At 63.0% G+C, this 229452-nt stretch carries 200 protein-coding genes, 4 tRNA genes and 2 pseudogenes (1 of these 206 only partly in view); 92 read left to right on the top strand and 114 right to left on the bottom strand.

Features of this window, described 5'->3' with window-relative positions:
* Positions 1-225 (top strand): annotated as a pseudogene (locus BLQ09_RS31385) (IS481 family transposase); the annotation flags it as partial.
* Positions 226-292: 67 nt separating this feature from the next.
* Here BLQ09_RS31385 and BLQ09_RS00010 read toward each other — a convergent pair.
* Positions 293-769: a MarR family winged helix-turn-helix transcriptional regulator gene (locus BLQ09_RS00010; RefSeq protein ID WP_092354583.1), complete on the bottom strand. Its 477-nt coding sequence runs from the start codon at positions 767-769 to the stop codon at positions 293-295.
* 145 nt (positions 770-914) lie between these two features.
* Here BLQ09_RS00010 and aceE point away from each other — a divergent pair, with 145 nt between their 5' ends.
* Positions 915-3575 carry a pyruvate dehydrogenase (acetyl-transferring), homodimeric type gene (gene aceE, locus BLQ09_RS00015; RefSeq protein ID WP_092354586.1) on the top strand — a complete coding sequence of 887 codons (2661 nt, stop codon included), beginning with the start codon at positions 915-917 and terminating at the stop codon, positions 3573-3575.
* Between the two features lies 1 nt (position 3576).
* On the opposite strand, the gene BLQ09_RS00020 is transcribed toward aceE, so the two are convergent.
* Positions 3577-4359, bottom strand: a complete 783-nt coding sequence (locus BLQ09_RS00020) for a DUF2242 domain-containing protein (protein ID WP_092354589.1) — start codon at positions 4357-4359, stop codon at positions 3577-3579.
* A gap of 89 nt (positions 4360-4448) precedes the next feature.
* A complete protein-coding gene (locus BLQ09_RS00025) occupies positions 4449-5345 on the bottom strand; it encodes a LysR family transcriptional regulator (RefSeq protein WP_027606247.1) in 897 nt (298 codons plus the stop codon).
* 118 nt (positions 5346-5463) lie between these two features.
* On the opposite strand from BLQ09_RS00025, the gene BLQ09_RS00030 reads away from it, so the two are divergent.
* Complete coding sequence (locus tag BLQ09_RS00030) at positions 5464-6669, top strand: MFS transporter (RefSeq protein ID WP_092354592.1); 1206 nt, start codon at positions 5464-5466, stop codon at positions 6667-6669.
* On the opposite strand, the gene BLQ09_RS00035 is transcribed toward BLQ09_RS00030, so the two are convergent.
* The 11 genes from BLQ09_RS00035 to BLQ09_RS00085 all read right to left on the bottom strand — a co-directional run bounded on the left by BLQ09_RS00035 (position 6616) and on the right by BLQ09_RS00085 (position 16635).
* Positions 6616-7140 (bottom strand): GNAT family N-acetyltransferase, encoded by a 525-nt coding sequence (locus tag BLQ09_RS00035; protein WP_092354596.1) that lies wholly within the window; start codon positions 7138-7140, stop codon positions 6616-6618. The genes BLQ09_RS00030 and BLQ09_RS00035 overlap by 54 nt on opposite strands.
* Before the next feature lie 99 nt (positions 7141-7239).
* Positions 7240-9114, bottom strand: coding sequence for a SurA N-terminal domain-containing protein (locus tag BLQ09_RS00040; protein ID WP_092354599.1), 1875 nt, complete (start codon positions 9112-9114; stop codon positions 7240-7242).
* 230 nt (positions 9115-9344) lie between these two features.
* Complete coding sequence (locus BLQ09_RS00045) at positions 9345-9617, bottom strand: HU family DNA-binding protein (RefSeq protein ID WP_003174819.1); 273 nt, start codon at positions 9615-9617, stop codon at positions 9345-9347.
* 149 nt (positions 9618-9766) lie between these two features.
* Complete coding sequence (lon, locus tag BLQ09_RS00050; protein WP_027606243.1) at positions 9767-12163, bottom strand: endopeptidase La; 2397 nt, start codon at positions 12161-12163, stop codon at positions 9767-9769.
* Positions 12164-12325: 162 nt separating this feature from the next.
* Positions 12326-13609, bottom strand: coding sequence for an ATP-dependent Clp protease ATP-binding subunit ClpX (gene clpX / locus BLQ09_RS00055; protein WP_003238279.1), 1284 nt, complete (start codon positions 13607-13609; stop codon positions 12326-12328).
* 112 nt (positions 13610-13721) lie between these two features.
* Positions 13722-14357 carry an ATP-dependent Clp endopeptidase proteolytic subunit ClpP gene (gene clpP / locus BLQ09_RS00060; protein ID WP_003174822.1) on the bottom strand — a complete coding sequence of 212 codons (636 nt, stop codon included), beginning with the start codon at positions 14355-14357 and terminating at the stop codon, positions 13722-13724.
* Between the two features lie 91 nt (positions 14358-14448).
* Positions 14449-15759, bottom strand: a complete 1311-nt coding sequence (gene tig, locus BLQ09_RS00065) for a trigger factor (protein ID WP_027606242.1) — start codon at positions 15757-15759, stop codon at positions 14449-14451.
* Between the two features lie 397 nt (positions 15760-16156).
* Positions 16157-16232: transfer RNA gene (locus BLQ09_RS00070), tRNA-His, on the bottom strand.
* A 77-nt stretch (positions 16233-16309) separates the two neighbouring features.
* Positions 16310-16394 (bottom strand) — tRNA-Leu (locus BLQ09_RS00075).
* 56 nt (positions 16395-16450) lie between these two features.
* Positions 16451-16526: transfer RNA gene (locus BLQ09_RS00080), tRNA-His, on the bottom strand.
* A 32-nt stretch (positions 16527-16558) separates the two neighbouring features.
* Positions 16559-16635, bottom strand: a tRNA-Arg gene (locus BLQ09_RS00085).
* A 275-nt stretch (positions 16636-16910) separates the two neighbouring features.
* On the opposite strand from BLQ09_RS00085, the gene folD reads away from it, so the two are divergent.
* A complete protein-coding gene (gene folD, locus BLQ09_RS00090) occupies positions 16911-17765 on the top strand; it encodes a bifunctional methylenetetrahydrofolate dehydrogenase/methenyltetrahydrofolate cyclohydrolase FolD (RefSeq protein ID WP_027606241.1) in 855 nt (284 codons plus the stop codon).
* Between the two features lie 207 nt (positions 17766-17972).
* Positions 17973-18896 (top strand): D-alanyl-D-alanine endopeptidase, encoded by a 924-nt coding sequence (gene pbpG / locus BLQ09_RS00095; protein ID WP_092354602.1) that lies wholly within the window; start codon positions 17973-17975, stop codon positions 18894-18896.
* 43 nt (positions 18897-18939) lie between these two features.
* Here pbpG and BLQ09_RS00100 read toward each other — a convergent pair whose 3' ends face one another.
* Positions 18940-19602: a C39 family peptidase gene (locus tag BLQ09_RS00100; RefSeq protein WP_027606239.1), complete on the bottom strand. Its 663-nt coding sequence runs from the start codon at positions 19600-19602 to the stop codon at positions 18940-18942.
* Between the two features lie 211 nt (positions 19603-19813).
* Between BLQ09_RS00100 and BLQ09_RS31215 the strand changes: the two genes are divergently transcribed.
* Positions 19814-19975, top strand: coding sequence for a hypothetical protein (locus tag BLQ09_RS31215; RefSeq protein ID WP_166655314.1), 162 nt, complete (start codon positions 19814-19816; stop codon positions 19973-19975).
* Here the strand turns inward: BLQ09_RS31215 and BLQ09_RS00105 are convergent.
* Entirely contained in the window at positions 19972-20382 is a 411-nt protein-coding gene (locus tag BLQ09_RS00105; protein WP_065927021.1) for a PA0061/PA0062 family lipoprotein, read from the bottom strand. The genes BLQ09_RS31215 and BLQ09_RS00105 overlap by 4 nt on opposite strands.
* Positions 20383-20589: 207 nt before the next feature.
* Between BLQ09_RS00105 and BLQ09_RS00110 the strand changes: the two genes are divergently transcribed.
* Genes BLQ09_RS00110 through BLQ09_RS00120 form a run of 3 tightly spaced genes read left to right on the top strand, consistent with a single transcriptional unit; the run spans position 20590 to position 26372 of the window.
* Complete coding sequence (locus BLQ09_RS00110) at positions 20590-23811, top strand: efflux RND transporter permease subunit (protein ID WP_092354605.1); 3222 nt, start codon at positions 20590-20592, stop codon at positions 23809-23811.
* Complete coding sequence (locus BLQ09_RS00115; protein ID WP_092354608.1) at positions 23801-24970, top strand: efflux RND transporter periplasmic adaptor subunit; 1170 nt, start codon at positions 23801-23803, stop codon at positions 24968-24970. The genes BLQ09_RS00110 and BLQ09_RS00115 overlap by 11 nt, the downstream gene beginning before the upstream one ends.
* Positions 24954-26372, top strand: coding sequence for an efflux transporter outer membrane subunit (locus BLQ09_RS00120; protein WP_092354611.1), 1419 nt, complete (start codon positions 24954-24956; stop codon positions 26370-26372). Before BLQ09_RS00115 ends, BLQ09_RS00120 begins: the two co-directional genes overlap by 17 nt.
* A 200-nt stretch (positions 26373-26572) precedes the next feature.
* Here the strand turns inward: BLQ09_RS00120 and BLQ09_RS00125 are convergent, their stop codons facing one another.
* Together BLQ09_RS00125 and BLQ09_RS00130 are read right to left on the bottom strand one after the other, a co-directional pair.
* A complete protein-coding gene (locus tag BLQ09_RS00125; RefSeq protein ID WP_081744437.1) occupies positions 26573-27025 on the bottom strand; it encodes a hypothetical protein in 453 nt (150 codons plus the stop codon).
* Entirely contained in the window at positions 27003-27386 is a 384-nt protein-coding gene (locus tag BLQ09_RS00130; RefSeq protein ID WP_027606234.1) for a polymorphic toxin type 44 domain-containing protein, read from the bottom strand. The genes BLQ09_RS00125 and BLQ09_RS00130 overlap by 23 nt, the downstream gene beginning before the upstream one ends.
* 369 nt (positions 27387-27755) lie before the next feature.
* Between BLQ09_RS00130 and BLQ09_RS00140 the strand changes: the two genes are divergently transcribed.
* On the top strand, positions 27756-28214 hold the full coding sequence (locus BLQ09_RS00140) for an REP-associated tyrosine transposase (protein ID WP_027606233.1): 459 nt from the start codon (positions 27756-27758) through the stop codon (positions 28212-28214).
* 120 nt (positions 28215-28334) lie between these two features.
* Here the strand turns inward: BLQ09_RS00140 and BLQ09_RS00145 are convergent, their stop codons facing one another.
* Together BLQ09_RS00145 and BLQ09_RS00150 are read right to left on the bottom strand one after the other, a co-directional pair.
* The gene (locus tag BLQ09_RS00145; protein ID WP_092354617.1) at positions 28335-29618 is read right to left on the bottom strand and encodes a Zn-dependent hydrolase; all 1284 of its coding nucleotides are present in this window, start codon (positions 29616-29618) and stop codon (positions 28335-28337) included.
* Between the two features lie 25 nt (positions 29619-29643).
* Positions 29644-31125, bottom strand: a complete 1482-nt coding sequence (locus BLQ09_RS00150; RefSeq protein ID WP_065940162.1) for an NCS1 family nucleobase:cation symporter-1 — start codon at positions 31123-31125, stop codon at positions 29644-29646.
* A gap of 591 nt (positions 31126-31716) precedes the next feature.
* On the opposite strand from BLQ09_RS00150, the gene hydA reads away from it, so the two are divergent.
* The 3 genes from hydA to preA all read left to right on the top strand — a co-directional run bounded on the left by hydA (position 31717) and on the right by preA (position 35954).
* Positions 31717-33156: a dihydropyrimidinase gene (hydA, locus tag BLQ09_RS00155; protein ID WP_027606230.1), complete on the top strand. Its 1440-nt coding sequence runs from the start codon at positions 31717-31719 to the stop codon at positions 33154-33156.
* Between the two features lie 156 nt (positions 33157-33312).
* Positions 33313-34680, top strand: a complete 1368-nt coding sequence (locus tag BLQ09_RS00160; protein WP_092354620.1) for an NAD(P)-dependent oxidoreductase — start codon at positions 33313-33315, stop codon at positions 34678-34680.
* Entirely contained in the window at positions 34680-35954 is a 1275-nt protein-coding gene (gene preA / locus BLQ09_RS00165; RefSeq protein WP_027606228.1) for an NAD-dependent dihydropyrimidine dehydrogenase subunit PreA, read from the top strand. The genes BLQ09_RS00160 and preA overlap by 1 nt, the downstream gene beginning before the upstream one ends.
* A 94-nt stretch (positions 35955-36048) precedes the next feature.
* Here preA and BLQ09_RS00170 read toward each other — a convergent pair whose 3' ends face one another.
* On the bottom strand, positions 36049-36669 hold the full coding sequence (locus BLQ09_RS00170; RefSeq protein WP_027606227.1) for a TetR/AcrR family transcriptional regulator: 621 nt from the start codon (positions 36667-36669) through the stop codon (positions 36049-36051).
* 115 nt (positions 36670-36784) lie between these two features.
* Here BLQ09_RS00170 and copC point away from each other — a divergent pair, with 115 nt between their 5' ends.
* From copC to BLQ09_RS00215, 9 genes are all read left to right on the top strand, one after another.
* Complete coding sequence (gene copC, locus BLQ09_RS00175) at positions 36785-37150, top strand: copper homeostasis periplasmic binding protein CopC (RefSeq protein ID WP_027606226.1); 366 nt, start codon at positions 36785-36787, stop codon at positions 37148-37150.
* 3 nt (positions 37151-37153) lie between these two features.
* Positions 37154-38011 carry a copper homeostasis membrane protein CopD gene (gene copD / locus BLQ09_RS00180; RefSeq protein WP_092354623.1) on the top strand — a complete coding sequence of 286 codons (858 nt, stop codon included), beginning with the start codon at positions 37154-37156 and terminating at the stop codon, positions 38009-38011.
* Positions 38012-38202: 191 nt separating this feature from the next.
* A complete protein-coding gene (locus BLQ09_RS00185; protein WP_027606224.1) occupies positions 38203-39453 on the top strand; it encodes an OprD family porin in 1251 nt (416 codons plus the stop codon).
* Positions 39454-39674: 221 nt separating this feature from the next.
* On the top strand, positions 39675-40493 hold the full coding sequence (locus BLQ09_RS00190) for an NAD-dependent epimerase/dehydratase family protein (protein ID WP_092354626.1): 819 nt from the start codon (positions 39675-39677) through the stop codon (positions 40491-40493).
* A 30-nt stretch (positions 40494-40523) separates the two neighbouring features.
* Entirely contained in the window at positions 40524-41399 is an 876-nt protein-coding gene (locus BLQ09_RS00195) for an SMP-30/gluconolactonase/LRE family protein (protein WP_092354629.1), read from the top strand.
* A 51-nt stretch (positions 41400-41450) separates the two neighbouring features.
* Positions 41451-42413, top strand: coding sequence for a TRAP transporter substrate-binding protein (locus BLQ09_RS00200; protein WP_027606221.1), 963 nt, complete (start codon positions 41451-41453; stop codon positions 42411-42413).
* 66 nt (positions 42414-42479) lie between these two features.
* Entirely contained in the window at positions 42480-43007 is a 528-nt protein-coding gene (locus BLQ09_RS00205; protein WP_027606220.1) for a TRAP transporter small permease, read from the top strand.
* Position 43008: 1 nt separating this feature from the next.
* Entirely contained in the window at positions 43009-44289 is a 1281-nt protein-coding gene (locus tag BLQ09_RS00210; protein WP_065940170.1) for a TRAP transporter large permease, read from the top strand.
* Entirely contained in the window at positions 44289-45206 is a 918-nt protein-coding gene (locus BLQ09_RS00215) for an aldose 1-epimerase (RefSeq protein ID WP_051429363.1), read from the top strand. Before BLQ09_RS00210 ends, BLQ09_RS00215 begins: the two co-directional genes overlap by 1 nt.
* A gap of 147 nt (positions 45207-45353) precedes the next feature.
* On the opposite strand, the gene BLQ09_RS00220 is transcribed toward BLQ09_RS00215, so the two are convergent.
* From BLQ09_RS00220 to BLQ09_RS00230, 3 genes are all read right to left on the bottom strand, one after another.
* Positions 45354-46499, bottom strand: coding sequence for an HlyD family secretion protein (locus tag BLQ09_RS00220; protein ID WP_027606218.1), 1146 nt, complete (start codon positions 46497-46499; stop codon positions 45354-45356).
* Positions 46496-48139: an MFS transporter gene (locus BLQ09_RS00225; RefSeq protein ID WP_027606217.1), complete on the bottom strand. Its 1644-nt coding sequence runs from the start codon at positions 48137-48139 to the stop codon at positions 46496-46498. Before BLQ09_RS00225 ends, BLQ09_RS00220 begins: the two co-directional genes overlap by 4 nt.
* A gap of 116 nt (positions 48140-48255) precedes the next feature.
* Positions 48256-48843 carry a TetR/AcrR family transcriptional regulator gene (locus BLQ09_RS00230; protein WP_065926999.1) on the bottom strand — a complete coding sequence of 196 codons (588 nt, stop codon included), beginning with the start codon at positions 48841-48843 and terminating at the stop codon, positions 48256-48258.
* A gap of 177 nt (positions 48844-49020) precedes the next feature.
* Between BLQ09_RS00230 and BLQ09_RS00235 the strand changes: the two genes are divergently transcribed.
* Together BLQ09_RS00235 and BLQ09_RS00240 are read left to right on the top strand one after the other, a co-directional pair.
* Positions 49021-49809, top strand: a complete 789-nt coding sequence (locus BLQ09_RS00235; RefSeq protein WP_092354632.1) for an SDR family NAD(P)-dependent oxidoreductase — start codon at positions 49021-49023, stop codon at positions 49807-49809.
* A 29-nt stretch (positions 49810-49838) separates the two neighbouring features.
* Complete coding sequence (locus BLQ09_RS00240; protein ID WP_092354635.1) at positions 49839-50837, top strand: NADP-dependent oxidoreductase; 999 nt, start codon at positions 49839-49841, stop codon at positions 50835-50837.
* Between the two features lie 202 nt (positions 50838-51039).
* Here BLQ09_RS00240 and BLQ09_RS00245 read toward each other — a convergent pair whose 3' ends face one another.
* The 10 genes from BLQ09_RS00245 to pedF all read right to left on the bottom strand — a co-directional run bounded on the left by BLQ09_RS00245 (position 51040) and on the right by pedF (position 62146).
* Positions 51040-52518 (bottom strand): DASS family sodium-coupled anion symporter, encoded by a 1479-nt coding sequence (locus BLQ09_RS00245; protein WP_092354638.1) that lies wholly within the window; start codon positions 52516-52518, stop codon positions 51040-51042.
* Positions 52519-52589: 71 nt separating this feature from the next.
* Positions 52590-53966, bottom strand: a complete 1377-nt coding sequence (locus BLQ09_RS00250; protein ID WP_027606212.1) for an ATP-binding response regulator — start codon at positions 53964-53966, stop codon at positions 52590-52592.
* Positions 53950-55113, bottom strand: a complete 1164-nt coding sequence (gene ercA, locus BLQ09_RS00255; RefSeq protein ID WP_027606211.1) for an alcohol dehydrogenase-like regulatory protein ErcA — start codon at positions 55111-55113, stop codon at positions 53950-53952. The genes BLQ09_RS00250 and ercA overlap by 17 nt, the downstream gene beginning before the upstream one ends.
* A gap of 127 nt (positions 55114-55240) precedes the next feature.
* Positions 55241-55312 (bottom strand): pyrroloquinoline quinone precursor peptide PqqA, encoded by a 72-nt coding sequence (pqqA, locus tag BLQ09_RS00260; protein WP_010209364.1) that lies wholly within the window; start codon positions 55310-55312, stop codon positions 55241-55243.
* A gap of 241 nt (positions 55313-55553) precedes the next feature.
* Positions 55554-57074, bottom strand: coding sequence for an acetaldehyde dehydrogenase ExaC (locus tag BLQ09_RS00265; protein WP_065940177.1), 1521 nt, complete (start codon positions 57072-57074; stop codon positions 55554-55556).
* Positions 57075-57195: 121 nt separating this feature from the next.
* Positions 57196-58971: a PQQ-dependent methanol/ethanol family dehydrogenase gene (locus tag BLQ09_RS00270; RefSeq protein WP_092354641.1), complete on the bottom strand. Its 1776-nt coding sequence runs from the start codon at positions 58969-58971 to the stop codon at positions 57196-57198.
* Between the two features lie 126 nt (positions 58972-59097).
* The gene (locus BLQ09_RS00275; protein WP_092354644.1) at positions 59098-60030 is read right to left on the bottom strand and encodes a quinoprotein relay system zinc metallohydrolase 1; all 933 of its coding nucleotides are present in this window, start codon (positions 60028-60030) and stop codon (positions 59098-59100) included.
* Positions 60031-60046: 16 nt separating this feature from the next.
* On the bottom strand, positions 60047-60796 hold the full coding sequence (locus BLQ09_RS00280; RefSeq protein WP_092354647.1) for a quinoprotein dehydrogenase-associated SoxYZ-like carrier: 750 nt from the start codon (positions 60794-60796) through the stop codon (positions 60047-60049).
* 9 nt (positions 60797-60805) lie between these two features.
* The gene (locus BLQ09_RS00285) at positions 60806-61681 is read right to left on the bottom strand and encodes a substrate-binding periplasmic protein (RefSeq protein ID WP_027606206.1); all 876 of its coding nucleotides are present in this window, start codon (positions 61679-61681) and stop codon (positions 60806-60808) included.
* A 3-nt stretch (positions 61682-61684) separates the two neighbouring features.
* A complete protein-coding gene (pedF, locus tag BLQ09_RS00290; protein WP_027606205.1) occupies positions 61685-62146 on the bottom strand; it encodes a cytochrome c-550 PedF in 462 nt (153 codons plus the stop codon).
* A gap of 255 nt (positions 62147-62401) precedes the next feature.
* Between pedF and exaA the strand changes: the two genes are divergently transcribed.
* Complete coding sequence (gene exaA, locus BLQ09_RS00295; protein WP_092354650.1) at positions 62402-64294, top strand: quinoprotein ethanol dehydrogenase; 1893 nt, start codon at positions 62402-62404, stop codon at positions 64292-64294.
* A gap of 210 nt (positions 64295-64504) precedes the next feature.
* Complete coding sequence (locus tag BLQ09_RS00300) at positions 64505-65152, top strand: pentapeptide repeat-containing protein (protein WP_027606203.1); 648 nt, start codon at positions 64505-64507, stop codon at positions 65150-65152.
* Positions 65153-65170: 18 nt separating this feature from the next.
* Here the strand turns inward: BLQ09_RS00300 and BLQ09_RS00305 are convergent, their stop codons facing one another.
* Positions 65171-65797 carry a response regulator transcription factor gene (locus tag BLQ09_RS00305; protein ID WP_065948415.1) on the bottom strand — a complete coding sequence of 209 codons (627 nt, stop codon included), beginning with the start codon at positions 65795-65797 and terminating at the stop codon, positions 65171-65173.
* Positions 65794-67056: a sensor histidine kinase gene (locus tag BLQ09_RS00310; protein ID WP_027606201.1), complete on the bottom strand. Its 1263-nt coding sequence runs from the start codon at positions 67054-67056 to the stop codon at positions 65794-65796. Before BLQ09_RS00310 ends, BLQ09_RS00305 begins: the two co-directional genes overlap by 4 nt.
* A gap of 168 nt (positions 67057-67224) precedes the next feature.
* On the opposite strand from BLQ09_RS00310, the gene BLQ09_RS00315 reads away from it, so the two are divergent.
* From BLQ09_RS00315 to BLQ09_RS00340, 6 genes are all read left to right on the top strand, one after another.
* Positions 67225-68397, top strand: a complete 1173-nt coding sequence (locus BLQ09_RS00315; RefSeq protein ID WP_027606200.1) for an ABC transporter substrate-binding protein — start codon at positions 67225-67227, stop codon at positions 68395-68397.
* 30 nt (positions 68398-68427) lie between these two features.
* Complete coding sequence (locus BLQ09_RS00320) at positions 68428-69387, top strand: YVTN family beta-propeller repeat protein (protein WP_027606199.1); 960 nt, start codon at positions 68428-68430, stop codon at positions 69385-69387.
* Complete coding sequence (locus tag BLQ09_RS00325) at positions 69384-70124, top strand: ABC transporter ATP-binding protein (protein ID WP_027606198.1); 741 nt, start codon at positions 69384-69386, stop codon at positions 70122-70124. The genes BLQ09_RS00320 and BLQ09_RS00325 overlap by 4 nt, the downstream gene beginning before the upstream one ends.
* On the top strand, positions 70121-70912 hold the full coding sequence (locus tag BLQ09_RS00330) for an ABC transporter permease (protein ID WP_027606197.1): 792 nt from the start codon (positions 70121-70123) through the stop codon (positions 70910-70912). Before BLQ09_RS00325 ends, BLQ09_RS00330 begins: the two co-directional genes overlap by 4 nt.
* Before the next feature lie 107 nt (positions 70913-71019).
* Positions 71020-71568: a PQQ-dependent catabolism-associated CXXCW motif protein gene (locus tag BLQ09_RS00335; protein ID WP_027606196.1), complete on the top strand. Its 549-nt coding sequence runs from the start codon at positions 71020-71022 to the stop codon at positions 71566-71568.
* Positions 71569-71583: 15 nt separating this feature from the next.
* Positions 71584-72249, top strand: a complete 666-nt coding sequence (locus BLQ09_RS00340) for a response regulator transcription factor (RefSeq protein ID WP_010209341.1) — start codon at positions 71584-71586, stop codon at positions 72247-72249.
* Positions 72250-72577: 328 nt separating this feature from the next.
* Here the strand turns inward: BLQ09_RS00340 and BLQ09_RS00345 are convergent, their stop codons facing one another.
* The 5 genes from BLQ09_RS00345 to BLQ09_RS00365 all read right to left on the bottom strand — a co-directional run bounded on the left by BLQ09_RS00345 (position 72578) and on the right by BLQ09_RS00365 (position 78183).
* Entirely contained in the window at positions 72578-74518 is a 1941-nt protein-coding gene (locus BLQ09_RS00345) for a PAS domain-containing hybrid sensor histidine kinase/response regulator (protein WP_051429362.1), read from the bottom strand.
* Complete coding sequence (nosP, locus tag BLQ09_RS00350) at positions 74460-75605, bottom strand: nitric oxide-sensing protein NosP (protein ID WP_027606194.1); 1146 nt, start codon at positions 75603-75605, stop codon at positions 74460-74462. Before nosP ends, BLQ09_RS00345 begins: the two co-directional genes overlap by 59 nt.
* Positions 75606-75744: 139 nt before the next feature.
* Positions 75745-76551, bottom strand: coding sequence for a sulfite exporter TauE/SafE family protein (locus tag BLQ09_RS00355; RefSeq protein ID WP_027606193.1), 807 nt, complete (start codon positions 76549-76551; stop codon positions 75745-75747).
* On the bottom strand, positions 76552-77796 hold the full coding sequence (locus tag BLQ09_RS00360) for an NAD(P)/FAD-dependent oxidoreductase (protein ID WP_027606192.1): 1245 nt from the start codon (positions 77794-77796) through the stop codon (positions 76552-76554). It lies immediately after the preceding gene.
* 51 nt (positions 77797-77847) lie between these two features.
* On the bottom strand, positions 77848-78183 hold the full coding sequence (locus BLQ09_RS00365; RefSeq protein ID WP_017527038.1) for an ArsR/SmtB family transcription factor: 336 nt from the start codon (positions 78181-78183) through the stop codon (positions 77848-77850).
* 94 nt (positions 78184-78277) lie between these two features.
* Here BLQ09_RS00365 and BLQ09_RS00370 point away from each other — a divergent pair, with 94 nt between their 5' ends.
* Positions 78278-79141 (top strand): MBL fold metallo-hydrolase, encoded by an 864-nt coding sequence (locus BLQ09_RS00370; protein ID WP_027606191.1) that lies wholly within the window; start codon positions 78278-78280, stop codon positions 79139-79141.
* Between the two features lie 58 nt (positions 79142-79199).
* Here BLQ09_RS00370 and BLQ09_RS00375 read toward each other — a convergent pair whose 3' ends face one another.
* Both BLQ09_RS00375 and BLQ09_RS00380 read right to left on the bottom strand, forming a co-directional pair.
* Positions 79200-80825 carry a methyl-accepting chemotaxis protein gene (locus BLQ09_RS00375; RefSeq protein WP_043293589.1) on the bottom strand — a complete coding sequence of 542 codons (1626 nt, stop codon included), beginning with the start codon at positions 80823-80825 and terminating at the stop codon, positions 79200-79202.
* A 176-nt stretch (positions 80826-81001) separates the two neighbouring features.
* Positions 81002-81484 carry an Lrp/AsnC family transcriptional regulator gene (locus tag BLQ09_RS00380; RefSeq protein ID WP_027606189.1) on the bottom strand — a complete coding sequence of 161 codons (483 nt, stop codon included), beginning with the start codon at positions 81482-81484 and terminating at the stop codon, positions 81002-81004.
* A 195-nt stretch (positions 81485-81679) separates the two neighbouring features.
* On the opposite strand from BLQ09_RS00380, the gene BLQ09_RS00385 reads away from it, so the two are divergent.
* The 5 genes from BLQ09_RS00385 (at position 81680) to BLQ09_RS00405 (ending at position 87739) form a co-directional block, all read left to right on the top strand.
* Positions 81680-82915, top strand: coding sequence for a 3-methyl-2-oxobutanoate dehydrogenase (2-methylpropanoyl-transferring) subunit alpha (locus tag BLQ09_RS00385; RefSeq protein WP_027606188.1), 1236 nt, complete (start codon positions 81680-81682; stop codon positions 82913-82915).
* Position 82916: 1 nt separating this feature from the next.
* Positions 82917-83975 carry an alpha-ketoacid dehydrogenase subunit beta gene (locus BLQ09_RS00390; protein WP_027606187.1) on the top strand — a complete coding sequence of 353 codons (1059 nt, stop codon included), beginning with the start codon at positions 82917-82919 and terminating at the stop codon, positions 83973-83975.
* Positions 83976-85232, top strand: coding sequence for a dihydrolipoamide acetyltransferase family protein (locus BLQ09_RS00395; protein ID WP_027606186.1), 1257 nt, complete (start codon positions 83976-83978; stop codon positions 85230-85232).
* A gap of 4 nt (positions 85233-85236) precedes the next feature.
* Positions 85237-86616: a dihydrolipoyl dehydrogenase gene (gene lpdA / locus BLQ09_RS00400; protein ID WP_027606185.1), complete on the top strand. Its 1380-nt coding sequence runs from the start codon at positions 85237-85239 to the stop codon at positions 86614-86616.
* 103 nt (positions 86617-86719) lie between these two features.
* Entirely contained in the window at positions 86720-87739 is a 1020-nt protein-coding gene (locus tag BLQ09_RS00405) for a branched-chain amino acid aminotransferase (protein WP_027606184.1), read from the top strand.
* A gap of 127 nt (positions 87740-87866) precedes the next feature.
* Here BLQ09_RS00405 and BLQ09_RS00410 read toward each other — a convergent pair whose 3' ends face one another.
* Positions 87867-88760 (bottom strand): GNAT family acetyltransferase, encoded by an 894-nt coding sequence (locus BLQ09_RS00410; RefSeq protein WP_081744436.1) that lies wholly within the window; start codon positions 88758-88760, stop codon positions 87867-87869.
* Positions 88761-89048: 288 nt separating this feature from the next.
* Here BLQ09_RS00410 and ctlX point away from each other — a divergent pair, with 288 nt between their 5' ends.
* The 7 genes from ctlX to BLQ09_RS00445 all read left to right on the top strand — a co-directional run bounded on the left by ctlX (position 89049) and on the right by BLQ09_RS00445 (position 94956).
* The gene (ctlX, locus tag BLQ09_RS00415) at positions 89049-89975 is read left to right on the top strand and encodes a citrulline utilization hydrolase CtlX (RefSeq protein WP_027606183.1); all 927 of its coding nucleotides are present in this window, start codon (positions 89049-89051) and stop codon (positions 89973-89975) included.
* 11 nt (positions 89976-89986) lie between these two features.
* Positions 89987-91033 (top strand): ornithine cyclodeaminase, encoded by a 1047-nt coding sequence (locus BLQ09_RS00420; RefSeq protein WP_027606182.1) that lies wholly within the window; start codon positions 89987-89989, stop codon positions 91031-91033.
* 257 nt (positions 91034-91290) lie between these two features.
* Positions 91291-92070 (top strand): ABC transporter substrate-binding protein, encoded by a 780-nt coding sequence (locus BLQ09_RS00425; protein ID WP_027606181.1) that lies wholly within the window; start codon positions 91291-91293, stop codon positions 92068-92070.
* Positions 92071-92207: 137 nt separating this feature from the next.
* Positions 92208-92909: an ABC transporter permease gene (locus tag BLQ09_RS00430; RefSeq protein WP_027606180.1), complete on the top strand. Its 702-nt coding sequence runs from the start codon at positions 92208-92210 to the stop codon at positions 92907-92909.
* Positions 92906-93619 (top strand): ABC transporter permease, encoded by a 714-nt coding sequence (locus BLQ09_RS00435; protein WP_027606179.1) that lies wholly within the window; start codon positions 92906-92908, stop codon positions 93617-93619. The genes BLQ09_RS00430 and BLQ09_RS00435 overlap by 4 nt, the downstream gene beginning before the upstream one ends.
* Before the next feature lie 3 nt (positions 93620-93622).
* Positions 93623-94453, top strand: coding sequence for an ABC transporter ATP-binding protein (locus tag BLQ09_RS00440; RefSeq protein ID WP_027606178.1), 831 nt, complete (start codon positions 93623-93625; stop codon positions 94451-94453).
* Positions 94454-94458: 5 nt separating this feature from the next.
* Positions 94459-94956 carry an Lrp/AsnC family transcriptional regulator gene (locus BLQ09_RS00445; protein WP_053138651.1) on the top strand — a complete coding sequence of 166 codons (498 nt, stop codon included), beginning with the start codon at positions 94459-94461 and terminating at the stop codon, positions 94954-94956.
* Positions 94957-95008: 52 nt separating this feature from the next.
* Here BLQ09_RS00445 and BLQ09_RS00450 read toward each other — a convergent pair whose 3' ends face one another.
* The 4 genes from BLQ09_RS00450 to BLQ09_RS00465 all read right to left on the bottom strand — a co-directional run bounded on the left by BLQ09_RS00450 (position 95009) and on the right by BLQ09_RS00465 (position 99131).
* Positions 95009-95842, bottom strand: a complete 834-nt coding sequence (locus BLQ09_RS00450) for a TIGR03915 family putative DNA repair protein (RefSeq protein WP_027606176.1) — start codon at positions 95840-95842, stop codon at positions 95009-95011.
* On the bottom strand, positions 95839-97059 hold the full coding sequence (locus tag BLQ09_RS00455) for a putative DNA modification/repair radical SAM protein (RefSeq protein WP_092354653.1): 1221 nt from the start codon (positions 97057-97059) through the stop codon (positions 95839-95841). Before BLQ09_RS00455 ends, BLQ09_RS00450 begins: the two co-directional genes overlap by 4 nt.
* Before the next feature lie 66 nt (positions 97060-97125).
* Positions 97126-98463: a lysine N(6)-hydroxylase/L-ornithine N(5)-oxygenase family protein gene (locus tag BLQ09_RS00460; protein WP_027606174.1), complete on the bottom strand. Its 1338-nt coding sequence runs from the start codon at positions 98461-98463 to the stop codon at positions 97126-97128.
* A 119-nt stretch (positions 98464-98582) separates the two neighbouring features.
* The gene (locus BLQ09_RS00465) at positions 98583-99131 is read right to left on the bottom strand and encodes a sigma-70 family RNA polymerase sigma factor (RefSeq protein ID WP_223841646.1); all 549 of its coding nucleotides are present in this window, start codon (positions 99129-99131) and stop codon (positions 98583-98585) included.
* A 191-nt stretch (positions 99132-99322) separates the two neighbouring features.
* On the opposite strand from BLQ09_RS00465, the gene BLQ09_RS00470 reads away from it, so the two are divergent.
* From BLQ09_RS00470 to BLQ09_RS00540, 15 genes are all read left to right on the top strand, one after another.
* The gene (locus BLQ09_RS00470) at positions 99323-100492 is read left to right on the top strand and encodes an efflux RND transporter periplasmic adaptor subunit (protein WP_027606172.1); all 1170 of its coding nucleotides are present in this window, start codon (positions 99323-99325) and stop codon (positions 100490-100492) included.
* A 1-nt stretch (position 100493) separates the two neighbouring features.
* Positions 100494-102464: a MacB family efflux pump subunit gene (locus BLQ09_RS00475; protein ID WP_027606171.1), complete on the top strand. Its 1971-nt coding sequence runs from the start codon at positions 100494-100496 to the stop codon at positions 102462-102464.
* Positions 102457-103869 carry an efflux transporter outer membrane subunit gene (locus BLQ09_RS00480; protein WP_027606170.1) on the top strand — a complete coding sequence of 471 codons (1413 nt, stop codon included), beginning with the start codon at positions 102457-102459 and terminating at the stop codon, positions 103867-103869. Before BLQ09_RS00475 ends, BLQ09_RS00480 begins: the two co-directional genes overlap by 8 nt.
* Before the next feature lie 107 nt (positions 103870-103976).
* Positions 103977-104726 carry an alpha/beta fold hydrolase gene (locus BLQ09_RS00485; RefSeq protein WP_027606169.1) on the top strand — a complete coding sequence of 250 codons (750 nt, stop codon included), beginning with the start codon at positions 103977-103979 and terminating at the stop codon, positions 104724-104726.
* 107 nt (positions 104727-104833) lie between these two features.
* On the top strand, positions 104834-105604 hold the full coding sequence (locus BLQ09_RS00490) for a FadR/GntR family transcriptional regulator (protein ID WP_027606168.1): 771 nt from the start codon (positions 104834-104836) through the stop codon (positions 105602-105604).
* 123 nt (positions 105605-105727) lie between these two features.
* Entirely contained in the window at positions 105728-106930 is a 1203-nt protein-coding gene (locus BLQ09_RS00495) for an ABC transporter substrate-binding protein (protein ID WP_027606167.1), read from the top strand.
* 67 nt (positions 106931-106997) lie between these two features.
* Positions 106998-107858, top strand: coding sequence for a branched-chain amino acid ABC transporter permease (locus BLQ09_RS00500; protein WP_027606166.1), 861 nt, complete (start codon positions 106998-107000; stop codon positions 107856-107858).
* A gap of 1 nt (position 107859) precedes the next feature.
* A complete protein-coding gene (locus BLQ09_RS00505; protein ID WP_027606165.1) occupies positions 107860-108870 on the top strand; it encodes a branched-chain amino acid ABC transporter permease in 1011 nt (336 codons plus the stop codon).
* Positions 108867-109616, top strand: a complete 750-nt coding sequence (locus tag BLQ09_RS00510) for an ABC transporter ATP-binding protein (RefSeq protein WP_027606164.1) — start codon at positions 108867-108869, stop codon at positions 109614-109616. The genes BLQ09_RS00505 and BLQ09_RS00510 overlap by 4 nt, the downstream gene beginning before the upstream one ends.
* Positions 109616-110311, top strand: coding sequence for an ABC transporter ATP-binding protein (locus BLQ09_RS00515; protein WP_027606163.1), 696 nt, complete (start codon positions 109616-109618; stop codon positions 110309-110311). Before BLQ09_RS00510 ends, BLQ09_RS00515 begins: the two co-directional genes overlap by 1 nt.
* 13 nt (positions 110312-110324) lie before the next feature.
* A complete protein-coding gene (locus BLQ09_RS00520; RefSeq protein WP_027606162.1) occupies positions 110325-111593 on the top strand; it encodes a Zn-dependent hydrolase in 1269 nt (422 codons plus the stop codon).
* Positions 111590-112996 carry an amidase gene (locus BLQ09_RS00525; protein WP_092354656.1) on the top strand — a complete coding sequence of 469 codons (1407 nt, stop codon included), beginning with the start codon at positions 111590-111592 and terminating at the stop codon, positions 112994-112996. The genes BLQ09_RS00520 and BLQ09_RS00525 overlap by 4 nt, the downstream gene beginning before the upstream one ends.
* A gap of 111 nt (positions 112997-113107) precedes the next feature.
* Entirely contained in the window at positions 113108-113971 is an 864-nt protein-coding gene (locus tag BLQ09_RS00530) for a LysR family transcriptional regulator (protein ID WP_027606159.1), read from the top strand.
* Between the two features lie 89 nt (positions 113972-114060).
* On the top strand, positions 114061-114738 hold the full coding sequence (locus tag BLQ09_RS00535) for a sterol desaturase family protein (protein ID WP_027606158.1): 678 nt from the start codon (positions 114061-114063) through the stop codon (positions 114736-114738).
* A complete protein-coding gene (locus BLQ09_RS00540; RefSeq protein WP_092354659.1) occupies positions 114735-115829 on the top strand; it encodes an SMP-30/gluconolactonase/LRE family protein in 1095 nt (364 codons plus the stop codon). Before BLQ09_RS00535 ends, BLQ09_RS00540 begins: the two co-directional genes overlap by 4 nt.
* 60 nt (positions 115830-115889) lie before the next feature.
* Here BLQ09_RS00540 and BLQ09_RS00545 read toward each other — a convergent pair whose 3' ends face one another.
* The 4 genes from BLQ09_RS00545 to BLQ09_RS00560 form a co-directional block, all read right to left on the bottom strand.
* Positions 115890-117401 carry a hypothetical protein gene (locus BLQ09_RS00545; RefSeq protein WP_092354662.1) on the bottom strand — a complete coding sequence of 504 codons (1512 nt, stop codon included), beginning with the start codon at positions 117399-117401 and terminating at the stop codon, positions 115890-115892.
* A gap of 113 nt (positions 117402-117514) precedes the next feature.
* On the bottom strand, positions 117515-118576 hold the full coding sequence (locus BLQ09_RS00550) for a lipocalin-like domain-containing protein (RefSeq protein ID WP_092354665.1): 1062 nt from the start codon (positions 118574-118576) through the stop codon (positions 117515-117517).
* A complete protein-coding gene (locus tag BLQ09_RS00555; protein ID WP_092354668.1) occupies positions 118566-121028 on the bottom strand; it encodes an ABC transporter permease in 2463 nt (820 codons plus the stop codon). The genes BLQ09_RS00550 and BLQ09_RS00555 overlap by 11 nt, the downstream gene beginning before the upstream one ends.
* Positions 121025-121684 (bottom strand): ABC transporter ATP-binding protein, encoded by a 660-nt coding sequence (locus tag BLQ09_RS00560; protein WP_092354671.1) that lies wholly within the window; start codon positions 121682-121684, stop codon positions 121025-121027. The genes BLQ09_RS00555 and BLQ09_RS00560 overlap by 4 nt, the downstream gene beginning before the upstream one ends.
* 274 nt (positions 121685-121958) lie before the next feature.
* Between BLQ09_RS00560 and BLQ09_RS00565 the strand changes: the two genes are divergently transcribed.
* From BLQ09_RS00565 to BLQ09_RS00575, 3 genes are all read left to right on the top strand, one after another.
* On the top strand, positions 121959-122627 hold the full coding sequence (locus tag BLQ09_RS00565) for a lipopolysaccharide core heptose(II)-phosphate phosphatase PmrG (RefSeq protein ID WP_027606152.1): 669 nt from the start codon (positions 121959-121961) through the stop codon (positions 122625-122627).
* Positions 122628-122820: 193 nt separating this feature from the next.
* On the top strand, positions 122821-124476 hold the full coding sequence (arnT, locus tag BLQ09_RS00570) for a lipid IV(A) 4-amino-4-deoxy-L-arabinosyltransferase (protein WP_092354674.1): 1656 nt from the start codon (positions 122821-122823) through the stop codon (positions 124474-124476).
* Positions 124476-125996, top strand: coding sequence for an ArnT family glycosyltransferase (locus BLQ09_RS00575; RefSeq protein WP_092354677.1), 1521 nt, complete (start codon positions 124476-124478; stop codon positions 125994-125996). The genes arnT and BLQ09_RS00575 overlap by 1 nt, the downstream gene beginning before the upstream one ends.
* Before the next feature lie 105 nt (positions 125997-126101).
* On the opposite strand, the gene BLQ09_RS00580 is transcribed toward BLQ09_RS00575, so the two are convergent.
* From BLQ09_RS00580 to BLQ09_RS00605, 6 genes are all read right to left on the bottom strand, one after another.
* Positions 126102-126506: a RidA family protein gene (locus BLQ09_RS00580; RefSeq protein ID WP_092354680.1), complete on the bottom strand. Its 405-nt coding sequence runs from the start codon at positions 126504-126506 to the stop codon at positions 126102-126104.
* A 311-nt stretch (positions 126507-126817) separates the two neighbouring features.
* A complete protein-coding gene (locus tag BLQ09_RS00585; RefSeq protein ID WP_092355463.1) occupies positions 126818-127750 on the bottom strand; it encodes a pyridoxamine 5'-phosphate oxidase family protein in 933 nt (310 codons plus the stop codon).
* A gap of 79 nt (positions 127751-127829) precedes the next feature.
* Positions 127830-128714, bottom strand: coding sequence for a LysR family transcriptional regulator (locus BLQ09_RS00590; RefSeq protein ID WP_092354683.1), 885 nt, complete (start codon positions 128712-128714; stop codon positions 127830-127832).
* The gene (locus tag BLQ09_RS00595) at positions 128714-129634 is read right to left on the bottom strand and encodes a LysR family transcriptional regulator (protein WP_092354686.1); all 921 of its coding nucleotides are present in this window, start codon (positions 129632-129634) and stop codon (positions 128714-128716) included. Before BLQ09_RS00595 ends, BLQ09_RS00590 begins: the two co-directional genes overlap by 1 nt.
* An 18-nt stretch (positions 129635-129652) precedes the next feature.
* Positions 129653-130285 (bottom strand): glutathione S-transferase family protein, encoded by a 633-nt coding sequence (locus BLQ09_RS00600; protein WP_027606144.1) that lies wholly within the window; start codon positions 130283-130285, stop codon positions 129653-129655.
* 104 nt (positions 130286-130389) lie between these two features.
* Positions 130390-131262 (bottom strand): LysR family transcriptional regulator, encoded by an 873-nt coding sequence (locus BLQ09_RS00605; protein WP_027606143.1) that lies wholly within the window; start codon positions 131260-131262, stop codon positions 130390-130392.
* A 135-nt stretch (positions 131263-131397) separates the two neighbouring features.
* On the opposite strand from BLQ09_RS00605, the gene BLQ09_RS00610 reads away from it, so the two are divergent.
* Both BLQ09_RS00610 and BLQ09_RS00615 read left to right on the top strand, forming a co-directional pair.
* Positions 131398-132171 carry a glucose 1-dehydrogenase gene (locus BLQ09_RS00610; protein ID WP_092354689.1) on the top strand — a complete coding sequence of 258 codons (774 nt, stop codon included), beginning with the start codon at positions 131398-131400 and terminating at the stop codon, positions 132169-132171.
* Between the two features lie 14 nt (positions 132172-132185).
* Positions 132186-133238 carry an L-idonate 5-dehydrogenase gene (locus BLQ09_RS00615; protein WP_092354692.1) on the top strand — a complete coding sequence of 351 codons (1053 nt, stop codon included), beginning with the start codon at positions 132186-132188 and terminating at the stop codon, positions 133236-133238.
* 430 nt (positions 133239-133668) lie between these two features.
* On the opposite strand, the gene fetB is transcribed toward BLQ09_RS00615, so the two are convergent.
* Both fetB and BLQ09_RS00630 read right to left on the bottom strand, forming a co-directional pair.
* On the bottom strand, positions 133669-134460 hold the full coding sequence (gene fetB, locus BLQ09_RS00625; RefSeq protein ID WP_027606140.1) for an ABC transporter permease: 792 nt from the start codon (positions 134458-134460) through the stop codon (positions 133669-133671).
* Complete coding sequence (locus tag BLQ09_RS00630) at positions 134457-135134, bottom strand: ABC transporter ATP-binding protein (RefSeq protein WP_092354696.1); 678 nt, start codon at positions 135132-135134, stop codon at positions 134457-134459. The genes fetB and BLQ09_RS00630 overlap by 4 nt, the downstream gene beginning before the upstream one ends.
* Positions 135135-135265: 131 nt before the next feature.
* Here BLQ09_RS00630 and BLQ09_RS00635 point away from each other — a divergent pair, with 131 nt between their 5' ends.
* Together BLQ09_RS00635 and BLQ09_RS00640 are read left to right on the top strand one after the other, a co-directional pair.
* On the top strand, positions 135266-136342 hold the full coding sequence (locus BLQ09_RS00635) for an aldo/keto reductase (protein WP_027606138.1): 1077 nt from the start codon (positions 135266-135268) through the stop codon (positions 136340-136342).
* Positions 136343-136965: 623 nt separating this feature from the next.
* Positions 136966-138174 carry a DUF1835 domain-containing protein gene (locus BLQ09_RS00640; RefSeq protein ID WP_092354699.1) on the top strand — a complete coding sequence of 403 codons (1209 nt, stop codon included), beginning with the start codon at positions 136966-136968 and terminating at the stop codon, positions 138172-138174.
* 53 nt (positions 138175-138227) lie between these two features.
* Here the strand turns inward: BLQ09_RS00640 and BLQ09_RS00645 are convergent, their stop codons facing one another.
* The 12 genes from BLQ09_RS00645 to nac all read right to left on the bottom strand — a co-directional run bounded on the left by BLQ09_RS00645 (position 138228) and on the right by nac (position 147882).
* A complete protein-coding gene (locus tag BLQ09_RS00645) occupies positions 138228-139061 on the bottom strand; it encodes an ABC transporter substrate-binding protein (protein WP_092354702.1) in 834 nt (277 codons plus the stop codon).
* 59 nt (positions 139062-139120) lie between these two features.
* Entirely contained in the window at positions 139121-139849 is a 729-nt protein-coding gene (locus BLQ09_RS00650; protein WP_169899070.1) for an amino acid ABC transporter ATP-binding protein, read from the bottom strand.
* A 23-nt stretch (positions 139850-139872) separates the two neighbouring features.
* Positions 139873-140616: an amino acid ABC transporter permease gene (locus BLQ09_RS00655; RefSeq protein ID WP_092354705.1), complete on the bottom strand. Its 744-nt coding sequence runs from the start codon at positions 140614-140616 to the stop codon at positions 139873-139875.
* A gap of 6 nt (positions 140617-140622) precedes the next feature.
* Positions 140623-141324 (bottom strand): amino acid ABC transporter permease, encoded by a 702-nt coding sequence (locus BLQ09_RS00660; RefSeq protein ID WP_065940245.1) that lies wholly within the window; start codon positions 141322-141324, stop codon positions 140623-140625.
* Between the two features lie 109 nt (positions 141325-141433).
* A complete protein-coding gene (locus tag BLQ09_RS00665) occupies positions 141434-142186 on the bottom strand; it encodes an SDR family oxidoreductase (protein WP_092354708.1) in 753 nt (250 codons plus the stop codon).
* Positions 142187-142279: 93 nt separating this feature from the next.
* Positions 142280-143053 carry a LamB/YcsF family protein gene (locus tag BLQ09_RS00670; protein WP_027608102.1) on the bottom strand — a complete coding sequence of 258 codons (774 nt, stop codon included), beginning with the start codon at positions 143051-143053 and terminating at the stop codon, positions 142280-142282.
* On the bottom strand, positions 143050-143442 hold the full coding sequence (locus tag BLQ09_RS00675) for a biotin/lipoyl attachment domain-containing protein (RefSeq protein ID WP_027608101.1): 393 nt from the start codon (positions 143440-143442) through the stop codon (positions 143050-143052). The genes BLQ09_RS00670 and BLQ09_RS00675 overlap by 4 nt, the downstream gene beginning before the upstream one ends.
* Complete coding sequence (locus BLQ09_RS00680) at positions 143439-144413, bottom strand: 5-oxoprolinase subunit C family protein (protein WP_092354711.1); 975 nt, start codon at positions 144411-144413, stop codon at positions 143439-143441. Before BLQ09_RS00680 ends, BLQ09_RS00675 begins: the two co-directional genes overlap by 4 nt.
* Complete coding sequence (pxpB, locus tag BLQ09_RS00685) at positions 144410-145066, bottom strand: 5-oxoprolinase subunit PxpB (RefSeq protein ID WP_092354714.1); 657 nt, start codon at positions 145064-145066, stop codon at positions 144410-144412. Before pxpB ends, BLQ09_RS00680 begins: the two co-directional genes overlap by 4 nt.
* Positions 145063-146415 (bottom strand): acetyl-CoA carboxylase biotin carboxylase subunit, encoded by a 1353-nt coding sequence (accC, locus tag BLQ09_RS00690; protein ID WP_092354717.1) that lies wholly within the window; start codon positions 146413-146415, stop codon positions 145063-145065. Before accC ends, pxpB begins: the two co-directional genes overlap by 4 nt.
* Before the next feature lie 33 nt (positions 146416-146448).
* Positions 146449-146862 carry an acetyl-CoA carboxylase biotin carboxyl carrier protein gene (locus tag BLQ09_RS00695; protein WP_092354720.1) on the bottom strand — a complete coding sequence of 138 codons (414 nt, stop codon included), beginning with the start codon at positions 146860-146862 and terminating at the stop codon, positions 146449-146451.
* 114 nt (positions 146863-146976) lie between these two features.
* A complete protein-coding gene (gene nac, locus BLQ09_RS00700; RefSeq protein WP_027608096.1) occupies positions 146977-147882 on the bottom strand; it encodes a nitrogen assimilation transcriptional regulator NAC in 906 nt (301 codons plus the stop codon).
* 379 nt (positions 147883-148261) lie between these two features.
* Between nac and BLQ09_RS00705 the strand changes: the two genes are divergently transcribed.
* The 3 genes from BLQ09_RS00705 to BLQ09_RS00715 all read left to right on the top strand — a co-directional run bounded on the left by BLQ09_RS00705 (position 148262) and on the right by BLQ09_RS00715 (position 152425).
* Complete coding sequence (locus BLQ09_RS00705) at positions 148262-149470, top strand: aspartate transaminase (RefSeq protein ID WP_092354723.1); 1209 nt, start codon at positions 148262-148264, stop codon at positions 149468-149470.
* Positions 149471-149479: 9 nt separating this feature from the next.
* Complete coding sequence (locus BLQ09_RS00710) at positions 149480-151030, top strand: MFS transporter (RefSeq protein WP_092354727.1); 1551 nt, start codon at positions 149480-149482, stop codon at positions 151028-151030.
* 63 nt (positions 151031-151093) lie between these two features.
* A complete protein-coding gene (locus BLQ09_RS00715; RefSeq protein WP_092354730.1) occupies positions 151094-152425 on the top strand; it encodes an OprD family porin in 1332 nt (443 codons plus the stop codon).
* A 10-nt stretch (positions 152426-152435) separates the two neighbouring features.
* Here the strand turns inward: BLQ09_RS00715 and BLQ09_RS00720 are convergent, their stop codons facing one another.
* Entirely contained in the window at positions 152436-152972 is a 537-nt protein-coding gene (locus BLQ09_RS00720) for an ANTAR domain-containing protein (protein WP_092354733.1), read from the bottom strand.
* A gap of 205 nt (positions 152973-153177) precedes the next feature.
* Here BLQ09_RS00720 and BLQ09_RS00725 point away from each other — a divergent pair, with 205 nt between their 5' ends.
* The 9 genes from BLQ09_RS00725 (at position 153178) to BLQ09_RS00765 (ending at position 167054) form a co-directional block, all read left to right on the top strand.
* Entirely contained in the window at positions 153178-153864 is a 687-nt protein-coding gene (locus BLQ09_RS00725) for a fimbrial biogenesis chaperone (RefSeq protein WP_223841607.1), read from the top strand.
* A 23-nt stretch (positions 153865-153887) separates the two neighbouring features.
* Positions 153888-154871, top strand: coding sequence for a fimbrial protein (locus tag BLQ09_RS00730; RefSeq protein ID WP_092354736.1), 984 nt, complete (start codon positions 153888-153890; stop codon positions 154869-154871).
* 57 nt (positions 154872-154928) lie between these two features.
* Positions 154929-157727, top strand: coding sequence for an ATP-binding protein (locus BLQ09_RS00735; RefSeq protein ID WP_027607484.1), 2799 nt, complete (start codon positions 154929-154931; stop codon positions 157725-157727).
* Positions 157714-158907: a response regulator cyclic di-GMP phosphodiesterase PvrR gene (locus BLQ09_RS00740; RefSeq protein WP_092354739.1), complete on the top strand. Its 1194-nt coding sequence runs from the start codon at positions 157714-157716 to the stop codon at positions 158905-158907. The genes BLQ09_RS00735 and BLQ09_RS00740 overlap by 14 nt, the downstream gene beginning before the upstream one ends.
* A gap of 83 nt (positions 158908-158990) precedes the next feature.
* A complete protein-coding gene (locus tag BLQ09_RS00745; RefSeq protein ID WP_092354742.1) occupies positions 158991-162164 on the top strand; it encodes a hybrid sensor histidine kinase/response regulator in 3174 nt (1057 codons plus the stop codon).
* Positions 162165-162187: 23 nt separating this feature from the next.
* Positions 162188-162835 (top strand): response regulator, encoded by a 648-nt coding sequence (locus BLQ09_RS00750; protein ID WP_027607481.1) that lies wholly within the window; start codon positions 162188-162190, stop codon positions 162833-162835.
* 196 nt (positions 162836-163031) lie between these two features.
* A complete protein-coding gene (locus tag BLQ09_RS00755; RefSeq protein ID WP_065940259.1) occupies positions 163032-163637 on the top strand; it encodes a fimbrial protein in 606 nt (201 codons plus the stop codon).
* A gap of 77 nt (positions 163638-163714) precedes the next feature.
* Positions 163715-164455 carry a fimbrial biogenesis chaperone gene (locus BLQ09_RS00760; RefSeq protein WP_092354746.1) on the top strand — a complete coding sequence of 247 codons (741 nt, stop codon included), beginning with the start codon at positions 163715-163717 and terminating at the stop codon, positions 164453-164455.
* Positions 164456-164540: 85 nt separating this feature from the next.
* On the top strand, positions 164541-167054 hold the full coding sequence (locus BLQ09_RS00765) for a fimbria/pilus outer membrane usher protein (protein ID WP_092354749.1): 2514 nt from the start codon (positions 164541-164543) through the stop codon (positions 167052-167054).
* A gap of 6 nt (positions 167055-167060) precedes the next feature.
* Here the strand turns inward: BLQ09_RS00765 and BLQ09_RS00770 are convergent, their stop codons facing one another.
* From BLQ09_RS00770 to BLQ09_RS00785, 4 genes are all read right to left on the bottom strand, one after another.
* A complete protein-coding gene (locus BLQ09_RS00770; RefSeq protein ID WP_043293750.1) occupies positions 167061-167924 on the bottom strand; it encodes an alpha/beta hydrolase in 864 nt (287 codons plus the stop codon).
* Positions 167924-170149, bottom strand: a complete 2226-nt coding sequence (locus BLQ09_RS00775) for a TonB-dependent siderophore receptor (RefSeq protein ID WP_092354752.1) — start codon at positions 170147-170149, stop codon at positions 167924-167926. Before BLQ09_RS00775 ends, BLQ09_RS00770 begins: the two co-directional genes overlap by 1 nt.
* Positions 170150-170246: 97 nt before the next feature.
* Positions 170247-171590 (bottom strand): HAMP domain-containing sensor histidine kinase, encoded by a 1344-nt coding sequence (locus BLQ09_RS00780; protein ID WP_092354755.1) that lies wholly within the window; start codon positions 171588-171590, stop codon positions 170247-170249.
* A complete protein-coding gene (locus BLQ09_RS00785; protein ID WP_081744477.1) occupies positions 171590-172315 on the bottom strand; it encodes a response regulator transcription factor in 726 nt (241 codons plus the stop codon). Before BLQ09_RS00785 ends, BLQ09_RS00780 begins: the two co-directional genes overlap by 1 nt.
* A gap of 105 nt (positions 172316-172420) precedes the next feature.
* Here BLQ09_RS00785 and BLQ09_RS00790 point away from each other — a divergent pair, with 105 nt between their 5' ends.
* A complete protein-coding gene (locus BLQ09_RS00790) occupies positions 172421-173245 on the top strand; it encodes a 5'-nucleotidase, lipoprotein e(P4) family (RefSeq protein WP_092354758.1) in 825 nt (274 codons plus the stop codon).
* 7 nt (positions 173246-173252) lie between these two features.
* Here BLQ09_RS00790 and BLQ09_RS00795 read toward each other — a convergent pair whose 3' ends face one another.
* The 6 genes from BLQ09_RS00795 to gabT form a co-directional block, all read right to left on the bottom strand.
* Entirely contained in the window at positions 173253-174593 is a 1341-nt protein-coding gene (locus BLQ09_RS00795) for an OprD family porin (protein WP_371914485.1), read from the bottom strand.
* Positions 174594-174662: 69 nt separating this feature from the next.
* Positions 174663-175868, bottom strand: a complete 1206-nt coding sequence (locus BLQ09_RS00800; RefSeq protein ID WP_092354764.1) for an acetyltransferase domain-containing protein — start codon at positions 175866-175868, stop codon at positions 174663-174665.
* Between the two features lie 28 nt (positions 175869-175896).
* Positions 175897-176667, bottom strand: a complete 771-nt coding sequence (locus tag BLQ09_RS00805) for a DUF4198 domain-containing protein (protein WP_256568419.1) — start codon at positions 176665-176667, stop codon at positions 175897-175899.
* Positions 176668-177484: 817 nt separating this feature from the next.
* Positions 177485-177973 (bottom strand): Lrp/AsnC family transcriptional regulator, encoded by a 489-nt coding sequence (locus BLQ09_RS00815; RefSeq protein ID WP_010449292.1) that lies wholly within the window; start codon positions 177971-177973, stop codon positions 177485-177487.
* A 45-nt stretch (positions 177974-178018) separates the two neighbouring features.
* Positions 178019-178663 carry a tautomerase family protein gene (locus BLQ09_RS00820; RefSeq protein ID WP_092354767.1) on the bottom strand — a complete coding sequence of 215 codons (645 nt, stop codon included), beginning with the start codon at positions 178661-178663 and terminating at the stop codon, positions 178019-178021.
* Positions 178664-178711: 48 nt separating this feature from the next.
* Complete coding sequence (gabT, locus tag BLQ09_RS00825; protein WP_065940269.1) at positions 178712-180004, bottom strand: 4-aminobutyrate--2-oxoglutarate transaminase; 1293 nt, start codon at positions 180002-180004, stop codon at positions 178712-178714.
* 194 nt (positions 180005-180198) lie between these two features.
* Here gabT and BLQ09_RS00830 point away from each other — a divergent pair, with 194 nt between their 5' ends.
* A complete protein-coding gene (locus BLQ09_RS00830; protein WP_092354770.1) occupies positions 180199-181125 on the top strand; it encodes a 2-hydroxyacid dehydrogenase in 927 nt (308 codons plus the stop codon).
* 179 nt (positions 181126-181304) lie between these two features.
* Here BLQ09_RS00830 and BLQ09_RS00840 read toward each other — a convergent pair whose 3' ends face one another.
* From BLQ09_RS00840 to BLQ09_RS00895, 12 genes are all read right to left on the bottom strand, one after another.
* Positions 181305-182396, bottom strand: coding sequence for a tartrate dehydrogenase (locus BLQ09_RS00840; protein WP_092354776.1), 1092 nt, complete (start codon positions 182394-182396; stop codon positions 181305-181307).
* Between the two features lie 20 nt (positions 182397-182416).
* Positions 182417-183877: an NAD-dependent succinate-semialdehyde dehydrogenase gene (locus BLQ09_RS00845; RefSeq protein WP_092354779.1), complete on the bottom strand. Its 1461-nt coding sequence runs from the start codon at positions 183875-183877 to the stop codon at positions 182417-182419.
* Positions 183878-183994: 117 nt separating this feature from the next.
* Positions 183995-185152, bottom strand: coding sequence for an acetylornithine deacetylase (argE, locus tag BLQ09_RS00850; protein WP_092354782.1), 1158 nt, complete (start codon positions 185150-185152; stop codon positions 183995-183997).
* Positions 185149-186303, bottom strand: coding sequence for an NAD(P)/FAD-dependent oxidoreductase (locus BLQ09_RS00855; protein WP_092354786.1), 1155 nt, complete (start codon positions 186301-186303; stop codon positions 185149-185151). The genes argE and BLQ09_RS00855 overlap by 4 nt, the downstream gene beginning before the upstream one ends.
* A complete protein-coding gene (locus tag BLQ09_RS00860) occupies positions 186300-187679 on the bottom strand; it encodes an FAD/NAD(P)-dependent oxidoreductase (protein WP_092354789.1) in 1380 nt (459 codons plus the stop codon). The genes BLQ09_RS00855 and BLQ09_RS00860 overlap by 4 nt, the downstream gene beginning before the upstream one ends.
* Positions 187661-187969: a (2Fe-2S)-binding protein gene (locus BLQ09_RS00865; RefSeq protein WP_027607461.1), complete on the bottom strand. Its 309-nt coding sequence runs from the start codon at positions 187967-187969 to the stop codon at positions 187661-187663. Before BLQ09_RS00865 ends, BLQ09_RS00860 begins: the two co-directional genes overlap by 19 nt.
* The gene (locus tag BLQ09_RS00870; RefSeq protein ID WP_092354791.1) at positions 187966-189807 is read right to left on the bottom strand and encodes an ABC transporter ATP-binding protein; all 1842 of its coding nucleotides are present in this window, start codon (positions 189805-189807) and stop codon (positions 187966-187968) included. The genes BLQ09_RS00865 and BLQ09_RS00870 overlap by 4 nt, the downstream gene beginning before the upstream one ends.
* Position 189808: 1 nt before the next feature.
* On the bottom strand, positions 189809-190684 hold the full coding sequence (locus BLQ09_RS00875; RefSeq protein ID WP_065940277.1) for an ABC transporter permease: 876 nt from the start codon (positions 190682-190684) through the stop codon (positions 189809-189811).
* Positions 190681-191637: an ABC transporter permease gene (locus BLQ09_RS00880; RefSeq protein WP_027607458.1), complete on the bottom strand. Its 957-nt coding sequence runs from the start codon at positions 191635-191637 to the stop codon at positions 190681-190683. The genes BLQ09_RS00875 and BLQ09_RS00880 overlap by 4 nt, the downstream gene beginning before the upstream one ends.
* Before the next feature lie 13 nt (positions 191638-191650).
* Complete coding sequence (locus tag BLQ09_RS00885) at positions 191651-193288, bottom strand: ABC transporter substrate-binding protein (RefSeq protein WP_092354794.1); 1638 nt, start codon at positions 193286-193288, stop codon at positions 191651-191653.
* A gap of 95 nt (positions 193289-193383) precedes the next feature.
* Positions 193384-194658, bottom strand: a complete 1275-nt coding sequence (locus tag BLQ09_RS00890; protein ID WP_092354797.1) for an NAD(P)/FAD-dependent oxidoreductase — start codon at positions 194656-194658, stop codon at positions 193384-193386.
* 23 nt (positions 194659-194681) lie between these two features.
* A complete protein-coding gene (locus tag BLQ09_RS00895) occupies positions 194682-195350 on the bottom strand; it encodes a haloacid dehalogenase type II (RefSeq protein ID WP_092354800.1) in 669 nt (222 codons plus the stop codon).
* A 1125-nt stretch (positions 195351-196475) separates the two neighbouring features.
* Here BLQ09_RS00895 and BLQ09_RS00905 point away from each other — a divergent pair.
* Both BLQ09_RS00905 and BLQ09_RS00910 read left to right on the top strand, forming a co-directional pair.
* Positions 196476-197327, top strand: a complete 852-nt coding sequence (locus tag BLQ09_RS00905) for a GNAT family N-acetyltransferase (protein WP_092354806.1) — start codon at positions 196476-196478, stop codon at positions 197325-197327.
* Positions 197328-197349: 22 nt separating this feature from the next.
* Entirely contained in the window at positions 197350-198063 is a 714-nt protein-coding gene (locus tag BLQ09_RS00910) for a cupin domain-containing protein (protein WP_092354809.1), read from the top strand.
* A gap of 1 nt (position 198064) precedes the next feature.
* Here BLQ09_RS00910 and BLQ09_RS00915 read toward each other — a convergent pair whose 3' ends face one another.
* Entirely contained in the window at positions 198065-198949 is an 885-nt protein-coding gene (locus BLQ09_RS00915; protein ID WP_092354812.1) for a LysR family transcriptional regulator, read from the bottom strand.
* Between the two features lie 95 nt (positions 198950-199044).
* Between BLQ09_RS00915 and BLQ09_RS00920 the strand changes: the two genes are divergently transcribed.
* From BLQ09_RS00920 to BLQ09_RS00945, 6 genes and pseudogenes are all read left to right on the top strand, one after another.
* Positions 199045-200181, top strand: a complete 1137-nt coding sequence (locus BLQ09_RS00920) for a DSD1 family PLP-dependent enzyme (RefSeq protein WP_092354815.1) — start codon at positions 199045-199047, stop codon at positions 200179-200181.
* Complete coding sequence (locus BLQ09_RS00925) at positions 200171-200578, top strand: RidA family protein (protein ID WP_092354818.1); 408 nt, start codon at positions 200171-200173, stop codon at positions 200576-200578. The genes BLQ09_RS00920 and BLQ09_RS00925 overlap by 11 nt, the downstream gene beginning before the upstream one ends.
* The gene (locus BLQ09_RS00930; RefSeq protein WP_092354821.1) at positions 200575-201747 is read left to right on the top strand and encodes an NAD(P)/FAD-dependent oxidoreductase; all 1173 of its coding nucleotides are present in this window, start codon (positions 200575-200577) and stop codon (positions 201745-201747) included. Before BLQ09_RS00925 ends, BLQ09_RS00930 begins: the two co-directional genes overlap by 4 nt.
* Positions 201748-201890: 143 nt before the next feature.
* Positions 201891-203354: an aldehyde dehydrogenase family protein gene (locus tag BLQ09_RS00935; RefSeq protein ID WP_092354825.1), complete on the top strand. Its 1464-nt coding sequence runs from the start codon at positions 201891-201893 to the stop codon at positions 203352-203354.
* 504 nt (positions 203355-203858) lie between these two features.
* Positions 203859-204370: pseudogene (locus BLQ09_RS00940) on the top strand (hypothetical protein).
* The gene (locus BLQ09_RS00945) at positions 204367-204852 is read left to right on the top strand and encodes a hypothetical protein (protein ID WP_051429394.1); all 486 of its coding nucleotides are present in this window, start codon (positions 204367-204369) and stop codon (positions 204850-204852) included. Before BLQ09_RS00940 ends, BLQ09_RS00945 begins: the two are co-directional and overlap by 4 nt.
* 3 nt (positions 204853-204855) lie before the next feature.
* Here the strand turns inward: BLQ09_RS00945 and BLQ09_RS00950 are convergent, their stop codons facing one another.
* Entirely contained in the window at positions 204856-206190 is a 1335-nt protein-coding gene (locus BLQ09_RS00950) for an LLM class flavin-dependent oxidoreductase (RefSeq protein WP_092354828.1), read from the bottom strand.
* A 317-nt stretch (positions 206191-206507) separates the two neighbouring features.
* Here BLQ09_RS00950 and BLQ09_RS00955 point away from each other — a divergent pair, with 317 nt between their 5' ends.
* On the top strand, positions 206508-207236 hold the full coding sequence (locus tag BLQ09_RS00955; RefSeq protein ID WP_092355469.1) for a class I SAM-dependent methyltransferase: 729 nt from the start codon (positions 206508-206510) through the stop codon (positions 207234-207236).
* On the opposite strand, the gene ribD is transcribed toward BLQ09_RS00955, so the two are convergent.
* From ribD to BLQ09_RS00990, 7 genes are all read right to left on the bottom strand, one after another.
* Positions 207237-208340 carry a bifunctional diaminohydroxyphosphoribosylaminopyrimidine deaminase/5-amino-6-(5-phosphoribosylamino)uracil reductase RibD gene (gene ribD / locus BLQ09_RS00960; RefSeq protein WP_256568445.1) on the bottom strand — a complete coding sequence of 368 codons (1104 nt, stop codon included), beginning with the start codon at positions 208338-208340 and terminating at the stop codon, positions 207237-207239. It lies immediately after the preceding gene.
* Positions 208337-208993: a class I SAM-dependent methyltransferase gene (locus BLQ09_RS00965; RefSeq protein WP_092354831.1), complete on the bottom strand. Its 657-nt coding sequence runs from the start codon at positions 208991-208993 to the stop codon at positions 208337-208339. The genes ribD and BLQ09_RS00965 overlap by 4 nt, the downstream gene beginning before the upstream one ends.
* 17 nt (positions 208994-209010) lie before the next feature.
* A complete protein-coding gene (locus BLQ09_RS00970; protein ID WP_092354834.1) occupies positions 209011-210699 on the bottom strand; it encodes a WD40 repeat domain-containing protein in 1689 nt (562 codons plus the stop codon).
* 28 nt (positions 210700-210727) lie between these two features.
* Complete coding sequence (gene ribA / locus BLQ09_RS00975; RefSeq protein WP_027607438.1) at positions 210728-211324, bottom strand: GTP cyclohydrolase II RibA; 597 nt, start codon at positions 211322-211324, stop codon at positions 210728-210730.
* A gap of 10 nt (positions 211325-211334) precedes the next feature.
* A complete protein-coding gene (locus BLQ09_RS00980; protein WP_027607437.1) occupies positions 211335-212366 on the bottom strand; it encodes a formylglycine-generating enzyme family protein in 1032 nt (343 codons plus the stop codon).
* Positions 212367-212440: 74 nt separating this feature from the next.
* Positions 212441-213334 carry a VOC family protein gene (locus BLQ09_RS00985; protein ID WP_027607436.1) on the bottom strand — a complete coding sequence of 298 codons (894 nt, stop codon included), beginning with the start codon at positions 213332-213334 and terminating at the stop codon, positions 212441-212443.
* The gene (locus tag BLQ09_RS00990; RefSeq protein WP_027607435.1) at positions 213334-214389 is read right to left on the bottom strand and encodes a class I SAM-dependent methyltransferase; all 1056 of its coding nucleotides are present in this window, start codon (positions 214387-214389) and stop codon (positions 213334-213336) included. Before BLQ09_RS00990 ends, BLQ09_RS00985 begins: the two co-directional genes overlap by 1 nt.
* 342 nt (positions 214390-214731) lie before the next feature.
* Between BLQ09_RS00990 and BLQ09_RS00995 the strand changes: the two genes are divergently transcribed.
* Both BLQ09_RS00995 and BLQ09_RS01000 read left to right on the top strand, forming a co-directional pair.
* Complete coding sequence (locus BLQ09_RS00995) at positions 214732-215385, top strand: helix-turn-helix transcriptional regulator (protein WP_027607434.1); 654 nt, start codon at positions 214732-214734, stop codon at positions 215383-215385.
* Between the two features lie 35 nt (positions 215386-215420).
* On the top strand, positions 215421-216158 hold the full coding sequence (locus BLQ09_RS01000; RefSeq protein WP_027607433.1) for a nitroreductase family protein: 738 nt from the start codon (positions 215421-215423) through the stop codon (positions 216156-216158).
* Here BLQ09_RS01000 and BLQ09_RS01005 read toward each other — a convergent pair.
* From BLQ09_RS01005 to BLQ09_RS01050, 10 genes are all read right to left on the bottom strand, one after another.
* Positions 216125-217567 (bottom strand): efflux transporter outer membrane subunit, encoded by a 1443-nt coding sequence (locus BLQ09_RS01005; RefSeq protein WP_027607432.1) that lies wholly within the window; start codon positions 217565-217567, stop codon positions 216125-216127. The two genes, BLQ09_RS01000 and BLQ09_RS01005, sit on opposite strands and share 34 nt — an antisense overlap.
* A complete protein-coding gene (locus tag BLQ09_RS01010) occupies positions 217564-220647 on the bottom strand; it encodes a MexW/MexI family multidrug efflux RND transporter permease subunit (protein ID WP_092354837.1) in 3084 nt (1027 codons plus the stop codon). The genes BLQ09_RS01005 and BLQ09_RS01010 overlap by 4 nt, the downstream gene beginning before the upstream one ends.
* Before the next feature lie 21 nt (positions 220648-220668).
* A complete protein-coding gene (locus BLQ09_RS01015; protein ID WP_092354840.1) occupies positions 220669-221775 on the bottom strand; it encodes an efflux RND transporter periplasmic adaptor subunit in 1107 nt (368 codons plus the stop codon).
* Positions 221776-221811: 36 nt separating this feature from the next.
* Entirely contained in the window at positions 221812-222312 is a 501-nt protein-coding gene (locus BLQ09_RS01020; RefSeq protein ID WP_043293747.1) for a DUF2165 family protein, read from the bottom strand.
* A 223-nt stretch (positions 222313-222535) separates the two neighbouring features.
* The gene (locus tag BLQ09_RS01025) at positions 222536-222958 is read right to left on the bottom strand and encodes a RidA family protein (protein WP_027607428.1); all 423 of its coding nucleotides are present in this window, start codon (positions 222956-222958) and stop codon (positions 222536-222538) included.
* A gap of 11 nt (positions 222959-222969) precedes the next feature.
* On the bottom strand, positions 222970-224553 hold the full coding sequence (locus tag BLQ09_RS01030) for a flavin monoamine oxidase family protein (RefSeq protein ID WP_092354843.1): 1584 nt from the start codon (positions 224551-224553) through the stop codon (positions 222970-222972).
* Between the two features lie 12 nt (positions 224554-224565).
* Entirely contained in the window at positions 224566-225489 is a 924-nt protein-coding gene (locus BLQ09_RS01035; RefSeq protein ID WP_027607426.1) for an ABC transporter substrate-binding protein, read from the bottom strand.
* An 18-nt stretch (positions 225490-225507) separates the two neighbouring features.
* Complete coding sequence (locus tag BLQ09_RS01040) at positions 225508-226281, bottom strand: amino acid ABC transporter ATP-binding protein (RefSeq protein WP_027607425.1); 774 nt, start codon at positions 226279-226281, stop codon at positions 225508-225510.
* Positions 226274-227239: an amino acid ABC transporter permease gene (locus BLQ09_RS01045; protein WP_027607424.1), complete on the bottom strand. Its 966-nt coding sequence runs from the start codon at positions 227237-227239 to the stop codon at positions 226274-226276. The genes BLQ09_RS01040 and BLQ09_RS01045 overlap by 8 nt, the downstream gene beginning before the upstream one ends.
* 15 nt (positions 227240-227254) lie before the next feature.
* A protein-coding gene (locus BLQ09_RS01050; protein WP_092354846.1) for a TonB-dependent receptor plug domain-containing protein crosses the window boundary here: on the bottom strand, positions 227255-229452 show its 3' portion. The gene runs 196 nt beyond the window's last position; the window shows 2198 of its 2394 coding nt (coding positions 197-2394); the start codon falls outside the window, past its right edge — the gene reads right to left on this strand; it ends in the stop codon at positions 227255-227257.

A 229452-nucleotide genomic window follows, 5' to 3' on the forward strand; every position in this document is an offset into this window, starting at 1 on the left:
TGCTTGCCCGATGTGGAATATCCGGCAGAAATGAAAGTTCGAAGCGTCAGGCAGGACGGATCGATCAAGTGGAACGGCAAGTTGGTATTTATCAGCGAGGCGCTGTCCGGGGAAAGGATAGGGCTCAAAGAAGCTGAAGATGATGCTTGGGATTTGTACCTGTGTGATTATCCCTTGGGGAGGCTTGGACGAGGTATGACCCGCGTCCAGGCCTCAAATGTGTAAACGATGTCCCCGGTTTCAGATGTAAACGATGTCTACGGTTCTACACCCCTCCCACATGGGGTCTGCATCAAGTTTCAGACTTGCGTCGACCACGGGTTTGAACACCCGCCTCCACCGCCATCCCGGCGGTACGCTCCAACGCCTCGGCAAACGCCTGGCGCTGCTGCGGTTCGATCTGCGACAGGAACAACTCGTCCACCGTACTTTCGTAGATCTTCCACATTTTTTTACGCAACGCCCGGCCGGCATCGGTGATAGATGCAAAGGCCGCGCGGCCATCGCCGTCGGAGCGTGAACGCAGCACCAGGCCGTCCTTTTCCAGGCGATCTACCAGGCGCGTGAGGTTATAGCGCTCGATGGCCAGCACATCGGCCAATTCGTGCATGCGGCGGGTGCCTTCGGGGACGCTTTCAAGGCCCCACAGTGCGTCGTACCAGGCGTAAGGCGGCAAGTCGGCGGCCGCCAGGCGGCGCTCGATTTCACGGATGACGGTTCTGTGGGCCCTGACAAAACGGAACCATACATCGGGCTCTTTCGACGACATGCAACACCATCCGGCGGATTTCAAGAAGGTTGCAATAGTAGCTCATCCCGCGCTAGATTCGGCCATGTAGTTGCAATTGCAACAACTTTGGCGACACTCCCACAAGGAGCCCGCCACTTGAAATCCGCCGACCCTGGAGCCTCACATGACCCCGAATAACGAAGTCAGACGCGACGTCGATCCACAGGAAACCCGCGAGTGGCTGGAGTCCATCGAATCGGTGCTGTCCACCGAAGGCCGCCCGCGCGCCCATTACCTGATCGATCAGTTGCTGGATTTCGACGTGGCGCGGCATGGTGACTTCTACGGGCGGGTGACCACGCCTTACGTCAACACCATCCCGGTGGAACGCCAGTTGCCCTACCCCGGCAACCTGGCCATCGAACGCCGTATCAACGCGTTTATCCGCTGGAACGCCATGGCCATGGTATTGCGTGCAGGCAAACACTCCGGTGTGGGTGGGCATATCGCCACTTATGCGTCAGCCGCTGTGCTGTACGACGTAGGTTTCGACCACTTCTTCCGTGGCCGCACCGACAACTTCGACGGCGACCTGGTGTACATCCAGGGCCACTCCTCCCCAGGCATCTACGGCCGTGCCTACCTCGAAGGCCGCATCAGCGAAGCACACCTGGATAACTTCCGCCGCGAAGCCGGTGGCGAGGGCATTTCGTCCTACCCCCACCCACGGCTGATGCCGGACTTCTGGCAATTCCCCACCGTGTCCATGGGCCTCGGGCCGATCACGGCGGCCTACCAGGCGCGCTTTATGCGCTACCTGGAGTTTCGTGACCTCAAGCAACACCAGGGCCGCAAGGTCTGGGCATTCCTCGGTGATGGCGAAATGGACCAACCGGAATCCCTGGCCGCCATTTCCCTGGCCGGACGCGAGAAACTCGACAACCTGATCTTCGTGGTCAATTGCAACCTGCAACGCCTGGACGGCCCGGTACGCGGCAATGCCAAGGTGATCCAGGAGTTCGAAAGCCTGTACCGCGCCGCCGGGTGGAATGTGATCAAAGTGATCTGGGGCGGTGGCTGGGATGCACTGCTGGAAAAAGACACCAGCGGCCTGCTGCGCCAACGCATGATGGAGTGCGTGGACGGTGACTACCAGAACTACAAATCCCAGAACGGCGCCTACGTGCGCGAACATTTCTTCGGCAAATACCCGGAGTTGCTGGCACTGGTTGCAGACCTGTCCGACGACGATATCTGGAAACTCTCACGGGGCGGCCATGACCCGGACAAGGTCTACAACGCCTATACCGCCGCCGTGCGCCACAGCGGCCAACCGACGGTGATCCTGGCAAAAACCGTCAAGGGCTTTGGCATGGGCGAAGCCGGCGAAGGCCAGAACATCAATCACCAACTGAAAAAGATGGGGGCCGATGCCGTCAAAGCCTTCCGCGACCGCTTCGGCCTGGAAGTGCCCGATGAGCAACTCGCTGAAATTCCGTACCTCAAGCCCACCGCCGACAGCGAAGAAGCCCGTTACTTCGCCGCGCGTCGCCAGGCCCTGGGCGGCTATGTGCCCGCGCGCCACACGGCGGTCGAACCGTTGCAGATCCCCGAACTGAGCGCCTTCGCCACTCAGCTCAAGGACACCGGCGAGCGCGCGATATCAACCACCATGGCCTTCGTGCGCATCCTCGGTACGCTGCTGAAAGACCCGCACCTGGGCAAGCTGATCGTGCCCATCGTGCCGGACGAATCACGCACCTTCGGCATGGAAAGCCTGTTCCGACAGATCGGCATCCACTCCGCCGTCGGCCAGCTCTATACCCCACAGGACTCCGGGCAACTGAGCTATTACAAGGAGAGCAAGGACGGACAGATCATGCAGGAAGGCCTGAATGAGTCCGGCGCCATTTCCTCGTGGATCGCAGCAAGTACGTCCTACAGCAACCACGGCCTGATGACCGTGCCGTTCTATATCTTCTATTCGATGTTCGGCTTCCAGCGCGTCGGCGACCTGGCCTGGGCGGCGGGCGATGCACGGGCGCGTGGTTTCCTGCTGGGTGCCACGGCCGGGCGCACCACGCTGATGGGCGAAGGCCTGCAGCATGACGATGGCCATAGCCATATCCTGTCATCGGTGATTCCGTGCTGCGTGTCCTATGACCCGACCTTTGCCTACGAACTGGCGGTGATTATTCGCGAGGGCATGCGGCGTATGTATGTCGAACAGGAGGATATTTACTACTACATCACCCTGCTCAACGAAAACTACCCGCACCCGGCGATGCCCGAAGGTGTGGAGGATGGCATTGTTAAAGGCATGTACCGCCTGAGCGGCAGCCAGCACGCCAAGGTGCAACTGATGGGCAGCGGGTCGATCCTGCGCGAAGTGATCGCAGCCGCCGACCTGCTCGCCAACGACTTTGCCGTGCAATGCGACGTTTGGAGCGTGACGAGCCTGACCGAGTTGCGCCGTGACGGACACGCGGTGGAGCGCTGGAACCTGTTGCACCCCGAGCGTGAGCCGCGCGCGAGCTACGTCGAGCGATGCCTGGCCGGGCAAACGGGACCGGTGGTGGTGGCGACGGATTACGTGAAACTGTTCGCCGATCAGATCCGTCCGTTCGTGCCGGGCCGACGCTTTGTCGCACTGGGCACTGATGGCTTCGGGCAATCAGACACCCGGGAAGCCTTGCGCGCGTTCTTTGAGGTGGATCGCCACTTCATCGCCCTGGCTGCCCTGAAGGCACTGGCGGATGACGGCGTGATCGGTCGCGACAAGGTCAGTGAAGCGATCAAGCGCTACGGGATCAACGTCGACAAGGCTGACCCCGTAGCGGTTTGATTTACTGCGCAGGCGTCGGCAGCGGCGGAATCGCTTCTGTCGGCGGCGGCAGGTCCGGCGTGGTGGCAGCGGGTGCGGGTTCGGCCTGCGGCGCAATCGGTGCAGCCTCAGGCGCGGGCACAACCGGCTCCGAGGCAGCCGGTGCGGCAGGCTGTTCCTTCGGCGCCTCGACTTTCTCGGCGGCCGGTGCGGCCTTCGGCTCCGGCACACCCAGGTCGGCCTTGGGCTGCTCGGGGATATGCTCGGCCTTCTTCACTTCCTGTGGCAGGAACACATCCACCAACGCAAAGTAACGGTCGTAGAACTTCGGCGCGGACACCGTCTCACTGGCCACCTTCACCATCGAGTCATCGGTAGAGCCGATCGGCATCGACACCGACCCCAGCACGCCCACACCCAGGCTCGCGGAGTTGTTGACCTTCTTCAGCGCATAACGATCCTGCAGGGCATTGGCGAACATCGTCGAGTGGTTCTTGCCTTTGCCATCATCGGCGCACACCACGTTGAAGCTGATCTGCAGGTGCGTTTCGCCGGTCTGCTGGAAGCTCTTGTTACCCACGACCAGTTTCGGATCGCTGCTGGTGATGATGTAGCCCTGGCTCAGCAAGGCTCGCCGCGCGGCCTCGCACGCCGCTACATCGGTAACCGGATAATCCCGGGAAAATGTACCGGAGTCGTCGAAGTTCTCATGTTCATAAATAGCGGTCTTGGGTGACGAGCAGCCCGCGGCGCCCGCCAGCACCAGCGCCAGCCCGAGGCTACGCAAGTGGAATGATGTCGACATTGATAATCCTGAGGAAAACGGTCTGGGCGGTATTGTGCAACAGAACGAGGCCTTGGCGCGCGCATTCCTGTCGGTAAAACGTCACAGGGTTACGCACCGGGGCCTGCAGGGAAAAGCCCGGCGCACATATGGTCAATAAACACACGGAGCTTGGCCGAGGTATGGCGACCGGGCCACAATATCCAGAAATTGCCCCGATGCTCCAGGTATTCATCCAGCACCCGTTGCAAGCGCCCTTCGTCCACGGCCTGGTTGACCATGTAGTCCGGCAGGCAGGCAATGCCCAACCCCTCGAGCACCACATGCTTGAGGGACTCGATGGTGGTGCTGACCAACGGCGTACGCAACAGCGGTTCCGCAGCCCCCGGGGCAAGGCGCAACGGCCAGGGCTCGAGCTTGCCCGTGGCGCAGAACTTGTGGCGCAGGCAGGCGTGACCATTGAGGTCCTGTGGTTGCTGCGGCGTGCCGTGTTGGGCGAAGTAGCCCGGTGTGGCGACGAGTACCAACTGGTAGTGGCCCAGGTGGCGGGCCATCAAGCGTGAATCTTCCGGCTTGCCGGTGCGAATCACTGCATCGAAACCTTCCTCGATCACGTCCACCATGCGGTCGGAAAAATCCACGTCCAGCTCGATCTCCGGGTAGGCGCGCATAAAGTCACTGAGCACCGGCATCAACAAGCCGCGCACCTGCGGCACACTGATGCGCAACTTGCCCCGTGGCGTTGCAGCGGCGTCCGTCAGTTCCTGCTCGGCCGCTTCCACCTCAGCGAGAATCCGCCGCGAGCGCTCAAGGAACAGCGCACCTTCACTGGTCAAGGTGATACTGCGCGTGCTGCGGTGAAACAGCCGCACGCCCAGGCGCTCTTCCATCCGCGCAATGCTTTTGCCCACGGCCGACGACGACACCCCCAGCACGCGGCCGGCGGCGGTGAAGCTGAGCGTCTGCGCCACCTGCACAAATACCGACAGGCTGCCCAAGCTGTCCATGATCTGCCTCCAGCAATTACGGACACCGGCGTCCGATAAGTTCGGAACCTTAGCCTGTTTTTCCGCCAGTCACAGCCCCCTACTCTGCCTGCTTGCCCTTTTACCTGGATAAAACGTCATGAGCAGCAGCCCTTCACTCAGCGCATCAGCCCAGCGGGATTCCTTACCCCTGGGCGGTCTACTGGCCCTGGCCAGCGCCGGCTTTATCACCATCCTCACCGAAGCCATGCCCGCCGGGCTTCTGCCGCAGATGGGCGAAGGCCTGGGCGTGTCGCCCGCCCTGGTCGGCCAATTGGTTACCCTCTACGCCCTTGGCTCCCTGCTGGCAGCCATCCCGCTGACGCTGCTGACCCGCGGCTGGCGCAGGCGGCCCTTGCTGCTGCTGGCCATTGGCGGGTTTGCCTTGGTCAACAGCGTAACCGCGCTGTCCAGCCATTACGGGCTGACCCTGGTGGCACGCTTTTTTGCCGGGGTCTTCGCCGGGTTGCTGTGGGCGTTGCTGGCGGGGTATGCGAGCAGAATGGTGGCGCCACACCTGCAAGGTCGCGCCATTGCCGTGGCGATGCTGGGTGCACCGCTGGCACTGTCGCTGGGTGTACCCGCGGGTACCTTCCTCGGCACCGCCGTTGGCTGGCGCTTGAGCTTTGCGATCATGACCGGGCTGACCCTGGTACTGCTCGCCTGGGCACGCTGGCAACTGCCGGACTTTGCCGGCGAACGGGCGGATAAACGCCTGGGGCTGCGCGAGGTGCTGAACCTGCCGGGCGTTCGTCCGGTGCTATGGGTGACGTTTACCTACGTGCTGGCCCATAACATTCTGTACACCTACATCGCCCCGTTGCTGGTGCCCGCCGGGGTTGAGGCAGACGTTGACCGAGTGCTGCTGGTGTTCGGCCTCTCGGCGGTGCTGAGCATCTGGCTGGCAGGTGTATTGATTGACCGGTGGCTGCGCGCTTTGCTGCTGACCAGCTGTGCGCTGTTTGGCCTGATCGCCCTGGCGCTGGCGTTGTGGATCAATGTGCCGGCAGTCATCTATATCGCCGTGGCGTTATGGGGCCTGGCGTTCGGCGGTTTGCCGGCATTGCTGCAAACCGCACTGGCCCAATCGGCGGGCAAGTCGGCGGATGCCGCACAATCCATGCTGGTGACCGTGTGGAACCTGGGGATAGCCGGTGGCGGCCTGGCGGGTGGTGTATTGCTTCAAGGTTGGGGCGCCACGGCCTTTCCTTGGGCGGTTGTGCTTCTGATGCTGCTGGCCTGGGCCGGTGCATCACAGACGGCGCCCCAGCAGTTGGCCCGGCCACCCCGCCAAGTCGAACGTTGAAATGCGCTGGTAACCACAGGACTCATAAAAACGCACCAGATCCCCTGTCCCGCCGCCGTAGCAGTCCACACGCAAGCCCGTGACTCCTGCTGCGCGGGCCTGGTCATCGGCAAAGGCCATCATGCGCCGGCCAAGGCCGCGAACACTCGGGTCACGCGCGGCAATCAACAGGCGCACATACACCTCGGGCTCAGTCGCCGACGGTACATATGGCATGGGATCGCCCAACACCAGCGCTCCTCGGAGATGCCCCTCGGGGTCCTCGACAACCCAGGCCCCGGGCAACGCGCAGGCTTCAGCCACTTGCGCGACCCGCCGGGGCGACGCCGACCAGGGCTCGGTGCCCCACTGATGGGTATTGCCCCTGCCAACGAACCAGGCGATCACCTCGTCGAACACCTGCAGCACAGCAGGAACATCCGCCACGCTGGCGCGGCGGATCAGCAAGCCATCCATTCCTTGAATCAACACGCTTGGAACTCCTGGGTCGACAATACCGAGTACCCAGTCTAGCGCACATAAAAAAGCCCCCGGTCTTTTCAGGCCGGGGGCTTCTTGTTCAAAGCGACATCAGTACTTCTTGATATCAGCCTTGGTTTCCAACTGCTTGCGGTACGCCGCGAAGTCCTGCTGGCCGACACGGGAAGCGAGGAAGCGGCGGTATTGCGCCTTTTCTTCGTCCGTTGGGGCAGCCGCTTCGTTGACGCCGTTCAAGCGCACGATCACCAGGCTGCCATCAGCCAGGGTCACGGTGGTGAAGGTCGGCTTGTCCTTGGCCGCAGGCTTGGGCATGCGGAACAGGGCTTGCAGCACGGCCGGGTCAATCGCTTCCTGGCTACGGGTAGCCGCTTCAGTGACTTTCCAGGCCTGGCCGTCGACCGGCTGGTTCAGCGGGGTCTTGCCATCACGCAGGCTGGCGATCAGCTCGTCAGCGTGAGTCTTGGCAGCCGCGCTGGCGCGCTCCTTGGCCATCTGTGTGCGAATCGCCGCAGCAACGCTTTCCAGCGGCAGTTGTGCCGGTTTGCGGTGCTCTTTGGCACGCAGCACGATGATGGTTTCCGGGTCCAGCTCGATGGCGCTGCTGTTGGCACCCTCATCCAGCACTTCCGGGCTGAACGCAGCGGTGACCACGGCACGGTTGGCCGCAACACCGTCACCACCTTCACGGCCAAACGGCGCGGAGGTGTGTACGGTCAGCTTCAGGTCCGATGCTGGTTGGGCCAGGTCGGAGGCTTCGAATGCCGCATCTTCCAATTGCTTGGTTGCTTCGACAAAACGCTGCTCGACCTGTTGGGTCTTGAGCTCGCGGGTCAGCTTGTCTTTCAGGCTGGCAAACGTCGGCACTTGCGGTGCTTCAACGCCCAACAGCTTGATCAAGTGCCAACCGAAGGTGCTGCGCACCGGCGCCGAAACCTGGTCTTTGTTCAACGCGTACAAGGCTGCTTCGAAGTCAGGGTCGTAGACGCCAGGGCCGGCAAAGCCCAGATCGCCGCCATTGTTGGCCGAACCTGGATCCTGGGAGAACTCCTTGGCCAAGGTTTCGAACTTCTCACCCTTGGCCAGGCGCGCCTGGATTTCTTCGATCTTGGCCTTGGCTTGCGCGTCGGTGACCTTGTCGTTGACTTCAATCAGGATGTGCGCCGCACGACGCTGTTCAGCGAGGTTGGCGGTTTCTTTCTGATAGGCAGCCTGCAGTTCATCGTCCTTGACGCTGACCTGATCGAAGAAGGAAGACTTCTTCAGTTCCAGGTAGTCGATGACCACCTGGTCCGGGGTCATGAACTCCTTGGCGTGCTGGTCATAGTAAGCCTTGACCTCGTCGTCGGTGAGTTTCACCGCCGCAGGGTTGGCCTTGATATTGACGGTAGCGAAATCACGGGTCTGTTTTTCCAGACGGGCGAATGCCAGCACTTCGGCGTCGGTCACGAAACCGCTGCCGGCGATGCCTGCGCGAACCTGGCCAATCAGCATTTCCTGGGTCAGCATCTGACGGAACTGCAGACGGCTGTAGCCCAGCTGACGGATCACCTGGTCAAAGCGTTCGGCGTTGAACTTGCCGTCCACCTGGAATTCCGGGGTCTGCAGGATCACCTGGTCCAGTGCAGCTTCGGAGAAGCCAAACTTGGAGTCGGCGGCGCCTTGCAGCAGCAGCTTGCGATCGATCAGGCCCTTGAGGGCCGCTTCGCGCAGCAGTTTTTCGTCCAGCAGTGAAGCATCGAAATCCTTGCCCAGCTGTTGCATCAGCTGGCGACGTTGCATGTCGACGGCCTGGCTCAGTTCAGTCTGGGTGATTTCTTCACCGTTGACCTTGGCCACGTCCTGCTTGGTGTTGGTCGAAGCCTGGAAAATGGCCTCGATACCGGTGAACGCCATCAATGCGACGATGATCCCGATAATGGTCTTGGCAATCCAGCCTTGTGAATTGTCCCTGATATTTTGCAGCATGCGTCCCCCAGAAACGGTTGAACTTCAAAAATTGGCAACCGTGGAGCGTGGGTAGAGTCCGGATAGAAGAAAGGCGCATCCGAGGATGCGCCTTCTCGTAACTGGCGGAGCGGACGGGGGGTTGAATCTACACCCCCGGCTTGGCGACCCGATGGATACTTGGGTCAGCTTTCGCTCCGCTGCCAGGCCAGACCTGCGTCCGACCCGGGTAGCAAAGGCTTGATCGAAGCTTAGTTAACCGCTTCTTTCAGGGCTTTACCGGCTTTGAAACCTGGTTTCTTGGCAGCAGCGATTTGCAGTGCTTTGCCAGTCTGTGGGTTACGGCCAGTGCGAGCTGGGCGGTCAGTCACAGAGAAAGTACCGAAGCCTACCAGTACCACGGAGTCGCCGGCCTTCAGAGCGCCAGTGACGGATTCGATTACTGCATCCAGCGCACGGCCGGCAGCAGCTTTCGGGATATCAGCGGATGCAGCGATAGCATCAATCAGTTCCGACTTGTTCACTCTAAGTCCCCTTATATATCTATTGAGTATGATTCTAAGTTTTTTGGTAAACAGCAAAAACCAGTGCTGAATGGCCTACAGACACTTAAGAGCCGCTTTATAACAAGGGCTCTAAAAAGCTGTCAAGGAAGCCCCCAGGCTTATTCACATTAATGCGTGCTAATTCTTTCCTTGGAATCAGACTCTCGTTTTTCGTCCTTTGCAACTATCTCCGGAACCACATCCGGCAAGGGCTCCGGCGCGTATTGCAGCGCAATTTGCAGGACCTCGTCAATCCATTTAACCGGTTTAATCTGAAGATCCTGCTTGATATTGTCAGGAATTTCCTTCAAGTCGCGAACATTCTCTTCAGGAATGATCACAGTCTTGATGCCCCCGCGGTGTGCAGCCAGCAATTTCTCTTTCAGGCCACCAATGGCCAATACCTGGCCACGCAGGGTGATTTCCCCGGTCATCGCGACATCGGCGCGCACCGGTATGCCGGTCAATGCCGAAACCAGGGCCGTGCACATGCCTACGCCAGCGCTCGGGCCATCCTTCGGTGTAGCCCCTTCCGGCATGTGGATGTGGGTGTCGTGCTTCTCGTGGAAGTCCAGGGGGATCCCCAGGCTCCTGGCGCGGCTGCGCACCACGGTCTGCGCGGCGGTAATGGATTCGACCATCACGTCACCGAGGGAGCCGGTCTTGATCAACTGGCCCTTGCCGGGGATCACCGCAGCTTCGATGGTCAGCAATTCGCCGCCCACCTGGGTCCACGCCAGGCCAGTCACCTGCCCTACCTGATCCTGCTGTTCTGCCAGGCCGTAACGGAATTTACGCACACCCAGGAAGTGCTCAAGAGCGTCGGCCGTGACCTTCACCGAGAAGCGTTTTTCCAGCGCGTGCTCCTTGACCGCCTTGCGGCAAATCTTCGCGATCTGGCGCTCAAGCCCCCGTACACCGGCCTCGCGAGTGTAGTAGCGCACGATGTCGCGGATCGACTCGACGTCGAATTCGATCTCGCCCTTCTTCAGCCCATTGGCCGAAATCTGCTTGGGCGCGAGGTATTTGACGGCGATATTGATCTTCTCGTCTTCGGTGTAACCCGGCAGACGAATCACCTCCATCCGGTCCAGCAATGCCGGCGGAATATTCATGGAGTTGGAGGTGCACAGGAACATTACGTCGGACAGGTCGTAGTCGACCTCCAGGTAATGGTCGTTGAAATTGTGGTTCTGCTCAGGGTCGAGCACTTCCAGCAAGGCCGATGCCGGATCGCCGCGCATGTCGCTGCCCATTTTGTCGATTTCATCGAGCAGGAACAGCGGGTTGCGCACACCCACCTTTGTCATTTTTTGAATCAATCTTCCTGGCATCGAACCGATGTAAGTCCGGCGATGACCACGAATTTCCGCCTCATCGCGCACGCCACCGAGGGCCATACGTACGAATTTACGGTTGGTGGCATTGGCGATGGACTCGGCCAGGGAGGTTTTACCTACCCCAGGCGGGCCAACCAGGCACAGCACCGGGCCACGAATCTTCTTCACGCGCTTCTGCACGGCGAGGTATTCGAGGATGCGTTCTTTGACCTCTTCAAGGCCATAGTGGTCGGCATCGAGAATGTCTTCGGCACGAGCCAGGTCCAGGCGTACCTTGGTCTGAGCCTTCCACGGCACCTGCACCAGCCAGTCGATGTACGAGCGCACCACGGTGGCTTCGGCCGACATCGGCGACATCTGCTTGAGCTTGTTCAACTCGGCGGTGGCTTTGGTCAGGGCGTCTTTAGGCAGGCCGGCAGCATCGATGCGCTTTTTCAGCTCTTCGATTTCGTTGTGGCCTTCCTCGCTGTCGCCGAGCTCCTTCTGAATGGCCTTCATCTGCTCATTCAGGTAGTACTCGCGCTGGCTGCGCTCCATTTGTTTTTTGACACGACCCCGGATGCGCTTCTCGACCTGGAGCAGGTCGATCTCGGCATCCAGCAACGCCAGCACGTGTTCGACACGGGCCGACAGGTCAATGATTTCGAGGATGTCCTGCTTCTGCTCGATCTTCAGCGCCATGTGCGCGGCCATGGTGTCGACCAGGCGGCTTGGCTCATCGATGCTATTGAGGGAAGACAGGACTTCAGCCGGGACTTTCTTGCCCAACTGCACGTACTGCTCGAACTGCGAGAGCAGGCTGCGCACAAACACTTCGGACTCGCGCTCAGGGGCCTCGACTTCGTCGATCAGCACCACTTCGGCGCGCAGGTGGCCGTCCACCTCCATGAAACGCTCTACCGCACCGCGCTGCTCGCCTTCCACCAGCACCTTGACGGTGCCATCGGGCAGCTTGAGCAGTTGCAGGACAGTGGCAATGGTGCCGACGCGATACAGGGCATCTTCGCCTGGATCATCATCGGCAGGGTTTTTCTGGGCCAACAGCAGGATTTGCTTGTCGCCCGTCATCGCGGCCTCGAGGGCTTCGATAGACTTCTCGCGCCCCACGAACAGCGGGATAACCATGTGCGGATAGACGACGACATCACGCAACGGCAGGAGAGGCAATTCGATGGTTGTCTTCATGATTTCGCCTCTATGACAGTTGAAAAATAAGCTTGAAACCAAGATGGGGGCTGCGTGTAAAAAAAACAAGCTCAATGCTGGCAGTTACACGCAGTAAAAATCCTTATGAAAAACAAAGGAGCCCCTAGAGGCCCCTTCGTTTGTACCAAAACTGCGAAACGCTTACGCGTCTGGCGCAGCCTTGGCAGTCGGCTCACTGTTTTCGTAGATATACAGTGGCTTGGACTTGCCTTCTATAACGCTTTCGTCGATCACCACTTTACTCACCTCGGACTGCGAGGGGATTTCGTACATGGTGTCGAGCAATACACCTTCGAGGATCGAACGCAGGCCACGTGCACCGGTCTTGCGCTCCAGTGCCCGCTTGGCCACCGATTTGAGCGCGTCAGTACGGAACTCGAGGTCCACACCTTCCATCTCGAACAGCTTGGCATATTGCTTGGTCAGGGCGTTTTTCGGTTCGGTGAGGATCTGAATCAGAGCCGCCTCATCCAACTCGTCCAACGTGGCCAGGACCGGCAGACGGCCAACGAATTCCGGGATCAGACCGAACTTGACCAGATCGTCAGGCTCGACTTCACGCAGGGACTCGCCCACCTTCTTGCCTTCTTCCTTGCTGCGCACTTCTGCACTGAAACCGATGCCGCCACGGGTAGACCGTTGCTGAATAACCTTCTCCAGGCCGGAGAATGCGCCGCCACAGATAAACAGGATGTTGCGCGTATCAACCTGAAGGAATTCCTGCTGCGGGTGCTTGCGGCCGCCTTGTGGCGGTACGGAAGCAACCGTGCCTTCGATCAGTTTCAACAGGGCCTGCTGCACGCCTTCACCGGAAACGTCCCGAGTGATCGACGGGTTGTCGGACTTGCGCGAGATCTTGTCGATTTCGTCGATATAGACAATACCCATCTGGGCCTTCTCTACGTCGTAGTCGCACTTCTGCAGCAGTTTCTGAATGATGTTCTCGACATCTTCGCCCACGTAGCCAGCCTCGGTGAGGGTGGTGGCGTCGGCGATGGTGAACGGAACGTTCAGCAGGCGAGCGAGGGTTTCTGCAAGCAGGGTCTTACCCGAGCCTGTAGGACCGATCAGCAGGATGTTGCTCTTGCCGAGTTCGACTTCGTCGCCTTTCTTGTCACGCTGGTTCAAGCGCTTGTAGTGGTTGTATACCGCTACGGCCAGAACCTTCTTTGCACGCTCTTGACCAATCACATACTGATCAAGGATGCCGCTGATTTCTTTAGGCGAAGGCAATTTATGCGCGCTGCTTTCGGCCTGGGCTTCCTGCACCTCCTCACGGATGATGTCATTGCACAGGTCGACGCACTCGTCGCAGATAAAGACCGAGGGGCCGGCAATCAATTTGCGCACTTCATGCTGGCTTTTGCCACAGAAGGAGCAATAGAGCAGCTTGCCGTTGTCCTCGCCGTTGCGGGTGTCAGTCATTCGTTCGATCCAAATCCGATAGGCTTGCAACACAAGATGAAGGCTTATGCGGGCTTTTTCAAGCCCGCAGATGATCGGAAAACCCGACCAGCCCTATTTTGAGCGGCTTATATTAAGCGGGGCGCTTTTCGATCACTGCGTCGATCAACCCATATTCACGTGCGGCTTCGGCGCTCATGAAGTTGTCACGGTTGGTGTCGCGCTCGATTTCTTCCAGGGTGTGCCCGCTGTGCTTGGCCATCAGCGTGTTGAGGCGTTCGCGGATGAAGAGGATTTCCTTGGCGTGGATTTCAATGTCCGACGCCTGACCCTGGAAACCGCCCAGTGGCTGGTGAATCATCACACGCGAGTTCGGCAGGCAGTAACGCTTGCCCTCGGCACCTGCGGTCAGCAGGAACGCGCCCATGCTGCAGGCCTGGCCAATGCAGGTCGTCGATACGTTCGGCTTGATGAACTGCATGGTGTCGTAGATCGACATGCCCGCTGTCACCGAACCGCCCGGCGAGTTGATGTAGAGATGGATGTCCTTGTCCGGGTTTTCCGCTTCAAGGAACAGCAGTTGCGCACAGATCAGGTTGGCCATGTAGTCCTCTACCGGGCCCACCAGAAAGATCACTCGCTCCTTGAGCAGGCGCGAGTAGATGTCGTAGGCGCGTTCGCCACGAGCGGACTGCTCGACAACCATCGGGACCAGGCCGCCTGCGGCCTGGATATCAGAGTTCTGCTGAATATAGGAATTACGGAACATGCTCTGCAGTTACTCCCAAATAGTCATGTCTTGAAAACGCATAAGCCAGCGCGAGGCTGGCTTATGGTTGAATTTCCAACGAGTTGGACAATCAGTCGGCTTGTGCTGCTTCCGCCGGCTTGACTGCTTCTTCGTAAGAGACCGCTTTATCGGTCACCTTAGCCTTCTGCAGAACAGTATCCACAACTTGTTCTTCCAGCACAACCGAACGTACTTCGTTCAGCTGCTGGTCGTTCTTGTAGTACCAGGCCACGACCTGCTCAGGCTCCTGGTAGGCCGAAGCCATTTCCTGGATCATTTCGCGGACGCGATCTTCGTCAGGCTTGAGGTCGAACTGCTTGACCACTTCAGCCACGATCAGACCCAGCACCACACGGCGCTTGGCTTGCTCTTCGAACAGCTCGGCCGGCAGTTGGTCTGGCTTGATGTTGCCGCCGAACTGCTGGACAGCCTGTACGCGCAGGCGATCCACTTCGTTGGACAGCAGGGCCTTAGGCACTTCGATCGGGTTGGAGGCCAGCAGACCATCCATGACCTGGTTCTTGACCTTGGACTTGATAGCCTGGCGCAGCTCGCGCTCCATGTTCTTGCGAACTTCGGTGCGGAAGCCTTCGATACCTGTTTCCTTGATGCCGAACTGATTGAAGAACTCTTCGTTCAGCTCTGGCAGCTTAGGCTCGGAAACGCTGTTGACGGTCACGGTGAACTCGGCGGCTTTGCCAGCCAGGTCCAGGTTCTGGTAGTCAGCAGGGAATTCCAGGTTCAGGACACGCTCTTCGCCGGCCTTGGCGCCAACCAGGCCGTCTTCGAAGCCAGGAATCATGCGGTTGGAACCCAGCACCAGCTGAGTGCCCTTGGCGGAGCCGCCAGCGAATGCTTCGCCGTCAACCTTGCCAACGAAATCGATGTTCAGCTGGTCTTCGTTCTGGGCAGCACGGTCGACCACTTCGAAACGGGTGTTCTGCTTGCGCAGGATTTCCAGCATGTTGTCCAGGTCCGAATCAGCCACTTCGGCGCTCAGGCGCTCGATAGCGATACCGTCGAAACCGGCCACTTCGAACTCAGGGAACACTTCGAATACGGCAACGTATTCCAGGTCCTTGCCCGCTTCCAGGGACTTGGGCTCGATCGAAGGCGAACCAGCCGGGTTCAGCTTTTGCTCAACCACTGCTTCGTAGAAGGAAGCCTGGATCACGTCACCGACGGCTTCATTGCGTGCATCAGCACCAAAACGGCGCTTGATTTCGCTCATTGGCACTTTGCCTGGACGGAAACCAGCGATCTTGGCCTTTTGGGCAGTCTGCTGCAGACGCTTGTTGACCGCAGTCTCGATGCGCTCAGCCGGCACGGTGATGCTCATGCGGCGCTCGAGAGCAGTAGTATTTTCAACAGAAACTTGCATGGATATTCCTCGTTGCACAGACGTTAGCCGGCCATTTCCGACCCCAATCAAGGGCATGCATTCTAGTGGGTCAAACTCAAGAAGTCACCCTACTGGAAATACGCCCGTAAACAGCCGGCAATTTATCGGTACGAAGGCACTGTCGCGCCCCGCCCCGGTGACAAATAAAGCCAATCACGCCAGGGCTCTGCGCCGCCCCTCTATATATAGAAGGGATCGTCGCCCATCTCCCTGACGGCCTACCTCGCAATGAAGGCAGATAACAATGCAGTATCATCGAGACACATAAATACGATGAAACGCATCGCCATCGCGACCCACAACCCGCAGCCACGAAAAACCGAACCGCCAAAACCAAAAAAGGCGCCAGACTGTTAAATCTGGCGCCTTTCGAATATGGGGTGGACGAAGGGGATCGAACCCTCGACAACGGGAGTCACAATCCCGTGCTCTACCAACTGAGCTACGCCCACCATATTGCGTTAACAAAGAAACCAAACTACTTCTTTGTCTAACCCCACCCTGCATGTAAACCGAGTAAGGCCTTATTTGGTGCGGATGAAGAGACTCGAACTCTTACGCCTCGCGGCGCTGGAACCTAAATCCAGTGTGTCTACCAATTCCACCACATCCGCGCTTGAAGCTCTTAAAGCAAAGGCGCCAGACGGTTAATCTGGCGCCTTTCAAAATATGGGGTGGACGAAGGGGATCGAACCCTCGACAACGGGAGTCACAATCCCGTGCTCTACCAACTGAGCTACGCCCACCATATAGCGCTACTTGTGCCAAAGCTGCCTAATGGCGCACCCGGCAGGACTCGAACCTGCGACCATCCGCTTAGAAGGCGGATGCTCTATCCAGCTGAGCTACGGGCGCCTTATTAATCTGTACTCTTGGAGGATTACAAACTAAGTGCTTCCAGCCTTGCAGAACAACCATTCTGCTCGACCTTCTTAACCAGTGCTAGGCTGTGCCCGACAAGTGCGACGAATAGTATAGAGGGCCTGGAAACCCGTCAAATCTTTTTTGAAAAAAATTCATTTTATTTAAGGGGTTAGGCCAATTTGCGGACCAAGCGCCTTTGCCCTCACGCCGTGGCGTGCGAGAATGCGCGCACTTTTCCTCCCCCTCTCGATGGTTAATCACGCGTAATGACTGCACAACTTATCGACGGCAAATCAATCGCCGCCAGCCTGCGCCAGCAGATCGCCAAACGAGTCACCGAGCGCAGCCAGCAAGGCTTGCGCACGCCTGGCCTCGCGGTGATCCTGGTCGGCAGCGATCCTGCCTCTCAGGTTTATGTCTCGCACAAGCGTAAAGACTGTGAAGAGGTCGGCTTTCTTTCCAAGGCCTACGACCTGCCTGCCGACACCACCCAGCAGGCCCTGACCGACCTGATCGACAGCCTCAACGACGACCCGGCGATGGACGGCATCCTCCTGCAATTGCCATTGCCCGCGCACCTGGACGCGTCCAAGCTGCTCGAGCGCATCCGCCCTGACAAAGACGTCGACGGTTTCCATCCTTATAACGTTGGCCGCCTGGCGCAGCGTATCCCACTGCTGCGCCCGTGCACGCCCAAAGGCATCATGACCCTGCTGGAAAGCACCGGTGTCGACCTGTACGGCCTCGATGCCGTCGTCGTCGGCGCGTCCAACATCGTGGGCCGCCCAATGGCCATGGAGTTGCTGCTGGCCGGCTGCACCGTCACCGTGACCCACCGCTTCACCAAGGACCTGGCCGGCCACGTTGGCCGTGCCGACCTGGTCGTCGTGGCCGCCGGCAAGCCGGGCCTGGTCAAGGGCGAATGGATCAAGGAAGGCGCCATCGTCATCGACGTGGGCATCAACCGCCAGGAAGACGGCAAGCTGGTCGGCGACGTGGTGTATGAAACCGCCCTGCCCCGCGCCGGCTGGATCACCCCGGTGCCGGGTGGCGTTGGCCCGATGACCCGTGCCTGCCTGCTGGAAAACACCCTGTACGCCGCAGAAACCCTGCACGGTTAATAACCAGCCGTACTGAAAAAGCCCTGCCTTATCGCAGGGCTTTTTATTGCCCGGAAGAAAACCTGTTTTTTCTTAGTTTTTAAGCACTTTCGTCCGGTTTTAGAAGAACATTCGACAGTCTCTCGTCCATACTCCTAAAATGTAACGCCATTTATCACAAAACCCGTTTCCCAACGGTATTTCTTACTTTTTAGCGAGTTCATCCGCGTGAAAATTCGTCTTTCCATTGTCAGCCTGTTTTTTGCGTTCACCGGCACCTTTGCACACGCTGCCGACTCCGCCCTGGCGCCGCGGGATCCCTCCAAACTGCAGATCGCTTCCGGCAGCGCCATGCTGGTGGACCTGCAGACCAACAAGGTCATCTACGCCAGCAATCCCGACGTGGTAGTGCCTATCGCCTCGGTGAGCAAGCTGATGACGGGCCTGATCGTGCTTGAAGCCAAGCAGAACATGGACGAGTACATCGACATCAACATCACCGACACGCCGGAGATGAAAGGCGTGTTCTCCCGCGTGAAGATCGGCAGCCAGATGCCGCGCAAGGAGATGTTGCTGATTGCCCTGATGTCCTCGGAAAACCGCGCCGCCGCTAGCCTGGCGCACCACTATCCGGGCGGCTACGCGGCCTTTATTGCCGCGATGAACGCCAAGGCCAAGGCCCTGGGCATGACCAGCACCCATTATGTCGAGCCCACCGGCCTGTCGATCCACAACGTGTCCACCGCCCGCGACTTGAGCAAGCTGCTGGCCTATGCGCAAAAATTTCCGATGCTGAGCCAGTTGAGCACCACCAAGGAAAAGACCGTAGCGTTCCGCAAGCCCAACTACACCCTGGGTTTCTCCAATACCGACCACCTGATCAACCGCGCCAACTGGGATATCAAGCTGACCAAGACCGGTTTCACCAACCAGGCCGGTCATTGCCTGGTGCTGGTCACCCGCATGGGTAATCGTCCCGTGTCGCTGGTGATCCTGGATGCTTTCGGCAAATTCACCCACTTTGCCGATGCCAGCCGTATCCGTAGCTGGGTCGAGACCGGCAAGGGCGGCTCGGTGCCGGACGTCGCGCTGCGCTACAAGGCTGACAAGAACCTGAAGAACCGCGCGAATGCCGCCGAAGTCCGCCGTTAAGGAACACCGAGAACGCATTTAGGAGGGGCTCGCCCCTCCCATTTTATTTGTGTTCCGCCAACACCTTGAGCGCCTGCGCTGCCGCCCGCTCCTGCCCGGCCTGGGCCGTTGCGTTCGCCGAATCCCGCCAGCGCTGCGCATCCACATTGGCCGGTAATTGGCTCGGGCGCTGGGTGACGATTGCCCAGTGCCCGGCACTGCTCCACTTCGACTCAAAGTCGCTGAAGCTCATCAGCAGGCGTCGGTCCATGCCTGAACGCAACAGCACCGTGCTTTTCTGCTGGTTGAAACCCACCACCACCACGTAGTGCGCGTCAGACAACAGGCCGCCGCCAATCCGCGCCATCACCGGGTAACCCGCCGCCACCTGCGCCAGTACCGCGGTCAGCTTGGCATCCAGCGGGTACACCATCAGCCCGTACTCACGGGCCAGCACCTGCATGTTGCGCTCCAGGTCCGCTTCACCGCCCGGCAAATGCAACGGTTTATCCAACAAGCCCGGTGTCATCACAATGCCTTGTTGCGACAGCATGCTGGCTAATGCTGTAGGACCACTCTGATAAGCCTCGCTGCGAAAGGTCGGCACACCATTGAGTTCGACACGTTCCGGCAGGCCCGGAAGTTTCGACGGCTGCCCGGAACAGGCCGCGAGCCCCAGGGCACAGGCCAGCAACAAGGATGTTTTAAGGTTCGACCGTAACCGCAATTTTTTACTCTCTTGATCAACTGCCGGTGAGGGCCCTGATCATAGGACGCTCTGCCACGCGGGTATAGCCCATAGGCTCAGTAAAGCGTCGCGGTTAGAGCAAACGAGTTGGACGAACACGACCATTGGTCAATAGCAGGCAACCGCCGGGTAGCTAGACTGTCCATTGAGAAGACTGTGTGTGCCCCCTGCGGGGCGAAAGGAGGCCAAAATGAGCCTTGCAACAACGATTTTCCTGTTGATCTGCGGTTGGCTGGCGGTAGCCGGCGCCATGTTGTGGGGGGTGTTGCGCATTACCCGCCGGCACCATCACCCCCACGTCAAACCTGAGGCACCCGCCAAGCCCCATAGAGCGGCGGTGCACCACGCCTAGCCAGGCATGCAATTGAAATCCTGAGTCGCCGCGACTTCTTTACCGTGCCCGTCCATCAGGGATGCGCGCACGGTGGTGCCCAGGCTCGACTCCACCAGGGTGTAATGCTCACCCGCCTTGAAATCCTTGTACTCGACCCGACCCTGGCAGTCCTGCTGGTTGTCGTCGCCTGCCTCTTCCTCGAACAACGTCACGTCCAGGCGGTGATCCCCGGGGGTCACCTCGAAAAAGCGCCCGTCGTCGACACGCTTGCCGTCCACACGCTCGGCCATCAGGTCGTTCGGCGCTTCTTCTTTCAAGCCGATCCAGGCTTCGCTGGGGTCCGCCTTGGGAATCGGGCCGGCACAGGCCGACAACAACAAAACAGCCCCCAGGGCGGGGATCAACAATAAAGGTTTGAGTGACATGGCAGGGCTCCAAAGAACATCAGTTAAAAGACAAGTCGTCCGATGGGGTGCAAGCTTGGGCAGCCACGCCTTGTAGAACAAATGAATCCATATGAAACGATCTTCAGCCCTTACCTAAATGTTCCTTCACCTGGCTGAAAGGCGCGTGTTAGGTGGGTCAGGCAAGACTGCCGGGGTTTGCAATCCTGCTCCCTCGGAGGTTCACGCATGCTCGGGCTGGTAAAGACCGCACTGCAAAAGCCGTACACGTTTATCGTGTTGGCCATATTCATCTGCATCATCGGGCCGATGGCGGCCCTGCGAACCCCCACCGACGTGTTTCCCGATATCGGCATCCCTGTGGTCGCCGTGGTCTGGCAGTACAACGGCCTGTCGCCGGACGCCATGGCCGGCCGGGTGATCTACACCTACGAACGCTCCCTGAGCACCACCGTCAACGACATCGAACATATCGAATCGCAATCCTTGCCCGGCATGGGCATCGTGAAGATTTTCTTCCAGCCCGGCGTCGACATCCGCACCGCCAACGCCCAAGTGACCGCCGTATCACAAACGGTGCTCAAGCAGATGCCACCGGGCATCACGCCACCGCTGATCCTCAACTACAGCGCCTCCACGGTGCCGATCCTGCAAATGGCGTTCTCCAGCCCGACGCTGTCGGAAGCCAAAATTCGCGACCTGGTGCAGAACAATATCCGCCTGCCCCTCAGCGCCCTGCCCGGCCTGGCCATGCCCACGCCGATGGGTGGCAAGCAGCGGCAGATCACCCTTGACCTCGACCCCCAGGCGCTGGCGGCCAAAGGCTTGTCGGCCCAGGATGTGGGCAATGCCCTGGCGCTGCAGAACCAGATCATCCCGGTGGGCACCGCCAAACTCGGCCCCAATGAATACACGATCCTGCTCAACAACAGCCCCAAGGCCATCGATGAGCTCAACGACCTGCCGATCAAGACCGTCGACGGCGCGCTGATCACCATCGGCCAGGTTGCCCACGTGCGCGACGGTTCGCCGCCGCAGACCAACATCGTGCGCGTCGACGGCCATCGCGCGGTGCTGATGCCGGCGTTGAAAAACGGCAGCATTTCCACCTTGTCGATCATCGACGGTATCCGCCAGATGCTGCCGCGCATCAACGAAACCCTGCCGCCGTCATTGAAGACCTCGTTGCTGGGCGACGCCTCGGTATTCGTCAAGCAATCGGTGGGCAGCGTGGCCCAGGAAGGCATCATCGCCGCGCTGCTGACCAGTGCGATGATCCTGCTGTTCCTCGGCAGCTGGCGCTCCACGATCATTATCGCGGCGTCGATTCCCCTGGCGGTACTGTCGGCCATTGCGCTGCTGGCGGTCAGCGGGCAGACCCTCAACGTCATGACCCTCGGCGGGCTGGCGTTGGCCGTAGGGATCCTGGTGGACGACGCCACGGTGACCATCGAAAACATCAACTGGCACCTGGAACAAGGCAAGGCGGTGAAGACCGCGATCCTCGACGGTGCCGCGCAAATTGTCGGCCCGGCGTTCGTCTCGCTGCTGTGCATCTGCATCGTGTTCGTGCCGATGTTCCTGCTGCAAGGCATCGCCGGTTATCTGTTCCGGCCGATGGCGCTGGCGGTGATCTTTGCCATGGCCAGCTCATTCATTCTTTCGCGGACCCTGGTGCCGACGCTGGCGATGTTCCTGCTCAAGCCACATATGCCGGAGCCAGGTGCCGGACATCACCCTGAAGACGAATTCATCAACCACCATGAGGGCGAGCAGCACAAGAAACCGCGCAATGCCGCGCTGCAAGCCGTGCTGAATTTCCAGCAAGGTTTCGAGCGTCACTTCTCGAATATCCGCGACACCTACCATGGCTTGCTGACGTTGGCCCTGGGCAATCGCAAGGGTTTTATCGTCGGTTTCCTGGCCTGCGTGCTCGCCTCATTCCTGCTGTTGCCCAGCCTGGGCCAGGACTTTTTCCCGGCGACGGATGCCGGTGCGCTGGCCCTGCACGTGCGCTTGCCGCTGGGCACGCGTATCGAAGAAAGTGCTGCCGCCTTCGACCGCATCGAAGCGGGGATCCGTGAAGTGATCCCCGCCGAAGAACTGGACACCATCGTCGATAACATTGGCATTCCGCTCAGCGGCATCGACATGGCCTACAGCAGCAGCGGCACCATCGGCCCGCAGGATGGCGACATCCAGGTCAGCCTGAAAAAGGGCCATGCGCCCACCGCCGACTACGTGAAGAAACTGCGTGAAGCGCTGCCGCAAAGTTTCCCAGGCAGCCACTTCGCGTTCCTGCCGGCGGACATCAGCAGCCAGATCCTCAACTTCGGCGCGCCGGCGCCGCTGGACGTGAAAATCTCCGGGCGCAGCGATGCAGAAAACCGCGCCTATGCCGTCGAGTTGGAACGTCGCCTGCAACACGTGCCCGGTATCGCCGACCTGCGCATCCAGCAGTCCACCGGCTACCCGTCACTGCAGGTGAATGTCGACCGCATGCGCGCCAACGGCCTGGGCATCACCGAGCGGGACGTGACCAACAGCATGGTGGCGTCGCTGGCCGGCAGTTCGCAGACCGCACCGACCTTCTGGCTCAACCCGGCGAACGGCGTCTCCTATTCCATCGTCGCCGCCACCCCGCAATACCGTCTCGACAGCCTGCCGTCACTGGAAGCGCTGCCCGTCACCGGCGCCGATGGGCAGTCGCAGATCCTCGGCGGCGTGGCCACCATCTCCCGCGTGCAAAGCCCGGCGGTGGTGACCCACTACAACATCGAACCGACCCTGGACCTGTACGCCAACGTGCAGGGCCGCGACCTCGGCGGCGTAGCCCGCGACGTGCAAAAGGTGCTGGATGACACCGCGCATCTGCGCCCCAAAGGCGCGACGATCAGCCTGCACGGGCAGATCGATGCGCTGCATGAAGCCTTCAGCGGCTTGAGCCTTGGCCTGCTGGGTGCGGTGGTGCTGATCTACCTGCTGATCGTGATCAACTTCCAGTCGTGGGCCGACCCGTTCGTCATCATCACCGCGTTGCCGGCGGCGCTCGCAGGCATCGTGTGGATGCTGTTCCTCAGCGGCACCTCCTTGTCGGTGCCGGCGCTCACCGGCGCCATCCTGTGCATGGGCGTGGCCACGGCCAACTCGATCCTGGTGGTGAGCTTCTGCCGTGAGCGCCTGGCCGAACATAGTGATGCGTTGAAAGCCGCCATGGAGGCCGGTTACACGCGCTTCCGCCCGGTGTGCATGACCGCCCTGGCGATGATCATCGGCATGTTGCCCCTGGCAATTTCCGAGGAGCAGAACGCCCCGCTCGGGCGCGCCGTCATCGGCGGTTTGATCTTCGCGACCCTCGCCACATTGTTGTTTGTTCCCGTGGTCTTCAGCCTGGTCCACGGTCGTCACCCTACTCGCGCAGTTGCAGGAGAAACCCCACATGTCGTCTGATCACAAACCCTCGCGCAAGCGTCTGATGCTCATGGGTGTCGGCGGCCTGACCCTGGCCGCCCTGTTGGTCGCCAACGGCCTGCATGCCCGCACGCTGCACGAACAATCGGTCACGGCCTGGACCGAGACCGCCGCCATCCCGCACGTGATGGTGTTCCAGCCCCGGCAGAATGTGGCCGGCGATACCTTGCGCCTGCCGGCGCACCTGGAAGCCTGGAGCAAGGCGCCGATCCACGCCCGGGTCAGCGGTTACCTGAAGGATTGGAAAGTCGATATCGGCAGCCGGGTCAAGGCCGGGCAAGTCCTCGCGGAAATCGACAGCCCCGACCTGGATCAACAGCTGGCGCAGACCCATGCACGCCTGGTGCAGGAACAGGCCAACGCACGCCTGGCCGAAACCACCGCCACGCGCTGGCAAAACCTGCTGGCCAGCCATTCGGTATCGCGCCAGGAGGCCGATGAAAAAACCTCCAATGCCGCTGCCGCCAAGGCCAACGCCGAGGCCGCCGCTGCCGACTATGCCCGGCTGTCGGCACTGGAAAGCTACAAGACCCTTCGCGCCCCGTTCGCCGGCACCATCACCGCGCGCAACACCGATATCGGCCAGCTGATCAAGGCCGACACCGACAGCGATCCGGAACTGTTCAACATTGCCGACACCCATCAATTGCGCCTCTACGTACCGGTGCCGCAGAACTACGCAGCGGTCATCCATCCGGGCCTTGAAGCCGATCTGACCGTGCCCGAGCACCCCGGCAAGCATTTCAAGGCGCGCCTGATCGGTGACTCCACCGCCATCGACCGCCGCTCCGGCACCCTGCTCGCCCAGTTCGTCGCCGACAACCCCGACGGCGAGCTGCTGCCCGGTGATTATGCCGAGGCCACCCTGCCGATTCCGGCCGATACCCATGGCGTGAGCATCCCGGCCAGCGCCCTGATCTTCCGCGCCCAGGGCACCCAGGTGGCGGTGTTGGACGGGCAGAACCGTGTGCACCTGCAGCCCATCCATATCGGCCTCGACCTGGGCGAACGCCTGGTGATCGACCAGGGCTTGAAACCCGCCGACCGCATCGTCGACAACCCGCCCGATGCGCTGCGCGAAGGTGATCCCGTGCAACTCGCCGATGCCTCCGGAGGTGCGCATGCGCATAAGGCTTAAACCGCTCGCCGCATTGACGCTGCTGGTCTTGCAGGGTTGCTCGATGGCGCCGACCTACAAGGTGCCGGCGATCGACCTGCCGGCCCACTACCGCGAACAGACCAGCGATGGGCCCTGGCACAGCGCCCAGCCCTCCGACCAACTGGCGCCCGAATGGTGGAAACTCTACAACGATTCGCGCCTGAATGACCTGCAACAGCAGCTGCTCAAGGCCAACCCGGACCTGGCGGCGGCGCTGGCGCACTTTGATGCTTCCCAAGCGTATGCCAGCCAACTGCACGCAGGCCTGTTCCCGCAGATCACCGCCAGCGCGCAACCGCTGCGCCAGCGGCAATCGGATTCGCGACCGTTGCGGGGGGATACGCAACCGTCGGTGTACAACAGCAACATCGCGGGGTTTTCCTTGAGCTATGACCTGGACCTGTGGGGCAAAATCCGCAACCAGGTCGCGGCCGGCGATGCCCAGGCGCAAGCGTCCGGGGATGACCTGGCGGTGGCACGCCTGAGTTTGCAGCGTCAGTTGGCCACCTTGTACGTGCAGCTCAATGGGCTGGATGCACAGAGCCGGATTCTCACTCGCTCGCTGGATGATTTCAGCCAGGCATTGCAATTGACCCGCAGCCGCTACGAGGGCCAGATAGCCTCGGAGCTGGACCTGACCCGTGCGCAAAATCAACTGGCGCAGGCCAGGGCGCAATTGGATGAAGTGCGTGGGCAACGCAACCTCACCGAGCACGCCATCGGTGAGTTGGTGGGTGTGGCAGCCAGCGACTTTACCTTGCCGCCCGGCCAGCAACTGATCGCCCTGCCGGAAATTCCGTCGCAGTTGCCAAGCCACCTGTTGCAACGTCGCCCGGATATTGCAGCGGCAGAGCGACGGGTGTTTGCGGCCAACGCAAATGTCGGCGTGGCCAAGGCGGCGTGGTACCCGGACTTCAGCTTGACCGGGTTGATTGGCGGGCAGACACAGGGCGTCGGCAATCTGCTGTCGGCGGGCAATCGGTATTGGGCGCTGGGACCGTTGGTGAACCTGCCGATCTTCGACGGTGGCCGCTTGAGCGCCAATGAACGCCAGGCCAAGGCCGAGTTTGAAGAGGCGTCGGCGCAGTACCGTAGCCAGGTGCTGAAGGCCGTGCGCGAGGTGGAAGATAACCTGGCGCAACTACGGGATTTGCAGCAGGAGGCGCAGGATGAACAGGCGGCAGCGGATGCGGCGCAGCATACGCAATCATTGGCGATGAACAGCTATCAGGCGGGGGCGGTCAGTTACCTGGATGTGGTGACCGCGCAGACGGCGGCGTTGCAGGCGCAGCGGACATTGCAGGCGGTGCAGACGCGGCAGTTGCAGGCCAGTGTAGGACTCATGACCGCACTCGGCGGCGGCTGGCAACCTGGCGCCTGACATCACCCCAGGCACAGTGATAGCGGTGGAACAGCCAGTTTATCCGTAGCTGAGCCACCGCCATCGGGGGCAAGCCCCCTCCCACACGGGTCCTGCGTCAGACACATAATGTATAAGCGCCGCTGAACCAATGTGGGAGGGGGCTTGCCCCGCGATTGCGGTGATTCAGTCAATCATCACTGACTGATCCACCGCATATTTCAGCCCTCTGGCCGACTATTAAGAAAAACACTCACCACTGTGTAATCACTACCATTGGCATGCCGATACAGGGTACTGCTGTGATAGTCGGATACATCCCCCGACACCGAAACCGTAATCGAACGGCTCTCGACATCAACTTTTACCGCCCCGTCACGCGTAACTAGAAACGGATTGGCATCTTTCAATAAAGCCAATATTTCACTATCGGTTCCCAAGGTGCGGTAAACGTAATATCGGTAACTGAACGGCACAGTGGCCCCTCCGCGATCATCCTTGACGCCATAGATCGAAGCGTCATCACTGATCGGCACGCGGAGTACAACCTCCGTCAATTGCGGACGGCCCGGCGAAAGCAGCCAATCACCAGCGATATACACCAAGCAAAGCGCCAGCAAGATCGTTGTGACCGTTGAATAAAGCGACTTTCTAGTAGTTCCTGAACCTGGCATACCTGATTCCTTTCTTGATCCAATATTGGTCGACTGGATCGTCACCGAAAGGCGCATCCCCCCACCAACGACCAAACTCGGGTTTATCCGTACCCGCCCTGGTTTGAGCAAGTCCCGCTGCACGTAAAAGCACTTCTTCGCTGAAACCCGCGGCAATCCCCACGGCGCCATAGTGAAAGTTTCCAAACGCTTCATATTCTTTGGAAATTTGCTTGTAGTCCCACGGGCCGCGATTGCGGACCTGAGTATAAAACCAAGAGTACATAAACGCTGAACCGGCTTTCAGTACATTCTTTTTATGAAAAGCGGTGGCCATATTTTCGTCAACCGATACACCAGGCGGGGGTATAGGGTTCGCCATTGCATGCTTCCTCTGCATTAGGTTTTTGCGCGGCAGAACCTAACACCGGATAGCCAAGATGATGAGCGAGGAGAAGAGCAAAAGAGGATTCGTACGAAGGAGTAAGACATGCCTTACACCACAGCCTCAAAGCAAGATACTTCCAAGTGCAATGAGGTTGCGGCAGCGTCAGTTCTGGCCTCATCGGGGGCAAGCCCCCTCCCACACTGATCCTGCGTCAGACACATAATGTATAAGCACTGCGGCCCCCATGTGGGAGGGGGCTTGCCCCCGATAGCGTCCTTCCAGACACATCCTGCCAAAAGCCTGCCCATCAACCTCCTGCTCGCCAATCTAGCCTCTCTAAGCACATCTAGAGAGGGCAAGGGAATGGCAGATTTACCCGCTTCACACCGCCTGCGCATCGGTCGATTCAGCGAACCCAACCGTATCTACCTCATCACCACCAACACCCACGAACGCATACCGATATTCAGCAATTTTCATCTCGCTCGCCTGGTGGTCTGGCAATTTCGGTTAGCCCAGTACCAAGGGCTGGCCAACTCCCTGGCATGGGTCATCATGCCGGACCATTTCCATTGGCTGCTTGAACTGAAAAAAGGCTCGCTGGCGGACTTGATGCGCCAGGTGAAGTCAAAAAGCACCAGGACCGTCAATGGCGTGAGTGGTCGCAAGGGCCGGCTCTGGCAAGAGAGCTTTCATGACCAGGCTCTGCGCAAGGAAGATGACTTGGTGAAAATGGCCCGGTATGTGGTGGCTAATCCATTGCGAGCGGGTCTGGTCGAGCGGATTGGCGACTACCCACTGTGGGATGCCATCTGGGTTTAACGTCATACACAGTTCAAATGTGGGAGGGGGCTTGCTCCCGATTGCGGTAGGTCAGTCAGCTTATCTGTAACTGATACACCGCTATCGGGAGCAAGCCCCCTCCCACATTTTTTCCGCATTTCAGGCGGCGAGTTTGCCGCTGGCGATGGCGGCTGAAGCGGCCACCATGGCCCGCAACAACACCGCACACCCCGCCGCCAGGTCATCCGGGGCGGCGTTCTCGATTTCGTTGTGGCTGATGCCCCCTTCACACGGCACAAAGATCATCCCCGCCGGCCCCAACTCGGCGACGAAAATCGCGTCGTGCCCTGCCCCGCTGACGATGTCCATGTTCGACAAGCCCAGCCCATTGGCCGCATCGCGCACGGCGTCCACACAGCCTTTGTCGAAGTACAGCGGCGGGAAGTCAGCCGTGGGTTCCATTTCAAAACTCAGCCCATGCCTGGCACAGGTCTCGTCGATTACCTTGCGCACCTGGGCAATCATCGAATCCAACCGTGCCGGTTCCAAGTGCCGGAAGTCCAGGGTCATGCGCACTTCGCCAGGAATGACGTTGCGTGAACCGGGATACGCCTGCAGGCAACCGACGGTCCCGCACGCATGGGGCTGGTGCCCCAAGGCCGCCGCATTGACCGCCGCCACCACCGCCGCCGCGCCTACCAGGGCGTCCTTGCGCAGGTGCATCGGCGTCGGCCCCGCATGGGCCTCGACACCGCGCAGTTTCAGGTCGAACCACTTCTGCCCGAGGGCGCCGAGCACCACGCCGATGGTCTTTTTCTCATCCTCCAGAATCGGCCCTTGTTCGATATGCGCCTCGAAATACGCACCGACCTTGTGCCCACTCTCAGGACGGGTTCCCGCGTAGCCGATCGCATTCAGCGCATCACCCACGCTGACCCCGTCCGCATCGACCTTGGCCAGGGTATCCGCCAGGGTGAATTTCCTGGCAAACACACCCGAGCCCATCATGCACGGCGGGAAGCGCGAGCCTTCCTCGTTGGTCCACACCACCACTTCCAAGGGCGCCTCGGTTTCGATCTTGAGGTCATTGAGCGTACGCAGCACCTCCACTCCCGCCAGCACGCCAAAGCAGCCATCGAACTTGCCACCTGTGGGCTGGGTATCGATATGGCTGCCGGTCATCACCGGCGGCAGGTCGGGATTACGCCCAGGGCGGCGCGCGAAGATATTGCCGATGCCGTCGACGGTCACGGTGCAACCGGCGTCTTCGCACCACTGCACAAACAGGTCGCGGGCCTTGCGGTCGAGGTCGGTGAGGGCCAGGCGGCACACGCCGCCCTTGGGGGTGGCGCCGAGTTTGGCCAGGTCCATCAGCGACTGCCACAAGCGGTCGCGGTTGATGTGCTGGTGGGTCGATTGCAGAACGTCAAGGGCAGCGTTCATGGGGATCTCCTCAGGCGTGTATTTCTTATGAATTGACAACCACCGGGCTGGCTCCACGCCTGGCATTCAGGCCGTAATACAACAACCCGCCCAACGCCGAACCGGTAAACCAGCCGTAGCTGTAGAACCAGCTGAACGCATCACTGCCCAGGGACAGCAAGGTCAGCACCACCGGCACACCGAAGGCGATAAAACCGCTCCAGTTCCACGCCGGGTACACGTCGTCGCGGTAGAGGCCGGCCAGGTCCAGTTGTTGTTTGCGGGTGATGAAGTAGTCCACCACCATGATCCCGGCAATCGGCCCCAACAGGCTCGAATAGCCCAGCAACCAGTTGGAATACACGGTTTCCAGGCTCACATCCGAGACGATCAGGCCGAGTTTTTTCAGCAGTTCGTGGCCCATCAACGCCAAGCCCACCAACCCGGTGAGGATCACCGCCGTGGTGCGGTTGATCAGCTTGGGCGCGATGTTCTGGAAGTCGTTGGTGGGCGAGACGATATTCGCGGCGGTGTTGGTGGACAACGTGGCGACGATGATCAGCGCCATGGCCACGGCCACCCACACCGGGCTCTGGATATGGCCGATCAGGGTCACTGGGTCGGATACGCTGACGCCCACCAGTTTCACCGAGGCGGCGGTCATGATCACGCCGAGGGCGGCGAACAGGAACATGGTCAGCGGCAGGCCGAAAATCTGCCCGAGGATCTGGTCCTTCTGGCTTTTGGCGTAGCGGCTGAAGTCGGGAATATTCAGCGACAAGGTGGCCCAGAACCCCACCATCGCGGTAAGGCCGGCCATGAAGTAACCGGTCAGGCTCGCGCCTTCGGGCCGCTTGGGCGGGATTGCCATCAACTCGCTGATCGACACGTTGGGCATCGCCCATACCAGCAGGCCGATGCCCACCGCCACCAGCAACGGCGCCGAGAGGGTTTCCAGACGCTTGATCGACTCGGCACCGCGCAGCACCACCCACAGATTCAGGCACCAGAAAATCATGAAGCCGATCACTTCACCGGTGCCGCCGAGGGACTTCCATCCCTCGAAAATCGAGCCCAGGAACAGATGGATCGCCAGCCCGCCGAACATGGTCTGGATCCCGAACCAGCCGCAGGCCACCAATGCCCGAATCAAACACGGCACGTTGGAACCGAGGATGCCGAAGGACGAACGCAGCAACACCGGAAACGGAATGCCGTACTTGGTGCCGGGGAAAGCGTTGAGGGTCAGCGGGATCAGCACCACGATATTGGCCAGCAAGATCGCCATCAGCGCCTCACCCACCGACAGGCCGAAATACGCGGTGAGCACACCGCCCAGGGTGTAGGTGGGCACGCAGATCGACATGCCGACCCACAGCGCGGTGATGTGCCACTTGTTCCAGGTGCGTTCGTGCACCTTGGTCGGTGCCATGTCGTGGTTGTAGCGAGGGCTGTCGAGGACGTCGGGGCCGGCGTCGAGTTCGTACAGGCCGTTGCGCTCAATGACTTGCGATCTGTTCTGTTGCATGGCCGCTCCACGGTTTTTTCGAATTATTGTTGCTCACCCCGCGCTGAACGCAGGGTGGCCGGAGTACCTCGTAAACAACATGACATCACGGGCCCGGCCAGCTACCACTGCACTCAATAACCGTGCCGACAACTGCCCTTGAACCCGCACCGCTTATATAACTGGCTGATGTTAATCAGCTTTCCGATTGTGCCTACGGTACTTGCCGCGTGACTCAGGCTAAATAACGCGCAAGTTATCCGAACTGTCAGGACTCAATCTGGTGCACCACAATTATTTTTATTTACCGACCCCGTCAAGAGGCATCTCTCAAGCGTCTGATTTGCAATAAGAAATGTTGCTCATATTGAGAACCTGTCAAGTGCGTCAAAATGGTGAGAGGCCGCTGCATTTTGGTGATTTTGTATTTTTTACCTTATAAATCAACAATTTAAATTCAATATAAGCTTATAAAAAATCTTCTTGCCCAATCGAAAAACTCGGACTAGTTTCTATTCCTGTCACCGATGACAGGAATTAACCGACCATCGGCGCGTAGCCATACAACACTTAGAACTGGCACAAGCCGGTCAAGCCTGTGAGGAACTCGACATGTCGCTGTTGATCCGTGGCGCCACCGTTATTACCCATGATGAAAGTTACCGCGCCGATGTTTTATGCGCAGGCGGTCTGATTCGCGCCATTGGCACGGACCTGGATATCCCCGCCGGCACTGAACAACTCGACGGCAGCGGCCAATATTTGATGCCCGGCGGCATCGACCCCCATACCCATATGCAACTGCCCTTCATGGGCACGGTGGCCAGTGAAGATTTTTTCAGCGGCACGGCGGCGGGTCTGGCCGGAGGCACCACGTCGATTATCGACTTCGTGATTCCCAACCCGCAGCAATCGTTGATGGAAGCGTTCCATCAGTGGCGGGGCTGGGCGGAAAAATCCGCGGCCGACTACGGCTTCCACGTGGCGATCACCTGGTGGAGCGAGCAGGTGCGCGAGGAAATGGCCGAGCTGGTCAGCCACCACGGCATCAACAGCTTCAAGCATTTCATGGCCTACAAGAACGCGATCATGGCGGCCGACGACACCCTGGTGGCCAGCTTCGAACGCTGCCTGGAACTCGGCGCCGTACCCACCGTGCATGCGGAAAACGGCGAGCTGGTGTACCACCTGCAACGCAAGCTGATGGCCCAGGGCATCACCGGGCCGGAAGCGCACCCGCTGTCGCGCCCGTCCCAGGTGGAAGGCGAAGCGGCCAGCCGCGCTATCCGTATCGCCGAGACCATCGGCACGCCGCTGTACCTGGTGCACGTCTCCACCCGGGAAGCGCTGGATGAAATCACCTACGCCCGGGGCAAGGGCCAGGCGGTCTACGGCGAAGTGCTCGCCGGCCACCTGCTGCTGGACGACAGCGTCTACCAGCACCCCGACTGGCAAACCGCCGCCGGCTATGTGATGAGCCCGCCGTTCCGCCCGCGCGGGCATCAGGAAGCGCTGTGGCATGGCCTGCAATCCGGCAACCTGCACACCACCGCCACCGACCACTGCTGCTTCTGCGCCGAGCAAAAAGCCGTCGGGCGTGACGACTTCAGCAAGATCCCCAACGGCACCGCCGGTATCGAAGACCGCATGGCGCTGCTGTGGCACGAAGGGGTCAACAGCGGACGCCTGTCGATGCAGGAATTCGTCGCGCTGACCTCCACCAACACCGCGAAGATCTTCAACCTCTACCCGCGCAAAGGCGCGATCCGCGTGGGTGCGGATGCCGACCTGGTGCTGTGGGATCCCGAAGGCACGCGGACCATTTCCGCCAAGACTCACCATCAGAAGGTGGACTTCAACATCTTCGAAGGCAAGACCGTGCGCGGCGTGCCGAGCCACACCATCAGCCAGGGCAAGCTGGTCTGGGCCGATGGCGACCTGCGCGCCGAACGTGGCGCCGGGCGCTATGTGGAACGGCCGGCGTATCCGTCGGTGTTCGAGCAGTTGAGCAAGCGGGCGGAGCATTCCAGGCCGGTTGCTGTGAAGCGCTGAGACCGCTATCGGGGGCAAGCCCCCTCCCACACTTGACCGCATTCATTCAGATACAACTCGGTCGAATGTGGGAGGGGGCTTGCCCCCGATGAGGCCAGTACAGGCAACAAAAATGCCCACTTAGAGGCAATCCAAAAAAACCGTGAGGCCCACACCGTGATCCAGACCCTGACCCACCTCCCCCATCCCCATGAAGACGGCGCCACCCTCGCCAGCCATTTCACCGACCTGGCGCCGCCGCTCAACGCGCGCCAGGCCCAACTGGAAGCCTCGCGCTGCCTCTATTGCTACGACGCCCCTTGCGTGACCGCATGCCCCAGCGAAATCGACATCCCGTCGTTCATCCGCAATATCCACACCGACAACGTCCAGGGCGCAGCGCAGAAAATCCTCTCGGCCAACATCCTTGGCGGCAGCTGCGCGCGGGTCTGCCCGACGGAGATCCTCTGCCAGCAAGCCTGCGTGCGTAACAACGCCGAAGAATGCGCGCCGGTGCTGATCGGTCTGTTGCAACGCTACGCCATCGATAACGCCCACTTCAGCGAACACCCGTTCCAGCGTGCCGCCCCCACCGGCAAACGCATCGCCGTGGTCGGCGCAGGTCCCGCAGGGCTGGCCTGCGCCCATCGCGCCGCTGTGCACGGGCACGACGTGGTGATCTTCGAAGCGCAGGAAAAGGCCGGTGGCCTGAATGAATACGGAATCGCCAAGTACAAGCTGGTCGACGACTTCGCCCAGAAGGAACTGGATTTCCTCCTGCAGATCGGCGGCATCGAAATGCGCCACGGCCAGCGCCTGGGCGACAACCTCACCCTGAGCGAACTGCACCAGCAATTCGATTCGGTGTTCCTTGGCCTGGGCCTGGCGGCCAGCAAGCAACTCGGCTTACCCCATGAGGACGCACCCGGCCTGCTCGCCGCCACCGACTATATCCGCGAACTGCGCCAGGCCGATGACCTGAGCCAACTGCCCCTGGCCGACCGCTGCATCGTGCTCGGCGCCGGCAATACCGCCATCGACATGGCTGTGCAAATGGCCCGGCTCGGTGCCCGTGATGTGAACCTCGTCTACCGCCGTGGCCTGGCCGACATGGGCGCCACCCACCATGAGCAGGACATCGCCAAGGCCAATCAGGTGCGCCTGCTGACCTGGGCCCAACCCGAAGCAGTCCTGCTCGACGACCAGGGCCACGTACGCGGCATGCGCTTCTCCCGCACCCGCCTGGAAAACGGCCGCCTGCAATCCACCGGAGAAACCTTCGAACTGGCCGCCGATGCCATCTTCAAGGCCATCGGCCAGGGCTTCGACAACGACGCCTTGCACGATCCCCTGGCGCAACAACTGCATCGCGTCGGCGAGCGTATTTTCGTCGACGAACAGCTGCGCACCAGCATCCCCGGGGTCTACGCCGGCGGTGACTGCGTCAGCCTCGGCCAGGACCTCACCGTGCAGGCGGTGCAACACGGCAAGCTGGCCGCCGAAGCCATGCACGCCCAACTCATGCTGAATGTGGAGGCTGCGTAATGGCCGATCTCTCGATTGTGTTTGCCGGTATCAAGGCCCCCAACCCGTTCTGGCTGGCCTCCGCGCCGCCCACCGACAAAGCCTACAACGTGGTCCGCGCATTTGAAGCGGGCTGGGGCGGCGTGGTGTGGAAGACCCTGGGTGAAGACCCGGCGGCGGTCAATGTGTCATCGCGCTACTCGGCGCACTACGGCGCCAACCGTGAAGTGCTGGGCATCAACAATATCGAACTGATCACCGACCGCTCCCTGGAGATCAACCTGCGGGAAATCACCCAGGTCAAAAAAGACTGGCCCGACCGCGCGCTGATCGTGTCGCTGATGGTGCCCTGCGTAGAGGAGTCCTGGAAAAACATCCTGCCCCTGGTGGAAGCCACCGGCTGCGACGGTATCGAGCTGAACTTCGGCTGCCCCCACGGCATGCCCGAACGCGGCATGGGCGCGGCGGTGGGCCAGGTGCCGGAATACGTGGAACAGGTGACGCGCTGGTGCAAGACCTATTGCTCGCTGCCGGTGATCGTCAAGCTCACGCCGAATATCACCGACATCCGCGTGGCGGCGCGGGCGGCGTATCGCGGCGGTGCGGACGCGGTGTCGCTGATCAACACCATCAACTCCATCACCAGCGTGGACCTGGAACGCATGGTCGCCCTGCCGATGGTCGGCACCCAGAGTACCCACGGCGGATACTGCGGTTCGGCGGTCAAGCCGATTGCCCTGAACATGGTTGCCGAAATCGCCCGTGACCCACAGACCCAGGGCCTACCGATCTGCGGGATCGGCGGCATCGACAACTGGCGCGACGCCGCGGAATTCGTCGCCCTCGGTTGCGGCGCGGTGCAGGTGTGCACGGCGGCGATGCTGCATGGTTTTCGCATCGTGGAAGAGATGAAGGATGGGCTGTCGCGGTGGATGGACAGCCAGGGCTACACCAGCCTGCAAGAATTTTCCGGGCGTGCGGTGGGCAACACCACGGACTGGAAGTACCTGGACATCAACTACCAGGTGATCGCCAGGATCGACCAGGCGGCGTGCATTGGCTGTGGGCGTTGCCATATTGCCTGTGAGGACACCTCGCACCAGGCCATCGCCAGTCTGAAACAGGCGGACGGCACGCATAAATACGAAGTGATCGATGACGAGTGCGTGGGCTGCAACCTGTGCCAGATCACCTGCCCGGTGGCGGATTGCATCGAGATGGTACCGATCGACACGGGCAAGCCGTTTTTGAATTGGACGCAGGATCCGAGGAATCCCTATCGAGAGGCGGTGTAGTCCTTCAGGCCACTATCGGGGGCCCCCTCCCACACCACACATCAAATGTGGGAGGGGCTTGCCCCCGATGAGGCCCTAAGCCCCACCACAGTACTCAAGGCTCCAACCCAATCCCACGCAAAATCACACTGGTCACCGTCTGGATCGCCTTCTCGAACTGCATATCCGACAACGGCTGGTGATCATTCAAAATCTTCACCTGGTGATCAAAGTCGGCATAGTGCTGGGTCGACGCCCAGATCATGTACAGCAGGCTCGACGGCTCCACCGGCAGGATGCGTTTGTCTTCCACCCACTGGCGAATTTTCGCTTCCTTCATCTTGGCCCAGTCGTACAGGCTCTCATCCAGGGCCTCACCGAGTGTGGGCGCACCGTGGATGATCTCGTTGGCCCAGACCTTGGAACCATAAGGCCGCGTGCGCGAGCGTTGCATCTTGGCGCGGATGTAACTGCTGAGCACCACCCGAGGGTCATCGAAGGTCTCGAAGCTGAGGGCGTCCTGCTTCCACACTTCCAGCAGGTCGAACAGCACCGCGCTGTACAGCTCGCTCTTGGTGGTGAAGTAGTAATGCAGGTTGGAGCGCGGCAGTTGTACTTCTTCGGCGATATCGGCCATGGCGGTGCTGCCGTAGCCCTTTTCGGCGAAGATCTTCTCCGCCGCCAGCAGGATTTTCTCGACGTTGACCCGGCGAATTCCGCTCTTGTGATTGCCCATAAGGGCTCCCTGACAAAGACATGCCCCAAAGACTACCACCGCTCTAGATCGGGGCGACAGGCGCAGTCGAAACTTCGTACACTGCCCGCTCCTAACCATTGATGGGTATTGCACAATGTTGATCAAGAAAACCCTGACCACTGTCGCCCTGCTCGCCTCCCTGCTGGGTGCCTCCGCAGCATTTGCCCATGCTCATCTCAAAAGCGCCACGCCTGCGGCGGACAGCAGCGTCACCGCGCCCCAAGACCTGCGCCTGACCTTCAGCGAAGGCGTCGAAGCCACCTTCACCAAGGTGTCCCTGAGCAAGGACGGCATCGAAATCGCCATCAAAGGCCTGGAAACCCCGGACGCCGACAAGAAAACCCTGGTGGTGACACCGGCCGCCCCACTTGCGGCGGGCACCTACAAGGTGGTGTGGAATGCGGTGTCGGTGGACACCCACAAGAGCAGCGGTGAATACAGCTTCAAGGTCGGCCAATAACCCATGGCAACGCTGCTGGTGCTGTGCCGGTTTGTGCATTTCATCGTCGTGCTGTTGATGTTCGGGGCCTGTGTATTCAGGCCCTGGCTTCTCGGCGCTGCAGCGCAGCCCATGCTCGACCGGCAATTGCTGCGCATCACCCGTGGGCTGGCATGGACGGCCCTCGCGTCGGGGCTGATCTGGCTGGGGTTGATTACCGCCAGCATGGCCGGTTCATGGCCGGCGGCACTGGAACTGTCGACCGTGCAGTTGGTGCTGGGCAAGACCTTTTTTGGCCAGGTGTGGACCTGGCACCTGATCGTCAATGGCTTGGTGGTCATCGCCCTGATAACCCCGTGGAAAACCCCGCGCCTGCCATTGCTCACACTGCTGCTGATGACCCTCGCCCCGGTCGGCCATGGCGCCATGCTCGACGGGCTGAGCGGGCAGTTGTTGATCCTCAACCAGGTGGTGCACCTGATATGCGTCGGCGCATGGCTGGGTGGGTTACTGCTGCTGGTATTGATCCTCAGGCAGTCACACCGTGTTGAGCTGGCGCCTGTCCTGCGTCGTTTCAGCGGCGTGGGTTATGGCCTGGTCAGCGGCCTGCTGGTGACCGGCCTGATCAATGTGCGCGTACTTACCGGGCAGCTGTGGCCCACGCCGTTGTTCAGTGGTTTTGCCCTGATTCTGTTGATCAAGGTGATGCTGGTGCTGGGCATGTTGGCCCTGGCATTGTTGAACCGGTTGCGCCTGGATAACGGCGAACAGCGGCTGGGCAGCTTGAAGGCCAGCGTAATGCTGGAATGGCTGCTCGGTGTTTGTGCAGTCGCGGCCGTTTCACTCCTTGGCACTTTGCCGCCGATGGCCCTGGCGGGCTGAATGTGGAAGGGGCAAGTCGAATCGTCGCACCGCCCCTCCCACATTGACCCTGTGCGCTCTGGATCAACCCTCACCTAGTCATCGTACAACTTCTGCTTGACACCCCACGAAAACCCCGCAAATATCCGCCCTAATGTTGTACGACGACGTATAACAAATAATAAAAACAACAAATGAAAGGGAGCGTCACTGTGAGTCCATTCGCCCGCAATTCGTCCGCGCGTCTCAGTGTTATCGGCCTGTTTACCCTGCCCCTCCTCGCCCATGCCGACGGTTTCGTCGATGATGCCAAGGCCACGCTCAACCTGCGCAACGCCTACTTCAACCGCAACTTCACCAACCCGAGCAACCCCCAGGGCAAGGCCGAAGAGTGGACGCAGAGTTTTATTCTCGACGCCAAGTCCGGCTTCACCCAGGGCACCGTGGGGTTCGGCATCGATGTGCTGGGGCTGTATTCCCAGAAGCTCGATGGCGGCAAAGGCACCGGCGGTACCCAACTGTTGCCGATCCACGACGACGGCCGTCCCGCCGACAACTTCGGGCGCCTGGGCGTGGCGCTGAAAACCAGGCTGTCGAAGACCGAACTGAAGGTCGGCGAGTGGATGCCGGTGCTGCCGATCCTGCGCTCCGACGATGGCCGCTCGCTGCCACAGACCTTTCGCGGCGGCCAGGTGACGTCCAGCGAAATCGCCGGCCTGACCCTCTACGGCGGCCAGTTTCGCGGCAACAGCCCGCGCAACGACGCGAGCATGGAAGACATGTTCATGAACGGCAAAGCCGCGTTCACCTCCGATCGCTTCAACTTCGGCGGCGGCGAATACACCTTCAACGACAAGCGCACCCAGGTCGGCGTGTGGTACGCCGAGCTGGCCGATATCTACCAGCAGCAGTACTTCAACCTGACCCACAGCCAGCCCGTGGGCGACTGGACCCTGGGGGCCAACCTCGGTTTCTTCAACGGCAAGGAAGACGGCAGCGCCCTGGCCGGCGACCTCGACAACAAGACCGTGTTCGCCCTGCTCTCGGCCAAATACGGCGGCAACACCTTCTATGTGGGCCTGCAAAAACTCACCGGCGACAGCGTGTGGATGCGCGTCAACGGCACCAGTGGCGGCACCCTGGCCAACGACAGCTACAACGCCAGCTACGACAACGCCAAGGAAAAATCCTGGCAGGTGCGGCATGACTTCAACTTCGTGGTACTCGGCGTGCCGGGACTGACCCTGATGAACCGCTATATCAGCGGCAGTAACGTACATACCGGGGCGATCACCGATGGCAAGGAATGGGGGCGCGAATCGGAACTGGCCTACACCGTGCAGAGCGGTGCGTTGAAGAACCTCAACGTTAAGTGGCGGAATTCCACCATGCGTCGGGATTTCAGCACCAACGAGTTCGACGAAAACCGGATCTTTATCAGCTATCCAATCTCCCTGCTGTAGAACCTAGTCTCCCAGCCCCGGAAAATCCCCTGTGGGAGGTGGCTTGCTCCCGATGGCGGTGGGTCAGTAACAGATGCATTCACTGGCACGCCCTCATCGAGGGCAAGCCCCCTCCCACATTTGAATCTCACTCGTCTGGAAGAACGTTGACAACCTGGGGGATCCCTAACAATACTTCGGTATAGTCATACGACAACCTACAACAAAAATTTGGAATCCCCATGACCACGACCACCCCCGCTCCCTTCAACCGCCTGCTGCTCACCGGTGCCGCCGGCGGCCTCGGCAAAGTCCTGCGCGAACGCCTGCGTCCCTACACCCAGGTGCTGCGCCTGTCGGACATCGCCAGCATGGCCCCGCCGGTGGATGCCTCGGAAGAAGTCCAGCCCTGCGACCTCGCCGACAAACAAGCGGTGCACCACCTGGTGGAAGGCGTCGACGCCATCCTGCACTTCGGCGGTGTATCGGTGGAGCGTCCGTTTGAAGAAATCCTCGGCGCCAATATCAGCGGCACCTTCCATATCTACGAAGCCGCGCGCCGCCATGGGGTAAAACGTGTGATCTTCGCCAGTTCCAACCATGTGATCGGCTTTTACAAGCAGACCGAAACCATCGACGCCCACTCCCCACGCCGCCCCGACAGCTACTACGGCCTGTCCAAGTCCTACGGCGAAGACATGGCGAGCTTCTACTTCGACCGCTACGGCATCGAGACCGTGAGCATCCGTATCGGCTCCTCGTTCCCGGAACCGCAGAACCGCCGGATGATGCACACCTGGCTGAGCTTCGACGACCTGACCCAACTGCTGGAACGCGCGCTGTATACGCCGAACGTCGGCCACACCGTGGTCTACGGCATGTCGGATAACCTCGACACCTGGTGGGACAACCGCTACGCCGCGCACCTGGGCTACGCCCCGAAAGACAGCTCCGAAGTCTTCCGCGCCCAGGTCGAAACCCAGCCACCGGTGGCCGCCGATGACCCGGCCAAGGTCTATCAGGGTGGGGCGTTCTGCGCCGCCGGGCCGTTCGGTGACTGAGTTCACACCAACCCAAGGGAATGAGTGGCCATGACTGCTGAATTGATCGTCGACGCCCGCAATGCCGTGGGCGAATGCCCGGTGTGGGTGCCCGAGGAAAACGCCCTGTACTGGGTGGATATCCCCAACGGCGGCCTGCAAAAATGGAGCGCCGCCAGCGGCCACGTTGCCGCCTGGAAAGCCCCGCAGATGCTCGCCTGCATTGCCCGCACCACGGCGGGCAACTGGGTCGCCGGGATGGAAACCGGCTTCTTCCAACTCACACCGCACAACGACGCCAGCCTCGATACCACGCCGTTGGCCAGTGTCGAGCATCCACGCCCGGACATGCGCCTGAACGACGGCCGTTGCGACCGCCAGGGCCGTTTCTGGGCCGGCAGCATGGTGCTGAACATGGGCGCGAATGCGGCCGAAGGTATCCTCTATCGCTATGCATCGGGTTCAGCCCCCCACGCCCAGCTGGACGGTTTTATCACCCTCAACGGCCTGGCCTTCAGCCCCGATGGCCGCACGATGTATGCCTCGGATTCGCACCCGCTGGTGCAGCAGATCTGGGCCTTCGACTACGACATCGACACCGGCACGCCGTCCAACCGTCGCGTGTTCGTCGACATGCACAACTTCCTCGGCCGCCCCGACGGCGCCGCCGTGGACGCAGATGGCTGCTACTGGATCTGCGCCAACGACGCTGGCCTGATCCACCGCTTCACCCCCGACGGGCGCCTGGACCGCTCCCTCACCGTACCGGTGAAAAAACCCACCATGTGCGCCTTCGGCGGCAGCCGCCTGGATACTCTGTTTGTCACCTCGATCCGTGACGACCAGAGTGAACAGTCAGTGTCCGGCGGCGTGTTCGCCCTCAACCCCGGTGTCACCGGATTGCCGGAGCCCCGCTTCATCCTCTAGCTGCATCGCTGTGCCTTGAATACAACAATAACAACACAGGAGTGACCTCCCATGGACTTCAAACGCACCTTGCTCGCCGCCGCAGTCTTTACCCTCAGCAGCGCCGCCCACGCGCTGGAAATCAAATTCGCCGACATCCACCCCGCCGGCTACCCCACCGTCGTCGCCGAAGAAAACATGGGCAAGGCCCTGACCAAGGAAAGCAACGGCGAACTGACCTTCAAGTACTTCCCCGGCGGCGTATTGGGCTCCGAGAAGGAAGTGGTCGAACAGGCCCAGGTCGGCGCCGTGCAGATGACCCGCGTCAGCCTCGGCATCGTCGGGCCGGTAGTACCGGACGTGAACGTGTTCAACCTACCGTTCGTGTTCCGCGACCAGGCGCATATGCGCAAGGTCATCGATGGCGAGATCGGCGATGAGATCCTCGCCAAGATCACCGACTCCGAGTTCGGCCTGGTGGCCCTGGCCTGGATGGACGGCGGCACACGCAACCTCTACACCAAGAAGCCGGTGCGCAGGATCGAAGACCTCAAGGGCATGAAGATCCGCGTGCAAGGCAACCCGCTGTTCATCGATGCCTTCAACGCGATGGGCGCCAACGGCATTGCCATGGACACCGGCGAGATCTTCAGCGCCTTGCAGACGGGGGTGATCGACGGCGCGGAGAACAACCCGCCGACCTTGCTGGAACACAATCACTTCCAGAATGCCAAGTACTACACCCTCACCGAGCACCTGATCCTGCCCGAGCCCATCGTGATGTCGAAAATCACCTGGAACAAGCTCACCCCGGCGCAACAGGTCATGGTCAAAAACGCCGCCAAGGCCGCCCAGGCCGATGAGCGCGCGCTGTGGGACGCCAAGTCCGCCAGCAGTGAGGAAAAACTCAAAAAGGCCGGCGTCGAGTTCATCACCGTCGACAAAAAGCCCTTCTATGACGCCACCGCAGCGGTTCGCGCCAAGTACGGCGCGCCTTACGCCGACATCATCGCGCGCATCGACGCCGTTCAATAACCTCTCCTGCCTCTCGCAAAAGGCCCGGCGCGGTCTGCACCGCCGCGCCCGGTTACGGTGAACGCCATGAAGAATCTACTGCTGCGCATCAACGACCGCATCTACATGACCTGCATCTGGGTCGCCGGCCTTTCGGTTCTCGGCGTCGCGCTGATCATTCCCTGGGGCATCTTCGCCCGCTACGTCCTCGGCACCGGCTCCAGCTGGCCGGAGCCCACCGCCATCCTGCTGATGCTGGTGTTCACCTTTATCGGTGCCGCCGCCAGCTACCGCGCCGGCGCGCATATGTCGGTGGCCATGGTCACGGACCGCCTGCCGCCCGCCCAGCGCCGCATCGTCGGCATCCTGTCACAACTGTTGATGGGCACCATCTGCCTGTTCATGGCGATCTGGGGCACCAAGCTGTGCCTGTCCACCTGGAACCAGTTCATGAGCGCCATCCCGACCCTGCGCGTGGGCATCACCTATATGCCGATCCCGATTGGCGGGTTGCTGACCCTGATCTTCGTGGTGGAAAAACTCCTGCTCGGAGACCAGAGCAACCGGCGCGTGGTGCGCTTCGACCTGGTGGAAGAAAGCGAAGGGGCTGCCTGATATGGACGCATTGATTCTGCTGGGCAGCTTTATCGCCTTGATCCTGATCGGCATGCCGGTGGCCTACGCCCTGGGCTTGTCGGCGCTGATTGGCGCATGGTGGATCGACATCCCGTTCCAGGCCCTGATGATTCAGGTCGCAGGCGGGGTGAACAAGTTTTCGCTGATGGCGATACCGTTCTTCGTGCTGGCGGGGGCGATCATGGCCGAGGGCGGCATGTCGCGCCGGCTGGTGGCGTTTGCCGGGGTGCTGGTGGGGTTTGTGCGCGGTGGCCTGTCGCTGGTGAACATCATGGCCTCGACGTTCTTTGGCGCCATCTCCGGCTCGTCGGTGGCCGACACCGCCTCGGTGGGCTCGGTGCTGATCCCGGAAATGGAGCGCCGTGGCTACCCACGGGAATTTGCCACCGCCGTCACCGTCAGCGGTTCGGTGCAGGCGCTGCTGACCCCGCCCAGCCATAACTCGGTGCTCTACTCCCTGGCGGCGGGCGGCACGGTGTCCATCGCCTCGCTGTTCATGGCCGGCGTGGTGCCCGGCTTGCTGATGAGCGCGTGCCTGATGGTGCTGTGCCTGATCTTCGCGAAAAAACGCAACTACCCCAAGGGCGAAGTGATCCCGCTCAAGCAGGCGCTGAAAATCTGCGCCGACGCGCTCTGGGGCCTGATGGCCATGGTGATCATCCTCGGCGGCATCCTCTCGGGCATCTTCACCGCCACCGAGTCCGCCGCGATTGCCGTGTTGTGGGCATTCTTCGTGACCATGTTCATCTACCGCGACTACAAGTGGAGCGAGCTGCCCAAGCTGATGCACCGCACGGTGCGCACCATTTCCATCGTGATGATCCTGATCGCCTTCGCGGCCAGCTTCGGCTACATCATGACCCTGATGCAGATCCCGGCGAAGATCACCACGCTGTTCCTGACCCTGTCGGACAACCGCTACGTGATCCTGATGTGCATCAACGCCATGCTGCTGTTGCTCGGCACAGTGATGGACATGGCGCCGCTGATCCTGATCCTCACGCCCATCCTGCTGCCGGTAATCCTCGGTATCGGCGTCGACCCGGTGCACTTCGGCATGATCATGCTGGTCAACCTCGGCATTGGCTTGATTACGCCGCCGGTGGGCGCGGTGCTGTTCGTGGGCGCGGCGGTGGGCAAGGTGAGTATCGAGAAGACCGTGAAGGCGCTACTGCCGTTTTATGCCGTGCTGTTCCTGGTGCTGATGGCGGTGACGTACATTCCGGCGCTGTCGTTGTGGCTGCCGAGCGTGGTGCTGTGATGATCGAACTCGAAGATAACCTGACCCACCTCACCGTGAATCCGGCCGTGGGCGGCAGCCTGGTCAACTGGACGGTGCGCGCCACCGGCCAGCCGTTGTTGCGCCATAACGATGAGCAGGCGATCCATACCGGTTTGCCGGGCAAGCTGGGGTGCTATCCATTGGTGCCCTGGTCCAACCGTATTGCCCACGGCGGTTTCGACAACCCCGACGGTTGGCTCGCGCTCACGCCCAACAGCCTCACCGATCCGCTGCCGATCCATGGCTCGGCCTGGCAACAGGCGTGGCAGGTGGTCAGCCACACGGCGGATGAAGTGGTGCTGGAGGTACTGTGCGAGACGCCGTTTGCCTATCGCGCCGAGCAGCGGATTCGCTTGAGCGATGGGATGCTGAGTATCGAGCTGCGGGTGACGCACCTGGCCGAAACAGCCGCATGGCATGGCGTGGGCTTGCATCCTTACTTTCCGCGCCGGCCGGGTACCCGGTTGCAGGCCAGGGCCGCACAGGTGTGGATGAGTGACGCATCCAAGCTGCCGACGGGGTTGGCGCCGGTGCCGGGCGAGTGGGATTTCCAGGCATTGAAACCTCTGCCCGAAGGCCTGGTGGACAATGGCTTCTGCCAGTGGGATGGCTATTGCCGGATCGAACAGCCGGACCTGGGCTATACACTGGAATGCCAGGCCAGCGGGGCCGATTACTTCCTGCTGTACTGCCCGCCGGGGCTGGGGTTCTTTTGCATCGAGCCGGTGAGCCATCCGGTGAATGCTCATCACCTGGCGGGACGGCCGGGCCTGAAACTGCTGGAACACAATCAATCGGTCCAACTCAATTTCAACCTGAAATACATTCAACATGTGGGAGGGGGGCTTGCCCCCGATGGCGGCCTGACAGCCGACCAGGATGTTGGCGTGGAATGAGTACATATCCGTTGCCGCGGTAACGGCCACTTAGGGTTTCGCTCTTACAGCGACTCACTTTTGAACAGCGCAAAAGTAAGCAAAACGCTTCGCCCCACCACTCGGCACCTCGCCCAGGCTCGGTGTGCCCGTAATCCGAGAGTGATGTCAGGGTGGAGAGTTTTTCAGCCGCCCAGCCGTGTCGATACTCACCACAACCGACAACCCCGGCCGCAACCGTTCGCTCTCAGCCTGATCCGGGTCCACCGTAATCCTGACCGGCACGCGCTGGGCAATCTTCACAAAGTTGCCCGTCGCGTTGTCCGCCTGCAACAGGCTGAACTCCGAGCCCGTGGCTGGGGAGATATGCTGCACCGTGCCGTGAAACCTGCGGTGGTTGAGCGCATCCACGGTGAAGGTCACCGGCTGGCCGACCTGCACATTGTCCATCTGGGTTTCCTTCATGTTGGCGATCACCCACAGCTGCTTCGGCACCAGCGCCATCAACTGCGCGCCGGAGTTGACGTAGGCCCCCAGGCGCACGCCAATCTGCCCCAACTGCCCGTCACGGGGCGCCGTAATGCGGGTGTTGGACAGGTCGATCCGCGCCAGCTCCACCGCCGCCTCGGCACTGGCCACCGCCGCTTCCAGGGAGCCGCGATTGACGATCACCGTCTGCAAATCCTGCCGCGCAATTTCCAGGCTGGCCTGGGCCTGGGCCACCGCCGCGATGGTCTGGGCATTGGCGGCGCGGGTCACGTCCAGCTCGCGCCGGGACACCGAACCGTCGCTGATCAGCTCTTCGTTGCGGCGCAAGTCGGCAGTGCTTTTGCGCGCCTGGGCCTGGCTGTCCACCAGTGCGGCCTGGCGCAGCTTGATCGTCGCTTCGGCACTGTTGCGTTGCTGCACCACATTGGCCAGCGCGGCCTTCTGCACCGCCAGTTGCGCCAGGGCCTGGTCGAGGCGTTGCTTGTAGATGCGGTCATCCAGGCGCACCAGCAGGTCGCCGGCCTTGACGTACTGGAAGTCCTGCACCGGCACCTCGAACACATAGCCGCTGAGCTGCGGGCCGATGATGGTCACCTGGCCGCGCACCAGGGCGTTCTCGGTGGTTTCCACCGCGCTGCTGAACGGCGGCAATTGCCAGGCATACAGCACGATCAGCACGCCGACGATGGCAATCGCGGCAAAGCCCAGGGACGAGAGAATGCGCACGCGCAATGAGCGCGGCTCGGTGACCGTGGCGCCGGGCGGCGTGGTGCCTTCCGGGGTGGCGGCGATGGCGTTGGTGGTCGTGGTGGTCGGTTCGGTCATGAAGTAGCGCCGCTGGGTTGAACGGGAGTGGCTGTTTTAGTGGTGCTCATCAGCCACAGACTGCGGATAAAGATCCAGATCATGGTCAGGATCGCGATAATCGCGATCAGCATGAACACATCGTTGTAGGCCATGACATTGGCCTCGCGGGTCGCCGCCGTGGCCAGGCTGCGGATGCCCATGAGGTTACGCAGTTCCGGGTCGGCGACGATGCCGCCATAGGCCGAGCCGCCGCTCTGCACCCGCGCGGCCACACGCGGGTCAAGCAAGGTCAGATGCTCGACAATCATGCTGGAATGATACTTCTCGCGCACGATCTGGAAGGTCCCGAGCAAAGCCGCGCCGATCAGGCCGCCGAGGTTCTGGCAGATCCCGAACATCACCGAAAAGCTCACCAGGTTACGCGGGTTGGCCAGCACGTTTTTGGTCCCCAGCACCATGGTCGGCCCCAGGAAGAAGGTGCCACCGAAGCCTAGCAGGAACTGACTGATGTACAGGTTCTGCGGACGCGTGAGGTTGCTGGAGAAACTGTCCATCACCGAGCCGGTGGCCATCAGCGCCAGGGAAATCACCAGCGGCATCAGCAGGTGCGCCGGGTTGATCGTCAGCGCACTGACCGCCAGCCCGCTGATCGCGCCGGCCAGCATCACCACGTACAGCGTATGCATCTGCTGGTAGCTCATGTTCAGCATCTGCATGAACCCCACCGCACCGGTGGACTGCTCCGACAGCACCATGCGAATCAGGATCACCGCCAACGCCAGGCGGATCATGGTGCCGCTGCCCAGCCAGCGGGTCATCAGCATCGGGTTGGCGCGGTTATGCTCGATGGCCAGGCCGGCCATGATCAGCACCAGGGAACAGGCCGAGGCCACGCCGATCCACGGCGCTTCCAGCCACCAGTCGATACGCCCCAGGGACAGCACCGCACACAGCAGCGCGACACCGCTGGCGAGAATGGCGAAGGTGACGAAGTCGAGTTTTTCAAAGGTCTTGAAGCGGTCGCCGGGGGGCAGTTTGAGCAGGAATACACAACCCAGGCAGATCAGCGCCAGGCCCAGTTCGAACAGGTAAAGCCCGCGCCATTCGGCGATCTGCAGCAGGTCCTCGGAGAACAGCCGCGCCAGGGGCAACGCCAACTGCGCCGTACCCAGCCCCAGCACCAGGGATTTCAACCGCCACTTGGCCGGGAACGCCTGGATCATGTAGTACAAGCCCAACGAACTCAGCGCCGCGCCGACCATGCCGTGGGCGGCCCGTACGGCGATGGCCGAGTTGAGGTCGTTGACGAACAAGTGGCCGAAGGTCACCAGCGCGTAGAGCACCAGGAACACCTCGGTAAACGCGCGCAGGCCGAATTGCTGGCGGAACTTCACCAGCAGCAGGTTCATGCACACGTTGGTCATCACATAGGCGGCGGGCAGCCAGGCCATTTCCGCGGTGGTCGCACCGAGGGCGCCTTGCAGGTATTGCAGGTTGGCGATGACCAGCGCGTTGCCCAGGCCACCGGTGATTGCCACCAGCACGCCGACCATCGCGAACAGCCAGCGCTTGTGCGTCGGATGCAGCGGCGTCGACGGCGAGCCCGGCAGGCTCGGGCGCTCGTGGGGTTCCCAGGGGCGGGGGGTGTATTTGTCCATTCGATGACCTAGATGAGCCGACGGGTGACGTCGGTAAAACCACTACTCAGAGTAGTAAACCTGAGCGGGGTTCATCTTGCCATCTTGGGCGCATCGGTCAGCGCCCATCTTGCCACTCATGCGCTGCTTTCTTTACTCGATGGCAGGGATGCCATTATCTCAGCGCGGCACGTTTCCAATATTTCATCCGCCAGGGCCGAGTCATCCGGACACGCCCGCGACAGCATGACCGCACCGATTGCATGGGCCAGCAGGTCGATCATTTTCGCGCGGACCTCTTGCCTGGGCACATCCACACCCGCCGTGTACTTGTCCTCGAGTGCTGCCAGCGTGTTTTCAACGCCACTGGCAAAGGTTGCCTTCAGATCATCTGACTGACGGGCCGCGTCACCACACAAGGCTGCCATGGTGCAGCCCTCTCCCCTGCCGTCTCTGTGATCCCTGGACACGTACAGGTTCACAAAGCCCGGAATGTCCAGATCGGAGCTATTCGACAGGGACTTTGCCAGGCTATTTTCCGCTGCTTCGGCCATCAAGTCGGCCTTGGAGCCGAAGTGTTTGTAGAAGCCTCCCTGGGTAAAACCCGCAGTAGCCATGAGTTCTGCCACACCCACACCGTCATAGCCACGCTCACGAAACAGCTCTGACGCCGTCTCCACAATATGAGCTCGGTTGGCGAGTGATTGTGTCTTGGTGATCTTCATTTCGCGCCCCTGGGACTCCTGAACAATGGCCTGACTATACTCTGATGTCGATCACAATCAAAACTGTTGACATCTTTGATTATGATCGACATCATAAAACCACCAGCCCATGTCTCTGCGGCTGTGCGGCGCGGGTCGCCGTCTCTGATCATCCTGAACAATCTAGAGCATCTACTTATGAGCACCCCAGAAACCGTACTGATTACCGGCGCCTCAACAGGCATTGGCGCGACCTACGCCGAGCGTTTTGCCCAACGTGGGCACAATCTCGTGCTGGTAGCCCGCGATAAAGGCCGGCTGGACGCACTGGCCTCGCAGCTGCGTGAGAAACACGCGGTGTCCATTGACGTGATCCAGGCCGACCTGACTCAAACCGGTGACTTGGTCCGCGTCGAAGCACGCCTGCGTGACGACGCCAGTATCGGCATCCTGGTGAACAATGCGGGCGCCGCCCTCTCCGGCAGCTTCATCGAGCAATCCATCGACAGCGTTACCAACCTGGTCGCGCTCAACACCACCGCCCTGGTGCGACTCGCCAGCGCCATCGCGCCACGCCTGGTACACGCCGGTAACGGCGCGATCATCAACATTGGCTCGGTGGTGGGGCTGGCACCGGAATTCGGCATGAGCGTCTACGGCGCAACCAAGGCGTTCGTGCTGTTTCTATCCCAAGGGCTGAGCCTCGAACTCTCGCCCAAGGGCGTCTACGTGCAAGCCGTTCTTCCAGCCGCCACCCGCACGGAGATCTGGGATCGCGCAGGCATCGACATCAATACCCTGAGCGAAATCATGAGCGTGGACGAGTTGGTCGATGCTGCGCTGGTCGGTTTTGATCGTCGCGAGCCGGTGACCATTCCGCCATTGCAAGACGCCGCCCGCTGGGATGCCCTGCAAGCCGCCCGCCAGGGTTTGCTGTCAGAGATTCGCCAGTCGGTCGTCGCCGAGCGCTATCAAGCCAAGGCGTGATTGTCACCTATAGCCATGGGAACCGAACGATGAAAGCCTTCCTGATCGACCGTTACGGCAAGCATCAAGGACGCCTTGCCGAGGTACCGGACCCGGAACCGGGCATCCACGACGTACTGGTCAAGGTACATGCCAGCAGCGTCAACCTGCTGGATTCGAAGATCAGCAAGGGTGAATTCAAACTGATCCTGCCGTACAGATTCCCGCTGATCATGGGCAACGACGTGGCTGGTGTCGTTGTTCGCGTAGGGTCAGGCGTGCGCACCTTCAAACCCGGTGACGAGGTCTACGCGCGCCCGCCCGACGCGCGAATCGGTGGCTTTGCCGAGCTGATCGCGATTGAGGAAAGTGCCCTCGCACTGAAACCCAACAACACCAGCATGGAACAAGCCGCCGCCCTGCCCCTGGTGGCACTGACCGCCTGGCAGGTGCTGGTTGAAACAGCCCGCGTGAAGAAGGGGCAAAAAGTCTTTATCCAGGCGGGCTCCGGTGGTGTCGGCAGCATTGCCATCCAGCTGGCAAAACACCTGGGGGCTTTCGTTGCCACCACGACCAGCACCGCCAACGTGGAGTGGGTCAAGGCGTTGGGAGCGGACGTGGTCATCGACTACACGCAGCAAAACGTCGAAAACCTGTTGCGTGACTACGACGTCGTCCTGAACAGCCTCGGCCCCGCCGAACTGGAAAAATCCCTGCGCATTCTCAAGCCGGGTGGGCAGCTCATCTCCATCTCGGGACCACCGACCGCCGAGTTCGCACGCGAGCAAAAGCTGTCCTGGGGACTCGGTTGGATCATGCGCCTGTTAAGCAGCGGCATACGCAGAAAAGCCCGCAGGCAGGGCGTCGACTATGGGTTCGTGTTCATGCGCGCGAGCGGTGCGCAGTTGCAGAAAATCACCGCGCTCGTCGAGTCCGGCGCCATCACACCGGTGATCGACCGAACCTTCCCTCTCGAGGCAACGGCTGAGGCCTTGAGCTACGTCGAACGGGGCAGAGCCAAGGGCAAGGTGGTGATCAAGGTCCTATGACTAAGCCCACCCAACGCTCAAGCTGATGGCGATGCAGACTTTTCCCGCGTTGGGGGGCGAAGCGCCCCCAATGAAGGACGAATGGGGTGTACCCGATATTGCGCAGTGGCTGGTTTTGGGGCTGCCGAGCAGCCCAGCGCGGGACAAGCCCGCTCACCACATCCACAGTGGATCCCATGGGCATCCACAAGCGCATTTCAAATCAGATCCAACCGAGCCAGCTCCAATAAGTCGCCGCAAACACCAACATCAACCCATACCCGAACAACGTCACCAGGATCCCCACCTTGGCAAACTGCCGCGCCGTAAACGTCCCGGTCCCCAGGCACACCATGTTCTGCGGCGCATTGATCGGCAGGATAAACCCGTAGCTCATCACAAACCCCAACAGCATGGTCATGCCCAAGCGGTTGAACTCCCCCGGCAAGGTCTGCAGCACCGCAATCAATATCGGCAACAACGCCGAAGTCAGTGCCGTGGCGCTGGCAAAGCCCAGGTGGATCACAATCAGAAACGCCCCCAGGATCGCAAACACCCCCAGCGGCCCGACCTGATCCAGGCCGGTGTGCGTCACCACCTGGGACCCCAGCCATTGCCCGGCCTGGGTGGTCAGCAATGCGGTACCGAGGCTGATGCCCACGCCAAACACGATCACCGTGCCCCACGGAATGCGCGATTGCACATCTTTCCAAGTCATCACCCCGATGCCCGGCAGCAGCAGGAACACCAACCCGGCGTAGGTGGTCGAGGTGGTGTCGAACGGGTGCAGGCGCCCTTCCGTGGCCCATGCCAACAGCAGCAGCACCGACACCGTCAGCAAACGTTTCTGCGGGCCGGTCATCGGGCCGATGTCCACCAGGGACTGGGCCACGGCCTCCTTGCCACCGGGGATGCTGTCGGTTTCCGGCGGCAGCAGCTTGATCACCAGGAACAGCAACACCGCCGACATGATCACCGCCCACGGCGCACCGGCGATCAGCCAGTCGATCCACGACACGCGCTGGCCGAGCATCTTGTCCATAAAGCCCACGGTCAGCAGGTTTTGCGCGGCGGCCGTCTGGATGCCGACGTTCCAGATGCTGGTGCCCTGGGCCACCACGATCATCAGGCCGGCGGCGATGTTGGAGCGCTTGTCCACGCCAAACGCGGCGACCACGCCCATCATGATCGGCACCACACAGGCACTGCGCGCCGTGGCGCTGGGGACGACGAGGCTGAGCAGGATGGTCACCGCAATCGCCCCGAGCAGAATGCCGCGGGTGCTGGTGCCGACGCGGGTCAGGGTCACCAGGGCGATACGCCGGTCCAGGCCGGTGTGGGTCATGGCCGCCGCAATGAACAACGCGCCCGCCACCAGGGCCAGTGCCGGGTTGGAAAAGCCGGTAAGCGCCATGCTGATGGCCGGGCTGGAGCCGATCAGGTGCGTGGGGTCTTGCAGCGACGGCGCGGTGCCGAGCAAAAACGCCATGAGCGAGGTGATCATGATCGCGCTGGCTTCATAGGACACCGCCTCGGTGATCCACACCACCACGGCAAACGCGAGGATCGCCAGCATGCGCTGCCCGGCCACCGGCAGGTCGGCGGGCAGCGGCAACAGCAGCACGCCGACCATCACCAGTACGCCGATCACCAGGCCCAGGGGCAACTTGAAAGAGGCTGCGGTTGTTGCGGGGGCGTTCATGGCGGGCTCCGTCGGGCTCTGAATCAGGGAGGCAGCATGGGGCAAAGCGCCGCAACAGGTGTTGACGGGTATCAACCCGAGGTCAATAACTGGCTCAACACCGCCCGCAACTTGCCGGGCTTGAGCGGTTTGTTCAGCAACGGCGCGTCCAGCCGGCGCAGCGCGCGGCGGCACTGGTCGGTGCGGTCGGCGGTGATGATCACGGCGGGGATGTTCTGCGCGAAATGCTCGCGCAGGTGCTTGACCACCGCGCAGCCCACCACGCCATGGTCGAGGTGGTAGTCGGCCAGGATCAGCTCCGGCGCCCTGCCCTGCAACGCCAGCAACGCCCCGGCCTGGTCGGTGGCGGTAATTACCTCGCAGCCCCACTGCGCCAGCAGCGCACGCATGCTGTCGAGGATGCTCACCTCGTTGTCGATCACCAGCAGGCGCCTTCCCGGCAGCGGGTTGCCCGTGGTCGGTAGCACCGGCAGCTGGCTGATCGCCAGGGGCATCTCTTCGCTGATAGGCACCTCGATACTGAACATCGAGCCGCGCCCCGGCCACGAACGGACTGCCACCGGGTAGCCGAGGATCTCGGCGATGCGCTCGACAATCGCCAGGCCCAGCCCTACGCCTTTGCGGTCCGAGGCACGGCCGACGTCGAGCTGGTTGAATTCAAGGAAGATCGCGTCGAGGCGGTCGGCCGCGATGCCGCGCCCGGTGTCCCACACTTCCAGGCGCAGGCGATCGCCACGTCGGCGCGCGCCGAGCAGGATGCAGCCCTCGTCGGTGTAGCGACAGGCGTTGCTGAGGAAGTTGCGCAGGATCCGCGTCACCAGGCGCAGGTCGGTGCGAATCGCGTAATGTCCGGTACGCGCGCGCAGGTTCAGCCCGGCCGCCAGCGCCACCGACTGGAACTCCGAGACCAGCGGCGCAAACAGCTCATCCAGGCGATACAGCGCCACATCGGGCTTGACCGCCGCCTGGTCGAGCCGCGAAATATCCAGCAGGTCGGTGAGCAAATCCTCGGCGCCTTCCAGGGCCTGGTGCGTACGTTCCACCAGCACCTGTTCGACGCTGGGCAGGTTGCGCTCGCGCAGGGTGGAGATCAGCAGTCGCGCGGCGTTGAGTGGCTGCAACAGGTCATGGCTGGCGGCGGCGAGGTATTTGTCCTTGCTGCGGTTGGCGGCCTCGGCGGCATCGCGGGCGTCACGCAGCTCCTGCTCGACCTGCTCGCGCTGGGCGATCTGCTGTTGCAGGTTGCGGTTGGCTTCCAGCAGTTCATCGGTGCGCGCCGCCACGCGCTGCTCCAATTCATCGTTGAGACGGATATAGCGGTTGCGCTCGGCCTCCAGTTCGTCGAGACGCGCGGTGAGTTCCGGGTAGTGGCTCTTGCGCGCCGAGTGATTGCCCAGGCCCAACAGACCGGCGAGGGCCTGTTGCTGGTCGTCAGAGCGCTTCGCCATACACCACCTCGACATCACGCTGGCTGGACTCGCGCGGGTTGGTGAGGATGCACGGGTCGTGCATCGCATGCTGGGACAGGAACGGAATGTCCGCCACGCGCACGCCATGCAGGCCGAGGGTTTCATGGAAGCCGATGGCGTGCTTCAGCGCAATCAGATGCTCCACCAGCCGCCCGCGAATCTGCCGATGGTTGAGCCCCCGGCAGTCAATGCCAAAGGTCTCGGCAATCACCTTGAAGCGCTCCGGCGCCGAGTTGTAGTTGAACGCCACCACGTGTTCCACCAGGACCGCGTTGCACAAGCCATGGGGCAGGTCGAGAAACCCGCCGAGGCTGTGGGACATGGCATGCACCGCGCCAAGGATCGCATTGGAGAACGCCAACCCTGCCTGCATGCTGCCGAGCATGATCTTCTCGCGCAGGGCAATATCGCCGGGGTTGGCGATCATCTGCACCAGGTTGCCGTTGATCAGGCGCATGGCCTCCAGCGCATGGGGGTCGGTCAGCGGGCCGTGGCCGGTGGACACGAATGCCTCGATCGCATGCACCAGCGCGTCGATGCCGGTACAGGCGGACAGGAACGGGTCCATGCTCGCCGTGGTTTCCGGGTCGATCAGCGACACATCCGGCACCACCGCCTTGCTGACGATGGAGAACTTCATGCGTTCCTGCTGGTTGGAAATGATCACGAACTGCGAGACATCCGCCGAGGTGCCGGCGGTGGTGGGGATCAGGATCAGCGGCGGGCTCGGCACACGGATGGTGTCCACGCCTTCGAACTCGAGGATGCAGCGCCCATGGGCGACCACAATGCCGATGGCCTTGCCGCAGTCCATGGGGCTGCCGCCGCCGATGGCCACGATCACGTCGCAATGGTTTTCCCGGTACACCTCGGCACCGAGCATCACTTCCTCGACGCGCGGGTTGGGCGACACGGCGCTGTACAGGCAGTAGTCGATGCCGATGGCCTGCAGGCTGGCTTCCACATCGGCGACCCATCCGGCGGCGATCACACCGGGGTCGCTGACCACCAGGACCTTGCGCGCACCAAAGGTCTTGGCGTAGTTACCGACGTTGTGCCGACAGCCGGCACCGAAGATGATTTCAGGCGAGACGAATTTACGCAGGAGGCTCAGATTGGGGCTCATTGGAAAGCCTGTTGTTATTATTTTTGGGAGATGCGCTCCACACTAACCCATTCCCAGGCGTTTGCAATCAGACCAAAGGGTCATTCCCAATAGGACACCGGCCAGCGCGAGGCTGGCCGGAGATGGATCAGCGGCTGGCGAAGTACATGGTCACTTCGAAGCCGATACGCAGGTCGGTGAAGGCGGGTTTGGTCCACATGGGGAGAGTCCTCTTGTTGTGCCGGAAGATTCCGGTAAAGGCATTAATGCATGGGGGGATGGGGGTGCGAATGCTACTTTCGAAGTAAATGCCGCACTGCATTAGTCGCGAATGTACAGGGAGCAAAATGTGGGAGGGGGCTTGCTCCCGATGGCGGTGTGTCAGCCAGCATTTATGCCTCTGACCCACCGCCATCGGGAGCAAGCCCCCTCCCACAGGGGACCGCATTGCAATCAGAGGGTTAGAAGAAACCCAATGGATTGATGTCGTAGCTCACCAGCAAATTCTTGGTCTGCTGGTAGTGATCGAGCATCATCTTGTGGTTCTCACGCCCCACGCCCGACTTCTTGTAGCCGCCAAACGCCGCATGCGCCGGGTACAGGTGATAACAGTTGGTCCACACGCGACCGGCCTTGATCGCCCGGCCCATGCGGTAGGCGCGGTTGATGTCGCGGGTCCACAGCCCGGCGCCGAGGCCGAATTCGCTGTCGTTGGCAATCGCCAGGGCTTCGGCTTCGTCCTTGAAGGTGGTGATACCCACCACCGGGCCGAAGATTTCCTCCTGGAACACGCGCATCTTGTTGTGGCCCTTGAGCAGGGTCGGCTGGATGTAGTAACCGCTGGACAGGTCGCCCTCCAGGCGCTCGGCCGCGCCGCCGGTGAGCAGCTCGGCGCCCTCTTCCTGGGCGATCTTGAGGTAGGAGAGGATCTTGTCGTATTGCTGCTCGGACGCCTGGGCGCCGACCATGGTCTCGGTGTCCAGCGGGTTGCCGCGCTTGATCTTGACGATCTTCTTCATCACCACTTTCATGAAGTCGTCGTAGATCGACGCCTGCACCAGCGCCCGCGACGGGCAGGTGCACACTTCGCCCTGGTTGAAGAACGCCAGCACCAGGCCTTCGGCGGCTTTTTCGATGAACTGCGGCTCAGCCTGCATGATGTCTTCGAAGAAGATGTTCGGCGACTTGCCGCCCAGTTCCACGGTGGAGGGAATGAGGTTCTCGGCGGCCGCATGCATGATGTGCGCACCGATGGGGGTCGAGCCGGTGAACGCGATCTTGGCAATGCGCTTGCTGGTGGCCAGCGCCTCCCCGGCTTCGCGGCCAAAGCCCTGGACGATATTCAGCACGCCCGGTGGCAGCAGGTCATTGATCAACTCGGCAAACACCATGATCGACAGCGGCGTCTGTTCGGCCGGCTTGAGCACGATGCAGTTGCCGGCGGCCAGGGCCGGGGCGAGTTTCCAGGCGGCCATCAGCAACGGGAAGTTCCACGGAATGATCTGCCCGACCACGCCCAATGGCTCATGGAAGTGATAGGCCGCGGTGTGTTCGTTGATCTCGGCGGCGCCGCCTTCCTGGGCGCGAATGCAGCCGGCGAAGTAACGGAAGTGGTCAGCGGCCAGGGGCACGTCGGCGTTGAGGGTTTCGCGCACGGCCTTGCCGTTGTCCCAGCTTTCGGTCACGGCCAGCACTTCGAGGTGCTGCTCGATACGGTCGGCGATTTTCAGCAGCACCAGGGAGCGATCCTGGGGCGAGGTCTTGCCCCAGGCGTCGGCGGCGGCATGGGCAGCGTCAAGGGCCTTGTCGATATCGGCGGCGTTGGAGCGCGGGAATTCGGCGATCGCTTCACCGGTCACCGGCGAGGTGTTGGTGAAGTACTCACCACTGAGCGGGGCGACGAACTCGCCGCCGATGTAATTGCCGTAGCGCTGCTTGAAGCTGACGATGGCGCCAGGGGTGCCAGGTTGTGCGTAGATCATGTTAAAGCCTCTGTCTGGGTCCGGGCCTGTCGGTCAACAGGCGATGACCCGATAGTAAAGAGCCCCCGCTGGCGGGCGAATGCGCCGTTGGCAGGGGGGCACTTGTCATTTGGTCGTAGTTTCAGTGCCTGGCGACCAGCTCTTTGGGCAGCTTGAAGGTCCAGAGCATGCCGCCCTGGTTGAAGTCCTTGATGCGCTTGGCCACTTCACCGCCCCACAACGGCACGGCGCCGCCCCAGCCGGAGAGCACCGAGACGTACTGTTCGCCGTCCATTTCCCAGGTCACAGGCGAGCCGAGCACGCCGGAGCCGGTCTGGAATTCCCAGACCTTCTCGCCGGTCTTGGCGTTGAACGCCTGCAGGAAGCCTTCCGGCGTGCCGGTGAACACCAGGTTGCCCTTGGTGGTCAGCACCCCGCCCCACAGCGGCGCAAAGTTCTTGTGGCGCCAGACTTCCTTGCCGGTCTTCGGGTCGATGGCGCGCAGTACGCCGATGTAGTCTTCGTTCAGCGGCTTGATGGTGAAGCCGGCGCCAAGGAACGCCGCGCCCTTCTTGTAGGCGATGCCTTCGTTCCAGATGTCCATGCCCCACTCGTTGGACGGCACATAGAACAGCCCGGTGTCGCGGTTATAGGCCATCGGCATCCAGTTCTTCGCACCGAGGAACGCCGGCGCGACAAACACCGAGGTGCCCTTGGTTTCGCTGCCCGGCGCGCCTGGGCGGCTGGCTTCGTTGTAGATCGGTCGACCGTCCTTATCCAGGCCGCTGGCCCAGGTGATCTTGTCGACAAACGGGAAGCCGCGGATGAACTTGCCGTTGGTGCGGTCGAGCACGTAGAAGAAGCCGTTGCGGTCGGCGGTGGCCGCCGCTTTGATTTCCTTGCCGCCTTCGGTGTAGTTGAAGGAGATCAGCTCGTTGACGCCGTCATAGTCCCAGCCGTCGTGGGGCGTGCTCTGGAAGTGCCACTTGATGGTGCCGTCGTCCGGGTTCAGCGCCAGGCGCGAGGACGAGTAGAGGTTGTCGCCGGGGCGCAGGTGCGAGTTCCACGGCGCCGGGTTGCCGGTGCCGAACAGCAGCAGGTTGGTTTCCGGGTCGTAGTAGCCGCCCAGCCACGGTGCGGCGCCGCCGGTTTTCCACAGGTCGCCCGGCCAGGTCTTGCCCGCCTCGCCGCCGGAGATGCCGTTTTCCACGGCTTTGCCGTCCTTGTAGACATAACCCATATGGCCTTCGACCGTCGGGCGGCTCCACAGCAGCTCGCCGTTTTTCGGGTCATAGGCCTGGATCTTGCCGACCACGCCGAATTCGCCACCGGCCACGCCGGTGATCAGCTTGCCGTTGACCACCAGGGGCGCGGCGCTGATCGAGTAGCCTTCCTTGTGGTCGGCGACCTGCTTGCTCCACACCACTTTGCCGGTGTCTTTGTTCAGCGCCACCAGCTTGGCGTCGAGGGTGCCGAAGAACACCAGGTCGCCGTACAGCGCCACGCCACGGTTGATCACGTCACAGCACGGGCGGATGTCATCGGGCAGACGCGCATCGTACTGCCAGAGCTTCTTGCCGGTGCGCGCATCCACCGCGAACACCCGCGAGTAGGAACCGGTGAGGTACATCACCCCGTCCTTGATCATCGGCTGCGCCTGTTGCCCACGCTGCTTCTCGCCGCCAAAGGAAAACGCCCAGACCGGGCGCAGGTCCTTGACGTTGTCGACGTTCAGGGTATCGAGGGGGCTGTAGCGCTGGCCCTGCACGCCCAGGCCGTTGGTGACGATCTGCCCGGGGTTTTTCGGGTCCTGGAGGATGTCCTCATCGCTGACCGAGGCCATGGCCTGGCCGGATAACAGGATGGCACCGAGCAACACACTCAAGGCGAAGGGTTGGCGACGTGCGGGTTGGGTCATGACGGCTACCTCTGCGGTTTTTTGTTATACCCGGGAAATTTTCCCGGTCTGGTGCAGATTCTTGGGCGCAGGGGCCGTTGTCACAATTGACCGCAGTATCGAGTTTGCTAGTTCCTTAGTAGCGGGTCAGCGCGGCGAATCCACGCGTTGCATCTGTTCGCGCTCGTACCGCGGGTACAGGTGGCTGACGCTGCGGATCAATTCATAGCGGCTCAGGCTGATCGCGGCGAAGCGTGCGGGGATGGGGCTGCGGATCATCTCGGCCATGTCACTGCCCTGGGCCGCGCCGTCACGCAAAAGTTGATCGAGCCAGGTCAGGTAGTCACGCATCTGTATAAAGGGTTGCGCGTCGCTGGCCACCGGGCCATGGCCGGGCACGATCAGGGTCCAGGGCAAGGCTTGCAGGGTGCCGAGGTCCGCCAGCCACACCGCCAGCCCCGGGCTGTTGGGGGTGGTGAGGGCACGCTGGTAAAACACCAGGTCGCCGGCAAACAGCACGCCGGTGCCCTGGTCGAAGATCGCCAGGTCGGCGCCGGTGTGACCGCTGAGCGCGAGCAGGCGCAGGTCATGGCGGCCGACGCTCAGCACACCGGGCTCCAGCACCTGGGTGGGCAACACCACCTCGGTGCCGCGCATCCAGTCGCCGACCATGCGGTAGAGGTTTTCCGCCATGCCGTCGCCCTGCTCGTGCAGCAGCCGCGTGGTCTCGGCCAGGGCGCCGATGGGCACGTCCTTGAAGGCCTGGTTGCCCAGCGCATGGTCGGGGTGATGATGGGTAATCAGTACCTGGATCACCGGCTTGGGGGTAACACGGGCGATGGCCTCGCGCATGGCTTCGCCGTAGCGCCGCGACGGTCCGGTATCGATCACCACCACACCGGCCTCGGTGACGATGAAGGCGGTGTTGACGATATTGCCGCCGTTGGCCTTGGCAAAATTGTCGGTGCTGCCTTCGAGCAGCCAGGTGTCGTCGGCGATCAGCCGGGGCGCAAGGGCGTAGTCGAGGTCCGCCAGGGCGGGCAGGCTCAGGCCCAGGCATAACAATAGAATCCAGCGCATGCCGCGCTCCTTCTGGTCAGGGGATGGCCGCGTCGAACTCATTGCCGCTGTTGTCGCGCAGCACCAGGCGGGTGGGCCCCGGCGCGTCGATGTCGAAGGCCAGGTTGGGGTTCTCGCTGACCGCCGGGAACAGCTCAAGATCAGCCAGCACCTGGCCGTCCTGGCCGCGCAGTTGCGCATGGTTGATAAAAAACTCGGGGATGCCGCTGACCATGCCGTTGTCCATCGGGTGCGCCACCTGCACACGTACGCGGCTGAACTCGCCACGCGGGTAACGGCCGCCGAGCACTTCGCCGATGTGCTCTTCCCAGCCCGGCTGGGTGCGTACCACGCTGGGCGCGGTGCAGCCGCCACCGGCCGCGTCGATCAGGGTCGAGCCCACATGCCACAGGCCGTCATCGGTGAGCACCGCCGCCCGCAACGGCGTGGCCTGCTCGATACGAATCCGCAGCGACAGCCACGGCAGCACCCCGGCCTTGGGCTGGAAGTCGACGATTTTCGGCAACGGGTTGAGTTCGGCCCAGGCGAGGATCTTCACCACATGGCCGCTGAAGGCGCGGGCGTCGATTTCCAGGGGCACCTGGCGCGCATCTTCGGCGAACGGCGGCGCGAGCAGCTTGACTCGGTCGTCGAACACGAACGGCGCCTGCGCCAGGAACTGCTTGTGATAGAAGTCCCACATCACCGACGGCACCGGGTCGACCTCCACGGCGTGCGCCGCCAGCGGCAGCCAGCAGGCCAGGATGCAGCTCAGTCGCCAGTTCATCGCCTGCTCCTATTGATACATCTCGGGGACTTCGTACTGCAGGCCGTAACGGGCATAGATGGCTTGCACCGCGCCGTCGCGGATCAGGCCTTCCAGCGCCTCTTCCACCGCGTAGGCCAACTGGCGATTGCTCTCGTGCACCGCCATGCCGATCTCCCAGCGTTGCTTGCCCATGTTCGGGTAGGCGTTTTCGGCGAGGGCCAGTTGCGGGTCATGGGCCTCGTGCACCTGCCAATCGACTTCGCCGCGCATCGCCATCACCGCATCGACCTCACCGGCTTTCATCGCCGCAAAGGCCTGGGGGACGTCGGGGTAGTGATGGGTCCTGGCGGCGAGCATGCCGTTGAACACCGAGGTGAGGTAGAACGACGGCACACTGTCGACCTCGACGCCAATCGGGTGCTGCTCGAACACCGCCACGCTGGCAACCGTGTCCAGGCGCCGACGGTCATAAGCCACCTGCCATTGTTCGTTCTGGTACGGCCCGAACATCACCACATGGCCGTTTTCCAGTTCGCCCTGGTCGTTGCGCTTTTGTGCGTAATCGCGGTCGTAGGGCGCGCGCATCATCAGGTCGGCCAGTTGCTGGTTGTGCAACGGGCTGCCGCGCCAGATGTAGTCGCGCAGGTCGTCGTCGAGCTTCTCGCCGGCCGGCGCCCAGATCAACGTGAGCCGTACCCCCAGCGCCGTGGCCAGGGCCTGGGCCAGTTCCACGTCGACCCCGCGCGCGGTGGCGCCGTCCTTGAAGCTGTAGGGGGCAAAATCCTTGTACACCGCCACGTTGATTTCGCCGGCGGCGATCATCTGGTCATAGCTGCGCACCTGCGCCTGTGCCGGCTGGCAACACAGCAGGGCCAGGCCAAGCACATAAGCGAACAGGCGCATGGCTTACTCCTCGACGTGCACGCTGTCCAGGTAGGTGCGCACGGCCCACAAGGCTTCCTGGCTCAGGTAGTCGGCCATTTTCGGCATGTACACGCGGCCGTCACGCACCGCGCCATGGCGCACGCGCTCGACGAACCACTCATCACCGGCTTCGCCCACATCGAGCATGCGCAGGTCGGGGGCGATGCCGCCGGACTTGGCTTCCAGGCCGTGGCAGGCGGCGCAGTTCTGGTTATAGGCGGACGAGCCGATTTCCACGGCCCGGTCGTGTTCAGGCGAGGTGCGGTACGGATTGACCGCCGCCCAGCCGTCTTCGTTGACCGGCACGCCGGCGTCCTTGATCGAGGTCAGGCCCTTGGTTTCCACCGCTTGCGGGACCACGTTGCCATGGGCCCAGGCGGAGCCCCCGGCGATCACACCGACCAACAGCCCGGCGACGAGCAAGGCATTGTGTTTTGTTGTCATTATTTTTGCCCTCAGGATTGCACGCAAAACCTCATTGCAGAGGCTATGGCAACCATCTTAGAAACCCCGGGGCATGGGCCGTATGCTGCTTTGGTGGCCGCCCTCTCCTCCCTTGGTAGTAGGGCTTGTGGGGCACGCCTAAAACAGCGGCGCCTCGGGAAGTCTTCCCGGCCACAGCGGGAGTTTTTCCGTATCCGCCCGGCGCCCCGGCGTTCCACCCTGTGCAGGCCAAAACCTCCACTGGGAACTGCAACCATGACAATAAGATCGCTACCCGCCCGCTCACCTTTAAGCCTTGCCGTGCAAGCCTTTTTGCTGGTGGGCAGCCTGTCCCTCAGTGCGGCAACGTTTGCCGCCGCCGAACCCGCCAAGCCGACGCACAATGTCACCTGGGAAGACATCGCCAACGACCACCTGACCACCCAGGACGTGCTGCAATACGGCATGGGCACCAACGCCCAGCGCTGGAGCCCGCTGGCCCAGGTCAACGACAAGAACGTGTTCAAGCTCACCCCAGCCTGGTCCTATTCGTTCGGCGATGAGAAGCAACGCGGCCAGGAATCCCAGGCCATCGTCAGCGACGGCGTGGTCTACGTCACCGGCTCCTATTCCCGGGTGTTCGCCCTCGACGCCAAGACCGGCAAGCGCCTGTGGACCTACAACCACCGCCTGCCCGACAACATTCGCCCATGCTGCGACGTGGTCAACCGCGGTGCGGCGATCTTCGGCGACAAGATCTACTTCGGCACCCTCGACGCACGCCTGATCGCCCTCGACAAGCACACCGGCAAAGTGGTGTGGAACAAGAAGTTCGGCGATCACGCCGCGGGCTACACCATGACCGGCGCCCCGGTGCTGATCAAAGACAAGGTCAGCGGCAAAGTGCTGCTGATCCACGGCAGCTCCGGCGATGAATTCGGCGTGGTCGGCCAGCTGTTTGCCCGCGACCCGGACACCGGGGAAGAAGTGTGGATGCGCCCGTTCGTGGAAGGCCATATGGGCCGCCTCAACGGCAAGGACAGCACCACCACCGGCGACGTCAAGGCGCCTTCGTGGCCGGATGACCCGACCACCGCAACCGGCAAGGTCGAGGCCTGGAGCCACGGCGGCGGCGCTCCTTGGCAGAGCGCGAGCTTCGATGCCGAGACCAACACGATCATCGTCGGTGCCGGCAACCCCGGCCCGTGGAACACCTGGGCGCGCACCGCCAAGGACGGCAACCCCCACGACTTCGACAGCCTCTACACCTCCGGCCAGGTCGGCGTCGACCCGAGCACCGGCGAAGTGAAGTGGTTCTACCAGCACACCCCGAACGATGCCTGGGACTTCTCCGGCAACAACGAGCTGGTGCTGTTCGACTACAAGGACAAGGACGGCAAGGTGGTCAAGGCCACCGGCCACGCCGACCGCAACGGCTTTTTCTATGTGGTGGACCGCAACAACGGCAAGCTGCAGAACGCCTTCCCGTTCGTGGACAACATCACCTGGGCCAGCCATATCGACCTGAAGACCGGGCGTCCGGTGGAGAACGAAGGCCAGCGTCCGGCCAAACCCTTGCCGGGTGAAACCAAAGGCAAACCGGTGGAAGTCTCGCCGCCGTTCCTGGGGGGCAAGAACTGGAACCCCATGGCCTACAGCCAGGACACCGGCCTGTTCTACATCCCGGGCAACCAGTGGAAAGAGGAATACTGGACCGAAGAGGTCAACTACAAGAAAGGCTCGGCGTACCTGGGCATGGGTTTTCGCATCAAGCGCATGTATGACGACCACGTCGGCACCCTGCGCGCAATGAACCCGACCACCGGCAAGGTGGTGTGGGAGCACAAGGAAGCCTTGCCGCTGTGGGCCGGCGTGCTGGCGACCAAGGGCAACCTGGTGTTTACCGGTACCGGCGACGGTTTCTTCAAGGCCTTCGACGCGAAAACCGGCAAGGAGCTGTGGAAGTTCCAGACCGGCAGCGGCATCGTCTCGCCGCCGATCACCTGGGAGCAGGATGGCGAGCAGTATGTCGGCGTCACCGTCGGCTACGGCGGCGCGGTACCGTTGTGGGGCGGCGACATGGCCGAGCTGACCAAGCCGGTGGCACAAGGCGGGTCGTTCTGGGTGTTCAAGATCCCGAGCTGGGATCAGAAGACCGCGCAAAAATAACCCCCGCGAGAATGCCGGGCCGCTTTTTGCAGCAGGCGGCTTCTTCCCTTGTGGTGAGCGGGCTTGCCCCGCGCAGGGCTGCGAAGCGGCCCCGGCATTCCTCCAGCACCTCCGTGCGCTCAGGGTTTACGACTGCTGCGCAGCCGAGCGCGGGGCAAGCCCGCTCACCACAACAAGCCCGCTCACCACAGGATCCCCAGAGGTCGTACGATGAACTACCTGCCCTTGTTACTCCTGCTCTGCCTGCCCGTGGCCCACGCCGACGACGGCGACGATGCGCCGCTGATCATCAACGGCTGCACCATCGCCGCACACAGCCAATGCCCCGGCGCCAACCTCAAGGGCGCCAACCTGCGCAACCAGGACTTGAGCAAGATGAACCTGGCCGGCGCCGACCTGCGCGAGGCGGATCTGCGCCATGCCAACCTCGACCTGGCCAACCTGGAAAAAGCCCGACTGCAAGGCGCCAACCTGACCCGCGCCAGCCTGCAACAGGCCAACCTGCGCCTGGCCGACTTCAGAGGCGCCACGCTGATGGCGATCCAGGGTTGGGGCCTGTTCGCCCAAGGTGCGCAGTTCGAAAACGCCAACCTCAGCGCGGCCTACCTGCAATTTGCGCGGTTGTCCGGGGCAAAAATGCACAAGGCCAACCTGCGTGCGGCCGACCTGGAAATGACCTGGTTGAGCAAGGCCGACCTGCAAGGGGCCGACCTCAGCGATGCCAACCTGCAGGAAGCCAAGTTCGGCGAGAGCAACCTGGAACAGGCCACCCTCACCGGCAGCCGCCAGCACTACGCGAACTTCCAGGATGCCAATATGGAAGGCTGCATCGACTGCCCCACCACCTGGGATCGCTAGCCCCCCGCGCATACGCTGTTATCCAACCACCCGCACCACGCCCATGTCGATCCCCAGGTGCACCAGTTCGGCATGGGAACTCACCTGCAATTTGCTCTTGAGCAAGGTCAGGTGATTGGACACGGTCTTGCTGCTGATATTCAGCTGGTCGGCAATCGCTCGGGTCGGCGTGCCCCTGGCCAGCATCAGGAAGATTTCCAGCTCGCGCGGGGTCATGCCCTGCAAACGTTGATCACCGGGCGTATAGGCCAGTTCAGTGGCCAGGGCCTGTTCGATGTAGGCGTGACCGTCGAGGATGCGCCGCACCGCTTCGATCAACACCTCGGGTGCCGAGGTTTTGGTCAGGTAGCCCGAGGCGCCCGCCTCCAGGGCCTGGCGCACCAGGGGCAACTCGTCGTGCATGCTGAAAAACAGCACGCGCAGGTGCGGCAGGCGCTGGCGCAGGCGCCGGGTGGTTTCCAGGCCGCTGATGCCCGGCAGGCCGAAGTCCATGATCACCAGGTGCGGCAGCGCTTCCTGGACCCGGCTCAACGCCTCTTCGCCACTGGCCGCCTCGCGCACTTCAACGGCCGGCAGCAGCGCACGCAACAGGCTGGCATAGCCTTGGCGTACCACCGCGTGGTCATCCACCAACAGAATATTCATGAGGCCTCCAACGGCATGTTCAACGCCAACGCCCAGCCGGCGCCGGGCTGGCTGATGATCTTCAATTCGCCGCCCAGGCAACGGGCGCGTTCGGCCATTGAATACAGGCCCACGCCGGGCCGCTGGGGCGTGTCTGCACCGCGACCGTTATCACGCACCCACAGGCGCAGGCGCGAACCGCGATGTTGCAGGCGCACGTGCACCTGGCTGGCGTCGGCATGCCGCAGGATGTTGGTCAGGGCTTCCTGGAGCAGGCGGTACAGATGAGTCTTGCTGGCGCCGGGCAACAGCGGCAGGTCGGTGCTGACCTGCAGGTGGCAGGGAATGCCATGGCTGGCCTGCCACTGGGTGACCAGCAGCGCAAACGCCTCGGCCATCGGCATGTGTTGCAGGGCCACCGGATAAAGGTCGTGGACCAGTGCCCGGAAGCCTTGCTGCAAGTGCTCGCAGTGATCCTCGAGTTGCGCCACCGTGGGCGCCAGCAGGTGCGGCTGGTCGGTGGCCAGGCGCAACAGGCAGGCCTGGGCGCGAATGCCGGCCAGGTATTGGCCGAGGTCATCGTGCAGGGTCTGGGCCAGGTGGGTGCGCTCCTGCTCCTGCACCGCCAGCAGGGTCTGGGTAAGCCGGGTGTTATCGGTGCGCGCCTGCTCCAGGGCGTCGGTCATGCGGTTGAAGTGCAGCGCCAGTTGGCGTGCTTCCGGCGCGCCTTGGCTGCGCAGGCGCACATTGAGCTGGCCGGCGCACACCTGTTGCAGTGCGCGCAGCAATTCATCCAGCACGCCCATGCCCCGGCGCACCGCCCAGCGGATGGTCAACAGGCTCAGGGCCAGAGCCAGTGCGCACAGGCCCAGCAGTTGTTGCAGGGAGTCCCAGACCTCGTCGATTTCATCCCGTGGGTCGACAGCGATGGACACACGCCGGCCGTCCGGCAAGTCCAGCACCTGGGCACTGCGCCGCGCCTCGGCAAACAACAGGCGCCCGAGCCAGGCGTCCAGCCCGTCCGCGTCCGGCGCTTGCACGGTGTCGCCGCTCGCCAGCCAGTGCACACGCACATGGCGCAAACTCGCGGTGAGGTGGGGTTGCAGGCTGGCCGGATCGCGCGCGGCGGTTTCGCTCAGGTAGTGCACCACCGCTTCGGCCGATTGCAGCTCGCGCTCCACATCGGCCAGGGCCTGGTGCAGCAACAGCGCGGTGCAGGCGCAGGCCACCAGGATGAAGAAGCCGCACACCCATAGGTTGATGCGCCACAAGGCCGACAAGACGCGCATGCTGGTGTCACTCCTGTGGATAGAGCCCGTGGTGCTCCATGCTAAAACCCCACGGCGCGCCCGGGGCTACTACCTTGGTACTGCCCCAGCGCTACTTTCTGCATATTTGCAGCGACGTTCAGGGTTCCTATGCTGGCGCTACCTGTCATGGAGTGCCCTATGCGCCAGCTCGCCCCCTACGCCGTGATCTGCCTGCTGGCGATCGCCTGGGCCGCCACCGGCCAGGCCGCCGAAGCGCCCTTGCAGGTGCAGATCGGCTACCTGGGTTATCGGCCCGATCCGGGGCCGCTGCTGTCGAATGTGATTGCCGAGCCCGCCGATGCCGGGCGGCGTGGCGCTGAACTGGCGATCATCGACAGCAACAGCACCGGCGCCTTTCTCAACCAGCGCTACAGCCTGACCAGCGCCACGGTGGACACTCCGGACGCGCTGCTCGCCGCCGCCCAGGCCCAGCATGCCCAGGGCCTGCGCCTGTTCGTGATCAACGCACCCGCCGCCAGCCTGCGCCAACTCAGCGCAGCCCTGCCGGACAGCCTGCTGTTCAATGCCGGCAGCCCGGATGACCGCCTGCGCAGCAGCGACTGCCTGGGCAACGTGCTGCATACCCTGCCCAGCCGCGCGATGCTCGCCGATGCCCTGGCGCAGTTCCTGGTCGTGCGCAAATGGCAGAAAGCGCTGCTGATCGTCGGCCCCACCGAGGATGACCAGGCCTACGCCGCCGCCCTGCGGCGCGCCGCCAAACGCTTCGGCGTGCAGCTGGTGGCGGAAAAGGCCTGGCGTTTCGATAACGACCAACGCCGCAGCGCCCAGGCGGATATGCCGCTGTTCACCCAGACCGCCGAATACGACGTGGTGCTGGTGGCCGACGAGCGCGGCGACTTCGGCGAGTACGTGCCCTACCAGACCTGGTACCCGCGCCCCGTCGCCGGCACCCAGGGCCTGACGCCCACCGGCTGGCACAAAACCGTCGAGACCTACGGCGCCGCCCAATTGCAGAAACGCTTCGAGGCCCTGGCCGGGCGCTGGATGAACGACCGCGACTTCGCCGCCTGGATGGCCGTGCGCAGCGTCGCCAGTGCAGTGAGCAAGTTGCGCCAGGTCGAGCCCATGGCGATCCGCCAACTGGACATCAGCGAGCAACTGCCCCTGGACGGGTTCAAGGGCCGCAAGCTCAGTTACCGCCCCTGGAACGGCCAACTGCGCCAGCCGATTCCCATCGTGCAGCCCCGCGCGCTGGTCAGCACCTCGCCCCAGGACGGTTTCCTGCACCCCACCAACGAAATGGACAGCCTGGGCTATGACAAACCCGAGGTGACCTGCCGCTTCCCTTGATCACCTACCCACCATAATAAGGAATCCGCCATGCGCCGCACCCTGCTCCCATGCGCCCTGCTGCTCGCCGCCGGGCACGCCGTGGCCAGTACCGCCTGGGTCTCCAACGAGAAAGACAACAGCCTGAGCCTGATCGACATGCAGACCCTGCAAGTCACCGACACCCTCAAGGTCGGCCAGCGTCCGCGAGGCTTGCTGCTGTCCCATGACAACAAGCTGCTGTACATCTGCGCCAGCGACTCGGACCGCGTGCAGGTGATGGACGTGGCCACGCGCAGGATCATCAAGGAACTGCCCTCCGGCAAAGACCCCGAGCAGTTTGCCCTGCACCCCAATAACCGCTGGCTGTACGTGTCCAACGAAGACGATGCGCTGGTCACCGTGATCGACACCGAGACCTCCAAGGTGCTCGGCCAGATCAACGTCGGCGTCGAACCCGAAGGCATGGCCGTGAGCCCGGATGGCAAGTGGGCGGTGAACACCAGCGAAACCACCAACATGCTGCACTGGATCGACACCAGCACCCAGACCCTGGCCGACAGCACCCTGGTGGACCAGCGCCCGCGCTTCGTCGAGTTCAACCACGATGGCTCGCAGCTGTGGGCCTCGGCGGAAATCGGCGGCACCGTGACCATCCTCGACGTGGCCAGCCGCGCGATCCTCAAGACCCTGACCTTCAAGATCAAGGGCGTGCACCCGGACAAAGTCCAGCCGGTCGGCATCAAGCTCAGCGCCGACGGCAAGTACGGCTTTGTCGCCCTCGGCCCGGCCAACCATGTGGCGGTGATCGACGCCAAGACCTTCGAGGTCCTCGACTACCTGTTGGTGGGCCGCCGCGTGTGGCAGATGGCATTTACCCCGGACGAGAAACAGTTGCTGGCCACCAATGGCGTGAGCGGTGATGTGTCGGTGATCGATGTGGACAGCCTAAAGGTGATCAAGTCGGTGAAGGTCGGGCGTTATCCGTGGGGCGTGGTGGTCACGCCATGAACGCCCTGGAAGTGCGCGAGCTGAGCTTCGCCTATGGCGCACGGCAGGCCTTGTGCGAGGTGAGTTTCAGCCTGGCACCAGGGCGCTTTGCGGCGCTGCTGGGGCCCAATGGCGCCGGCAAATCCACCTTGATCGCCCTGCTCACGCGGCTGTATGACCTGCAAAGCGGCGACATTCGCGTGGGCGGTCATTCCCTGCGTGAGGCGCCGCGTGCGGCCCTTACACAACTGGGTGTGGTGTTCCAGCAAAGCACCCTGGACCTGGACTTGAGCGTGGAACAGAACCTGCGCTACCACGCTGCGTTGCATGGTTTGTCGCGGCGCCAGACCGACCTGCGCGTCGCCGCCGAACTGGCCCGCCAGGCCCTCACCGAACGGCGCCGGGAAAAAGTCCGCGAGCTCAACGGCGGGCACCGCCGCCGCGTTGAAATCGCCCGCGCATTGCTGCATGAGCCGCGCCTGCTGCTATTGGATGAGGCCAGCGTCGGCCTCGACCCCGCCAGCCGCCTGGCGCTGAACCAGCACGTGCGCAGCCTGTGCTGCGAACACGGCATCAGCGTGCTGTGGACCACTCACCTGCTCGACGAAGTACAGGCCGACGATGCCTTGATGATCCTGCACCAGGGCCGCCTGGTGGCCAGTGGGCAAGTCGATGCCTTGATCGCGCAACAAGGCGGCGACCTGGGCAGCGTGTTCGCGCGCTTGACCCGCCCCACCACGACGGGAGCGGCGGCATGAACGCTTACTGGCAATGCCTGCGCGGCATCGTGCTGCGCGAGTGGCTGCGCTTTGTGTTGCAGCGCACGCGGTTTCTCAGTGCGCTGGTGCGCCCCTTGCTGTGGCTGCTGGTATTCGCCGCCGGGTTCCGCGCCGCGTTGGGCATCTCGGTGATCGAGCCCTACAACACCTATATCCCCTACGAGGTGTACATCGTCCCGGGGCTGGCCTGCATGATCCTGCTGTTCAACGGCATGCAGGGCTCGCTGTCGATGGTCTACGACCGCGAGATGGGCAGCATGCGCGTGCTGCTGACCAGCCCGCTGCCGCGCACGTTTTTGCTGTGCAGCAAGCTGTTGGCCACCGCGCTGATTTCGCTGTTGCAGGTGTATGGGTTCCTGGCGATCGCCTGGGTGTACGGCGTGCAACCGCCGGCCATGGGGCTGGTCGTCGCCCTGCCGGCGTTGCTGCTGGTGGCCTTGATGTTGAGTGCCCTGGGCTTGCTGCTGTCGAACGCGATCCGCCAACTGGAGAACTTTGCCGGGGTGATGAACTTCGTGATCTTCCCGCTGTTTTTCCTGTCATCGGCGCTGTACCCGCTGTGGAAGATGCGCGACTCCAGCGAATGGCTGTACTGGCTGTGCGCGGTCAACCCGTTTACCCACGCCGTGGAGTTGGTGCGCTTTGCCCTGTACCAACGCTTCGCCGGCCTGGCCCTGGCGGTGTGCCTGGGCTTGACCGTGCTGTTCGCGGTGTTGGCGGTGCTGACCTTCAATCCCCAGCATGCGGCGTTGCGCAAAAAGGGCTGAAGGCGGCAAAACTACTACTTTGGTACTGGTTTTCCTGTCTATCGTCGCATTCCCAAGGGCTCGGGACTCACGTGTAATGCGCGCATAACGATAAGGATTGCCCTGCCATGCTGCCTGCCCGACTGCCTCTATTGGCGCTGTTGTGCCTGTTCGTCGCCCACGTCCAGGCCGACACCCCACTGTTTTCCGCCGAGGGCTACCGCATCAGCCTGTACCGCAGCCCCACGCCCGACCACCTGCCAGGCGCCACGATCGTCGACACCGCGGCCCTGCAAACCCTGCTCAATCAAAGCCCGGCACCGGTGCTGATCGACGTGTACCGCCGCCAATGGCTGCAAGGCCGCTTCATCGAAGACCAGCCCCACGCCAACCTGCCCGGCAGCCACTGGCTGGCCAATACCGGCGACGGCGACCTGACGCCGGAGTGGCAAAGCTATTTCGTACGCCACTTGTATGCCTACAGCGGCGGCGACCTCAAGCGACCGTTGGTCTTCTATTGCCGCTCCGATTGCTGGCTGAGTTGGAACGCGGTAAAACGTGCCGCCAACCTCGGCTATACCTCTGTGTACTGGTATCGCGACGGCCTGGATGCCTGGGAAGCGGCGAAGCTGCCGGTGACGGTCGCCCAACCCGAGCCATTTCAAACCTCACAATAAGAAAGGTGAACGGCCATGTACAAAATCCTGATTGCCGACGATCACCCACTGTTTCGCGAAGCGATCCATAACGTCATCAGCGACGGCTTCCCCGGCAGCGAAGTGATGGAAACCGCCGACCTCGACAGCGCCCTGGCATTGACCCAGGAACACGACGACCTCGACCTGATCCTGCTCGACCTGAACATGCCCGGCATGCATGGCCTCAATGGCCTGATCAACCTGCGCAACGAGGCGCCGACCATTCCGGTGGTGATCGTCTCGGCCGAGCAGGACAAGCAGGTCGTGCTGCAAGCCATCACCTACGGCGCCGTGGGCTTTATCACCAAATCCTCGCCGCGCCTGCAAATGACCGAGGCGATCCAGCAGATTCTCAACGGCAACGTGTACCTGCCGCCGGACATCATCCGCACCCAGAAACCCGGCACCCACCGACGCCTCAACGAAAATCCCGGCTTCGCCCCCGAACTGCTGCAAGCCCTGACGCGCAAGCAGTTGCTGGTGCTGGAGCGCATGACCAAGGGCGAGTCGAACAAGCAGATCGCCTACACCCTGGAGATTGCCGAGACCACGGTGAAGGCCCATGTGTCGGCGATCCTGCGCAAGTTGAATGTACATAACCGGGTGCAGGCGATCCTCAGTGCCGGGGATATCGATTTCGGCTCGTACCTGCGCCGCTGACCCATCTGACACAACACAAATAAAATGTGGGAGGGGCTTGCTCCCGATGGCAGTGGAGCAGTCGGCATCTACTTGACTGAACCACCGCTATCGGGGGCAAGCCCCCTCCCACATTGGTTCTCTGTTTGTCAGGGCCGGCCGAGCAGGTGGCTCATGGCAGTCTTGAGCATCAGCGCCGCCAATCTTCCAGACACAACACAAATCAAAGGTGGGAGGGGGCTTGCCCCCGATGGCGGTGTATCAGTCAGTTATGATGTCGACTGACCCACCGCTATCGGGAGCAAGCCCCCTCCCACATTTTGATCTCCACTTGTGGGTATTTCGCCGTTCATTTTCCGAGCAGGTGGCTCATGGCGGTCTTGAGTTTCATCGGCCGCACCGGCTTGTGCATCAGCGTGTGCCCCAACTCGCGAATTTGCAGCTTGAGTTCATTGCTGTAGTTGGCGGTGATCATCAGCGCCGGTATCGCGCGGCCGCGGCGTCCATTGATGCGGGCGACGGCGTCGACGCCGTTCTGGTCGTCGTCGAGGTGGTAGTCGGCGATCAGCAAGTCGGCTTCGGCATGGTAGTTGTCCACCTGGCGCGCCAGGTCCTGCTCGGACAACGCGGTGATCACCTGGCAGCCCCAGCCTTCGAGCAAGGTGCGCATGCCCGCGCAGATCGCCGCGTCGTTATCCAGCACCCACACCCGCGCGCCTTGCAGGCGTTCGAGCATCGGTTCGCTCATGGCCAGGATCGGCAGAGACTTGGGCGCCGTGGCGCTCAACGGCACCTCCACCGAGAACATCGAGCCCTTGCCCGGCCAGGATTTGACGCTGATGCGATGCCCCAGGATCCCGGCGATCTTTTCCACGATCGCCAGCCCCAGGCCCAGCCCACGGTCCTGGTCGGGCCGCTGCACATCGCCGCGCTTGAATTCCTGGAAAATCTCCTCCAACCGCTCCTCGGCGATGCCCATGCCGCTGTCCCACACCTGGATCGACAAACGCTGATGCTGGCGGCGACAGCCCAGTACCACCCGCCCCTTGTAGGTGTAGCGAAGCGCATTGCTCAGCAGGTTGCGCAGAATCCGCGCCAGCAACTGAATATCGCTGCGCACCAGCGCCGAACAACCGACAAAATGCAATTCCAGGCCCTCGCTGCGGGCCAATTCGGTGTACTCGGCGGCCAGGTTATCCAGCAGTTCACTCAGGGCAAACGGCGCGATGTCGGCCTTGATCACCCCGGCATCCAGCTTGGAAATATCCACCAGGGTGCCCAGCAGGTTTTCCACGTCTTCCAGGGAATTGCTCACGTTGCGCACCAGGGTTTCGCTGGGCCGCTCCAGCAGTGCGCTGGTGAACAGGCGCGCCGCATTCAAAGGTTGCAGCAGGTCATGGCTGACAGCGGCGAGGAATTTGGTTTTCGACAGGTTGGCCTGCTCGGCCTCGAGCTTGGCTTCGCGCAGGCGCGCCTCCATGCGCCGGCGCTCGTCGATCTCCTGCAACAACTGGTCGTTAAGCGCGGTGAGCTCCGAGGTGCGCTGGGCCACGCGCTGCTCCAGGTGCTGATAGGCCTGGTGCAGGGCTTCGGCGGTGCGGCGGCGTTCGGTGATGTCGCGGATCAGCACGAAGATCCCCACCACTTCGCCGCTGGCCAGCATATTCGGCACATAGGAGCGCAGCATGTAGCGCTCCTGGTTATTGATATTGGTCTCGGCGAACTCGAAGGTCACGCTCTCCCCGGCCAGGGCGCGGGCGACGTAGGCGTCCAGGCGCTGGCAATGCTGTTCGCTGTGGACTTCGCGCAGGCTCTGGCCGAGCATCATGCCGCGCGGCCAGCAATACCATTCTTCATAGACTTTGTTGGTGAACTCATAGACCAGGTCGGCATTCAGGTAGCCGATCAGGGCCGGGACGTTATCGGTGATCAGGCGAATCCAGCGTTCGCTTTCCTGGGCCTTTTGCGCCGCCGCCTGTTCGCCGCGCAGGGTTTCGGCGCGCAGCCGGGCGTTGATCAGCAAGTGGTTGCTGGCCTTGAGTTCGGCCATCGCCTGGTTCAGCGCGTCGGTGCGTTCGCGCACCTGCTCGGCCAGCACCACCGAATGCTGGAAGGTGGTGTAGGGGTTATTGCCCTGGGCCATGCCGGACTCGATGCGCTCGATCAGCGCCGCGTTGATCCGTGCCAGCTTGTGGTTGTCCTGCTGCAGCTGGGCAACCTGGGCGAGCAGTTCAGCGCCGGCCTCGGGCAATGGCGACCCCGGTGAAGGTCTGGTTGATATGCATGCCATTGAACTGTTCTCCGTAGGTGTTGAAACCCATCACCCGCTGGTCGCGCAGGAAGCCGCCGATCTGTTCCAGATTGTCTGAGTCTTCCAACTCCAGGCGGCGCAGGAAGCAGTCGCAGCCGATGGTCAACAGCAGGTCGCCAAGACGCGCTTGCAGGCCGTCGAACAGGGTTTGCAGGTTTGGCAGGATCGGCCCGGGTTTCATCACGGTGAGGACGATGCCGTTTTCCACCGCGCAGTAGAAACTCAGGCTCAGGTCGTCGTGCACTTGTTGGATCGCGCGCACGTAGTACTGGTCATGGATGCGCACCGCCAGCGGGTGCGCCGCGAAGACGCGGTGGTCGAGGTCGGCCACGGCCACGCCGATATGCCGCGCGTACTCTTCGGCGGCGGGTTCGGCGTTGAGCTCGAAAACCCGGCGTGACGGGCTGTCGGCGCCGGTCACCACCAGCTTTTCACTGCGCGGCAGGATGTGGTGGGTGGTGAACACCTCGAAGTCCAGCCAGGTATTGACCAGCACCACCACCGCCGCGCCGCTGTGGAAGGCGCCGTTGAAGTACACATGGGTGTGGGTGAGGAAGTTGTCGTCGCCGGCCGAACCGCCGAAATGCGGAATGTCGCCGAGCGCCGCGCTGAGGGCGGCGAGCACCACTTCTTCGCGGCTGGACAGGCCATCGAGCAGGGTCAGGGCGAAGGTGTTGCCCTTGATCGGTGCCAGGGTATTGCTGCGGCAACCGCCGACCAGACGTTCGACCATCTGCTGGGCGTCGATCAGGCTGAAGTGTTCCACCTGGTCGATCAGTTCCGTGGCGATGGAAAAGTGCGCATGGTTGAAGCCCATCGCCGTAATGCAATTGCGCCCATAGCCCTGGGGCGTGATCTCGCCGGCGCTGGTGCAGCCCACCACGCGCACGTTGCCGAAACACTCCTGCAGGGCGCGGCCCAGGGCCTGCAGGTCGTAGGACGCCGAGCAGAAAAACAGCACGAAGCCCAGGTACGGATGCAACAGTTGCCGCGCCAACTCCTCGGCGGCCTGCCCGGCATCGGTGGCCTGGGACATGGCACTGACTACGCCTTCACTGTTGTGCATCGTTGCCTCCCCCTCTGAAGCATGAGTGTACGAAGGGCGGGGGACGGGACCTATGCTACTTGGGTACTGGGTGGGGGGATGCGATGGGATGAATCGCTCAAAAACAAGGGAGATTCAACTGTTGGACGGCATTTCAAATTCACAGCAAAGCGTTCACAAGCATTCCAGCTGCAACCACCACACACAGGCTGGCAAACCCCACCTGCAAGGTGCGGGCGGGGATCACCGAACACAGGCGCCGGCCGATCAGCATGCCGACGATGCTCGCCGCGATAAACACCCAGCCCACGGGTTCGATGCGCACACCGGCATGGAACGCGCCAGCCACGCCGATCAGCGAAATCAGGCTGATCACCATCAGCGACGTGGCGACGATGCCACGCATCTGCACGTCGGTGAGTTGCTTGAACGCCGGCACGATCAAAAAGCCGCCGCCCACCCCGAGCAACCCCGAGACTGCCCCCGTTACCGCGCCCAGTGCGGCCAGGGTGGCGCTGCATTTGGCGGTCCAGGCCAGGCGCCCGGTCTGCTGGTTGAGCATGCAGTTCTTCTGGCCCCAGGACGCCGCGCCATGGTCACTCGGCCCGGCCTCGAGCTTTTCGCGCTGCAACATGCGCCAGGCCACCAGCACCATCAAGGCACTGAACAGGCCCATCAGCGCCGGCTCCGGCAACTGGTGGGCGAGAAACACCCCGACCGGCGAAAACAGCGCGCCGAGCAAGGCGATCAACAGCGCGGCGCGGTAACGCACCAGGCCGTGACGTAACCCGTCAATCGCCCCGACGGCCGCTGCCGCCCCCACCGCAAGCAACGACACCGGCGCGGCCTGGGTCATGGTCAAGCCCAGCCCCAGCACCAGCGCCGGCACCCCGAGGATGCCGCCGCCCGCGCCGGTCAGGCCCATGACCAGGCCCATCAACACGCCTAAAACGCTCGCCAGCAGCATTCAGTCCACCTTGCTCAGACGGGTCAGCCACTCGCGGCCCTTGAGCATGCCGTTCCAGTAGAACCACGGCAGCAACGTCGCCTTGAGAAACCACATCGAACGGCGTGCCCGGGTCGGGTCGAGGGGAAAGGTCGGCAGCAGCTTGCCGCCGTAGCCGAACTCGGCCAGCACCACCTTGCCCTTCTCCACCGTCAGCGGGCACGAACCATAGCCGTCGTACTTGAGCGGCAGCGGCGCCTGTTTGCGCAGGGCCAGCAGGTTTTCGGCGACCACCACGATTTGCTTGCGCACGGCGGCGGCGGTCTTGGCGTTGGGGGTACCGCACACATCGCCCAGGCCGAAGATGTGCGGGTAGCGCAGGTGTTGCAGGCTGTGGGGGTTCACCTCGCACCAGCCGGCGGCGTCGGCCAACGGGCTGTGGCGGATGAAATCCGGCGCGACTTGCGGCGGTACCACGTGCAGCAGGTCGAAGGATTTTTCCTCGACGGTGACGTTGCCCTCGGCATCCTTCACCTCGAACCAGGCCTTGCGCGCCGGGCCGTCGACCTTGGCCAGGTTGGCGTTGAACGCCAGGCGCGCGTTGTACTTCTCCACGTACTTCATCAGCGGTGGCACAAAAGTCGCCACGCCGAACAGTGCCGCGCCGGCCAGGTTGAATTCGACGTCGATGTGCTTGAGGTCACCGTGCCTGAGCCAGTGATCGCAGGACAGGTACATGGCCTTTTGCGGTGCACCCGCACATTTGATCGGCATGGCCGGCTGGGTAAAGATCGCCTTGCCGCGCTTCAACTGCTGCACCAGCTGCCAGGTATACGCCGCGTGCTCATAGCTGTAGTTGGACGTGACGCCGTTGCGGCCCAACGTGTCTTCCAGGCCCTCGACTTTCTCCCAGGCCAGGCGCAGGCCGGGGCAGACGATCAGGTGGTTCCAGGTCACCCGCTGGCCGCTGTCGAGCACCAGGGCGCGCTCGTCCGGCAACAGTTCGGTGACGGCGGCCTGCACCCAGGTGACGCCATTGGGCAGCACGTCGGCCAGGGGGCGTCGGGTCTTTTCCAGGTCGTAGGCACCGCCGCCGACCAGGGTCCAGGCCGGCTGGTAGCAGTGCTGGTCGCAGGGTTCGATAAGGGTGATGTTGAGGTCGGGGTCGCGCTTGAGCAGGCTGGCCAGCAGGCCGATGCCTGCCGAACCGCCGCCGATGACGACGATATCGCCACTGATGGTTGGCCCCCAGTGTTGGTCGGTCATGGTCTATTGCCTTTTATCGTCAATGCACACAAGGGTCGCTGCCGTATGGCGTCACGCCCAGCTTTTTATCACCGCGCCGCAGTAAAGGCCGGACAGTGTCTTCATCACTTGGATCACTTCGTGGCTGGCCAGCCCGTAGAAGATGTACTTGCCTTCGCGACGGGTGGCGACCAGCCCTTCGTCACGCAGGATGCCCAACTGCTGTGACAGCGTGGGCTGGCGTACGCCGGTCATGGTTTCCAGCTCGCCGACGTTGCGTTCGCCCTGGGTCAGTTGGCACAGGATCAACAGGCGATCCTCATTGGCCAGGGCCTTGAGCAAGGCACAGGCCTTGGATGCCGACGCGCGCAACTGGGCGACTTCGCCTTCACTCAGAGTAGATTCCATTTGCCTCGGGTCCTTTGCGTCACTTAAGCTCAAAACATTATGTGTAAATGTAAAGTGATTGTAATCACTTTTTTCAACATCAGGGGCAGCCGTCATGTCAGCGTTGATTCATTCCTTTCTGGACGAGGCGTCGTCGACCTACACCTATGTCGTCTATGAAGCAGACGGCGGCCCCTGCGCCATCGTCGATTCGGTGCTCAACTACGACCCGGCCTCCGGGCGCACCGACACCGCCCAGGCCGACAAGGTCATCGCCTTTGTGCGTGAGCACGACTTGCAGGTGCAATGGCTGCTGGAAACCCACGCCCACGCCGACCACCTGTCGGCCGCGCCGTACCTGCGCCGCACCCTGGGCGGCAAGATTGCCATCGGCCAGGCGATCAGCAAGGTGCAGGACGTGTTCAAGCACCTGTTCAACCTGGAGCCGGAATTTCGCGTCGATGGCTCGCAGTTCGACCACCTGTTCGCGCCGGATGAAATCTTCCACATCGGCACCATCAAGGCCCAGGCCCTGCACGTGCCCGGGCATACCCCGGCGGACATGGCCTACCTGATCGACGACCGCTTGATCCTGGTGGGCGACACCCTGTTCATGCCCGATGTCGGCACCGCCCGCTGCGACTTCCCCGGCGGCGATGCGCGCCAGCTGTATGCATCGATGCGCAAGCTCTTGGCCTTTGCCCCCGACACCCAGCTGTACGTGTGCCATGACTACCCGCCCGAAGGCCGCGAGGCCAAATGCCTGACCACCGTGGCGGAGCAGCGCGCGGGCAATATCCATGTGCATGACGGAGTGGATGAAGCGGCGTTCGTGGCGATGCGCACCCGACGCGATGCCGGGCTGGGGATGCCCACGCTGTTGTTGCCGGCGATCCAGGTGAATGTGCGAGCGGGGAATATGCCGCCGGCGGAGGAGAACGGGGTGGTGTACTTGAAGATTCCGTTGAACCAGCTCTAAAACCGTCCTGCCTGGCGTCCATGCCGTTCCATGCTCCGGGGGTGCTGCGCAGGTGTGATCAGGCTACGGCAAATTTCGACACGATCTGCTTGAGGTCCACCGCCAGCCTCGACAGTTCCTGGCTGGCGATCGAGGTCTGGCCGGCCGCCGAAGAACTCTGGATGGAAAGATCACGGATGCTGATCAGGTTCTGGTCCACCGAACGGGCCACGTGGGCCTGTTCCTCGGAGGCCGTGGCGATCAACAGGTTGCGGTCATTGATATCGGTAATGGCTTCGGTGATCTGAGTAATTGCCAGGCCCGCTTCATGGGCAATCTTCAAGGAGTCCACCGCTTCGTTGCGGTTGAGGGCCATGGAAGACACTGCTTCGCTGGAGCACGTCTGGATTTTCGCGATCATCTGCTCGATTTCCTGGGTCGAGGTCTGCGTTCTGTGGGCCAGGGCCCGCACCTCGTCGGCCACCACCGCAAAGCCCCGGCCCTGCTCCCCTGCCCTGGCGGCTTCAATGGCCGCGTTCAAGGCCAGCAGGTTGGTTTGCTCGGCAATCGAGCGGATCACTTCAACCACCCGCGCAATATCCTGGGCCTGCCTGGCCAGCCCTTCGACTTCGACGCCGGTCTGCTGCACCGTGGCGCTGAGTTTCTCGATGGAGGCGATGGTTTGCGTCACACGCTCCTGGCCGACTTTGGCCGAGCGTTGGGAGTCCTGGGTGGACTGGGACGCCGACACCGCATTGCGCGCCACTTCTTCAACTGCTGCCGTCATTTGGTTAACCGCCGTGGCGGCCTGATCGGTTTCCATGCTTTGGCGTTCAATACCGGCACTGGACTCGCGGGTGATGGCGCTCATCTCCTCCGCCGCCGCCGCCAATTGCCCGGACGCCTCGGAGATGTGCTGCAAGGTACTTTTCAGGTTCATTTGCATGGACGCGGTGGACCGTTGCAACGCGGTCAACTCGTCATTGCCATTGATGGCAATCGCCACGCGCAGATCGCCGTCGGCAATCTTGCCGGTCGATACCAGCAATTCACGCACCGGAGTAATGATGCTGCGGGTAAACAGGCTTGCTACCACGACGGTGATCAGCAAGGAGGCGGCCATCAATATCCAGGTGAACAGACGCGCCGCGTCATATTCGCTGGAAGCCACCTGCACCGCCGCCTTGGAGCCCCGTTCATTCAACGCGATCAACTCGCTGATGGAACGCTGCACATCCAGGGCAATCGGCCCGTTGACTTCGCGCAGGTAGGTCGACATCTGTTCAGCGGACAAGGTGGAGGCTTGTGCGAGGAACTCATCCATCTTCTGGCTGTAGTTCTTGATGCTGGCTAATGCTTCGTTGTACTTGGCTTGCTCTTCGGGGCCTGAGACTAACGGCCCATAGCGTTCGGCAACATCGAGGGCTTCGGTACGGGTCGCCTTGAGTTTTTCCAGGGAGGCCGGATCCTGGCGGCTGATATCCATGGCATAACGACGCAGATCGAGACGAAGTTTATAAAACGCCGAATCTATTTCACCCGCCAACCGAATACTGGGGAGCCAGTTAGTTTCGATTTCAACCGTCGACGAATAGACCTTATCGACTTTTATCAGGGTCATTGCCCCTTGTATCAGCAGCAAAAGGCACACCAGGCCAAAACACAGTGTGGTACGGAAGTTCAACTTCAAGGCTCTCATGGACATCGCGGCTTACCCCTTTCCTGGGCCGCGAACTTCACGGCCTGATGGGGCCAATGTGTTGAAATACGTGTGAAAAATACGTGACCGCTGATGCAATTTTTCATTAACTGAAAATAAAAAGCCCGCCCTGATTATTACTTGGCTAACTATCAGGATCAGCGGTGCAGCCCCTATTGAAATCAAACCATTAACCCACCCGGCGGCAATGGCAGCGCCGTCTTGTAGCGCACTTGCTTGAGGGCAAAGCTCGAGCGGATGTTGGCGACACCCGGCACCTTGGTCAGGAAGTCCATCATGAAACGCTCCAGCGACTGGATCGTCGGCACCAACACCCGGATCAAATAGTCCGGGTCGCCGGCCATCAAGTAGCACTCCATCACCTCGGGCCGGTCGGAAATCGCGCCTTCGAACTGCTGCAACGCCAGCTCGTTCTGCTTTTCCAGGCTCACATGGATAAACACGTTGACGTGCAGCCCCAGCAGATCGGCGTCGAGCAGCGTGACTTGCTCGCGAATCAGGCCCAGTTCCTCCATCGCCTTGACCCGGTTGAAACAGGGTGTGGGCGACAGGTTGACCGAGCGGGCCAGGTCGGCGTTGGTAATCCGCGCATTCTCCTGCAGCGCGTTGAGAATGCCGATATCGGTACGGTCCAGTTTGCGCATGAGACAAAATCACCTGTTTATTATGTTTATGCAGGTTTTTTATCCGCAAATGATCGCGGGCGCAATGAAACACAGATAAATATTCTTCTACGCCACGCCTATGATTGTTGTAGGACAAGATTTCTCTTACCCGGAGACTGACTGTCAGCTAGCGCGCCCACTACAAGAAATTCACAAGATCGAGCGTAGAAAGCCATGAATCAGCCGTATGACCCACTGCGCCTGCACGTTCCCGAACCCTCGGGCCGCCCAGGCTGCAAGACCGACTTTACCTACCTGCGCCTGACCGACGCCGGCCTGGTGCGCAAACCCGCCATCGACGTAGAACCCGCCGACACCGCCGACCTGGCCAAGGGCCTGATCCGCGTGCTCGACGACCAGGGCCAGGCCCTGGGCCCGTGGGCCGAAGGGGTTCCCGTGGAGATCCTGCGCAAAGGCATGCGCGCCATGCTCAAGACGCGGATCTTCGACAACCGCATGGTGGTCGCCCAGCGTCAGAAAAAAATGTCGTTCTACATGCAGAGCCTTGGCGAAGAAGCCATCGGCAGCGCCCAGGCCCTGGCCTTGAACATCGACGACATGTGCTTCCCCACCTACCGCCAGCAAAGCATCCTGATGGCCCGCGACGTGCCGCTGGTGGACCTGATCTGCCAGTTGCTGTCCAACGAGCGCGACCCGCTCAAGGGCCGCCAGTTGCCGATCATGTACTCGGTCAAGGATGCAGGCTTCTTCACCATTTCCGGCAACCTCGCCACCCAATTCGTACAGGGTGTGGGCTGGGGCATGGCCTCGGCGATCAAGGGCGATACCAAGATCGCCTCGGCCTGGATAGGTGACGGCGCCACCGCCGAATCCGACTTCCACACCGCCCTCACCTTCGCCCACGTGTACCGCGCCCCGGTGATTCTCAACGTGGTCAACAACCAGTGGGCCATCTCCACCTTCCAGGCCATCGCCGGTGGTGAAGCCACCACCTTCGCCGGACGCGGCGTCGGCTGCGGCATCGCCTCCCTGCGCGTGGACGGCAACGACTTTATCGCGGTGTACGCCGCCTCCGCCTGGGCAGCCGAGCGCGCGCGCCGTAACCTCGGCCCAACCCTGATCGAATGGGTCACCTACCGCGCCGGCCCGCACTCCACCTCGGACGATCCGTCCAAATACCGCCCCGCCGACGACTGGAGCCACTTCCCGCTGGGCGACCCGATTGCCCGCCTCAAGCAGCACCTGATCAGGATTGGCCAGTGGTCCGAAGAGGAGCACGCGGCGGTCAGTGCCGAACTGGAAGCCGAGGTGATCGCCGCGCAGAAACAGGCCGAACAGTACGGCACCCTGGCCGGTGGCCAGATCCCAAGCGCCGCGACCATGTTCGAAGACGTCTATAAAGAGATGCCGGAGCATTTGAAGCGCCAGCGTCAAGAGTTGGGGATCTGACATGAACGATCACAACAACAGCATCGAATTGGAAACCGCCATGACCACCACCACCATGACCATGATCCAGGCCCTGCGCTCGGCCATGGATGTGATGCTTGAACGTGATGACAACGTGGTGGTGTTCGGCCAGGACGTCGGCTATTTCGGCGGCGTGTTCCGCTGCACCGAAGGCTTGCAGACCAAGTACGGCAGCTCGCGGGTGTTCGACGCACCGATATCGGAAAGCGGCATCGTCGGCGTGGCGGTTGGCATGGGTGCCTATGGCCTGCGCCCGGTGGCCGAGATCCAGTTCGCCGACTACGTCTACCCCGCCACCGACCAGATCATCTCCGAAGCCGCGCGCCTGCGTTATCGCTCGGCCGGCCAGTTCACCGCGCCCTTGACCATGCGCATGCCCTGCGGCGGCGGCATCTACGGCGGCCAGACCCACAGCCAGAGCATCGAAGCGGTGTTCACCCAGGTCTGTGGCCTGCGTACGGTGATGCCGTCCAACCCCTATGATGCCAAGGGCCTGCTGATTGCCTCCATCGAAAACGATGACCCGGTGATCTTCCTCGAGCCCAAGCGCCTGTACAACGGCCCGTTCGACGGCCACCACGACCGCCCCGTAACGCCGTGGTCGAAACACCCGCAAGCCCAGGTGCCGGACGGTTACTACACGGTGCCGCTGGACGTGGCCGCCATCGTGCGTCCGGGCTCGGCCGTCACTGTGCTGACCTACGGCACCACGGTGTATGTGTCGCAGGTCGCCGCCGAAGAAACCGGCATCGACGCCGAAGTCATCGACCTGCGCAGCCTGTGGCCGCTGGACCTGGACACCATCGTCAAGTCCGTGAAGAAGACCGGCCGTTGCGTGGTGGTGCACGAAGCCACCCGTACCTGCGGCTTTGGTGCCGAGTTGGTGGCGCTGGTGCAGGAGCATTGCTTCCACCACCTGGAAGCGCCGATCGAACGCGTCACCGGTTGGGACACCCCCTACCCGCACGCGCAGGAGTGGGCGTATTTCCCAGGCCCGTCCCGAGTGGGCGCGGCGTTGAAACGGGTCATGGAGGTCTGAATGGGCACGCACGTTATCAAGATGCCGGACATTGGCGAAGGCATCGCGGAAGTTGAATTGTCGCAGTGGCATGTGAAGGTCGGCGACATGGTCGTCGAAGACCAGGTGCTGGCGGATGTGATGACCGACAAGGCGATGGTGGACATTCCCTCGCCGGTCCATGGCAAGGTGATTGCCCTCGGCGGCGAGCCGGGTGAAGTGATGGCGGTGGGCAGTATCCTGATCAGCATTGAAGTCGAAGGCGCGGGCAATGCCAAGGAGGTGCCGGTAGCCGCGGAGCCGGTGAAAGCGGCTGCCGTTGTCGAGGCCAAGCCGGCACCGGTGGTCGAAAGCAAGCCCGCACCGGTGGCAGCCGCACAGGCCCCCGTGGCCCGCGATGCCGACGAACGCCCTCTGGCCTCCCCCGCCGTGCGCAAGCACGCGCTGGATGCCGGTATCCAACTGCGCCTGGTCCAGGGCTCCGGCCCGGCCGGGCGGATCCTGCACGAAGACCTCGAGGCCTACCTGCAACAAGGGGCTTCAAAGCCTTCGACGGCAGCCAACCCTTACGCCGAACGCAACGACGAAGAACAGATCCCGGTGATCGGCATGCGCCGCAAGATCGCCCAGCGCATGCAGGACGCCACCCGGCGTGCCGCGCACTTCAGCTATGTGGAAGAGATCGACGTCACCGCCCTCGACGAGCTGCGCGTGCACCTCAACGACAAGCACGGCGCCACGCGCGGCAAGCTGACGTTGCTGCCGTTTATCGTGCGCGCCATGGTCGTGGCGCTGCGGGACTTCCCGCAGATCAACGCGCGCTACGACGACGAAGCCCAGGTCATCACCCGCCTCGGCGCGGTGCATGTGGGCGTCGCCACCCAGAGCGACGTGGGCCTGATGGTGCCGGTGGTGCGTCACGCCGAAGCGCGCAGCCTGTGGGGCAACGCCGAGGAAATCACGCGTTTGGCCACTGCTGCACGCAATGGCAAGGCCAGCCGCGATGAGCTGTCCGGTTCGAGCATTACCCTGACCAGCCTGGGTGCCCTGGGCGGCATCGTCAGCACCCCGGTGCTGAACCTGCCGGAGGTGGCCATCGTCGGCGTCAACCGTATCGTTGAGCGGCCGATGGTGATCAAGGGCCAGATCGTGATCCGCAAGATGATGAACCTCTCCAGCTCCTTCGATCACCGCGTGGTCGATGGCATGGACGCGGCGCAATTCATCCAGGCCATTCGCGGCCTGCTCGAACAACCCGCCAGCCTGTTCCTGGAGTAAGGGCATGACCCAGACATTGCATACCACGCTGCTGATTATCGGCGGCGGCCCTGGCGGTTATGTGGCCGCCATTCGTGCCGGCCAGCTGGGCATCCCGACCATCCTGGTGGAAGGCCAGGCGTTGGGCGGCACCTGCCTGAATATCGGCTGCATTCCGTCCAAGGCCTTGATTCACGTGGCCGAGCAATTCCAGCAAACCGTGCATCACAGCCAGGGTTCCCGGTTGGGAATCGAGGTGGATGTGCCGACCCTGGACATCCGCAAAAGCGTGGAATGGAAAGACGGCATTGTCGACCGCCTGACCACCGGTGTCGCCGCACTGCTTAAAAAGCACAAAGTGCAGGTGATCCATGGCTGGGCCAAGGTGGTGGACGGCAAGACCGTTGACGTCGGTGACCAGCGCATCCAGTGCGAACACCTGCTGCTGGCCACCGGTTCGACAAGCGTCAACCTGCCGATGCTGCCGATTGGCGGGCCGATCATCTCGTCCACCGAAGCCCTGGCCCCGACCCGCGTGCCCAAGCGCCTGATTGTGGTGGGCGGCGGCTACATCGGCCTGGAGCTGGGGATTGCGTATCGCAAGCTCGGCGCCGACGTGAGTGTGGTCGAGGCCCAGGACCGCATCCTGCCGGCCTACGACGCCGAGCTGACGCAACCGGTGAACGAATCCCTCAAGCAACTGGGCGTGAAGCTGTACCTCAAGCACAGCGTCACGGGTTTTGCCGATGGCAGCCTGCAAGTATGCGACCCGAATGGCGACATCCTGGCGCTGACAACCGATCAGGTGCTGGTTGCCGTTGGTCGCAAACCCAACACCCAGGGTTGGAACCTTGAGGCGCTGAACCTGGAGATGAACGGCGCGGCGATCAGGATCGACAGCCGCTGCCAGACCAGCATGCGCAACGTGTATGCCATCGGCGACCTGAGCGGCGAGCCGATGCTGGCGCACCGCGCCATGGCCCAGGGCGAAATGGTTGCCGAACTGATCAGCGGCCGACACCGCGAATTCAACCCGGCGGCGATCCCGGCGGTGTGCTTTACCGACCCGGAACTGGTGGTGGTCGGCAAGACGCCCGACGACGCCAAGGCCGCCGGCCTGGACTGCATCGTGTCGAGCTTCCCGTTCGCCGCCAACGGCCGCGCGATGACCCTGGAGTCGAAAACCGGCTTCGTACGGGTGGTGGCACGCCGCGACAATCACCTGATTGTCGGCTGGCAGGCGGTCGGCGCCGGCGTGTCCGAGCTGTCCACCGCCTTCGGCCTGAGCCTGGAAATGGGCGCACGCCTGGAAGACGTGGCCGGCAGCATCCACGCCCATCCGACGCTTGGCGAGGCGGTGCAGGAAGCTGCGCTGCGGGCCCTGGGCCACGCCTTGCACCTATAGCGTTTGTGGCGAGGGCGCTACAGGGGATGCGAACGGGCCCGGGAATGAAGTATTGTTGCGTCCATTCAGAAAAAAACCGACTTGACCAAAGATAGAGGGTGTCATGGGTAACGAAAGCATCAATTGGGACAAGCTGGGTTTTGACTACATCAAGACCGACAAGCGGTTTCTCCAGGTCTGGAAAAACGGCGAATGGCAAACCGGCACCCTGACCGACGACAACGTGCTGCACATCAGCGAGGGCTCTACCGCCCTGCACTACGGCCAGCAGTGCTTCGAAGGCCTCAAGGCCTACCGCTGCAAGGACGGCTCGATCAACCTGTTCCGCCCGGACCAGAACGCCGCGCGCATGCAGCGCAGCTGCGCCCGCCTGCTGATGCCCCACGTCCCGACCGACGCGTTCATCGACGCGTGCAAGCAAGTGGTCAAGGCCAACGAGCGGTTCATTCCGCCGTACGGCAGCGGCGGCGCGCTGTACCTGCGCCCGTTCGTGATCGGCACCGGTGACAACATCGGCGTGCGCACCGCGCCGGAGTTCATCTTCTCGGTGTTCTGCATCCCGGTCGGCGCCTACTTCAAGGGCGGCCTGGTGCCGCACAACTTCCAGATCTCCACCTTCGACCGCGCCGCCCCACAGGGCACCGGTGCCGCCAAGGTCGGTGGCAACTACGCCGCCAGCCTGATGCCGGGCTCGGAAGCGAAGAAATCCGGTTTCGCCGATGCGATCTACCTGGACCCGATGACCCACTCGAAAATCGAAGAAGTCGGCTCGGCCAACTTCTTCGGGATCACCCACGACAACAAGTTCATCACACCGAAATCACCTTCGGTGCTGCCAGGCATCACCCGCCTGTCGCTGATCGAACTGGCCCAGACCCGCCTGGGCCTGGAAGTGGTCGAAGGCGAGGTATTCATCGACAAGCTGGATCAGTTCAAGGAAGCCGGTGCCTGCGGGACTGCGGCAGTGATCTCGCCGATCGGCGGTATCCAGTACAACGGCCAGTTGCATGTGTTCCACAGCGAGACCGAAGTCGGCCCGATCACCCAGAAGCTCTACAAAGAGCTGACCGGCGTGCAGACCGGCGACGTCGAAGCGCCAGCGGGTTGGATCGTTAAGGTCTAACAGCCTCAATGCATATCCCATGTGGGAGGGGGCTTGCCCCCGATGGCAGTGGGTCAGTCAATGAATCTGTTGACTGATACACCGACATCGGGGGCAAGCCCCCTCCCACATTTGCTCTCCAGTGTCCTCAGGATTGAGCCGGGATATTCTCGGCAATCTTCTTGCCCATGCTGATCCTCGGCTCCACCCCATACCCCAGCGCCTCATAGAACCCCACCACCGCCTCATTGCCACCGGTGATCTGCAGGTTGATCTTCATGCAGCCCAGGGCCGTCAGGGCCTGTTCCGCATGCCGCACCAGCGAGGAACCGAGGCCATGACGCCGATAGCCAGGGTGCACGGCCACCGAGTACAACCAGCCGCGATGACCGTCGTAGCCGGCAAGCACCGTCCCGATGACAGTCTTTTTGTCCGTCGCCACAAAAAACAGCCCGTCATTGACCGCCAGTTTCTTATCGATCGCCAGGGTCGGCAGGTTATGCGCCGTGTCATACCCAAACGCCTCCTGCCATAACGCCACCACTTGCCCGCGGTGCTGGCGGTCGCGATACGGACCGATGGGATGGCGCGACAACAGCGCCTTTTCCATCACCAACGTGCGCTCATTGCCGTGGTAGACGTCGCGTACCGTGTGAAAACCCAGCCTGGTGTAGAACGGCTCGGCGGTCAGCGAAGACGGCACACTCAGCGTCGTCACCCCCGCTTCCCGCGCGCGCAGTTCGATTTCAATCATCAGCAACCGGCCAATGCCCTGCCCTTGCAGCGTAGGGTTGACGAACACCGAACGCACCACATTGGCATCCAGGGCCGCCGTGGCGACGATCACCCCGTCCTGGACCGCCACCAGCACCACACGGCGCTTGAGCAGGTCGAGCACCGCGTCCGGGGTGAAGTTGCTGGCCACCCGGGCAATCACATCCGCTGGATAGTCCCGCGCATTGCTGCTGTGCAAGGCCGCCAGGATGACCTGGCTGATCCCTTCGGCATCCTCGGATTGGGCAAGACGTACGACGGTAGACATGATTCCTCCTGGCTGACGGCGTTATTACAGTCGCCACTGTACCAATGCGGGAGGGGGCTTGCTTCCGATGGCGGTGTGCCAGTTGATAGATTGAGTGACTGATATACCGCAATCGGGGGCAAGCCCCCCTCCCACATTTTGACCGCGCTCCAGCTCCAACAGCCGATTCGGCTGCCTCACCCCCCTTTTAAGCTTTCCCGGCTGAGCCGCCCCTGGGTTTCAGCCGGGATTCCCCTGCCACAGCGAACAAAATAGCCCCACTGCTCAACCCCATGGATTCGTGCCCCCATGCAAACCACCAATACCGTCCTGATGATTCGCCCGGCGCGCTTTGCCTTCAACCCGGATACCGCGATCAACAACCGTTTCCAACGCCCGCCCCTCGACCCGCTCAGTGCACAGCAGAAAGCGCTGGAAGAGTTCGACGGCTATGTCGACACCCTGCGCCGGCACGGCGTGGAAGTGCTGGTGGTGCAAGACACTCCGGCGCCCCACACACCCGACTCGATCTTCCCCAACAACTGGTGGAGCAGCCACGCCGACGGCAGCCTGGTGCTGTACCCGATGGAAGGCCAGAACCGACGACTGGAGCGCAACAAAGGCGTGCTGCAAGTGCTGGAGCAGCGCTTTGCGATCAAGGACACCATCGACCTCAGCCACCTCGAACAACAGAACATTTTCCTCGAAGGCACCGGCAGCATGGTCCTCGACCGCCAGCACCGCATCAGCTACGCCTGCCACTCCGGGCGCACCCACCACGACGCGTTGCGCCAGTTTGCCGAACGCCTCGACTACCAGCTCTGCGTCTTCCACGCCGTCGACCGCCACCACGCACCGATCTACCACAGCAACGTGATGATGAGCGTCGGCCGCGACCTTTCGGTGGTGTGCCTGCAAGCGTTGCCCGACGCCGACGAACGCCAGGCCCTGGAACGCTCGCTGCGCGACACCGGCAAAGACATCCTCGGCCTCGACTTCGACCAGCTCGAAGCCTTCGCCGGCAACATGCTCGAAGTCCACGACCGCGACGGCCAGCCGCTGCTGGTGATGTCTGCCAGTGCCTGGGGCGCGCTGCAACCGGCCCAGCGCCGGCATGTGGAGCGCCACACCCGGCCGGTGGTGGTGAACATCGACAACATCGAACGCATCGGCGGCGGCAGTGCCCGCTGCATGCTGGCAGAAGTGCATCTGCCCGCCCGTCCCTCATTTCAATAAGGAGTCTTGCCATGACCCGCTATATCGACGTCAACGACCTCAGCTATCTGGTTTCGCAAAAAGGCCTGCACACCTGCATCACCGAGATGGCCGAGTACATCCGCGCCGACTACCTGCGCTGGCAGGACTTTGAAAAATGCGCACGCCTGGCCAACCACTCGCCGGATGGCGTGATCGAGTTGATGCCGGTGTCCGACGCCTCGCTGTACGCCTTCAAGTACGTCAACGGCCACCCGAAGAACACCTTGGCCGGCATGCTCACCGTAATGGCCTTTGGTGCCCTCGGTGACGTCGACACCGGCAAACCGGTGCTGCTGGCGGAAATGACCCTGACCACTGCCATTCGTACCGCCGCCACGTCGGCCCTGGTGGCCCGCTACCTGGCCCGCGCCAACAGCCGCAGCATGGCGTTGATCGGCAACGGCTCCCAGAGCGAATTCCAGGCCCTGGCCTTCCACGCCATGCTCGGCATCAACGAGATCCGCCTGTTCGACATCGACGCCAGGGCCACCGCCAAGCTGGCAGCCAACCTCAAGGCGTTCCCGGCAATCAAGGTGATCCTGGCCGGCAGCGTGGCCGAAGCGGTCAAGGGCGCAGACATCGTCACCACCGTCACCGCCGACAAGGCCTACGCGACCATCCTCACCGACGACATGATCGAGCCCGGCATGCACCTCAACGCCGTGGGCGGCGACTGCCCAGGCAAGACCGAGCTGGACCGCCGCATCGTCGAGCGCGCCCGTGTGATCGTCGAGTACGAACCGCAAAGCCGCATCGAAGGTGAAATCCAGCACATGCCGGAAGACTCGCCGGTGACCGAGTTGTGGCAGGTCATCAACGGCCAGGTCGCCGGCCGCGAGCATGAGCGCCAGGTCACCCTGTTCGACTCGGTGGGCTTTGCCATCGAAGACTACTCGGCCCTGCGCTATGTGCTGGACGTGGCCAAGGCCCTGGATGTCGGCAGCGAACTGGAACTGGTGCCGGACCTGGCCGACCCCAAGGACTTGTTCGCGCGCCTGGCCCAACAGCCTCGAGCACAGCATAAAAAGCGCGCCTGAGACCGCTCTGGCCTGCCCCTTTGCGCCATGGGCAGGTCGGATTTCCAGGGCTCAAAAGCCGATTCAGCGGGTGTCACAGCCGATTCCGCTGCATTGCGTGTTTTAACAGCGCAATTTGCGCTTTGAGCACCGGGTAAACGACACAAAAAACGCACCATCATGAAGCATTCTGAGCCCGACCAAAGAGTCACCGAATGCATGCACGCTGCACCCTTTCTACTGCCCTGACATCAATTACAAAATATAGGGACTGACACATGACTCCACTGCGATCACTCTTCGCTGCGTTGCTGTTGCCACTGTGCGCCAGCGCCGCCCACGCCCAGGATTGGAAAGAAATCCGCTTCGGCGTATTCCCCGAGTACCCCCCGTTTGAATCCGTGGCCGCCGACGGTAGCCTGCAAGGCTTCGATATCGAATTGGGCAACGCCATCTGCGCCAAGCTCGAGGTCAAATGCACCTGGGTGCACAACGAATTCGACGGCATGATCCCGGCCCTGCGCGCGCGCAAGTTCGACGCGATCATGTCGTCCATGGCCGTGACCCCGGCGCGCGAGAAAGTCATCGACTTCACCGACCGCCTGTTCCTCAGCCCCACGTCGGTGATCACGCGCAAAAACGCCGACTTCGGCGACACCCCGGAATCGTTGAAAGGCAAACAGGTCGGCGTGCTGCAAGGTTCGTTGCAGGAAGCCTATGCCCGCGCGCACCTGGCCAGGCTGGGCGCGCAGATCAAGGCGTACCAGTCCCAGGAACAGAACTACGCCGACCTGCAGAACGGCCGTCTCGACGCCACCCTGACCGACAAGCTCGAAGCCCAGCTCAACTTCCTGTCCAAGCCTGAAGGCGCCGACTTCAAGACCGGCCCGGCCTTCAAGGACCCGACCCTGCCCCTGGACATCGCCATGGGCCTGCGCAAGAACGACCAGGACTTGCGTGCGCTGATCAACAAAGGCATCGCCGCCGTCCAGGCCGATGGCACCTACGCACAGATCCAGAAGAAATACTTCGGCGATCAAGACATCTACAACGAATAAGCCAACACAATCCCTTGTGGGAAGGGGCTTGCTCCCGATAGCTGCGGGTCAGTCAATACAGGTGTCGACTGGCACGCCCTCATCGGGAGCAAGCCCCCTCCCACAGGGGTATGTCTGCGCCCTTTAGAGATCTCCCCATGAACGAACTCCTCAACCTGCAAGGCTACGGCCCGATGCTCGCCCAGGGTGCCTGGATGACGGTCAAGCTGGCGCTCCTGGCGCTGGCCCTGAGCCTCGCCCTGGGCCTGATCGCCGCCGGCGCAAAACTGTCCAGCGCCCAATGGCTGCGGGTGCCGGCCACGCTGTACACCACGCTGATCCGCAGCGTGCCGGACCTGGTGCTGATCCTGCTGATTTTCTACAGCCTGCAACTGTGGCTCAACGACCTGAGCGAAGTGTTCGGCTGGGACTACTTTGAAATCGACCCGTTTACCGCCGGGGTCATCACCCTGGGGTTTATCTACGGCGCGTATTTCACCGAGAACTTTCGCGGTGCGATCCTCAGTGTGCCGGTCGGCCAACTCGAAGCCGCCACCGCCTACGGCCTGAGCCGCTGGCAGCGTTTTCACCTGGTGCTGTTCCCGCAGCTGATGCGCTTTGCCCTGCCGGGCCTGGGCAATAACTGGCTGGTGCTGCTCAAGTCCACGGCGCTGGTGTCGATCATTGGCCTGTCGGACCTGGTCAAGGCCGCGCAGAACGCCGGCAAGACCACCAACGAGCCGTTGTACTTCCTGATCCTCGCAGGCCTGGTGTACCTGGTGATCACCACCCTCTCCAACCGCATCTTCAAGCGCCTCGAACGGCGCTATAACCTCGGCATCAAGGGGATGGCGCGATGATCGAACTGTTCCAGCAATACGGCGTGGCCTACCTGTTCAGCGATGGCACCGGGTTGTCCGGCGTTGCCATGACCTTGTGGCTGTTCATTATCTCGGTGGTGCTGGGGTTTTTCCTCTCGATCCCGCTGGCGCTGGCGCGCGTGTCGGCGCACTTCTGGCTGCGCTGGCCGGTGGAGGTCTACACCTATCTGTTTCGCGGCACGCCGCTGTATATCCAATTGCTGATTTGCTACACCGGGCTGTACAGCCTGGAGGTGGTGCAGGACAACGCCCTGCTCAACCAGTTTTTCCGCAATGCCCTCAACTGCACCCTGCTGGCCTTTGTGCTCAACACCTGCGCCTACACCGTGGAAATCTTCGCCGGGGCGATCCGCAACATTCCCCACGGCGAACTCGAAGCGGCCCGCGCCTATGGCCTGCACGGCTGGCGCCTCAACCTGTTTGTGGTGGTGCCTGCCGCACTGCGCCGGGCGCTGCCGGCCTACAGCAATGAAATGATCCTGATGCTGCACGCCACGTCGCTGGCGTTTACCGCCACCGTCGCCGACATCCTCAAGGTGGCGCGCGATGCCAATGCCGAGACGTTCCTGACGTTCCAGGCCTTCGGCATCGCCGCCCTGCTCTACATGCTGCTGTCCTTTGCACTGGTGGGCCTGTTCCGACTGGCCGAACGTCGCTGGATGCGTTTTCTTGTTCCTACCCGAGGCTAACCCATGAATCAGTCCGCGCAGGCCCTGGCCACTTATCCTGTCGATGTACCCGTTACCCAGGCGGCAACTGCTGCCGTCAAGCTGCAGGTCGAGGGCATCCATAAACGCTACGGCGAACACGAAGTGCTCAAGGGTGTGTCCCTCAACGCACGCCACGGCGACGTGATCAGCCTGATCGGCGCCAGCGGCTCGGGCAAAAGCACGATGCTGCGCTGCATCAACTTTCTCGAACAGCCGGACGCCGGCGTCATCACCCTGGACGGCATCAGCATCGAAATGCGCCAGGGCCGCGCCGGCGCCCGCGCGCCGCACCAGGAACAATTGCAGAACCTGCGCACGCGCCTGGCCATGGTGTTCCAGCACTTCAACCTGTGGAGCCACATGACCGTGCTGGAAAACATCACCATGGCCCCGCGCCGGGTGCTGGGGGTAAGTGCCGCCGAAGCGGAAAAACGCGCGCGCATGTACCTCGACAAGGTCGGCCTGCCGGGCCGCGTGGCCGATCAGTACCCGGCGTTCCTGTCCGGCGGCCAGCAACAGCGCGTGGCCATCGCGCGGGCCCTGGCGATGGAGCCGGAAATCATTCTGTTCGATGAACCCACCTCCGCCCTCGACCCCGAACTTGTAGGAGAAGTCCTCAAAGTCATACAGACGTTAGCTGAGGAAGGTCGTACCATGCTGATGGTCACCCACGAAATGGGCTTTGCCCGCCAGGTGTCCAGCCAAGTGCTGTTCCTGCATCAAGGCCGAGTCGAGGAACAAGGCGGCGCCGAGATCCTCGACCACCCCAACAGCGAGCGCTTGCAGCAATTTCTTTCCAACCGTTTGAAGTGAAACCCATGGATACCAAGGCCAACGGACCCCATACCTCCCCTGCGCTGGATCGCATCGATGAGGCGATCATCGAAGTGCTGCGCCACCAGGGGCGTATCACCTATGAAAAGCTCTCGTCACTGGTGCACCTCACCCCCAGGCCCTGCCTGGAGCGGGTGCGCAAGCTGGAGCGACGCGGGGTGATTCGCGGGTACGGCGCGATCATCGATGTGCAGATGGTCTCGCCCGGGCTGTCGCTGCTGGTGCTGGTGGCCTTGTCCAACCAGAGCGGGCGCTCGGCGCAAAAGGCCTTCGAAGCCTGTATGAAGGCGTGCCCCCAGGTGTTCGAATGCCAGTTGATCAGCGGGCCGTTCGACTACAGCCTGCGCATGCGTTGCCGGGACATGGAGCACTACCGGGTGGTATCGGAGATCTGGCTGAACAATGATGAGCTGCACATCGATAAGTTGGTGGCGCATCCGGAGTTAGCGGTGGTGAAAAATACCGCCATCGAACTGGCCTAGATCCTCAAACACTGGAAATCCAATGTGGGAGGGGTTTGCCCCTCCCAGATTTTTAACCGCGCCCGCTTGAAATACGCTTGCCGAGCTTGGTGCCAATCATCTTCGCCTGCCCATCCTTCTGCTTCCCCGTACGCGCCTCGCTGATCAACCCCGGGATCAACCTGCCCTCCGGCAGATTCTTCCAGAACCGACTCGGCAAGTGCCCCTCCATCACCTTGGGGTTCAATCGCGCCGGGTTGAAAATGTGGCTGTAGTACGTCAGCCACATCGCACTGTGGGGATCCTCGACGTTCTGCGCCAGCTGCTGCCAGGCCTCAGGGCATTGGCGTTGATGAATCAGCTGTTCGCCATCGTAATAAACCCCGTCCAACGGCGTGGCTATCATCCAGCGATGGCGCCCCATGCGCCCCACAAAATGCTGGCTGGCCGATTTGAGGATGTCATGGGCCGGTTCATGCCAGGCCACGTACTCCGGCAACTCGGGCCCTGCTTCTGCCGGCAGGGCGATAAAGCGCACAAACGCATGCAGGTGATGGGCCTCACGACTCACCTGCTTGATGCGTCGCTGCAATTCAGTGCCGAGTTTATCCCCCGCCAGCATCGCGGTGCGGTCGCCATGGCTGACGCGCCAGAGCACTTCGTACAACAGGCTCCAACGCTGGTCGCCTTGGTAACAGGCGGCTGACTCCAACAGCTCCAGCAGCGCCTTGGGAACACGCGCCTGGAACGGCCCCAAGCCCGCGGGGATCGGCTCATCGGTGGCAAACAGGTCCGCCGCCTGCACCTCGCCCCAGCTGACCTGGCTGGGGTCGACCTGATGGCTGAGCAGCCAGCGCGCCTGTTCGCGCCAGGTGCTGAAAAGGTTGTCGCATTCCAGGCTGATCATCCCCACAGCCCCATCTGCTGCGGCTGCGGGCGGTCGCGCAGTTGCTCGCGCAGCAGCACGCTGGTGCTGTCCGCCTGCTGCGAATGGTAGTCACTGGTGATGAAGAATGGCTTGGCCTTGGCCAGCACACAGCGCATGCGGGCCAGGTCTTCAAAGCGGATCTTGCGTTCGCGGCGCAGGTCCACCAGGCGCTGGGTGGTGCGCAGGCCGATCCCTGGGATGCGGGCGATCAAGGTCGGCTCGGCGCGATTCAGGTCCAGGGGGAATACCTCGCGGTGCTCCAGGGCCCAGGCCAGCTTGGGGTCGATGTCCAGGGCCAGGTGGCCGGGGCCTTCGAACAATTCGTTGGCACTGAAGCCGTAGCTGCGCAGCAGGAAATCCGCCTGGTACAAGCGATGCTCGCGCATCAACGGCGGCGCGGCCAGGGGCACGCTTTTCGGGCTGTTGGGGATGGGGCTGAAGGCCGAGTAATACACGCGGCGCAGCTTGAAGTTGCCATACAGCGCCTCGGCACTGTGGAGGATGGTGCTGTCGTCGGTCTCGTCGGCGCCGACGATCATCTGGGTACTCTGCCCGGCCGGGGCGAAACGCGGTGCACGGGGTTCGTTCAGGACCGTCTGCTCGCCGGTGTAGATGGTCTGCATGGCCTGCTTGATCGAGACGATCTGCTTTTCCGGCGCCAGGGTTTGCAGGCTGGCATCGGTGGGCAGTTCGATATTCACGCTGAGGCGATCGGCGTAGCGCCCGGCCTCGGCAATCAGCGCCGGGTCGGCCTCGGGGATGGTCTTGAGGTGGATGTAACCGCGAAAGTCATGCTCTTCGCGCAGCAGTTTGGCCACCCGCACCAATTGCTCCATGGTGTAGTCGGCCGAACGAATGATGCCGGAGCTGAGGAACAGCCCGCTGACGCAGTTGCGCTTGTAGAAATCCAGGGTCAGGGTGACCACCTCCTCCGGGCTGAAGCGTGCACGGGGCACGTCACTGGAGCGGCGGTTGACGCAGTATTGGCAGTCGTAGAGGCAGAAGTTGGTGAGCAACACCTTGAGCAAGGATACGCAGCGACCGTCCGGCGTGTAGCTGTGGCAGATGCCCATGCCATCGGTGGAGCCCAGCCCTGCCTTGCCTTCCGAACTGCGCTTGGGCGCGCCGCTGCTGGCGCAGGAGGCGTCGTACTTGGCGGCGTCGGCGAGGATGCTGAGTTTTTCGATCAACTGCATGGAGGCTTACCGATACTGGTTTTTTGTACAGTATCAGCCAGCCCCCCGTGTCACAAGTGCAGCCTGTCAGCTGGCGGTGGCGAGGAGCAGATCCTGCACCGAACGCCCCTTGCCACGGCTACGGTCATTTTCAAACAGCGACGCCGCAATCTCATCCGCGCGAATCGGCAGTACCGACAGCAACGTATCGCTCAAGCCATGGCTGGCCTGGCTGAAGCCCTGGATGTAGACGCCGGCCTTGCAGCGCTCGTCGGTGACGATGCGGTAGTCGCGCGCCACTTCAAAATCACCCAGGTACTCCTCCAGCGGCGCCAGCAATGCGCGGTGGGTCTCGCGCTCGTAGCCGGTGGCGAGGATCACCGCGTCGTAATGGTTGACGCTGGTTTCGCCGCTGGCGTTGTTGCGCAGGGCCAGTTCGATGCCCAGGGGGCCGGGGGTGGCCTTCTCGACCACGGTCATGGTGCGGAAGGCCTGGCGGGCGATACCGGAGACTTTCTGGCGGTAGAAAATCCCGTAGATGCGCTCGATCAGGTCGAGGTCGACCACCGAATAGTTGGTGTTCTGGTACTCGGCGACCAGGCGCTCGCGCTCGGCACCGACTTGCTGGAACACCAGGTCGGTGAAGGCCGGCGAGAACACTTCGTTGACGAACGGGCTGTCATCGGCAGGCTTGAGTGCCGAACCGCGCAGGATCATGTCGACCTGTACCGATGGGAAGCTGTCGTTCAGGTCGATAAAGGCTTCGGCCGCGCTCTGGCCACCACCGATGATTGCGATGCGCATCGCCTTGCCGTCCACGCAAGGCTGGGTGGCCATGCGCTCCAGGTACTGGGAATGGTGGAACACCCGGCTGTCGCCCTTGAGGGCCTTGAAAGTTTCGGGAATGCGCGGCGTGCCGCCGGCGCTGACCACCACCGAACGGGTGGTGCGCACATGCTGCTCGCCCAGGGCGTCGCGGGAGATCACGCGCAATGCCTCGACCTGTTGCTGGTGCAGGATCGGCTCGATGGCCAGTACTTCCTCGCCGTAGCGGGCCTGGGCCTGGAACTGCCCCGCGACCCAGCGCAGGTAGTCGTTGAACTCCATGCGGCACGGGTAGAAGGTGCCCAGGTTGATGAAGTCCACCAGGCGGCCGTGGGCTTTCAGGTAATTGACGAAGGAGTACGGGCTGGTGGGGTTGCGCAGGGTCACCAGGTCCTTGAGGAACGAAATCTGCAATTCGCTCTGGGTCACCAGGGTATTGCCGTGCCAGCGGTAATCGGCCTGTTTGTCGAGAAACAGTACGTCCAGTTTGCCCTGGGCCTTTTCGCGCTCCTGCAGGGCGATGGCCAGCGCCAGGTTCGAAGGGCCGAAACCGATACCGATCAGGTCGTGAACCGCGGGCGAAGCAATTGCCTGTGTCATTCCAGTGTCCTCTGGATAAGCCCCTTGGCGGTGGGGCGGGAATACCTTCGAGACCTGCACAACAGGTCATGTGTTGATAGGAAACGAGGACAGTGAAAAAAAATTTAACCGAACAGTGATCAGTGCGCGTCCCACTCGCGCATCCGCACCCGGCAGTGCTTCATGGCGTTGACGATGTGTTTTTCCACCAGAGCGCGGGAAATACCCAGGCGCTCGGCGATTTGCAGGTGGCTCAGACCCTCGAGTTTGCGCAGCAGGAAGCTGTCGCGACAGGCCGCCGGCAGCTCGGCCAGGGCGCGTTCGAGCAAGGCCAGGCGTTGGCCGTAGTCGTGGGTGGCATGGGGCGAACAGGCGGCAAAGCGCTCCTCGCTGTCGAGCACCTCCAGGGGTTCGACCTGGCGCAGGGCATTGCGCCGGTGGCCGTCGATCACCAGGTTCAGCGCGGTGCGATACAAAAAGGCACGCGGCTGTTCGATGGGCGTCTCGCTGGAACGTTCCAGCACCCGGACATAAGCGTCATGCACCACATCCTCGGCCACCTGACGGTTGCCCAGCTTGGCGTTGAGGAAACACACCAGCTCGCGATAGTAGTTTTCCAACATGACTCCCGGCCGCCGGGTGGCGGCATCAGATCCTTGAGTGCGAAAAAAGACGGCGTATTCAGTAATGGCAGTTTGGGTAGGTGCAATTTATAGTAATTCTCATCTACTTTTAAACAAGACTTGCACCTACAGGCCGTTTTTTTTCTCCACAAGACCTGTAACCACTTATGTAACAGCCTAAATCCTCGGGCAATTCTCTCGTTTAACTGTCAGCTCTGCGCAACTGCGCTCCGAACTTTCCCGGCTGGAACCTAAGCATGAAACGCCCTCGACCTGCCCGACGCGCCTTGCTCGCTATCGCGTGCCTGATTCCCATCATCGCCGTGGCCGCCTGGCAGGTGTTGCCGCCGGGGCGTGACAACCTGACCACCGTCACCGTCACCCGCGGCACTATTGAAAACAGCGTCACGGCCCTGGGCACCCTGCAACCGCGCCGGTATGTCGACGTGGGCGCCCAGGCGTCCGGGCAGATTCGCAAGATCCACGTTGAAGCCGGCGACCGGGTGCAGGAAGGCCAATTGCTGGTGGAGATCGACCCCTCGACGCAAAAAGCCAAGCTCGACGCCAGCCGCTACGCCATCGAAAACCTCAAGGCCCAGTTGCAGGAGCAAAAGGCCCAGCACGCCCTCGCCCGCCAGAAGTACCAGCGCCAGCAGCGCCTGGCCGCCGGCAACGCCACCCGCGAGGAAGACGTGCAAACCGCCAAGGCCGAACTGAGCGCCACCCAGGCCCGGATGGACATGTTCCAGGCGCAGATTCTCCAGGCCCAGGCCAGCCTGCGCAGCGATGAAGCGGAACTGGGCTATACGCGCATCTACGCACCGATGACCGGCACCGTGGTCGCGGTGGACGCGCGGGTCGGCCAGACCCTCAATGCCCAGCAGCAGACGCCGCTGATCCTGCGGATCGCCAAGTTGTCGCCGATGACCGTGTGGGCGGAAGTCTCGGAAGCCGACATCGGCCACGTCAAACCGGGCATGACCGCCTACTTCACCACCCTCAGCGGCGGCAGCCGGCGCTGGACCAGTACCGTGCGGCAGATCCTGCCGATCCCGCCCAAGCCGCTGAATGAAACCCAGGGCAGCGGTAGCCCCAACAGTTCCAGCAAGAGCGGCAGCGGGCGCGTGGTGCTGTACACCGTGCTGCTGGACGTGGACAACAGCGACAACGCGTTGATGGCCGAAATGACCGCCCAGGTATTTTTCGTCGCCAGCCAGGTCAAGGATGTCCTCACCGCACCGGTGGCCGCACTGCTGGGCACCTCCAGTGCCGACAAGCAGATCGCCCGCGTGGTCGCCACCAACGGCCGCATCGAAGAACGTGAAGTCCGCCTGGGTATCAGCGATCGCCTGCGGGTCGAAGTGCTCGACGGCCTGCACGAAGGCGATCACCTGCTGATCGGCCCGGCCGACGGCAACGGGGGTTGAGGTGACCACGCCCCTGATCGAACTCAAGAACATCCGCAAATCCTACGGCGGTGGCGACAGCCCGCAGGTCGACGTGTTGCGCGGCATCGACCTGTCGATCCATGCCGGGGAATTCGTCGCCATCGTCGGGGCTTCCGGTTCCGGCAAGTCCACGTTGATGAATATCCTCGGTTGCCTCGACCGCCCAAGCCTGGGCGAGTACCTGTTCGCGGGGGAAAACGTCGCCCACCTGGACAGCGACGAATTGGCCTGGCTGCGCCGCGAGGCCTTTGGCTTCGTGTTCCAGGGCTACCATTTGATCCCCTCGGGCTCGGCCCAGGAGAACGTCGAGATGCCGGCGATCTACGCCGGCATCAGCGCCGCCGAACGCCATGCCCGCGCCCACGCCCTGCTCACGCGCCTCGGCCTGGCCGAGCGCACCGGCAACCGTCCGCACCAGCTGTCCGGCGGCCAGCAACAGCGTGTCTCGATCGCTCGGGCGCTGATGAACGGCGGGCACATCATCCTTGCCGATGAACCCACCGGTGCCCTCGACAGCCACAGCGGTGCCGAGGTGATGAGCCTGCTGGACGAACTGGCCAGCCAGGGCCATGTGGTGATCCTGATCACCCACGACCGCGAAGTGGCGGCGCGGGCCAACCGCATCATCGAGATTCGCGATGGCCTGATCATCAGTGACTCGGCCGATGACAACGCCGCGCCCCCACCCGCCACCCGCGGCGCGCTGCAAGCCGTGGACCTGCGCCAGCGCCTGGCCGACGGCGCCGAACACAATGGCGCGTGGAAAGCCGAATTGCTGGACGCGGTCCAGGCCGCCTGGCGGGTGATGTGGATCAACCGTTTTCGCACCGCGCTGACCCTGCTGGGGATCATCATCGGCGTGGCCTCGGTGGTGGTGATGCTGGCCGTGGGCGAAGGCAGCAAACGCCAGGTCATGGCGCAGATGGGCGCGTTCGGCTCCAACATCCTCTACCTCAGCGGCTCATCGCCCAACCCGCGCACGCCGCTGGGTATCGTTACCCTCAACGACGTCGCGGCGCTGGCGGCGCTGCCCCAGATCAAGCGCATCATGCCGGTCAACGGCACCGAAGCCGGCGTGCGCTATGGCAACGTCGACTACATGGCCTATGTGGGCGGCAATGACACCAATTTCCCGGACATTTTCAATTGGCCGGTGGTCGAGGGCAGTTACTTCACGCCGGCCGACGAGCGTGCGGCTGCCACCGTGGCCGTGATCGGTCATCGCGTGCGGGAAAAGCTGTTCAAGGGAGAGGTCGACCCCATCGGGCAATACATCCTGATCGAAAACGTACCATTCCAGGTGATCGGCGTGCTGGCGGAGAAAGGCGCCAGCTCCGGCAACAAAGACAGTGATGACCGTATCGCCATCCCCTACTCCGCCGCCAGCGTGCGCCTGTTCGGCAGCTACAACCCCGAATACGTGGTGATTGCCGCCGCCGATGCGCGCAAGGTCCACGAGGCCGAAGTGGCCATCGATCAGTTGATGCAAAAGCTGCACAACGGCAAGCGCGACTACGAGTTGACCAACAACGCGGCGATGATCCAGGCCGAGGCGCGCACCCAGAACACCCTGTCGTTGATGCTCGGTTCGATTGCCGCGATTTCCCTGCTGGTGGGCGGCATTGGCGTGATGAACATCATGCTGATGACCGTGCGCGAACGCACCCGCGAGATCGGCATTCGCATGGCCACCGGCGCGCGCCAGCGCGACATCCTGCGCCAGTTCCTGACCGAGGCGGTGATGCTGTCGGTGGTCGGCGGCCTGTGCGGCATTGCCCTGGCCCTGCTGGTGGGTGGCGTGCTGGTGCTGGCCAAGGTGGCGGTGCAGTTTTCCCTGGTGGCGGTGCTTGGCGCATTCGGTTGCGCACTGGTCACCGGCGTCGTATTCGGCTTCATGCCGGCCCGTAAAGCTGCCCGGCTCGATCCGGTTAAGGCGTTGACCAGTGAGTAAACGATCCATTCCCCCATACCTGCCCGCACTTGGCCTGTGTCTGCTGCTCACGGCCTGCGCCGGTGACCCGCACGCCGTGGACAGCGCTATTGCGCCGCCGGCTGCCTGGCAGTTTGCCGAACGCGACGCCGCCCGGGCCACCAACCAGCGCTGGTGGACGCAGTTCGGCAGCCCGCAGTTGAACCGCCTGGTCGACCAGGCCCGGCGTGACAGCTTCGACGTGGCCGCCGCCATGGCCCGCGTGCGCCAGGCCCAGGCCACGGCGGTGATTGCCGGGGCGCCACTGTTGCCCGAGGTGAAGTTCAACCTTGCCGCCAGCCACCAGAAGTTGTTGCACGGCGCGGGCGGGCCGGACCTTGACGCCTCACAAAGCGATGACGCCGTCGATAATTTCGGCGCCAACTTCACCGCCAGCTACGAAGTGGATTTCTGGGGTGGCCGCGCCGCTGCCCGTGACAGTGCCCTGCACAGCCTGCGCGCCAGCGAGTTCGACCAGGCGACCGTGGAGCTGACCTTGCTCAGCAACGTCGCCGACCGCTACGCGCAAACCCTCGCGGCGCGCGAGCGCCAGCAGATCGCCGAGTTGAACCTGGCCAATGCGCGTAACGTCCTCGAGCTGGTGCAGACCCGTTACGACGCAGGCTCCGCCACGGCCCTGGAACTGGCCCAGCAGAAAAGCCTGGTGGCCAGCCAGCAACGCCAGCTGCCGTTGATTCAACAACTGGCCGAAGAATCCCAGATCACCCTTGCCGCCCTCCTCGGCCAACCGGTCCAGGCCCTGGAGCTGGGCACCGAACCCTTCCAGGACCTGACCTGGCCAGCCATCGGCGCCGGCCTGCCCAGCCAGTTGCTCAGCCGCCGGCCGGACATTGCCAAGGCCGAGGCCGAACTGGCGGCGGCCCAGGCGGACGTCACCGTGGCCCGCGCCGCCATGCTGCCGGCCCTGACCCTCGGCGCCACACTCGGCTCCGATGCCTACAAGGCCGTGGACGTCCTGCGCAGCCCCTACTACACGCTGACGGCCGGCCTGGTCGGGCCGATCTTCAACAACGGTCGTTTAAGCGCCGAGCGCGACAAGGCCCGCGCGCGCCAGGATGAGCTGTTGCAAACCTACCGCGGCGCGATCATCAACGGTTTTGCCGATGTGGAAAAAGCCCTCAGCAGCATCACGCGCCTGGACCAGCAGCGCCACTGGCAAACGGAAGAACTGCAACAGGCCCAAACCGCCTTCCGGATCGCCGAAAGCCGCTACCAGGCGGGTGCCGAGGACTTGCTGACGGTACTGGAAACCCAGCGCACCCTGTATGCCGCCCAGGACTTGAACGTGCAATTGCGACTGTCACGCCTGCAGGCCAGCATTGCGCTGTACAAGGCATTGGGCGGCGGTTGGAAAACCAGCATCTGATAAACGAAACTCCAGTTTCGTACATAAGTCGTCTACCGCCCCTACATTCTTCGACTCAGGTTCCTTGGTAAAAAATGCCGCTATCACACGGCTGCCAGGGAACACTGATGAATGTTGCAAAATACCTCGCGTGCGGCTGTCTCTGGTTGATGGCAAACCTTGGCCAGGCAGAGCCACTGATCAAACCCACCGCCATTGATTGGCTGCTCGATTGCCCCCTCCCCACCACCGAACGGCTTGACCCCGAGGTGCTGTCGCGCACCCAGTGCGGCATCGTCACCGTCCCGCGCAACCATGCCGCCCCCTGGCAAGGCCACCAGCGCCTCTACCTGACCCGTGTCGGCGCCCGCGATCCCCTGAACCGCAAAGGCGTGGTCTTCACCCAGGCCGGCGACACCGCGCAAAAAAACTACGGAAGCACCTTCGCCATTCACCTCGCCAGCCGCTGGGACACGTATTCCACACAAGCCTATCGCACGCTGCTCAACCGCTACGACATGATCGAACTCAGCCCCCGCGACCTCACTCAGGAGCATGGCGTCGAACAGGCCGTACGGGATATGGAGTACGTACGCGCCCAGTTGGGCGACGCCCAACTGCATTACCTGGGGGACACCCTCGCCACGCGCCTGGGCAGCCGCTATGCCGCAGTGTTTCCCGAGCGCGTCGCACGCATGGTGCTGGTCAACGCCGAACACACCATGGCGGGTAGGCTTGGGGTCGAACAACTGCGCCTCAAGGAGCCCGCCAAACCGGACGCCGGCGGCTGTATCAACCGATGGGTGGGTGACTTCCTCGCCTATGGCAAACAGCCGCCACCGTCGACTCGCTGCCTTGACGTGGCAGGCAGGCAGTAGCGCGTCGTTTACGACCTGTTGCCGCCGAAAACGACACCCTGCGTTGACGCTCCGTCGCAATCGTTATTAAGTGCTATTTATCCGCATTAATACGATAAATCGAACCCATGCTGACTCGCCCGCTACGCCGCAAACGCCAGAAGCTGTCCGACGTGATTGTCGAGTCGGTCAAGCGCTCCATCGTCACCGATGCCTTGAAGCCCGGCGACCGCCTGCCCACCGAGCGTGAGCTGATGGAGAGCTTCCAGTGCTCCAAGGGCTCGGCCCGTGAAGCGCTCAAGGCCCTGGAGGTCGAGGGGCTGGTGAGTACGCGCACCGGCCCCAGCGGCGGTGCCTACCTGAACCAGGCCGGCACGGAGCCCGCCAGCCGCGCGCTGCGTAACTACCTGCACTTCCAGCACCTGGACGGCGAGCAGGTGTACCAGTTGCGCAAGGTCATCGAAGTGGAACTGGCGGTGTCGGTGCTCGGGCGCCTGAGTGAGGACGACTACCGGGCATTGCAGGACAACGTGGATTTCTGCAGCGCCCCCGAAGACAGCGAAGCCGGCCAGCGCGAGCAACGCCTGGCGGAACTGGAGTTCCACAACCTGCTGGCCAAGGCCTGCCCCAACCCGTTGCTGAGCTTTATGGCGCAATTTCTCAACGACCTGCTGCGCGACCTGGTGGTACTGAAAAAAGCCTACAAGCCCAAGCGCAAGCAGTTCGACGCGGCCAACCTCGACTATCACAAGCAACTGCTGAACGCCTTTCGCGCCGGGGATGAAGGCGCGGTACGCAGCCTGATGCATGAACATATGTGCGACGCCGAACACCATATGACCGCGCTGGAAGGCCAGGTCAGCCCGCACTTTCTACTGGAGTTCGACCACAACCACTGAAAACACCCCGCCCACAGTTGACTGCATTCACTGCGTTACCCCAATAACAGGCCTGCCCACAGGCCCTGCTCCACCGTATCGCCCTTGCTACTCCTGCCAATAACTAAACCAGGGAGTCACCCCATGCAGCGTCGTACGTTATTGAAAGCCAGTCTTACCGCGGCCGCCGCCCTCAGTCTTCCGCTGAGCGTACGGTCCGCATTCGCCGCCGAGCCCTTTACCTTTTACGGCCTCAAGTCCATGTCCGGCGCCTTTGCCAGCTATGGCAAGTTTGCCGACATGGGTTCGCGCCTGGCGGTGGCACAACACACCGAGCTGCTGGGCCGCCCCTTGAACTACAAGGTCATCGACACCGAGGGCAACGCCGGCAAGGCCGTGCGCAAGGTGCAGGAGGCGATCCAGCAGGACGGCGCGCGGTTCTTCCAGGGCTGTACGCTGTCGTCGTCGGCACTCGCGGTGGCCAAGGAAGTCGACAAGGTTGGCGGTGTATTCATGACCCCGGTGGGTGCCGATGAAGTCACCGGCAAAGACTGCAACCACGCCACGTTTCGCTGGTCGGTGCCCACCTACGGCGCGATCCGCGAAACCATGGTGCCGCTGATCAAGCTGCTGCCGGATGCCAAGCGCTGGTACACCATCACGCCGCAATATGTGTTCGGCGAAGCGCTGCTCGAAGGCGCCAGAAACGTGCTCAAGGAACATGGCCTGGAGCATGTCGGCAACAGCTACCACTCGCTGCAGGAGCAGGAATTCTCCGGCTACCTGACCAATGCCATTTCCACCAAGCCGGATGTGCTGGTGTTGCTCAACTTTGGCAGCCAGTCGTCCAACACCCTGCGCCAGGCGGTGAACTTCGGCATCAAGGAACGCATGAAAGTGCTGCTGGTGTGGTCCGCCGGCCTCGACCAGTTCCAGGAACTGGGCAGCGATATCCTCGACGGCGTGTACCTCGGCGCGCAGTACTGGCATCAGGTCGACACCCCGCTCAACCGCGAGCTGGTCAAGCTGACCCAGGCCAAGTACGGCATCAACCCCACCTACCCGCTGGCCGCCGACTACATCAGCACCAAAGTCATGCTCGACACCATCATCGCCACCGGCAGCTTCGACGGGCCGACCGTGGCCAAGGCCATGCAGGGCCTGAGTTTCGAAGGCCCCACCGGCAAGGAGTCGATCCGCGCCGGCGACCACCAGGTGATCAAGGACTACTACCTGCTGGTCGGCAAGGCCGCCGGCGAGATGGCCGACAAGGATGACCTGGCCAAGGTGCTCAGCGCCGGCCAGTCATTCCCGCCGGTGGAAGCCACGGGCTGCACGCTCGCCTGATCCGCTAAAACACCACCGTTGTACACGGCAGGGCCGCCCCGGCGGCCACCTGTTCGAGGGTTTCTGCATGCTTAATCTTTACCTGTTCCAGATACTCAACGGCCTTGGATTGGGAATGATCTACTTCCTGATCGCGGTCGGGCTGACGATCATTTTCGGCCTGCTCAACTTCGTCAACTTCGCCCACGGCGCGTTCTTCCTGCTGGGCGCCTACATCTGCTACACCGCCGTGAGCCTCACCGGCAACTTCTGGCTGGCGCTGCTGATTGCGCCGCTGGTGGTGGCCGTATTGGCCTGGGTGATCGAGCGGCTGTTGATCCAGCGGATCTATCACTTGCCGCACATGTTCCAGATCCTGGTCACCCTGGGCATCGCGCTGATCATCCAGGAAGCCAGCGTGATGATCTGGGGCCCGGTGGGCAAAAGCGTCGCCGTGCCGGAACTGCTGCGCGGCGTGCTGGTGGTGGGTGATTTCGTCTACCCCTACTACCGCCTGTTCCTCATCGTGTTTTCCGGGCTGGTGGGCCTGGGCCTGTGGCTGCTGCTGGAGCGCACGCGCTTCGGCGCCCTGGTGCGCGCCGGCAGTGAAAGCACCGAGACCGTGTCGCTGCTCGGCACGAATATCTTCCGCCTGTTCTCCATGACCTTCGCCCTCGGCGTGGCCCTGGCCGGCATGGCCGGGGTGCTGTTCGCGCCGTTGCGCGGTGCGCAGCCGTTCGTTGGCCCGGAGATTCTCGGCATCGCCTTCGTGGTGGTGGTGATCGGCGGCATGGGCTCGTTCAGCGGTGCGTTGGTCGGCGGTTTGCTGGTCGGCGTGGTGCAAAGCCTGATGACCACACTCTGGCCCCAAGGCGCGAGCCTGATGATCTACGGCGCCATGGCCGTGGTGATTCTGGTGCGGCCTTACGGCCTGTTTGGGAGAGCCTGACATGAGCGAGAAAAATCCCCTGCCGTTTGCCAAAACCCAATCGCGCGCCATGTTGCTGTGGGTCGTGGCGGTGCTGATCGGCCTGCCCGTGCTATTGCCCTCGGCGACCCTGGCCAGCGAGATCCTGATCTTTGCCATGGCGGCCCTGGCCTGCAACCTGTTGCTTGGCTACACCGGTCTGCTGTCATTCGGCCAAGGCATCTTCTTTGGTGCCGGTGCCTACTGCGCGGCGCTGCTGATGATCCACCTGCAACTGGGCCTGTTCACCGCGCTGCTGGGCGCCGCCATCGCCGGTGGTTTCCTGGCCTTGCTGGTGGGTGCCCTGGCAATCCGGCGCACCGGCATCTACTTCGTGATGCTTACGTTGGCCTTCAGCCAGATGGCGTACTTTGTCGCCTACACCCTCAGCGACTGGACCGGTGGCGACAACGGCCTGCTCAGCGTGCCACGCCCGGAAATCCGCATCGGCGATACCGTGCTGCTGTCCCTGGCCGACGCCCGTGCGTTCTATGGCTTTGTCGCGGTGCTGTTCCTGTTGATCTTTATCGGCGCACGCCGGGTGATCGCCTCGCCGTTCGGCAGCACGCTGATGGCGATCCGCGAAAACGAAACCCGCGCCTCGGCCATCGGCTACGACACGCGGCATTTCAAGATCCTGGTGTTCGTGCTGTCCGGCGCAGTCACCGGGATTGCCGGGGCGCTGTACGCCATGCTGCTGCACTTTGTGCCGCTGTCGAATATCGACCTGGCGATGTCCGAGAACATCCTGATCATGACCATTATCGGCGGCACCGGCTCGCTGTTCGGTTCGTTGCTGGGCGCCGGGTCCATCGTGCTGCTGGGGGATTTTCTCTCCGACCTGTGGCCCCGTTGGCTGATGCTGCTGGGGGTGATCCTGATCCTGGTGGTGATCTTCATGCGCGGCGGTTTGTGGGGCGGCCTGGCCGCGTTGTTCGAGCGCGTGCGCGGCCGTCGCAAGGCTGCCGTCGTCGCCAAGGAGGAAGGGCTATGAGCATCCTGTTGGAAACCCAGGACCTGGAACTGGCCTATGGCGCGTTCCGTGCAGTGAATGGCGTGAACCTCAAGGTCGAAGCCGGCACCATCCACACCATCATCGGCCCCAACGGCGCGGGCAAGACCAGCCTGTTCCACTGCCTGACCGGTGAACGCCAGGCCACGGCCGGAGCGATTCATTTCGACGGCAGGAACCTGATGCGCAAGCCGGCCCACGGCCGCGTCGGCCTGGGCATGGCGCGCTCGTTCCAGCTCACCAGCCTGTTCCAGAACCTCAGCGTGCGCGAAAACCTGCGACTCGCCGCCCAGGGCCGCGACGGTGCACGTGCATTGAACTTCTGGCGCCGCGTGGACAGCAAGCGCGAACACCTGGAGATGGCCGACCAGGTGCTCGAACGCCTGCAACTCAGCGCCCGCGCCGAGACCCTGGCCGGCGAGTTGTCCCACGGCCAGCAACGGGTGCTGGAGGTGGGCATGTCGATCTGCTCCAAGCCCAAACTGTTGATGCTCGACGAGCCCACCTCGGGCATGGGCATCGATGACATCCCGATCATGACCCAGTTGATCAGCGACCTCGGCCGCGACCACACGGTGCTGTTGATCGAACACAACATGAGCATCGTCATGTCCATCAGCCAGCGCATCACGGTGATGAGCCACGGGCAGATCCTGGTGGAAGGCACGCCGGAGTTCGTGCGTGCCGATGAACGCGTGCGCAGTGCTTATCTTGGGGAGGCTGCCTGATGCTGATCGTCGAGAATATCCATTCCTACTATGACAAGAGCCACGTGCTCGAAGGCGTGTCGCTGAGGGTCAACCCCGGCGAACTGGTGACCCTGCTCGGGCGCAATGGCGCGGGCAAGACCACCACCCTGCGCAGCATCCTCGGCATCATCTGCCCGCGCCAGGGCCAGATCCACTTCAACGGCCAGGCGCTGGTGGGGCAGAAAATCTTTGAAATCGCGCGCCAGGGCCTGGCGCTGGTGCCGGAAAATCGCGGGATCTTCCGCCTGCTGACCGTCGAGGAAAACCTGCGCATCGCCGTGCGCAAGACCAGCCGCTGGCAGCTCGAAGACGTGTACGGCATGTTCCCGCGCCTCAAGGAGCGGCGCAGGAACGCCGGCCATGCACTCTCCGGCGGCGAGCAACAGATGCTCGCCATCGCCCGCGCCCTGCTCAACGACCCCAAGTTGCTGATCCTCGACGAACCCACCGAAGGCCTCGCCCCGGTGATCGTCGACGAACTGGTGAAGATCCTGCGCAAAGTCAAGGACGACGGCCTGCCGGTGCTGCTGGTGGAACAGAACCTGATGGTCTGCGACAAGCTCGCCGACCGCCATTACGTCCTCGAACAGGGCCGCGTGGTCTACGAGGGCAGCGCCGCCGCCTTCCGCGCCGACCCGACCATCAAGAACCGCTACCTGGCGCTGAGCGCCTGACGGGAGAATGCAGATGAACAGTTTTGCGCAACCACTCCAGGGCAACGCCCCGCTGATCAACCGCGACCGCCTGTGGCAATCGCTGATGGACCTGGCGCAACTGGGCGCCACGGTCAAGGGCGGCGTGTGCCGCCTGGCCCTCACCGACCTGGACCGCCAGGCCCGTGACCTGTTTGTACAGTGGTGCGAAGCCGCCGGGTGCAGCGTCAGTGTCGACGCCATCGGTAATATCTTCGCCCGCCGCCCTGGGCGTAATCCGGCCCTGCCGCCGGTGATGACCGGCAGCCATATCGACACCCAACCCACCGGCGGCAAGTTCGACGGCTGCTACGGGGTGATGGCCGGGCTGGAAGTGATCCGCACCCTCAATGACTTGAAGATCGAGACCCAGGCGCCGATCGAAGTGGTGGTATGGACCAATGAAGAAGGCTCGCGCTTTCCTCCGTGCATGATGGGCTCCGGGGTATTTGCCGGTAAGTTCGACCTGCAGGACACCCTCGACAAGCAGGACGAGCAAGGCCTGTCGGTGGGCGCCGAGTTGCAGCGCATCGGCTATGCCGGTTCGCGCGCGGTGTTAGGCCACCCGGTCGGCGCGTATTTCGAAGCGCATATCGAGCAAGGCCCGGTGCTGGAAGACCAGGCCACCACCATCGGCGTGGTCATGGGCTGCCTGGGCCAGAAGTGGTTCGACCTGACCCTCACCGGCGTCGAAGCCCACGCCGGCCCGACGCCGATGCACCTGCGCAAGGACGCCCTGGTGGGCGCCGCCGAGGTGGTCAGCGCGGTCAACCGTATCGCCCACCAGCAACAACCTCACGCCTGCGGCACGGTCGGCTGCCTGAGCCTGCATCCGGGGTCGCGCAATGTGATTCCCGGCCAGGTGCACATGACCCTCGACCTGCGCCACCTGCATGCCGACAAGCTGCAGGCCATGGTCGATGAAATACGTGGCGTGATCGAAGCCACAGCAGCCCGGCACGGGTTGACCTTCGAACTGACGCCCACCGCCGACTTCCCGCCCCTGGACTTCCACCCGGCCTGCGTCAACGCCGTGCGCGATGCGGCGGGTGCCTTGGGCCTGAGCCATATGGACATCGTCAGCGGCGCCGGGCATGACGCGATTTTCGTCGCCGAGCTGGGCCCGGCCGGGATGATCTTTGTGCCGTGCGAAGGCGGCATCAGCCATAACGAAATCGAAAACGCCGCGCCGGATGACCTTGCGGCCGGGTGCGCCGTGTTGCTGCGCGCCATGGTCAACGCGGCACAGGGGGAACAGCCATGAGTGACCTAGGTGAACTGACGGCGGTACAACTGCTGGCGCATTTTCGCGACAAGACCCTGTCGCCGGTGGACGTCACCGAGGACGCATTGCTGCGCATCGAACGCCACAACCCGGTGGTCAACGCCTACTGCCATGTGGACCCCGAGGGCGCGCTGCGCGCCGCGCGGGCGTCGGAGCAACGCTGGTTGAAGGGTGAACCCTGCGGTGCCCTGGATGGCGTGCCCGCCTCGATCAAGGACCTCACACTGACGCTCGGCATGCCCACCCGCAAGGGCTCGCGCACCTCGTCGGCCGAGGGTCCGTGGGACGTCGACGCGCCCTTCCCGGCCTTTATGCGCAAGGCCGGCGCGGTGCTGCTGGGTAAGACCACCACCCCGGAATTCGGCTGGAAAGGCGTCACCGATAACCCGCTGTACGGCATCACGCGCAACCCGTGGGACACCCGCACCACGGCGGGCGGCTCGTCTGGCGGCGCGGGCGCGGCAGCTGCATTGAACCTGGGCGTGCTGCACCAGGGCAGCGATGCCGGCGGCTCGATCCGCATCCCCTGCGCGTTTACCGGCACCTTCGGCATCAAGCCGACGTTCGGCTATGTACCGCAATGGCCGGCCAGTTCAATGACCATCCTGTCGCACCTGGGGCCGATGACCCGTACCGTGGAAGACAGCGTGCTGATGCTGCAGGCCGTGGCACAGCAGGATACGCGGGATGGCCTGATCGGCGCGCCGAGGACCACGCCATGGCTCACGCCGCACACGGATTTGAACGGCCTGCGCGTGGCCTACAGCCCCACGTTTGGCTACGTGGATGTCGACCCGCAGGTGGCCAGGGTGGTCGCCCGGGCGGTCGAGGGCCTGGTGCAGTTGGGTGCCCATGTCGAGCAGATCGACCCCGGTTTCAGCGACCCGCTGGAAGTGTTCAGCACCTTGTGGGCAGCGGGCGCGGCACGCCTGACCGGGGCCATGAGCGACGCACAGAAACAACTGCTGGACCCTGGGCTGCTGCGCATTGCCCGGCGTGGCGAGCAGTTGAGCCTGGATGACTTCAACGCAGCCCTCGAAGCCCGCGCCGCGCTGGTGGCCCGTATGGCGGCGTTCCACGAGCATTACGACGTGCTGGTCTCGCCGATGATGCCGATCACCGCGTTCGAGGCCGGGCACAACGTACCGCCCGGTTCCGGGATGCAGGAATGGACCGAGTGGACACCGTTCACCTACCCCTTCAACCTTACCCAGCAGCCGGCGGCGTCGGTGCCGTGCGGCTTGGCGGCGAATGGTTTGCCGGTGGGGTTGCATGTGGTGGGCGCGCGGTTTGCCGATGAGCAGGTGTTGCGAGTGTGCCGGGCGTATGCCAAGGCGTTTCCGACCCGGCACTTACAGACACCGATCACCCCAACACCGTAGATCCAAATGTGGGAGGGGCGGTGCGACGATTCGACTTGCCCCTCCCACATTTTCTGACCGCATTCCAATCCCCTGCCTCTACAATGTCTCCCATTCATCCCCGGGGGCTTCATGGACATCGAACTGGCACGCACTTTCCTGGAAATCACCCGCTGCGGCAGCCTGGCCGCCGCCGCCGAGAAACTGCACGTCACCCAGACCGCCATCACCGCCCGCGTTAAAAACCTGGAAAGCCAACTGGGCAGTACGCTGTTCGTGCGCAACCGCGCCGGTGCACGCCTGACCGCCGACGGCGAGGCGTTTGTGGTGTACGCCAACCAGTTGCTGCAAACCTGGGAAGCCGCGCGGCGCGACCTGCCGTTGCCCGATGGCTATCGCAATGTGCTGCATATCGGCGGTGAAGTCAGCCTGTGCAACCCGCTGATGCTCGGTTGGGCCCGGGCCCTGCGCGAACAGATCCCCGGGCATGCCCTGCGCACCGAAGTGCGTGAAGGTGAATACCTGCTGCGGCAGCTGGAGCTCGGCGTACTCGATGCGGCGCTGGTGTTCCAGCCGCAGTACTGGCCGGGGTTGCAGGTGGAGCAGGTGCTGGAAGAAAAACTGATCCTGGTGCAATTGACGAGCAAACCGGCCCCGTACGTCTACATCGATTGGGGCCCGGGTTTCCGCCAGCAGCACGACGCTGCCCTGCCCGACAGGGCTCGCGCGGCGGTGAGTTTCAACCTCGGGCCGCTGGCGTTGCAGTACATCCTCGAGAATGGCGGCGCGGGGTATTTCCGCACGCGGGTGGTACAGAGCTACCTGGACAGCGGCGTGATGCAGCGCGTGCCCAAGGCCCCTGAATTCAGCTTCCCGACGTTCCTGGTGTACTCGCGGGCACGGGATTCGGCGGTGTTGCAACAGGCCCTGGGGCTGCTGCGTGAAGTGGTCAAGGCCGAGAGTGACTGGTCGCAGCGCTGGGACCCGTTGATCTGAATCCCTTCCCCGGCGCAGCACGCAAAACTCGCAGATTCCCGTGTACCAACTAAGCTCAGTCTCCAACAAAAAAACCTGAGCAGCCCGCCATGGTCCACCCCACCGAGACGTTTCGCAGCCGCTACCGCGCCGAGGTCAGCCCCCATTACAACCCCTGGCTGCACGCCGGCTTTGTGCTCGGCTATGGCGTGTGCTGCATCGGCCTGGCCGGGGCCTCCACCCACCGAGTGACGCCGTTCGAGTGGCTGACCGTGCCGCTGACCCTGGTGTTCTTCAACCTCTGTATCTACCTGGTGCATCGCCACCTCGGCCATCACAAACACGCCTTGGCCCGCCTGTTCTATGCGCGCCACACCGGTGATCACCACAGCTTCTTTACCCCCGGCCACATGACCTACGACAGCCCGCGAGACTGGCGGGTCATTCTCTTTCCGGCGTGGCTGATCGTGCTGCACAGCCTGGTCATCACCCTCCCCGCCTGGTGGTTGCTCCAGCACCTGAACGCCAATGTCGCCGGGCTGTTCGCCGGGAGCATGATCCTCGGTTACCTGCTCTACGAAGTGTTCCACGCCTGCGAGCACTTGCCCGCCGACCACCCGCTGGCGCGCCTGCCGTGGATTCGCCAGATGCACCGACTGCACGCCCTGCATCACCGCCGCGAGCTGATGCAGGGGCGCAATTTCAATATCGTCCTCCCGCTGATGGATTACCTGTTCGGCACCCTGTACTGGGAACCGAACCCCAACGACAACCAGGAATCGTCATGAGTACCCGTCGAAAGAAAATGCGTCATCTGCTGTTTGTGCTGCTGGCGGTGATCGCTTTCCTGCTGTTGATGCCGACCAAAGTGCAACCGGTGAACTGGGCTCCACCCAAGGCACCATCGATGAAGGAAGGCGCCTATGCCGACAACCAACGCCTCAAGGCTGTGCAGAAAATCGGCGCCCAGGGCATCACCGGCCCCGAGGCCTTGCTGCTCGATGCCCAGGGGCTTCTGATCAGCGGGCTGCATGACGGCCGCATCATCCGCACGTCGCCCGACAGCCCCACTCTGGAAGTGCTGGCCAACACCGGTGGTCGGCCGCTGGGCATGGCGCTGCACCCGGACGGGCGCTTGATCATTGCAGACGGGGTCAAGGGCTTGCTCGCGCTGGATCCCCAGCGCCAACTGACCGTCCTGAGCGCCAGCGCCAATGGCGTCCCCTTTGGCTTTACCAATGACGTGACCATCGATGCCGGCGGGCGCTATGCCTACTTCAGCGATGCTTCGAGCCGCTGGGGTTATGGCCAGGATGGCGAGGCGGTGATCGAGCATGGCGGCGATGGTCGCCTGCTGCGCTATGACTTTCGCAACGGCACCACCGAGGTGTTGCTGGACCAACTGCAATTCGCCAACGGCGTGGCCCTCGGCCCCGATGAAAATTACCTGCTGGTCAATGAAACCGGGGCGTATCGCATCAGCCGCTACTGGCTCAAGGGCGAACGTGCGGGCAACCACGACTTGTTTATCGACAACCTGCCCGGCCTGCCGGACAACCTCAGTTTCAACGGCCAGGACCGTTTCTGGGTGGCGCTGTACTCACCACGCAACCCGCTGCTGGACAGCTTTGCCGGCTACCCCTTGCTGCGCAAGGTGATGGTGCGTGCGCTGATGGTGGTGCCCAAGCCCATTGAGCGCAAAGCCTTCGTGCTGGGGCTGGACACCGACGGCAAGGTCATCGCCAACTTGCAGGATGGCAGCGCCGGCAATTACTCGCCCATCACCACGGCCCGGGAATATGGCGACTGGCTGTACCTGGGCTCATTGAAGAATACGAGCATGGCGCGCTTGCCGTTGAAGCTGGCGTTGGCGCAATAACGCAAAAAGGGCATACAGGCGCCTGGCCTGTATGCCCTGGGTACTACGGATCACTCATATTCAGCTCTTGGTGCTGCTCAGCAAGGTCTGCTTGCACAGGTGACCGAAGCTGACGAACTCGGTGTTGTCACCACCGACGCCGATGCCCGGGTACTCCAGTACTTCCATGCGCCACACGCCGTAATTGAAGTCGGTACGCCAGGTGTTGTTGTAGCCCTGGGCGTAGTCGACAAAGGTGGTCTGGAAATCACCGGAGCAGGTGCCTACGTTGATCGTGCCCGCCGCTTGGCCCGCACTGTCGGTCGCCGCCGAATACGCCTTGTAGACGATATCGCCGTTGGCCGGGTCGATCCGCTGGTCGAGATAGACGATCGGGTGCAGGCCCACCAGCGGTGCACCGGTGCTGTCCGACAGGCCCATGGTCCAGGTCAGGTCGCGATAGGCTTGGGTGGTCATGTAGCCGTAGCCCACGTCGGAAGCCGAATACGGAATGCGCAACACGTTCGCCTCGCCCTTCACATCCGGGCTGTTGACCCGCGGGTTGGAACCAAACGACAAGTTGTACTTGCCGGTCGCGCTCCACGGCTCGTTCGGGTGCTGGTTCGGCCGCACACGTACCTTGACCACGCCACCGACACCCGGGCTCGGGATCGAGGTCGACACGACGTTGGCCCCCACGGTGACCCACTGGGCGCCATCGAAACGCTCGAGGATCCACTTGTTGCGCGTGCTGCCACTGGTCGCATCGGCCGTCAGCGCAATACCCACACTTTGGCCACGGACGGCGGTGAAATCGAAGTAATCGACATCATCCAGGCTGTCGGCATTGCCGTTGATGTAGTTGAGGGTGTCCGGCAGTTGGAAGGCCGTGTCCGGGGTGTCATTGGGTTCGAACGCATCAAGGTTGGTATCGACCGCCACGCCGAACTGAAAGCTCGAGCCCTGGACCGCCGCGTTGGCCTCCATGAACCAGTAGTAATCGCCGGCCGGCACCACGCCGCCAAGGCTTTCATCGCCCGTGCCGGGGTTATTGGAGGTGCCCAGGGGCAGCGGATTGCCCTGGCCGTCGTCCTGGAACAGCGACAACGACATGTCGGTGCCTGCGGTCTGGTTGACCAGCAGAACATTGATCCGCGCCTTCTGCGGCAGGTTGAAGTGGTAGCACAGCAGGTCGCCGGTTTGCACGCCATCGATCGTATAGAGCGAGTTGATGTCCAGCGTCTGCTCACAGCCCTGGACCAGCGCAGCCTGTACGGCAGGCGCCGACTGGGCCGTGGTTTTCTGCAGCTTGGTCACCCTGGCCGGCGCAGTGTTGTCTTCCACCACCGAGTCAGCCTTCGCCTTGGGGGCAAACAGGGTTTTCTTCTGCTGGGCACCCGCCAGCAATTGCTGCTTGAGGGCAGCCGTCGCCTTGTTGGCCTTGACCTTCGCAGCGCTTTTCAAGCCTTGCTTGACCGCAGGAGGCGCCGCTTGCGCAGCCAGGTGAGGGTATTGTTCAGCGAGGGCAAAGGCCGAGACGAAGCAGGTGGCCGCCATGGCCGCACCGAGCATAAAGGCTTTTTTCGATTTCATTTTTTATCCATCCATAGTTAAAAACTGAAGGTCAGGTGACATCCGGTCACCTGGGATGGAATCTAGCCAACAACTGTATGTATGTCCAGTATTTTTGTAGGAAATTTCTTCATCTAATACCCGGTCATCTCCAGGTACCCCACCCCACCCTCAAACCGCACCGGCCCTTCCCAATACGGAATACTCAGGTTCATCCAGGCCTTGGGGTTGACGGCCTGGGTGGTGATATCCAGCTGCTTGCCGGGAACTTTCAGCGACCAGCGTGTGGGAATCTGGCGACCGTCGATCGCCGTGGTGTCCAGCGGTGCCAGTTGGATGTCGGCGTTGTGCAGGGTCTGGGTGTGGCCTTCGCGGTCGATCCAGGTGCCGGTCAGGTAGGACGCGCCGTCGGTTTGCCGCACCCGAAACAGCATCAACTGCTCGCCACGGTCCAGGTGCAGGGAGAACCAGTCCCAGCCGGTCTGGCTGGCGGTCAGCGGTTGGCTGCTCCATTCGCGGTCGAGCCACGCGGGGCCGCTGACCTGGTACGTCTTACCGTCGATGCTGACATCGCCCTCGGCGGTAAAAAACGGCTGGCTGTAGTAGTACGACGCCTGGCCCTGATCGGATTTGCGGCTGTAGCCGTTGTCGCCTTGCAACACCAATGGCCGGCTGGAGGTGAGGCGCAGGTCGTAGGCAAATTGCGCACCGCTGGCCTTGAGTTGCATGTCCGCCAAGGCGCTCGCGGCACCGGGCTGGCTGGCGAAATTCCAGTCGTCGATCCAGGCGTTGAACGGCGCAGCCTGCGCCCCGGCCTGGCCGACGCCGCCGCGGGCGAAGCGTTCGGCGGCGTAGTGGCGGGTGGCGGAGGTGACGGCGGCGTGGCCGAGCCATACGGTCGAGTCGTGCCAGCCCGCCTGCGTCGGCCCAGCCTTGAGGGCGTTGCGAAACAACGTCCATTGCACGCCGAACACATTGCCCTGGGCGTCCTTGAGGTTGGCGGTGACGTACCACCACTCGATCCGAAAGCCATCGTGGGAGCCGTGGTCTTCGGGAAAGCTGAAGACCTTGCCGGGCAGCACCTGGGCAAAGTCGGCGGCGTCACTGCCCAGGCCGGCGAAGCTTTCCTGGGGCGCGGGGACTTTGTCGCAGGCCGCCAGCAGTAATAACGCACACATCAACGCCCTAATCTTCATGGGCAAACGTCCTCAACAAATCCGCCGGACGGCTGCGGTACAGCTGCCATAGGGGCCAGGCCGACGCCAACAACGTGGCCAACATCGCCAGCCCCAGCAATTGTGCGAGCTGCCACGGGAACACTTGCAACGGCAGCCGCCAACCAAAGGCCTGCACGTTGATCACCGCGTCCAGGCACCACGCCAGCAACAGCCCCAGGGGCAATGCCAGCAGCAGCGTGAGCACCGCCAGCAGCCAGGTTTGCCCCAGGTTCAGCAGCATCAATTGCCTGCGCGTCACCCCCAATGCCCACAGCGGGGCGAGTTGACCGAGGCGGCTCTGGCTCTGGGTCAGCAGGCTGATGAACAGCGCTACGCCGGCCACGCCCAAGGTCAGGCTGTTGAGCGCGGCGGTGGCGGCGAAGGTGCGCTCGAACACCTGGCTCGACCAGCCCTTGAGTTGCTGTTGATCGACGATACGGCTGTCTTCCAGGGCAAAGGCGCGCTGCACTTCAGCCACCAGCGGCGCCACGTCCTGCGGCAGCACCCGCAGGTTGAAACGCGCCGGTGCCAGTGTCGGCCAGTGGGCCAGCAGGTGCCGGGAATTGACCAGCACGTGGCCCTTGGGGTTGCCGTAATCGGCGTACACCCCCACTACGGTGGGCGACCACACCCCCTGGGGCGTGGGAATGCTCACCGTATCACCCAGCGTCACCCCGAGCCGCCGCGCCAGTTGCTCGCTGAGCATCAGGGTCTCGCCTTGCTGCAACTGGTCCCACGGCGCCCTCGCCGCTTCCAGCAACGGCCAGTGCTGGCGATAGGTCGGGTCGTCGACCACGCCAAACAGATCCGCCGGCCAACCCTGCAATTGCACCGCGACCTGCCAGGTGGGCAACACGGTTTGCACCAACGGTTGCTGCGCCAGCCAGGCGCTGAGTTGCTCTGCCTGGGCCGGGTTTTGCGGGTTGAGGTACAGCTCGGCGGTGAGGCGTTGCTCCAGCCAGTTATTGAACGTGTGACGAAAGCCCGAGGTCATGGAGCCCGCGCCGATATTCGCGGCCAGGGCCAACAGCAGCGCCATCAATGCCAGGCTCAGGGCCGGCAATTGTTGGCGGCAGTCAGCCAGGAACCACTGGCCGAGTACCGAACGGCTGTGCCCCAGCAGCGCCTCCAACAGGCCATTGAGCAGCACCGGCAGGCCCAGGGCGCCGCCGAGCAGCAAGGCCGCCATCAACACAAAACCGGCGGCCAGGCTGTCGCCCAGCCATAACGCCAACAACGCGATCAGCAAGGCCGTAGCCGCGACCCAGCCCTGGCGCCGCAACCAGCGCCCATGGGCCTCGTGCCAGGCCTGGGCGTTGGCCAGCGCCAGCAACGGCAGACGCGCCGCCCGCCACAGGCTGCTGGCGCCGGCAAGCAAGGCGCCGAGCAGACTCAAGCCCAACCCTGCCGCCCACCACCAGGGACTCAAGCTCAATTGGCCCGGCACCTCGGCGCCATACAAGCCACGCAGGCTGGCGGCCACATCCGGCAGCAACAGGCTGGCCAGCAGGTAACCACTGGCGACGCCGAGCACGCCCCCCAACAGCGACAACGCCCCCAGCTCCACCCCCAGGCCGAGGATCAACATCCGCGCACTCACCCCACAGGCGCGCAAGGTGCGCAACAACCCGCGCCGTTGCTCCAGGGCCAGGCCGATGGCCGCATGCACGATAAACAGCCCCACCACAAACGACAGGAAACCCAGCGCATCAAGGTTCAGGTGAAAGCTCTCGGTCAGCCGCGCGAGGTTATTCTCCTCGCCCTGCTTGAGCTGCAGCCCGGCGGGCGGTGTGGGATGGCGAGCGGCGAAGGCCTTGTCCACCAGCAGGCGCGAGAGCTGGCCGGGCATCTCCAGCAGCACCTGGGCAAACCCGATATCGGTGAGCAACAGGCCGGGCGCCATATCCGCCTGGACTTGCAATGGCGGCAGGCGCTGCCCATTCAGCGTGAGCGGTTGCTGGCCCTCGCGCAGTCCCAGGGCCTGCAAGGTGTGCGGTGCAATCCAGGTACGCCCCGGCGGTTCAAAGAAGGCCAGCATCTGCGCCTGGCTCAGGCGCTGCCCCGACACCGCGCCGCTGCCGGGCAACGAAAGTGGTTCGATGCCCATCAACTGCAGGCGCACGTCCTCATGCCCCTTGAGTTGCAGCCGCCCCTGCACCACCGGCGACACCGGCCACCCGGCACGACGCAGTTGGGCAAACAGCGTTTGCGGGAAACTGGCGGCGTCCGGCGCACTGAGGCTGGCCTGGGGTTCGCCGCCGATCAATTGGCTGGCGCGCGCGTAACTGTCGCGGGCCTGGCTGTTGAGGGCCTGCACCCCGGTCAGCAGCGCGGTGGCCAGCCACAGGCCGGTGAGCACGCTGAAGAACTGCACCGGATGGCGTCGCCAATGGCTGAGCAAGGCACGCAAGGTCCAGTAAAACACCCTCACGTCGGCATGACCTGTCCATGATGCAGCACCACTTGCCGGTCCAGTCGGGCGGCGATGCGTGGGCTGTGAGTGACCATCAACAAGCTGGTGGGACTGTCGCGCAGCAGGTCCAGCAGCAGTTGCAGGACCTCGTCGCTGGTGGCTTCGTCGAGGTTGCCGGTGGGCTCGTCGGCCAACAGCAAACCCGGGCGCGAGGCCAACGCCCGCCCGACCGCCACCCGTTGCTGCTGGCCGCCCGAGAGTTGTTCCGGGTAACGCTTGAGCAAGTCCCCCAGGCCCAGGCGCTCGACCAATTGCGCCTGCCACTGCGGATCAAAACGCCCCGCCAGGCGGGCCTGGAACGCCAGGTTGTCGTCGACGCGCAAGCTGCCGATCAGGTTGAACTGCTGGAACACCAGGCCAATCTCAGTGCGCCGCCAGTGGGCCAGTTGCGCCTCGCTCATCTGGTCAAGGCGCTGCTCACCTACCTCGATGCTGCCGCCGTCCACCCGATCAAGCCCGGCAACCAGGTGCAGCAGGGTGCTCTTGCCGCTGCCGGACTCACCCATCAACGCCAGGCTGCTGCGCCCCCCCAGGTGCAGGTCGACCCCCGCCAGTACCGCCAACGGGCCCTGGGGGGTGGCGTAGCTTTTGAAGACACCTTGCACCTGCAACATGGGAACACTCATCGGATGGCTGGCAATCGAGAATAACGGCTGAGGATCAAGGCCACGCAAATTTTTCACATGGTTTTCACCGGCCGCCCACCCACCGCACTTTAAATTGCCGGCCAAGCGTCACTCGTCGACAACTTATTAGTTGCCACGCCTGGCAACTTTTAACCGCAGCATGTTCAGCGAAAAGACAGCCACCCTGTGACAGCCTCGCGCTTCACTTCGGGCACTTGCCGACAAGTTGCGCCTAATTAATACAACACAGCCGATAGTGACCATGGTGAATGTAGTGGTTGACCTTACCCTGATTAAACCACGCTCGCGCCGAGCCTTTTTCAAGCGCCTCAAACCGCTTTGGCTCGGGCTTACGGTGGTCGCCGTGCTGCTCACTTGCGCGCTGTTCTGGCCGACCTCCCCACGGGACCTCGGCGTGGGCAACCGCCTGCTGACGTCCCAGGTGCTGCCGCTGTGGCGCGACGGCGACCTGATCGTACTGGTGCGTCATGAAGAGCGCTGCGACCGTTCGAGCAACCCGTGCCTGGGCCCGGTGGAAGGCGTGACGATCAATGGCAGCCAACACGCCGAAAACCTGGGGAAAGCCTTTAAATCCCTGGGCATGGACGGCACCGACGTACTCTCAAGCCCCGCCATTCGCACGGCCCAGACCTCGCGTTTCATGTTCGGCAAAACCGACATGACCTCCAGCGAACAAGCCGTCTGCGGCAAGGCCATGGGTGAAGAACTGCTCGGCCACAAACAGGCTGGACGCAACCTCGTATTCGTCACCCACAGCGGTTGCATCGCCGACTTTGAAACCGCCCTGGGCTTCCCCCACGCCAAGTTTTCCGAGTACGGCAGCGCGCTGTTCGTGCAGGTGCTGGCCAACGGCAAGTTCAAGGCCCTGGGCATCATGAAAAACCAGGACTGGCCTGCCGCGCTTAAATAAATCCACGTCATTCCCTTCCCGCCACTACGGCTTATGTTCAGCAAAAAGACAGCCCTGTTCTGGCATGTTTAGTTGCGTCCTTAATTAAGGTCGTTATGACTATTTCCTGTTATTTAGTGAACGCCGTGACGACTTTCACCATTACTTCATTAATTGAAAAAAACACCATCAGACGTCAAGGAGCGACGTTTTCATGACTCGCCTGACCCCCCTGCCGGTACTCTTGCTGGCCTTCGTCGCGTTTTATCTGTTGCCACTGGGCCTGCACGGTTTGTGGATACCGGATGAAACCCGCTACGCCCAGATCAGCCAGGAAATGCTCCTGAGCGGCAACTGGGTGGCGCCGCACTTCATGGGCATCCGCTATTTCGAAAAACCGGCCGCCGGTTACTGGCTGATCGCCCTGGGCCAGTCCGTGTTTGGCCAGAACCTGTTCGGCGTGCGCATCGCCTCGGCCCTGACCACCGGCTTGAGCGTGCTGCTCGCTTACCTGATCGCCCGTCGCCTGTGGAACGACCCGCGAAAAAGCTTCGCCTGTGCCCTGCTCTACCTGAGCTTTGGCCTGGTGGCCGGGCAGGCGGGGTATTCCAACCTCGATCCGCAATTCACCCTGTGGGTCAACCTGAGCCTGGTGGCGCTGTGGTTTGCCCTCGACAGCAGCACCCTGCGCAGCCGCCTGGGCGCCTGGGCCGTGCTGGGATTTGCGTGTGCCATGGGGTTCATGACCAAGGGTTTCCTGGCGTGGGCGCTGCCGGTGCTGATTGCCGTGCCCTATATGCTCTGGCAGCGCCGCCTGGGCGAGTTGCTGCGGTATGGCCCGCTGGCCATCGGCGTGGCTGTGCTGGTGTGTTTGCCCTGGGTGCTGGCGATTCACACTCAGGAACCGGATTTCTGGCGCTTCTTTTTCTGGAATGAACACATCCGCCGCTTCAGCGCCGATAACGCGCAACACGTGCGGCCCTGGTGGTTCTTCCTGCCGATCATGGCGGTGGCTTGCCTGCCGTGGGCCGGGCTGCTGCCCGACACCCTGTACCAGGCCTGGAAAGAAAAGCGCCAACCGGCAATCGCCTTCCTGGCCCTGTGGTTGCTGCTGCCCCTGGGCTTGTTCAGCCTGAGCAACGGCAAGCTGCCGACCTACATCATGCCGTGCCTGCTGCCCCTCGCATTGCTGATGGGGCATACCCTGAGCGAGCTGGTCAGCCAGGGCAAAACCCGCACCCTGCGCCTCAATGGCCTGCTCAACTTCGTGATCGGCATGGCCGCCATGGTCGGGCTGATCTACCTGCAAATCGCCAGGCCGCTGTACAGCAACAGCCATGCGGAGATGTTCAGCCTGTCCCTGGCGTTTATCGTGCTGCTGGGCTGGATCCTTGCCAACCTGCTGCAAAGCGTGCGGCCGCTGACGCTGTGGGCGATGCCGGCCTTGGGCATCGGCCTGCTGGTAGTGCTGCTGCCGTCAAGCATGCCGGCCTACATCGCCGATAACGAAATGCCCGACCAATTTGTGCTGGAGCATCTGGATGAGTTGCAGCACACCCACGCGCTGCTGAGCAATGAACTGGAAAGCGCCAGCGCCTTGGCCTGGCGCCTGCAACGACCCGACGTGGCGCTGTATGACACCGAAGGCGAGTTGCGCTACGGCTTGCAGTACGCCGGTGCGGTCACACGCAAAGTGGAGTTGGAACAGGTTCAGGGCTGGCTCAAGGAGGCGCGCCAGCACGGCTCGGTCGGCGTGCTGCTGCGAGTCAACAGCACCAGTGAAATGCGCGAGGCCGGGCAATTGCCGCCCGGAGGCAAACGCTACTACAAGGGCTACCTGGAACTTATCCTCTACCCGCAGGCGCCATGATGCCGGGTTATTTCAAGACCGAACGCGGCGCCCTGCTGCTGTTGCTCGGCGTCTCGGCCCTGCTGCTGCTCACCGGCCTGGGCGCACGTGACCTGTGGGGCCCGGAAACCCGCTGGGCGAATATCGCCTTGCAGATGCTGCAGAGCGGTGACTATTTCGATCCCTATCTCAAGGGCGTGCCCTATTACGACAAACCCCTGCCCTCCTACTGGCTGATCACTGGCGCGGCCCACCTGGCGGGGGGCCTCGGGCCCTGGTCGTTGCGCCTGCCATCGGTGATCGGCGCGTGGTTGAGTGTGTGGCTGGTGTACTTGATCGGCGAACGTTTGTTCCGCAAGGGCACGGGGCTGATCGCCGGCTGGATGCTCGCCACCACGTTCTACTTCCTGTTCTGGGCCCGCGTGGCCACGGCGGATGTGCTCACCGTGTGCGGCGTGCTGGCGGCCGTCGCCTGGTATTGGCGCGGCCCCGACGACACGCGGCTGTGGCGCTACACGGTGTTTTTCCTGTTGCTGGCCCTGACGTCGCTCTTGAAAGGCCTGATCGGCTTTGTGCTGCCCGGCCTGGTGCTGCTGCCGCACCTGCTCGGCGAACAGCGCTACAAGCGCCACCTCAACCTGCGCCTGGTGCTGGCCGTGCTGATCGCCGCAGCGGTGTATGCCGTGCCGTTCGTGCTGTCGCACGTCTACGGCGCACCGACCTATGGCGCGAGCGGCCTGGCCTTGGTATTCCGGGAAAACGTGGTGCGTTTCTTCGACCCGTTCGACCATATGGGGCCGATCTACACCTACCTGATCTACCTGCCCGCCTACACCCTGCCCTGGACGCCGTGCTGGCTGCTGGGCCTGTGGCTGGCCGTGCGGCACTGGCGTCACACCCCGCCGAACGTGCGCTGGCTGGTGTGGGGCCTGGGCCTGCTGTTTGTGTTCTTTACCGCCAGCGGCAGCCGACGCAGCTACTACGTACTGCCGCTGGTGCCGTTTGCCCAGTTGCTGGCGGCGTGGTGGCTGAGTGAACGCGTGTTGAAAAAGCCCGCCAGCTGGCCGCGCTGGCAGAAGGGTCTGGGGATCGCTGCCGCACTCATGCTGTTGATCCTGGGCGTGGCCTATCCCTGGTCCAACAGCAATGGCGGCGTGACCCGCTTCGCCGAGGATGTGCAAGCCGAGGCCGTGAAAAGCGCGCCCTGGAACCAATGGCAGATGGTGCTGGTGGAAGTCGACAACAAGGTCCCGATGTACCTGCAAAATGGCGGCAAGCCGTTCTACTACATCGCCGAGACCCAGGACTTTCCCCGCCAGGGTCACACCGCCGCCTTCATGGCCTGGCTGGAAAAAACCAGCGGCCAGACCTTCGACCCGCACCGTACGATCATCGTCGCGCAGTTTTCCAAGGATGATCCGACGCCGCTGGCGTATCTGGGTGCGGATCATCAGGTGATCACGACCCAGCCGGACAATGGCGAGCGGTTGTTTCAGAAGCGTGACGAGGGCAGTGTGGCGTTTATCCCTGCGTCACGCTGATAGCTGTGTATCGAGTGTGCTTGTACCGCGCTGGGCGTGGCGTGGGGACAGTGAGCCGCTGGATCATGGCAAACAGGTTTTCGCGTGAACATGCTTGTTGTGGCCTTATTTCGGTGAAATCACCGCCTCCGCCTCGATTTCGATCAACCACTCCGGCAACGAAAGCCCACTGACAATAATCCAGGACGACGGCGGCGGGTTATGGGGGAAGCGCTCACGCAGCGCCTGGGCGATGAGCTCCTGCTGATCACGTGCGGATTCGACGATATACAGCCGCAGCATTACCACATGGGACAAGTCACCCTCGACCTCGGCCAGGATTTTTTCGATATTGTCCAACGCCGTATCGGTTTGCTCGGCAATGCCTGGACCGACCGTACGCTCCTGGGCATCCACACCTACCTGGCCGGAAAGCAGAATACGCCGGCCATCAGGCACTTCGATGGCTTGGCTGAAGCCGTATTGCAGGGAGTTGAATACGCTCTTGGGATTGATGACCTTGGGTTGCATGACGAGTCCTTGTTGTCGGTAGAAGTGCAAGGCTAACGTTAAAAGTCTTACGTCTCCAGGAGAGGACTTTGGGTGATGAAGATGAGCAGGTCCATCGGACCGCTCTTACGCAGCTTTCGGGTTGCGTCTGATCAACCTCGCCGCCGCCCTTCGCGGGTCGCTGCACATTCAGAGAAGGGGTGTGGAAGCCCGAACTCCCATCATGTGGAAGTGATTAGGGCCGCTGCGCAGCCCCACGCGGGACAAGCCCCCTCACCACAGAGGGAGTTCCCCCATTTGCTCTTCAACAGGCCGTGATAAATACGCTGACGCTACCAACCGCCCATCGCCAGGCTGAACGGCGAAAACTCCGCGAACTGCCAGCGCAAGGCCAACGCCGCCGGGCGGCGGACCACGTGGTGCACGGTCACCGTCCAGAGCCGCTGCGCGCCCTCGAAGCGGGCGACTTCAGGGCCGTCGAGGATCAGCGAGGTATGCCCGGCGATCTGCAGCACATCCCCCGTTTCAAAGTTGATAAACAGCAGCCCCGCCACCGGGTTGGCCGCCAGGTTGCCCAGGGTGTTGAAGAACAGGTTGCCGGCAAAGTCCGGGATGGTCAGCACGTCGCCATCCACGCGCACGAAGCCGGTATTACCGCCGCGATGGGAGACGTCCACCGAGCGTTCGCCGTCGACCTCCACGTAGCTGGCGACGAAGAAGGTGTCGGCGTTGCGGATCATGCTTTCGGCAGCGGCGTCCAGGCCGTCAAGACGCTCGACCCGGGTGCCGGGTTTACGCGCAATCCCATCGACCGGCCGCAGCTGGATGTATTTGGGGCAATTGCCGTAGGTCTGCACCACGTCGACCGACAGGCCCTCGTGATCGAGCGCGCCGATACGCCCATTCATGCGGTTGCGCCGCCGGGTGTTGAGGTCGATACCCAGCAGACCCACGGCAGCGCCCTTGTGCAAGGCGGCGCGGGCCGGGTCGCTGGCAGAGGGCAGGCTGTCAATCTGCAACGTATAAGGGTCGGGAGAGTGGACGAACCCCGGCGCGCCTTCAATCAGGGTCGCCCAGGGAATCCCCTGTTCATCCACCACGCCAAGCACCAGGTAGGGCAACAGCGGATAAAAATCCCGATGCTGCTCCGGCAGGTGATCGCGTATCACCTTGGGCCCGACCACCGCCATGCGCTCGGCCACGCCGACCGCTGCTTGTAACTGCCGTTCGCCGGCATGCCAGGGGGATTGTTCAATAGGGTTCATGGTGATCACCTCCAGTGGGTTGCCCCCATGCTGCGCCTCGCCAGCCAAACGCAGAATACCCAGCCCAGGCAATCCACTGTTACGCCAACTGAAATGCCGGATGCTCACGCAGCGCCGCCACGCAATGATCGACAAAACTGCGCACACGCATCGGCCCATGGCGCCCTTCGCCGTACACCACATGCACCGGCAGGGGCGCTGGCTCATAGCCCTGCAGGACGCGGCGTAACTGGCCGCTGAGCAGATGCTCATGCAGCGGATAGCTCAAGCAACGCACCAGCCCCGCGCCCTGCACCGCCGCATTGATCGTGCCTTGCACCGTGGCGCAACTCAGCCGCGCGCGGGCCTTGAGCTGGCACCCCTGGAACGCCCAATGCACCGGGTCGGCAGTGGCGATCAGGCGATGCCGCTTGAGGTCGTCCGGGTGTCGGGGTTCGCCGTGCGCCGCGAGGTAAGCGGGACTGGCGCAGAGGATCTGCCGCACGTGCCCGACCGGCCGCGCGATCAGTGAGGAACTGGGCAACTCGCCGACCAGGATCGCCACGTCCAGCCCCTCTTCGTGCAGGTTGGGGTAATAGTCGTGGTAGTGGGCGGTGAGCTGCACCGCCGGATAACGATCCATGTAGCTGGCCAACAGCGGCGCCATCACATAGCGGCTGAACAGCAACGGCATGAACACCCGCAGATTGCCCTGGACCTGTACATGCAAGCCGTTGGCCGAGGCTTCGGCGGCGTCCACGGCGGCCAGCAGCCGCACGCAGTCGGCCATGTAGACAGTGCCCGTGTCGGTAAGGCTGACACCCCGCGTGCTGCGTTGCAGCAGCGGTACGCGCAGGCGTGCTTCCAAGCGGGCAATCGCACGCATCAACGTCGGCGCCGAGACCTGGGCTGCCCGTGCGGCCGAGGCCAGGCTCGGTTGCTCGGCGAGCGCGGCAAACAGCTGCATATCGCGATAACGCTCCATCAACTGCGCCGCTTCATCGCCGGATTCAAGGCCGTGTCCTGGCCCAGGCGATGGCTGAGGAAATCCACAAAGGTGTGGATCTTGGCCGGCACGCGCGCGCTTTTCTGGAACACCACCTGGATCGGCAACGGGGCCGGCTCGAAGTCCTCGAGGACAATTTCCAGCTCACCGGCCGCCACCGCGGCCGCGACCTGATAGGACAGCACCCGCGTCATCCCCCAGCCCAGGCGCGCCAGGTTGATCGCTGCGTTATTCGCCGAGACCACCAGGCGCGGTTCGATCGGCACCGTCAACGGCTGGCCGGCGTCGACAAACGCCCATTCACTCACCAATCGGCTGGAGGACAGGCCGACGACCTGCGCCGCAGGCAATTGCCCGGGGTGCAGGGGGCGGCCGTGCTGGTCGAGATAGCCGGGCGAGGCGCAGACCACCCGACGCACCTCGCCCACCTTGATCGCCTGTTGCCCCGGCTCGTGCAGATGGCCGATGCGCACGGCCACATCGATGCCCTCGTCGCTCAGGTTGACCACCCGATCCACCAGCAAGGCATTGATATTCACCAGCGGAAAACGGTCGAGGTATTCGCCCAGCACCGGCGCCACATACAGCTCGCCAAACAGTACCGGTGCGGTCACCGTGAGGTGGCCGCAGGGGATCGAATAACTGCCCGCCGCCGCTTCTTCGGCTTCGTCCAGCTCGGCGAGGATGCGCCGGCAATCTTCGAGATAACGCTGGCCGGCCTCGGTCAGGTGCAGGCTGCGGGTAGTGCGCGCCAGCAGCTGGGTACCGATGCGCGCTTCCATGGCGGCGATGGCCCGGGTCACGCTGGGGGGCGAGGTGTTCAGGCGGCGCGCTGCGGCGGCAAAGCCCTCCTCCTCGGCCACCGCCAGGAACACCTGCATTTCGTGAAATCGGTCCATCGATGCGCCTCAGCAACGTTAATGTGATTGCAACCCTACCGCCGTACGCGGCATGCCCACAAATCCCGGCAAGGCCTCGATGCTGGCAAGCCAGGCGCGCACCTTAGGGTAGTCGGCCAGCGACACATTGCCTTCCGGCGCATGGGCCACGTAGGTGTAGAACGCAATATCGGCGATGCTCGCTTGCTCCCCCGCCAGGAAGCGGGTTTCGCTCAGTTGCTGCTCCACCAGTGCCAACAAGCCATGGGCACGGCTGATCGCCGCCGCCGCATCCACGTCGGCACCGAACACCACGGCCAGCCGTGCGGTGGCGGGCCCGGCGTGCAGCTCGCCGGCGGCCGCCGACAGCCAGCGCTGTACGCGCGCCTGCCCCACCGGGTCGCTTGGCAACCATTGGCCCTTGCCGTATTTCGTGGCGAGGTAGACCAGGATCGCGTTGGAATCCGCCAGTACGGTGCCGTTGTCGTCAATCGCCGGGACCTGGCCGAAACGGTTGATGGTCGCAGTGAAGTCAGCGCTTTTATGCGCGCCTTGCTTGAGGTCCACCAGGATGAACTCGCTGGGCAACCCCAGCAGGGACAGCATCAGCTCGGCCCGATGGGAATGGCCGGACAAGGGGAAACCATAGAGTTTGATCGCAGGCTGGGACATGTAAGGCTCCAAAGGGTGGGGTTTTGACACCGGCATGTTCCACCGCTGCGCCGACCACTGGAATCACCAGCTTTTACAATCCAGCATTTCAGCGGGTGAAACAATCACTCGCCAAACAGTTCGACGATCAACGCAAACAGCGTGGTCTTCACCGCACTGTCCAACGTGGTCCAGGCCAACCCCGTGCGCGCCTGGAACGCCCCCAACGCCAGTGGCCGCGACACGCAATTGGCCGGCAACGCCCGCGCGGCCTGCTGCGGCAGTACGCCGACGCCCAACCCGGCGCAGACCAGCGCGAGCATGGTGGTGAACTCGCCCAGTTCGGACGCGATCTGCAAAGGGATGCCCACGGCCTGGATAAATTCGTCGTAGAACCCGGGCGCATAGCGCCGCGCAAGGATGTACACCGGCACGTCGAGCAGGTCGCCGGGCTGGATCGACGCCTGGGCGGCCAGCGGATGATCCATCGGCAGGGCCACGCAGAACGGCTCGCGCAGCACCACGCGGGTTTGCACCCCGGGGTAGGCGGCGGGCAGGCGCATCAGGCCGAAATCCAGGCGATCATTCTTCAGCGCGGCGGCTTGATCGGGGCCGGGCATGTCCTTGAGTTCCAGCTCGATCCGCGGGTAGCGCTGATGCACCGTGCGGATCAACGCGGGTAACAGGTGCGGCAATACCGACGACACAAAGCCCAGGCGCACCCGGCCGATTTCCCCCCGGTTGGACGCCCGCGCCGCCTCCGCCGCCCGAGCGGCCTGGTGCAGGGTCGCCTGGGCTTCGGGCAGGAACACCCGACCGGCATCGGTCAAGGTCACCGAGTGGCGATTGCGGTCCAGCAGGCGTACGCCCAGGCCAGTTTCGAGCAGCTTGATCTGCATGCTCAGGGCCGGTTGCACAATCGACAACTGCGCCGCCGCCCGGCCGAAATGCAGCTCCTGGGCCAGTACCACAAAGGCGCGCAAGTGCTTGAGTTCCATCGAGCCTCCCCGGTTATCACCGATATTGATCAGCCGATCATAAATAAACATTGGACCTGCGCCCTATACCGGAGTGAAGTTAAGCCCATCAGCCAATGTTTTGATTATCACAAGCGCGTCCGGAGAAACCTGCCCATGCAAAGCGTTCTAGACACCTTTCGCCTCGATGGCCGGCTGGCGCTGGTCACCGGTTCCAGTGCCGGTATCGGCCTGGCCATCGCCCGAGGCCTGGCCCAGGCCGGTGCGCGAGTGGTGCTCAACGGGCGTAACCGCAGCACCCTGCGCGACGCCGCCGCGCTGCTGACCCTCGAGGGCCTGGAGGTGCACACCGAGGCCTTCGACGTCACTGACAGCGCGGCGATCCAGGCCAGCGTGGCCGCTATCGAGGAACGCCTCGGGCCCTTGGACATCCTGGTCAACAACGCCGGCATGCAGCGCCGTGGGCCGCTGGAAGACTACAGCGAGCAGCACTGGCGCGAACTGATCAGCACCAACCTCGACAGCGCCTTCCTGGTGGGCCAGGCCGTGGCGCGGGCAATGATCCCGCGCAAGCGGGGGCGCATCATCAATATCTGTTCGGTGCAAAGTGAATTGGGCCGCCCGGGCATCGCGCCGTATGCGGCGAGCAAAGGTGCGTTGAAGATGCTCACCAAGGGCATGGCCATCGACTGGGGCCCCCACGGGCTGACAGTCAACGGTATCGGCCCCGGCTACTTCAAGACCGAGTTGAACGCCAACCTGGTGGCCAACCCCGAATTCAGCGACTGGCTGGTGCAACGTACGCCGAGCCGACGCTGGGGCGACGTCGCTGAGTTGGCCGGTGCGGCAGTGTTCCTGGCCAGCGATGCCGCGAGTTTCGTCAACGGTCATATCCTCTATGTCGACGGTGGCATCACCGCGTCGCTGTAACCCTGGAGAACCTTATGCACGCCATTGTCTGCCACGCCTCAAAAGACCTGCGGGTCAGCCCCCAGGACGAACCCCACAGCCTGGGCCCCGAGCAACTGCGCGTGCGCATCGCCCGCGGCGGCATCTGCGGCTCGGACTTGCACTATTACCAGCACGGCGGCTTCGGCACTGTGCGCCTGCGCGAGCCGATGGTGCTCGGCCACGAAGTCTCGGCAGTGATCGACGCCGTGGGCTCCGACGCCGGCCGGTTCAAGGTCGGCCAACGCATTGCCGTATCGCCCTCGCGCCCGTGCGGTGCTTGCCGTTATTGCCATCAAGGCCTGCCCAACCACTGCCTGGACATGCGCTTCTACGGCAGCGCGATGCCCTTCCCGCATGTCCAGGGCGCGTTTCGCCAGAGCCTGGTGATCGAGACGCACCAGGCACATCTTTTGGCCGATCATGTCAGCCTCGCCGAAGGTGCACTGGCCGAACCGCTGTCGGTGGGGTTGCATGCGATCCAACGGGCCGGCGCGGTATTCGGCAAGCGCGTGCTGGTGACCGGTTGCGGCCCCATCGGCAACCTGCTGATCGCCGGCCTGCGCGCCGCCGGTGCGGCTGAAATCGTCGCGGTGGACCTGTCCGCCAGCGCCCTGGCCTGCGCGGAAAAAATGGGCGCCACGCGCACCCACAACATTGCCGACGGCATCGACGCGCTCAAGCGCTACACCGCCGAGAAGGGTTACTTCGAGGTGATGTTCGAAGTCTCCGGCAGCGCCCAGGCCCTGCGTAACGGCCTGGACTGCATCGCCCCGCGCGGCGTGCTGGTCACGGTCGGCTTGGGCGGTGAGGTGTCGCTGCCGCTGAACCTGCTGGTCAGCCGCGAGATCGACCTGCGCGGCACCTTCCGCTTCCACAGCGAGTTTGCCCAGGCGGTGGACTTGCTCAATCGCCAGGTCATCGACGTACGCCCGGTGATCTCCCACACGCTGCCGTTTGAGCAGGCGGTGCAGGCGTTTGAATTGGCGGCTGACAAGACTCAGGCGATGAAGGTGGTGTTGGATTTTGGCGTGGCGGATCAGCCTTGAACCTGTGACGAGCCCTTCTGGTCAGCAAGATTCTTGTGGCGAGGGCGCTTGCTCCCGTTGGGACGCGAAGCGGCCCCAGCTCTTATCAAACTTAAAATAACTCACTGATTTTAAAGGGTTAAAGTTTCACACTGAAGTCTTGAGCCCTGCATAAATAATTTCAGGCGAGCGCATTCTTGTGGTGAGCGGGCTTGTCGAATCGTCGCACCGCCCGCGTTGGGCTGCGCAGCAGCCCCAAAACCAGGCGCAGAGGAGTGTCTGATACACCACATTTGTCTTCATCAGGGGCGCTTCGCACCCCAACGCGGGCGGTGCGACGATTCGACAAGCCCGCTCGCCACAGAGGTCCCAGTTTGCTGCGCGACAGCGCGGCGCCGAAGACGGGGTGGGGCCTCCATCACCACAGAAAACCCCTTCGCCAAATGAACGCTTAGCGCTCTTGCAAGCGCTCACGCAAAAACCGGTGGCTCCTGGAAAACAACCGCCGATACGTCAGCAACACCGCCCCCACCGTACCCAACGCCGACGACGCGGCAATCAGGAACATGATCACGATCTGATAGCGCACCGCGTCCACCGGGCTTTCCCCCGCCAGCACCTGGCCGGTCATCATGCCGGGCAGGCTGACAATGCCGACCACGGTCATCTGGTTCAGGGTCGGGATCATCCCCGCGCGTACCGCCTGGCGGATCGCTTCCTGCGCCGCCTCCCAGCGTGAGCCGCCGAGGGCCAGGATCATCTCGATGGTGTTGCGCCCCGAGGTCAGTTCCTGGGTCATGCGTTCGATCCCCAGGGACACGCCGGTCAGGGTATTACCGAGGATCATGCCGAGGATCGGGATCGCGTACTGCGGCTCGTACCACGGGTGGATGCGGATCACCGCAAACAAACCCACTGCCGTCACCAGCCACGAACTGCCCCACACCGACAGGATGCTGTCGACCCTTTGCCCACGGTACGTCCTGCGCCCGCGCCCCGCCGCCGACAGCCCGGCGATCAGGGTCATTGCGCCCATCAACGGCAGCACCACATACCAGTAGGCGAACGCGAACACCCAGCCCAGCAGGTAACCGATGGCCAACAGTTGCACCACGGTACGCACCGCCGCCCACAGCAACTGGCGGCCCAGGCCCAGGCGCAGCAGCAGGGAGAGCGCACCGTTGACCAGGATCAGCGAAGCGGCGATGCCCATGTCCAGGGCGGTGAGGTTTTGATAATTCATGGCTGGGTCGCCTCGCTCAACACGCCGGCACTCATGTGCAAGTGGATGTCGCTCATGCGCCGCGCCTGATCGAGGTCATGGGACACCCAGACATAGGCGCGGGCGTTATCACCGGCAAACCAGGCACTGATCAACGTTTCCACATCGCCGGATGAGGTGGGGTCGAGGGCGGCGGTGGGTTCGTCCAGCAGCAGCACCTCGGGGTTGAGTTGCAGGGTGCGGATCAGCGAGACCACCTGGGCCTCGCCGCCCGACAGGTCCAACGCGTTCCTGGTCAAAAAATCGGCTGCCTTGCCGGCATGCCCCAGCAACGCGGTCACCGCTTGCGGGTCGAAGCGGCGCTGGCGCAGGGTCTTGAGGCTGAAGGGAAAGCGCAGGTTGTCCTCCACCGTGCCTTCGAGCAGCGCGGGGCGTTGGGAGAGGTAGCTGATATGGCTGCGGTAATGGGGAATCTCGGCATTGGCAATCGGCTGGCCGTTCCACAGGACCTGCCCGCTGGTGGGCGCATCCAGCAGCGCCAATGCCCGCAGCAATACGCTTTTGCCGGAACCGGAAGCGCCGGTGATCGACACGCGGTCGGCGCGGTTCAAGGTGAAATCCGTGGGCTGCAGCAACGGCACCTGCCGGCGTTCGTCCATGCGCGTGAGGGCGCGGGTTTCGATCAGTGCACTCATGGACGCGGTGTTCCTCTTAAACCTGTTGGGCGCAATGGTGCGGCAGGCGCGGGAAGTTTTCATGAAAAAATTCAAACTATCGCCACCCACGTCGTTCAGAACTTCAGGTTCAACGTTAAGTAGGAGACGACATGCAATACCGACAACTGGGCCATTCGGGCCTGCTGGTATCCGAAATCATCCTCGGCACCGTGCCCTTTGGCGGTCGCGCCGAGTTTGAAAAATGCGGATCGGTAGACGTGCCCCAGGCCAGGCGCATGTTCGATATCGCGTTCGACGCCGGGGTGAATATGGTCGACACCGCCGACCTCTACTCCCACGGACTGGCCGAAGAAGTGGTCGGCAAAGCCTTGGGCGACAAGCGCAACGATATCCTGCTGGCCACCAAGGGCCGTAGCCCCGTGGACAACAACCCGAACAACTCAGGCTCGTCGCGCTATCACCTGATTCGCGCGTGCGAAGCGAGCTTGAAGCGCCTGGGCACCGACCATATCGACCTCTACCAATTGCACAATTGGGACGGCATGACCCCCATCGAGGAAACCCTCGAAGCCCTGCGGCTGTTGGTTGGCTCAGGCAAGATCCGCTACTTTGGCACCAGCAACTTCACCGCCTGGCAGATGATGAAAACCCTCGGCAAGGCCGAATTGCACGGCATGCTCAAGCCCATCACCCAGCAGATCTACTACACCCCGGAATCCCGCGAGGCCGAGTACGAGTTACTGCCCCTGGCCCTGGACCAGCACGTGGGGACGCTGGTGTGGGGGCCGATGGGCGAAGGCCTGCTGACCGGTTCCACCCGGCGCGGGCAGCAGCCACCGGCCAATACCCGTCAGGGCAGCGGCTGGCCCGAACCCTACGTGCATGACCAGGAACGTGCGCTGGACATCATCGAGACCCTCGCCGCCGTGGGCGATGAACAGGGCGTGTCAGTGGCGCGCACCTGCCTGGCCTGGCTCAAGGACCGTCCGGGAATTACCTCGCTGATCGTCGGCGCCCGCACGGAAGCGCATCTGCGTGACAACCTGGCGGCCACGGAATTGAAACTCACCGATGAACAGTTCTCGCGTATTGAAGCGGTGACACGGCGCCAACCGTTGTACCCGTACTGGCATCGTTTTACTGCCGGGATTGATCGCTTCGACCCGGCAGAACAGCCGTTCCTGGCCGAGCACCAGAAGACCATGGATGCACGCAAGGACAAATAATCCAGAACAGCGTACCTGTGGCGAGGGAGGTGCCACTACCTCTTCGACGTAGCGCTGTCGCGCAGCAAACTGGGACCTCTGTGGCGAGCGGGCTTGTCGAATCGTCGCACCGCCCGCGTTGGGGTGCGAAGCGCCCCTGATGGAGACAAATGTGGTGTATCAGACACTCCTCTGCGCCTGTTTTTGGGGCTGCTGCGCAGCCCAACGCGGGCGGTGCGACGATTCGACAAGCCCGCTCACCACAAGAATGCGCTCGCCTGAAATTATTTATGCAGGACTCAAGACTTCAGCGTGAAATTTTATCCCTTTAAAATCAGTGAGTTATTTTAATCTTGATAAGAGCTTGTTCCCTCACCACAGGTTACTTTTTCCCCTTTCTACGTCTTCACTGACTGGCATGAGGGCAAATCCCCCTCCCACATTTAATCCCGTCCCCCCCAAAAAAGGAGTACGGCTTCGATCCCAAGCCCGATTTGCAATCAAACGCCGCAGTGCCTATATTTCCCGCCTGGCGCTCTCTACGCCACCTTCCGCGGAAAGGGCTGCGCCCAGGACAATGAAGCTCTACCTCATTTCTACGACTCCCAACCTTAAAGCGGAAAAGGTTTGTGCAAGGAGATCGTATGTCGCAACGCCCCGTATCCTCCAACACCGATGGCCGTCTCAACCTTGAGCAGCAGCGCAAGCGCGCCAAGGAACTGTTGCGCCATCTGAAAGCCCAGGACCCCGGCGCCACCCTGTCCCAAGCCCAATGGCAGATCGCCAGGCAACTGGGCTTCAGCAGTTGGCCCAAGCTCAAGGCCCATGTCGACGCCATTGACTTCGCCGCCCGCCATCCCGACTTTGCCGCCAGCGACGAAGCACGCACCACCCACTGGCGCTGCGGCAATGACATTGCCCACAGCCTCCAGGTGGCCGGGTTCAAGGGCCGCTTCCAGATGCTCACCGACCCGCTGTGCATGGGCCCGGTGCGCGACGTCCCCGCCGCAGAATTCCGCGCCCTGCGCAGCGCGTTCATCAGCCAGGCCTTTGCTCTGCCCTTAGCGGACGTCACGCGCCGCGTCGACGATGAATACGATCAGCTGGAAACCTTGGCCAGTGCCGAGCACAGCGTGCTGTGGTGCGAGGCGGACGCCTATGACCAGTTGTTCCTGATGCGTGCCCTGGCCGGCCTGGAGCAGGCACCGTCCAGGCTGGAGCTGATCGAGGTGGATCGTATTCCCGGTGTCGAGCGTTTTATCGGTATCGGCCAACTGGCGCCCGATGTATTGGCGTGGCTCTGGCCACAGCGGCGCCTCATCGGTGACGATGCCGTGCACCTGGCCAAACAGGCCTGGTCGGCCTATTGCGACAGCTCACCGACCCGGCTGGCGGCGCTTGCCCATGGCCAACACCCCGCCCTGCCGTTGCTGGCGCCGGCGCTGTTGCGTCAGTTGCAGGAGTTACCGGGCACCCAGGACGGCCTGTCGCTGACCGAACGCCTGGCCCTGACCTACCTCGCCGAAGCCGGGCCGCTGCCGTTTGGCCGTGTGTTCGCCGAGCTGATGGCCAGGCGCGACCCGCTGCCGTTCCTCGGGGACATGATGTTTCATGCGCTGTTGCGGCCGTTGATCGATGGCGAGCAGCCGTTGCTGACGGAAACCGAGACGCATCTGGACTGGCCCCGCCGCACGTTGTCGCTGACCCCCTTGGGCTATAGCGTGCTCAACGGACAGGCGTACTGGCTCGACCATGCCAGCCACGAACGCTGGGTGGGCGGTACATGCATCAGGCCCGGCCAACCGCACTGGATGATTGATGAGGCCCTGCGCCCCCAGTACAGAACACCGTAAAAAACAGCCCGCCGTGCATCACCCACGGCGGGCTTTTTCACAACCGCCGGCGCTTACGGCAACGGCTCGAACTTCAATGCGCTCAAGCTCTGCACCTTGTCCTCGCGGAACATCTTGTATTCGGTGTTCGGGCCGATCCAGCGGTCCCAGATCGCATCGATCTCCCCGGCCTTCTCCATCGCCATCAACGACTCATTGACCTTGGCCAGAAACGCCGGCTCATCGCGGCGCATGCCGGCACCGATCGGTTCGAGGGCCATCGGCTCCTTGGCCAGGGCCAGTTCGACACCACTGGCCTTGGCCTGGTTGACCAGTTTCAGCGCGGTCATGGTGTTGGTCACCAGGCCCACCACCTTGTTCTGTTGCAACGCCATGTAGGCCGAGCCGGTGTCCTGGAAGGTCACCGGGGTGGCCCCGGCAAGGCGGATCGACTGCTCGGAGGTGGAGCCCTTGGTGGAGCTGATGCGCTTGTCCTTGAAGAAGCTTTTCGGCTGGTCGGCATTCGCCGCGCGCACCACCAGGGTTTCCTTGGCGATGTAGTACGGGTCGCTGAACTGGATCTGTTCGGCGCGGGTCTTGGTGTAGGCCAGGTTGGCGAAGATCACGTCGACGCGACCCATTTTCACTTCGGGAATCCGCGCTTCAACCGACAGCGGCTTGAGTTCCAGGGCCACGCCCATGGTCTTGGCCAGGGCCTTGCACAGGTCCACGTCCATGCCCACCAGCTCGCGGGTTTTCGGGTCCGGCGCGGAGAATGGCGGCACGTCGGCGTAGACGCCGCAGCTCAGGGACTGCTTGGCCAGGATGTCGCTCAACTGGTCGGCCTGTGCGACGGCGATCGCCAATGGCCCCAATGCCAGTGCGGTAAACAGATGCTTCATACCCATGGGAAATCTCCAGAAAGTTGGACCAGCAAAAATGGCAGAGGGAGCAAAGCCGCCGCAGCTCAATGGGCCCGCAGGTCGGCGATAAAACGTTGCGCTCGCGGGTGCGAAGGCTGGGTGAAGAACGCATCGGGGCTGCTCTTTTCCAGAATCTGCCCCGCGTCCATAAACCAGATGGTGTCGGCCACTTCGCGGGCGAAGTTCATCTCGTGGGTCACGCACATCATGGTCATGCCGTCCTTGGCCAGGCCCTTCATCACGCTCAGCACTTCACCGACCATTTCCGGGTCGAGGGCGCTGGTGGGCTCGTCGAACAGCATCACCGGCGGTTCCATCGCCAATGCCCGGGCAATCGCCACGCGCTGCTGTTGGCCGCCGGACAACTGCGCCGGGTAAGCACCGGCCTTATGGGCCAGGCCGACGCGGTCGAGCAATTCCATGGCCTTTTGTTTGGCAGCGGCGCCCTTGAGGTTGCGCAGCTTGTTCGGCGCCAGGGTGATGTTTTCCAGCACCGACAGGTGCGGGAACAGGTTGAAGCTCTGGAACACAAACCCCACGCGGCTGCGCAGGCGGTTGATCTGCGCGTCGGTGCCGTGCACGTCCTGGCCATCGAACAGGATCTGGCCGGCCTGGATGTCTTCCAGGCGGTTGACCGTGCGGATCAGCGTCGACTTGCCAGAACCCGAGGGGCCGCACAGCACCACCACTTCACCGGGTTGCACCTCGGCGGTGATGTCGGTAAGCGCCTGGTACTCGCCGTACCATTTATTGATTTTCGAAAACATGATCATTGGATGCATGAGCGCAGCCCTCTTCAATTATCGGTGGTCAGCAACGGACCGCCCGCCACGGTTTGCCCGCCATCGCCCAGGCGCTTGCGGGCAATGCGTTGCTCCACCCAACCGGCCAGGCGGGTCAGGCCGAAACACAGCAGGTAGTAGATGATCGCCAGGATGAAAAACACCTGGAACGGCTTGGTCAGCAGCTGGTTGTTGACCTGGTTGGCGGCGAAGGTCACTTCCTGCACGTTGATCACGTAGCCCAGGGAGGTTTCCTTGATGATCGAGATGAACTGGCTGATCAGGCTCGGCAGCGCGTTGTACAGCGCCTGGGGCAGGATCACCCAGACCGTGGTGCGCACATAGCCCAGGCCCAGGGCGCGGGACGCCTCGTACTGCCCGGCCGGCAGCGCCTGGATGCCGCCGCGAATGATTTCGCACAGGTAGGCGCTCTGGTAGATCACCAGGGTGCAGAGCATGGTCATGAAGCCGGTGATGTTATGGCCGATCAGCAACGGCACCAGGAAGTAGGTCCAGAAGATCACCATCAGCAACGGGATGCCACGCAGCACATAGACCCACACTGTCGCGACCCAGTACAAGCCCTTCCACGGCGACACCCGCGCCAAGGCCAGCAGCAGGCCGAACGGGAACGCCAGCAGCAACGCCAGCGCCGCCAGGATCAGGGTACTGACCAGGCCACCCAGCGGGCCGTGGGGGTATTGGCCGATCAGGAACAGCGTCCAGTTCTGCTGCACGATTGAAAACATATCGAACATCGCGGTCTACCTCGCCAGGGCTTTGCTGAAGTGACGGGCGAGCAATGCCCCGGCGCCCATCAGCAGCAGTGAAAACACCAGGTAGAAAACCGTGGCCACCAGGTACGACTCAAAGGTGCGGAACGTGTAGTTCTCCACTTCGCGGCTGGCGTAGGTCAGTTCCATCACGCCGATCGCCATCGCCAGGCTGGTGTTCTTGAACAGCAGCACGGTGTGGTTGATCAGCGACGGCAGGCAGTTGCGCACGCCCTGGGGCAGGATCACGTAGCGCATCGAACGCACGTAGCCCAGGCCCAGGGCCCTGGACGCTTCGGTCTGCCCGGCGGGAATGGCGCGCAGGCCGCTGCGCATGTCTTCACAGAAATACGCAGCCTGGCACAGGCCCAGGGCGATCACCGAGAACAGGTATTCAGTGTTGTGGTTGGCCAGCCACAGTTGCGTGGACTCGCCAAGCAGCGTCGGCACGCCGAAGTACCACAGCATCAGTTGCACCAGGGTCGGCACATTGCGGTGGTACGACACATACCCCGCCACCAGGCGGTCGGCCAGCTTGTTACCGGTCAGGCGCACCGTGACCAGTGTCAGCGCCAGCAGCATCGCCAGCAGCCAGGCGAACAGCGCCAGCTGCAAGGTCATTTCGATGCCCTTGACGATCAGCTCGGCATACTCGCCTTGCAGAATCGCGGCCAAATCGAAGTCTTGCTTCATGGTCAATCCCTATCGGCATTGGGCTAGGGCAGAAATCAAAATCACCCGGCGTGGCCGTGGCGGGATGCAGCGCTGACGGATCGATCCGTTCTTTTGCCGGGGCTCGGATTCAGCCCTGGTAGTCCTGGGGCCGGGCGGTGGAAAGCCCGCCCGGCACCTGCAAGGTCGGGGTGATTTCCATGTGCCCGATGTTGACCGCAATCGGCGCGGCAATCGCGAAGGCGATGGCATTGGCGATGTCCTCGGCCTGGGGCAATTCAAAGCCCTCGACGAAGCGCTTGTAGGTGGCTTCGGAATCGCCGTGCACGTGGGCAAAAATATCCGTGGCGACCCGACCCGGGCAGATCTCGGTGACCCGCACGCGCTTGCCGAACGCATCGATGCGCAACTGGCGCGAAAGCATGCTCACGGCGGCCTTGGTCGCGTGGTAGGTGGAGTTGCCGCCAAAGTTGTAGGCCGCCGCAATCGAACTGATGTTGATGATGTGCCCGCAGTCGCGCTCGACCATGCCCGGCAGCGCCAGGCGCGCCAGGTGCAGCACGGCGCGCAGGTTGACGTCGATCAGCAGGTCGATGCCGTCGGCGTCGGCCTTGAGCAGGGAGCCAGGCTTGTCGACGCCAGCGTTGTTGACCAGGATGTCGAAGGTGTTTTCGGCGAACAGTCTGGTCAGCCCGGCAAGGTCGGTGACATCGACGGCATGGGCGATGCAGCCGGTCCTGGCCGCCAGTTCCTGCAACTTGTCGGCGCTGCGGGCCAGGGCATGCACCTGCACGCCTTCCTGGCACAGGCGCTCGACAACGGCGGCGCCGATGCCGGAGGAAGCTCCGGTGACCAGCGCGGTTTTGTAGTCGGAAAATGGCATGGGGTGGTCCTTGTGCTACGGGTTATGGTTCGACTCTATCCAGCCTTCGGGCGCTGGACCAAGACGCAATGGTTGTGTGGCGATAAGGCCTGCTTATGACGCGGCCAGCAGCTGGGAAATCGGCGTGATGCGACCGCCCAGTTGCTCGATTTCGGCGCGAATGGTGCGCGCCAGTTCGACCGCGCCGGGGGTGTCGCCATGCAGCAGGATCGAATGGGCCGGCACCCGCAGCACCTTGCCGCTGAGGGCGGTCACGGTGCCCTCCTCCAGTAACTGCCGCACCCGGCGCAGCACCGCTGCCGGCTCCTTGATCACCGAACCGTCGACCTTGCGCGGCACCAGCAGGCAATCGTCGTCATAGGCGCGGTCCGCGAGAAACGTGGTGGCGACGCGCAGGCCGCACTTCTCGGCCGCGCCCTCGATGGCGCGGCTGCTGGAGGAGCTGATGATCAGCGTCGGGTCAAACGCCGCCACCGCCCGCACCAACGGCTCCGCCAGCGCCGCATCGGCGGCGGCCATATTGCCCAGGGCGCCGTGGAAGCTCATATGGGTCATGGGATGGCCGTTGACCGCCGCGATCCCGGCGAGCGCGCCGAGCTGGTAGATCACATGGGCGGCGAGTTCCTTGATCTCGATGTTCATCTGCCGACGGCCAAAGCCCATCAGGTCCGGGAAGCCCACATGCGCCCCCAGGTCGATGCCGCCGGCCTTGGCCAGGCGCACCGTGTTGTCCATGATCAACGGGTCGCCGGCATGGAAACCGCAGGCGACATTGGCCGATGAAATCAGGTGCATCAGCGCCTCATCCTCGCCCATGCGCCACGGGCCGAAGCCTTCGCCGAGGTCGGCGTTCAAATCAATCTTCATGCGGGGTACTCCACACCAAGGAAGGCTTCGCCGTAGCCGACGGTGGTGCCGCACGGCACGCGCACATCGACGACCCGTGCGGCGCGGGGCGCGCGCAAGGGCAACAGCAACTCACCCACTTGCAGCAGCGCGACCAGTTGCCCGGCGCTGAGCTGATCGCCCACCGCCACGAACGGTTGATCCAGTTGGGGGTGGGTCAGCAGCAAGCGGCCCAGGCCGGTGGTGCGCAGCACCTGGTCTTCAACCACGGCCACGGCAGGCGCCGCAACAGCGCCGGCCGAGGCGCCGCGCTTGAGCGTCAGGTGCACACCGGGGCGGCTCATTTCGGCACCGGCCAGGTGGTGCTCCTTGAGCCACAGCGCCAATTGGCGAATTTCCTCAAGGGTCATGCTTTCACTCCTTCACGGTGCAGTTCCAGCAGGCGGCTGACTTCCCGCAGATACGCGCGATTGGTTTCCAGGGCCTCGACGGCCTCCAGGTAGCTGCACTCGATAAAGCGCACCTTGCCGCCGATGGGCGCCTGGCCCAGGCGCCACAGGTCGGCCTCGATCACACTGCCGAACTTGGGGTAGCCGCCGCTGGGCTGGGCGTCACGCATCTGGATGATGGGCTGGCCGCCGTGGGGCACCTGGATCACCCCCGGCACGATGCCGTGGGAGCGAATTTCCATCGGTGCAATGGGCAGCAGCGGCTGGCCTTCCATTCGGTAGCCGTAGCGATTGCTCTGGGTGGTGATCTTCCATTCACCGGCCCAGAACGCCGCGCGGGAGGCCTCCTGGAAGCGCTCGTATTCGGCGGCGGGCAACACGCGCATGGCAGGCACCCCATCAACCTGCAACGGCAGCGCCAGGCCTGGCGCCAGCACCCCAACATCCAGCGGCAACGGGCTGATACCGGGGTGCAGTGCCCCCAGCCGATCACCCTGTTGCAGGGCGCGGCCGTCGAGGCCACCGAACTCGCCGCGCAATTGAGTGCTGCGCGAACCCAGCACCGACGGCACATCCACCCCGCCCGCCAAACACAGATAGGCACGGCTGCCAGACGTCGGATAGCCCAGGTTCAAGACCTGGCCTTCGCGGCCCTGGCACACCCAGTTCGGTGGCAAGGGCTGGCCGTCCAGGGTGGCGTCGCAAGCGGCGCCGGTCACCGCAAAGGCACAGTCCTGCAGCAGCCGTACCTCGAACGGGAACAGCGGTATTTCAATCGCGGCGGCGTCTTCGGGATTGCCCAGCAACAGGTTGCCCAAGGCCAGGGCCAGGTGGTCCATGGCGCCCGATGTGCCCACGCCATAACCCAGGCTGCCGAAGCGGCCGAAGTCCTGCACGGTGGCCAGGGCGGTGGCCGATAAAATCTCGATCATCGAATGATCCTCTCGATGCGCAAGCGCAGGAAATCACCCGGCCGCAAGATCGCGGGCGGGGTTTGGGCGGGGTCGAAAAACGCCATTTCAGTGCGGCCGATGGTGTTCCAGCCGCTGGGGCCGGCCGAGGCGGACACCCCGGTCTGCACCCCGCCAATGGACACCGAGCCCGCCCCGATAGTCAGCACCGGCACCTGGCGCCGTGGCGTGGCCAGGCGCGGGTCCATGCCGCCGAGGTAGCAATAACCGGGGTGGCTGCCCAGGGCGTACACCGGGTACAGCGGTTCGCAGTGCAGGTTGGCGATGGTCTCGATATCCAACCCGGTGTGGGCGATCACGTCCGCCATATGCGGGCCGAACTCGCCGCCGTACACCACCGGCAATTCGACAATGCGCCCCTCCAGAGGCAGCGGCTGGCTCTGTTCCCAGGCTTCCAGCAGGCGCTGGCACAGGCCGTTCAGTTCACGGGGCGGCGTGAGGAAGGTGAGCATCAGGTTGTTCATGCCGGGCACGGCTTCGTGGATCTCGGGCCATTCGCCGGCTTGCAGGGCCAGGCGCCAGATGCGCTGCTGCGGGGCCAGGTCCAGTTCGCCCGGCGCCTCGAAGAGCAAGGCGCTGGAGCCCAGCAGGCTGATGACAGGGGCGATGTTCATGTCGGACTCCTTTGCTGCAACCAGCGCTCCAGGTGATGAATATCGACGCCGCCGGCGCAGAACGCCGGGTCATCCAGAATCTCGCGGTGCAAAGAAATGTTGGTGGTGATGCCCTCCACGACCATCTCGCTCAGGGCCAGGCGCATGCGCGCCATGGCGTCTTCGCGCGTGGCGCCGTGGGTGATGACCTTGGCCACCATCGAGTCGTAGTACGGCGGCACGCGGTAGCCGGTGGTGACATGGGAATCGACCCGCACACCAAAGCCGCCGGGCACTTCCCAACGCTGGATCAGGCCGGGGGTCGGCATAAAGGTCAGCGGGTCCTCGGCGTTGATGCGGCACTCCAGGGAGTGGCCGTTCAGTTGAACGTCCTCCTGGCGCACGCTGAGCACTTCACCGCGGGCCATGCGCAGTTGCTGCTGGACGATGTCGATGCCGGTGGTCATCTCGGTGACCGGATGCTCCACTTGCAGGCGCGTGTTCATCTCGATGAAGAAGAACTCGCCGTCCTCATACAGAAACTCGAAAGTGCCCACGCCGCGATAGCCGATGCGGCGGCAGGCCTCGGCGCAGCGTTCGCCGACCGTGGCGATCAGCGCGGGATCGATGCCCGGCGCCGGCGCTTCTTCCAGGACTTTCTGGTGGCGGCGTTGCAGGGAACAGTCGCGGCAGCCGAGCCAGATCGCATGGCCATGGGCATCACACAGCACCTGGATTTCCACGTGCCGGGGGTGGCCGAGGAATTTCTCGATATACAGTTCAGGGTTGCCGAACGCCAACCGCGCTTCTTCGCGAGTGAGACCGATGGCCGCCAACAACTCGGCCTCTGCCTGCACCACGCGCATGCCGCGACCGCCGCCGCCACCGGCGGCCTTGACGATCACCGGGTAACCGATGTCGGCGGCGATGGCGAGGATGCTCGCATCGTCGCTCGGCATGCTCGAATCCGGCCCCGGCACGCACGGCACACCGGCTTCACGCATGGCGCGCTTGGCTGCCACCTTGTCGCCCATGGTGCGAATGCATGCGGCGCTCGGCCCGATAAAGGTCAACCCGGCCGCTTCGATGCGCTCGGCAAACCCGGCGTTTTCCGACAGGAACCCGTAACCGGGGTGGATCGCCTGGGCACCACTGACCCTGGCGGCAAACAGCAGCGCCGTCTGGTTCAAGTAGCTCAGGCCCGGTGCGGCCGGACCGATGCACAGCGACTCATCGGCGTTTTGCACATACTGCGCATGGCGGTCCGCTTCGGAGTGCACCGCCACGGTCTTGATACCCAGGCCGTGGCAGGCACGCGCAATGCGCAGGGCGATTTCGCCACGGTTGGCGATCAGCACTTTGTCGAACATTGAATTCACCTGAATAACGAATACGCGTGGGGGTCAACCGAGCCGGAAGAGGGCCTGGCCCGCTTCGACTTCGACGCCGGCCTGGGCAAGAATCTCAACCAACTTGCCGGCAACCTTGGCCTTGACCGGATGGAACATCTTCATCGCCTCGATCACCGCCACGGTCTGACCGGCTTCGATCGCTTGGCCCACGCTGACGAACGGCGCCTCACCCACGGCGGGCGTCAGGTGCAGGACGCCATAGAGGCTGGCCTTGATCTCCACGGCGGCGCTGGCCACGGGGGTTGCGGGTGTTGGCGCTGCGGTCACGGTCGGTGCGGCGCCGGTGATCACCTGACCTGCCTGCTTGAACAGCCGCAGCGTGTTGTCGCCTTCGGTCAGGCTCAGTTCCAGCAGATCGGATTCGGCCAGCAAATCCATCAACCCCTTGATACGTGCTGAATCCATGTATGGCCCCTGCCTGTCGAGCGTGTCTTGAGTGGATGGGCCCAATCTACCGAGCCCCTCGAAAAGCGGCCAAGACGCTTTGGCTTTGGGGTGATAAGCCGACCTTATGACCGCTCAAATCAGGCTGCCACGCATCTTCGCCACCAGCTCCAGCAGGATCGCCTTGACCGCCTGGGCCGGCACCGACAACGGCAAATGCCCCGACAGGCACAGCGCCAGCGGCGCCTCCACCTCGGGTTCGACGATGCGGCACATGTGCACCGAAGTGGCCGCCACCATCACCCGCGCCGACGACTCCGGCAGGATGGTCGAGCCGAAATGGTCAGCCACGGCGGCGGTCAGCGTGGTCGAGGATTCAATTTCGGCCACCACCCGCGCACTCAGGCCGATGCGCAGGAAGGCTTCGTCCACCAGCCGACGCATCACGTTGTAGGGACGCGGAAGCAGCATGTCCATGTCGGCCAGTTCGGCCAGGGGCACTTCTTCACGCGTGGCAATCGCCGGGTCGGCACTCACCAGGTACAGCGGCTCGCGCAACAGCGAGACAAAACTCAGGCCATGCACCTCGCGCCCGCCATACAGCACGGCCATGTCCATACGGCCGTTCATGATCAGCTCGCTCAAGGTGGTACCGAAATTTTCATTGAGGTACAGCAGGATGCCAGGGTGGCGCTCACGCACGGTGCGCAGCAACGGCAACGACAGCGCCGACGCCGCAGTACCCGGCGCCAGCCCCACCGACACCTGCCCGGACAACGCCTGGCCGGTGGCATTGATATCGCTCTGGGCCTGCTCGCACTGACGCAAAATAATCTGCGCATGCCCATACAACACCTTGCCCGCCTCGGTCGGCGTGACGCCGCGCTTGGTGCGAATCAACAGCTGCTGTTGCAGCTCGGCTTCCAGGGTTGCCAGTTGTTGGCTCAACGCCGGTTGCGCCACATGCAGTACATCGGCGGCCTGGGTCATGCTGCCGATGTCGACCAGTTTCACGAAATACTTCAGGCGGCGCAGGTTCAAAATGGCGATGCTCATGTAATGGACAAGTGATGCCTTAAATGTGGGAGGGGGCTTGCTCCCGATGAGGCAGTGTCAGTTGATGCATCTGTGACTGACATACTGCTATCGGGAGCAAGCCCCCTCCCACATTTGGTTTTGCGTACACCTGGCAGGTTTGCAAAAGACAGGCCATCCGTATAACCAGCCATAAGGCTTTGCTATGGCTGTCCCTGATCTCCGATCCAAGGCACCCGCCCGGAGCAGCCAGGACTGGACGCACCGCAACAGTGCAACCCCAGCCATAAGCACTGCCTATCAAACCAGAACGAACTCATCTTATGGCGCCCTTCCCCGCGCCTCGTACTGTGGCCCCTGTCAACGCCATCAACGAGGAACGCCCGTGACTGCCTCCCGCATCGCCGCCCGTGTGCAACGCATCAAACCATCGCCCAGCAGCGCCGCGTCCGACCGCGCCAACGAGCTGCGTCGCCAGGGCCAGTCCATCATCAACCTGGTGGTGGGCGAGCCGGATTTCGATACGCCACCCAACATTCGCCAGGCCGCCAGTGCCGCCATCGAGCGCGGTGAAACCCGCTACACCCAGAACGCCGGTACCCCGGAGCTGCGCCAGGCCATCGTCGACAAGCTGGCACGGGAAAACGCCCTGATCTACACCGCCCAGCAGGTGCTGGTGACCAGCGGCGCCAAAAGTGCGATCTTCAACGCCTTCGCCGCCACTCTCGGCGCCGGCGATGAGGTGCTGATCCCGGCGCCGTACTGGGTGTCGTACCCGGACATGGTGCTGGCCTGCGAAGGCGAGCCTGTGACCCTCGCCTGCCCGGAACACAACGGCTTCAAGCTGACCCCAGGCCAGCTGCGCGCGGCGATCACCCCGCGTACCCGCTGGCTGCTGCTCAACTCCCCCAGCAACCCCACCGGCGCCAGCTACAGCCACAGCGAATTGCGCGCCCTGGCCGATGTGCTGCTGGACTATCCCCATGTGCTGCTGATGACCGATGACATCTACGAGCACATCCGTTTCGACGGCCTGGACAACCCGCATATCCTCGCCATCGAGCCGGCCTTGAGCGAGCGCAGCCTGGTGGTCAACGGCGTGTCCAAGACCTACGCCATGACCGGCTGGCGCATCGGTTACGCCGCCGGCCCCGCCGACCTGATCGGCGCCATGGCCACCCTGCAATCGCAGTCCACCAGCAACGCCTGCTCGATCAGCCAGGCAGCGGCGGTGGAAGCGCTCAACGGCGACCAGAGCTTCGTCAAGCAAAGCGTGTTGGTCTACCAGCAACGCCGCGACCGCTGCCTGGAGCTGCTCAATGCCATTCCCGGCCTCAGTTGCCGCAAGCCCGATGGTGCGTTCTACCTGTATGTGAATTGCGCTGGCCTGCTGGGTAAAACCACGCCCGAGGGCAAGGTGCTGCACACCGACAGCGACGTCGTGATGTACCTGCTGGAAAGCCAGGGCGTGGCGGTGGTGGCCGGCACGGCGTATGGCCTGGCGCCGTTTTTCCGTATGTCGATCGCCACCGCGATCGCTACTCTCGACCAGGGCTGTGCACGCATCGCCACCGCCGTCACCGCGTTGCGCTGAGGGCCGACCATGACCGTGGCAGCCCACCCGCCCTTGAGTTTCCAGCAAGCCTTGCTGGCCATGCTCGGCATCTCCCTGGTGCTGATGCTCTCGGCACTCGACCAGACGGTGATCGGCAACGCCTTGCCGAGCATCGTCGCCGAACTCGATGGATTTGAACTCTACGCGTGGGTGGCCACCGGTTACCTGTTGGCGTCCATCGTCACCATTCCGATTTTCGGGCGGCTGGGGGATTACTACGGGCGCAAGCCGTTCGTGCTCGCCGCCACGTTGATTTTCACCCTGGCCTCCCTGGCCTGCGCCGTGGCCGATGACATGCGGGTGCTGGTGATCGGCCGCGCCTTGCAAGGCGTGGGCGGCGGCATGCTGATCGGCACCGCGTTCGCCTGCATTCCCGAACTGTTTCCCGATACCCGTCAACGCCTGCGCTGGCAAATGCTCTTGAGTGCGCTGTTCAGCGTGGTCAATGCCATCGGCCCGGGCCTGGGGGGTTACCTGACCGGCGCCTTTGGCTGGCGCTCGGTGTTCTACCTCAACCTGCCCCTGGGGTGCCTGGCGCTGTTGATCGCCTGGCGCTTTCTGCCCTGGTACCGCCCGCAGCAGCGCAGCGGCATTCGCCTGGACTGGCCCGGCGCGCTATTGATCGCTCTGGCCCTGGGCAGCCTGCAGCTATTTGTGGAGTGGCTGGGGCATTCGAGCCTGGCGTTGAGCGCCGCCCTGGGCCTGGGCTGCATGGCCGCGATCAGCGCGCTGTGGCATTGGGAGCGGCGTTGCCCCCATGCGCTGTTGCCGGCGGCGCTGTTCAGTTTGCCGAGCCTGCGATGGTTGTTCGCACTGTCGGTGGCGGCCGGCGCGATCATGTTTTCGCTGTTGTTCTACCTGCCGCTGTTGCTGCAAGGCGCCTACGGCTACTCGCCCCAGGACGCCGGCCTGTTGATCACGCCGCTGGCGTTGAGCATCACCTTGGGGGCCATCGTCAACAGCCGCATCGTGACCCGTTTGCGCAACCCCAACCATTTGCCTCTGGCAGGCTTTGTCGCACTGCTGCTGGCGTGCCTGGGCCTGGCGGTGGTCGGGCGCGGGGCCGCGTTCAACCTGCTGCTCGGTTTGATCCTGCTGGCCGGCCTGGGGCTGGGATTTATCCTGCTCAACCTCACGGTCTTCACCCAGACCCTGGCCGAACGGCAGTTCCTGGGGATTGCCACGGCGCTGACCCAGTCCCTGCGCCTGGTCGGCGGGCTGCTCGGCACTGCGGGCATGGGGGTGCTGGTCAACCTGCTGTACAGCGCCAATGTGCAGCGGGTGTTTCTCGCCGCGAATCACGCCGAGGGCATTGCCGCGTACGCCGATCCGCAAACGCTGTTGCATGCCAACCTCGACGCCTCGCCGTGGCTGAACCTGGCCCGGGATGCCCTGGCGCAGTCCGTTGGCGTAGGCCTGTTGCTGTGCGCCGGGATCGGCGTGCTGGCGCTGTTCATCCTGTACCGCTTGCCGCCGGTGCGACTGCATGTCGTGCCGGCCACCGTTGCTCCTGAAACACCTGCTCCTGAAAACAAATAGAAAACCTTCACTGCCGCTTTTGACTGCCCTCAAAAAAACCAAACACACATGGGGATGACACCGATGGAGCTTTTCAATCGCGCACCAACAGTACTCGCCGGTCTTTGTGGCCTGCTGATCGCCCAACAGGGCTACGCCGCCGGCCTGGTGGAAGACAGCAAGCTCAACGTGCTGGCCCGCAACTTCTTCAGTAACGCCGACAACCGCAGCGGCGCGGCCGACCCCAACTACACCCAGGAATGGGGCCAGGGCTTTATCGCCAACTTCGAGTCGGGTTTCACCCAGGGCACGGTGGGCTTCGGCATCGACGCCATCGGCATGTTCGGTGTGCGCCTGGACTCCGGCAAGGGCCGTCACTACAACCCGCAAAGCACTGCGTTCAACGGCAACGTGTTCCCCACCGATCACGATGGCCGCGCGGTGGACCAGTTCGGCAGCCTGGGCCTGACCGCCAAGGCGCGCTTTGCCCGGACCGAGCTGAAATACGGGACCCTGGTGCCGATGCTGCCGGTGGTGATGTCCACCGACCGCATGCTGCAACAGACCTTCAACGGCGGACAGGTGCAGTCCAAGGACCTGGACCATTTCACCTTCACCCTCGGCCAGCTGGAACACGTGAAAGGCCGTGGTTCGAGCAACCAGATGGGCATGTCGATCCCGGGCGCCAACAACGCGGTCAGCGGTGAGTTCGTCAACAAGTTCTACTACGGCGGCGTCGACTACAAACCCACCAAAGACCTGACGTTGCAGTACTACTATGGCAACCTGCAGGACTTCTACAAGCAGAACTTCCTGGGCCTCAAGTACGACTGGCAGATCGGCCCGGGCACCCTGCGCACCGACCTGCGCCACTTCGATAACCGCTCCGACGGTGCCAACGGCAACGACCCGGCGTTCTACACCTTCGGCTACTACGGCGACGGCGTGACCAAGGGCAAGGTCGACAGCCGCCTGAGCAGCGCCCTGTTCACTTACCTGGTCGACGGCCATACGATTGCCGCCGGCCTGCAACAGGTCAGCGGCGACAGCGATGCGGTGTGGCTGAACCAGGGGGACGGTTCCACGGCCTACTTCATGACCGAGTCGATGATCGGCAAATTCCAGCGCGCCGGGGAAACCACCTGGCAGGTGCGTTACGGCTATGACTTCGCCACGGTCGGCGTGCCAGGCCTGAGCTTTATGGGCATGTACGAAAGTGGCTCGAACATCCGCACGCCAACGGGTGACAAGAGCGAGTGGGAACGCAACCTGACCGTGAGCTATGTGTTCCAGCAAGGCCCGCTGAAGAACCTGAGCATCGCCTTGCGCCATGCCTCATTGCGCACCGAAGTGACCACCCAGCGTGACAGCGATGAGCATCGGGTGATCATCAGTTACCCGTTGAGCATTTTGTAACGCCAGCCCCCTAGCGCTTGGGCGACAACCCGATCGCACACGCGACCACCGCCGGGTCGCCGGGGCAAAACCCACGCGTGCCTATTGAACCCTTACTGCCCCGGGGCGCCATGCGCTCCGTGTCTACTGCGCGCAGCGTCGGGCGCTCCAGTGACTGTGGCGTGTGCAAGGGATCGAGCATCTCCATGCAACGGCGCAGCGAGTTGAAGTCCGGCGATTGCGACAGCGACAAATGCAAGGTCTGGCTTACCGACACCGACACCCTTGAACTCTGCGCACATTGGCCGTCATACGCCAGTGTGTGGCGGATCAGCGGGTTGTCATGGCAGTACTTCAACAGGTTCACCTCCCGTGTATGCACCAGCGCCATGTTGATGATCAACAGGTCGAATGCCACGCCGGGGGAACGCGTCAACGCCAGCAGTTCGTCGAACGAACCAATCGGGGCGATACGGTGATAGCCCATCTGGTTGAGCATTTTCTCGATCTTGATCCGTTGCAGAAGGTCTGCATCGGCAATCAGAAGGCGTAACGCTTTATTGGACATAGGTAAACCTGACAGTTGGGCATCAGCGTCGATCATTCAACGCCGCTACGTTAACCGTCGGGCGGCAAACCTGACTTTAAGGCGATTCTGAAACGCTAAGCCGGTACACCGGCACACTTTTAAGAATCGCCTGAAAGCCCCCGCGCGCACCTCTCCCTACCATGGGCTGCGTCCCCACACGCTCCCATGGATTTCAATTGTGCTCATGTTTCTACTCAGAATGGCGATGCTGGCCTGTGCGCTGCTGGCTCTCGCACCGCCACCCGCCCGTGCTGCGTTGAAGATCGAAGGCACGCGCCTGATCTACTTCGGCCAGGACAAGGCCGCCAGTATCAGCGTGGTCAATCAGGCACCGCGTGACGTCGTGGTGCAAACCTGGGTCACCGGCGAGGACGATTCAGCCGCAGGCCCCGTGCCGTTTGCCACCCCCGAACCGCTGGTGCGACTGGGCGCCGGGGAACATCACCGGCTGCGCATCCTGTATGCCGGGGAAGGCTTGCCCGCCGATCGCGAGTCGTTGTTCTGGCTCAACGTCATGGAAATTCCGCTCAAGGCGCAAGACGCCAACAGCGTGCAGTTCGCAATACGCCAACGGCTCAAGCTGTTCTATCGGCCGCCCGCGCTCAAGGGTGGCTCGGCCGAGGCGGTGCGGCAATTATCATGGCGCAGCGACGACGGGCCGACTATCACCGTCAGTAACCCCAGCGCGTTTCACCTGTCGCTGGTCAATGTGCAGACCGACAGCCTGGCGCTCAGCGATTACCTGCTGCTCAAACCCCATGAGAGCAAAACCCTCACCGCACCGAGACGTCTGGCCAAAGGCACCCCCCTTCACTTCACCGAAATCACCGATATCGGCTTGCAGGCCCGCCATAGTGCGGCGCTCAAGTGATAGATCGCGGAGTATCTGCCCCCATGTCACTCACCAAACACTGCTTACCGATGCTGCTGTGGGCCTGTGCGGTCCTGCCGGCTACCAGCCACGCCCTGGCCTGCCGTGAGGACGGCACCAACTCGATCATCACCCAGGAGGCACTGGGTACTGCGCTGGCGGTGGCCGCCGATGCGCCCAACGGCACCATCATCTGGGAGTCGGGCCCGCGCTCGACCGATGTGATCTGCAAGGACGACTACGGCCATGGCCGCGAAGAAGTGTATTTCTACGTCAATCCGGCCGGCGTGAGTATCGGCACGGGTATTCGCGTGGGCATTCGCTACAACAACCAGCCGATTACCCAAAGCACCGGCAAGGTCGGTACCGGCTTCTATTCCGATCGAGGCTGCAACTTGGCCAATTGCGTCGGCTGGGACAAGGCGCGCTTTACCCTCAACTTCAGCGTGTTCATCGAGAAATACGACCCCACGCCACCCAGCGGGCAAGCCAGTACGTTGACCTCCTACCGGGTATTCCAGCTCGACGGCGTGCGCGGGCTCAACTCGCGGCCCAACAGCAATTTCAACTACGTGGTCACCGGCATGAACGATATCCGCTTCGTGCCCTGTACCCCCGAGTTGACCATCACCCCCAGCGTGGTCAACTTCCCAACACCGTCGCGCAAGGCTGCCATCGGTGAAGTGGCCAGCAGCGCCAACTTCAGCCTGAACCTGCGCAAGGGCTGCGACACGCCCTACACCATCAGCGCACGCTTCGCCAGCACGGCGGGGGGCGGCAGTGTGATCAATGGCTTGCTGGTGCCGGATAACAACAGCTCGGTGGGCATCGCGCTGTCCCGCGCCGAGAGCCAACAGCAATTGCCGTTCAATAACTGGTTCACGCTGCAAGAGTTGATGGGGCTGGGCCAGAGCCACGATGAATTCCGCGCCGACCTGAAATGGCGCACCTTGCCGATCCCGGGTGCCTTCGACGCCGCCGTGGTGGTGGATATGCACTACAAGTAGGCCCGTTTTAAGGATCGTCTTATACCCCCGGTGCACCGTGCTGTTTAAAGTGCGCCGATGCGATTGAAAAGTTATCTGCTCCAGATCAACCCCGTCCTCTCCCGACCCGAAGCAGCCAGAAGGCTGCTTCGTATTTTTGCGACCGTACTGCTGATCGGCATCCTGAGCGGGGTCTATACCTTTCTACTGTCGACGTTCAACAACGACATCTCCCAGCGCCGCGGCTACATGAGCAGCGCCATCGCCGAAGCCCACACTTTTTTCACCAACCGCGAGGCCCTGCTCGAAAGCCTCAGCCTGTCCGCAGTGCGCAAGCAGGCAAGGATCTATCCACCCTCGGAGGAGGAACAACACCTGCAACTGGGTGACACGCCAGGCAACCAGTGGAGCATCTGGCTGACCACGCGCATGCGCGATTACCTCAAGGCCAAGCAGGTCAACCTGCTCTACGTGAACACCGGCCCGACCCCACAGGTGACGCGGCTGTACGACTCCACTGCGCAGGTGCTGCCGATTTCCAAATGCATGCTCAACCGCCTCAAGGCCCTGCAAAACAGCGACCCGGGCACACTCAAGGAGCTGTGGCTCAGCGACAAGACCGAGCAGCACTCGCACCTCTACATCTTCATTCGCCTGGATGAGCGCGACCCTCGCTCCGGCTGGCTGGGCCTGGAAATGGAAAGCCGCGAAGTGTCCCAGACCCTCAGCGACCAGAGCGCCGGCGAATTCATGATGCTCAACTCCCAGGGCATGCTGGTCTTCACCAACAGTCACGACTCACAGCTGAGCCAGCAACGCCTCAAGCCCAGGGAAGACAATTTTTTCGGGTTTGTCGGCAGTGGTTTCCTGCCCGACCACCTGGTGATCCGCAAGCATCTGAAGTCCTCGGACTGGCAACTGATGTACTCCATCGACCTGCGCGCGGTGGTCACCGGCCTGTGGAAACAGTTGCTCGGCTCGCTGCTGTTCTGCCTGTTCAGCCTGACGTTGATCTGGCTGGTGATGCGCCGCGTCGACCAGCGCTTCATCATCCCTTCGATCCATCGCATCCAGGCCTTGATCGAAAGCGAGGCGTTCGGCCGCGACGTGATCCAGACCGCGCCCGTTGCCCTCTGCGTGCTGCGCCGCACCGACGGCCAGGTGGTGCTGGAAAACACCCTGGCCCAACAGTGGCTGGGCCACGGCCCGGAGCGTGAGGCGTTGCGCGCCGGCTGGATCGAGCAGGCCTTTGCCTGCGAGCCGAGCGAACACAGTGACTACTTCGAAACCATCGACGGCCGCCACCTGTACCTGAGCAGCGCCCCCACCCGCTATCGCGGCGAGGACGTGCTGTTTTGCGCGTTCAGCGATATCAGTGCACGCAAGCAAGTCGAGGCGGCGCTGGAAGAAGCACGCCAATCGGCGGATGCCGCCAACGCCGCCAAAACCCTGTTCCTGGCAACCATGAGCCATGAAATCCGCACACCGTTGTATGGCGTGCTCGGCACCCTGGAATTGCTGGCGCGCACGCAACTGGACGCCCAGCAGAAGGACTACCTGCATGCCATCGAAGGCTCCTCCTCGACGCTGCTGCAGTTGATCTGCGACGTGCTGGATGTGTCGAAGATCGAGGCCGGGCAACTGGCCCTGGAGTTGAGCGAATTCTCGCCCCTGGACCTGGTCCACGAAATCATCCAGGGCTACGCCGCAGCCGCCCAGGGCAAGGGCCTGCAACTGTACGCCTGCTTTGATCCCACGCTGCCGGAACGCTTGATCGGCGACGTGACGCGCATCCGTCAGATACTCAACAACCTGCTCAACAACGCGGTGAAGTTCACCGACTACGGGCGCGTGGTGCTGCGGGTCAAAGTACTGGGCCGCGACGGCGAGCGTTCCAGCCTGTTGTGGCAAGTCTCGGACACCGGCAAAGGCATCGCTCAGGAAGACCAGGCGATGATTTTCGAACCGTTCTACCAGAGTGAAGGCAACACCAATGTGGTCGCCGGCACCGGCTTGGGCCTGCCGATATGCCAACGCCTGACGGAGTTGATGAACGGCAATATCCGCATGGTCAGCGAACTCGGCCTGGGCAGCAGTTTCAGTCTGATCCTGCCGCTGGAAGAGGCCCCCACCCCGCCCATGCCCCCCCTATTGGCCGAGACTATCTACGTGGCCTCGCCGATTCCGGAGTTGGCCAACTCGGTCAGTGGCTGGCTGCGTCGCTGGGGCGCCAGGGCCCAGACCGGCCTGCCGACCCTGGCGGACAATCATCTACTGCTGCAAGTGCACCCCGGCAGCATCGACCCGTTGCTGGTGCCCGAGTGGCCGGGCCCGGTGATTCACGTCAGCAGCAACGCCTGCACGGCCCTGGAGGCCGACGCCGGTGCCTGGCACGTCAACCTCAACCACCTGGGCGCTATTCATCAGGCCGTCAGCCAGGCGCAAGGGCTGTGGGTGGCCCGCGCCGATGAGCACACGCGCCAGCGTGACCTGAATAAACTCAACCTGCACCTGCTGGTGGCCGAGGACAACATCATCAACCAGCTGATACTGCGTGACCAACTCGAAGAGCTCGGCTGTACCGTGGAGCTGGCGGCCGATGGCCGGGAAGCGTTGCAGCTGTACACCGCCGGCAACTTCGACGTGGTGTTGACGGACGTGAACATGCCCCATATCAACGGCTATGAATTGGCGCGCGAACTGCGCCGCCAGGGCTGCCCGTTGCCGATTATCGGGGCCACCGCCAACGCCATGCGCGGCGAGGCCGACCTGTGCCTGGCCGCCGGCATGAACCACTGCCTGGTCAAACCCTTTGCGTTGCGGGCTCTATTCAACTCCCTGGCGCCTTATGCACGGATCACCCATGAAGCCCCTTAGTATTTTGATTGTTGAGGATCATCCCCTGCAGCACATCTACCTGCAGCACCTGCTCAGTGAGTTGGGGGAGTTCATGCTCGAAACCGCCGCGGATGGCAAAGAAGCGCTGGAGCAGCTGCGCCAGCGGGATTTCGACCTGGTACTGACCGACCTGCTGATGCCCGGCATGGACGGCATGCAGTTTATCCAGTGCCTGGCCAGCCTGCGCTGCAAGCCGGCGCTGGCGATCATGAGCGCTGCGTCGCGACGCATGTTGATGGCGGCCAGCCTGGTGGCAAAAAACCTCGATGTGGAGGTGATCGGGCTGATCTCGAAACCGGTTGCCGCCGATGCGTTGCGCAGCCTGGTGGAACAACTCAGGAACAGGGTGTGCAAGCCCTCCCCCGCAATGCCCGAGCACGTGGACATCGACCGTCACAGCCTGATCCAGGCCATGAGCGCCGGCCAGTTCCAGGCCTGGTTCCAACCGAAAAAATCCCTAGCCAACGGCCGTATCGTCGCCGCCGAAGCGTTGGTGCGCTGGATGCACCCCGAGCAAGGCGTGATGCTGCCGGGTGCCTTCCTGCCGGCGATCAAGGCCTTCGAACTGGAGGAACGACTACTGTGGCTGGTGCTCAAGCAGGCGATCCACGCCCAGGAACACTGGCGCCAGCGTGGCTATGAAATCCCGGTGTCGATCAACCTGCCCACCCACCTGCTCAACAGCCACGACCTGGCGGACCGTTTGCTGGAGTTCGTGCTGCACCACGATGGCATCCCGGGGATGATCTGCTTCGAGTTGATGGAGTGCTCGGTACCGCAGGACATCAGTAACTTCTATGCCGGTGCCTGCCGCCTGCGCATCAAGGGGTTCGGGCTGTCCCAGGATGATTTCGGCAAGGGCTACAGCTCGTACCTGAACCTGGTGTCCACGCCGTTTACCGAACTCAAGATCGACCAGGCGCTGGTCCAGGGCAGCCATGACAACGAAGGCATTGCCCAGGCGTTGGCGAGCATCATCGCGCTGGGCCGCAAACTCGGCCTGACCGTGGTCGCCGAAGGGGTGGAGACGCCCCAGCAACTGGCGCTCCTGCGCAAGATCGACTGCAACCAGGTGCAAGGTTTTCTGATCTCCCACGCGGTGTCGCCGGATCAATTTCAACAACTACTGAACAATGATGGCCCTGCGACATCTCACTAGCAGCCGGCCCCGGATTATTTACCCCGTATTAAGGAGTAAGCTCCATCCAGTGCCGATTTATCCTGCGCCCGCGGAAACCCTTGATGAAGCACAACAACGCGATCCTCGAAGCTTTCACCCGCAGCTCATTGCGCCTGAACAAAGGCCTGATGGTGCTGATTGGCATCGCGTTGCTGCTGGTCCTGACCAACTACTGGTCACTGCAACGCGGGATCGAAACCCGCTACGGCGCCACGCGCTTTCACTTCGCGCGGCTGATGGAAAACCTGCAGGAGCAGGAGTCCTATCTCAAGAGCCTGACCCACCCGGGCATCCAGGCCGAACTGTTGCGTGCCACCCATGTGCAGGTCAGCCTGAAAAGCCGCATGGTCGACAACCACCGCACGCTGTACGAAGGCCAGAAGTATTCGTTTTCGGTGCCCTTCAGCGCCAAGTTCGATGAGCAACAGGTCAATGTCGCTGCCCGGCCGCAGATTTTCGCGCTGGGCGCCCACCTGACCAGCTACTACAGCGCCTTCTGGTCCTCGTCGCCCTACGAGGCACCACAAACCTTCCTGTTCAATCGTCAGGCGAACTACACCATTACCGTGCCGTCCGTGGGCTACCAACGTCGCGAAAGCACAGAGGACACGGGCAACCTGGTGGCGCTGGTCAACGCAGTGCAACAACGCCTGGAGCAGACGCCCCAGCCCCTGGAACAAAACCGTGTGTATTGGCAAGCCGGTCCCGCCGCCGAACATTTGCTGGCGTATATCGGCCTGCCACTTGGCGGTCAGGAGCAGGCGGTAGTCGGCACCTTGCTCGACCTGTCGCGGGTCGACGATGTACAGCGCGCCCTGGATCACTCGGCATTCGATCGCCTCACGTTGATGGGGCCCGACGGCCAGCGGCTGGCCGGGCCCGACGTCGACGCATCGCTCAGCGATGGCGTGCACTTCAACGCCGATGGCTTCGAATTCAAGATGACCCAGGCCGGTGACCGGCCCTGGAGCGCGGTCTACGGCCTGAACTACGCGCACTTCTTCCACTCTGCGCTGTGGCCGCTGAGCAGCCTGGCGTTGTTTCTCGGCGGCCTGATCACCCTCGGCTGGGGCGGCAGCCGCTGGTATCGGCGCCAGGTAATCAACCCGGCGCGCCTGGCCCACGAGCGCATTGCCGAAAGCGTGGCGTTCAGCCGCGTGATCATCGACACCGCACCCACCGGCCTATGCGTGGTGCGCCGCAGCGACGGCAAGGTGCTTATCGAAAACCAGCGCGCCCAGCAATGGCCGGGCACCGCATGCCTGGTAGCGGCCATGGCCGGTACACCTGAGGGCGCTGAGAGCGGCGAGACGCACCTGGAGATCGAAGGCCGGCACCTGCAGATCGGCTTCGTGTCGACCCGCTACCAGGCCGAAGACGTGCGCCTGTATGCGTTCAACGACATCACCCGTCATATCGATGACGCCCAGGCCCTGGAAGACGCCCGCCGCGCCGCCGATGCGGCCAACGAGGCCAAGACCCTGTTCCTGGCAACCATGAGCCATGAAATCCGCACACCGCTGTATGGCGTGCTCGGTACCCTTGAACTGCTCGGGCTGACAGATCTGGACCCGCACCAGAAAACCTACCTGCAGACCATCCAGCGCTCATCCGGCACGCTGTTCCAACTGATCAGCGATGTGCTCGATGTGTCGAAAATCGAATCCGGGCAAATGGCGATAGAAGCCGTGGATTTCTGCCCGCTGGACATGCTCGAAGACACCCTGCACACCTACGCCGCCTTCGCCCAGCGCAAGGGTTTGCAGCTCTACAGCTGCATAGACCCGCAACTGCCGGACTGCGTCATGGGCGATCCGATGCGGATTCGCCAGATTCTCAATAACCTGGTGAGCAACGCCATCAAGTTCACCGACATCGGCCGCGTGGTGATCCGCGCCCGGGTCACGGCACAGGACGCCAACCACGTTGAGCTGGAATGGCAAGTCACCGACTCCGGCGTGGGCATCCCCGAGGCGCAGCAGGCCAAGCTGTTCGATCTGTTTTACCAGGCACCGGACACCGCCAGCGAAGGCGGCGCCGGGCTGGGATTACCGATCTGCCGGTGGCTGGCGCAGATGATGGACGGCGAGATCAGAGTGGTCAGCGAGCCGGGCCTGGGCAGCAGCTTCACATTGAAAATGCGCCTGCCGCTGTGTGGCGGTGCCTTGACCAACCTGCCGCTGATCGAGCCCAGCCCGACGCCGGTGTATGTGCAGGCACCGGTGCGCGAGCTGGCACAGTCAATGAGTGACTGGCTCAACCGCCTGGGCATTGCGGCGGCGCTGGCGGCGCCCACCCAGGAACAGGACAATCGCCACGCGGTGCTGGTGGACCTGTTCGCCAGCGACCCCGCGCGGCCCTGGGTCGGCCAGCGCGTGCTGTGCCTGCCAGGTGCGCACAGCCCGCCGCTGCACACGGCCCAGGGTTGGAGGGTGGATATGTACGATGTACGTGCCATCGCCGCCACGGTCTCGCTGGCACAACACGGCAAGCATGAGCAACCGCCTGCGACGCGCCTGCAAAGTGCCGGGCAGTTGGGGTTGCATATCCTGGTGGCCGAGGACAACCCGGTCAACCAGGCGATTATCAAGGAACAGCTGGAAGCACTCGGTTGCTCGGTGTCCTTGGCCGCCAATGGCGAGCAGGCCCTGCACTTGTGGCAACCGCACGCCTTTGACCTGGTGCTGACCGACGTGAATATGCCGTTGATGAATGGCTATGACCTGGCCAGGGCCCTGCGCGAGCACGACCCGCAGTTGCCGATCGTCGGCGTGACCGCCAATGCGATGCGCGAGGAAGGCGTGCGCTGCCTGGCGGTGGGCATGAACGCCTGGATCGTCAAGCCCTTGAGCCTGCAAACCTTGCGTGGCCAGTTGATCAAGCTGTGCAAGGTCAAGCCGCCGGTTGCGCCAGCCACCGCGTCATTCAACGACAGCGTGCAGTTATCGGAGAAAATGCGCCCGCTGTTCATCAGCAGCGTGGAGCAGGACTTGCAAGGTATCGACGCCGCCCTGGCCCAGCGCGACGCCCACGGTCTTGGCCAACGCCTGCATTCGCTGGCCGGCGCCCTGGGTGCCGTCCAGGCGCTCGACCTGGCCCACGCCTGCATCGAACTGGAAAGCGCACTTAACCGTGGCAGCCTCGACACTGACCTTACGCTCAAGGTGAAAGCGGTCATGCAGCGACTGTCGGCCGTCCTGGAGACTCTCCAGCCCGGGCACTCTTCACTCACTTGAACCGGCACTACGGACGGCCCCTTATGAAAAAATTCAACGTGGTAATCGCCGACGATCACCCGATCGTGTTGCTGGGCGTTCGCGAGCTGGTGGAACGCGACACGCGCTTTCGAGTGGTCGGCGAGGCCGTGTGTTCGGCCGGGCTGATCGATTTGCTGCAGCGCCAGGGCGCCGACATCGTGATCACCGACTACAACATGCCGGGCGACTCGCCCTACGGCGATGGCCTGAAGTTGGTGGAATACCTGAAACGGCATTTCCCACAAGTGCAGGTCCTGATCCTCACGATGATTTCCAACCACCTGATTCTCACCCGCCTGCAAGAGCTGGGTGTGGTCGGCATCATCCAGAAAAGCCAGTTGCACACCGAGATTCAACTGGCACTCCAGGCCATTGCCCAGCAGAGCGCCTATCGCAGCCTGGAACCGCCCAAGACATCAGTGATCGAAACCCTCACCGACTTCGACGAGCGCTTTACCAGCTTGTCGCCCAAAGAGTTCGAGATCCTGCGCTTGTTTATCTCCGGCATGAGTGTCAGTGATATTGCACGCAGCCAGAATCGAAGTTCAAAAACCATCAGCGCACAAAAGATATCGGCCATGCGCAAACTTGAAGTCAACAGCGACCAAGACCTGCTCGCTTATTGCCTGGCGCGTAACATTTTCAACTAAAGAACCACTCGCAAGCCATTCGCCGACAATGGCTTCGCCCTTTATTTTCAGACTCCCCGCCTGTTCTTGACGCGTAACCAGTGCGCCTGAGTTTCGACTTATAAGAATCGTCTTATTCTGGTCAACGACCTCGCCTTTTACTCTTTCCTGGCAGTTCAGTAGTTACATTCTCCAACTAACACTAACGGACATCATCATGAAGAAGTTTTCCCTGGCTGTTATCGCCTCGGCCATTATCGCCGCATCCGGCAGTGCGTTCGCCGACGATACGGCAGCGCCTACTCCTACCCTGGGCGGCAGCGGCAAAATCACCTTCACCGGCGTGATCAACAACGACGCCTGCTCGGTGGACGGCGCCAACTCCGATCGCACCATCTCGGTCGACATGGGCAACGTCTCGATCAAGGACATGGGCACCGCGGAAAACCCAACCGCAGGTCGCGTTACCGCCAAAGACTTCAACCTGAACGTCAACTGCAACCAGGGCACCAAGGTGGCGATGATCTTTGACGCCAACAACGGCGGTTCGGGCCTGGTGACCGGCAAGAACGTACTGGCCCTGAACCCGGGTTCGGCCACCGCGCAAAACGTCGGTATCGCCCTCCTGGACAGCAAAGGCACGCTGATCGATCTGAGCTCGCCAGCCACCGCACGTATCGAAAGCACCATGCACGGTCAAGGCACTGAAGGCGGCGACGCTACCCTGAGCTTCGCGGCGGCCTACGTCACCACCGGTGCCGCCGGTGCGTCCACCGCCGGTCGCGGTGATGCAACCCTGCCGTTCATCCTGCAATACGAATAACCCCGGCGCCCCGTGCACCGAACGCGCGAGGCCATGCGGCCTCGCCATTCCCTTTTTGATGACACCGGATACCCCTCATGCCGCCTCGTTCTATCGCCATGAGCCTGGTGCTGCTGGGCATGCTTATGGCTACCCAGGCCGCCGCCAGCATTTCACTGAATGCCACCCGTATCGTGTTCGATGGCGCCCACAGGGAAGCCAATATCACCGTGCGCAACGGTAACCAGGACGTGTTGGTGCAATCCTGGGTCGACATGAACGATGCCAGCGGCAGCCGCGCACCGTTTGCCGTCACCCCACCATTGGCGCGGGTGTTCGCCAAGGAACAGCAACTGCTGCGCATCCTGTATGAGGGCGCCGGCATGCCCACGGACCGCGAGTCGGTGGTGTGGCTCAACGTGCAGGAGATCCCCAAGGCCAGCGAGGCCGAGAACACCCTGCAACTGGCGATCCGCCAACGCATCAAGATTTTCTACCGCCCTGCCGGCCTCGCAGGCAGTGCGTTGCAGGCCCCAGCGCAGCTCGAGTGGCGCCTGGCCAGACATGGCGCACAGACCCTGCTGCGGGTGAAAAACCCGACGCTCTACCACGTGTCCATGGCCGACATCAAAGTGCAGGCGCAACTGGCCAGCGACTCCACCATGATCGCGCCCGGCGAGGAGAAACAGTTCCCGCTCGGCGCCACGCCTGCCAGCGGGCCGGTGCAGTTGTCGTTTTCCAGCATCAATGACTACGGTGCACAGAACGCGTACACCGCGCCCCTGGCCGTCGGTGCTGCCGCCCCCGCGCACGCCACGGAATCACGCCGCAAACCCTAAGCCCCTTTTCTAATCCACAGGCTCACCTCGCGTGCGTGTTTGCGTGCCCGCCTGTTCGCCAACCCGGGATGTCACAGGTCTTCGCATGTCTTTTTTTTCCAGCAACAGGCCCGCGCACGGCGCACTGACGTTGAAGACACTGTCGCTCGCGATGGCCGCCAGCCTGCCGGCCTGGGCAATGGCCGATGAGCCTGCGGAGCGCTTCAACACCACGTTCCTGCAAGGTGCACAGTCCACCGTCGACCTGCAGCAGTTGCTCTCCGCGAACAGCGTGTTGCCGGGCAATTACCGCGTCGACCTGTACAGCAACGAGGTGCTGGTGGGCCGGCGCGATATCGACTTCAAGCGCAACCCCCACAACGGTCGCGTCGAAGCCTGCCTGAACCTCGACCTGCTCAAGCAATTGGGCATCGACCTGGCCCGCTTGCAGGCCGAGGGCAAACTCGACCCGCATCACCCGCAGGACTGCTACGCCCTGGCCGAGATAATCGAAGAGGCCAACGTGCGCTATGACAGCAGCCGCCTGCGCCTGCTGGCGAGCATTCCGCAAGTGGCCATGCAACGTGGCTTGCGCGGCTATGTCGACCCGCAGCTGTGGGACGAAGGCGTCCCCGCCGCCTTCATCAACTACCAGCTCAACAGCAGTCGTACTGCGGGCGACTACGACACCCGCATCGCCAATAACCTCGGCCTGCGCAACGGCATCAACCTCGGCGCCTGGCGTCTGCGCAACGAATCGAACCTGAGTGGCGGTACCGGGCGCTCGAACACCTACACCAGCAACCGCACCTACCTGCAGCATGATGTGACGGCGATCAAGGGTCAGTTCAGCGCCGGTGAAATTTTCTCCGACACCGACCTGTTTGACAGCGTGCGCTATCGCGGCCTGAAACTGGCCTCCGATGAAGGCATGCGCGCCGACAGCGAACGCGGCTATGCGCCCGTGATCCGGGGTGTGGCGCAAACTAACGCGACCGTGGAAATTCGCCAGAACGACTACATCCTCTACACCGCCAACGTCGCGCCAGGGCCGTTCGAGATCAACGACATCTACCCCAGCGGCTCCAACGGCGACCTGCAAATCACCGTGACCGAAGCCGACGGCAGCCGCCGCGTGACGATGCAGGCGTTCTCCAGCCTGCCGATCATGGTGCGTGAAGGCCAGGTCAAATACAGCGTTTCGGCGGGTACCTTCAAGAGCAACGCCGACGGCCTGGCGACCCCGCATTTTCTCAGTGGCACGCTGGCGTACGGCTTGACCAGCAACCTCAGCGGCATCGTCGGTTTGCAGGCCAGCGAGGACTACAACGCCGTGTCGGTCGGCGCCGGCAAGAACACCTCGCTGGGCGCGTTCTCCCTGGACGCCACCCACTCGTCCAGCAAGGCACGCGGGCAAACCACCCAGGGCAGCAGCGTGCGTGCGCTATATGCCAAGACCTTCGCCGGCACCGACACCAACTTCACCCTGGCCGCCTACCGTTACTCCACCGAGGGCTACCGCACCCTCACCGACCACGTGGAGGACCTCAGCGAAGACGTGCGCGTTCGCACCGGGCATTCAAAAACCCGAACCGACCTGACCATCAACCAGAGCCTGGGACGCAACAGTGCGTTCGGCAGCCTGTACGTGAATGCCAGCGACCAGCGCTACTGGAATCGCGGCGGCTCGCAGAGTTTTTCCGCCGGCTACACCAGCCACTGGGGCGACCTGAGCTACAACCTGGGCGTGACACGCACCAAGCAGATCGTCACCTGGGGCGAACCCAGCAGCGACACGCAGTTGAACCTGTCCGTCTCATTCCCGCTGGGCAGCCAAGCGCGCGCGCCACGCGCCTTTGTCACCACCAGCCGGCAACACGGCGACACCACCACCCAGGCGGGGATCAACGGCTATGTCGCCGACACCAGCGACACGTTCTATTCGGTGCAGGCGGGCCACAGCGATACCAGCGGCGATTCCGGCTCGGTGAATATCAACAGCCGTACCGCCGTGGCCGACGTCAGCCTCGGCTACAGCCAGGGCCAGGGCTACACCTCGCAGAACGTCAACCTCGCAGGTTCGGTGGTGGCCCATGCCGGCGGTATCAACCTGGGGCAAACGGTCAGCGAGACCTTCGCGCTGGCTCAAGTGCCGGGCATCTCCGGGGCGAAGATCAGCAGTTACAGCGGTGTGGAAACCGGATCCAACGGCTATGCGGTGATCCCGACGGCGCAACCTTATCGGGTGAACTGGATCAGCCTCGACACCCGCGACCTGGGGGGCAACGTGGAGATCACCAACGCCACCCAGCAACTGGTACCGCGCCGGGGGGCCGTGGTCGTCGCGCATTACAGTGGCACCACCGGACGGCGAGTGTTGTTCGAGTTGTTTGATGCGCAACGAAAGCCGCTGTCGTTTGGTGCCTCATTGGAAGATGCCAACGGCAAGCAACTGGCAATTGCCGACCCGAACGGCAATGCCCTGGCGCTGGTTGAGCAGGACCGGGGCACCCTGACCATCAAGTGGGGCGAACAGCGTTGCCGTGCGAGCTATGTGCTGGCGCCACAGAACAAGGCGTTGAACTACGAGCGACAGCCGTTGGTGTGCCAACCCGATTGATGACGCCTACAGGTGTTCGAGGGTATAGCGCAACGACGCGGGTAACATCGGGCCATGGCCAAGGCCGGGAAAGGTCTGGTAGCGGGTAGTCAGCCCCTCGACACTTTGCAGCCTGACCAGCAATCGCTTGGCCGCGGCATCATCCTGCGGCGTGGCCGACCTCGTCGGACCGGCGGGTTCTGCGTCGCCACGCATCAGCAACAGCCTCGGCCGCCGGCCCTGCAGCCGTTGTTGCAAGCCCAGCCCTTCGGCCTCGATCACCCCACTGTTCCACCACAGCGAGGGGCTGGCGGCGGCATACTCATCAAAGGCCTGCGGGCGTGTCAGCAGGGTGTGCAGCACCAGCAGCCCACCATAGGAATGCCCCCACAGCACTTGGCGCGCAGGCTGCACGGCGAGGCGCTGGTTGATCAAGGGCCGGATCTGCCGGGTGAGCAGGTCGAGGAACTGATCGGCCCCACCGCTGGGCACATTCGTCAGTGGGTCGCGTTGCATGCCTTCGCCCACCTGCGGTGTGTAATCGAAGGTGCGGGCATTGCGTTCGATGCGCAGTGGCGTGGCGTACCCCACCGCCACCAGCACCGGTGGCGTCGGGTGGTGGGACAGGCGATTCAACAGCTCGGTATCCAGTGCCGCCATCGCCGCGTTGCCATCCAACAGGTACGCCACAGGGTTGGCGGCACTGACCTTGGGCGGTTGCCCCAGCCAGATGCGGTAGTGCCGCGCACCATCGGCGGAGTCCAGTTCCAGGGTGCTGAAACGGTAGGCGCTGGCTTCGCGCAATACCGGCGCGTCCATCAACTGGTCCGGTGCCGGCCTGGCATGGGCGCCCTGGGTGACAAGCAAGGCGAGGAAGATCGCGCGCCCCATCAGAACGACGCCGTCAGGCTGGTGTACAGGGTGCGGCCGGACTGGTTATAGGTCGCCGCCCCCGCGCCTTCGATGTTGTTCACCCCCTGGGCGTTGCCCTCGCGCCACAGGCGTTTGTCGAAAACGTTATCGACGCCAGCGGTAACGCTCAGATGCTGGCTGATGGCGTAGGTGCCGCTCACACCGGCAATGGCATAGGGCGACAGTTGATTGTTGCCGGTGCCGGTGACACGGTTGCCGTGGTAATCGTACTTTTTCGGGGTCTGCTTGCCGTACCAGGCCACGCTGGCCTGCAGGGACAGAGCCTCGGTGGCTTGCCAATCGAGCATGGAGTTGAGGGTGTACTTGGGCGTGACCGAGAGCACATCGCCGGTCTGTTTGTTTTTCGATTGCAGCATGTAGGTGAAGTTGTTGGTCCAGGTCAGCGACTCGGCCAACGGCAACGTGAGGTTGCCTTCGAGCCCTTCAACCAGTGCCTTGGGGACGTTTTCCCATTGGAAGATATTGGCGTTGGCCGTGGTGCCCGAACCGCCCGAAGCGGTGCCCACCGGCGTCAGGCCGGACTCGATCTTGTTCTTGTAGTCGTTGCGAAAATACGTCAGGCCGGCGACCACCCCGGCAGTATTGCGGTACTCGATCCCCAGCTCCTTGTTGACGCTGGTTTCGGCCTCGAGATCGGCATTGCCTTGCAGGTAGCAGCTCTTGGTCGAGCCATAGCAACCCTGGCCATTGCTGTACAGCAGGTAGTTGGGGTTGAGCTGGTAGAGGTTCGGCGCCTTGTACGAACGGGCAATGCCGGCCTTCAAGGTCAGCGTGTCGGTGAGCACCTGGGACAGGTTCAGCGAGGGGCTCCAGTTGTCGCCGACAATGTCGTGGTGGTCCAGGCGCAGGCCCGGCGTCAGGCGCGTGCCGGGGCGCAGCTCGATATTGTCTTCGGCGAACACCGAGAAGATGCGTGACGACGAGGTACTGCTGCGGTTGGTGCTGGTCAGCCCTGCGACACTGCCGCCGGCAGTGGTGGTCTGGGTGTTGGCGCTCGGGTCGTCGAGCCGCGACTCGACCCACTCGGTGCCCAGGGTCAGCACCTGTTCGAAACCGGCGTGCAGCGGCAGGTTGACCTCGCCGTGGGCGGTCAGGTCGCGCAGCACAGTGGTGTAGAAATCGGTGTTGGCGAAGATGCCTTCGGTGCCGCCCGCCAGGCCTTCGTTGATGCGGCTGTTGCGGGTCTTTTCGTATTGCAGGTAGGCCAGGCTGCTGCCGAAATCCCACTCGCCACGGTGGGTGGCCGAATAGGTTTCACGGTAGAGGATGTTGGTCTCATGGCCCAGCATGCTCTTCACATTCGCATTGCTGTTGGTGTTCTGGGTATCGCCGGTATAGATATTGCCCTGGCGGCTGAACCCCGCTTCCAGGTCGAGCGTCTGCTCGGGGGTGAACTGCCAGCTCAGCAGCCCGTTGACGTCCTTGTTGCGTACACCTTCGCGCCCCGCCGGCAAGGTGCCGACCTGGTTACCGGTGCGCACGGACTCATGGCCGCTGTTGATATCGGCATCGTCGGCATTGGTCTTGGCGATGTTGCCATACACGCGGTAGCTGAGGGTGTCGGTCAGCGGGCCGTTGAGGCCGAAGTTCATGCGCTCGGTCTCACCCTCGGCCGTGTGCCGGGCGAAGTTGTGGTAGATCGTCGCCGAGCCGTGGGTTTCGCTGCCCGGTTGCCGGGTGATGATATTCACCACGCCGCCTGCCGCGCCGTTGCCGTAACGCGCCGCCGCCGGACCACGGATGACTTCGATGCGCTCGATCTGGTCAGCCGGCACCCAGTTGCTGTCACCACGGCTGTCGCGCTCGCCACGCCAGCCGTAACGCACCGAGTTACGGCTGCTGACCGGCTTGCCGTCCACCAGGATCAGGGTGTTTTCCGGGCCCATGCCGCGGATGTCGATCTGGCGGTTGTTGCCGCGCTGGCCGCTGCTGGAGTTACCGGTGAGGTTGACGCCAGGCATGGTGCGGATGATCTCCGAGAGGTCATTGGCCGGGGGGCGTTTCTTGATGTCTTCGGCGGTGATGATCGACACGCCGGGCATCTGCTTGATCTCTTCCTGTGCGGTGCCCAGTACCGTCTGGGTCGGCAGCTCCATCTGCGCGGGGGCTTCGGTTTCAACCGCGAAACTGCTGGCGGGCAACAGGCTGCAAATACTCACGGCAAGCAGGGACAAGCGGAACATGCGCGGATCTCCAAACGTCAGCCCGACCGATAGCGGTGGGCCATCAAAGATCGCCGATGATAATCAGATGCAATTGCGAGTAAAGAACATTAACTTTCTAAACATTCGCCGCGGGCAGGCGCAGGTTCATGCGCAGACCTTGAGTGCCCTGGCTGGCCCACAGCCGGCCGTGCTGCAGTTCGATGGCGCGCCGGGCGATGCTCAGGCCCAGGCCGAAACCGCTGCCCACCGTGCCATCCAGGCGCAGGTAGGCTTCGAAGATGCGCTCAAGATCGCCTTCGGCCACGCCCGGCCCCTGGTCTTCGATCACCAGCCACCAGCTGTCGCCGTCACGCTCGCCGCTCAAGCGCACCACGGCGTGTTGCGGTGAGTGGCGGATGGCATTGCGCAGGATATTTTCCAGGGCCTGGGCAAAGCTGTTGAGGTGCACGTGCACCTGGCAGGCGCTGTCCAGCTCGCAGACCAGCGCATCCAGGGGCCAGCCGGTTTCGAAATGCGCGTCCTGCACCAGCGCTTCCCACACCGAGGCCACCACCACCCTTTCAGCTTCCAGGCGCGGTTTTTCGGTGTCGAGCCAGGCCAGGTTGAGGGAGTCGTCCACCAGCCGGCGCATCTCCTCCACTTCCCGTCCCAGGCGCTGCTCCAGCTGGGCCGGCGACAGGCCGCTTTCACTGGCGATCTTCAAGCGTGCCAACGGTGTGCGGATTTCATGGGACAGGGTGCGCAGCAATTGCCGTTGCTGGTGCAGGCTCTGGCGCAGGCGCCCCGCCATGTGTTCATAGGCGCGTGCCAGCTCGCCCAATTCGTCCGGGCGCTGGGTCACGCGGCTGCTGGCCAGGGGCTCGAGGTCGCCGGCACTCAAGGCGTTGGCGCGCTCACGCAGTTCGTTCAACGGCTGTACCAAATGGCGATACAGCAGCAACCCCAGGCCCAGCGCCAACAGCACCGGTACCACGCCGTGGCTCAACACATGGGTCCAGGGCGTCAGGCCCGGTGGCAACAGGCGCTCCGGCAATTGCATCACCAGTCGACCGCGCTCGGGGTGCTGGGGGAAGGCGATGCTGACGTAGGGCAATTCATCGTCCAGGCGCTTGCTCATCGGCCAACTGAGCTTGCGCATGAAAGTCAGGTGGCCGACCTGTTCGGCCGTCAGCGGCGTGGTGCCCAGACTGTGCAAGTAGTCATCCAGCACCGCGACCCAGGTGTGCTCGCGCTGCTGCAACGCCAGTCGCCAGCGCTCCAGCGCCTGGGCATCGCCGCGGGCCGCCAGCTGTTCCGCCTCGGCGGCATACGCAGCCAGCGCGATGCGATCCGGCTGTTCCAGAAAGTAGGTGTTGCGCTCCACCTGCAAGCCCCAGCTCCAGACCAGCCACACCAGCAGCAGGCAGAAGCACACTTGCAGCGCCGCCATTTTCCACAGCAGCGGATGACGGCGCGGCATCAGGCGCTGTCGCACAGCAGCACGTAGCCCTGATGGCGCACCGCGTCGATGCGAATACCCTGCACATCGATGGCCGCCAGCTTGCGGCGCAGGTTGCACACATGCACATCGAGGCCACGGTCCAGGCGGGTGTAGGGGCGATGCAGCACCTGTTGGTAGAGGAAAGCCTTGCTCAGCGTCTCGCCCCGGTGTGCGTGCAGCGTGCACAACAGACGGAATTCCGAAGCCGTCAGCCCGGCGGCGCGGCCGTTACAGGTGAAATCGCGTGCGTCGCTGTCCAGTCCCGATGTGGAATGCCGGGCGAGCGGTTTCGCGACCCCGCAATCAATCGCCACGCGACGCAGCAAGGCGTCGATGCGCACATCGAGTTCCGCCAGGCTGAACGGCTTGGGCAAGTAGTCATCGGCGCCCTGGCTGAAGCCGGTGATGCGATCCTGCTCGGCGCCCAGCGCCGACATCAGGATCACCGGGGTGCCGCGCGCATGCCGCAGGCGTGCAAGGATATTCAGGCCGCTTTCATTGGGCAGCATGATGTCCAGCAGGATCAGCTCCACCGGCGAATGCAGCGCCAGGTCCAAACCCTGGTCGCCGCAATGGGTGCTGTTCAAGGCAAAGCCGCGACGGCTCAAATGGTTGCTCAGGTGCGTGCACAGCTCCACGTCATCCTCGATGATCAGGATGCGCGGGGCCGGCGATAAGGTTGGTGCTAGATGATAAGTATTCACAATTACGTCAGTTTCGCATCCGGCGAAACATTTCGCAATGTGGTGAATCCACGCGGGATTAGGCTAAGGTGCGGCCCACGCGCCCTTTCCCTGCGAGACCTCTGCATGCGACCCCTGATCTTCGCCAGCCTGTGCCTGCTGGCAGGCTGCCAACAAACGCCGCCGGCCAACGACCAGCTCGACGCCGTACTCTGGACCCAGACCTCCATCGAACACGAGTTGATCTATCGCCAGGTGTTCGCCAACGCCACCCGCCAGCTCGACGTGGCCCTGGCCGATCCCAGCTGGGACGCGTTGCCCTTCCCGCCCCGCAACCTGAGCGGCCTGCCACCGGCAGTGGTGGTGGATATTGACGAAACCCTGCTGGACAACGTGCCGCTCAATGCCCGCGACGTCATCCATAACCAGGTGTATGGCTACGACCGCTGGAACACCTGGGTCGACCAGGCCAAGGCCCAGGCCCTCCCCGGTGCCGTGGCGTTCCTGCAAGCGGCAAAGCAAAAAGGCATCCAGGTTTACTACCTGACCAACCGCGAACACAGCCAGGTCGGGGCCACTGTGACCAACCTGCGCCTGCGCGGTTTTCCGGTGGAGAGCAATCAACAGGTGCTCGCCGCCAGCACCCCCACCGGGCACTGCGAAAGCGCCGGCTACGGCAAGAACTGCCGCCGCCAATGGGTCGCCAGCCAGGCTCGCGTGCTGTTGATGGCCGGTGATTCCCTGGGGGATTTCGTCCAGGCCGAACGCAACACCCTCGAGGCCCAGCGCAAGGCGGTCGAACCCTATGTGAACTGGCTCGGGCAGCGCTGGTTTTTGCTGCCCAACCCGACTTACGGCAACTGGTACAGCGCGCCCTATGGGGACGATGAAAAGCTGCCGTTCGCGCAGAAACGCCAGCTCAAGCAGCAGGCGTTGCAGTTGCAGGAGTAACGCCGACCTAGTGCAAGCGCCCGCCCAACGGGTACTCGACCGCCAGGCGGATCTGGTTGGCATCCAGCTCCGCCTGGGCCGCATTGCCCCGGTGCACGGCATGGCGCAGGGTAAAGGCGAGGTTTTTCGCGGCCCCGGACTGCACCACGTAGCGTGCCTGCAGGTCACGTTCCCAATGCCTGCCCCCATCACCGTAGCCGAGCCATTGGTAGCCGCCGCGAGGATCCATGTGGCGGCCGTCGATGCCACTGCCGCGTACATACAACGCCGCCAGGCTCAGGCCGGGCATGCCATGGGCCGCCAGGTCCAGGTCATAACGGACCTGCCACGAGGCCTCCCGTGGGGCGTTGAAGTCGGACAGCGCCACGGCGTTGCTCAGGTAAATCGCCCCGCGCGTCACGTAGTCGAACGGCGTGTCGCCACTGACTTTCTGATAGCCCACGCCCACACTGTGGGCACCGAACCGATAGGTCGAGAGCAGGCTCCATGTGGTGTTATCGATGCGCCCGGACAACGCCTTGCCGGTGTCCTGGGTGCGATACAGGTTCAGGTCAACGGTCAGTGCCTGGCCGGGAAACAGCGGCCGGGTGTAGACCGCCCCCAGGTAATGCTGGCGCCAGGTGTCTTCATAGACAGCGCTGAACACGCTGGCGCTCAGCCCCTTGATTGCCGTATTGCGCACGCCCACCAGGTCAAAGCGATCGCCTTGCCTGCCATTGGAATAGTTGACGACAAACCCTCGGTCATGGCTGCTGGCGTTGCGGTCGGTGCTCTCATTGAAGTGCCCCGCGAACAGGGTGGTGGCCGGCAACTCGCGGCTGGTCAGCCACCATCCCGTCGCGGTTTCGGGCAGCAAGCGGCTGTCGGACGAGGCAAACACCGGGGTTTTCACCCGCTGCTCGCCGTAGCGCAATTCGGTTGAGGAAACGCGCAGTTTGGCAACTGCGCCACCGCGGCTGAACTGCTCCTTGGGGTGGCCGTCATTGTCCACCGCCAATAGCCGTGCCTTCCCGGCGCGCCCACCGCCACTGTCCAATTGCCAGGCGGAATAAACGTGGGCATCCAGGCCAAAACCCAGGGTGCCGGTGGTGAAACCCGAGGCGTAGTCAGCCATCAGGCCATAGGCCCATTCCTCCGCCAGGTCGCTGCGCTGGGATCGAGGTTTGTAGGCGTTGCGTGCGCCGTTGCTGAGGGCGCCATGCTGGTAGTCGCGGCGGTCGTAGACACTGCGGTTGAGCAGGTTCCACTGGCTGTCCTCGATAAAGCCGTTGGCGGTGTCTTGTTCGGCGGCGAAGGCGAGCAGGCTCTGCCCTCCCAATGCCAATAGCAGGGTGCGGGTCGATAGCATCTTCACGATTTGACTCCAGAACGTGTCAGGCAAAGGTGTTCCGCAGGGCGCAGAACACCGTTGGTTCCGTCAGAGGTATTTGAGCATCGCGATGTCGCGACGACGCTGCTTGAGGTCGGCGAACCAGCGTGTCGGGAAGAACAGCAACACCCCGAGTATCACGCTCCACAACCACACCATGGGCAGGTCGTCAAACCCGTAGTAGGTGCCCTGGTTGGCGCCCCAGATCGCCAGCGCGACCAGGTACATGGCCTTGAGCACGTAGAGGTGCAGCAAGTAGAAAAACATCGGCGCCCCACCGTAGATCGCCAGGGTCGCAGTGGCCCAGCGGGCCTGCCACTTCTCGAACAGCGCCAACAGCAGCAGCGACAGGCCCAGGGTCGGCATCAGGAACATCAGCGACGGCGGGTATTTCTTCGCGCTCATGAAGCTCATGAAGGTGCGCAGCGCATCACCGGTCTGCACCCAGGGTTTCTCGCCATACACATTGAGGTAGCGGATAAACACGAACGCGACCAGCAGGCCTGCACCCAGCTTGACCAGGCGCGAGATACGCTCGGCCGACGGCATTGCCTTGCCAAACCACGGGCCGATGCCCCAGCCCAGCAGGATCACACCGATCCACGGCAATATCGGGTACGTCGTGCGGGCGCGGGTGAATTCGGTAATGTCGATAAACACCCGCTGATGCAGGATCGACCAGGGCACGAAGAACGGCGACTCCGGCCCGACGGTCACGCCGTCGAGCAGGTTATGCCCGGCGACAATCGCCACCCCCAGCACGATCAGCCAGGCGCGCTTGAAGTGCAGCAAACCGGCGAGCACGATCATGCACAGGCCGATACACCAGATCACTTGCAGCCACAACGTCTTGGGTGGGAATTCGGCATTCCAGGCAAAGCACACGAAGGTGATTTCCAGGAACACCAGGAACAGCCCGCGCTTGAGCAAAAACACCGAGGTTTCGCGGGGGCTGTGTTTCTGGCTGTAGAGCCAGGCCGACAAGCCCGTCAGGAAGATAAACGCCGGGGCGCAGATCTCGCTGAGCATACGGGTGAAATACAGGTCCGGGGTGACACTCAAGGCGTCGATCGGGTCGGTGACCTGCCGGTGCAGCAAGAAGGTTTCGCGCACATGGTCGATGAGCATCAACAGCATCACAAAACCACGCAGCGCATCGATAGCCAGCATGCGTGTGGCCGTCGTGACGTTCGTGCGGGCAAGCGTCGGCGCAACAGTGCCCGCCTGACCGGCCAATCCTGAAGAAAGGGTCATATCAATCACTCATGAAGGAGGCAATGAATCAGGCTGACTTTTTCAGCCTGGCGACTTCCGATGCCGGCAGTTGCGACGGCGCGCGAGGTAACGGCGCCTGGCCTTGCCGGCGGTGGAACGACAACGTCGAACTGAAGCGTTTGACGTCAAACCGCTCGGGTTTACCCGCCGGATCAAGACGCTCCCCAGGGCTGTTGTCCTGGTACTCGACGGCCACCACGTAAGTGCCCTGCCAGGGCAGCGCGAAGCTGACGTTGCCGGCGGCATCGCTGCGCTGCTTGAAGACTTCACCGGAGGCGGTTTCCAGCAGAACCTCCTGGCCCGTCAGCGGCTTGCCCGCGTAGAACACCCGGAACTGCGCACCGCCCGCATCGGCAACGCCGGTGGGGACGATATCCAGGGTCAGCTCCGGGCTACGGGCCCGCAGGTCACCGACCCAACGCGTGGCCGGGGTCCAGGCGGCTTTCACGGTCTTGGCGCCTTCCTGCACATCGAACATCGGATAGTGCAGGTCTTGCGCCAGCAGCGAATCCTCTTGCCCGGGCTGCTCCGCCAGCAGGAACGCCTGGCGCTGCTGGATCAGCTGCAGCGGTGCCGACCGGTCGGCCATCGACCACGCCCGCAGTTGCCTGAACCGGTCCATTCCCCCCGGCGTGACCTCCAGCACGTTCTTGTCATATTCCCCGTAGTACAAGGCCAAGGGCTGACCGGGAAGTTGTTCGTACCAAATCTGATGCGCCTCGCTGGCGGTTGCCAACATGAACGCGCCATAACCCAACAGTGCTTTTGCGTTGCTCATTCGCATTTTTTCGCTCCGATTGGTGGTGTTCAACCCAAGGCTGTCGCGGCTGGAAAACACCGCACAACCCTGCGCTCCCTCACTCTGCGAGCATTACAGCGCAGGCCCTTTTGCGTTTTTCGCCGAATTGCACCCACGGATCGGCGCAGACCACTGTTTAAGGGCCCGAAAAAGTGTTTTATGCGGGTTGCGTCGAGATGAGGCGTTTAGCCGAGACTACGGGGGGGCGTGTCCAATTGAGGTGCAAAAGCAGTGAGCTTTGATCGTTCCCACGCCCTGCGCAAAGCTGTGTACCTGATGCACCGAGGTGCCTGCATCGCAGGCAAGCTCCCACATTTGAACCGGTTCCCCCCATAAAGCGGGGTCAGCTGAAAGACCGCCATCAGGGGCATAGCTATCTACAACGTTGTAGCCACCAACAGTAACCACGATGCGAAGCGAGCCGCCCTTGATCTTGCTTTAGATCTTGATCTCAGGCGCCCCGTTAAACCACGCTGGCCGGAATTCGACAGTGATTTGGGGGGTAAACCGGCAGGGATGCCGGTTTAGCCGCCCCGCGCCATGGATGGCGCGTGGCGGCGGCCCCCCAAATCACTGTCGGATTACGGGCACACCGAGCCTGGGCGAGGTGCCGAGTGGTGGGGCGAAGGCCTTTTGCTTACTTTTGGGCCTCTCCAAAAGTGAGTCGCTGTAAGAGCGAAACCATAAGTGGCCGTTACAGCAGCAACGGATATGTACTCATTCCACGCCAACATCCTGGTCGGCTGTCAGGCCGCCATCAGGTTCAAGCCCCCTCCCACAGGAAAGCGCGCGGATTTCAGTGCCGCAGCAACTTGCGCAACGGCACGCCATCCTTGAGCACCGGCGACTTGATCACGATGTAGCTGAAGTACTTGGAGATGCCAATGTTCTTGTCCAACAGGCTCTCGACCACTTCCTGGTAGTGCTGGATGCTGCGGGTCATGAAACGCACCAGATAGTCGTAGCCACCGCTGATCAGGTGGCACTCGAGTACCTCGTCCACCAGGCGGATATTCGATTCGAACTTGGCGAAGTCTTCACGTTTATGGTCGCTGAGGGTGATCTCGGTAAACACCGTCACCGAGTCGGTGATCTTGGCCAGGTTCAAGTGCGCCTTGTAGCTGGAAATATACCCGGCCGATTCCAGCCGCTTGACCCGTTGCAGGCAGGGGCTGGCGGACAGGCCCACGGCGTCGGCAAGGCTGACATTGGTCATCCGCCCGTCTTTTTGCAGTTCAACCAGAATACTGATGTCGATCCGGTCCAGCTTGACTTGCCCTTCCATCACGTACCTCTTGACTGCCGTTTGTAAGACAATCTTCTAGCAAAATCAGCGCCGTAAAGACAGCTGATGCTGCGCCACCAGATCCGCCATGCTGTTGATGCAGTACTCCGCCGCACAAGGCGAAGGCTGCCGCGCCCGGTGGCGGCCGATCAAACAGCGGTCCAGCGCCCCGTGTGTGCCGACCGACGGTCGCGTCACATGCAGCACCGGTTGCAGCTGCGCGCCTCGGTCCGTGAGCCATTGCGGGTCTTCGGCGAGGGAAATGAAATCTTCCGGTGCAATCCCCAATCGCTCGCACAACACCCCGCGGTCCTCGGCATCACGGTCGCCACGCACCAGCAAGCGGTAGAACTTGCGCAGGTACAGCATCGCCCCCGGCGCATCCTCGAACAACGACCAATTGCCCGCCGAACGAGCAAAGCTCATGCCCTCCTCCCAACTGGCGTGCAGCCCCCAACTTTCGGCCAGTTGGCGATGGGCAAAACACAACACGCCACTGAAGCCCAGCTCGGCGAAACGCGGGTAGAGCCTGGCAACCTGCGTGTTGAATTCGGCCAGCACCTGATCCTTGGCCGGCTGCCCGCCACGGCTGTCGAGCAGCGGCTGCAACGCCGCCCACACCCCTGAATCGCGATCCACCAGCACTTCATCGCAATCGATCAGCAACGCTCGATAATCTGTCAGTCCCATGTGGGGTCAAGCCTCCAATGCCGCAGTTGGCCCGTAGCGGGCACAGCCTCAGTTCAAGACCCGTGCCAAGGCGCCGTCGAGGATTTCCAGCGCTTCGTCGACCTGGGCTTCGCTGGTCACCAACGGCGCGAGGAAGCGCAGCACATTGCGATGTACCCCGCACTTGATCACCAGCAAACCACCGGCCCGGGCTGCATCGATCAAGCGTTGATTGAGATCGGCATCCGGGGTGCGGGCCGGGTCATCCTTGATCAACTCCATCGCCAGCATAAAGCCGGTGCCGCGCACATCGCCGATGCGCGAGCAGCGCGCCTGCAAACCGAGCAACCCCTGGCGCAGGCGCTCGCCCAGTACTTGGCTGCGCGCCAGCAACTGCTCCTGCTCGAACGCATCGATCACCGCCAGCGCCGCCGCACAGGCCAGCGCATTACCACCGTAGGTGCCGCCCAGCCCGCCGGGCAGCGGTGCATCCATGATGTGCGCCTTGCCGACCACGCCGGACAACGGCAAGCCGCCGGCCAGGCTCTTGGCCACGGTGACCAGGTCGGGCTGGATACCCGCGTGCTGGAAACCGAACCAGGTGCCGGTGCGACCGAAGCCGGTCTGGATCTCGTCGAGGATCAACACGATGCCATGCTTGTCGGCCAACGCCCGCAACGCCTGGAGAAACTCAGGGGGCGCAGTGAGGAAACCGCCATCGCCCTGCACCGGTTCGATGATGATCGCGGCCACCCGTTCCGGCGCTACCTGGGTCGCCAGCAACTCATCCAGGGCCTTGAGCGCGATGTCGCTGGTCACGCCGCGATAAGCATTCGGGTACGGGGTGTGGAACACCTCCGGCGCAAACGGCCCGAAGTTCTGCTTGTAGGGCTGGCTCATGCCGGTGAGCGTGGTGCCCAGCAATGTGCGCCCGTGGAAACCGCCACGGAAGGCGATGACCGCCGAGCGATTGGTATGGGCGCGGGCGATCTTCACCGCATTTTCCACCGCCTCGGCGCCGGAGGTGAAAAACGCCGCTTTATAGGCTTCCTGGCCGCCGATCATTTCACACAGGCGCTGGGCCAGGTCGAGGTAAGGCTGGTAGGCCACCACCTGGAAGCAGGCATGGGAAACCTTCTGCAACTGGGCCTGCACGGCGGCGACCACCTTGGGGTGGTTATGGCCGATGTTGAGCACACCGATACCGCCGACGAAGTCCAGGTAACGCTTGCCATCCACGTCCCACAATTCGGCGCCCTGGGCGCGGTCGATCACCAGCGGGTGCGCGGTCACCAGGCCACGGGGCACGAACTGCTCGCGCTGACGGAGCAAATGAGGGGTTTCGTCGACTTTGCTATTCATGGCATTTCCCATCGTGAGTCCGGCAACCGGAAGGTGGTTGCGATGCAGTCCAGAGTACGGCCTGCGGGCAACCAACTACGCCGAACTTGCCCCGTGAGAAATTCGGATCAACTGTTTTCGCCCCGCGTTTCAACAGATCCTGCGCCGGGCTTTGGGCGATGATGATGCTTCCGTTTATCCAGCAGGAAATGCCCATGGCCTTGCTCTACAAAGCTGACCCGGTGCGCGGCCGACACTGGCAGGCACTGTTCGCCCAACACGCGCCGGAAATCGAGTGGCGCACCTGGCCCGACCTCGGCAACCCCGACGAGGTCGACTACCTGGCCGCCTGGCAGGCACCGGAAGATCTGGCCCGCGTGCTGCCCAACCTGAAGGTGTTGTTCGCCTTGTCGGCCGGTGTCGATCAGTTGGACCTTGATCGCCTGCCTGCGGGCCTGCCGGTGGTGCGCCTGTTGGATCCGGGCATCACCCGCGGCATGTGCGAATACGCCAGTTGGGCGGTGCTCAGCCTGCACCGGGATATGTTGCGCTACCGCCAGCAGCAGGTTGCGCGCTGTTGGCAGGCGCACCTGTTGCAACCGGCTGCGAACCGGCGCGTGGGGGTGATGGGGTTGGGTGCCCAGGCCCAGCAGATCCTGGCGACCTTGGCCCCCCTGGGCTTTGCCCTGTCCGGCTGGGCGCGCAGTGCGCACCAGGTGTCGGGGGTGGAGTGTTATGCGGGGGAAGCGCAACTGCCGGCGTTTCTCAGCCAGTGCGATATTTTGCTGTGCGTGTTGCCGTTGACGGAGCAGACCCAGGGGATCCTGGACCGGCGCTTGTTTGCGCAACTGCCACGGGGGGCGGGGTTGGTGAATATGGGCCGTGGGGGGCACCTGGTGGAAGAGGATTTGCTCGAGGCGTTGGAGAGTGGGCAGTTGAGTGGGGCGGTGCTGGATGTGCTGCGGGAAGAGCCGGCGGCGCCGGAGCATCCGTTCTGGGGGCATCCGCAGGTGTTGTTGACGCCACATATTGCGGCCATGACCCAACCGGAGAGTGCGTTTGCGGTGTTGCTGGAGAATATTCGGCGGTTTGAGCGGGGGGAGGAGATGGTGGGTGAGGTGGATCGGTTGCGGGGGTATTGAGTACCTATTCGGTTCCAAGGCAGTCGGTTCCAAGGCCGTGGGTTCCAAGCCGCAAGAGCAGGCCAAGGTTTACCTGATGTATGCAGATCAAACGGTGGAAGGGGGCTTGCCCCCTCCCACATTTTTTACCCAGTACATCAGGCACAACGCCGATCGGCTATAAGGCCGCCGCGCTTTGATCAATTCGTCTCAGTCAACCGCGTCGCAATTGCCAATCCCACATCCTGAGTCGATCCCCGGCCCCCCAGATCCGGCGTGACCACCCCTTCTGCAATCACCGCCTCAATCGCCCGCAATATCCCATCATGGGCCGCCCGATACCGCCCATCCCCATTGCCCAAGAAGTCCAACATCAACGCCCCCGACCAGATCATCGCAATCGGATTGGCTATGTTCTGCCCGTAAATATCCGGCGCCGACCCATGCACCGGCTCGAACAATGACGGAAACCGCCGCTCCGGATCCAGGTTCGCCGACGGCGCTATCCCGATGGTCCCCGCACACGCCGGCCCCAGGTCCGACAGGATGTCGCCAAACAGATTCGAGGCCACCACCACATCAAACCGGTCCGGCTGCAACACAAACCGCGCACACAAAATATCGATGTGCTGCTTGTCCCACGTCACCTCGGGATAGTTCGCCGCCATCAACGCCGTGCGCTCATCCCAGTAAGGCATGCTGATGGAAATCCCATTGGACTTGGTCGCCGCCGTCAGCTTCTTGCGCGGACGGGTCTGGGCCAGGTCGAAGGCGAACTTGAGGATGCGGTCAACCCCGCGTCGAGTGAACACCGACTCCTGCAGCACGAATTCATGCTCGGTGCCTTCGAACATCTTGCCGCCCACCGAGGAGTATTCGCCCTCGGTGTTTTCGCGGATCACCACAAAGTCGATGTCCCCCGGCGCGCGCCCGGCCAAGGGGCATGGCACGCCGGGGAACAGCCGCACCGGGCGGATGTTCACGTACTGGTCGAAGTCGCGGCGGAACTTGAGCAGCGAGCCCCACAGCGAGATGTGGTCCGGGACTTTGTCGGGCCAGCCCACGGCGCCGAAGTAGATCGCGTCAAAGCCCTTGAGCTGCTCGAACCAGTCCTCGGGCATCATCTGCCCGTGTTCCAGGTAGTAATCGCAGTGGGCCCAGTCGAGCACTTCGATGCTCAGGTCCAGGTCCCAGATCCTGGCGGCCTGTTTCAGTACCCGCAGCCCTTCGGGCAGGACTTCCTTGCCGATGCCATCGCCGGCAATCGCGGCGATTCTGAATGCCTTGCTCATGGTGCATGCCTCGCAAAAATTCAGTTCAAGCCGCCGATATGGAAGGCTTTGACTTCAAGGTATTCGTCCAGGCCGTACTTGCTGCCCTCGCGCCCCAGGCCCGATTGCTTGATGCCGCCGAACGGCGCGACCTCCATCGAGATGATCCCGGTGTTGAGGCCGACCATGCCGAACTCCAGGGCCTCGCCAAAACGCCACGAACGCTGCAGGTCCTGGGTGAAATAGTAGGCGCCCAGGCCATACGGGGTGGCGTTGGCCAGGGCGAGGGCCTGGGCTTCGTCGGTAAAGCGCATCAGCGGTGCCACCGGGCCGAAGGTTTCTTCATTGGCCAGCAACATCCCGGCGTGGGTATCGCCGAGTACCGTGGGCTGCACGAACTGGCTGTCGCCGCTGGGGACGGCGCCGCACAGCAGCCGGGCGCCCTGGCTCAGGGCGTCGTCGATATGCCGCGCGACTTTACTCACCGCTGCGGGGTTGATCAGCGGGCCGATAGTCACGCCGTCGTCCAGGCCGTTGCCGACCTTGAGCTTGCCCACCTCTTCCACCAGCCGCGCCGCGAAACGCGCGTAGATACCGTCCTGCACCAGGATGCGGTTGGCGCACACGCAGGTTTGCCCGGCGTTGCGGAACTTGCTGAGCATCACCCCGGCCACCGCCTGTTCGAGGTCGGCGTCGTCGAACACGATAAACGGTGCATTGCCGCCCAGTTCCAGGCTCAAGCGCTTGATGTGCTCGGCGCTCTGGCGCATCAACAGGCGGCCGACGGCGGTGGAGCCGGTAAAGGAAATCTTGCGCACCGCCGGGTTGCCGGTCAGCTCTTCGCCAATGCCGGCGGGCAAGCCGGTGATCACATTGAACACCCCGACCGGAATACCGACGCGCTCGGCCAGCACCGCCAGGGCCAGGGCCGACAGCGGCGTGAGGTCCGAGGGTTTGACGATGATCGGGCAACCGGCGGCCAGGGCCGGCGCGCATTTGCGCGTGATCATCGCGTTGGGGAAATTCCATGGGGTGATGGCGGCGCATACGCCCACCGGTTGCTTGAGGGTCAGCAAACGCCGATCACCACTGGGCGCGGGCATGGTTTCGCCGTAGACCCGGCGCGCTTCCTCGGCGAACCATTTGACGAAACCGGCACCGTAGCGCACTTCGCCACGGGCTTCGTTCAGGGGTTTGCCCTGCTCGCAGGTCATGATCAGCGCCAGGTCATCGAGGTTGTCGATCATCGCCTGGTACCAGCGCTCCAGCAGCGCCGCGCGTTCGGCAGCCGGGCGTGCGCGCCAGGCGGGCCAGGCACGCTCGGCGGCTTCGATGGCGCGGCGGGTGTCCACCGCGTCCATGGCCGGCACCTGGGCAATCACGTGGCCGGTGGCCGGGTCGCGGATGGCCAGGGTGGCGCCGCTGTCGGCAGCGATCCACTGGCCATCTACGTAGGCGAGTTCAGCCAGCAGGCTGGGGTCTTGCAAGCGATTCTTGAGCATGGTCGAGTCCTGATCCGAGACACGCTCCAGTCTAGGGAGGCGCCGCAAACGAGGATGCCGAAAGCGCGGTTAAAGCAGCGTGCCGTGCTGAAATTGCGCCCAGGACGGCAGGCTCTGCTAGGCCGTCAGCGAACCGAGCAAGCCTTGCAAAAAGCGCTCGCCGGCGTCCATCTGGCTGATCTCGATAAACTCGTCGGGCTTGTGCGCCTGCTCGATGCAACCCGGCCCGCACACCACCACCGGTACGTCCAGGCGCTGCTTGAACAGGCCGCCTTCGGTGCCGAACGAAACCTTGGAGGTGCCGGTGCCCGGCGCGGCGAATTGCTTGAGAAAGCGCACCGCCTCGACACTGGGATGGGTGTCGAGGCCAGGATAGACGTTGATCGTTTCGATCTCGATGGCCGCCACGCTGGACAGCTTCTGCGCCTCACGCACGATCACCTCGGCGCGCTCGCGCATCTGCTCCAGGAACGCGTCCAGGTCGTCCGCCGGCAGGTTGCGCACTTCGAAGTCCAGGGTGCACAGGTTGGGCACGATATTCAGCGCCTTGCCGCCGATAATCTGGCCGACATGCACGGTGCTGTAGGGCACGTCATAGTCGTTGTCCTGGGCGCCGTGGCGTTGCAACTGCTGCTGGCTGTCACGCAGGGCGGCGATAAAGTCGCAGGCCACGTGGATGGCGTTGACCGAGCGCGGCGCCAGGGATGAATGCGCCTCCTGGCCTCGGCAGTACGTGCGGTAGGAGCCCTTGCCCTTGTGGCCGAGGACAAACTGCATGTTGGTCGGCTCGCCGATCACACACAGAAACGGCCGCATCGGCGCCAGGTGCAGCACGTCGAGCAAGCGCCGTACGCCGACGCAGCCGATTTCTTCGTCATGGGACAGGGCCAGTTGCAATGGGCGGTTCAACGTGTGGTCGGCGGCATCCAGCATGGCGTCGATGGCCAGGGCGATAAAGCCCTTCATGTCGCAGCTGCCGCGCCCATAAATGCGCCCGTCCTGCACGGTGGCGGCAAAGGCGGGAAAGGTCCAGGCCTGCCCCGCCGCCGGCACCACGTCGGTGTGCCCGGACAGCAGCACGCCGGGCTGTTCCTTGGGCCCGGTGCTGGCGAACAGGTTGGCTTTCTTGCCGCTGGGGTCCTTGACGATCAGCGAGTCGATGCCCTTGCTCAGCAGCAGGTCGCGCACATACTCGATCAAGGCCATGTTCGACGCCGATGACACGGTGTCGAAGGCCATCAGCTGTTTCAGAATCGCCAATACGCGGGGTTTCATGAGGCCTGGCTCCGTTGCTCGGCAGGTGGGGCGAACCGGGTGATGGAGAATGGCTCGATCGGGGTGCTGGTGCTGCCGGTGGCGAGCAGCTCGGCCATCACATCGCCGACGCCCGGGCCCAGCTGGAAACCGTGGCCGCAGAACCCGAAGGCATAGAACAGCCCGTCGACAGTACCGCTGGGGCCCATCACCGGCAGCGAGTCCGGCAGGTAGCCTTCGATGCCGCTCCACACGCGGATGATGTTCAGGTTGCCGACGCCCGGCAGCAGGCGGCGCATCTGGCTGACCTGGTTGAGGATGCTGCGCGGTTCCACGTAGGCGCGGCGGTTGAGCATATCCGGCTTGCTGCGGTAGCCGCCGCCGATGACGATATTGCCCCGGGGAATCTGGCGGAAGTAGATCACCTCTTCGGGCACCTTGGTGTACACGCCGATCACCGTGGGCAAGGCATAAGGCACCGGCTCGGTCACGGCCATTTGCGGGCCGTGGGTGTCCAGCGGCACCGGTTCGCCGAACTGCGCCGAGAGCTTCTGGCCCCAGGCGCCGGCGGTGATCAACAGTTGCGCGGCGTGGAACTGGCGGCCGTCGGTGGTGGTGACCTGGAAGTCGGCGCCGACTTTCTGCACCTCGGCCACTTCGGTGCGCTCTTCGATCTGCGCACCCAGGCGCCGGGCGGCGCGGGCAAACGCCGGCGCGGCCAGGCGCGGGTTGGCATGGCCATCGTGGGGCGCGTAGGAGCCACCCTTGACGTCCGGGCCGAGGAAGCCGAAGCGTTGATGCAGTTCGGCGCCACGATAAATCTTCAGGTCCAGTTGTTGCGCTTCCGGTGCGGCGGCGTAGGCCTCCAGCTCGGCAATTTCATCCTCGCGGTAACACACGCGCATATGCCCGCTGGGGATGAATTCCAGGTCGTCGTCGATCAGTTCCGGCAGGCGTTTCCACAGCGCCCAGGAGCGATTAGCCAAGGCCAACTGGCCGAGGAAACGCCCTTGCCGGCGTACATTGCCGAAGTTGACGCCACTGGCGTACTGGCCGATCTGGTCGCGCTCCAGCAGGATCACCGACTGCCCGCGACGGCGCAGAAAAAACGCGGTCGCCGAGCCCATCAGCCCCCCGCCGACAATCACCACATCGGTTTTTTGCATGCTCATGACGAGACCTCCTCGGTGATCAGCATCGACAACGGTTTGACCGGCGCCTGGCCGCGCTGGCGTCCGACCGCCTGCACCGGCACGCCGGCAGCGGCGGCGATCACTTCGGCCCCGGCCTGGGAGCAATAACGCCCCTGGCAACGGCCCATGCCTACACGACTGAACGCCTTGGCGCGATTGACTTCGCAGGCGCCCTTCTCTTTCACCGTGCGCCGTAACTCGCCGGCGCTGATCATCTCGCAGCGGCACACGATGGCGCTGTCCGGCAACGCCTTGGCCTGTTCGCTCGGCCACGGGAACGCCTGGGCCAGGCCCAGGCGGAATTGATCCATCACCGCCAGGGCCTGCTGTTGTTCATCCCGCAGGCCGGTGTCCACCGGTTGTTGCAGGTCTTCCAGCAGCGCCAGCGCCACCAGGCGCCCGGCGTGCTCGGCGGCATCGGCGCCGCGAATTTTCGCACCGTCGCCGGCCGCGTACACGCCCTTGACCGAGGTGCGCCCGGCGTCATCCGTGGCCAGCCACCATTGGCTCGATGCCTCATCGAACGCCATGCGACAGCCGGCCAGGTCACCCAGCTGGGTTTCCGGGCGCAGGTGGTAACCCAGCGCAACGGCATCGGCCTGCACCGTGACGGCCTGCCCGTTGCCGGTGGTAAAGCGCACACCGCTCAAGCCGTTGGCCGCGTCGCCCATCACTTGCAGCGGCTTGACTCCCAGGTGCACCGCCACCTTGGCGCGGTACAGTTGCGCCAACAGGGTGATCCCGGTGAACAGCACGCCAGGCCGCGCCAGCAGTTTGGGCAAGGCTTTCAGGCGCAGGCTCAAGGCTGAGGTGTCGAGCACCGCCGCCACCTCGGCGCCGGCCTTCACGTACTGGCTGGCGACCAGGTACAGCAACGGCCCGCTGCCCATGAACACCACGCGATGGCCGATGGACACGGCCTGGTTTTTCAACGCGATCTGCGCCCCGCCCAGGCTGTAGGTGCCCGCCAGTTGCCAGCCCTCGATGGGCATCAGGCGGTCGGTGGCGCCGGTGCAGAGGATCAGTGCGTCGTAATCCACCGTGGTGTGGCGGCCCTGGCTCACGCAGCACAGTTGCCCCGGCGTGAGGTTCCACACCAGGGTGTCGGGGCGGTAGTCGATGGCGTCGCGCAGGCGGTCGAAACTCTGGTGCAGGGCCTGGGCCTTGGCGGCCTCGCTGCCGTACAGGGTCGCGTAGTCGCGGGTGAAGCCTTCTGGCTGACGCCGATAGATCTGGCCACCGTCGCGGCGGTTTTCATCGATCAGGATCGGTTTGATCCCGGCCGCCAGCAGGGTTTCGGCGCAGCGCACCCCGGCCGGTCCGGCGCCCACAATAACTACCCGTGCAGTGGCCATGTCGCCTCCGGTTGTGTGGTAACGATATCCAGCCCGTCACGGACTTCATTGGAGCAGGCGCGCAGGCGTTCACCGCTGCGGGTCCACACCCAGCAATCCTGGCACGCGCCCATCAGGCAGAAACCGGCGCGGCGGCCGCTGTCGAATTCCGACTGGCGCAGCGCGTTGCCCTGGGTCAGCAGCGCGACCATCAGGGTGTCGCCCTGCAGGGCTTGGACGGCAGCGCCATCCACGGTCAGGCTGACCGTCGGCCGGCCCTGTTCGGCCAGCCTCACAAAACGCGCGCTCATGCATAGGCTCCCACAGTGAGGGTGTTGACGCCCTGCTGGGTATCCAGCAAATGGGCGCTGTCGTGGTGGCAAAGGATTTCACCACCGTCGTCAAGGCGGCGGCGCGGCGGCGCGGTGCGGTTGCACAGACCGTCGACGCGCACCGGGCAGCGATTGAGGAAGGTGCACAGCTGCGGCCCATTGGCCCGCTCGCCGAGCGCCGGCAGCGTGTCGCCTGCAGTACCGCAGGTTTCCAGCCAGCCCTGGCGCAACTCGGGCACCGAGTGAATCAACAGGTCGGTGTAAGGATGGAACGGCGGCTCGGCAAACGCCTGGCGACTGCCGGCCTGGACCTTGCGGCCGCTGTACATCACCACAATGTCATCGCACAGCGCGCGCACGGTGGAAATATCGTGGCTGATAAACAGGTACGACACCCCCAGTTGCTGGCGCAGGTCGCGCAACAGTTCGAGAATCGCCGCACCCACCACGGTGTCGAGAGCCGAGGTCACTTCATCGCAGAGGATCAGGTCGGGCTTGGCCGCCAGCGCGCGGGCCAGGTTGACCCGCTGCTTTTGCCCGCCGGACAGCTCATTCGGGCGCCGTTCGGCGAGGTCCCGGGGCAGGCGCACCAGGTCGAGCAGTTCGCCGATGCGGGTTTGCAGCGCCGCGCCCTTGAGGCCGAAATACATTTTCAACGGCCGACCGATGATGGCCGCCACACTGTGCATGGGGTTGAGCGCGGTGTCGGCGTTCTGGAACACCATCTGGATCCGCCGGAACTGTTCCGGGGTGCGCTCGGCGAGGCTGCCGCCCAAGGGTTGCCCGTCGAAGGCCAGGCCGCCGAGGGCCGGGGTCAGCAACCCCGCCACCACCCGGGCCAGGGTGGACTTGCCCGAGCCCGACTCGCCGATCACGCCGATGGCCTGGCCACGGCGCACGGTGAGGTCGATGTCTTCCAATACCCGAATCGACGGCATGCCGTGCAGGTTCTTGTTGCCGTAGCCGGCGGTGAGGCCGGTGATGGTCAGCAGCGGTACCTCCCCGGCGACGCCGCAGGGCGGGCGAATAGTGGTGTCGGGCCGTGCGGCGGCCAGCAGGCTGCGGGTGTAGGCGTGGGTCGGGGCGTTAAGCAACGGTGCGGTGGCGCTCTGTTCGAGGATCTGCCCGCCGTTGAGCACCACGATCTGGTCGGCCATTTGCGCCACCACCGCGAGGTCGTGGGACACGTACACCGCCGTGGCACCGCGCTCGCGCACCACGCGCTTGAAGGCGCGCAGCACGTCGATCTGGGTGGTCACGTCCAGGGCGGTGGTCGGCTCGTCGAGCACCACCAGCAGCGGATCGCTGATCAACGCCATCGCCGCCATCACCCGTTGCAGCTGCCCGCCGGAGACCTGGTGCGGGTAGCGCTGGCCGATGCGTTCCGGGCCTGGCAGCGCCAGGTCGCGGAACAGGCCGATAGCCTTGGCGTACAGCTCGGCGCGCGTGCCCAGGCCGTGGATCAGTGCGCCTTCGATGACCTGGTCGATGAGTCTTTTCGCCGGGTTGAATGCGGCGGCGGCGCTTTGCGCGATATAGGACACACGGTTGCCGCGCAGGCCTTGCAGTTGGTGTTCGCCCAGGGCGAGCATGTCGTGCTCGCCGACCTGCACCACGCCGCCGGACAAGCGACACCCGCGCCGTGCATACCCCAGCAAGGCCAGGGCGATGGTGGTCTTGCCGGAGCCGGACTCGCCGATCAACGCCAGCACTTCACCTTGTTTCAGGGCAAAGCTCACGCCCTTGACGATTTCCACCTCGCCACGCTCGCCACAGGCGACCACGCGCAGGTCTTCGACGCGAATCAATTCAGTCATTTCAATGGCCTCCCGTGCGTCGACTGCGTCGCGAGGACAGATAGTCGATCAGTAGATTCACGCCGATGGTCAGCGTGCCGATGGCCAGCGCCGGAAGGATGATGGCCAGCGCGCCCTGGTTGAGGCCGCCGATGTTTTCCCGCACCAGCGAGCCGAGGTCGGCATCCGGCGGTTGCACGCCCAGGCCAAGAAAACTCATGCCGCTGAGCAACAGCACGATGTAGCCGAAACGCAGGCCCAGGTCGGTCAGGACCGGGTTGAGCATGTTCGGCAGGATCTCCACGCACGCCACGTAAAGCCGGCGCTCGCCACGGGTACGCGCGACCTGCACGTACTCCAGGGCTTCGATATTGACCGCCATGCTGCGGGCGACGCGAAACGAGCCGGGGATATAGCTGATCACGGCCGTACAGATCAGCAGCGTCACCGATGAGCCAAACGCCGAGACCATGATCAACGCGAGCATTTTGCTCGGGATCGAAATAAAGGCGTCCATGATGCGGCTGATGATCTCGTCCAGCCACTTGGGCGAGACCACCGACAACAGCGCACAGCCGGTGCCGAAGGTGCTGGCCAGTAACGCCGCCACCAGCGCCAGCCCGACGGTAAAGCGCGCGCCCACCAGTATCCGGCTGAGCATGTCGCGGCCCAGGTAATCGGTGCCGAATGGATGCGCGAGGCTGAAGCCTTCGAAGATGTTATCGGACACCACCTCCCCCACCGGGTGAGGCGCCAGCCACGGGCCGAGCAGCGCCACCAGCAGCCAGGCGACACACACCACGCCGCCCAGCAGCCCCAGCCACGACGGGCCGCTGGACACCTTGGCGAGTGCCAGGGCGGAGGAGACAGGCTTGGATTTCGCAATGAGGTTGTTCATTGGTTTCTCAGCCTCGGATTGGACAGGATCGCGCACAGGTCGGCGAGCAGCACCAGGCCCAGGTACGCCGCGCAGAACAACATGGTGCACGCCTGCACCAGCGCCATGTCGCGGTTGGTCACGGCATCGACCATCAAGCTGGCAATGCCGGGGTAGTTGAAAATGGTTTCGACGATCACCACCCCGCCCAACAGGTACGACAGGCTCAGGGCGATGGCGTTGGCAATCGGCCCGATCGCATTGGGCAAGGCATGGCGCAGCACGATGCGGATCGGGCTGACGCCCTTGAGGCGCGCCATTTCCACGTAGGGGCTGTCGAGCTGGTCGATCACGGCGGCGCGGGTCATGCGCGCCATTTGCGCGACGATCACGCAGCACAGCGTCATCACCGGCAAGGCATAGGTGCGCATGAATTGCAGCGGTGAACTGATGTCGCTGGCATAGGAGAGTGCCGACAACCAACCGAGGTTGACCGCAAAGATCAGCACCGCCAGGGTCGCCACCAGGAATTCCGGCACCGCGACCATCGCCAGGGTGATAAAGCTCAGGCAACTGTCGATGCGCCCGCCCCGGCCCATCGCCGAGCCGATGCCGAGCACCAGTGCCACCGGCACCGAGACCAGCGCCGTGGCGCCCGCCAGCATCAGGGTGTTAGGCACCCGGCCCGCCATCAGCTCACCGACCGGCATGGCGTTGGAGACCGATACGCCCATGTCGCCGCTGAGCAGGCTCATCAACCAGTGCAGGTACCGCAACACACCGGGCTGGTCCAACCCCAGTTTCAGGCGCAGGGCCGCCACCTGTTCAGGGGTCGCGAACTGGCCCAGGGATTGTTGCGCCGCGTCCCCCGGCAGTACCGCCGTGATCGCGAACACGACCATGGACACGATCAACAAGGTCAAGGCCCCGGCGCCGAAGCGCCGGCCGATCAACCACAGTGTATTGCTATTCATCCCACCACCCTCCTCAAGCGTCCAACCACACCTGCTCGGCAAACATGTAGCCCATGAAACCGCCCAGTGGGTTGCTGTCGTAGCCTTTGATGCGCTGGTCGACGCCGTCGATATTGCTGATGAACACCGGCACGCCGATGCCGCAGTGGTCGTGCACCAGGACCTGCATGTCGCCATACATCTTGGCGCGCTTGGCGTCGTCGGTTTCGCCACGGGCCAGCATCAGCAACTGGTCGAACTGATCGTTCTGCCAGCCGGACTCGTTCCACGGCGCCTTGGACTGGAAGAACTGCGAGAACATCACGTCGGCATTTGGCCGGGGGTTGATGTTGCCGAAGCTCAGCGGATGCTTCATCCAGTGGTTGGACCAGTAGCCGTCGCTCGGCAGGCGGTTCACGTCGAGCTTGAGCCCGGCCTGTTTGGCCGATTGCTGCAACAGCACGGCGATGTCCACCGAGCCGGTGGCGGCAGGCGAGGCCATCACGGGCATGGTGATGCTTTCCATGCCGGCTTTCTTCAGCAGGAACCTGGCTTTTTCCGGGTCGTAGACCGTCTGCGGCAAGTCGGTGTTGAAGTAGCGCGAACCCGGCGCAATCGGGTGGTCGTTGCCCACCACCGCAAAGCCACGGAATACGGCGGACTTGACCTGTTCACGGTCGAGCAGCAGCTTCATGGCCTGGGTGAATTCCGGGCTTTTGCCGGGCAGTTGGTCCTGGCGAATGATCAGGTCAGTGTAGTTGCCCGACGGCGCGTCGACCACGCGATGCTTGGCGCTGGCCTTGATGCGCGTGGTGGAGCGCGGGTTGACCTCGTTGATCATGTGCACATCGCCCGACAGCAGTGCATTGACCCGCGATGGCTCGTCGGCAATCGCGATGAACTCGATCTCGTCGAGGTACGGCAGGCCCGGTTTCCAGTAGTTCTTGTTGCGTACCGCAATCGAACGCACGCCTGGCTTGAACTCGCCCACGGTGAACGGCCCGGTGCCGATGCCTTTACTGAAGTCGCTGGTGCCCTCGGGGACGATCAACAGGTGTGACACCGCGAGGATCGACGGTAACTCGGCGTTGGCCGCGCTGAGGCGAATCTGCACTTCGTTCGGCCCGCTGGCCTTGATCTCGGCGAACTGCTCCATCAGCGGCATGACCTTGGAACCGGTCAGCGGGTCTTTGTGGCGGTTCAGGGAGAACACCACGTCGGCGGCGGTCAGGGCCTTGCCGTTGTGGAAGGTCACGTCCTTGCGCAGGGTGATGGTCCAGACGGTGGCGTCGGTGTTGTCGATGCGCTCGGCCAGTTCCAGTTGCGGCACCAGGTGCTTATCGAAGCGGGTCAGGCCGTTGTAGAACATGTAGTGGCGCACATAGTCGGTGGACAGCGCGCCCTTGGCCGGGTCGAGGGTGTCGGCGGTGGAGCTGGACATGCCGGCCACGCGGATCCTGCCGCCTGGCTTGCCTTTGCCGGCCACGGCGGCCTCGTCGGCGAACAGCTTGCCGGCGGTGCCGAACAGGCTGCCGGCACCGGCGGCGGCGACACCGGCCACACCGAGCATTTGCAGGGCGTTGCGGCGCGACATGCCACGGTTGAGACGTTCGAACACCCGCAGGCTGTCCTGGCCGGAGATGAGTTCGGGGGTGTTTTTGTTGTCAGTCATAGCAAGGCTACCTGTCGATAATCGGAAGAATCGAGTGCTCACGGATGTCCGGAGCGTCCTGGAAACACAAACGACGGTGACGCAACAACGGCAACTCAGTGCAAATAGTCCTGGAAGCGGTAGTAAGCCCCCACGAACGGCAGGAACCACGGCTTGCCGAAATGCCCGGGAATCGCCGGCCATTCCAGTTCGCGCCAGGGGTTGGCCGCGGTATTGCCGGCCATGACCTCGGCCATTACCTGGCCCATGTGCACCGACATCTGCACGCCATGGCCGCTGTAGCCCATGGAGTGGAACACGCCGCCATGCTGGCCGGCGCGGGGCAGGCGGTCGGACGTCATGTCCACCAGGCCACCCCAGCAGTAGTCGATCTTCACGTGCGCCAACTGCGGGAACATGTTCAGCATCGCCGCTTGCAGGACCTTGCCGCTCTTGGCGTCGGAGACGCTGTCGGACATGGCAAACCGCGCACGCCCGCCAAACAGCAGGCGGTTGTCCGGGGTCAGGCGAAAGTAGTTGCCGATCATGCGGCTGGTCACATAGGCGCGATGTTGCGGCAGCAACTGGTCGATCAGCGTCTGGGGCAAGACTTCGGTGGCGATGACAAAACTGCCCACCGGCACAATCCTGCGGCGGTACCAACCCAGGTCGCCATGCTGGCAGGCACCGGTGGCCAGCAGCACTTGCCCGGCGTGCAGTGAACCCTTGGCGGTGTTGACCTGGTAGCCGCCGGCCTGGGCCTGCCAATCCTTGACCTGGGTGTGCTCGTAGATCATCGCGCCGTGCCGCGCCGCCGCTTCGGCCAGGCCGACGCCGAAGCGGCCGACATGCATCTGCACGCCGTTGCGCTGCAGCAGGCCGCCATGAAACTGCGCCGAATTGACTTCCGCGCGGGTCTGCTCGGCGCTGAGCAGCTCGACCTCGGCATCCACCTCCTGGCGGATCAGCTCGCAGGTGCGGGCCAGGCCTTCGTAGTGCATCGGCTTGGCCGCCAGCTTGAGCTTGCCGTTGCGCACCAGGTCGCAGGCAATGCCTTCCTGCTCGACCAGTGACACCACGGTGTGCACGGCACTTTCATAGGCCTGGTAATAGGCGCGTGCCTTGGCGGCGCCGAGGCTGGCGTGCAGCCCGGCGTAATCCTGGGCCACCCCGGTGTTGCACTGCCCACCGTTGCGTCCCGAGGCCTCGCCGATCACCCGCCCGGCGTCGAGCACCACCACACTGGCGCCCTTGAGCGCCAACGCCCGCGCTGCCGCCAGGCCGGTGAACCCGCCGCCGACCACAGCCACATCGACCTGGCTGGGCAAACCACCCAGCCGGGCACCGGTAAACGCCGGTGCGGTGTCGAGCCAATAGGATTCACTGCCCATGTCTTGCCCTCAGAGGTGTGCGATTACAGACCGACCAGCGCCGGCAGCCCACCGATATCGGTGATCTGCTGGTAACCGTAGAACGCGTTCCCCGGCACTTCGTGGCCACGGGCAACGAAGGCTTTGTTTTTGATCTTCATGTCATGGGCCGGCATCAGGTCGTAACGGAAGCTGGACGACACATGCAAGATGTCTTCCGGGCCGCAGCCGAGGTTGTCGAGCATGAACTCAAACGCGGCCAGGCGCGGCTTGTAGGCCTGGGCCTGCTCGGCGGTGAACACCTTGTGGAACGGCGCGCCGAGCTTGTCGACGTTGGACATGATCTGGCTGTCGCTGGCATTGGAGAAGATCACCAGGGGAATCTTGTCGGCAATTTTCGACAGCCCGGCCGGCACGTCCGCATGGGGGCCCCAGGTCGGCACGGCGTCGTAATACAGCTGGCCTTCCTCGCGATAGTCGATACCCCAGCGCTTGCAGATACGAGCCAGGGCGGTCTTGAGGATTTCATCGTACGGGCGCCAGTCGCCCATGACCTGGTCGAGGCGGTAGGCCGAGAAATCCTTGACGAACTGGTCCATCTGCTCGGGCGTGATGCGATCGGCGAACAGCTCGCGGGTCATGGTGCCCATATGGAAGTTGGTCAGCGTACCGTAGCAGTCGAACGTAATGAATTTGGGACGAAGAAAGCTCATTGAGTGCGGTCCTGGAGTTCGTTGAGTGTGACAAGCGTTCGCTGCCCTGGCGGCGCGTCGGCCTCGTTGCAGCACAGGTTCATTACACCACTGTGAAATCAGCATATGCCGTCTAAAAAGACCTGCGCTCAATACAAACCACCGTTTTGGTGGCCGGGCTCAGCAGACTTTGCGGTGCGCGCCAGGCTTGGGCAGGGCCAGTGTTTGTGCGCTTTTAGGGGGCTTTTCGGGGTGCAGAGGCTTAAGCACGGGGGTGGGGGCGGCAGAAAGTGTGGCGGGTTGAACGGTGGGAGGGCGCTCGGTTCCAGGGCATGATCAGTTACCTCCTGATCATGCGTATTAGCCTGTAAACCATGTCCCCGGTTAGAAATGTAAACGATGTCCCCGGTTTGTACCGGGGCAAGCCCCCTCCCACATTTTTAACCCAGTACACCAGACCCAACTCCGGTCGGCTCTAAGGCCGCCGCGCTTTGGCTTTTGATCTCAAATCGCCCCGTCAAACACGCTGGCCGAACGCAGGCTTTGGAGCGTGGGTAACCCGGCAGGACGCCGGGTTAGCCGCGCTGGGCCATGGATGGCCCATCGCGGCGGCCCACGCTCCAAAGCCGGAGTGAGGGCACACCGAGCCTAGGCGAGGTGCCGAGTGTTGGGGCGAAGACCTTTTGGTTACTTTTGGGTCTTTCCAAAAGTGACCCGCTGTAAGAGCGGAACCATAGGCAGCCGTTACCGCAGGAACGGATATGTACTCACCCCAAAAAAAAGCGGTCGGCCCGAAGGCCGCCACGGAAGCAAGTGCCCTCGCCACAGACCGCTGAAAAAAATGTGTAGATACTTATGCCCCGATGGCAGTGGGTCAGCTACAGATGTATCCACTGACACGGCCTCATCGGGAGCAAGCCCCCTCCCACATTTGTACCGTGTACACCCTTCCTACTCCAGTTGGCTCCAACGCCAACCCCATGGCATTTGCTGCTGCCCCCCAACCCCAATTAAGTAGTAACTGTGGTCTCGCCCCGCACACCGCGAGGAATCTACCGAATATTCCCGGCCCCCTTGCCAGCCTCCAACCCAGGTGGGATACAAGCAACCTGACACCGCCAAAACAACGCTCTACGGAGGCTCGCCATGTCCGCCCTGCCACACCCCACTTATCTCTACCGCCCAATGACCGCAGCCGATCTGCCGGCCGCCCACGATTTGTCGGTGCAACTCAAATGGCCTCACCGCCTGGAAGACTGGGCAATGTTGCAACGGGTCAGCGACGGCTTCGTGGTCATGGATGGCGAGCGGCTGATCGGCAGCGCGTTCACCTGCCCCCAGGGCGACTACGCCACCATCGGCCTGGTGATCGTCAGCAATGACTACCAGGGCCAGGGCATCGGCCGGCGCTTGATGGAGAAGGCCATTGCCGCTTGCGATACGCGCACGCCGGTCCTCAACGCCACCCTCGCCGGCGCGCCGTTGTATGCCAGCCAGGGGTTCGTCGAGTTCGGCCGGGTGCAGCAGCATCAGGGCCAGGCGGTGGTGCCCGCGCTGCCGACGCTGGCCGACGGCGAAACCTGCCGGGCGCTTAACGCCGATGATCACGCCAGCCTGCTCGCGCTGGCCAAGGCCGCCAGCGGTATGGACCGCCGTGAAGTGCTGCGTGACCTGCAGGTGGAGCACGCCGTGGGTATCGAACGCGACGGCCGGCTACGCGGCTTCGCCCTGCTGCGGCCGTTTGGGCGTGGGCGTTGCATCGGCCCGGTGGTGGCGGAAAATATCGAGCAGGCCAAGTACCTGATCGCCACCTTGCTGGCCCAGGTGCCGGACACCTTTGTGCGCATCGACATTCCCGTTGCCTGCGGCCTCAGCGACTGGCTCGAACAGGCCGGCCTGAAGAACATCGACACCGTCGCGCAAATGGCCCTGGGTACGCCACCCCAGGCCAGCCAAGGCGTCCACCCCTTTGCCCTGATCACCCAGGCGATCGGCTGACTTTTCTCCCGGAGCACTCCCCATGTCATCTCCCCGTATCCTGCTGTTGGCACGCGCCGACGGCAGCCGCGTTGCCACGTCTTTCAACAAGGCCGCCTTGAGCGCGCTGGACCCGTTCGGCGACAGCCGCCAACTCGCCTGGATGGGCGACGATGGCGTGTCAGCCGGCGTGGTGTCCTTCAGCGGCGAAGCGGTGATCGAAGAGTTCCCCCACAGCGAAACGCTGGTGGTACATGCAGGCCATGTCGTGCTCAGTGACGCGGAACAGACCTTGGAATTGGACGTCGGCGCCAGCGCCGTCATCGGCTTCGGCACACGCCTCACGGTGCAGGCCAGTGCAGGCAGCGAATGGGCGTTCTGCGCAGTCGAGCAGGCCGATGCCCCGGTGTGCCCCGGCCTGACCCTGCTCGAGCCGCACACTCTGCTCAACTCCTCCGCCGCGCCGGAACCGCAGATACTGATCGGCCCTACCCCGCAGTGCCGCGCCCTCAACCTGTTCGACGATGCCGTGACCGAGCTGCGCGTCGGCATCTGGGACTCGACGCCCTACGCCCGCCACGGCCGCCCGCACAAACTGCACGAACTGATGCACCTGCTCGAAGGCCGCGTCACCCTGCAGGGCAACGAAGGTGGCGAAGTCACGGTGCATACCGGCGACACCGTGTTCGTGGCCAAGGGCGCGCCCTGCGCCTGGACCAGTACGGTGTACGTGCGCAAGGTCTACGCGGTGAAGTGACTCAGGCCTTCAACGCCTCTTCCAGAAACGTCACCAACGCCTGTACGCGCGGGCTGCGCAGTTTGCGCGACGGCACCAGCAGCAGCACCGGTGCGCTGTCAAAGCTCCAGTCCGCCAACACACGTACCAGGCTGCCGCTGGCCACGGCATCACTCACGTCCCACTGCGAACGCAGCACCAGCCCCAAGCCTTGCTCGGCCCAACGCCGGGCAACGCTGCCATCGTTGCTCAACAACGCAGGTTCCACGCGCAGGGTCTTGCGGCACTGGCCTTTGCGCAGGTGCCACAGGGTCACGTCCTCATCATTTTCCCGAATGCAGATGCAGCGATGAGACGCCAGCTCATCCGGCGCAGACGGCACGCCGTGGGCGTGCAGGTAGGCCGGGCTGGCGCACAACCAGCGCTCGTTTGGTGTCAGTGGCCGCGCGGTCCACAAGCTGTCATTCAGATGGCCGATGTGAACCACCGCATCGCTGTCATGGCGATCGGGCCAGGGCGTCTCGCGCAAATCCAGATGCATACACAGCTGCGGGTGCAGTTTGGCAAACCGCGCCAACAGCGGTGCGATGCGCTGGCGGCCATAGCCAAACGGCGCCGCCACCCTCAAGGTGCCCACCAGGGTTTCATCCTTGTGCCGGAACGACTCCGGCAGCGCTTCAAGCTGTTCCAGCAACAGCGCGCTCTCCCGCGAAAAACGCTCGCCATCCGCCGTCAGGCTGAGGCGCCGCGCATCGCGATTGGCCAGGCTCAGCCCGAGCAGCGTCTCCAACTTGCGCAGGCGCATGGACAACGCCGGCGGCGACACATTCAGGGTGCGGGCGGCGGCGCTCAGCGACTCCGAGCGGGCCAGGGTCACGGCAAGGCGCAGGTCTTCGATGGAAATCATTCAATTTTACTTAATGATTGATGAGTACCGATTGAACCACAGGTTAACAACAGCTGAGTAGAGTGCAGCCTGTCCCCCGCCACACGAGGTCCGCCATGTCCACGCCGATTGCTTCCCTCGACACGCCCGCCGCGCTCGTCGACATCCCGCAGATGCAGCGCAATATCCAGCGCATGCAAGAGCGCATGAACAGCCTGGGCGTGCGTTTGCGCCCGCATATCAAGACCAGCAAGTGCCTGCCGGTGATCCACGCCCAGATCGCCGCCGGGGCCAGCGGTGTCACAGTGTCCACCCTCAAGGAAGCCGAGCATTGTTTCGCCGCCGGCATCCGCGATGTGTTCTACGCCGTGGCCATCGTCCCGGGCAAACTGCCCCAGGCCCTGGCCCTGTGGCGCAAAGGCTGCAACCTCAGCCTGCTCACCGACAGCGTCCCGGGCGCCGAGGCCATCGTCGCTTTCGCACAGCAGCATGACGCACGCTTCGACGTGTGGATCGAAATCGATTGCGACGGCCATCGCTCCGGCCTGGCCGCGCAGGACCCGGTACTGATCGACGTCGCCCGCATCCTCAGCGAGGGCGGCCTGCACCTGCGTGGCGTGATGACCCACGCCGGCTCGAGCTACGAGCTGGACAGCCTTGAACCCCTGCAAGCGCTGGCCGAACAGGAACGCGCACTTTGCGTACACGCCGCAGACACCCTCCGCGCAGCCGGGCTGGCGTGCCCCGAGGTCAGCATCGGCTCCACTCCCACGGCCCTCTCGGCGCTGAACCTGGACGGCGTCACCGAAGTGCGCGCGGGGGTGTATGTGTTCTTCGACCTGGTCATGCGCAACATCGGCGTGTGCCAGGCCGATGAGTTGGCGCTGAGCGTACTGACCACCGTGATCGGCCATCAGCCGGACAAAGGCTGGATCATCACCGACGCCGGTTGGATGGCCATGAGCCGTGACCGTGGCACCCAGCGCCAGCACCAGGACTTCGGTTACGGCCAAGTGTGCAGCGAAGCGGGCGACTGGATCGACGGCGCGCGGGTCAGCGCTGCCAACCAGGAACACGGCATCGTCAGCCTGGGCGCTGCCCACAGTGACGCGCTTGTCACGCGCTTTCCCATCGGCAGTCGGCTGCGCATCCTGCCCAACCATGCCTGTGCCACCGGCGCGCAGTTCCCGGATTATCACGCGGTGGAGGCCGATGGCAGCGTGCACACCTGGAGTCGCCTGCATGGCTGGTAATCGCATCCACTCGATTCATAGCCCCCACGCGGCACCGCCGGGCGGGCACTATTCCCAGGCGGTGGCACACGGCGGCGTGCTGTATGTGTCGGGGCAACTGCCGGTACGCGCCAATGGCGAGCACAGCGCCGGGCAACCGTTCGCGGTGCAAGCCTCGCTTGCCCTGGATAACCTGGTGGCGATCCTCGGTGAAGCGGGCCTGAGCCTCGGTGACCTGCTCAAAGTGACGGTCTACGTGGTCGGCATCGAACACTGGCCCGCCTTTGATCAAATTTATGCGCGCTGCCTGGGTGAACATAAACCGGCCCGCGCCGTGGTGCCCGTGCCGGTGCTGCACCATGGCTACCTGATCGAAATCGAAGCGGTGGCCCGTGCCACACAGGAGCAGCCTGCATGAACCCGCAAAAAAGCGCTGTGCTGATCATCGGCGGCGGCATCATGGGCGCCTCGTCGGCGTTTTTCCTGCGCCGCCGCGGCTGCTCGGTCACGCTGCTGGAACGCGACCAGATCGGTCAGTACGCCAGCGGTGTGAACTTCGGCAATGTGCGCCGCCAGGGCCGCTACCTGGGGCAACTGGAACTGGCCAACCGTTCATGGGCACTGTGGAAGCGCCTGCCGGAGCTGATCGACGACGACCTGGAATTCATCCCCAGCGGCCACATGCGCGTGTGCTATCGCGAAGATGAAATCGCTGAACTGGAGGCCTACGCCGCTGCGCCGGAAGCCGCGCAACTGGACCTGAAAATCTATCGCGGCGCCGAGTTGCACCAGCGTTTCGGTTTCCTCGGCCCCGAGGTGAAAGGCGGCTCCTACGCGCCCCACGACGGCCACGCCAACCCACGCCTGGCCGCGCCGGCGTTTGCCCGCGCCGCACAGCGACTCGGTGCACGCATCGAGGAAAGCACCGAAGTGGCCGACGTGGAAAAGGTCAACGGCCTGTTCCACGTCACCACCACCGACGGTCAGTTGTTTGTTGCCGAGCAATTGTTGATTACCGCCGGCGCCTGGGCCGCGCGCCTGTCCGAGCGCTTCGGCGAGCCGGTGCCGCTGGAGCCCAACGGCCCGCAGATGTCGGTGACGGAACCGGTGCCCTATGCGCTGAAAACCGTGATCGGTGTGTTCACCAAGCTCAAGGAAGAGGTGATCTACTTCCGCCAGATCCCGCGCGGCAACATCATCATCGGTGGCGGCGCCCGCTGCACGCCGGACATGCTCAACCGCCGCGCGTTTTTCAAGCCCGAGAGCCTGCTCAACCAGATGCGCCAGATGAAACGGCTGTTACCGGGCGCCGAGAAACTGAACATCATCCGCGTGTGGAGCGGCATCGAAAGCTATACACCCGACTCCCTGCCGGTGATGGGCCCCAGCGGCAGCGTGGACGGGCTGTTTTATGCCTTCGGCTTCTGCGGCCACGGCTTCCAGCTCGGCCCGGGCGTGGGTGATGTGATGGCCGAACTGATCAGCACCGGCAGCACCAGCACCTTGATCAGCCCGTTCGATATCCGGCGCTTTACCCAACCTTCGACGGTGCCGGCAAACGCCCCCACCACAGGAAAACTCATATGAGCCTCACCCGCCTGCCGGATTCAGCAGATTATCCCTTGCAGCATTGAATAACGGCATCTTTGCGCGGGAGCCTTTTGCTAGCTTATCCGGACACCGGGCCGTGCTGTTTGCAGCGCCTATTACCGCTCCAGGGAGCCAGTTGGATGACAACTCAATCTTCAAACAGCTACAGCGTTGATGCGCAAACGGCTCACCAGTTTTACATCAACGGGCGTTGGACGTCCCCCGCGATCCCGGCGACGCTGCCGGTGGTCAACCCGGCCACTGAAGCCGTGGTTGCCGAGGTGGCACGCGGGTCTGCCGAGGATGTCGACCGGGCCGTTGCGGCGGCACGCGGGGCGTTCGCCGGTTGGTCTGCAACCCCGGCGGCTGCGAGAGCCCAGGTGCTGGGGAAAATCCACGCCCTGATCCTTGAACGCAAAGAGCAGCTGGCACAGGCGCTGTCCCTGGAAATGGGCGCGGCCATCGGTTTTGCGCGGGGCATGCAAGTGCCGCTGGCGGCCGAACACGTGCGGGTCGCCCGTGACCTGCTGTCCAGCTATCGCTTCCAGACCGTGGAAGGCGGCACCGCAATCGAGCGCGAGCCTATCGGCGTGTGCGGCCTGATCACGCCGTGGAACTGGCCGCTGTATCAAATCACCGCAAAAGTCGCCCCGGCCATCGCCGCCGGCTGCACCGTGGTGTTGAAACCCAGCGAACTGTCGCCATTGAGCGCCCTGCTGTTTGCCCAACTGGTGCATGACGCCGGCCTGCCGCCTGGGGTATTCAACCTGGTGAACGGCAGCGGTGCCGAAGTCGGCGCGGCCATGGCCGCCCATGGGGATATCGACATGATTTCCATCACCGGCTCCAACCGCGCAGGCGCGTTGGTTGCCCAGGCGGCCGCGCCGACGGTCAAGCGGGTCACCCAGGAACTGGGGGGCAAGTCGCCGAATGTGCTGCTGCCCGACGCCGACTTCGCCAAGGCTGTGCCGCTGGGGGTGATGTCGGCGTTTCGCAACGTCGGCCAGTCGTGCAGCGCGCCGACCCGCATGATCGTGCCAAGAAGCCGCCTGGCCGAAGTCGAAGCCCTGGCGGCGGCTACCGCGAATGCACTGATCGTCGGCGACCCGCAATCGGAACAGACGCAGTTGGGTCCGATCGCCAACGAAGCCCAGTTCCATCGCGTCCAAAGCATGATCCAGGCCGGCCTCGATGAGGGGGCCAGACTGGTGTGCGGTGGGCCGGGACGGGCGGCGGGTTTTGACAAGGGCTTCTATACGCGGCCGACGGTGTTTTCCGAAGTGGACAACGCCATGCGCATTGCCCAGGAGGAAATATTCGGGCCGGTGCTGTGCATCATTGCCTATGAGACGGTGGATGAAGCCGTCGCCATCGCCAACGATACGGTCTATGGGCTGGGCGCCCACGTTCAGGGGCAGGACCTTGATCTTGCGCGGGCGGTGGCGTCGCGTATACGCGCGGGCCAGGTGCACCTGAACCATCCGGCGTGGAATCCGATGGCGCCGTTTGGGGGCTACAAGCGCTCGGGGAATGGGCGGGAGTATGGGGTGCAGGGGTTTGAGGAGTATCTGGAAACCAAGGCGATTGTCGGGTTTGGCGAATGAGTGATGGGCCTTTATCAAGCTTAAAATAACTTATTGATTTTAAAGGGTTAAATTTTCACTCTAAAATCTTGAGTCTTGCATAAACAATTTCAGGCGACCGCATTCTTGTGGTGAGCGGGCTTGTCCCACGCTGGGCTGCGAAGCAGCCCCAGTCAAGAAGAACGCGGTGTATCAGACACTCTGTAGAGGCTGGTTTTGGGGCTGCTTCGCAGCCCAGCGCGGGACAAGCCCGCTCACCACAGGGAGATGTGTCAGGGTTTGAAAGGTTGTGTAGATACCTATGCCCTCTCAGCGCATCACACCTTGACGTTCTGCCGGATATTCCAGCCAAACTTCACCGGCCCACCATCCTTGGCGCCATCAGCCCTTTTCCTCAATCGGGAGCGGGCCTACAAGACGTCAACGTCGCGTCAGGAAGTGCCCGACTGCAAATGGCGATGCTTCCGACACTCATCCCAGTCGCGGCGTCTTTACTCTCTCAACTCCCAAAAAAGGAGTTCAGGAATGACCGTCGCCCTGTTCAAGGATGGCTTCCCATCAACCCACCGCACTACACGCCAACGCATTGAAAGCAGCCTCGACCTGCGGCGGTTGTTTTTCGCCATAGACGCCGACCCGACGTTGATCGGCGCGGGGGTGGTGTATATCGATGGGGATTTCAACGTGGTGGTACTGCGTGAGTTCCAGGCGATTTGCAGTGTGCGGCCGATCAAGGTGGTGCTGCGGGAAGCGCCGAGGTATGTGGGGCCGGTGGAGTTCAAGCGGATGTTGGAGCATGAGCCTCGGGAGTCGGAATGGGTAGCGGAGTCCAAGACCCGCGCCTGACACCCAAGCTCCTCAAGCTCAAGCAAGCCGCACGTAACGCACCAAAACGCATTCCAGCAACAAAGATAAAACCCATCATCGCGACCCATCGCAATGATGCCATTGCAGCAGCACTGGGCCTCGCCAGCAGCGGTATGTCCGGAAACACCAAGACGCTGGCCATCGGTATCTACGAAGAGTTCAGCGAATGAAAAACCGCCAGGAGCCCCTTTACCTTATAGATCCTCGCCCTCTTTGGGCGCGTCACAGACTGGCGTTGTTTGGCGGCCTTATAGCCTTGTGCCTTTCGATTGCCACCACCGGCACCCTGATGAATCTCACCTACTTCGCCCACGCATCCGATGAACTGACCAGTAATGCGTTCTTCATCGCAGGCGGGATTGCGTGTGCGGTATTCGGCGTCGCGCAGAGCTTGGTCCTTCACGGTTACCCACGATGGGTGTGGCTTCAGGTTGGGGTGTTCATCATCTACTTACTGCTCGTATTACCGACAATCCTTTACAGCCCCGATCACCTCCTATTTACCCTTGCCTTACTAAGCCCGCTGATCGGACTTCTCTGCCTGAACAGCAAACGCCAACGACAAATGCGCCGAGAGATGTTGGAAATCAGGCATAAACGCAACAGCGTTATCGCGACCCTGAAACAACAGGGCCGCTGGAAATGGTGGTGACTCTCAGGCCGCCTCGCTCCTTGCCGCCGTATGCCGATTCACCGGCACCGGCAAGCCCAGATGCCCACGCAACGTGCTGTGGCTGTACTCACTGCGAAACAACCCACGCTCACGCAACAACGGCAGCACCTGGTCGGTAAACCGCGCAAAGTCATCCGGCGCACCCACGTGGATATTGAACCCATCCACCGCACCTTCCACAAACCAGCGTTCGATCTCGTCGGCCACGGTCTTGGGCGAGCCGACAAAGCTCGAGAACGGCTTGGCAAAACGCAACGCCGCCTCGCGCAGGGTCAGGCGCTGGTCGCGGGCGACTTGCTTGATGTTTTCGGCATGCCCGCGATAGCCGTTGCTGCCCAGGTCGCCCAGGTCCGGGAAGGGCTCGTCCAGCGGGTACTGGCTGAAGTCGTGGTAGTTGAACGGTCGCCCCAACTGCACCAGGGCCTTGTTCAAATCCAGCTCGCCATTGCGTTCGCGGTCGATGGCCTGGGCCTGTTCGTCGGTGTCGGCAATGATCGGCGAAATGCCCGGCAGGATGGTCACGTGATCGGGGTTGCGTCCGGCGGCGGCGGTGCGTTGTTTGATGTCGCGGTAGTAGGCCTGGGCGTCCTCGAAATTGCCCACGCCGGCAAAAATGCCCTCGGCATAGTTGGCCGCCAGGCTGCGTCCGGATTCGGAAATACCCGCCTGGAAAATCACCGGCTGGCCTTGGGCTGAGCGTGCGATATTCAACGGCCCGGTCACCGAGAAGAACTCGCCATGGTGGTCCAGGCGATGCTGGCGTTGCGGGTCGAGGAACACGCCGCTGGCCTTGTCGCGCACGAAGGCGTCGTCTTCGTAGGAATCCCATAGCCCTTGCACCACCTCCAGGTGCTCGGCGGCGCGGCGATAGCGCTCGGTGTGGTCGATATGCTGCTCACGGCCGAAGTTGCCGGCCGCGCCTTCGAGGCCGGTGGTGACCACGTTCCAGCCGGCGCGGCCGCCGCTGATCAGGTCCAGGGAGGCAAACTGGCGGGCGACGTTGAAGGGTTCGGTATAGGACGTGGTCAGGGTGGCCACCAGGCCGATCTTCGAAGTGGCACCGGCCACGGCCGAGAGCAGGGTCAGCGGCTCCAGGCGGTTGAGAAAATGCGGCGCCGAATCCGGGGTGATGTAGGGGCTGTCGACGATGAACACCAGATCGAACTTCGCTGCTTCCGCCTGTTGCGCCTGGGTGCGGTACCAATTGATGTCCACACTGGCGTCGCCGGGGATTTGCGGGTGCAGCCATTCGTTCTGCGCGGTGCCGACGCCGGTGAGGATGGCACCGAACCTGAGTTGCCGGGGTAAGTGGGACATCACGATACTCCTCCGTGGATGGCAGCGACGCTGACCTGTGGAGAAGGACCATAATGCCCGCCGGCAGGCTTGTGAAATGCTTTGTGGATCTATGCTAATCATTAAAAATAATGATCAAAACAATGCCGGACATTCCCTAAGCGCATAATAAACCCCACGCTCTCCCATCAGCAGACTGACCCGATCGAGCAGCACCGCCCACTAAGCCGTTTGTTAAATCGAGGCGTTGCGCCTAATATCGCAAGCAATACCTTGCATAAAAAACCACCAAAGCTTGCTCATCACCCAGCCCGCATATTCGAAGGAGTGGCATGCAGATGAAAGAATCCAAAGAAGTGTACGAACGCATCAGTGAACAGTTCGAGGATTTCACCGCCAGGGCCTCTCAACGCAAGGTCGAGGTCGACACCTTCCGTAGCATGGTCGGCAATGTCGAGGGCCTGCGTATCCTGGACCTGGCCTGTGGGCATGGTTTCTTCAGTCGCCAGTTGAAGGACTGGGGGGCGGCCAAGGTGCATGGCGTGGATATTTCCGAAAACATGATCTACCAGGCGCGGCAAGCCAACGACGGTATCGCCTACGAAGTACGGGACGTGGCGAAGATGGGCCGTATCGGCGCCTACGACATGGTGACGGCGGCCTGGCTCTTCAACTATGCCAGCAGTGTCGACGAACTGAGCAAGATGTTTCAGTCGGCGGCCGACAACCTGAAGCCCGGCGGTCAATTGGTGGCCTACACCGCCAACCCGTCGTTCGAACTGCGAAAAGGCAATTTCACTCGCTACGGGATTGAGGTGTTCGATGAAACCCCGGTCGCCGGCGGGTTCCGCTGCAACGCGCAGTTCATGTCATCGCCCCCCGCACCGTTTACCTACTATCGCTGGGAGCAAGGCGTGTACGAAGAAGCCGCACGGGTAGCCGGTTTCAACCAGCTCACCTGGGTCGCCCCGCTGATCAGTGAACACAGCCGCACCTCCATGGGTGCGGGGTACTGGCAGCTGTTCGAGCGCAACAGCCTGCAGATCGGTTTGACCTGCCGCAAATAATCACGCCGGGGCGGCGACCGGGCGCAATCGCACCCGGATGTCCGCCCCCACCAGGCACTGCTCGATGATCGACAAGGGTTGCGCCTGGCTCAGATCGGTCAAGCCATCCAGCGCCAGCAACGGCCGTGCATCACTGCCCAGGAACAGCGGGGCGATGTAGACCAGCCATTCATCCACCAGGCCTGCCGCCGCAAAGGCGCCACACAATACCGGGCCGGCCTCGACCTGGACCTCGTTGCACCCCTCCTCAGCCAGGACCGTCATGACCTCTCGCAGGTCAAGCCCTTCGCCGTCCACCCCGACCTGCCGGAAACGCACACCCGCAGGTGGCGGGTGCAACGGCTGGACGCCGGGCCCATGAAACACCAGGGTCGGTGCCGCGCCATCCAGCACATGGGCATTGGCATCGCCCTTGAGGTGCTGGTCGAGCACCACCCGCAGCGGCGCGGAAAACGCCGTGTGCGGGTCGGGCAGGCGCACCGTCAGGCGCGGGTTGTCCGCCAGCAGCGTGCCACTGCCGGTGAGCACCGCGCAGGCCCGGGCGCGCCACACTTGTACATCGTCCCGGGCCTCGGGCGAAGTGATCCATTTGGATTGCCCGTTACCCAGGGCCGTGCGCCCGTCCAGGCTCATGGCCAGCTTGACCCTCAGCCACGGCCGCTTACGCTCGGTACGCGAGAAAAACCCCTGGTTCAACTCGCGCGCCTCCGGACACGGCAAGTGTTCGACCAGCACCCCCGCCGCCTCAAGCCGCTCAATGCCATGATGCTCATGCTGGGAGCGGTCGACACTGGCGATCACCACCCGCGCCACCCCGGCCCTGATCAACGCGTCGGCACAGGGCGGCGTGCGCCCATGACCGCCGCACGGCTCCAGGGTGACATAGGCGGTGGCGCCCCGCGCATCGACGCCCGCCTCGCGCAGGGCATTGACTTCGGCGTGTGCCTGCCCCGCCCACTCGTGCCAGCCCTGGCCAAGCAGCAGGTCGCCCTTGGCGATCACGCAACCGACCCGCGGGTTCGGCGCCGTGGTAAAGGCGCCGCGGTCAGCCAGTTTCAGGGCGAGCCGCATGAAGTGCATGTCGCGCGCCAGCGCCAGGCTCATGTGCGAACCAGCGCCAACAGGTACACCGCCTCACCATGCTGGCGCTCGATCACCACCAGGTCCTGCCAGGTGAAACCAAACGCTTCCAGGGTGTCGCGCACGCCCTGTTCGGTGAAGAAATAACCTTGACGCTGGTTATCCATCTCGCGCCAGCCCGGCTCCGGATTGCTCGCGTCGACGCCGAAGACGTTGAGCCCGATCAGCGCGCCAGGGCGCGCGTACTGGCGGATATTGGCCAGGTAACGCTCCCATTCATCCGGATGCTGGTGATGGAAGCAGCCATTGTCGAGTACACCGTCAAACGCCTCCCCCGCCGGTGGCTGCCAATCCTGCAGGGCGCTGCACACCAGGCTGAGACGCTCACCCCAGCGTTTGCGCAGCAGCGGCCAGCTGGAATTCTCGACGATGTCCAGGCCGGTCACCCGGTGCCCTGCCAGGATGAACTCCGAGGCATCCCGTGCACGGCCGACGCCCACGTCGAGGATGTGCTGGTCCGGCGTCGGCCCCAGTGCCTCGAGGAAAACCCGGGCGGCCTTGGCCATGCCGATGTCCCAGGACCACTCATCTTCACCATGGCTGTAGCGGTGGACAAATGAGGTGTCGAGCGCCCGGCGGTACGTCGATACGTCCATGAATTGCGCTTGCTTGCTCATATCAGGCGGTCCTTGGGTCAAGAGGCGCGACGGGTGGCAATCCCGTAGATCTGGCCATCGTAGGAACTGGCCAGGAAATCATCGCTGGCCGTGCTGTGGGTGATGCAGGAGATACCGCTGGCGGTGGGACGCTGCACTTGCTGCCAGGAACGGCTGGGCAAGTCGAACAGCGCGATGGTGCCGCTGTAGTTCGCGGTGGCAATCACTTCCCCGTCGGCCGAGGCACAAATGCACTTGATGGAATTGCGGTGCGGCGTGTCATAGACCTCGTCACCGGACTCCAGCCACAGGCGCAGTTTCAGGTCGCGACCAATGCTGGCGAAACCGCCGTCGACCCGGCAGCAACCGTTGGAGATGCGCGTGTGGGCATTTTCGATATGCCGCGCGCAACTGAAGTCGCTGATATTGTGCAGGGCGGCGGCGGCCGAGGCGCACACGCTGAACAAGTGATGCTCGTTGGCGGCCACGCCTTTGATCGCGTTGTCGTGCATCGGGATCGACGCCACCAGTTCCAGGCTGTTATCGCCGGCGATGACAAACACCAGGCCTTCGCCGGTGTAGGTTCCGATCAATGCATGAAGCTGGCCATTGCGCTGGAACGTGGTGCCGCAATTGAGCGGCGAGCGATGCTGATACAACAGGCGCCCGCTGAGGGCATCGAACACCTGGCCCATCTGCCCGCCGGTCAGCAGCAGCGGGCCGAACGGCAGCAGGAAGTTGCACAGGCTGCCGACGCCGCTCACGGGCTGGTTATCGCGAAACAGCAGGCCCGCGTCACCGATGCTGTATTGCCCGCCCTCGGTGGTCACCACGGCGTTGATACTCACCGCCGGCTGAATGCCGTCCACGGTCCACTGATCGTGTTCATAATCCCAGGTGGCGTAGCGCGAGCCGAAGGTGGCGAACACCAAGGCGTCACTGCCGACGAACGCACAGCTGCGCGGCCAGACGATGCTCGGCAAATTGGTGCTGCGCAGGCGCTCCAGCTGGGTGCCATCGAAGCGCCAGAGGATCGCCAGGCGGTCATAACTCAAGGTCACCAGCAGCTGTTTTTCGTCGTTCCAGACAATGCGCTTGATCCCTGCATCGTGGGCAGGAATGGAGCGGATCTCGCCCCCATGGATGATCGAGATGCGCCCTTCATCGTCACCGGCAAACACCACGCCGGCACGGGTAATGGCGACCGTGTCGGTCTCGACGCCGCCGATGTCGACTTGATCGCATTGCTCGAAGGTGCTGGTGTCCCACTGGCGCACAGTGCCGTCGTCGCTGCTGGAAATCAGGCGCTTGCCATCCGGCGACCAGACCACGGAAATCACATCGGCCTGATGCCCCCGACAGGTGCCTTTGAGGTTGCCGTCGAGGTCGAAGAGGCGCAGTTGATGATCGCGCGAGCAGGTCGCGATCGACGCACCGTCCGGCGAGAACACCGCCATTTCCACGTCGTCGTCATGCCCCGACAGCACGGCCTTGAGGCGCATGCTCGGCACTTCCCAGACGCGGGCGGTGTAGTCGCTGCTGGCGCTCACCAGGTACTTGCCATCGGCGCTGAACGCGCACTGGTTGGCCAGGTGGTCATGGCTGACACGGTGGATCGAATGCCCGGTCTGGGCGTTCCACAGAATGACTTGGTTGTCGTAGCCGGCGGTGGCGATGAACTCACCAGCATGGGCGGCGACGCCGCTGATAGGGCCTATGTGTCTCATCGAAAAGTCCTTTTCCTGGAGAATGAAATCAAAGCTTGATGGTGTGGCTCGACTTGCTGACTTTTGATCGCAGGTAGTTGTGGTTGTGCTTGGTCAGGAACACCCCGGTCGGCACTGAGCTGACCACGTCGATCCCGCCATCGCGCAACTGCTTGACCTTGTCCGGGTTGTTGGTCAGGAGCCGGCAGCGATGCACATCCAGGGCCCTCAGCATGGCGACCGCCGGGGCGAAACTGCGCGAGTCTTCCGGGTGGTTGAGCTTCACGTTGGCCTCGTAGGTGTCCATGCCGGCGTCTTGCAGCAGGTAGGTTTCGAACTTCGAATACAGGCCGATACCGCGACCTTCCTGGCGCAGGTAGATCAGGTAGCCGCCTTCGGCATCGAGCGCCTTCAGGGCTTCCTGCAGCTGCGGGCCGCAATCGCAGCGCTGGGAACCGAATACATCACCGGTGATGCATTCGGAATGCACGCGCACCAGGGGCACATCGGCATCGGGCTCACCGGCTCTGACGGCAAAGTGTTCATTGTTCTTGTCAAAGCCCTTGAACCCGTAGAAGTGGGCGTTGACCTCACCGCCAAGAATGGAGATGGGAACTTGCGTATGAAGCGTTACTGGAGTGTCCATGGCATAGCCTCTATGGAAGTGTCGCGTTCTGGCCAGAGTGGTTTTCTACCAAACGGAATCCCATGACATAGATGGGTCTTGGATAACGTCCATGTCGGCGCTGATTGCGCGCAAGATCCCTGAAGCGGGTGAAACTGCCGCCACGGGCTACCCGGTGCCTACCAACATCCAGCACCAGGTCATCGTTGATCTCAGGCCCGCCCGGATAGGCCCGATAATCGTCGGCAACGTACTCTTCCACGTTGCCGGCCATGTCCAGCGCGCCAAACATCGAGGCGCCCTCGAGGAACACCCCGACGGGTGTCGACGTGAGCAACCCCAACTCGATGGTGTTGGCGTACTCGACATTGAAGGTTTCGCCCCAGGGAAACTGAGAGCGCTGCGGCCCTGCCGCGGCGTATTCCCACTGTGCTTCGCTGGGCAGCGCGAACGCCCGCCCGGTGCGTCGGCTCAGCCATTGGGCGTAGGCGTCGGCATCCACGTCGCTGACGCTGTAGACCGGGTGGTTGGCCTGGTGCTGGGGAAAGCGGCCAAAGGCCCAGCCGGTCGGCAGGAACGGATAACCGGTATCCAACAGGAAGGCGCGATATTCGCTGTTGGTGACCGGGTAGCGACCGATGCGAAAGCTCGCCAGGTCGACCCGATGGTTGGGGGTTTCTTTCTCGATCCAACTGCGGTCCAGGCCCAGCCCGGCGTAGGCGGTCATGACCGCATCGACGCGCTGCGGCTCCAGGCCGATCTCGACCTGGGCGGCAGGAACGTCGCACATGGCGGGGCTGAACACGTCGATGCGCGGGTCGCCCTTGTAGCCCAGCACTTCACCGGCGGCGATACGCCTCACCAGGGGTTCGGCAACCGACTCGACCACCCGTAGCAGTTGTTCGATGGGCGCACTCATCAGCTGTCCGGTGGCGTCGGCGATTTGCCGGGTCAGTTCATATTCGACGTAAGCCTGCGGGTAGCCCATCAATACCCGATCAGACACGTTCTTCGGCAAAGGGCTCGGCAGCGTCGGCCAATGCCAACCGTATTGATTCGTCATAGGTACACCTTTATTCCGAGCGAACACATCCACGACCGAGCGCGAAACCGCTCGGCGTGTGGATCAGTCAGGTATCAGAGTCGGTCGAGCAGCAACCTTCGATTGGTCTCGATCATCTCGATTTCGGTGGAGTACACCTCAACCACCAGGCCATCGGGATCTTCGAAGTACACGGCCGTGCGGACGTTGTCCGGACCGTGGTGATAACCCGGCGCGGGGCCATTGCCCTTGACCAGGGTGATGTTGTCGTCGGCAGCCACCTTGTCGGCGATGCGCTTGACATCCTCCGGCAGCGCACGAATGCCGATGTGGTAGCCCGGCGGGTAGACAAAGTCGGGATTGTGCTCGATGAAGAAGTCGAACCCGTTCAACTCCATCACCACTTTGCGTGGCCCCAGGTTGTAGCAATAGTGGGCGCCGAAGATGTCGCGATAAAACGCCTGGGAGGCTTCCAGGTTACGGGTGAGGATGTTGATGTGGGTCAGTTGCGGACGCTGGGATTCCAGCGCGGCCGCCTCGATGGATACGCCTTCCAGGGACCGCCACATTTTGATCGCGGCGGCGAATTTGGAGAAACCGGCCAGCCAGTTTTTCACCGTGTCCGTGGATACGCCCGCGTCAGTGATCGCCAGGCCATGGGGGTAAATGAAACAGGCCGTGCGTTGCAGCAATGCCGCGTTCAGCGGATCGCCGGCAGGTTGCCCGGCGCTGCCTTCGGCAAGGCGCACGATGCTGACCGCCTTGTTGTGGTAGCCATCGGCCAATGCCGCGAGCCGGGCAGTGAGGGTATCGAGGCTGTCTGCCGCCGACACCAGCAGGATAAACCCGTCGGCCTGGGGTAACTGCGCGCCCTCAACGGCAGCGCACAGTTCAAAACCGGCGGCTTTCGCGCAGGTGTTCAACGGCTCGAGAAAGCCGTTCAGACGTGCGGCCGTGTCGGAGCTGTACAAGGTAATAAAGCGCAGCATCAGGCAACCCTCCCCTCAGTGCGGCGACCGATCAACAGGCTGTAGCGCCCGATAGGCTCCTGGACCACCTCAAAGCCCTGGGCAACCATCTGTTCGGCGATCCAGCGGGTGGGATGCAGTTCGCCGTGCACCGTGTTGACCATCATGTGCAGGGAGAAATCCGCCGACAGCGCCGGGTGAATTTCATCGTCTTCCAGGGTCATGCTCAGCACCAGCAACGAACCGCCGTCGTTGACCAATTGGGCCGCCGAGCGGATCAGCGTGCTGGTTTCTTCGCGGGTGAAATAGTGCAGGCAATCATTGACCATGATCACGTCGGCGCTTTCACCTTCGTAGCGGGCCAGGTCCAGCAGGTTACGCTCCTTGAACGTCAGGCGCCCCGCCAACTGGTACTTCTCGACGGTGCTTTCGGCGGACTGGCGCGTGGCGGCCAGGTCCCAGATTTCGCCCTGGACCTGAGGGTGCCGCCGAGCGATTTCGGCGATGTAGGTGCCGTGTCCACCGGCCAGGTCGATGACCTTGCTGGCGGTATCGAACACCGGCAATTCCTTGAGCACATCGACCATGGGTTGACTGAAGCGCACCATCGCATCGTTGAAGGCATCACGTGCGGCAATGTCGTGCTTGAAGCGGTTCTCCTGCTGGAAATCCATGGACTCGGCGCTGCTCAGGATCTCCCCGAGGCGTGGCCAGTTCTGCCACTGCAAGCGCTGGTGGGCAATGATCGGGCCGATGAACTCGGCGCTGCGGCTGACCAGGAAACGCTCGGCCAGGGGCTGGTTGGTATAGGTGTCGGCGGACTTTTTCAACAGGCCCAGGGCGACCAGGCCATTGAGAAAGATCTTCGCCTTATTGGGCACCCAGCCCAATTGCTGGCTGATCGCGTTGGCGGTAGCCGGGCGGGCGGTGTGATCGAAGAGGTGCTGCGCTACGGCGAAGTGAAGGATGGCGGATTGTCGATACTGGTCGGAGAGTTTCACCAGGTCGACCACGCTGGACAGAGCGGTTACTTCATCGGCGTGCTCATAGATGGTCGTCGGCTTTTGCGCATTCATACAGATTCTCTTCCTTGAATGTTTTTGTCTTCACTGGCGTCGGCGAGCGATGAGTGCTTGGGACGCAGCGTGTTTTTTAACGGTCCGGAGTCGTGTGCAAATGAATGTTTACGAGCAGCTTCCAAAAAGCTAGCTACGATCCTAGTCGTAAGCCCTACAAAAGCAAGGCAAACCTTTTATAATTATTTGCTATTTATAATTACCTATTGATTCCATTTATTTATTATTTTCCTGAGCAGCAAAAATGACTATGCTCATGCCCACTACCCCTTACGCAATGGATGGCGCCAAAGGTCGACGAACTCCAGTGATGCCCTCACTCCCCATGGTTACACGCGATTTATGACCTCCAGACCTGCCGACGATACCCAGTCATCCACCGCTGAACGCATCCTGTTTTTGCTCAAGACCCGTGGCCCGTTGAAAACCACCGAACTGGCGTCCCTGCTGGAACTCACGTTTGAGGCAACCCGGCAACAAATCCAGAAGTTGCAGGCATCGGAACTGATCGTCGGCGTTTCGGCACCCACCTCCGGGGCCGGCCGCCCTTCGTTGAAGTGGGCGCTGACGGACACTGCGCAGAACAAATTCCCCGATTCCCACAGCGTGCTGACCCTGCACCTGATCGAATCCATCGAGGGGGTTTTCGGCAGTGACGGCATCGAAAAAATCATCACCAGCATGGAAGCGACCAACCGCCAGGAGTACGTCCAGGCGTGTTCGCAAGCCTCGTCCCTGGAAGAAAAAGTCGCCATCCTGGTGCGCATCCGCGAACTCGCCGGCTATATGGCGCATATGGAACCCGCAGGTGAAGGTTGGCTGCTGATCGAAAACCATTGCCCGATCTGCGCTGCCGCGCGCAAATGCCAGGGTTTCTGCCGCTCGGAGCTGCAGATATTTCGTGCAGCCATGGGTGACGACACCCTTGTCGAACGCTGCGAACACCTGATCTCCGGGGACCGGCGTTGCGTCTATAACATCCAACCGCGCACCTGACCGCCCCACACCAACCGCCCTAAAGGAATAAGGCCATGACCCCGACTATCGACTTGCTCGCCAACCACCGCAGCGAGCGCAGCTTCCAACCCACGCCCGTCAGCGACGAACACCTGGATGCCATCTTGCGGGCCGGCCACCTGGCGCCGACGTCCTTCAATGCCCAGCATATTTCCGTGGTGGTCGTGCGCGACGCAGGCACCCGCCAACGCATTGCGGCAATAGCCGGCGGCCAGCCCTGGATCGCGTCGGCACCGGTGTTTATCACCCTGGTGGTGGACTTTCACAAGACCGCCGTCGGTGCCGCGCTCAATGGCCAGCAACAGCAGATCCAGCGGCACTTGGAAGGGCTGATCGCCGCCAGCACCGACGGCGGCATCATCCTCAGCACCCTGATGATCGCCGCACGCTCATTGGGGTTGGGCGTGGTGCCGGTGGGCGGCATTCGTGCCAACGCCGAGGCGATGATCGAGCTGCTCGGGCTGCCCGAGCAGACCTTCGCCCTGTGCGGCCTGGCCCTGGGTCATGTGCACGAGCCGGCGGCACAGAAACCGCGCATGGGCATCGAAGCCTTCCGTCACGACGAGCGCTACAACCCGGCCGCGCTCGCACCGGCGATCAGTGCCTATGACCAGCACCTGATGCGCCATTGGCAGATCATCGGCCGTGCGGACGGCCAGTCCTGGTCAAGCACCGTGGGCCGCACGTATGCACGTAACTACCGGCCCGATCTCAAGGCTCAGTTGCTGGCCAATGGTTTGTCCGCTGATTGAGCCTGCTGCGCACCGCCACTGCCCCAGCCCAGCGCCTTGTATAGCGCGATGGCGTTGAGGTAGGACGCCGTCTCGGCATCGGCCACGTCCTTCTTGATCAGGAAAAACGCACGCTGGTTTTCCAGCACCGCCATGTAGGTGCCCGAACCGCTGCGGTAGCGTTTGCTGGCGATGTCGATCGCCTGCTCGGCATGGGTGGCGGACGCCAGCAAGGCGCCCAGGCGGGTCTGGTCCTGCGCCAGGCGCATCAGTGCATTTTCCACATCTTCCTGGGCCTTGAGCAGCGACTGTTGATAGCGCGCCAGGGCACCTTCGGCCTGGGCCTGGGAACCGCGCAGGCGTGCGCGCACGTTGCCCAGGCGAAACGCCGGCCAGTCCACCGACGGCGCCAGCTCATACGCGCGGGACGCGCTGCCCAGGTCGCCGCCACGCAGGGCGAAGAAGCCAATGAAACCGCCCAGGTTCAGGCGTGGGTACAAGTCCGCCGTGGCGGCGCCGACGTCTTCGGTGCTGGCGGCCAGCAGGCGTTCGGCGCTGACCACATCCGGACGATTGCGGATCAACTGGTCGACATCGCCCAAGGGCAGTTGCCGGGCCAGGGGCGCGAGGAAATGCGCCTTGGCCAGGGCCTGCTGTTGACGCGGTGGTTGGCCGGTCAATACGTCCAGGCGATAACCGGTTTCCTGGATCCGCGTCAGCAACGGTGGAATCGCTGCCTCACTGAGCAGCAGGTTGGCATGGGCGTTTTGCTGATCCTCGAATTGGCCGCTGCCGGCGCGCACCTGGGCGCTGGTCAGCGTGAGCGTTTCGCGCCAGGCACTGACCTGGGCCTGGGCCACCTCCAGGCTGCGGGTCAAGCCTTGCTGCTCGTAGTAATAACGCGCCACGTCGGCGGCGATGCTCAACTGCATCAGCGCCAGGTCCGCCTGCGCCGCCTGGGAACGTGCCATGGCCGATGCGGTCAGGCGCTGCAAACGCCCGAACACATCGATCTCCCACTGCACATCAAAGCCGGCGCGATAGGTCTGCGACAGCATCCGCTCCGGTGGCCCACCGTCGAACGGCAACTGCTGCTCCAGGCTGCGGCCATAGGCGGCACGGGCGGTGACGCCGGGATACTGGTCGAGCCGGCGGTCATCGAACACCGCGCGGGAGGCCAGCAGGTTGGCCTGGGCCTGGCGGATGTCATGGTTATGCGCCAGCGCCGTGTCGATCAGGCGATCGAGCTCGGCGTCGTCAAAAAACGACCACCACTGGGCCTGCACGGGCGCCTGTTGGGCGAACAAGGCCTTTTGCGCGGTGACCAGGCTGATCGGCGGGGTTACGGGCTTTTCGTAATGCGGCCCGACCATGCAGCCGTTGAGCAGCGTCAGCGCCAGCACGGTGGTGACAGTTTTGCCGGGCTTCATGGTTCACTCCTCAGGGTTTGCGCCAGGGACTGGGCCCGTGGGGTCGCGGCCGCCAGGGAATGCTTGCGGGCCAGCAGGGTGTAGACCGTCGGCAGCACGAACAGGGTGAAGCAGGTACCGATCAGCATGCCCGATACAATCACCACCCCCAGGCCATAGCGGCTGTTGGCCCCGGCACCCGAAGCGAACAGCAGCGGCACCAGGCCGACCACCATGGCCGCCGTCGTCATCAGGATCGGCCGCAAGCGAATCTGCGCGGCCTTGCGTATCGCCTCGGAACGGTCGAGGTGTTCCTGGGCCTGCAGGGCGTTGGCGAACTCGACCATCAGGATGCCGTGCTTGCTGATCAGCCCGATCAGGGTCACCAGGCCGATCTGGGTGTAGATATTGATCGTGGCGTAGCCCAGCGCCAGGGGAATCAGCGCGCCGCTGATGGACAGCGGCACGGTGATCAGGATGATCAGCGGGTCCATCAGGCTTTCGTACTGCGCCGCCAGTACCAGGTAGATCACGATCACCGCCGCCAGGAACGCCAGCAGCAGCGCATTGCCTTCCTGGGTGTACTGCCGCGCATCGGATTGCCAGTCGTAGCTGAACCCTACGGGCAACTCGGCGGTGACGCCCTCCAGGAACGCCACGGCGTCGCCCAGGGTGACCCCGGCCGCCGGCACGCCCTGGAAGGTCGCGGCGTTCTGCTGGTTGAACTGGGTCAGCTTGTTGGGTTCGACGTGCTCGGACACCTGGATCACCGTCGACAGCGGAATCAGCGTGTCGTCTTCCGTGCGCACATACTGGCGGGTCAGGGCTTCGGGCGTCAGTCGCTCACTGCCCGGGCTCTGGGCAATCACATCATAGGAGCGGCCCTCCAGGCCAAAGCGGTTGAGATAGTTTTCCCCCACCAGCACCGCCAGCGATTCGCCGATGTCCTGCATGCGGATCCCCAGGCTGTTGGCCTTGGCCCGGTCCACCCGCACCTGTACCACCGGGTTGTTATAGTCCAGGTCACTGTCGACCACGGCGAACAACCCACTGTCGCGGGCCTTCTGCTTGATCTGCTCCATGGTTTCGTACAGCACGCGGTAATCCTGGGAGCTGCGCAGCACCAGTTGCACCGGCAGGCCACCGGTGGAGCCCGGCAAGGCAGGCAACTGGAAGGCAAAGATGCTGGTGCCTTCCACATCGTTGGTGGCCGCCTGCAGGTCGACCTGGATCTGCGCGGCGGTGCGCTCGCGCTCGCCCCACAACGTCAGGTTGATGCCGCCAATGCTCGAGGCGATGCCGTCGCTGCCATTGATGATCCAGGTGCTGACGGTTTCCGGCAGGCGCCCATAGACCTCATTCAGCTTGGTGGAAAAGCGCTCGACGTATTCCAGGTTGGCATGTTGCGGCGCCTTGATGGCGGTGAGCAGCCCGGCCTGGTCCTCGGTGGGCGCCAGCTCCCGCTGCGGCAACTGGTACAGCCACGGCAGGCTGATCATCACCAGCAAGGCAAACAGCCCGCTGAGCCAGCGATGCCGCAGCGACAGGTCCAGTACCTTGGCATAACGCAGGGCCAGGCCGTCGAAGAAACGGTTGGCCAGGTGTGCCATGCGCCCTTCCGATTGCTTGGACTGCAGCAGGAACGAGCTCATGACCGGCGACAACGTCAGCGCCACCACGCCGGACACGATCACCGCGCCGGCCAGGGTCAGGGCGAACTCCCGAAACAACGCCCCCGTGAGGCCGCCCATCATGCCGATGGGCGCATACACCGCCGCAAGGGTAATGGTCATGGCGATCACCGGCCCCGCCACTTCCCGCGCACCGACCAGGGCGGCCGCCACCGGGGTCTTGCCCTCCTCGATATGCCGGTGCACGTTCTCCACCACCACAATCGCATCGTCCACCACCAGCCCCACGGCCAGCACCATCGCCAGCAGCGTCAACAGGTTGAGGCTGAAACCGAACGCCAGCATCAGCGCCGCGGCCCCCAGCATCGACAAGGGGATGGTCACCACCGGAATCAGTACCGTGCGCAACGACCCCAGGCACAGGTAGATGACGATCACCACGATCAGCAAGGCCTCGAGCAGGGTCTTCATCACCTCGTCGATGGAGGTCTGGATAAAGCGCGCGGTTTCAAACGCCAGCTCGGCCTTGACGTCCGGCGGCAGGGTCTTGCGCACGTCCGGCAGGAGTTTCTTGATACCGTCGACGATCACCAGCGGGTTGCCGCCGGGCGTCGGGAACAACCCCAGGTGCACGGCCGAAACGCCGTCCATGGTGGCACTGGTTTCGCTGGACGCCGCGCCCAGCTCCACGGTACCGACGTCCTTCAGGCGCACCAGGCCGTTGCCATCGTTGCGCAGCACCAAATCGCGAAATTCATTGACGTTGGTCAGGTCGGTATTGACCCGCAGGTTGGCGACCACGAACAGGCCTTTGACCTTGCCCGGCGCCGCCTGGTAGTTGTTGCGGCGCACCGCGTCGGCCACATCGGCGGCGGTCAGGCCGCGCGCAGCCAGCCGTGCGGGGTCGATCCACAGGCGCATCGCCAGGGTTTGCCCGCCGAACACCTGGACCTTGGCCACGCCCTCGATGGTGCTCATCACCGGCTCCACCACCCGTGCCAGGTAATCGGTCAAGGCCGGGGTCGACAGGGTCGGGCTGGAGAACCCGATATAGGCCACCGCCGTCGACTCGCCGGACGAGCGCTCGATCACCGGGTCATAGGCCTGCTCCGGCAGCCGGAAACGCACCTGGTTGACCTTGGCCATGACTTCCGTGAGCGCCTGGGTCGAGTCACGGTTGAGCTCCATGCGCACCGTGACCACGCTGCGCCCCTGCACCGACGAACTCGACAGGTAATCCACACCTTCCACCGACGACACCGCCTGGGCAATCGGTTGGGTGACGAAGCCCTGCATCAGGTCGGATGACGCGCCGGGGTATTCGGTGGTCACGGTGATGGTGGAGCTTTCCAGCATCGGGTACTGGCGGATCGGCAGCTGCAACAAGGACATGATCCCCAGCAGCAGGATCAGAATACTGACGACAAGCGCGAGCACCGGCCGCCGAACGAAAATATCGGTGAAAGTCATGAGCGTTCTCTGGGCGAAGAATCAGATGCCCGTCACAGGCGGTTTGGACGCAGGCAGGGCCAGGGTGTCATCGGTCGCCTGCACCGCCATGCCGTCACTGAGCTTGAGTTGTCCGGAGGTCACCACCTGGTCACCCTCGTGCAAGCCTTCCTGGATCTGGACCCAACCGTCCTGGCGCTGGCCGATTTTCACCGCCACCCGCTTGACCACCAGCGTGGCGCCCTGGTCCGGGCGGGCAAGGAAAACGGTATCGCCATAGGCGGTGTAGGCCACCGCCGTTTCCGGCACGGTGAGCACATCGGCCACCTCGGTATCGGCCACTTTGACGCTGGCGTACATGCCCGGCTTGAGGGGGGCGTCCGGGCTCTCCAGCGTGGCCTGCACCTGCACCGTGCGTGAGCGGCCGATCATCGGGTCGACGGCACTGATCCGCGCCTTGAACACCCGGTCAGGGTAGGCGTCGATCAGCACGCCCACGGTTTGCCCAACGACCAGGCGGCGACTGAGCTGCTCATCCAGGGAAAAATTGACATAGAGCACCTGGGTGTTGACCAGGCTGACGATGCGATCGCCGACATTGAGGTACTGCCCTTCGTTGACCTGACGAATCCCCAGCACCCCGGCGAAGGGTGCGCGGATAGTCTTCTGGGCAATCAGTGCCTGGACTTTTTTCAACTCGCCCAAGGCCATGTCATGGGCGGCCCGGGCGTTGTCGAGCTGTTCCTGGGTCGCGGCGTTTTCCCTGACCAGCCCGGTCACGCGCTTGCGGATGATCTCGGCATTGCGCACCTGGGCCTGCAGCCGCAACTGCTCGGCCTGTTCCGGGGCATCGTTGAGTTTGACCAGCACCTCGCCAGCCTTGACCTGGCGGCCCGACTCGAAGTTGATCAAGGTGACCCGCCCGCCGACCTCGGCGGAAACCTGCACCTGGGAGGCCGCTTCCAGCTCACCGACGCCGGCGAAATACACATTGGCCGGGCGCAATTGCACCGCCCCCAGGGCCACCTTGGTCAAGGCGCTGGCGGGGGCATCGGCAGATTGGGCCTGGGACGGCGCGCGCGACATCATCACCACCGCGATGACCGCCACCGGAATCAACACCAGGCTGGTTATCTTCTTCTTGTTCATGGACGTCCTTATCACGATGAGTGCGTTACGCGCGGTTCACAGCCAGCTGTGGTTAAACAGGAAGAAGGCCAGTACCGCCCAGATCGACAGCACCAGGTGAGTCAGTTGCAACCCCTCCTGGCGAATCCAGTAGCCGAACCACAAGCCCCCCAGCAGCATCGCGAAGACAAACGCCGAAAACGCGCTGAGGGCGAGGTTGAGCCAGGGCCTTGCCGACAGCAGGCCATCGCCGAGGATCAAGTGATAACTGCCGGTCCAGGCCGCGAGTGCAGCGACCAATTGCAGGGCCAGTACCACCAGCAGGGCCAGTTGGTGCAGACGGGGTGAACGCACGGCCCGCACCAGCAAGGGAATGTCGATGGCGGGGCTCTGGCGCAACGGCTCCATGGCCATGGTCGCGCCTACCGCGCCTACCGAGCTGCGAAACGCTTGCCAGTTGTTAAGCACCGCAATGCTCAGCCACAGGCTCAAGCCAACGGCCTGTACGCCCAGGAACACTGACATCGAGTGACCCAGTAACCCTGCCTCCACAGTCATTCAAACCTCCGTATTTGTCGAAAGGGAAATCCAGCCTCAGGCATATACACAAGACATTGCTTGGATAATACGTCGCAGGCGTTTAAATACAAGATTTATCTTTGTGCGGGAGGGGCTTCAGGAAGGTTGGAAACGCTGTCTGGCAGGCGCCCGCCGGGGCGTTCGGCGCAGTCACGCCGAAGCCCGGAAGCGGTTGTGAGGGGGGGTTACTTGCGAGGGATTATCACGCCGTCCTGGCGGCGATGGCTTCGATTTCCACCAGTGCACCGGGCAATGGCAACGCCACGACCTGCAAAGCGGTGCGTGCGGGCTTGTTCGGCTGCTCGGGGGTGCCGAAGAACTGCGTATACCCACGCTGCAACCCGGCGAAATCCAGCTTGCCGCCCGTTTCCTCGGCGCCGACCAGGAATACCCGTAACTGCACGATATCGCCCAGGTCCAGGTCTTGCTGGCGCAGGATCTGGCGCAGCTTGTTGAAGACCGAAACCGTCTGCACTTCGGTGTTGCCAAACACCCCGGGAACCGTTGGATCAACCAGGTCCGGCAAGGTCCCGCTGACAAAGATCAGGCTGGCGGACGCCGGTACGGTGACGGTCTGCGAGATCGGGAAATCGCCGACGCTGGTGCGTTGAATGCTGTCGCTCATGGTGTGTCTCCTTAAGAGGCGGCGAGTGCCGCGACCTGTCGTTGTTGGGTCACGCGTTCAGCCAGTTGCGCGACCACATGCCGCGCCGAGTTGGCCGCCGATTCCTGCCAGATGCCCACGCCGCTTTGCACCAGGCCGTCGCCGGCGAAGTACACGCGGCCGTGGCCTTCTTCGAGCAAGGCGCTGGCATCGGCCGGGAAGTGTTCACGTTGCAGCCACGGGCCTTCGCTGAAGGGGATCTGTTCCCAGGACACCGCCAGCGGATGACGCAGGTGCCTGGAGTAGCCCGGATGCAGCAGTTCCACCGCTTCCTTGGAGGTGGCGTACTGCTGGTCGAACGGTCGCGCGCCAAACGCATCGGCGCCCTCCCCGGTCACGTAGCCGGCCACCAGCAGGCCCTCGCGGGTGTTGAGGTCGTTGCTCGGGTACCAGAGCAGGCGCGCCGGGTGTTCGATCCACGACAGGCCGCCGTAGGTACGGTAGTCGGTTTCCCAGAAGCGTGGGGACTGCCACGCCACTTTGGTGGCCTGGTCGCTGCGGGTGCTGAGCAAGGCGGCCTTGATCGGGTCGCTGAAGTCGGTGTCGAGCTTGGCCAGCAATGGCAGCGGCAAGGTCGAGACCAGATAGTCGGCGCGTACCACCTGCTCGCGACCGCTGCGTTGGTCGTGGTAGGTCACGGCCACGCCGTTTTCCAACTGACGGATCTGGCGCACCTGGGCGCCCAGTTGCACGTGATCGCTGACGCGCCGGTAGAAGGCGTCGGTGATGCGGTCCATGCCGCCCACCGGTTGGAACATCGTCGCCGAAAACTCCGGAAATTCGGTGTGCAGCAAGGCGCCCCACAGCTCGGGGTGCAGCAGTTGGTCCAGTGCCAACGGGCTGCGGCTGGCGGGCAAGGCGCCGGGATGTGCCGGGGATTCCAGGTGCCCCGAACGGATCGTGCCCTCAAAGGCCAGCTCCTGGGACAGGTCGCCATACACGTGCAAAAACGCCAGCAAGCGCGTGCGTTCCTCGGCGCTCAGCACATCGTCGAGGGCATCGCGCTGCACCGCCTTGGCCAGCAACCCGGACACGTGCCCGCGCGCATCGTTGATCGCCTGGCCGACGCTGAAGGCCGGCTGGTTCACATCCGGCCGCACCTGGGCGCCATGGCTGCTGTTGACCAGCACTTCCAGCGGCACCCCCAGCTCACTGCAATAGTCGAGGATCGTACTGTGCTGGCTGGGAATCCGTGCAGGCCCGGCGTTGAAGTAATGCCCCGGCTCGAACGCGGCGGTTTGCGTGCGGCCATCCTGGTAGTCCACGCGGTCGCCATGGCGGATTGTCCAGGTGCGACCGCCGACCCGCTCACGGGCTTCCAGCACCTGCACGCTGAACCCGGCGCGGGTCAGTTCCAGGGCGGTGACCAGCCCGGCAATCCCGGCGCCCAGCACCAGCACGCGGGTGCCATGCCCCAGGCCGTCCTTGAGTTTCAACGGTTGCGGTCGGCGGTGCGATGACGGCCCGAGGCCGAGTACCGCGAGTGCATCCTTGACGGCTTTTTCGCCGCCTACCGCAGCGATGCTCGACAACGCTTCACGTCGTGTCAGTCCCATGTCGATTGCTCCTTAATCCGGTAGGCCCGGTGGGTTGATCAGCGACTTGTCGACGCGTTCCACATCCAGGCCCCAGCGTTGCAGCACCTGCTCGTACTGGCCGCCGGCAATCGCGCCTTCCAGAGCGGTGTGGATCGGCTTGACCAGGCCGTTGTCCTTGCGGGTGGTCACGGCAATGTCCGCCTGCAATGGCCAGCCACCGTTCACCGTGCCGACGCGCTTGATGCCGCCGGTGATCGCCGCCGAATAGGCATACACCGAGTTGGGCCCGAACAGCGCATCGCTGCGCCCCGACTGCACCGCCAGTTGCGCGGCGGCCTGGTCGTCGAAGTACTGCAACAGCGCGGGTTTGAGGCCGGCCTTTTCGTTGGCCTCGTTCCAGGCCAGCAGGACTTTTTCCTGGTTAGTGCCGGAGCCGACGATGATCTTCAGCCCGGCAATATCGGCTGCCTGCTTGATCTCGCTGATCTTGCTGGTGGTCTTGACGTAGAAGCCGAGCACATCCTGGCGATAGGTGGCGAAGTCAAAGCGCTTCTTGCGCGCCTCGGTCACCGTGACGTTGCTGATCACCGCGTCGTACTTGCCCGAGCTGACGCCCAGGGGCCAGTCTTCCCAGCTGGTCTGCACCACATTGAGTTGCAGGCCGAGGCTGTCGGCCACCAGTTGCGCGGTGTCGGCTTCGCTGCCGATGGTGGTCTTGTCGTCGCTGGCCAGCAGCGCCAGGGGCGGCCCTGCCACGCCGGACACGGCCACGGTGAACTTGCCCGGCTGGGCGAACTTGAAGCCCGGCGGGATCTGCGCAATCGCCGCTTCGTTACGCGGCACATGGATGCGTGGGCGGTCGGGGCTGAGGTCGACCTGTTGCACGGCGAATGCGCTTTGCGCAGCACTGACGGCCAGCGCCAGCAGGGCCACGCGGGTGATGTTGATGAACATGGGCAGTCACTCCTTGAACTAAAGCACCTTGCCGAGAAAGGCCACGGTGCGGGGATGTCGGGGTTGGCGGAAAATCTGTTCGGGCGGGCCTTCTTCGATCAACTCGCCGTCGCAGAGAAACACCACGTGGTCGGCCACTTCGCGGGCAAAGCCGATTTCGTGGGTGACGATCACCAGGGTCACGCCCAGCCGGGTCAGGCCCTTGATCACGTCGAGTACTTCGCCCACCAGTTCCGGGTCGAGGGCTGAGGTGGGTTCATCGAACAGCAGCACCTTGGGGTCCAGCGCCAGTGCGCGGGCAATGGCGACGCGCTGTTGCTGGCCGCCGGAAAGCTGGCGTGGGTAGGCATCGACCTTGTCCGCCAGGCCAACCTTGGCCAACAGTGCGGTGGCCTTGGCCTGGGCGTCGGCCTTGCTCCAGCGCTTGTGCGCCAGCGGCGCCTCGGCGACGTTTTCCCAGGCGGTGAGGTGCGGGAACAGGTTGAAGTTCTGGAACACAAAACCGACGTCGATACGGCGCTTGAGAATCTCGCGTTCCTTGAGCTCGTAAAGCAGGTCGCCCTTGCGTCGATAGCCGACGTATTCACCGTCGATGGTGATGTGCCCGCTGTCGATCTTTTCCAGGTGGTTGATGGTGCGCAGCAAGGTGGATTTACCCGAGCCGGACGGCCCGAGAATCACCGTGACCTTGCCCGGATCGATGGTCAGGTCGATGTCTTTCAACACCTGTTGATTGCCAAAGCGCTTGCCCACGCCCTGGATCTGGATACGGCCGGCGCGGGCTTCACTCATGGGTGTTCTCCTTCAGCCAGCGGCGCACGCGTTGCCATGGCGTGGGCGGCAGCACCCTGGCCGTACCCCGTGCGAAATGCCGCTCGACGTAGTACTGGGCGCTCGTGAGCACGGTGGTGATGATCAGGTACCAGACGGTGGCGACGATCAGCAGCGGGATCACCGCCTGGGTGCGGTTGTAGATGACCTGCACGGTGTAGAACAGCTCCGGCAGGGCCAGCACGTAGACGATGGAGGTGCCCTTGACCAGGCCGATGATTTCATTGAACCCCGACGGCAGGATCGAGCGCAGCGCCTGGGGCAGGATGATCCGGAAGATCCGCCGCGAGGCCGGCAGGCCCAGGGCCGCCGCCGCTTCATGCTGGCCGGCATCCACACCGATCAGGCCGCCGCGAATGATCTCCGCCGCGTACGCCGCCTGCATCAGGCTCAGGCCCAGTACGGCCACGGTGAATTGGCTGAGTACGTCCACCGTCGACCACTCGGCGAACACCACGCTGGTGAACGGTACGCCGAGGACAATGTGGTCGTACAGGTAGGCGAAGTTGTAGAGGATGATCAGCACCAGCAGCGCCGGCATCGAGCGGAAAAACCAGATGTAGCCCCAGGCCAGGGCCGCCAGCAGCGGCGAGCCCGACAGCCGCGCCAACGCCAGCGCAGTGCCGAGGATGGCGCTGAACACCGTGCTCAGCAGCGTCAGCAACAGGGTCTGGCCGAGGCCACGCAGCACCGACGGCGAGAAGAACCACTGGCCGAACACGCCCCACTCCCAGCGCGGGTTGGTGGCCAGGGAATGGGCGATGGCGAGCAGCACCAGCGCGGCAAAGATCGACCCGGCCCAGCGCCAGGGGTGCCGCGCGGGCACCACCTGCAGGGCTTTGATCGGTGTGGACACACGGGCCTGGCGCAGCGCGCCGGGCGAGTCAATCAGGTCATAGGATTTGGCAACGATGGGCATGATGTATTCCTCGGCCTAGAAGGCATAGGTCAAGCGGGTGTAGTAGTACCCGCCGGTAAAACCGTAGGGCGAATAGGTGCCGTAGCTGCTGACCATGGTGCTGCTCGGTACACCTTGTTTTTTCGGGTAGACGTCGAACAGGTTCTTGGCGCCGATGGCCACGTTGAGGTCTTTGGTGAGGTTGTAGCCAAGATCGAGGTCGGTGATCCACTTGGCGCTGTAGACCCGGTCGAGGCTGCGGTCGGCGGAGACGTTGACTTCTTTGTAAGAGCCGTAGCGGGTCAGGGCCAGGTTGAGGTTGAAGCGTTCGATGCTCCAGTCGCCACCGAGGATCAGCTTGGTGCTGGGCTGCACGCCGGTGATCAGGTTGCGGGCCTGGCGGTCCATCAGGTCATAGGCCGTGCCCAGGATCGTGGTGGATTCCTTGTAATTGAGGATTCTGGTCTGGTTCCAGTTGAACGCGGCGGTCCATTTCAGCGCGCCATAGGGGCCGAGGTCCTGGCTGTAGTTGCCGACCAGGTCCAGGCCTTTGGTGCGGGTGTCGGCGCCGTTGATGAAGTACTGGCCGCCGGAGGTGGAGGTGATGCCATTGCCTTGCAGCACCTGGGTGATTTCCGGGCCGAGCAAGGTGCCCGTGAGGGTGATGCGGTCGCGCAGGTTGATCACGTAGGCGTCGGCGGTGAAGCTCAGGCGATCGCTGGGGGTGAGGGTGAAACCCAGGCTGAAGTTGGTGGAACGCTCGGGCTTCAGTTCCTGCGCCCCCAAGGCCTGGGCGGCGGCCGAACCTACCGGCAGCACGCCGTAGTTGATCGATTGGTACACGCCGTCGACCACGCCATAGGTGGTGGATCGCGCACTGAACAGGCTGTTGGCCAGGGACGGTGCACGGAAGCCATTGCTCACGGTGGCGCGCACGGCGAACTGCGGGGTGAAGTCGTAGCGGGTGGTCAGCTTGCCGCTGCGGGTAGCGCCCACGCCCTGGTTGTAATGCTCGTAGCGAAACGCGGTGCCCACGTACCAGTCCGGCACCGGGTTGAAGCCCACGTCGACGTAACTGGCGAGGCTGTTGCGCGAGGCGCTGCTTTCTTCATCCGGCGAGATGCCGTTGGTGACCTGGGCTCCGGACGACGCACAGTTACCCGGTGCCACGCAGTAGCCGCCGTTGGCGTAGGACTCATAGTCACCGGCCTGCACCTCGTAGGTGTCGCGGCGATGTTCGAAACCGTAGCTCAGGTCCAGCGGCTTTTGCAGGCCGATGTCGAAGCCGCGCTTGAAATCGAGGTTGGTGGTCAGCTCGGTGGAAATCCAGGTACCGGAGGTGAAGCTGTTCGGCGTGGCCTCGCCCAGGGATGGGTTCTGGTTATGGGTGGTGCCCTGCTCCGCCTCGTTGCGTCCGTAGGTGGTGGACAGGTCCCAGTCCCACTCGCCGACGGTGCCTTTACCGCCGAATGCGGCCTGGAAGTCGTCCTCGTCGATATACCAGGTCGGCGTGTAGCCGCCGGGGTAACCGTTAGGCCCGGTGGTGATGGTGTTGGTGATGGTCGGCAGGCGGAAGTTCTGGCCCTGCTCGGCCTTGCGCCGCGAATAGGTGGTGAAGGAATACAGGCTGAAGCTGTCGTCGATCGGCAATTCGGCGTTGTAGCCCAGGGTCAGCAGGTTGGTCTTCGGTGTGCCGTAGCCGCCATAGGTGGAGCGGCCGGCCTGCTCAAAGGCCTGGGCATAGGTGTAGCCATTGGCGCTGGCCTTGTTGTCGTCGTTCTGACTGCGCGCGTCCAGGGCCAACTGCACGATGCCGCCGTTGCCGATCTCGAAGCCCTTGTTGAGGCTTTGCTGCACGGTCTGTTTCTTGCCGTCGTAACCCTGGCCGACATTGGTCACCGAGGTGCCACTGGTGTCGGCCTTGAGGATCACGTTGATGACCCCGGCGATGGCATCGGAGCCGTACTGGGCGGCGGCCCCGTCGCGCAGGACTTCGACGTGGTCGATGGCGCTGATCGGGATCAAATCCAGGTCTGCCGGCGCGGCGCCGGTGTTGATGCCGTTGATGTTCAGGGTGGCCGCGGTGTGGCGGCGCTTGCCATTGACCAGCACCAGCACTTCGGCGGCACTCATGCCGCGCAGGTTCGGCGCACGGGCGATGCCGCTGGCGTCCCAACCGGTTTTTTCCGGCAGGGTCAGCGATGGGATCACCGCGCTCAACGCCTCCATCAAAC

This window comes from Pseudomonas sp. NFACC25 (assembly GCF_900100935.1).
Taxonomy (GTDB): domain Bacteria; phylum Pseudomonadota; class Gammaproteobacteria; order Pseudomonadales; family Pseudomonadaceae; genus Aquipseudomonas; species Aquipseudomonas marginalis.

What these genes read in the sequence shown, in the direction of transcription:
- BLQ09_RS00840 (WP_092354776.1), bottom strand. Translation starts at nt 182,396, where the DNA reads ATGAGCAAGGCATTCAGAATCGCCGCGATTGCCGGCGATGGCATCGGC.
- BLQ09_RS00510 (WP_027606164.1), top strand. Translation starts at nt 108,867, where the DNA reads ATGAGCATCCTGTTGGAAACCCAGGACCTGGAACTGGCCTATGGCGCG.
- BLQ09_RS00040 (WP_092354599.1), bottom strand. Translation starts at nt 9,114, where the DNA reads ATGCTGCAAAATATCAGGGACAATTCACAAGGCTGGATTGCCAAGACC.
- BLQ09_RS00925 (WP_092354818.1), top strand. Translation starts at nt 200,171, where the DNA reads ATGGCTGGTAATCGCATCCACTCGATTCATAGCCCCCACGCGGCACCG.
- gabT (WP_065940269.1), bottom strand. Translation starts at nt 180,004, where the DNA reads ATGAATAGCAAAGTCGACGAAACCCCTCATTTGCTCCGTCAGCGCGAG.
- BLQ09_RS00455 (WP_092354653.1), bottom strand. Translation starts at nt 97,059, where the DNA reads ATGCAGTTGATCGAAAAACTCAGCATCCTCGCCGACGCCGCCAAGTAC.
- tig (WP_027606242.1), bottom strand. Translation starts at nt 15,759, where the DNA reads ATGCAAGTTTCTGTTGAAAATACTACTGCTCTCGAGCGCCGCATGAGC.
- BLQ09_RS00750 (WP_027607481.1), top strand. Translation starts at nt 162,188, where the DNA reads ATGAAAAAATTCAACGTGGTAATCGCCGACGATCACCCGATCGTGTTG.
- BLQ09_RS00500 (WP_027606166.1), top strand. Translation starts at nt 106,998, where the DNA reads ATGCTTAATCTTTACCTGTTCCAGATACTCAACGGCCTTGGATTGGGA.
- BLQ09_RS00115 (WP_092354608.1), top strand. Translation starts at nt 23,801, where the DNA reads ATGTCGTCTGATCACAAACCCTCGCGCAAGCGTCTGATGCTCATGGGT.
- BLQ09_RS01040 (WP_027607425.1), bottom strand. Translation starts at nt 226,281, where the DNA reads ATGAGTGAAGCCCGCGCCGGCCGTATCCAGATCCAGGGCGTGGGCAAG.
- BLQ09_RS00905 (WP_092354806.1), top strand. Translation starts at nt 196,476, where the DNA reads ATGTCCGCCCTGCCACACCCCACTTATCTCTACCGCCCAATGACCGCA.
- BLQ09_RS00880 (WP_027607458.1), bottom strand. Translation starts at nt 191,637, where the DNA reads ATGAATAGCAATACACTGTGGTTGATCGGCCGGCGCTTCGGCGCCGGG.
- BLQ09_RS00020 (WP_092354589.1), bottom strand. Translation starts at nt 4,359, where the DNA reads ATGTCGACATCATTCCACTTGCGTAGCCTCGGGCTGGCGCTGGTGCTG.
- BLQ09_RS00105 (WP_065927021.1), bottom strand. Translation starts at nt 20,382, where the DNA reads ATGTCACTCAAACCTTTATTGTTGATCCCCGCCCTGGGGGCTGTTTTG.
- BLQ09_RS00765 (WP_092354749.1), top strand. Translation starts at nt 164,541, where the DNA reads ATGTCTTTTTTTTCCAGCAACAGGCCCGCGCACGGCGCACTGACGTTG.
- BLQ09_RS00145 (WP_092354617.1), bottom strand. Translation starts at nt 29,618, where the DNA reads ATGAACGCTGCCCTTGACGTTCTGCAATCGACCCACCAGCACATCAAC.
- BLQ09_RS00640 (WP_092354699.1), top strand. Translation starts at nt 136,966, where the DNA reads ATGTCGCAACGCCCCGTATCCTCCAACACCGATGGCCGTCTCAACCTT.
- BLQ09_RS01025 (WP_027607428.1), bottom strand. Translation starts at nt 222,958, where the DNA reads ATGAGCGACAGCATTCAACGCACCAGCGTCGGCGATTTCCCGATCTCG.
- BLQ09_RS00805 (WP_256568419.1), bottom strand. Translation starts at nt 176,667, where the DNA reads ATGAGCAACGCAAAAGCACTGTTGGGTTATGGCGCGTTCATGTTGGCA.
- BLQ09_RS00345 (WP_051429362.1), bottom strand. Translation starts at nt 74,518, where the DNA reads ATGGCATGCATATCAACCAGACCTTCACCGGGGTCGCCATTGCCCGAG.
- BLQ09_RS00660 (WP_065940245.1), bottom strand. Translation starts at nt 141,324, where the DNA reads ATGAAGCAAGACTTCGATTTGGCCGCGATTCTGCAAGGCGAGTATGCC.
- BLQ09_RS00240 (WP_092354635.1), top strand. Translation starts at nt 49,839, where the DNA reads ATGAAAGCCTTCCTGATCGACCGTTACGGCAAGCATCAAGGACGCCTT.
- BLQ09_RS00720 (WP_092354733.1), bottom strand. Translation starts at nt 152,972, where the DNA reads ATGTCCAATAAAGCGTTACGCCTTCTGATTGCCGATGCAGACCTTCTG.
- BLQ09_RS00780 (WP_092354755.1), bottom strand. Translation starts at nt 171,590, where the DNA reads ATGCCGCGCCGTCATCCGCTGCTGTGGAAAATGGCGGCGCTGCAAGTG.
- ctlX (WP_027606183.1), top strand. Translation starts at nt 89,049, where the DNA reads ATGCAAACCACCAATACCGTCCTGATGATTCGCCCGGCGCGCTTTGCC.
- BLQ09_RS01000 (WP_027607433.1), top strand. Translation starts at nt 215,421, where the DNA reads ATGACCCCGACTATCGACTTGCTCGCCAACCACCGCAGCGAGCGCAGC.
- BLQ09_RS00535 (WP_027606158.1), top strand. Translation starts at nt 114,061, where the DNA reads ATGGTCCACCCCACCGAGACGTTTCGCAGCCGCTACCGCGCCGAGGTC.
- BLQ09_RS00515 (WP_027606163.1), top strand. Translation starts at nt 109,616, where the DNA reads ATGCTGATCGTCGAGAATATCCATTCCTACTATGACAAGAGCCACGTG.
- BLQ09_RS00735 (WP_027607484.1), top strand. Translation starts at nt 154,929, where the DNA reads ATGCGATTGAAAAGTTATCTGCTCCAGATCAACCCCGTCCTCTCCCGA.
- BLQ09_RS00010 (WP_092354583.1), bottom strand. Translation starts at nt 769, where the DNA reads ATGTCGTCGAAAGAGCCCGATGTATGGTTCCGTTTTGTCAGGGCCCAC.
- BLQ09_RS00110 (WP_092354605.1), top strand. Translation starts at nt 20,590, where the DNA reads ATGCTCGGGCTGGTAAAGACCGCACTGCAAAAGCCGTACACGTTTATC.
- BLQ09_RS00120 (WP_092354611.1), top strand. Translation starts at nt 24,954, where the DNA reads ATGCGCATAAGGCTTAAACCGCTCGCCGCATTGACGCTGCTGGTCTTG.
- lpdA (WP_027606185.1), top strand. Translation starts at nt 85,237, where the DNA reads ATGACCCAGACATTGCATACCACGCTGCTGATTATCGGCGGCGGCCCT.
- BLQ09_RS00470 (WP_027606172.1), top strand. Translation starts at nt 99,323, where the DNA reads ATGAAACGCCCTCGACCTGCCCGACGCGCCTTGCTCGCTATCGCGTGC.
- exaA (WP_092354650.1), top strand. Translation starts at nt 62,402, where the DNA reads ATGACAATAAGATCGCTACCCGCCCGCTCACCTTTAAGCCTTGCCGTG.
- BLQ09_RS00930 (WP_092354821.1), top strand. Translation starts at nt 200,575, where the DNA reads ATGAACCCGCAAAAAAGCGCTGTGCTGATCATCGGCGGCGGCATCATG.
- BLQ09_RS00170 (WP_027606227.1), bottom strand. Translation starts at nt 36,669, where the DNA reads ATGGGCAATCACAAGAGCGGAATTCGCCGGGTCAACGTCGAGAAAATC.
- BLQ09_RS00655 (WP_092354705.1), bottom strand. Translation starts at nt 140,616, where the DNA reads ATGTTCGATATGTTTTCAATCGTGCAGCAGAACTGGACGCTGTTCCTG.
- BLQ09_RS00985 (WP_027607436.1), bottom strand. Translation starts at nt 213,334, where the DNA reads ATGCTGCGCTTTATTACCTTGTACAGCTCCGACACGGCCGCACGTCTG.
- BLQ09_RS00355 (WP_027606193.1), bottom strand. Translation starts at nt 76,551, where the DNA reads ATGCTGCTGGCGAGCGTTTTAGGCGTGTTGATGGGCCTGGTCATGGGC.
- BLQ09_RS00605 (WP_027606143.1), bottom strand. Translation starts at nt 131,262, where the DNA reads ATGGAACTCAAGCACTTGCGCGCCTTTGTGGTACTGGCCCAGGAGCTG.
- BLQ09_RS00845 (WP_092354779.1), bottom strand. Translation starts at nt 183,877, where the DNA reads ATGCTCAAGAATCGCTTGCAAGACCCCAGCCTGCTGGCTGAACTCGCC.
- BLQ09_RS00330 (WP_027606197.1), top strand. Translation starts at nt 70,121, where the DNA reads ATGAACGCTTACTGGCAATGCCTGCGCGGCATCGTGCTGCGCGAGTGG.
- BLQ09_RS00540 (WP_092354659.1), top strand. Translation starts at nt 114,735, where the DNA reads ATGAGTACCCGTCGAAAGAAAATGCGTCATCTGCTGTTTGTGCTGCTG.
- BLQ09_RS00950 (WP_092354828.1), bottom strand. Translation starts at nt 206,190, where the DNA reads ATGTCCCACTTACCCCGGCAACTCAGGTTCGGTGCCATCCTCACCGGC.
- BLQ09_RS00130 (WP_027606234.1), bottom strand. Translation starts at nt 27,386, where the DNA reads ATGGCGAACCCTATACCCCCGCCTGGTGTATCGGTTGACGAAAATATG.
- BLQ09_RS00325 (WP_027606198.1), top strand. Translation starts at nt 69,384, where the DNA reads ATGAACGCCCTGGAAGTGCGCGAGCTGAGCTTCGCCTATGGCGCACGG.
- BLQ09_RS00885 (WP_092354794.1), bottom strand. Translation starts at nt 193,288, where the DNA reads ATGACTGACAACAAAAACACCCCCGAACTCATCTCCGGCCAGGACAGC.
- BLQ09_RS00505 (WP_027606165.1), top strand. Translation starts at nt 107,860, where the DNA reads ATGAGCGAGAAAAATCCCCTGCCGTTTGCCAAAACCCAATCGCGCGCC.
- BLQ09_RS00305 (WP_065948415.1), bottom strand. Translation starts at nt 65,797, where the DNA reads ATGAATATTCTGTTGGTGGATGACCACGCGGTGGTACGCCAAGGCTAT.
- BLQ09_RS00560 (WP_092354671.1), bottom strand. Translation starts at nt 121,684, where the DNA reads ATGTTGCAGGTGCAAGGTGTCTTCAAAAGCTACGCCACCCCCCAGGGC.
- BLQ09_RS00440 (WP_027606178.1), top strand. Translation starts at nt 93,623, where the DNA reads ATGAATCAGTCCGCGCAGGCCCTGGCCACTTATCCTGTCGATGTACCC.
- BLQ09_RS00895 (WP_092354800.1), bottom strand. Translation starts at nt 195,350, where the DNA reads ATGAGCTTTCTTCGTCCCAAATTCATTACGTTCGACTGCTACGGTACG.
- BLQ09_RS00190 (WP_092354626.1), top strand. Translation starts at nt 39,675, where the DNA reads ATGACCACGACCACCCCCGCTCCCTTCAACCGCCTGCTGCTCACCGGT.
- BLQ09_RS00025 (WP_027606247.1), bottom strand. Translation starts at nt 5,345, where the DNA reads ATGGACAGCTTGGGCAGCCTGTCGGTATTTGTGCAGGTGGCGCAGACG.
- argE (WP_092354782.1), bottom strand. Translation starts at nt 185,152, where the DNA reads ATGAAACCCCGCGTATTGGCGATTCTGAAACAGCTGATGGCCTTCGAC.
- aceE (WP_092354586.1), top strand. Translation starts at nt 915, where the DNA reads ATGACCCCGAATAACGAAGTCAGACGCGACGTCGATCCACAGGAAACC.
- BLQ09_RS00600 (WP_027606144.1), bottom strand. Translation starts at nt 130,285, where the DNA reads ATGTCCCAGCCTGCGATCAAACTCTATGGTTTCCCCTTGTCCGGCCAT.
- BLQ09_RS00760 (WP_092354746.1), top strand. Translation starts at nt 163,715, where the DNA reads ATGCCGCCTCGTTCTATCGCCATGAGCCTGGTGCTGCTGGGCATGCTT.
- BLQ09_RS00890 (WP_092354797.1), bottom strand. Translation starts at nt 194,658, where the DNA reads ATGGGCAGTGAATCCTATTGGCTCGACACCGCACCGGCGTTTACCGGT.
- BLQ09_RS00595 (WP_092354686.1), bottom strand. Translation starts at nt 129,634, where the DNA reads ATGGACCGATTTCACGAAATGCAGGTGTTCCTGGCGGTGGCCGAGGAG.
- BLQ09_RS00285 (WP_027606206.1), bottom strand. Translation starts at nt 61,681, where the DNA reads ATGCGCCTGTTCGCTTATGTGCTTGGCCTGGCCCTGCTGTGTTGCCAG.
- BLQ09_RS00870 (WP_092354791.1), bottom strand. Translation starts at nt 189,807, where the DNA reads ATGACTGAATTGATTCGCGTCGAAGACCTGCGCGTGGTCGCCTGTGGC.
- BLQ09_RS00445 (WP_053138651.1), top strand. Translation starts at nt 94,459, where the DNA reads ATGGATACCAAGGCCAACGGACCCCATACCTCCCCTGCGCTGGATCGC.
- BLQ09_RS00270 (WP_092354641.1), bottom strand. Translation starts at nt 58,971, where the DNA reads ATGACCCAACCCGCACGTCGCCAACCCTTCGCCTTGAGTGTGTTGCTC.
- BLQ09_RS00375 (WP_043293589.1), bottom strand. Translation starts at nt 80,825, where the DNA reads ATGTCCATGAGAGCCTTGAAGTTGAACTTCCGTACCACACTGTGTTTT.
- BLQ09_RS00910 (WP_092354809.1), top strand. Translation starts at nt 197,350, where the DNA reads ATGTCATCTCCCCGTATCCTGCTGTTGGCACGCGCCGACGGCAGCCGC.
- BLQ09_RS00335 (WP_027606196.1), top strand. Translation starts at nt 71,020, where the DNA reads ATGCTGCCTGCCCGACTGCCTCTATTGGCGCTGTTGTGCCTGTTCGTC.
- BLQ09_RS00450 (WP_027606176.1), bottom strand. Translation starts at nt 95,842, where the DNA reads ATGATCAGCCTGGAATGCGACAACCTTTTCAGCACCTGGCGCGAACAG.
- BLQ09_RS00970 (WP_092354834.1), bottom strand. Translation starts at nt 210,699, where the DNA reads ATGAGACACATAGGCCCTATCAGCGGCGTCGCCGCCCATGCTGGTGAG.
- BLQ09_RS00460 (WP_027606174.1), bottom strand. Translation starts at nt 98,463, where the DNA reads ATGACACAGGCAATTGCTTCGCCCGCGGTTCACGACCTGATCGGTATC.
- BLQ09_RS31215 (WP_166655314.1), top strand. Translation starts at nt 19,814, where the DNA reads ATGAGCCTTGCAACAACGATTTTCCTGTTGATCTGCGGTTGGCTGGCG.
- BLQ09_RS00995 (WP_027607434.1), top strand. Translation starts at nt 214,732, where the DNA reads ATGACCTCCAGACCTGCCGACGATACCCAGTCATCCACCGCTGAACGC.
- BLQ09_RS00545 (WP_092354662.1), bottom strand. Translation starts at nt 117,401, where the DNA reads ATGAAATCGAAAAAAGCCTTTATGCTCGGTGCGGCCATGGCGGCCACC.
- BLQ09_RS00630 (WP_092354696.1), bottom strand. Translation starts at nt 135,134, where the DNA reads ATGAGTGCACTGATCGAAACCCGCGCCCTCACGCGCATGGACGAACGC.
- BLQ09_RS00665 (WP_092354708.1), bottom strand. Translation starts at nt 142,186, where the DNA reads ATGCCATTTTCCGACTACAAAACCGCGCTGGTCACCGGAGCTTCCTCC.
- BLQ09_RS00680 (WP_092354711.1), bottom strand. Translation starts at nt 144,413, where the DNA reads ATGATCGAGATTTTATCGGCCACCGCCCTGGCCACCGTGCAGGACTTC.
- BLQ09_RS00575 (WP_092354677.1), top strand. Translation starts at nt 124,476, where the DNA reads ATGCCGGGTTATTTCAAGACCGAACGCGGCGCCCTGCTGCTGTTGCTC.
- BLQ09_RS00245 (WP_092354638.1), bottom strand. Translation starts at nt 52,518, where the DNA reads ATGAACGCCCCCGCAACAACCGCAGCCTCTTTCAAGTTGCCCCTGGGC.
- BLQ09_RS00360 (WP_027606192.1), bottom strand. Translation starts at nt 77,796, where the DNA reads ATGACCGACCAACACTGGGGGCCAACCATCAGTGGCGATATCGTCGTC.
- BLQ09_RS00670 (WP_027608102.1), bottom strand. Translation starts at nt 143,053, where the DNA reads ATGAAGATTGATTTGAACGCCGACCTCGGCGAAGGCTTCGGCCCGTGG.
- BLQ09_RS00955 (WP_092355469.1), top strand. Translation starts at nt 206,508, where the DNA reads ATGAAAGAATCCAAAGAAGTGTACGAACGCATCAGTGAACAGTTCGAG.
- accC (WP_092354717.1), bottom strand. Translation starts at nt 146,415, where the DNA reads ATGTTCGACAAAGTGCTGATCGCCAACCGTGGCGAAATCGCCCTGCGC.
- BLQ09_RS00585 (WP_092355463.1), bottom strand. Translation starts at nt 127,750, where the DNA reads ATGAACCCTATTGAACAATCCCCCTGGCATGCCGGCGAACGGCAGTTA.
- BLQ09_RS00565 (WP_027606152.1), top strand. Translation starts at nt 121,959, where the DNA reads ATGGTGAATGTAGTGGTTGACCTTACCCTGATTAAACCACGCTCGCGC.
- BLQ09_RS00230 (WP_065926999.1), bottom strand. Translation starts at nt 48,843, where the DNA reads ATGAAGATCACCAAGACACAATCACTCGCCAACCGAGCTCATATTGTG.
- BLQ09_RS00675 (WP_027608101.1), bottom strand. Translation starts at nt 143,442, where the DNA reads ATGACCCTTGAGGAAATTCGCCAATTGGCGCTGTGGCTCAAGGAGCAC.
- BLQ09_RS00395 (WP_027606186.1), top strand. Translation starts at nt 83,976, where the DNA reads ATGGGCACGCACGTTATCAAGATGCCGGACATTGGCGAAGGCATCGCG.
- pedF (WP_027606205.1), bottom strand. Translation starts at nt 62,146, where the DNA reads ATGACAACAAAACACAATGCCTTGCTCGTCGCCGGGCTGTTGGTCGGT.
- BLQ09_RS00865 (WP_027607461.1), bottom strand. Translation starts at nt 187,969, where the DNA reads ATGAGCGCGCGTTTTGTGAGGCTGGCCGAACAGGGCCGGCCGACGGTC.
- BLQ09_RS00935 (WP_092354825.1), top strand. Translation starts at nt 201,891, where the DNA reads ATGACAACTCAATCTTCAAACAGCTACAGCGTTGATGCGCAAACGGCT.
- BLQ09_RS00695 (WP_092354720.1), bottom strand. Translation starts at nt 146,862, where the DNA reads ATGGATTCAGCACGTATCAAGGGGTTGATGGATTTGCTGGCCGAATCC.
- BLQ09_RS00225 (WP_027606217.1), bottom strand. Translation starts at nt 48,139, where the DNA reads ATGGACAAATACACCCCCCGCCCCTGGGAACCCCACGAGCGCCCGAGC.
- clpP (WP_003174822.1), bottom strand. Translation starts at nt 14,357, where the DNA reads ATGTTCCGTAATTCCTATATTCAGCAGAACTCTGATATCCAGGCCGCA.
- BLQ09_RS01010 (WP_092354837.1), bottom strand. Translation starts at nt 220,647, where the DNA reads ATGACTTTCACCGATATTTTCGTTCGGCGGCCGGTGCTCGCGCTTGTC.
- BLQ09_RS00770 (WP_043293750.1), bottom strand. Translation starts at nt 167,924, where the DNA reads ATGGGGCGCGCGATCTTCCTCGCCTTGCTTGTCACCCAGGGCGCCCAT.
- BLQ09_RS00710 (WP_092354727.1), top strand. Translation starts at nt 149,480, where the DNA reads ATGACCGTGGCAGCCCACCCGCCCTTGAGTTTCCAGCAAGCCTTGCTG.
- BLQ09_RS01045 (WP_027607424.1), bottom strand. Translation starts at nt 227,239, where the DNA reads ATGCCCATCGTTGCCAAATCCTATGACCTGATTGACTCGCCCGGCGCG.
- BLQ09_RS00420 (WP_027606182.1), top strand. Translation starts at nt 89,987, where the DNA reads ATGACCCGCTATATCGACGTCAACGACCTCAGCTATCTGGTTTCGCAA.
- BLQ09_RS00340 (WP_010209341.1), top strand. Translation starts at nt 71,584, where the DNA reads ATGTACAAAATCCTGATTGCCGACGATCACCCACTGTTTCGCGAAGCG.
- BLQ09_RS00315 (WP_027606200.1), top strand. Translation starts at nt 67,225, where the DNA reads ATGCGCCAGCTCGCCCCCTACGCCGTGATCTGCCTGCTGGCGATCGCC.
- BLQ09_RS00140 (WP_027606233.1), top strand. Translation starts at nt 27,756, where the DNA reads ATGGCAGATTTACCCGCTTCACACCGCCTGCGCATCGGTCGATTCAGC.
- clpX (WP_003238279.1), bottom strand. Translation starts at nt 13,609, where the DNA reads ATGACTGACACCCGCAACGGCGAGGACAACGGCAAGCTGCTCTATTGC.
- BLQ09_RS00795 (WP_371914485.1), bottom strand. Translation starts at nt 174,593, where the DNA reads ATGCTATCGACCCGCACCCTGCTATTGGCATTGGGAGGGCAGAGCCTG.
- BLQ09_RS01020 (WP_043293747.1), bottom strand. Translation starts at nt 222,312, where the DNA reads ATGACTGTGGAGGCAGGGTTACTGGGTCACTCGATGTCAGTGTTCCTG.
- ribA (WP_027607438.1), bottom strand. Translation starts at nt 211,324, where the DNA reads ATGGACACTCCAGTAACGCTTCATACGCAAGTTCCCATCTCCATTCTT.
- BLQ09_RS00745 (WP_092354742.1), top strand. Translation starts at nt 158,991, where the DNA reads ATGAAGCACAACAACGCGATCCTCGAAGCTTTCACCCGCAGCTCATTG.
- BLQ09_RS00490 (WP_027606168.1), top strand. Translation starts at nt 104,834, where the DNA reads ATGCTGACTCGCCCGCTACGCCGCAAACGCCAGAAGCTGTCCGACGTG.
- BLQ09_RS00495 (WP_027606167.1), top strand. Translation starts at nt 105,728, where the DNA reads ATGCAGCGTCGTACGTTATTGAAAGCCAGTCTTACCGCGGCCGCCGCC.
- preA (WP_027606228.1), top strand. Translation starts at nt 34,680, where the DNA reads ATGGCCGATCTCTCGATTGTGTTTGCCGGTATCAAGGCCCCCAACCCG.
- nosP (WP_027606194.1), bottom strand. Translation starts at nt 75,605, where the DNA reads ATGCACAACAGTGAAGGCGTAGTCAGTGCCATGTCCCAGGCCACCGAT.
- BLQ09_RS00830 (WP_092354770.1), top strand. Translation starts at nt 180,199, where the DNA reads ATGGCCTTGCTCTACAAAGCTGACCCGGTGCGCGGCCGACACTGGCAG.
- BLQ09_RS00430 (WP_027606180.1), top strand. Translation starts at nt 92,208, where the DNA reads ATGAACGAACTCCTCAACCTGCAAGGCTACGGCCCGATGCTCGCCCAG.
- BLQ09_RS00435 (WP_027606179.1), top strand. Translation starts at nt 92,906, where the DNA reads ATGATCGAACTGTTCCAGCAATACGGCGTGGCCTACCTGTTCAGCGAT.
- BLQ09_RS00775 (WP_092354752.1), bottom strand. Translation starts at nt 170,149, where the DNA reads ATGTTCCGCTTGTCCCTGCTTGCCGTGAGTATTTGCAGCCTGTTGCCC.
- BLQ09_RS00215 (WP_051429363.1), top strand. Translation starts at nt 44,289, where the DNA reads ATGATCGAACTCGAAGATAACCTGACCCACCTCACCGTGAATCCGGCC.
- BLQ09_RS00860 (WP_092354789.1), bottom strand. Translation starts at nt 187,679, where the DNA reads ATGGCCACTGCACGGGTAGTTATTGTGGGCGCCGGACCGGCCGGGGTG.
- BLQ09_RS00205 (WP_027606220.1), top strand. Translation starts at nt 42,480, where the DNA reads ATGAAGAATCTACTGCTGCGCATCAACGACCGCATCTACATGACCTGC.
- BLQ09_RS00920 (WP_092354815.1), top strand. Translation starts at nt 199,045, where the DNA reads ATGTCCACGCCGATTGCTTCCCTCGACACGCCCGCCGCGCTCGTCGAC.
- BLQ09_RS00790 (WP_092354758.1), top strand. Translation starts at nt 172,421, where the DNA reads ATGCGACCCCTGATCTTCGCCAGCCTGTGCCTGCTGGCAGGCTGCCAA.
- BLQ09_RS00390 (WP_027606187.1), top strand. Translation starts at nt 82,917, where the DNA reads ATGAACGATCACAACAACAGCATCGAATTGGAAACCGCCATGACCACC.
- BLQ09_RS00740 (WP_092354739.1), top strand. Translation starts at nt 157,714, where the DNA reads ATGAAGCCCCTTAGTATTTTGATTGTTGAGGATCATCCCCTGCAGCAC.
- BLQ09_RS00615 (WP_092354692.1), top strand. Translation starts at nt 132,186, where the DNA reads ATGCACGCCATTGTCTGCCACGCCTCAAAAGACCTGCGGGTCAGCCCC.
- BLQ09_RS00610 (WP_092354689.1), top strand. Translation starts at nt 131,398, where the DNA reads ATGCAAAGCGTTCTAGACACCTTTCGCCTCGATGGCCGGCTGGCGCTG.
- BLQ09_RS00485 (WP_027606169.1), top strand. Translation starts at nt 103,977, where the DNA reads ATGAATGTTGCAAAATACCTCGCGTGCGGCTGTCTCTGGTTGATGGCA.
- BLQ09_RS00300 (WP_027606203.1), top strand. Translation starts at nt 64,505, where the DNA reads ATGAACTACCTGCCCTTGTTACTCCTGCTCTGCCTGCCCGTGGCCCAC.
- folD (WP_027606241.1), top strand. Translation starts at nt 16,911, where the DNA reads ATGACTGCACAACTTATCGACGGCAAATCAATCGCCGCCAGCCTGCGC.
- fetB (WP_027606140.1), bottom strand. Translation starts at nt 134,460, where the DNA reads ATGAATTATCAAAACCTCACCGCCCTGGACATGGGCATCGCCGCTTCG.
- BLQ09_RS00425 (WP_027606181.1), top strand. Translation starts at nt 91,291, where the DNA reads ATGACTCCACTGCGATCACTCTTCGCTGCGTTGCTGTTGCCACTGTGC.
- BLQ09_RS00520 (WP_027606162.1), top strand. Translation starts at nt 110,325, where the DNA reads ATGAACAGTTTTGCGCAACCACTCCAGGGCAACGCCCCGCTGATCAAC.
- BLQ09_RS00220 (WP_027606218.1), bottom strand. Translation starts at nt 46,499, where the DNA reads ATGACCGAACCGACCACCACGACCACCAACGCCATCGCCGCCACCCCG.
- BLQ09_RS00815 (WP_010449292.1), bottom strand. Translation starts at nt 177,973, where the DNA reads ATGGAAGGGCAAGTCAAGCTGGACCGGATCGACATCAGTATTCTGGTT.
- BLQ09_RS00405 (WP_027606184.1), top strand. Translation starts at nt 86,720, where the DNA reads ATGGGTAACGAAAGCATCAATTGGGACAAGCTGGGTTTTGACTACATC.
- BLQ09_RS00275 (WP_092354644.1), bottom strand. Translation starts at nt 60,030, where the DNA reads ATGCGCTGGATTCTATTGTTATGCCTGGGCCTGAGCCTGCCCGCCCTG.
- BLQ09_RS00030 (WP_092354592.1), top strand. Translation starts at nt 5,464, where the DNA reads ATGAGCAGCAGCCCTTCACTCAGCGCATCAGCCCAGCGGGATTCCTTA.
- BLQ09_RS00265 (WP_065940177.1), bottom strand. Translation starts at nt 57,074, where the DNA reads ATGATCTACGCACAACCTGGCACCCCTGGCGCCATCGTCAGCTTCAAG.
- BLQ09_RS01005 (WP_027607432.1), bottom strand. Translation starts at nt 217,567, where the DNA reads ATGAAGCCCGGCAAAACTGTCACCACCGTGCTGGCGCTGACGCTGCTC.
- BLQ09_RS00365 (WP_017527038.1), bottom strand. Translation starts at nt 78,183, where the DNA reads ATGGAATCTACTCTGAGTGAAGGCGAAGTCGCCCAGTTGCGCGCGTCG.
- BLQ09_RS00965 (WP_092354831.1), bottom strand. Translation starts at nt 208,993, where the DNA reads ATGAGCAAGCAAGCGCAATTCATGGACGTATCGACGTACCGCCGGGCG.
- BLQ09_RS00195 (WP_092354629.1), top strand. Translation starts at nt 40,524, where the DNA reads ATGACTGCTGAATTGATCGTCGACGCCCGCAATGCCGTGGGCGAATGC.
- ercA (WP_027606211.1), bottom strand. Translation starts at nt 55,113, where the DNA reads ATGAGCCCCAATCTGAGCCTCCTGCGTAAATTCGTCTCGCCTGAAATC.
- BLQ09_RS00715 (WP_092354730.1), top strand. Translation starts at nt 151,094, where the DNA reads ATGGAGCTTTTCAATCGCGCACCAACAGTACTCGCCGGTCTTTGTGGC.
- ribD (WP_256568445.1), bottom strand. Translation starts at nt 208,340, where the DNA reads ATGAGCCTGGCGCTGGCGCGCGACATGCACTTCATGCGGCTCGCCCTG.
- BLQ09_RS00530 (WP_027606159.1), top strand. Translation starts at nt 113,108, where the DNA reads ATGGACATCGAACTGGCACGCACTTTCCTGGAAATCACCCGCTGCGGC.
- copC (WP_027606226.1), top strand. Translation starts at nt 36,785, where the DNA reads ATGTTGATCAAGAAAACCCTGACCACTGTCGCCCTGCTCGCCTCCCTG.
- BLQ09_RS00250 (WP_027606212.1), bottom strand. Translation starts at nt 53,966, where the DNA reads ATGGCGAAGCGCTCTGACGACCAGCAACAGGCCCTCGCCGGTCTGTTG.
- BLQ09_RS00580 (WP_092354680.1), bottom strand. Translation starts at nt 126,506, where the DNA reads ATGCAACCCAAGGTCATCAATCCCAAGAGCGTATTCAACTCCCTGCAA.
- BLQ09_RS00855 (WP_092354786.1), bottom strand. Translation starts at nt 186,303, where the DNA reads ATGAGCATGCAAAAAACCGATGTGGTGATTGTCGGCGGGGGGCTGATG.
- BLQ09_RS00915 (WP_092354812.1), bottom strand. Translation starts at nt 198,949, where the DNA reads ATGATTTCCATCGAAGACCTGCGCCTTGCCGTGACCCTGGCCCGCTCG.
- BLQ09_RS00200 (WP_027606221.1), top strand. Translation starts at nt 41,451, where the DNA reads ATGGACTTCAAACGCACCTTGCTCGCCGCCGCAGTCTTTACCCTCAGC.
- BLQ09_RS00990 (WP_027607435.1), bottom strand. Translation starts at nt 214,389, where the DNA reads ATGAATGCGCAAAAGCCGACGACCATCTATGAGCACGCCGATGAAGTA.
- BLQ09_RS00320 (WP_027606199.1), top strand. Translation starts at nt 68,428, where the DNA reads ATGCGCCGCACCCTGCTCCCATGCGCCCTGCTGCTCGCCGCCGGGCAC.
- hydA (WP_027606230.1), top strand. Translation starts at nt 31,717, where the DNA reads ATGTCGCTGTTGATCCGTGGCGCCACCGTTATTACCCATGATGAAAGT.
- pxpB (WP_092354714.1), bottom strand. Translation starts at nt 145,066, where the DNA reads ATGAACATCGCCCCTGTCATCAGCCTGCTGGGCTCCAGCGCCTTGCTC.
- BLQ09_RS00645 (WP_092354702.1), bottom strand. Translation starts at nt 139,061, where the DNA reads ATGGGTATGAAGCATCTGTTTACCGCACTGGCATTGGGGCCATTGGCG.
- BLQ09_RS01030 (WP_092354843.1), bottom strand. Translation starts at nt 224,553, where the DNA reads ATGGGACTGACACGACGTGAAGCGTTGTCGAGCATCGCTGCGGTAGGC.
- BLQ09_RS00125 (WP_081744437.1), bottom strand. Translation starts at nt 27,025, where the DNA reads ATGCCAGGTTCAGGAACTACTAGAAAGTCGCTTTATTCAACGGTCACA.
- BLQ09_RS00550 (WP_092354665.1), bottom strand. Translation starts at nt 118,576, where the DNA reads ATGAAGATTAGGGCGTTGATGTGTGCGTTATTACTGCTGGCGGCCTGC.
- lon (WP_027606243.1), bottom strand. Translation starts at nt 12,163, where the DNA reads ATGAAGACAACCATCGAATTGCCTCTCCTGCCGTTGCGTGATGTCGTC.
- BLQ09_RS00945 (WP_051429394.1), top strand. Translation starts at nt 204,367, where the DNA reads ATGAAAAACCGCCAGGAGCCCCTTTACCTTATAGATCCTCGCCCTCTT.
- BLQ09_RS00635 (WP_027606138.1), top strand. Translation starts at nt 135,266, where the DNA reads ATGCAATACCGACAACTGGGCCATTCGGGCCTGCTGGTATCCGAAATC.
- BLQ09_RS00280 (WP_092354647.1), bottom strand. Translation starts at nt 60,796, where the DNA reads ATGAACTGGCGACTGAGCTGCATCCTGGCCTGCTGGCTGCCGCTGGCG.
- BLQ09_RS00650 (WP_169899070.1), bottom strand. Translation starts at nt 139,849, where the DNA reads ATGATCATGTTTTCGAAAATCAATAAATGGTACGGCGAGTACCAGGCG.
- BLQ09_RS00820 (WP_092354767.1), bottom strand. Translation starts at nt 178,663, where the DNA reads ATGGGACTGACAGATTATCGAGCGTTGCTGATCGATTGCGATGAAGTG.
- arnT (WP_092354674.1), top strand. Translation starts at nt 122,821, where the DNA reads ATGACTCGCCTGACCCCCCTGCCGGTACTCTTGCTGGCCTTCGTCGCG.
- BLQ09_RS00730 (WP_092354736.1), top strand. Translation starts at nt 153,888, where the DNA reads ATGTCACTCACCAAACACTGCTTACCGATGCTGCTGTGGGCCTGTGCG.
- BLQ09_RS00370 (WP_027606191.1), top strand. Translation starts at nt 78,278, where the DNA reads ATGTCAGCGTTGATTCATTCCTTTCTGGACGAGGCGTCGTCGACCTAC.
- BLQ09_RS00875 (WP_065940277.1), bottom strand. Translation starts at nt 190,684, where the DNA reads ATGAACAACCTCATTGCGAAATCCAAGCCTGTCTCCTCCGCCCTGGCA.
- BLQ09_RS00800 (WP_092354764.1), bottom strand. Translation starts at nt 175,868, where the DNA reads ATGACCCTTTCTTCAGGATTGGCCGGTCAGGCGGGCACTGTTGCGCCG.
- BLQ09_RS00210 (WP_065940170.1), top strand. Translation starts at nt 43,009, where the DNA reads ATGGACGCATTGATTCTGCTGGGCAGCTTTATCGCCTTGATCCTGATC.
- BLQ09_RS01015 (WP_092354840.1), bottom strand. Translation starts at nt 221,775, where the DNA reads ATGAACAAGAAGAAGATAACCAGCCTGGTGTTGATTCCGGTGGCGGTC.
- BLQ09_RS00150 (WP_065940162.1), bottom strand. Translation starts at nt 31,125, where the DNA reads ATGCAACAGAACAGATCGCAAGTCATTGAGCGCAACGGCCTGTACGAA.
- BLQ09_RS00380 (WP_027606189.1), bottom strand. Translation starts at nt 81,484, where the DNA reads ATGCGCAAACTGGACCGTACCGATATCGGCATTCTCAACGCGCTGCAG.
- BLQ09_RS00525 (WP_092354656.1), top strand. Translation starts at nt 111,590, where the DNA reads ATGAGTGACCTAGGTGAACTGACGGCGGTACAACTGCTGGCGCATTTT.
- BLQ09_RS00980 (WP_027607437.1), bottom strand. Translation starts at nt 212,366, where the DNA reads ATGACGAATCAATACGGTTGGCATTGGCCGACGCTGCCGAGCCCTTTG.
- copD (WP_092354623.1), top strand. Translation starts at nt 37,154, where the DNA reads ATGGCAACGCTGCTGGTGCTGTGCCGGTTTGTGCATTTCATCGTCGTG.
- BLQ09_RS00725 (WP_223841607.1), top strand. Translation starts at nt 153,178, where the DNA reads ATGTTTCTACTCAGAATGGCGATGCTGGCCTGTGCGCTGCTGGCTCTC.
- BLQ09_RS00385 (WP_027606188.1), top strand. Translation starts at nt 81,680, where the DNA reads ATGAATCAGCCGTATGACCCACTGCGCCTGCACGTTCCCGAACCCTCG.
- BLQ09_RS00590 (WP_092354683.1), bottom strand. Translation starts at nt 128,714, where the DNA reads ATGGAGCGTTATCGCGATATGCAGCTGTTTGCCGCGCTCGCCGAGCAA.
- BLQ09_RS00755 (WP_065940259.1), top strand. Translation starts at nt 163,032, where the DNA reads ATGAAGAAGTTTTCCCTGGCTGTTATCGCCTCGGCCATTATCGCCGCA.
- BLQ09_RS01035 (WP_027607426.1), bottom strand. Translation starts at nt 225,489, where the DNA reads ATGTTCATCAACATCACCCGCGTGGCCCTGCTGGCGCTGGCCGTCAGT.
- BLQ09_RS00410 (WP_081744436.1), bottom strand. Translation starts at nt 88,760, where the DNA reads ATGTCTACCGTCGTACGTCTTGCCCAATCCGAGGATGCCGAAGGGATC.
- BLQ09_RS00235 (WP_092354632.1), top strand. Translation starts at nt 49,021, where the DNA reads ATGAGCACCCCAGAAACCGTACTGATTACCGGCGCCTCAACAGGCATT.